The sequence below is a fragment of the Nitrospira sp. genome, assembly GCA_029194535.1.
Lineage (GTDB): Bacteria > Nitrospirota > Nitrospiria > Nitrospirales > Nitrospiraceae > Nitrospira_C.
Genome location: JARFXR010000002.1, coordinates 746,479 through 977,164, shown reverse-complemented (window position 1 = coordinate 977,164; position 230,686 = coordinate 746,479). Strand labels below are relative to the sequence as shown.

The 230,686-nt window shown below is 60.3% G+C and carries 209 protein-coding genes and 1 pseudogene (2 of these 210 running past the window's edge); 114 read left to right on the top strand and 96 right to left on the bottom strand.

Translation table 11 applies throughout. From position 1 onward, the window contains the following. The 3 genes from P0111_16055 to P0111_16045 all read left to right on the top strand — a co-directional run. A protein-coding gene (locus P0111_16055; protein ID MDF0645546.1) for a putative zinc-binding metallopeptidase crosses the window boundary here: on the top strand, nt 1–59 show its final stretch. 1,003 nt of this gene lie to the left of the window's left edge; only the last 59 of its 1,062 coding nucleotides appear in the window; the start codon falls outside the window, past its left edge; it ends in the stop codon at nt 57–59. Between the two features lie 23 nt (nt 60–82). Beyond that, on the top strand, nt 83–1,078 hold the full coding sequence (locus tag P0111_16050) for an ATP-grasp domain-containing protein (protein MDF0645545.1): 996 nt from the start codon (nt 83–85) through the stop codon (nt 1,076–1,078). A 404-nt stretch (nt 1,079–1,482) separates the two neighbouring features. Next, nucleotides 1,483–1,959 carry a hypothetical protein gene (locus P0111_16045; protein MDF0645544.1) on the top strand — a complete coding sequence of 159 codons (477 nt, stop codon included), beginning with the start codon at nt 1,483–1,485 and terminating at the stop codon, nt 1,957–1,959. 14 nt (nt 1,960–1,973) lie between these two features. On the opposite strand, the gene P0111_16040 is transcribed toward P0111_16045, so the two are convergent. Then, nucleotides 1,974–2,579: a 2,3-bisphosphoglycerate-dependent phosphoglycerate mutase gene (locus P0111_16040; protein ID MDF0645543.1), complete on the bottom strand. Its 606-nt coding sequence runs from the start codon at nt 2,577–2,579 to the stop codon at nt 1,974–1,976. Nucleotides 2,580–2,782: 203 nt separating this feature from the next. On the opposite strand from P0111_16040, the gene P0111_16035 reads away from it, so the two are divergent. Continuing rightward, the gene (locus P0111_16035; protein MDF0645542.1) at nt 2,783–3,547 is read left to right on the top strand and encodes a hypothetical protein; all 765 of its coding nucleotides are present in this window, start codon (nt 2,783–2,785) and stop codon (nt 3,545–3,547) included. 15 nt (nt 3,548–3,562) lie between these two features. Here P0111_16035 and P0111_16030 read toward each other — a convergent pair whose 3' ends face one another. Then, nucleotides 3,563–4,207: a DUF2628 domain-containing protein gene (locus P0111_16030; GenBank protein MDF0645541.1), complete on the bottom strand. Its 645-nt coding sequence runs from the start codon at nt 4,205–4,207 to the stop codon at nt 3,563–3,565. Between the two features lie 110 nt (nt 4,208–4,317). Here P0111_16030 and P0111_16025 point away from each other — a divergent pair, with 110 nt between their 5' ends. From P0111_16025 to dapB, 8 genes are all read left to right on the top strand, one after another. Beyond that, complete coding sequence (locus tag P0111_16025; GenBank protein ID MDF0645540.1) at nt 4,318–5,529, top strand: acetylornithine transaminase; 1,212 nt, start codon at nt 4,318–4,320, stop codon at nt 5,527–5,529. Between the two features lie 16 nt (nt 5,530–5,545). Continuing rightward, a complete protein-coding gene (gene argF / locus P0111_16020; GenBank protein ID MDF0645539.1) occupies nt 5,546–6,517 on the top strand; it encodes an ornithine carbamoyltransferase in 972 nt (323 codons plus the stop codon). Then, nucleotides 6,514–7,725, top strand: coding sequence for an argininosuccinate synthase (locus tag P0111_16015; protein ID MDF0645538.1), 1,212 nt, complete (start codon nt 6,514–6,516; stop codon nt 7,723–7,725). Before argF ends, P0111_16015 begins: the two co-directional genes overlap by 4 nt. Further along, on the top strand, nt 7,725–9,134 hold the full coding sequence (gene argH, locus P0111_16010; GenBank protein MDF0645537.1) for an argininosuccinate lyase: 1,410 nt from the start codon (nt 7,725–7,727) through the stop codon (nt 9,132–9,134). The genes P0111_16015 and argH overlap by 1 nt, the downstream gene beginning before the upstream one ends. A gap of 275 nt (nt 9,135–9,409) precedes the next feature. Continuing rightward, nucleotides 9,410–11,320: a radical SAM protein gene (locus P0111_16005; GenBank protein MDF0645536.1), complete on the top strand. Its 1,911-nt coding sequence runs from the start codon at nt 9,410–9,412 to the stop codon at nt 11,318–11,320. Beyond that, nucleotides 11,313–12,575, top strand: a complete 1,263-nt coding sequence (gene lysA / locus P0111_16000; protein ID MDF0645535.1) for a diaminopimelate decarboxylase — start codon at nt 11,313–11,315, stop codon at nt 12,573–12,575. The genes P0111_16005 and lysA overlap by 8 nt, the downstream gene beginning before the upstream one ends. Before the next feature lie 168 nt (nt 12,576–12,743). Further along, entirely contained in the window at nt 12,744–13,616 is an 873-nt protein-coding gene (gene dapA, locus P0111_15995) for a 4-hydroxy-tetrahydrodipicolinate synthase (protein MDF0645534.1), read from the top strand. Nucleotides 13,617–13,642: 26 nt separating this feature from the next. After that, nucleotides 13,643–14,446, top strand: coding sequence for a 4-hydroxy-tetrahydrodipicolinate reductase (dapB, locus tag P0111_15990; GenBank protein ID MDF0645533.1), 804 nt, complete (start codon nt 13,643–13,645; stop codon nt 14,444–14,446). Nucleotides 14,447–15,178: 732 nt separating this feature from the next. Here dapB and P0111_15985 read toward each other — a convergent pair. Further along, nucleotides 15,179–15,490: a hypothetical protein gene (locus P0111_15985; GenBank protein ID MDF0645532.1), complete on the bottom strand. Its 312-nt coding sequence runs from the start codon at nt 15,488–15,490 to the stop codon at nt 15,179–15,181. Nucleotides 15,491–15,689: 199 nt separating this feature from the next. Between P0111_15985 and fsa the strand changes: the two genes are divergently transcribed. After that, a complete protein-coding gene (fsa, locus tag P0111_15980; GenBank protein MDF0645531.1) occupies nt 15,690–16,340 on the top strand; it encodes a fructose-6-phosphate aldolase in 651 nt (216 codons plus the stop codon). Between the two features lie 23 nt (nt 16,341–16,363). Here fsa and P0111_15975 read toward each other — a convergent pair whose 3' ends face one another. Then, nucleotides 16,364–17,068, bottom strand: a complete 705-nt coding sequence (locus P0111_15975) for a uracil-DNA glycosylase (protein ID MDF0645530.1) — start codon at nt 17,066–17,068, stop codon at nt 16,364–16,366. 138 nt (nt 17,069–17,206) lie between these two features. Here P0111_15975 and P0111_15970 point away from each other — a divergent pair, with 138 nt between their 5' ends. From P0111_15970 to P0111_15945, 6 genes are all read left to right on the top strand, one after another. Further along, a complete protein-coding gene (locus tag P0111_15970) occupies nt 17,207–18,274 on the top strand; it encodes a lytic transglycosylase domain-containing protein (GenBank protein ID MDF0645529.1) in 1,068 nt (355 codons plus the stop codon). Nucleotides 18,275–18,391: 117 nt separating this feature from the next. After that, nucleotides 18,392–19,729, top strand: coding sequence for a glycerate kinase (locus P0111_15965; protein ID MDF0645528.1), 1,338 nt, complete (start codon nt 18,392–18,394; stop codon nt 19,727–19,729). Between the two features lie 14 nt (nt 19,730–19,743). Further along, complete coding sequence (locus tag P0111_15960) at nt 19,744–22,407, top strand: PEP/pyruvate-binding domain-containing protein (GenBank protein ID MDF0645527.1); 2,664 nt, start codon at nt 19,744–19,746, stop codon at nt 22,405–22,407. Between the two features lie 387 nt (nt 22,408–22,794). After that, a complete protein-coding gene (locus P0111_15955) occupies nt 22,795–23,958 on the top strand; it encodes a DNA recombination protein RmuC (GenBank protein MDF0645526.1) in 1,164 nt (387 codons plus the stop codon). Between the two features lie 10 nt (nt 23,959–23,968). Further along, on the top strand, nt 23,969–24,358 hold the full coding sequence (locus P0111_15950; GenBank protein MDF0645525.1) for a MazG nucleotide pyrophosphohydrolase domain-containing protein: 390 nt from the start codon (nt 23,969–23,971) through the stop codon (nt 24,356–24,358). Nucleotides 24,359–24,394: 36 nt separating this feature from the next. Continuing rightward, nucleotides 24,395–24,901 (top strand): PilZ domain-containing protein, encoded by a 507-nt coding sequence (locus P0111_15945; protein MDF0645524.1) that lies wholly within the window; start codon nt 24,395–24,397, stop codon nt 24,899–24,901. Here P0111_15945 and panC read toward each other — a convergent pair. From panC to P0111_15925, 4 genes are all read right to left on the bottom strand, one after another. Continuing rightward, nucleotides 24,870–25,793, bottom strand: a complete 924-nt coding sequence (gene panC / locus P0111_15940; protein MDF0645523.1) for a pantoate--beta-alanine ligase — start codon at nt 25,791–25,793, stop codon at nt 24,870–24,872. The two genes, P0111_15945 and panC, sit on opposite strands and share 32 nt — an antisense overlap. Beyond that, nucleotides 25,790–26,344, bottom strand: a complete 555-nt coding sequence (gene folK, locus P0111_15935; protein ID MDF0645522.1) for a 2-amino-4-hydroxy-6-hydroxymethyldihydropteridine diphosphokinase — start codon at nt 26,342–26,344, stop codon at nt 25,790–25,792. Before folK ends, panC begins: the two co-directional genes overlap by 4 nt. A gap of 67 nt (nt 26,345–26,411) precedes the next feature. Further along, the gene (locus P0111_15930; protein ID MDF0645521.1) at nt 26,412–27,581 is read right to left on the bottom strand and encodes an LL-diaminopimelate aminotransferase; all 1,170 of its coding nucleotides are present in this window, start codon (nt 27,579–27,581) and stop codon (nt 26,412–26,414) included. Between the two features lie 82 nt (nt 27,582–27,663). Beyond that, nucleotides 27,664–28,347: a type 1 glutamine amidotransferase gene (locus tag P0111_15925; protein ID MDF0645520.1), complete on the bottom strand. Its 684-nt coding sequence runs from the start codon at nt 28,345–28,347 to the stop codon at nt 27,664–27,666. 116 nt (nt 28,348–28,463) lie between these two features. Between P0111_15925 and P0111_15920 the strand changes: the two genes are divergently transcribed. Continuing rightward, entirely contained in the window at nt 28,464–28,979 is a 516-nt protein-coding gene (locus P0111_15920; protein ID MDF0645519.1) for a hypothetical protein, read from the top strand. 130 nt (nt 28,980–29,109) lie between these two features. Beyond that, entirely contained in the window at nt 29,110–29,955 is an 846-nt protein-coding gene (locus tag P0111_15915; protein ID MDF0645518.1) for a hypothetical protein, read from the top strand. Between the two features lie 31 nt (nt 29,956–29,986). Here the strand turns inward: P0111_15915 and P0111_15910 are convergent, their stop codons facing one another. Beyond that, nucleotides 29,987–30,697 carry a methyltransferase domain-containing protein gene (locus P0111_15910; GenBank protein MDF0645517.1) on the bottom strand — a complete coding sequence of 237 codons (711 nt, stop codon included), beginning with the start codon at nt 30,695–30,697 and terminating at the stop codon, nt 29,987–29,989. A gap of 287 nt (nt 30,698–30,984) precedes the next feature. On the opposite strand from P0111_15910, the gene P0111_15905 reads away from it, so the two are divergent. Continuing rightward, complete coding sequence (locus tag P0111_15905; protein MDF0645516.1) at nt 30,985–31,602, top strand: hypothetical protein; 618 nt, start codon at nt 30,985–30,987, stop codon at nt 31,600–31,602. Here P0111_15905 and P0111_15900 read toward each other — a convergent pair. Continuing rightward, complete coding sequence (locus tag P0111_15900; GenBank protein MDF0645515.1) at nt 31,592–31,936, bottom strand: hypothetical protein; 345 nt, start codon at nt 31,934–31,936, stop codon at nt 31,592–31,594. The two genes, P0111_15905 and P0111_15900, sit on opposite strands and share 11 nt — an antisense overlap. 31 nt (nt 31,937–31,967) lie before the next feature. Here P0111_15900 and P0111_15895 point away from each other — a divergent pair, with 31 nt between their 5' ends. Further along, on the top strand, nt 31,968–32,507 hold the full coding sequence (locus P0111_15895; protein ID MDF0645514.1) for a hypothetical protein: 540 nt from the start codon (nt 31,968–31,970) through the stop codon (nt 32,505–32,507). 31 nt (nt 32,508–32,538) lie between these two features. Here the strand turns inward: P0111_15895 and P0111_15890 are convergent, their stop codons facing one another. Beyond that, nucleotides 32,539–33,585: a hypothetical protein gene (locus P0111_15890; GenBank protein ID MDF0645513.1), complete on the bottom strand. Its 1,047-nt coding sequence runs from the start codon at nt 33,583–33,585 to the stop codon at nt 32,539–32,541. A gap of 507 nt (nt 33,586–34,092) precedes the next feature. Here P0111_15890 and P0111_15885 point away from each other — a divergent pair. The 5 genes from P0111_15885 (at nt 34,093) to P0111_15865 (ending at nt 37,263) form a co-directional block, all read left to right on the top strand. After that, a complete protein-coding gene (locus P0111_15885; protein ID MDF0645512.1) occupies nt 34,093–34,374 on the top strand; it encodes a hypothetical protein in 282 nt (93 codons plus the stop codon). Nucleotides 34,375–34,376: 2 nt separating this feature from the next. Beyond that, the gene (locus P0111_15880) at nt 34,377–34,577 is read left to right on the top strand and encodes a hypothetical protein (GenBank protein MDF0645511.1); all 201 of its coding nucleotides are present in this window, start codon (nt 34,377–34,379) and stop codon (nt 34,575–34,577) included. Between the two features lie 845 nt (nt 34,578–35,422). Then, nucleotides 35,423–35,920 (top strand): GNAT family N-acetyltransferase, encoded by a 498-nt coding sequence (locus P0111_15875; protein MDF0645510.1) that lies wholly within the window; start codon nt 35,423–35,425, stop codon nt 35,918–35,920. Nucleotides 35,921–36,589: 669 nt separating this feature from the next. Further along, complete coding sequence (locus P0111_15870; protein ID MDF0645509.1) at nt 36,590–36,817, top strand: ribbon-helix-helix protein, CopG family; 228 nt, start codon at nt 36,590–36,592, stop codon at nt 36,815–36,817. Further along, nucleotides 36,817–37,263, top strand: a complete 447-nt coding sequence (locus P0111_15865) for a PIN domain-containing protein (protein ID MDF0645508.1) — start codon at nt 36,817–36,819, stop codon at nt 37,261–37,263. Before P0111_15870 ends, P0111_15865 begins: the two co-directional genes overlap by 1 nt. Before the next feature lie 93 nt (nt 37,264–37,356). Here the strand turns inward: P0111_15865 and P0111_15860 are convergent, their stop codons facing one another. Beyond that, nucleotides 37,357–38,439: a lipocalin-like domain-containing protein gene (locus P0111_15860; protein MDF0645507.1), complete on the bottom strand. Its 1,083-nt coding sequence runs from the start codon at nt 38,437–38,439 to the stop codon at nt 37,357–37,359. A 227-nt stretch (nt 38,440–38,666) separates the two neighbouring features. On the opposite strand from P0111_15860, the gene P0111_15855 reads away from it, so the two are divergent. The 4 genes from P0111_15855 to P0111_15840 all read left to right on the top strand — a co-directional run bounded on the left by P0111_15855 (nt 38,667) and on the right by P0111_15840 (nt 42,253). Further along, the gene (locus tag P0111_15855) at nt 38,667–39,356 is read left to right on the top strand and encodes an LON peptidase substrate-binding domain-containing protein (protein ID MDF0645506.1); all 690 of its coding nucleotides are present in this window, start codon (nt 38,667–38,669) and stop codon (nt 39,354–39,356) included. A 5-nt stretch (nt 39,357–39,361) separates the two neighbouring features. Next, entirely contained in the window at nt 39,362–40,333 is a 972-nt protein-coding gene (locus P0111_15850) for an ATP-binding cassette domain-containing protein (GenBank protein ID MDF0645505.1), read from the top strand. 26 nt (nt 40,334–40,359) lie between these two features. Next, the gene (locus P0111_15845; GenBank protein ID MDF0645504.1) at nt 40,360–41,139 is read left to right on the top strand and encodes an ABC transporter permease; all 780 of its coding nucleotides are present in this window, start codon (nt 40,360–40,362) and stop codon (nt 41,137–41,139) included. A gap of 250 nt (nt 41,140–41,389) precedes the next feature. Further along, nucleotides 41,390–42,253: a transglutaminase-like domain-containing protein gene (locus tag P0111_15840; GenBank protein ID MDF0645503.1), complete on the top strand. Its 864-nt coding sequence runs from the start codon at nt 41,390–41,392 to the stop codon at nt 42,251–42,253. A gap of 127 nt (nt 42,254–42,380) precedes the next feature. Here the strand turns inward: P0111_15840 and P0111_15835 are convergent, their stop codons facing one another. Both P0111_15835 and P0111_15830 read right to left on the bottom strand, forming a co-directional pair. Next, nucleotides 42,381–43,136: an MBL fold metallo-hydrolase gene (locus P0111_15835; protein MDF0645502.1), complete on the bottom strand. Its 756-nt coding sequence runs from the start codon at nt 43,134–43,136 to the stop codon at nt 42,381–42,383. A gap of 23 nt (nt 43,137–43,159) precedes the next feature. Next, nucleotides 43,160–43,612, bottom strand: coding sequence for a MarR family transcriptional regulator (locus P0111_15830; protein ID MDF0645501.1), 453 nt, complete (start codon nt 43,610–43,612; stop codon nt 43,160–43,162). A gap of 106 nt (nt 43,613–43,718) precedes the next feature. Between P0111_15830 and P0111_15825 the strand changes: the two genes are divergently transcribed. Then, a complete protein-coding gene (locus tag P0111_15825) occupies nt 43,719–44,357 on the top strand; it encodes a HEAT repeat domain-containing protein (protein ID MDF0645500.1) in 639 nt (212 codons plus the stop codon). Between the two features lie 62 nt (nt 44,358–44,419). On the opposite strand, the gene P0111_15820 is transcribed toward P0111_15825, so the two are convergent. Both P0111_15820 and P0111_15815 read right to left on the bottom strand, forming a co-directional pair. Continuing rightward, the gene (locus P0111_15820) at nt 44,420–45,277 is read right to left on the bottom strand and encodes a metallophosphoesterase (protein ID MDF0645499.1); all 858 of its coding nucleotides are present in this window, start codon (nt 45,275–45,277) and stop codon (nt 44,420–44,422) included. Further along, on the bottom strand, nt 45,274–45,906 hold the full coding sequence (locus P0111_15815; protein MDF0645498.1) for a hypothetical protein: 633 nt from the start codon (nt 45,904–45,906) through the stop codon (nt 45,274–45,276). Before P0111_15815 ends, P0111_15820 begins: the two co-directional genes overlap by 4 nt. Nucleotides 45,907–45,984: 78 nt before the next feature. Between P0111_15815 and P0111_15810 the strand changes: the two genes are divergently transcribed. From P0111_15810 to P0111_15800, 3 genes are all read left to right on the top strand, one after another. After that, nucleotides 45,985–47,013 (top strand): tRNA pseudouridine(13) synthase TruD, encoded by a 1,029-nt coding sequence (locus P0111_15810; GenBank protein MDF0645497.1) that lies wholly within the window; start codon nt 45,985–45,987, stop codon nt 47,011–47,013. Nucleotides 47,014–47,096: 83 nt separating this feature from the next. Further along, nucleotides 47,097–48,341, top strand: a complete 1,245-nt coding sequence (locus P0111_15805; GenBank protein MDF0645496.1) for a TIGR00300 family protein — start codon at nt 47,097–47,099, stop codon at nt 48,339–48,341. 133 nt (nt 48,342–48,474) lie between these two features. Further along, on the top strand, nt 48,475–49,275 hold the full coding sequence (locus P0111_15800; protein MDF0645495.1) for an arginine deiminase-related protein: 801 nt from the start codon (nt 48,475–48,477) through the stop codon (nt 49,273–49,275). Nucleotides 49,276–49,316: 41 nt separating this feature from the next. Here the strand turns inward: P0111_15800 and P0111_15795 are convergent, their stop codons facing one another. Next, complete coding sequence (locus P0111_15795) at nt 49,317–49,685, bottom strand: zinc ribbon domain-containing protein (protein ID MDF0645494.1); 369 nt, start codon at nt 49,683–49,685, stop codon at nt 49,317–49,319. A 74-nt stretch (nt 49,686–49,759) separates the two neighbouring features. Continuing rightward, nucleotides 49,760–50,461 carry an outer membrane beta-barrel protein gene (locus P0111_15790; GenBank protein ID MDF0645493.1) on the bottom strand — a complete coding sequence of 234 codons (702 nt, stop codon included), beginning with the start codon at nt 50,459–50,461 and terminating at the stop codon, nt 49,760–49,762. 313 nt (nt 50,462–50,774) lie between these two features. On the opposite strand from P0111_15790, the gene P0111_15785 reads away from it, so the two are divergent. Both P0111_15785 and larB read left to right on the top strand, forming a co-directional pair. Further along, nucleotides 50,775–51,791: an NAD(P)-dependent glycerol-3-phosphate dehydrogenase gene (locus P0111_15785; protein ID MDF0645492.1), complete on the top strand. Its 1,017-nt coding sequence runs from the start codon at nt 50,775–50,777 to the stop codon at nt 51,789–51,791. Beyond that, nucleotides 51,788–52,543 carry a nickel pincer cofactor biosynthesis protein LarB gene (gene larB / locus P0111_15780; protein MDF0645491.1) on the top strand — a complete coding sequence of 252 codons (756 nt, stop codon included), beginning with the start codon at nt 51,788–51,790 and terminating at the stop codon, nt 52,541–52,543. Before P0111_15785 ends, larB begins: the two co-directional genes overlap by 4 nt. 75 nt (nt 52,544–52,618) lie before the next feature. On the opposite strand, the gene P0111_15775 is transcribed toward larB, so the two are convergent. Beyond that, complete coding sequence (locus tag P0111_15775) at nt 52,619–53,173, bottom strand: hypothetical protein (GenBank protein ID MDF0645490.1); 555 nt, start codon at nt 53,171–53,173, stop codon at nt 52,619–52,621. Between the two features lie 155 nt (nt 53,174–53,328). On the opposite strand from P0111_15775, the gene larC reads away from it, so the two are divergent. Genes larC through rsmA form a run of 5 tightly spaced genes read left to right on the top strand, consistent with a single transcriptional unit; the run spans nt 53,329 to nt 57,759 of the window. After that, entirely contained in the window at nt 53,329–54,531 is a 1,203-nt protein-coding gene (larC, locus tag P0111_15770) for a nickel pincer cofactor biosynthesis protein LarC (protein MDF0645489.1), read from the top strand. Continuing rightward, nucleotides 54,528–55,535, top strand: coding sequence for a hypothetical protein (locus P0111_15765; GenBank protein ID MDF0645488.1), 1,008 nt, complete (start codon nt 54,528–54,530; stop codon nt 55,533–55,535). Before larC ends, P0111_15765 begins: the two co-directional genes overlap by 4 nt. A gap of 46 nt (nt 55,536–55,581) precedes the next feature. Beyond that, complete coding sequence (gene pdxA, locus P0111_15760) at nt 55,582–56,610, top strand: 4-hydroxythreonine-4-phosphate dehydrogenase PdxA (protein MDF0645487.1); 1,029 nt, start codon at nt 55,582–55,584, stop codon at nt 56,608–56,610. A 15-nt stretch (nt 56,611–56,625) separates the two neighbouring features. After that, on the top strand, nt 56,626–56,952 hold the full coding sequence (locus P0111_15755; GenBank protein ID MDF0645486.1) for a hypothetical protein: 327 nt from the start codon (nt 56,626–56,628) through the stop codon (nt 56,950–56,952). Between the two features lie 3 nt (nt 56,953–56,955). Further along, nucleotides 56,956–57,759, top strand: a complete 804-nt coding sequence (rsmA, locus tag P0111_15750; protein MDF0645485.1) for a 16S rRNA (adenine(1518)-N(6)/adenine(1519)-N(6))-dimethyltransferase RsmA — start codon at nt 56,956–56,958, stop codon at nt 57,757–57,759. Between the two features lie 76 nt (nt 57,760–57,835). Here the strand turns inward: rsmA and P0111_15745 are convergent, their stop codons facing one another. Beyond that, nucleotides 57,836–58,216 carry a PilZ domain-containing protein gene (locus P0111_15745; protein MDF0645484.1) on the bottom strand — a complete coding sequence of 127 codons (381 nt, stop codon included), beginning with the start codon at nt 58,214–58,216 and terminating at the stop codon, nt 57,836–57,838. A gap of 192 nt (nt 58,217–58,408) precedes the next feature. On the opposite strand from P0111_15745, the gene P0111_15740 reads away from it, so the two are divergent. From P0111_15740 to P0111_15730, 3 genes are read left to right on the top strand one after another with little or no spacing between them, the layout of a single operon-like run. Continuing rightward, the gene (locus P0111_15740; protein MDF0645483.1) at nt 58,409–60,829 is read left to right on the top strand and encodes a DNA translocase FtsK 4TM domain-containing protein; all 2,421 of its coding nucleotides are present in this window, start codon (nt 58,409–58,411) and stop codon (nt 60,827–60,829) included. Next, a complete protein-coding gene (locus P0111_15735; protein MDF0645482.1) occupies nt 60,826–61,536 on the top strand; it encodes an outer membrane lipoprotein carrier protein LolA in 711 nt (236 codons plus the stop codon). The genes P0111_15740 and P0111_15735 overlap by 4 nt, the downstream gene beginning before the upstream one ends. Nucleotides 61,537–61,587: 51 nt before the next feature. Beyond that, on the top strand, nt 61,588–62,346 hold the full coding sequence (locus P0111_15730; GenBank protein MDF0645481.1) for a 2OG-Fe(II) oxygenase: 759 nt from the start codon (nt 61,588–61,590) through the stop codon (nt 62,344–62,346). Nucleotides 62,347–63,340: 994 nt separating this feature from the next. Here P0111_15730 and P0111_15725 read toward each other — a convergent pair. From P0111_15725 to P0111_15705, 5 genes are all read right to left on the bottom strand, one after another. Next, on the bottom strand, nt 63,341–63,850 hold the full coding sequence (locus P0111_15725) for a DUF4149 domain-containing protein (GenBank protein MDF0645480.1): 510 nt from the start codon (nt 63,848–63,850) through the stop codon (nt 63,341–63,343). A gap of 103 nt (nt 63,851–63,953) precedes the next feature. Beyond that, entirely contained in the window at nt 63,954–65,351 is a 1,398-nt protein-coding gene (locus P0111_15720) for a radical SAM protein (GenBank protein ID MDF0645479.1), read from the bottom strand. Between the two features lie 142 nt (nt 65,352–65,493). Beyond that, nucleotides 65,494–67,560, bottom strand: a complete 2,067-nt coding sequence (locus tag P0111_15715; GenBank protein MDF0645478.1) for a universal stress protein — start codon at nt 67,558–67,560, stop codon at nt 65,494–65,496. Nucleotides 67,561–68,089: 529 nt separating this feature from the next. Next, complete coding sequence (locus tag P0111_15710) at nt 68,090–69,715, bottom strand: radical SAM protein (protein MDF0645477.1); 1,626 nt, start codon at nt 69,713–69,715, stop codon at nt 68,090–68,092. Nucleotides 69,716–69,777: 62 nt separating this feature from the next. Further along, entirely contained in the window at nt 69,778–70,539 is a 762-nt protein-coding gene (locus P0111_15705) for a class I SAM-dependent methyltransferase (GenBank protein MDF0645476.1), read from the bottom strand. A gap of 765 nt (nt 70,540–71,304) precedes the next feature. Here P0111_15705 and P0111_15700 point away from each other — a divergent pair. From P0111_15700 to P0111_15690, 3 genes are all read left to right on the top strand, one after another. Continuing rightward, nucleotides 71,305–74,016, top strand: a complete 2,712-nt coding sequence (locus P0111_15700; GenBank protein MDF0645475.1) for a DEAD/DEAH box helicase family protein — start codon at nt 71,305–71,307, stop codon at nt 74,014–74,016. After that, a complete protein-coding gene (locus P0111_15695) occupies nt 74,013–75,680 on the top strand; it encodes a putative DNA binding domain-containing protein (protein ID MDF0645474.1) in 1,668 nt (555 codons plus the stop codon). The genes P0111_15700 and P0111_15695 overlap by 4 nt, the downstream gene beginning before the upstream one ends. Nucleotides 75,681–75,821: 141 nt before the next feature. Then, on the top strand, nt 75,822–78,164 hold the full coding sequence (locus tag P0111_15690; GenBank protein ID MDF0645473.1) for a site-specific DNA-methyltransferase: 2,343 nt from the start codon (nt 75,822–75,824) through the stop codon (nt 78,162–78,164). A gap of 43 nt (nt 78,165–78,207) precedes the next feature. On the opposite strand, the gene P0111_15685 is transcribed toward P0111_15690, so the two are convergent. From P0111_15685 to P0111_15675, 3 genes are all read right to left on the bottom strand, one after another. Then, nucleotides 78,208–78,498, bottom strand: a complete 291-nt coding sequence (locus P0111_15685) for a class I SAM-dependent methyltransferase (protein ID MDF0645472.1) — start codon at nt 78,496–78,498, stop codon at nt 78,208–78,210. A 165-nt stretch (nt 78,499–78,663) separates the two neighbouring features. Next, on the bottom strand, nt 78,664–79,308 hold the full coding sequence (locus P0111_15680) for a zeta toxin family protein (GenBank protein MDF0645471.1): 645 nt from the start codon (nt 79,306–79,308) through the stop codon (nt 78,664–78,666). Then, complete coding sequence (locus tag P0111_15675; GenBank protein MDF0645470.1) at nt 79,305–79,703, bottom strand: type II toxin-antitoxin system prevent-host-death family antitoxin; 399 nt, start codon at nt 79,701–79,703, stop codon at nt 79,305–79,307. Before P0111_15675 ends, P0111_15680 begins: the two co-directional genes overlap by 4 nt. Before the next feature lie 353 nt (nt 79,704–80,056). Between P0111_15675 and P0111_15670 the strand changes: the two genes are divergently transcribed. Together P0111_15670 and P0111_15665 are read left to right on the top strand one after the other, a co-directional pair. Beyond that, entirely contained in the window at nt 80,057–80,281 is a 225-nt protein-coding gene (locus P0111_15670) for an addiction module protein (GenBank protein MDF0645469.1), read from the top strand. A 10-nt stretch (nt 80,282–80,291) separates the two neighbouring features. After that, on the top strand, nt 80,292–81,887 hold the full coding sequence (locus tag P0111_15665) for an ATP-binding protein (GenBank protein ID MDF0645468.1): 1,596 nt from the start codon (nt 80,292–80,294) through the stop codon (nt 81,885–81,887). Nucleotides 81,888–82,239: 352 nt separating this feature from the next. Here the strand turns inward: P0111_15665 and P0111_15660 are convergent, their stop codons facing one another. After that, nucleotides 82,240–85,206, bottom strand: a complete 2,967-nt coding sequence (locus P0111_15660; GenBank protein ID MDF0645467.1) for a response regulator — start codon at nt 85,204–85,206, stop codon at nt 82,240–82,242. A gap of 584 nt (nt 85,207–85,790) precedes the next feature. Here P0111_15660 and P0111_15655 point away from each other — a divergent pair. From P0111_15655 to P0111_15635, 5 genes are all read left to right on the top strand, one after another. Further along, a complete protein-coding gene (locus P0111_15655) occupies nt 85,791–88,370 on the top strand; it encodes an excinuclease ABC subunit UvrA (GenBank protein MDF0645466.1) in 2,580 nt (859 codons plus the stop codon). A gap of 1,180 nt (nt 88,371–89,550) precedes the next feature. Beyond that, nucleotides 89,551–90,702, top strand: a complete 1,152-nt coding sequence (dcm, locus tag P0111_15650) for a DNA (cytosine-5-)-methyltransferase (GenBank protein ID MDF0645465.1) — start codon at nt 89,551–89,553, stop codon at nt 90,700–90,702. Beyond that, nucleotides 90,659–91,360, top strand: a complete 702-nt coding sequence (locus tag P0111_15645) for a GIY-YIG nuclease family protein (GenBank protein MDF0645464.1) — start codon at nt 90,659–90,661, stop codon at nt 91,358–91,360. Before dcm ends, P0111_15645 begins: the two co-directional genes overlap by 44 nt. A gap of 891 nt (nt 91,361–92,251) precedes the next feature. Beyond that, entirely contained in the window at nt 92,252–92,524 is a 273-nt protein-coding gene (locus P0111_15640) for a BrnT family toxin (GenBank protein MDF0645463.1), read from the top strand. Nucleotides 92,525–92,778: 254 nt separating this feature from the next. Next, entirely contained in the window at nt 92,779–95,283 is a 2,505-nt protein-coding gene (locus tag P0111_15635) for a DUF87 domain-containing protein (protein ID MDF0645462.1), read from the top strand. A gap of 18 nt (nt 95,284–95,301) precedes the next feature. On the opposite strand, the gene P0111_15630 is transcribed toward P0111_15635, so the two are convergent. The 7 genes from P0111_15630 to P0111_15600 all read right to left on the bottom strand — a co-directional run bounded on the left by P0111_15630 (nt 95,302) and on the right by P0111_15600 (nt 106,727). Next, the gene (locus P0111_15630) at nt 95,302–97,941 is read right to left on the bottom strand and encodes a patatin-like phospholipase family protein (protein ID MDF0645461.1); all 2,640 of its coding nucleotides are present in this window, start codon (nt 97,939–97,941) and stop codon (nt 95,302–95,304) included. A 16-nt stretch (nt 97,942–97,957) separates the two neighbouring features. Beyond that, nucleotides 97,958–99,397, bottom strand: a complete 1,440-nt coding sequence (locus tag P0111_15625; GenBank protein MDF0645460.1) for a patatin-like phospholipase family protein — start codon at nt 99,395–99,397, stop codon at nt 97,958–97,960. A gap of 121 nt (nt 99,398–99,518) precedes the next feature. Next, nucleotides 99,519–100,079: a TIGR00645 family protein gene (locus tag P0111_15620; GenBank protein MDF0645459.1), complete on the bottom strand. Its 561-nt coding sequence runs from the start codon at nt 100,077–100,079 to the stop codon at nt 99,519–99,521. Nucleotides 100,080–100,309: 230 nt separating this feature from the next. Beyond that, nucleotides 100,310–100,990: a response regulator transcription factor gene (locus P0111_15615; protein MDF0645458.1), complete on the bottom strand. Its 681-nt coding sequence runs from the start codon at nt 100,988–100,990 to the stop codon at nt 100,310–100,312. Then, nucleotides 100,990–105,120, bottom strand: a complete 4,131-nt coding sequence (locus tag P0111_15610; GenBank protein ID MDF0645457.1) for a PAS domain S-box protein — start codon at nt 105,118–105,120, stop codon at nt 100,990–100,992. The genes P0111_15615 and P0111_15610 overlap by 1 nt, the downstream gene beginning before the upstream one ends. A 120-nt stretch (nt 105,121–105,240) precedes the next feature. Further along, complete coding sequence (locus tag P0111_15605) at nt 105,241–105,918, bottom strand: response regulator transcription factor (protein MDF0645456.1); 678 nt, start codon at nt 105,916–105,918, stop codon at nt 105,241–105,243. Further along, nucleotides 105,915–106,727, bottom strand: a complete 813-nt coding sequence (locus P0111_15600) for a histidine kinase (GenBank protein MDF0645455.1) — start codon at nt 106,725–106,727, stop codon at nt 105,915–105,917. Before P0111_15600 ends, P0111_15605 begins: the two co-directional genes overlap by 4 nt. Before the next feature lie 225 nt (nt 106,728–106,952). Here P0111_15600 and P0111_15595 point away from each other — a divergent pair, with 225 nt between their 5' ends. Beyond that, on the top strand, nt 106,953–107,705 hold the full coding sequence (locus P0111_15595; GenBank protein MDF0645454.1) for an acyl-homoserine-lactone synthase: 753 nt from the start codon (nt 106,953–106,955) through the stop codon (nt 107,703–107,705). 31 nt (nt 107,706–107,736) lie between these two features. Here P0111_15595 and P0111_15590 read toward each other — a convergent pair whose 3' ends face one another. Beyond that, nucleotides 107,737–108,555 (bottom strand): LuxR C-terminal-related transcriptional regulator, encoded by an 819-nt coding sequence (locus P0111_15590; protein MDF0645453.1) that lies wholly within the window; start codon nt 108,553–108,555, stop codon nt 107,737–107,739. Between the two features lie 237 nt (nt 108,556–108,792). Here P0111_15590 and P0111_15585 point away from each other — a divergent pair, with 237 nt between their 5' ends. Then, entirely contained in the window at nt 108,793–110,076 is a 1,284-nt protein-coding gene (locus tag P0111_15585; protein MDF0645452.1) for an outer membrane protein transport protein, read from the top strand. A gap of 28 nt (nt 110,077–110,104) precedes the next feature. Here the strand turns inward: P0111_15585 and uvrC are convergent, their stop codons facing one another. The 5 genes from uvrC to P0111_15560 all read right to left on the bottom strand — a co-directional run bounded on the left by uvrC (nt 110,105) and on the right by P0111_15560 (nt 114,622). Beyond that, nucleotides 110,105–111,916: an excinuclease ABC subunit UvrC gene (gene uvrC, locus P0111_15580; GenBank protein MDF0645451.1), complete on the bottom strand. Its 1,812-nt coding sequence runs from the start codon at nt 111,914–111,916 to the stop codon at nt 110,105–110,107. A 93-nt stretch (nt 111,917–112,009) separates the two neighbouring features. Beyond that, complete coding sequence (dapF, locus tag P0111_15575; protein ID MDF0645450.1) at nt 112,010–112,879, bottom strand: diaminopimelate epimerase; 870 nt, start codon at nt 112,877–112,879, stop codon at nt 112,010–112,012. Nucleotides 112,880–113,032: 153 nt separating this feature from the next. Beyond that, entirely contained in the window at nt 113,033–113,431 is a 399-nt protein-coding gene (locus P0111_15570; GenBank protein MDF0645449.1) for a VOC family protein, read from the bottom strand. Between the two features lie 10 nt (nt 113,432–113,441). Next, nucleotides 113,442–113,915 carry a GNAT family N-acetyltransferase gene (locus P0111_15565; GenBank protein MDF0645448.1) on the bottom strand — a complete coding sequence of 158 codons (474 nt, stop codon included), beginning with the start codon at nt 113,913–113,915 and terminating at the stop codon, nt 113,442–113,444. Next, on the bottom strand, nt 113,912–114,622 hold the full coding sequence (locus P0111_15560) for a polysaccharide deacetylase family protein (protein ID MDF0645447.1): 711 nt from the start codon (nt 114,620–114,622) through the stop codon (nt 113,912–113,914). Before P0111_15560 ends, P0111_15565 begins: the two co-directional genes overlap by 4 nt. A 71-nt stretch (nt 114,623–114,693) precedes the next feature. Between P0111_15560 and P0111_15555 the strand changes: the two genes are divergently transcribed. Next, nucleotides 114,694–115,839, top strand: a complete 1,146-nt coding sequence (locus tag P0111_15555; GenBank protein MDF0645446.1) for a site-2 protease family protein — start codon at nt 114,694–114,696, stop codon at nt 115,837–115,839. A 29-nt stretch (nt 115,840–115,868) separates the two neighbouring features. On the opposite strand, the gene P0111_15550 is transcribed toward P0111_15555, so the two are convergent. The 19 genes from P0111_15550 to secA all read right to left on the bottom strand — a co-directional run bounded on the left by P0111_15550 (nt 115,869) and on the right by secA (nt 139,143). After that, on the bottom strand, nt 115,869–117,227 hold the full coding sequence (locus P0111_15550; protein MDF0645445.1) for a hypothetical protein: 1,359 nt from the start codon (nt 117,225–117,227) through the stop codon (nt 115,869–115,871). A gap of 96 nt (nt 117,228–117,323) precedes the next feature. After that, nucleotides 117,324–118,184: a YihY/virulence factor BrkB family protein gene (locus tag P0111_15545; GenBank protein ID MDF0645444.1), complete on the bottom strand. Its 861-nt coding sequence runs from the start codon at nt 118,182–118,184 to the stop codon at nt 117,324–117,326. Between the two features lie 78 nt (nt 118,185–118,262). Beyond that, nucleotides 118,263–119,750, bottom strand: coding sequence for an NADH-quinone oxidoreductase subunit N (locus P0111_15540; GenBank protein ID MDF0645443.1), 1,488 nt, complete (start codon nt 119,748–119,750; stop codon nt 118,263–118,265). After that, entirely contained in the window at nt 119,747–121,306 is a 1,560-nt protein-coding gene (locus P0111_15535; protein MDF0645442.1) for an NADH-quinone oxidoreductase subunit M, read from the bottom strand. The genes P0111_15540 and P0111_15535 overlap by 4 nt, the downstream gene beginning before the upstream one ends. A 35-nt stretch (nt 121,307–121,341) precedes the next feature. After that, on the bottom strand, nt 121,342–123,237 hold the full coding sequence (gene nuoL / locus P0111_15530; protein MDF0645441.1) for an NADH-quinone oxidoreductase subunit L: 1,896 nt from the start codon (nt 123,235–123,237) through the stop codon (nt 121,342–121,344). Between the two features lie 198 nt (nt 123,238–123,435). Further along, nucleotides 123,436–123,741, bottom strand: a complete 306-nt coding sequence (gene nuoK, locus P0111_15525) for an NADH-quinone oxidoreductase subunit NuoK (protein MDF0645440.1) — start codon at nt 123,739–123,741, stop codon at nt 123,436–123,438. Next, nucleotides 123,738–124,256, bottom strand: a complete 519-nt coding sequence (locus P0111_15520; protein ID MDF0645439.1) for an NADH-quinone oxidoreductase subunit J — start codon at nt 124,254–124,256, stop codon at nt 123,738–123,740. Before P0111_15520 ends, nuoK begins: the two co-directional genes overlap by 4 nt. A gap of 29 nt (nt 124,257–124,285) precedes the next feature. After that, complete coding sequence (nuoI, locus tag P0111_15515) at nt 124,286–124,864, bottom strand: NADH-quinone oxidoreductase subunit NuoI (GenBank protein MDF0645438.1); 579 nt, start codon at nt 124,862–124,864, stop codon at nt 124,286–124,288. Nucleotides 124,865–124,873: 9 nt separating this feature from the next. Continuing rightward, nucleotides 124,874–125,944, bottom strand: coding sequence for an NADH-quinone oxidoreductase subunit NuoH (nuoH, locus tag P0111_15510; GenBank protein MDF0645437.1), 1,071 nt, complete (start codon nt 125,942–125,944; stop codon nt 124,874–124,876). A 17-nt stretch (nt 125,945–125,961) separates the two neighbouring features. Continuing rightward, entirely contained in the window at nt 125,962–128,631 is a 2,670-nt protein-coding gene (gene nuoG / locus P0111_15505) for an NADH-quinone oxidoreductase subunit NuoG (protein ID MDF0645436.1), read from the bottom strand. Between the two features lie 11 nt (nt 128,632–128,642). Beyond that, a complete protein-coding gene (gene nuoF / locus P0111_15500) occupies nt 128,643–129,950 on the bottom strand; it encodes an NADH-quinone oxidoreductase subunit NuoF (GenBank protein ID MDF0645435.1) in 1,308 nt (435 codons plus the stop codon). Nucleotides 129,951–130,033: 83 nt separating this feature from the next. Further along, nucleotides 130,034–130,570 carry an NADH-quinone oxidoreductase subunit NuoE gene (gene nuoE, locus P0111_15495; GenBank protein ID MDF0645434.1) on the bottom strand — a complete coding sequence of 179 codons (537 nt, stop codon included), beginning with the start codon at nt 130,568–130,570 and terminating at the stop codon, nt 130,034–130,036. A 122-nt stretch (nt 130,571–130,692) separates the two neighbouring features. Beyond that, the gene (gene nuoD, locus P0111_15490; protein ID MDF0645433.1) at nt 130,693–132,444 is read right to left on the bottom strand and encodes an NADH dehydrogenase (quinone) subunit D; all 1,752 of its coding nucleotides are present in this window, start codon (nt 132,442–132,444) and stop codon (nt 130,693–130,695) included. 85 nt (nt 132,445–132,529) lie between these two features. Then, nucleotides 132,530–133,009 (bottom strand): NADH-quinone oxidoreductase subunit B, encoded by a 480-nt coding sequence (locus tag P0111_15485; protein ID MDF0645432.1) that lies wholly within the window; start codon nt 133,007–133,009, stop codon nt 132,530–132,532. 184 nt (nt 133,010–133,193) lie between these two features. Continuing rightward, complete coding sequence (ndhC, locus tag P0111_15480; GenBank protein ID MDF0645431.1) at nt 133,194–133,565, bottom strand: NADH-quinone oxidoreductase subunit A; 372 nt, start codon at nt 133,563–133,565, stop codon at nt 133,194–133,196. Beyond that, nucleotides 133,558–134,823, bottom strand: a complete 1,266-nt coding sequence (locus P0111_15475; protein MDF0645430.1) for an SAM-dependent methyltransferase — start codon at nt 134,821–134,823, stop codon at nt 133,558–133,560. The genes ndhC and P0111_15475 overlap by 8 nt, the downstream gene beginning before the upstream one ends. A gap of 626 nt (nt 134,824–135,449) precedes the next feature. Beyond that, complete coding sequence (locus P0111_15470) at nt 135,450–135,848, bottom strand: type II toxin-antitoxin system VapC family toxin (protein ID MDF0645429.1); 399 nt, start codon at nt 135,846–135,848, stop codon at nt 135,450–135,452. Beyond that, nucleotides 135,845–136,090: a type II toxin-antitoxin system VapB family antitoxin gene (gene vapB, locus P0111_15465; protein ID MDF0645428.1), complete on the bottom strand. Its 246-nt coding sequence runs from the start codon at nt 136,088–136,090 to the stop codon at nt 135,845–135,847. The genes P0111_15470 and vapB overlap by 4 nt, the downstream gene beginning before the upstream one ends. Before the next feature lie 332 nt (nt 136,091–136,422). Further along, the gene (gene secA / locus P0111_15460) at nt 136,423–139,143 is read right to left on the bottom strand and encodes a preprotein translocase subunit SecA (protein MDF0645427.1); all 2,721 of its coding nucleotides are present in this window, start codon (nt 139,141–139,143) and stop codon (nt 136,423–136,425) included. A gap of 212 nt (nt 139,144–139,355) precedes the next feature. On the opposite strand from secA, the gene P0111_15455 reads away from it, so the two are divergent. From P0111_15455 to P0111_15425, 7 genes are all read left to right on the top strand, one after another. After that, nucleotides 139,356–139,655: a hypothetical protein gene (locus P0111_15455; GenBank protein MDF0645426.1), complete on the top strand. Its 300-nt coding sequence runs from the start codon at nt 139,356–139,358 to the stop codon at nt 139,653–139,655. Nucleotides 139,656–139,786: 131 nt separating this feature from the next. Further along, a complete protein-coding gene (locus P0111_15450) occupies nt 139,787–140,893 on the top strand; it encodes a TonB family protein (GenBank protein ID MDF0645425.1) in 1,107 nt (368 codons plus the stop codon). Nucleotides 140,894–141,014: 121 nt separating this feature from the next. After that, the gene (locus P0111_15445; GenBank protein MDF0645424.1) at nt 141,015–142,253 is read left to right on the top strand and encodes a sialidase family protein; all 1,239 of its coding nucleotides are present in this window, start codon (nt 141,015–141,017) and stop codon (nt 142,251–142,253) included. Continuing rightward, nucleotides 142,243–142,809, top strand: coding sequence for a TlpA disulfide reductase family protein (locus P0111_15440; protein ID MDF0645423.1), 567 nt, complete (start codon nt 142,243–142,245; stop codon nt 142,807–142,809). The genes P0111_15445 and P0111_15440 overlap by 11 nt, the downstream gene beginning before the upstream one ends. Then, on the top strand, nt 142,806–143,129 hold the full coding sequence (locus P0111_15435) for a hypothetical protein (protein MDF0645422.1): 324 nt from the start codon (nt 142,806–142,808) through the stop codon (nt 143,127–143,129). The genes P0111_15440 and P0111_15435 overlap by 4 nt, the downstream gene beginning before the upstream one ends. Nucleotides 143,130–143,240: 111 nt before the next feature. Next, a complete protein-coding gene (locus P0111_15430; protein MDF0645421.1) occupies nt 143,241–145,589 on the top strand; it encodes a TonB-dependent receptor in 2,349 nt (782 codons plus the stop codon). A gap of 326 nt (nt 145,590–145,915) precedes the next feature. Continuing rightward, nucleotides 145,916–146,962, top strand: coding sequence for a tetratricopeptide repeat protein (locus tag P0111_15425; GenBank protein ID MDF0645420.1), 1,047 nt, complete (start codon nt 145,916–145,918; stop codon nt 146,960–146,962). An 89-nt stretch (nt 146,963–147,051) separates the two neighbouring features. Here the strand turns inward: P0111_15425 and P0111_15420 are convergent, their stop codons facing one another. Beyond that, nucleotides 147,052–147,537, bottom strand: coding sequence for a Slp family lipoprotein (locus P0111_15420; protein ID MDF0645419.1), 486 nt, complete (start codon nt 147,535–147,537; stop codon nt 147,052–147,054). Nucleotides 147,538–147,646: 109 nt separating this feature from the next. Here P0111_15420 and P0111_15415 point away from each other — a divergent pair, with 109 nt between their 5' ends. From P0111_15415 to P0111_15400, 4 genes are all read left to right on the top strand, one after another. Continuing rightward, nucleotides 147,647–148,303 carry a thioredoxin domain-containing protein gene (locus tag P0111_15415; protein ID MDF0645418.1) on the top strand — a complete coding sequence of 219 codons (657 nt, stop codon included), beginning with the start codon at nt 147,647–147,649 and terminating at the stop codon, nt 148,301–148,303. Between the two features lie 38 nt (nt 148,304–148,341). Next, on the top strand, nt 148,342–148,905 hold the full coding sequence (locus tag P0111_15410; protein ID MDF0645417.1) for a sigma-70 family RNA polymerase sigma factor: 564 nt from the start codon (nt 148,342–148,344) through the stop codon (nt 148,903–148,905). Nucleotides 148,906–149,069: 164 nt separating this feature from the next. Further along, nucleotides 149,070–151,685 (top strand): heavy metal translocating P-type ATPase, encoded by a 2,616-nt coding sequence (locus P0111_15405; GenBank protein MDF0645416.1) that lies wholly within the window; start codon nt 149,070–149,072, stop codon nt 151,683–151,685. 80 nt (nt 151,686–151,765) lie between these two features. Beyond that, nucleotides 151,766–153,181, top strand: coding sequence for a Do family serine endopeptidase (locus P0111_15400; protein ID MDF0645415.1), 1,416 nt, complete (start codon nt 151,766–151,768; stop codon nt 153,179–153,181). A gap of 188 nt (nt 153,182–153,369) precedes the next feature. Here P0111_15400 and P0111_15395 read toward each other — a convergent pair whose 3' ends face one another. From P0111_15395 to P0111_15370, 6 genes are all read right to left on the bottom strand, one after another. Then, nucleotides 153,370–154,494: a HupE/UreJ family protein gene (locus tag P0111_15395; protein ID MDF0645414.1), complete on the bottom strand. Its 1,125-nt coding sequence runs from the start codon at nt 154,492–154,494 to the stop codon at nt 153,370–153,372. Beyond that, nucleotides 154,491–155,684 carry a hypothetical protein gene (locus P0111_15390; protein ID MDF0645413.1) on the bottom strand — a complete coding sequence of 398 codons (1,194 nt, stop codon included), beginning with the start codon at nt 155,682–155,684 and terminating at the stop codon, nt 154,491–154,493. Before P0111_15390 ends, P0111_15395 begins: the two co-directional genes overlap by 4 nt. A 5-nt stretch (nt 155,685–155,689) precedes the next feature. Then, nucleotides 155,690–156,733, bottom strand: coding sequence for a hypothetical protein (locus P0111_15385; GenBank protein ID MDF0645412.1), 1,044 nt, complete (start codon nt 156,731–156,733; stop codon nt 155,690–155,692). 62 nt (nt 156,734–156,795) lie between these two features. Further along, nucleotides 156,796–158,289 carry a DUF4331 domain-containing protein gene (locus P0111_15380; protein MDF0645411.1) on the bottom strand — a complete coding sequence of 498 codons (1,494 nt, stop codon included), beginning with the start codon at nt 158,287–158,289 and terminating at the stop codon, nt 156,796–156,798. A 43-nt stretch (nt 158,290–158,332) separates the two neighbouring features. Next, nucleotides 158,333–158,563, bottom strand: a complete 231-nt coding sequence (locus P0111_15375; GenBank protein ID MDF0645410.1) for a hypothetical protein — start codon at nt 158,561–158,563, stop codon at nt 158,333–158,335. Between the two features lie 46 nt (nt 158,564–158,609). Next, entirely contained in the window at nt 158,610–159,083 is a 474-nt protein-coding gene (locus P0111_15370) for a group 1 truncated hemoglobin (GenBank protein MDF0645409.1), read from the bottom strand. A gap of 371 nt (nt 159,084–159,454) precedes the next feature. Between P0111_15370 and P0111_15365 the strand changes: the two genes are divergently transcribed. The 6 genes from P0111_15365 (at nt 159,455) to P0111_15340 (ending at nt 164,919) form a co-directional block, all read left to right on the top strand. Continuing rightward, nucleotides 159,455–160,054, top strand: coding sequence for a sigma-70 family RNA polymerase sigma factor (locus P0111_15365; GenBank protein MDF0645408.1), 600 nt, complete (start codon nt 159,455–159,457; stop codon nt 160,052–160,054). Beyond that, nucleotides 160,051–161,010 (top strand): cupin domain-containing protein, encoded by a 960-nt coding sequence (locus P0111_15360; GenBank protein ID MDF0645407.1) that lies wholly within the window; start codon nt 160,051–160,053, stop codon nt 161,008–161,010. Before P0111_15365 ends, P0111_15360 begins: the two co-directional genes overlap by 4 nt. Before the next feature lie 158 nt (nt 161,011–161,168). Further along, nucleotides 161,169–161,585 (top strand): nickel-responsive transcriptional regulator NikR, encoded by a 417-nt coding sequence (nikR, locus tag P0111_15355; GenBank protein MDF0645406.1) that lies wholly within the window; start codon nt 161,169–161,171, stop codon nt 161,583–161,585. Between the two features lie 2 nt (nt 161,586–161,587). Next, nucleotides 161,588–162,013, top strand: coding sequence for a DUF3842 family protein (locus P0111_15350; GenBank protein MDF0645405.1), 426 nt, complete (start codon nt 161,588–161,590; stop codon nt 162,011–162,013). Between the two features lie 114 nt (nt 162,014–162,127). After that, a complete protein-coding gene (locus tag P0111_15345; GenBank protein ID MDF0645404.1) occupies nt 162,128–164,188 on the top strand; it encodes a TonB-dependent receptor plug domain-containing protein in 2,061 nt (686 codons plus the stop codon). 179 nt (nt 164,189–164,367) lie between these two features. Then, nucleotides 164,368–164,919: a DNA-3-methyladenine glycosylase gene (locus P0111_15340; GenBank protein ID MDF0645403.1), complete on the top strand. Its 552-nt coding sequence runs from the start codon at nt 164,368–164,370 to the stop codon at nt 164,917–164,919. Between the two features lie 147 nt (nt 164,920–165,066). Here P0111_15340 and P0111_15335 read toward each other — a convergent pair whose 3' ends face one another. The 15 genes and pseudogenes from P0111_15335 to P0111_15265 form a co-directional block, all read right to left on the bottom strand. Continuing rightward, nucleotides 165,067–165,435 carry a hypothetical protein gene (locus P0111_15335; GenBank protein MDF0645402.1) on the bottom strand — a complete coding sequence of 123 codons (369 nt, stop codon included), beginning with the start codon at nt 165,433–165,435 and terminating at the stop codon, nt 165,067–165,069. Between the two features lie 240 nt (nt 165,436–165,675). Beyond that, nucleotides 165,676–167,496 (bottom strand): ATP-binding protein, encoded by a 1,821-nt coding sequence (locus tag P0111_15330; protein ID MDF0645401.1) that lies wholly within the window; start codon nt 167,494–167,496, stop codon nt 165,676–165,678. Between the two features lie 141 nt (nt 167,497–167,637). Beyond that, a complete protein-coding gene (locus P0111_15325) occupies nt 167,638–168,036 on the bottom strand; it encodes a phage holin family protein (GenBank protein MDF0645400.1) in 399 nt (132 codons plus the stop codon). A 14-nt stretch (nt 168,037–168,050) separates the two neighbouring features. Continuing rightward, the gene (locus P0111_15320; GenBank protein ID MDF0645399.1) at nt 168,051–168,407 is read right to left on the bottom strand and encodes a DUF5666 domain-containing protein; all 357 of its coding nucleotides are present in this window, start codon (nt 168,405–168,407) and stop codon (nt 168,051–168,053) included. 35 nt (nt 168,408–168,442) lie between these two features. Then, entirely contained in the window at nt 168,443–169,057 is a 615-nt protein-coding gene (locus P0111_15315; GenBank protein MDF0645398.1) for a cytochrome c, read from the bottom strand. A gap of 12 nt (nt 169,058–169,069) precedes the next feature. Further along, nucleotides 169,070–169,900 carry a carotenoid biosynthesis protein gene (locus P0111_15310; GenBank protein MDF0645397.1) on the bottom strand — a complete coding sequence of 277 codons (831 nt, stop codon included), beginning with the start codon at nt 169,898–169,900 and terminating at the stop codon, nt 169,070–169,072. Between the two features lie 203 nt (nt 169,901–170,103). Continuing rightward, on the bottom strand, nt 170,104–171,087 hold the full coding sequence (locus P0111_15305; GenBank protein ID MDF0645396.1) for an NAD-dependent epimerase/dehydratase family protein: 984 nt from the start codon (nt 171,085–171,087) through the stop codon (nt 170,104–170,106). 153 nt (nt 171,088–171,240) lie between these two features. Then, nucleotides 171,241–172,131 (bottom strand): polyprenyl synthetase family protein, encoded by an 891-nt coding sequence (locus P0111_15300; protein ID MDF0645395.1) that lies wholly within the window; start codon nt 172,129–172,131, stop codon nt 171,241–171,243. A 393-nt stretch (nt 172,132–172,524) separates the two neighbouring features. Further along, nucleotides 172,525–174,905 (bottom strand): annotated as a pseudogene (locus P0111_15295) (DUF3387 domain-containing protein). A 49-nt stretch (nt 174,906–174,954) separates the two neighbouring features. Then, a complete protein-coding gene (locus tag P0111_15290) occupies nt 174,955–175,935 on the bottom strand; it encodes a type I restriction endonuclease (GenBank protein MDF0645394.1) in 981 nt (326 codons plus the stop codon). Beyond that, nucleotides 175,932–176,819, bottom strand: a complete 888-nt coding sequence (locus P0111_15285) for a nucleotidyl transferase AbiEii/AbiGii toxin family protein (protein ID MDF0645393.1) — start codon at nt 176,817–176,819, stop codon at nt 175,932–175,934. The genes P0111_15290 and P0111_15285 overlap by 4 nt, the downstream gene beginning before the upstream one ends. Further along, on the bottom strand, nt 176,806–177,606 hold the full coding sequence (locus P0111_15280; protein ID MDF0645392.1) for a hypothetical protein: 801 nt from the start codon (nt 177,604–177,606) through the stop codon (nt 176,806–176,808). The genes P0111_15285 and P0111_15280 overlap by 14 nt, the downstream gene beginning before the upstream one ends. A gap of 75 nt (nt 177,607–177,681) precedes the next feature. Beyond that, entirely contained in the window at nt 177,682–178,608 is a 927-nt protein-coding gene (locus P0111_15275) for a restriction endonuclease subunit S (protein MDF0645391.1), read from the bottom strand. Nucleotides 178,609–178,677: 69 nt separating this feature from the next. Continuing rightward, a complete protein-coding gene (locus tag P0111_15270; GenBank protein MDF0645390.1) occupies nt 178,678–178,902 on the bottom strand; it encodes a hypothetical protein in 225 nt (74 codons plus the stop codon). Continuing rightward, the gene (locus tag P0111_15265) at nt 178,899–180,161 is read right to left on the bottom strand and encodes an N-6 DNA methylase (GenBank protein ID MDF0645389.1); all 1,263 of its coding nucleotides are present in this window, start codon (nt 180,159–180,161) and stop codon (nt 178,899–178,901) included. Before P0111_15265 ends, P0111_15270 begins: the two co-directional genes overlap by 4 nt. 497 nt (nt 180,162–180,658) lie before the next feature. Here P0111_15265 and P0111_15260 point away from each other — a divergent pair, with 497 nt between their 5' ends. The 13 genes from P0111_15260 to P0111_15200 all read left to right on the top strand — a co-directional run bounded on the left by P0111_15260 (nt 180,659) and on the right by P0111_15200 (nt 191,415). Then, nucleotides 180,659–181,063, top strand: coding sequence for an antibiotic biosynthesis monooxygenase (locus P0111_15260; GenBank protein MDF0645388.1), 405 nt, complete (start codon nt 180,659–180,661; stop codon nt 181,061–181,063). Nucleotides 181,064–181,517: 454 nt separating this feature from the next. Continuing rightward, on the top strand, nt 181,518–182,414 hold the full coding sequence (locus tag P0111_15255; protein MDF0645387.1) for a fatty acid desaturase: 897 nt from the start codon (nt 181,518–181,520) through the stop codon (nt 182,412–182,414). A gap of 42 nt (nt 182,415–182,456) precedes the next feature. Beyond that, nucleotides 182,457–183,566, top strand: coding sequence for a cyclopropane fatty acyl phospholipid synthase (cfa, locus tag P0111_15250; GenBank protein ID MDF0645386.1), 1,110 nt, complete (start codon nt 182,457–182,459; stop codon nt 183,564–183,566). A gap of 4 nt (nt 183,567–183,570) precedes the next feature. Then, entirely contained in the window at nt 183,571–184,911 is a 1,341-nt protein-coding gene (locus P0111_15245; protein ID MDF0645385.1) for an FAD-binding oxidoreductase, read from the top strand. Nucleotides 184,912–185,002: 91 nt separating this feature from the next. Continuing rightward, nucleotides 185,003–185,287 carry a hypothetical protein gene (locus tag P0111_15240; protein ID MDF0645384.1) on the top strand — a complete coding sequence of 95 codons (285 nt, stop codon included), beginning with the start codon at nt 185,003–185,005 and terminating at the stop codon, nt 185,285–185,287. Further along, on the top strand, nt 185,284–185,616 hold the full coding sequence (locus P0111_15235) for a hypothetical protein (GenBank protein MDF0645383.1): 333 nt from the start codon (nt 185,284–185,286) through the stop codon (nt 185,614–185,616). The genes P0111_15240 and P0111_15235 overlap by 4 nt, the downstream gene beginning before the upstream one ends. A gap of 68 nt (nt 185,617–185,684) precedes the next feature. After that, the gene (locus tag P0111_15230) at nt 185,685–186,059 is read left to right on the top strand and encodes a hypothetical protein (protein MDF0645382.1); all 375 of its coding nucleotides are present in this window, start codon (nt 185,685–185,687) and stop codon (nt 186,057–186,059) included. A 124-nt stretch (nt 186,060–186,183) separates the two neighbouring features. Next, complete coding sequence (locus P0111_15225) at nt 186,184–186,804, top strand: hypothetical protein (GenBank protein ID MDF0645381.1); 621 nt, start codon at nt 186,184–186,186, stop codon at nt 186,802–186,804. A 97-nt stretch (nt 186,805–186,901) separates the two neighbouring features. After that, nucleotides 186,902–187,549 carry a hypothetical protein gene (locus tag P0111_15220; protein ID MDF0645380.1) on the top strand — a complete coding sequence of 216 codons (648 nt, stop codon included), beginning with the start codon at nt 186,902–186,904 and terminating at the stop codon, nt 187,547–187,549. A 26-nt stretch (nt 187,550–187,575) separates the two neighbouring features. Next, the gene (locus P0111_15215) at nt 187,576–188,637 is read left to right on the top strand and encodes a hypothetical protein (GenBank protein ID MDF0645379.1); all 1,062 of its coding nucleotides are present in this window, start codon (nt 187,576–187,578) and stop codon (nt 188,635–188,637) included. A 335-nt stretch (nt 188,638–188,972) separates the two neighbouring features. Next, nucleotides 188,973–190,079: a DUF2914 domain-containing protein gene (locus P0111_15210; GenBank protein ID MDF0645378.1), complete on the top strand. Its 1,107-nt coding sequence runs from the start codon at nt 188,973–188,975 to the stop codon at nt 190,077–190,079. 170 nt (nt 190,080–190,249) lie between these two features. Beyond that, a complete protein-coding gene (locus P0111_15205; protein ID MDF0645377.1) occupies nt 190,250–190,612 on the top strand; it encodes a DUF1499 domain-containing protein in 363 nt (120 codons plus the stop codon). Between the two features lie 95 nt (nt 190,613–190,707). Then, complete coding sequence (locus P0111_15200) at nt 190,708–191,415, top strand: FAD-binding oxidoreductase (protein MDF0645376.1); 708 nt, start codon at nt 190,708–190,710, stop codon at nt 191,413–191,415. Between the two features lie 153 nt (nt 191,416–191,568). Here the strand turns inward: P0111_15200 and P0111_15195 are convergent, their stop codons facing one another. Further along, the gene (locus P0111_15195) at nt 191,569–191,769 is read right to left on the bottom strand and encodes a hypothetical protein (GenBank protein MDF0645375.1); all 201 of its coding nucleotides are present in this window, start codon (nt 191,767–191,769) and stop codon (nt 191,569–191,571) included. A 171-nt stretch (nt 191,770–191,940) separates the two neighbouring features. On the opposite strand from P0111_15195, the gene P0111_15190 reads away from it, so the two are divergent. Together P0111_15190 and P0111_15185 are read left to right on the top strand one after the other, a co-directional pair. Further along, entirely contained in the window at nt 191,941–192,384 is a 444-nt protein-coding gene (locus P0111_15190) for an S-adenosylmethionine decarboxylase (GenBank protein ID MDF0645374.1), read from the top strand. Between the two features lie 65 nt (nt 192,385–192,449). Next, nucleotides 192,450–192,785, top strand: a complete 336-nt coding sequence (locus P0111_15185) for an SCP2 sterol-binding domain-containing protein (GenBank protein MDF0645373.1) — start codon at nt 192,450–192,452, stop codon at nt 192,783–192,785. A 9-nt stretch (nt 192,786–192,794) separates the two neighbouring features. Here P0111_15185 and P0111_15180 read toward each other — a convergent pair whose 3' ends face one another. From P0111_15180 to P0111_15140, 9 genes are all read right to left on the bottom strand, one after another. Continuing rightward, nucleotides 192,795–195,986 (bottom strand): efflux RND transporter permease subunit, encoded by a 3,192-nt coding sequence (locus P0111_15180; protein MDF0645372.1) that lies wholly within the window; start codon nt 195,984–195,986, stop codon nt 192,795–192,797. 97 nt (nt 195,987–196,083) lie between these two features. Continuing rightward, nucleotides 196,084–197,259, bottom strand: coding sequence for an efflux RND transporter periplasmic adaptor subunit (locus P0111_15175; protein MDF0645371.1), 1,176 nt, complete (start codon nt 197,257–197,259; stop codon nt 196,084–196,086). Continuing rightward, nucleotides 197,256–197,900, bottom strand: a complete 645-nt coding sequence (locus tag P0111_15170) for a TetR/AcrR family transcriptional regulator (protein MDF0645370.1) — start codon at nt 197,898–197,900, stop codon at nt 197,256–197,258. The genes P0111_15175 and P0111_15170 overlap by 4 nt, the downstream gene beginning before the upstream one ends. Nucleotides 197,901–198,132: 232 nt before the next feature. After that, entirely contained in the window at nt 198,133–198,525 is a 393-nt protein-coding gene (locus tag P0111_15165) for a PilZ domain-containing protein (GenBank protein MDF0645369.1), read from the bottom strand. Nucleotides 198,526–198,547: 22 nt separating this feature from the next. Further along, nucleotides 198,548–198,979: a hypothetical protein gene (locus tag P0111_15160; protein MDF0645368.1), complete on the bottom strand. Its 432-nt coding sequence runs from the start codon at nt 198,977–198,979 to the stop codon at nt 198,548–198,550. Nucleotides 198,980–198,981: 2 nt separating this feature from the next. Further along, nucleotides 198,982–199,398, bottom strand: coding sequence for a PilZ domain-containing protein (locus P0111_15155; protein MDF0645367.1), 417 nt, complete (start codon nt 199,396–199,398; stop codon nt 198,982–198,984). A gap of 190 nt (nt 199,399–199,588) precedes the next feature. Further along, the gene (locus P0111_15150) at nt 199,589–201,268 is read right to left on the bottom strand and encodes an isocitrate lyase/phosphoenolpyruvate mutase family protein (protein ID MDF0645366.1); all 1,680 of its coding nucleotides are present in this window, start codon (nt 201,266–201,268) and stop codon (nt 199,589–199,591) included. 79 nt (nt 201,269–201,347) lie between these two features. Beyond that, nucleotides 201,348–201,533 carry a hypothetical protein gene (locus P0111_15145; protein ID MDF0645365.1) on the bottom strand — a complete coding sequence of 62 codons (186 nt, stop codon included), beginning with the start codon at nt 201,531–201,533 and terminating at the stop codon, nt 201,348–201,350. Between the two features lie 2 nt (nt 201,534–201,535). Beyond that, nucleotides 201,536–202,051 carry a hypothetical protein gene (locus P0111_15140; protein MDF0645364.1) on the bottom strand — a complete coding sequence of 172 codons (516 nt, stop codon included), beginning with the start codon at nt 202,049–202,051 and terminating at the stop codon, nt 201,536–201,538. Nucleotides 202,052–202,194: 143 nt separating this feature from the next. Here P0111_15140 and P0111_15135 point away from each other — a divergent pair, with 143 nt between their 5' ends. The 6 genes from P0111_15135 (at nt 202,195) to P0111_15110 (ending at nt 207,581) form a co-directional block, all read left to right on the top strand. After that, entirely contained in the window at nt 202,195–202,692 is a 498-nt protein-coding gene (locus P0111_15135) for a thiamine pyrophosphate-binding protein (GenBank protein MDF0645363.1), read from the top strand. Nucleotides 202,693–202,759: 67 nt separating this feature from the next. Beyond that, on the top strand, nt 202,760–203,338 hold the full coding sequence (locus P0111_15130; GenBank protein ID MDF0645362.1) for a thiamine pyrophosphate-dependent enzyme: 579 nt from the start codon (nt 202,760–202,762) through the stop codon (nt 203,336–203,338). 16 nt (nt 203,339–203,354) lie between these two features. Continuing rightward, nucleotides 203,355–204,437 carry an aminotransferase class V-fold PLP-dependent enzyme gene (locus tag P0111_15125; protein MDF0645361.1) on the top strand — a complete coding sequence of 361 codons (1,083 nt, stop codon included), beginning with the start codon at nt 203,355–203,357 and terminating at the stop codon, nt 204,435–204,437. Then, a complete protein-coding gene (locus P0111_15120; GenBank protein MDF0645360.1) occupies nt 204,434–205,153 on the top strand; it encodes a phosphocholine cytidylyltransferase family protein in 720 nt (239 codons plus the stop codon). Before P0111_15125 ends, P0111_15120 begins: the two co-directional genes overlap by 4 nt. A 60-nt stretch (nt 205,154–205,213) precedes the next feature. Next, nucleotides 205,214–206,599 (top strand): CDP-alcohol phosphatidyltransferase family protein, encoded by a 1,386-nt coding sequence (locus P0111_15115; protein MDF0645359.1) that lies wholly within the window; start codon nt 205,214–205,216, stop codon nt 206,597–206,599. Beyond that, nucleotides 206,592–207,581: a lysylphosphatidylglycerol synthase transmembrane domain-containing protein gene (locus P0111_15110; protein ID MDF0645358.1), complete on the top strand. Its 990-nt coding sequence runs from the start codon at nt 206,592–206,594 to the stop codon at nt 207,579–207,581. The genes P0111_15115 and P0111_15110 overlap by 8 nt, the downstream gene beginning before the upstream one ends. Here the strand turns inward: P0111_15110 and P0111_15105 are convergent. Beyond that, the gene (locus tag P0111_15105) at nt 207,578–207,940 is read right to left on the bottom strand and encodes a PilZ domain-containing protein (GenBank protein MDF0645357.1); all 363 of its coding nucleotides are present in this window, start codon (nt 207,938–207,940) and stop codon (nt 207,578–207,580) included. The genes P0111_15110 and P0111_15105 overlap by 4 nt on opposite strands. 184 nt (nt 207,941–208,124) lie before the next feature. Beyond that, nucleotides 208,125–209,138, bottom strand: a complete 1,014-nt coding sequence (locus P0111_15100) for an alpha/beta hydrolase (GenBank protein MDF0645356.1) — start codon at nt 209,136–209,138, stop codon at nt 208,125–208,127. Between the two features lie 278 nt (nt 209,139–209,416). Here P0111_15100 and P0111_15095 point away from each other — a divergent pair, with 278 nt between their 5' ends. The 3 genes from P0111_15095 to P0111_15085 are packed head-to-tail and all read left to right on the top strand — an operon-like array spanning nt 209,417 to nt 212,992. After that, nucleotides 209,417–211,423 carry a carbon starvation CstA family protein gene (locus tag P0111_15095; protein ID MDF0645355.1) on the top strand — a complete coding sequence of 669 codons (2,007 nt, stop codon included), beginning with the start codon at nt 209,417–209,419 and terminating at the stop codon, nt 211,421–211,423. A 23-nt stretch (nt 211,424–211,446) separates the two neighbouring features. Then, a complete protein-coding gene (locus tag P0111_15090) occupies nt 211,447–211,944 on the top strand; it encodes a YajQ family cyclic di-GMP-binding protein (protein ID MDF0645354.1) in 498 nt (165 codons plus the stop codon). Between the two features lie 7 nt (nt 211,945–211,951). Beyond that, nucleotides 211,952–212,992, top strand: a complete 1,041-nt coding sequence (locus P0111_15085; protein ID MDF0645353.1) for a hypothetical protein — start codon at nt 211,952–211,954, stop codon at nt 212,990–212,992. A 25-nt stretch (nt 212,993–213,017) separates the two neighbouring features. Here P0111_15085 and P0111_15080 read toward each other — a convergent pair whose 3' ends face one another. Then, nucleotides 213,018–214,088 carry a hypothetical protein gene (locus P0111_15080; protein MDF0645352.1) on the bottom strand — a complete coding sequence of 357 codons (1,071 nt, stop codon included), beginning with the start codon at nt 214,086–214,088 and terminating at the stop codon, nt 213,018–213,020. 350 nt (nt 214,089–214,438) lie between these two features. On the opposite strand from P0111_15080, the gene rsmH reads away from it, so the two are divergent. The 14 genes from rsmH to ftsA all read left to right on the top strand — a co-directional run. After that, nucleotides 214,439–215,374: a 16S rRNA (cytosine(1402)-N(4))-methyltransferase RsmH gene (gene rsmH, locus P0111_15075; GenBank protein MDF0645351.1), complete on the top strand. Its 936-nt coding sequence runs from the start codon at nt 214,439–214,441 to the stop codon at nt 215,372–215,374. Then, nucleotides 215,371–215,706, top strand: coding sequence for a hypothetical protein (locus P0111_15070; GenBank protein ID MDF0645350.1), 336 nt, complete (start codon nt 215,371–215,373; stop codon nt 215,704–215,706). Before rsmH ends, P0111_15070 begins: the two co-directional genes overlap by 4 nt. A 2-nt stretch (nt 215,707–215,708) precedes the next feature. After that, nucleotides 215,709–217,421, top strand: a complete 1,713-nt coding sequence (locus P0111_15065) for a penicillin-binding protein 2 (GenBank protein MDF0645349.1) — start codon at nt 215,709–215,711, stop codon at nt 217,419–217,421. Nucleotides 217,422–217,441: 20 nt separating this feature from the next. Further along, nucleotides 217,442–218,944, top strand: coding sequence for a UDP-N-acetylmuramoyl-L-alanyl-D-glutamate--2,6-diaminopimelate ligase (locus tag P0111_15060; GenBank protein ID MDF0645348.1), 1,503 nt, complete (start codon nt 217,442–217,444; stop codon nt 218,942–218,944). Nucleotides 218,945–218,985: 41 nt separating this feature from the next. Beyond that, nucleotides 218,986–220,428, top strand: coding sequence for a UDP-N-acetylmuramoyl-tripeptide--D-alanyl-D-alanine ligase (locus P0111_15055; protein MDF0645347.1), 1,443 nt, complete (start codon nt 218,986–218,988; stop codon nt 220,426–220,428). 32 nt (nt 220,429–220,460) lie between these two features. Beyond that, nucleotides 220,461–221,537 carry a phospho-N-acetylmuramoyl-pentapeptide-transferase gene (mraY, locus tag P0111_15050; protein MDF0645346.1) on the top strand — a complete coding sequence of 359 codons (1,077 nt, stop codon included), beginning with the start codon at nt 220,461–220,463 and terminating at the stop codon, nt 221,535–221,537. 5 nt (nt 221,538–221,542) lie between these two features. Then, nucleotides 221,543–222,952 (top strand): UDP-N-acetylmuramoyl-L-alanine--D-glutamate ligase, encoded by a 1,410-nt coding sequence (gene murD / locus P0111_15045; GenBank protein MDF0645345.1) that lies wholly within the window; start codon nt 221,543–221,545, stop codon nt 222,950–222,952. 32 nt (nt 222,953–222,984) lie between these two features. After that, nucleotides 222,985–224,181 carry a putative lipid II flippase FtsW gene (ftsW, locus tag P0111_15040; GenBank protein ID MDF0645344.1) on the top strand — a complete coding sequence of 399 codons (1,197 nt, stop codon included), beginning with the start codon at nt 222,985–222,987 and terminating at the stop codon, nt 224,179–224,181. Beyond that, nucleotides 224,178–225,305: an undecaprenyldiphospho-muramoylpentapeptide beta-N-acetylglucosaminyltransferase gene (murG, locus tag P0111_15035; protein ID MDF0645343.1), complete on the top strand. Its 1,128-nt coding sequence runs from the start codon at nt 224,178–224,180 to the stop codon at nt 225,303–225,305. The genes ftsW and murG overlap by 4 nt, the downstream gene beginning before the upstream one ends. A gap of 70 nt (nt 225,306–225,375) precedes the next feature. Beyond that, nucleotides 225,376–226,767, top strand: a complete 1,392-nt coding sequence (murC, locus tag P0111_15030; GenBank protein MDF0645342.1) for a UDP-N-acetylmuramate--L-alanine ligase — start codon at nt 225,376–225,378, stop codon at nt 226,765–226,767. Nucleotides 226,768–226,771: 4 nt separating this feature from the next. Further along, on the top strand, nt 226,772–227,725 hold the full coding sequence (gene murB, locus P0111_15025) for a UDP-N-acetylmuramate dehydrogenase (protein ID MDF0645341.1): 954 nt from the start codon (nt 226,772–226,774) through the stop codon (nt 227,723–227,725). Nucleotides 227,726–227,794: 69 nt separating this feature from the next. Further along, nucleotides 227,795–228,787, top strand: a complete 993-nt coding sequence (locus P0111_15020; GenBank protein MDF0645340.1) for a D-alanine--D-alanine ligase — start codon at nt 227,795–227,797, stop codon at nt 228,785–228,787. After that, nucleotides 228,784–229,653, top strand: a complete 870-nt coding sequence (locus P0111_15015) for an FtsQ-type POTRA domain-containing protein (protein MDF0645339.1) — start codon at nt 228,784–228,786, stop codon at nt 229,651–229,653. Before P0111_15020 ends, P0111_15015 begins: the two co-directional genes overlap by 4 nt. Nucleotides 229,654–229,657: 4 nt before the next feature. Continuing rightward, nucleotides 229,658–230,686 carry the 5' portion of a cell division protein FtsA gene (gene ftsA, locus P0111_15010; protein ID MDF0645338.1) on the top strand. 207 nt of this gene lie beyond the right edge of the window, so the window shows 1,029 of its 1,236 coding nt (coding positions 1–1,029); the start codon lies at nt 229,658–229,660; the stop codon falls past the right edge of the window.

Genomic DNA, 230,686 nt, shown 5'->3' with positions numbered 1-230,686 from the left:
TGCTGACCGTGCATACGATGAACTACCTGCGAAGCGGACGTCATAAGGTAGCTGTATGAGGCGACTCAGGATATTGGTGTTAATGCATGAGGACTTGGTCCCTCCGGATCATCCGACCGGACAGGACTTGAAGCACATGCAGTGGAAGACTGAATACGATGTCGTGAACACGCTCCGAAAGCTCGGCCACGTCGTAAGACCGCTGGGTGTCAAGAATGATTTGGGGGTCATTCGGGCTGCGGTCGAGGAATGGAAACCGCACATCGCGTTCAATCTTTTGGAGGAATTCGATGGAGTGGCGGTCTATGACCAGAACGTCGTCTCGTATCTTGAACTCCTCCGGGTCCCTTATACCGGATGCAACCCTCGTGGATTGATGCTCGCGCGAGACAAAGTTCTGTCGAAGAAACTATTCTCATTCCATCGTATTCCATTCCCCGATTTTATGATGGTGCCGCAGGGGCGTAGCGTGAAGCGTCCGAGCTGGTTGTCGTTCCCGCTCATTGTGAAGTCGGTGACCGAGGAGGCTTCCCTTGGTATCTCTCAGGCGTCCATTGTGGAGGACGATGAGAAACTGAAGGAACGGGTCATCTTTGTTCACCAGAGTCTTGAGACGGGAGCGCTGATCGAGCGCTACATTGAAGGGCGGGAGTTGTATGTTGGTGTGATGGGCAATGGACATCTCCATGTATTTCCTGTGTGGGAGCTGAGAATGGATAAGCTTCCGGAGGAGGCGCGTCGCATTGCAACAGAGCGTGTCAAATGGAGCCGCAAGTACCAGGAGAAGTATGGGATCACGTCCAAGGAAGCCAGAAACTTACCGGGCGGGAAGGCGGCGGAGATCCAGCACCTTGCGAAGCGTGTCTATCGTGCGTTAGGCCTCAGCGGTTATGCGCGCATCGACATGCGGATGGACAAAACCGGGCGATTATACGTGCTAGAGGCCAATCCTAACCCCCAAATCGCAGAAGACGAAGATTTTGCTGATTCAGCTGGCAAGGCCGATTATCAGTACAAAGAACTTCTGCAAGAATTGCTTGGCGTCGGACTTCGCTGGAGGCCCGCTAAGGCGGCCTAAGCCTCGCCCACCTCGCCCTCCCGCCAGCCGATGTGGAAAGGGGCTCTCGTCGGAGTTAGCAGCATCGTCGGCCTCACGAGCCAATCCGGATATCGACGGCATAGGCCAGGTTACAACCGAGCATAAAGACGGGATTTTTGGCGGCCCGGCGGCAAATCCGAGACCGCTTCGAAACTCCACGGTGGTCATCCGAAAGGGCTGGCCGGCCGACAATGTTCGAACTGGTGAGGACCACAGCCACGGCCGAAGCTTGAGTGTAAAATGGGGAGAGGAATCGGTGCATGCCGCATGGCATGCCAACCGAAGGATGTTATGCAACAAGTCACTTGAGCGGGAAAGGAGGCTGAGTTATTCTCGCGCCTCAACTTGACGGCCCTGTTACGCCGGGAGCATTAGCACAGTCTATGACGCCCAACGAAGCGGCAGCCGCGCTGATCGCCGCATTACCGAAGCCGATATCTCCGTCGAACCTGGAAGAATACGGGATTGACGCCACAGTGGAGCGAGCGCAGCAGATTTCCTGTGAGCTGCTGTGCCTGAACCTGTTCTGGATCTCCTCAGCGGTCGAGGCCCACATCCCGCGCAAATACCAGCAGCTTGTTCGGGAACTCGTTCTCCAGTCGGTGGAATCATGGTGGACGACGGCGCCTCCCTTAGGTCCCATCACCTGGACGTCTTTTCTTGCGGAATGGGAGGATCGGGGGCGGCGCTATGACCAGGTTATGCAACAGGCGGCGAACAGGATGGCCGTTCATACAGAAGCCGCCATGTATTTGGAGGAGCAGCGGATCGTGAGCGAAGACGAGCGCGGACGACTTCTCGCTCTTTTCATGGATTCAGTGCCCGTCGATGTCTATGGCCATGTGCTGCAGGACATTTGAGAGGGCCGGAGGTGCTATAGGTACCGGTGGCTCACGACCTTCCCGCTGCCGTCGAGTTCGTAGAACAAAGGAGCTCCTGTCGGAATATTGAGTTCCAGCACCTGCTCCCGCGACAGCTGTTCCAGTTCCATGACCAGGGCTCGCAGACTATTTCCGTGGGCGGCGATGAGGATTGTTTCCCCTTTCAAGACGTGAGGCTTGATCGTCTTCTCATAGTACGGCAGCACCCGCTCGGCGGTATCCTTCAGGCTTTCTCCGCCGGGAGGACGGACATCATAGCTGCGCCGCCAAATTTTCACCTGTTCATCACCGTATTTCTTCGCTGTTTCCGCCTTATTCAACCCTTGAAGATCACCGTACATTCGTTCGTTCAGCGCTTTGTCCTTTTGAATGGGAATCTGCGTCTGACCGATGGTCTCGAGCGCGAGCCGTAATGTTTCGGTGGCTCTCGTCAGCACCGAAGTGAATGCGCGGTCGAAGGTGAATCCGCGGAGTTTCTCGCCGGCGTTCTTGGCTTCTCGGAATCCCCGTTCTGATAACGGGACGTCGACCCATCCCGTAAAGCGATTTTCAAGATTCCACTGCGATTCTCCGTGCCGCAATAATATCAACCGCGCCATCGCCGTACTCCTCAGATCAAAGTCAACGTGCGTTGCCGAAAGCCACAAGAATACTAAATCGCGACTTCAAGTCAAGCATTGCTTTCACAGAGGCACGGCAGTACCATGCCGCTCGTTCGCCTCAAGAAGAGTCGGCTTCCGGCATGAATTCCACACATTCGCCTGACGGTAACCCTGATCCCCTCGAGACTTGGTGGGTCACAATGGCCGAGCGACTATGCGTGGCAGACCGTGCCCGGGTGTTCTTCAGCGGCATCAAGGTCGGTCACCTGCTGCAGCGTATTGAACAGGTCGGGGGGAAGGTCGAGTACGTTCTATTCGTCCTGATGCGCTATTGGGTGCCGACGGTCTTGCCGCCGCCTGGTCGCGAGCGGCTCACCAAGAACGATCCAGACTACTGGCTTGAGTCAGAGCAGATCCTGAAAACCGCGGCTGCGCGGCTTCGCGAACTCAAACCGATCATCGAGCTTTTGACGATGCCCGGCCATCAGATTGATTCCACCTCGGTGAGCCACGCCAGTCCGTCGGCGATCATGGAGTTGGAGCTTGCCAACGTGGTCGAAGAGCTGGCCGAGGCCGCTGGGACCTACGGAGGACCGGACTATACGTCGATCGTCAAAGCGTTCGATCCGGTGCCTCTCAGGCAAACTCAGCCGTTCAAGCACAATAAAAAACACAGCGCGGAGCTGTGGGTGGTCTTCCTGCTCCGCGAACATTTCCGAAGCCTCGGTTTGGGGAAAGATCGCTACTGGCCCCTGATTGCGCCTCTGTGCACCGCGGCCGGCATTTTGAACCCCAGCGGACAGGCGTACGGTGCGGACGAGATCAAGTCATGGTGGCAGAAAAATTGGCCCCGAACCTATACACAATTGGAGCAAAGACAGGAAGCGGCGGATTCGGGCGGAGCGGCCTATGAACAGGATCTTGCCTGGTTTCAGGGATGGATGGGCTGGCAACGACGACGATGATGGAGTCGTCGGCCCTCAGGCCTCAATCAGCGCCGCCGGTTGAGCCGGCTTGGTAGGGTGGCGACCTCTGTCTGAGAGTTCTTCCTGGGCCATCTTGAACATGGCCAGCAGAAAGAGCATGTAGAAGGCGATGCCGACCCAGATCACGTAAGGCTGCACGCCGCCGGCCTCTCGGATCGCTCGTTCGCGCTTTGCGGGATCCTCTCCGCTCCTGCGCTTGATCTCACCGATCTGTTCGCGACAATGCCAGTAATAGATGTAATTGCCTGTCGCGCCAGCCATGATGCTCCAGACGATGCCGACCGTGAGGTCGCCTGTCAGATAGGTGGACACCATGGGGCCGACCGCATAGACCATCGCATAGAGATACATCTTTCTGTACAGGAACCAGAGGAAGGAAATGAACAGAAAGGCCGGCCAATTCCACGTCGGGGCGAACTGAGGTGCCTGCGCCGATCCGAATTTCCTGAATTGCTCTAGATATCGCTCCGAGTGGGGGCCGATGAAGGCCCTCAACAGGTCGAGGTCCGTGAGGGGCGTGTTCTCAGTCGAAGAGAAGGCAGGTTGAGCCTCGACGTTCGAAGAGAGAATCGCTCCGCATTGATAGCAATATTTGGAACCGTCCTGGTTCTGTTGAGTGCACTGAGGACAGGGTTGCATCGCTCTGAGACTACCACATCAGAACACCCGACTGGGAGGGAGCCTTCACGGTTGCTTTCAGGGGCGTCCTATGCTAGCGTCCCTTTTCTTTACAAGGGGATACGATCGCCATGCCCACCGAAGAGCTGAAGAACACGGGTGATCAAATCTTGATGGGAACGTACGGCCGCCAGCCGATCTCGATCGTGAGAGGCCGGGGGATCAAAGTGTACGACCTCGAAGGACGGGAATACACCGATTTCGTCGCCGGAGTGGCCGTCAATCTGTTGGGACACGGGCATCCGGATCTAGTCGCCGCTGTTCAGCGTCAGGCGGCTCAGCTCATCCATGCGTCCAACCTCTATCACACTGAGCCGCAGGTCAAGTTGGCTCAGATGCTTGTCGATCACTCCTTTGCCGAGCGAGTCTTCTTCTGTAACAGCGGAGCGGAGGCCAACGAGGCGGCGATCAAGCTGGCCCGACGCTATTCGCACGGCAAGTATGGACCCGGTCGGCACGAGATCGTGACCATGAAGAATTCGTTTCACGGCCGCACGATGGCGACCCTCACGGCAACGGGCCAGGACAAAGTCCAGACAGGATATGAGCCGCTGCTTCCCGGCTTCTCCTATGTCGAATTCAATCATTTTGCGAAGCTGGAACAAGCCGTCGCCGACAAGACTGCGGCGATCATGATCGAGCCGATCCAAGGCGAGGGAGGCGTGCACGTCGCCGATCGTGAATACCTAAAGGCAGTGCGCGAGCTGTGCTCACGTCGGGACGTGCTTCTGATTTTCGACGAAGTGCAAACCGGCATGGGGCGCACCGGGACACTCTTCGCGTATGAACAGTTCGGAGTTGAGCCGGATATCATGACCTTGGCCAAAGGGCTCGGTGGAGGCATGCCGATCGGCGCCTGTCTCGCCAAAGATTCGGTGGCGCAGGCATTCACGCCAGGTTCGCACGGGTCCACCTTCGGCGGCAATCCGCTCGCATGCGCGGCGGCGCTGGCGGTGTTTCGCGTATTGCTCGAAGGCCGAGTGCTCGATCAAGCGAGGCAGATGGGCGAGTATTTGGTGAAGGGACTCCTGGAATGTAAAGACCGCCATCATGCAGTGCGCGCGGTACGAGGGCTTGGCCTCCTGCAAGGAATGGAAGTGGAGATGGATGCCAAGAGCGTCGTCAGTGGATGCTTGAGGCGGGGGGTCCTCATCAACGCGACCAGCGAACGCGTTTTGCGATTCATACCCCCGCTGATTGTTGTCGAGCGGGACATCGATCGGTTGATCGAGGTCTTGTCCCACGTATTCAACCGGCAAGCGATCGAATCGCCGGGGCATTGACCGGTTAGGTGTCCAAATGAACCGACGACCTCGTCACAGGACGGGATTGGGGAAAGATCTGCTGGACGTCGCGGCGATCCCGCGAGGCGAGATCGAGTACCTCCTCACCCTCGCTGCCCGCTTGAAAGACAAGCAGCGCCGCGGGATTTCCCATCCACTGCTCCAAGGCAAGACGCTGGGACTCCTGTTCCAGAAGCCCTCGACGCGCACCAGGGTTTCGTTCGAAGCGGGTATGAATCAGTTGGGCGGCCATGCGCTGGTCTTGCCGATGGGCGATATTCAGCTGTCGCGCGGCGAAAGCGTTGCCGACACGGCGAGGGTGTTGTCGCGGTATCTCGACGGGATCGTCGTCCGCACCTATGACCATGCCAGCGTGGAGGAGTGGGCTGCCGAAGCCACCATGCCGGTGATCAACGGGTTGACCGATCTCAGTCACCCCTGTCAGGCATTGTCGGATCTGCTGACGATCCGCGAGAAAAAGGGGACGCTCCGCGGTCTGAAGGTCGCGTACGTGGGGGACGGCAACAATGTCGCGAATTCACTCATCGAAGCGGCTGCGAAAATGGGTATGACGATCGCGCTCGGCTGTCCGTCCGGCTACCAACCGGACCAACACGTCGTTGATCGGGCGAGGGTGGTGGCGGCCGGCACGGGAGCCACCATCGAACTTGGGCACGACCCGCAGGTCGCGGTTAAGGAAGCGGACGTGATCTATGCTGATGTGTGGATCAGCATGGGCCGAGAACGCGAACAAGCGCGACGTCTCAAGGTGTTGGCTCCCTACCAGGTGAACAGCCGTCTCGTCGGCCGGGCGAAACCCGATGTAATCGTCATGCATTGTTTGCCAGCGCATCGGGGGGAGGAGATTACCGAGGAAGTGCTGGATGGCTCACAATCGGTCGTCATCGACCAGGCCGAAAATCGATTGCATATGCAGAAGGCCATTTTGACCAGACTTTTGGGTAAAAGGAAACAACGCGCATCATGACTCGTCCTATCAACAAAGTGGTGCTTGCCTATTCCGGCGGGCTCGATACGTCGGTCATCCTGAAATGGCTTCAGGAAACGTATGAAGCCGAGGTCATTGCGTTTTGTGCCGATCTCGGCCAGGGAGAAGATCTCAAGGCCGTCAAGGCAAAAGCGCAGGCTCTTGGGGTGAAAAAGGTCTACGTAGAGGATCTCCGCGAGACGTTCGTGACGGACTATGTGTTTCCTATGTTGCGCGGGAATGCCCTGTACGAAGGGTCGTACCTCTTGGGTACGTCGATCGCGCGACCACTGATTGCCCGCCGTCAGGCCGAGATTGCCTTGAAGGAAGGGGCCGATGCCGTCTCGCATGGAGCCACGGGCAAGGGAAACGACCAGGTTCGGTTCGAGCTGACCTATACAGCGCTCGCTCCCCGACTCAAGGTCATTGCTCCGTGGCGGGAATGGACCATGCGATCTCGCCGGGAATTGATCGAGTACGCCGAGCGACATCACATTCCTATCACGGCGACCAAGGCCAAGCCGTACAGCATGGATTTAAATCTGTTTCACGTGAGTTACGAAGGAGGTATTCTGGAAGATCCGTGGGAAGCGCCGCCGGATGAGATCTTTCAGATGACGGTTTCGCCGGAGCAAGCGCCGAACAGGGCGCTCGAAGTCGCCATCGAGTACGAAGCGGGAAACCCCGTAGCCGTAGACGGGAAAAAGATGAGTCCGGCGCGGTTGCTCGCCCATCTCAACAAGTTGGGCGGGACACACGGGATCGGACGCGTCGATCTCGTGGAAAATCGCTATGTCGGCATGAAGTCGCGCGGTGTCTACGAGACGCCGGGGGGAACGATTCTCCATGTCGCCCATCGGGGGCTTGAGTCCCTGACGATGGATCGCGAGGTGCTGCATCTCAGGGACAGTTTGATTCCGCGCTATGCGGATCTGATTTACAACGGATACTGGTTTAGCCCCGAGCGGGAGATGATCCAGACGGCGATCGACGAGGCCCAACGAGATGTGACCGGCGTCGCGCGGGTCAAACTCTACAAGGGGAACTGCATCCTCGTCGGTCGCCGGTCGAAGCAGTCGCTGTACCGCCTCGATATCGCTACGTTTGAGGAAGATGAGGTGTATGACCAGAAGGACGCGGAAGGCTTCATTCGTTTGAATGCGTTGCGTCTGAAAATCCGAGCGCAGCGAAGGAAGGTCTCGTCCTGATGGCTGCCGGAGGCGACCGTCAGCATAGGCCGGCAGCCGGCGGGAAGGCCTGGGAAGGACGGTTCCGTGAAAAGACAAACCGGTTGGTGGAAGCCTTTACCGGCTCGGTCGGCGTCGACCGCCGCATGTATGCCGAGGACATCCAAGGCAGCATCGCCCATTGCAAAACGCTGAAGAAGGCGGGCGTCTTGTCGGCGGCCGACACCACCGCCATCGTTCGCGGTCTGGAAGCCGTGCGGGCCGAACTGGATCGTGGACGGTTTCGATTCTTGCCAGAGGATGAAGACATTCACATGGCGATCGAACGACGCTTGACGGAGATGATAGGTCCTGTTGGCGGCAAGCTGCATACCGGCCGGAGCCGAAACGATCAAGTCGCATTGGACATCCGGCTGTACCTCCGCAGTCAATTAGATCGCTTGCAGGCGGAGTTGCAGGAATTTCAACGGGTCCTGGTCGCCAAGGCGAAGGCCCATCGCGCCGTCGTGATGCCGGGCTACACGCATCTACAGCGGGCTCAGCCCGTACTCTTTGCCCATCACCTCCTGGCGTACGTGGATATGATGGCGCGGGACAAGAGCCGGTTGCGCGATGCCTATGCGCGGCTCAATGTCATGCCGTTGGGATCGGGAGCCCTGGCCGGCACAAATTATCCCGTAGACCGCCGCTATACGGCGAGATTGTTGGGGTTCCCCGGCGTGACGACGAACAGTCTCGACGCGGTCTCGGATCGCGACTTCATGATCGAAGTCACTGCGGCACTCTCGATCGTGATGATGCATCTGTCCCGTATGAGTGAAGAATTGATCGTCTGGTCATCACAGGAGTTTCGATTTGTCGATTTGCCGGATGGATTCTGTACCGGCAGTAGTATGATGCCTCAGAAGAAGAACCCGGACGTTCCGGAACTCATCCGGGGGAAGACCGGCCGAGTCTATGGACAGTTGATGAATCTCTTGACTACATTGAAGGCTCTGCCGCTCAGTTATAATAGGGACCTGCAGGAGGACAAGCCGGCGCTGTTCGACGCACTGGATACGGTCATGTCCTCGGTGCGGGTCTTGACCGAGTTGATGCGGCGCCTAAAGGTGAATCAAGAGGTCTTGGCGGAAGCCGTTCGGACCGGGCATCTCCTCGCGACGGAGTTGGCGGACTATCTGGTCGTACGAGGCGTACCCTTTCGAGAGGCTCATGCGGTGACCGGCCGGATCGTCCTGGCTGCGTTGGACAGCAAGCGAGAACTTGCCGACTTTTCATTGGACGAACTGCGGCTGTTTTCCGACCGCATCGATAAAGAAGTCTTTGCTCGTGTATCCGTCCCGGCTGCCATCAACCGGAAGGCGCAGATAGGCAGCACGGCTCGAGTTCGGGTAGAGCAGCGCATCAAGGAGTTGGAGCGGTCGTTGTGAGGGCACGATGGCTCGCGTGGTTCGCAGCGGGACTCTCCGTGTCCTGCGGGACGGTCGGAGCCCCCATTGCTCCTGAGAATGTAGGAGTAGCGGTGACGATCGAACAACAAAAACGCCTCGATGCTGCAGGATCTCAGCGCCCGAGCGCAGCGGCACCTGTGGAACGTAGCGACTCTGATCCTGCTCTGCAGGGTCAGGATGTGGATTTGCCGCCTCTGCGGCCGGTTGGCGGCAGATAGGTTCGTCACCTTGACGCGAGAGTCTAGGAGGCCCCGATGCAATTGATTCAGCCGACCCGTCAAGCCCCGCACCTCACTCGGACTGCGACCAAACGGCTGCTGCTGGTGGATCCCTATCCCCGCAACAGTCAGTATCATCTGACCGCGTCGGAACGGCGGGCGGTATGGTTTCCCAAGCTGAGCCTCCCGACGATCGCCGCGTATACGCCGGAGCATTGGCAGGTGGAGTTGGTCGATGAGGCGGTCGAAGACATTGAGTTCGACTATCCATGCGATATGGTGGGGATCTCGATCATGACCTGTTATGCGCCGAGGGCATATGAGATCGCCAAGGAGTTTCGCCAACGGGGCAAGACCGTGGTGCTGGGCGGGGTGCATCCCACGTATTGCCCCGATGAAGCCCTGCAATATGCGGATGCGATCGTGTGTGGGGAGGCCGAAGACCTCTGGCCCCAGCTGGTGGCCGATTATGAAGCGGGGACATTGCAGCGGACGTACAGAATGACGTCGTTCCCCACGCTGGAACACTACAAGAGCCCTCGTGTGGAGTTGCTAAGTCCCGACTCGTATATGACCCGCCAATGCAGCTTTACCACGAGAGGCTGCCACTTTGATTGCGAGTTCTGCAGTGTCTCGCCGTTCAACGGCAAGACCACTCGTCGGCGGCCCGTTGAAGAAGTCGTGACGGAACTGCAAAATGTGCAGCGGTGGATCCGAAGCGAATTGGTTGAACGATTGAGAGACGAACCGATCTGGAAGGCCTTCCTGCTCGGACTGCGGATCCGCGTGGGCATCGAAGACGGCAGCATTGTGGCATTTGTAGACGACCTCCACAACAGTAACCGCGCCTATTGCCGGGAACTCTGGACCGCGTTGAAGCCCCTGAAGATCAAGTGGGGATGCCAGTCCACACTGTTCCTGGCTGATGATGAGGAGATGGTTAAGTTGGCGGCGGAGAGCGGTTGCGTCTCGGTGTTCGTCGGCATGGAATCGCTGGATGAAGACTGCCTCGACGAGACCAATAAGCCGTTCAATCGGGTGAAAAAGTTCTCCCAAGAGATAAAAATGTTCCACGATTACGGGATCATGGTCAATCCAGGAATCGTCTTCGGCTTCGACAATGACGATGAGGCCGTGTTCGAGCGCGCGGTCGAATTCCTAACGAAAAACCAAGTCGAACTCGCCTATTTCAACGTCTTGACGCCGCTTCCCGGCACCGCTCTGTATGAGCGTTACAACAGCGCCGGACGGATCTTCGATCGCGATTGGTCCAAGTACGACGGCAAGCACGTCGTATTTCGGCCGAGCCGCATGACGCCGGAACAATTGCAGGAGGGATTCCATTGGGCCAACCATCAGTTCTATTCCTTGCCGAACATCTTTAACCGCCTCTCGGGCACGAAGCAGCGGCTGATTGCGCGGTGGGAAATGAATCGCGAGTTCAGAAAACTGGTCAAACGAAGCTGTCCGCAGGGAACCCTGTCGCCACTGGCCTCGGTGCTCAAGAACCTCCAGGCCAAGCTTCCGGTGTTCGATACGGAGCAACTGATCCCCAGCGCGCTGCACGCCCTCAAGCAACGCCTCGATCCTCAGGCGCTGTCTCCCGAGCAATTGGCGCTCAATATCAAGGTCAAGCGACACGATAAGTTCGCGGCGCTCATTGTCGACCTCGAAGGGACCCTCGACCGGTTGAACGCGCAGGAATTGATCAACCGCATGAAGGTAGCGGCCGAGAAGGCGCGGATGGACATCATCGTGAATTTCGAGCATTTGAAACTGGCGGCCCCGGACGCCCTCAAAGCGTTGGTGGATGCGGAAGCCATCAAGCGTGCCATCCCGAACGTCAAGGTGCGGTACCGCAAGTTTACGGATGCGTTTGAGACGGCGTTGCAGGGACTCTCCCTGGCCGGGTTGGAAATCCTCAGCGAGGATCTTCAGGATGCATAGCTTCGAATATCGCCACGGCGAACTCTATTGCGAGCACGTGCCGGTTAGCCAGATCGCTAAGGAGGTCGGTACTCCCTGCTACATCTACAGCCATGCGACGTTGACTCGTCATTTCCGAGCGTACGACGGGGCGTTCAAGGACATTCCGCACGTCGTCGCATTTGCGATGAAGGCGAACTCCAATCTGGCGATTTTGCGTCTGATGGCCAAGGAAGGCAGCGGAGTCGACATCGTCTCGGGCGGGGAATTGTTCCGGGCCCTCAAAGCGGGAGTGCCGCCGTCGAAAATCGTGTTTGCGGGGGTCGGCAAGAGCGCCAACGAGATCCGCGACGCCTTGAGGGCGGGCATTTTGATGTTCAACGTCGAATCCTCCGCCGAGCTCAGGGCGATCGACGAGGTGGCGCGTTCTGTCGGAAGAAAGGCGCGGGTCGCTTTGCGGATCAATCCCGATATCGATCCCAAGACCCACCCGTATATTTCGACGGGACTCAAGAAGAGCAAGTTCGGCATCGCCGCCGACAGGGCATTGGAGGAATACAAACTGGCATCCTCCCTGGGCCACATCGACATCGTGGGCGTCCATGCCCATATCGGATCGCAATTGACCGAAGTGACGCCGTTCGTTGAGGCGTTGAAGAAAGTCGTGGCTCTGGTCGAGGCGCTGAAGACGCAGGGCATCGGAATCCAATACTTGAATGTGGGAGGCGGTCTCGGCATCACCTACTCCGACGAGAAGCCGCCGCTGCCGAAGGATTTGGCGGAGGCGATTTCCCCTTTGGTCAAGGGCCAGAATCTGACGTTGGTTATGGAACCGGGCCGGGTGATCGTGGGCAATGCCGGTATTCTCTTGACGCGGGCGCTGTATCAGAAGGACGGGGAGGCCAAGCGCTTCGTGATCGTCGATGCGGCGATGAACGATTTGATCAGACCCAGTCTCTATAGCGCCTATCACGATATCCGCCCCGTCTCGGAAGCGTTGCTGGCGAAACCCAAGCGTGCAGTCGACGTCGTCGGCCCGGTCTGCGAGTCCGGTGATTTTCTGGCAAAGGATCGCACGCTGCCCGAAGTGAACCCCGGCGATCTCCTGGCCGTGATGAGTGCTGGGGCCTATGGGTTCGTGATGGCGTCCAATTACAACTCCCGGCCGCGGGTGCCGGAAGTGTTGGTGAAGGATGCCGAAGTGCATGTCATCCGGGCGCGGGAAACCTACGAGGATTTGGTAAGAGGCGAGACGATTCCCGCGTTTTTGAGCTAGGCGGCCGAGCGACCGTCTGACCGGCGAAACCTGGGTGTCCAAAGAAGTCCCAGCCTTTGCCGTTCTCGAGAGGGGGATATCCGGGCAGACGCTCGATGAGTCCGTTGGCCGGACGCTGTATCGCAAGTGTGACGACAGGAGCACCGGGTTGCAGGGAAAGGAGCTGTCATGTTTACCGGTTCATTAGTGGCCATCGTCACGCCATTCAAGAATGGCAAGGTGGATGAGCAGGCCTTCGGTGATTTGATCGAGTGGCAAATCGCCTGCGGCACGAATGGGATTATCCCCTGCGGCACGACGGGAGAATCCGCCACGTTGTCGCACGAAGAGCACCATCGAGTCGTGAAACTCGCGGTTGAGGTCGTCCGGCGACGGATTCCGGTCATTGCGGGAGCCGGCTCCAACAGCACGACGGAGGCGATTTCGCTGACCAAGCATGCTAAAGAAGCCGGAGCGGACGGTGCGCTCCTGATCACCCCGTACTACAACAAGCCCACGCAGGAAGGCTTATATCGACATTACAAGGCTATCGCCGAGGCGGTCGATTTACCGCAGGTGCTCTATAACATCCCCGGGCGGACGGGCGTGAACATGCTGCCCACCACGGTGGCCCGTCTGTGCGGGATGAAGAATATCGTGGGAATCAAGGAAGGTAGTGGTTCGGTGCAACAGGCATCCGACATCGCCCTGCATTGCCGCGAGCGGTTGACAGTCCTTGCCGGTGACGATGCTCTCACGCTTCCAATGATGGCGGTCGGGGCGAAGGGCGTCGTCACGGTTGCGGCCAATCTCGTGCCCTCAGAGATGGCCAAGCTGGTTTCCACGTTTTTATCGGGACACGTTGACGAGTCGCGGAATCTCCACTTCCGATTGTCCCCGCTCTTTGCCGCGTTGTTTTACGAGACCAACCCGATTCCCGTCAAGGAGGCCTTGGGCCTGATGGGCAAGATTACACCTGACCTGAGGTTGCCGCTCTGTCCCATGGGGGCCGAGACCAAGGCACAACTCACCGCGGTGCTCAAGGACCTGAAACTCATTTAGCCGCCACCCAGCTCACCCTACCGCCTATGATCAACGTCATCGTTGCAGGAGCTGCAGGACGAATGGGCTGCCGGCTTGTCGCCCTGCTGGCAGAATCGACGACCCTGACGCTCGCCGGCGCGATCGAAGGGAGCAAGCATCCGGCTCTGGGGCAGGATGCCGGTGAAGTCGCCGGGTGCGGACGTACGGGAGTCCCGATCACCGACGATCTCTCCTCGCTGCTCGGCCGAGGTGAAGCGGTCATTGATTTCTCCTCGCCGCACGCGACCTTGGAGCATCTCAGCATCGTCGCTCACCATCGTCGGGCCATGGTCATCGGCACGACGGGCTTCTCCGTTCCCCAGACCCAACAGATCCATGAATTAACCGGCCAGGTCCCCTGTGTGCTGTCACCCAACATGAGCGTCGGTGTCAATCTGATCTGCAAGGTGATCGCCGAAATGGCAAGGACACTCGGTGATGGGTACGATATCGAAGTGATCGAAGCGCACCACCGGCTCAAGAAGGATGCACCGAGCGGAACCGCGCTAAAGCTGGCGGAGGTCTTGGCGACCGCCGTCGGGCGGGACCTCGCGAAAGTCGGCGTGTACGAGCGGAAGGGTCTGATCGGCGAGCGGAAGAAGACCGAGATCGGGATTCAGACGGTCCGCGCAGGGGACATCGTGGGAGACCATACGGTCCTCTTCGGAGGCGTGGGCGAACGGATCGAAGTCATCCATCGGGCCAGCAGCCGGGATACCTTCGCGAGCGGAGCCCTGCGCGCGGCCTGCTGGGTCGTTGGTCGCCCGCCGGGCTTGTACGATATGATGGATGTGCTGGGGTTGCGGTGAATTGACGAGGAGCCTCGCCTCACCCGGCGCAGCTGCATGGTGGACCGTGACAGACGGCCGTTGTCGCAGCGGGGCCCTGTCAAGGTTGGATACGCCAGCTGGATCAGGTCGGTCTCAATGTCTCGCCGTAAGGGGACGTGGCTCCTGGTCTGCGGCCTTCCGACGACCGCAGTTCAAACAGGCGAACACGGTGATCGCCAACCCGGCGTCCAAATCCACTGCCCGTTCCGGCAACATTGTTCCACGACATTTGTCACAAGTCTTCATGGGCGCACTCTAGCATTCCGGAAAATGGATGCATATCCATCAGAAGTACTGGACCTGTCACGAACAAAAGTCCCCAGGTGGCCCTAGATCTAGGTCCTTTGCACCATGCTTGAAGACCAACAAGACTAGGAAGACTGGCTCACCTATCGGCCGCCACGATTCTTGACACGGAACCTCCTGTCCCATAGGATTGTGGCTCTGATGCAACTCTCCCCCTATGTATAGAATAATTTTTGTCCTGATCCTCCTGATCATCCTCTATTTTCTGATCAGGAGCGCCCTGCGCGAGCTGAAGGGACGAGGGGGAACCGACCAGCTACCCGTGGACAAGAATCAGATGGTACAGGATCCGGTCTGTCGCGTATTCGTTCCGCGCGGAACTGCGGTCATTGAGGTGATCGGTGGCCAGACGTATTGTTTTTGTGGCCGAACATGCGCCGATAAGTTTCAAAGGCAAATGGCGGGCTAGCAGCCGGAATAGCTGTAGTCGGACAGCTTCTCTTCCTTGTCGAATTTCAAAGTAATCTGGCACTGGTTGGGGGAGAAATTAAACAGCGGTGCGCTGGTCTTGCCGCCGGCGATGCGATAGTAGGTCCAGGTCTCACCTCCGAAGAAGCGCGGAGACTTTCCGTCCGGCGTACCCCAATTCTTCTCGAACCAGGCCTTGTCCTTGCCCTGCATTTCGGCCGGCTTCAACGACGCTTCCAGATAGGGGTTATCGCCGCCGCACGCGGTGAGGAGGAAGCAGATGGCCGGAAGCCAAAACAGACGTCTCATCTGGGAGTCTCCTCGATGACGGAAACCCATAATCAGCGCGATAGGACGGATCTGGATTGTAGCGGTCGATGCACAGGCTGTCAAACTGCGACGCCCTGTTGCGGCGACCCTGGACTTCTCCCTACAATGGAAAAATCGAGCCGATGGCTCAACAGCTGCGTAATCGAATCTCTTATGTTTGACAAGAAAGGATCACACCATGAAATTTTTTCTTGATACTGCCAGCGTGAAGGAAATTCAGGAAGCGGCAAGCCTCGGCTTGCTGGACGGTGTAACGACCAATCCCTCGCTCGTGGCCAAGGAGGGCCGCGTGTTTCGTGAAGTCCTGGTCGAAATCTGCAACATCGTCGACGGCCCGATCAGTGCAGAAGTGGTCAGCATCGAAGCCGATGCCATGGTCAAGGAAGGGCGGGAACTCGCCAAGATCCACAAAAATATTGTGGTGAAGGTTCCTCTGATTGCGGAAGGACTCAAGGCCACCAAGCGTCTGACCGCTGAAGGGATCCGCGTCAACGTCACTCTTTGCTTTTCTCCGACACAGGCGCTGCTGGCGGCGAAGGCCGGAGCATGGTGTGTCTCGCCCTTCATCGGGCGGCTCGACGATATCAGTTCCAACGGCATGGAACTCATCCGCCAGATCGTCACAATCTATAAGAACTATGACTTCAAGACATTTGTGCTGGTCGCGAGCGTTCGGCATCCCCAGCATGTCGTTGAAGCGGCTTTGGCTGGAGGGCACATTTGCACGATGCCCTTTGCCATCTTCCAGCAGATGGTGAAACATCCGCTCACCGATGTCGGCTTGAAGAAGTTTCTCGCCGATTGGGAGTCTCAAAACAAGAAGAGGTAGTTCGAAAGTGTAGGGGCCGCGTTTCAGGTCACTGGCCTGCGCAGGCGATTGTCGATGATCTGTTTGGCCAAACGAAAGACCCTATGGAACATGGGTCTCGTCAGCTTGCCGGTAAACGTATTCTGCTGGCTTGGATGATAGGATCCGACCAGCGTGACGTGCCAGGGCATGCGATAGGCCCGCGCATGGCCGAAGGCCGGGAGGGGGGAAGGAAGTCTGAGCCCCTCTTGCCTGCAGGTCTTTAAGTAATGATCGAAGGCGATCTTGCCCAGAGCGACGACCACCTTCATGTTCTGCAGCAGCCGGAGTTCCTGACGAAGGAAGGTCCGACAAGCAGCGATTTCCTCCGGCGCAGGTTTGTTGTGAGGCGGTGCGCAGCGGATCGTGGCGCCGATGTAGGCATCCGACAACGTGAGGCCGTCGGATTGATGCTGAGAGAGCGCCTGGTTCGCGAACCCGAAGCGATGCAATGCCTCGTACAGCCAGTCCCCGCTGCGATCTCCGGTAAAGATCCGCCCGGTTCTGTTCCCTCCGTGGGCAGCAGGAGCCAGTCCCAGCACGTACAGTCGTCCCTTCGGGTCGCCAAATCCCGGGACCGGTCGACCCCAATAGGTCCACTCACGGAACTGTCTTCGCTTTGTCCGGGCGATCGCCTGCCGATAGTCGACCAGTCGCGGGCATGCTGTACAGGACGCGATCCGATTGTTCAGCACCGTGAGCGAGCGCATAGCGTCGGGAGTGTATCAGGTGATCACCATCCTCCGCCAGGCGCGGCTAAAGTTTGAACTGCTTGCCGCCCGTGAGGCTTACTGTTAGCATGACAAATTGTTCGTGAATGGTCGTTCAATTCGGAGGGACATTGCGTTATGACACGGTTGCGTCGCGGGTTCCTGTACGTGCTGCCGCTCCTGATCGGTGCGACACTAGTATCTTCGCTCGGTGCCCGGGGTGAGTCTGACTCTACCGCAATGAAGGACGTGACGCCGCGCCCCGGCGCCAACGGGGAGCTGGAGCGCGATCTTCCTCCGAGTGAGGTCATCGACAGTCAAAACGAGCCGGAAGATCGTCTGGTTATCCTGCCGGAAATCAAGCGTGAAGGAGAGCGGTTTTTCTTGAGTTCGTTCAAGCTGCCCGACAAATTGACGTTTGCGGGGCAACCGGTTCCTCTGGACAACTGGCAAGTCCGCGAGCGCATCGAGTATGAGTTCTACCAGTTCCTCGAGGATCAGGGAGAGAGCATTATCCTCGCCAAGCGTATGGGGCGCTGTTTCCCTCCGGCAGAGAAACAACTCGCGGAAGCGGGATTACCGGACGATCTCAAGTACATGCTGCTGGTCGAGAGCAAGTGCATCGCCGCCGCCTACTCGCGGGCGAAAGCCTCCGGTCCTTGGCAATTCATCCCGTCGACCGGGCGGCGATATCGGCTCAAGAGCGATTCCGTCCGCGATGATCGGCGGAACTTGGAAATGTCCACGGAAGCTGCCGTGAAATACCTCAAGTACCTGAAGGATTTCCAGCAGAACGATTGGTTTCTGGCTATGGCCTCCTACAACGCCGGCGAGGAACGGGTCCGCAAACTCCTGAAGGATCAGAAAGTCAACGACTATTGGCGAATGCACGGCCCTCGGGAAACCATGCGCTATGTTCCCCGGATCATCGCGGCCAAGGAAATCTATTCCCAGCCGGAGAAATATCTGGGGTTGAGCAAGAAGGACCTGTATCTCCCGCTGGAAACTGAAACGGTCACCGTGACGGTGAAAGAGTCTCAACGGGCGCTCACGTCCATCGCTGAGGAGTTCGGCACATATTATCTGGAATTACGAATGTTGAATCCCGAATTCAAGAAGGATGTGCTTCCGCACGGGGTCTATCAGATCCGAGTCCCACGTCAGACCTGCCCGAGTCGCTGCTTCAAGCAGGAGAAAACTCCGTAACGATCGTAGAGCGGATCGGCAGCCTTCGGTTCTCGCTCCGAAATGGTCAGCGGCTGCTGATGTCTCATCTCGGTTCGCCCTTCGGGGCGACCACCGACGCCTCCGAGAAACAGCTGCATGACGATCCGACTGCCAAAATCTCCTGTCAGTTCCCTGCTCACACGGGCGCTCAGACGAGCGATCGAAATCGTGGAAGGCGGGGCTGCCGTCCGACGAGCGGTCGGCCGGCATGGTGAGGTGCTGACGATCGCATCCCGCCGAGTGGACCTTCGACGGTATGAACGGCTGGTCGTGCTCGGCGCGGGAAAGGCTACGGCGTCGATGGCCCGCGCGGTGGAGCCCTTGTTGGGAAATCGGCTGCAGGGTGGACTCGTGGTCGTCAAGTACGGACATGCGGTTCCGACCAGACGCATCACGATATGCGAAGCCGGCCATCCCTATCCGGACCTCGCAGGATTCTACGCCGCTCGCCGGTTGATGCGGCTTGCTTCCGGGCTGTCGGAGCGTGATCTGTTGATCGTCTTGCTCTCGGGCGGAGCCTCCAGTCTGTTGCCGGCGCCGGTGTCCGGTATCAGTTTGTCCGACAAACGACGCGTGACCAGACGACTGGTGCGAAGCGGAGCGAGCATCCAGGACATCAACACCGTCCGCAAACATCTTTCGGCGCTCAAGGGAGGATGGCTTGCAGACATGACCTCCGCCAGGATCGTCACCCTGATCCTTTCCGATGTGCTCGGCGATGACATCAGCGCCATTGCTTCCGGTCCGACGGCTCCCGACCCCACCACCTTTCGCCAATCGGTCGACTGTTTGAAGCGCCATCGGCTCTGGGCTTCTCTACCGACCTCGGTCCGCAGGCATTTGGACAGGGGGCTTCGCGGCGCAGTGGCGGATACGCCGAAGCCGGGCGCACCCTGCTTCCGGCGGGTAGTCAATGTGGTGATCGGGAGTGGTGCCCTGGCCGTCGCGGAGGCGGCGCGTGCCGTTCGAGAGGCCGGCCTCAAGACCGTGATCCATCCGAGTTGGTTGACCGGTGAAGCCCGTCTGGCAGGAACAGAATTTGGGGCCATGGCGAGGACTATTCTGCGATGCGGCATGCCGGTTCGCAGACCCTGCTGTGTGATCGCCGGAGGAGAAACGACGGTGACCGTGAAGGGACGGGGACTGGGAGGCCGGGCGCAGGAGTTTGCCGCTGCGGCCGCGCAGGCCATTGCCGGGCTTCCGGACGTGTGGATTGCGGCGGTGGGTACCGACGGCACCGACGGCCCGACCGATGTGGCCGGAGCGCTCGTGAGCGGACAGACGGCGGCGCAGGCACGTCGATGGGGCATTGACCTTGACGCCGCGCTGAAGCAGAACAATAGTTATCCGGTGCTGAAGCGTCTGGGAGCCCACATCATCACCGGCCCCACCGGCACCAACGTCAACGACCTTTACGTGCTCCTGGTCTTGTAGGTACTATCCCCGCGATGGAACGTCCGCTGGTTCTTCCCCTTGCCGCCTGTACGGATTCCGCACTGGCGGGGGGCAAGGCCCGGGGCTTGGCTCGGCTGATCGAGGCCGGCGTTCGTGTTCCGTCCGGACTGTGCGCCACCACCGCCCTCTACCGCGAGTTCCTCGGACAAACCGGTCTCACCTCGGATGTCGATCTGCTGAGCGCAGGACGGCTGTCGGGCGACGACCAGCCGTCGCCTGTTGACCATCTGCCGCACCTGCGATCTCGTCTTCTGAAGGCTCCTTGGCCGAGTGATCTGCGTCATCGGCTTGAAGTGGCCGTCCACGATCTCGGGTTCGACGCGGCCACGTTGTGGGCGGTGCGATCCTCGGCGACACACGAAGATGCGATGCAGGCGAGCTTCGCGGGCCTGTATCGGACGCATCTCGGGATCCGCTTCTCCGGCATCCTCGCGGCGGTTCAGGATCTTTGGGCCTCCCTCTGGGACGAGCGGCTTCTGGCCTATCACCGTAAGCGCGCGCCTCAGTCGTCGCCTCCGGAAATGGCCGTAATCATCCAACCGATGCTCGATGCGGTGGCAGGCGGTGTGGCCTATTCGATTGATCCCGTAACCGGTGAAAACCATATCGTGGTAAATGCCCTGCCCGGCTTGGGGGCTCCTTTAGCCGATGGAACCGTGACGCCCGATCACTATGTCGTCCATGTCGGCCCTCTTCAATCCACTCCGCAAGCCGCCGCTGCCACGGTCGTCAAACGCGACATTGCGGCCAAGCGCTCAGCCTTGCGGGTGTGGCCGGACGGAATACGACTTGAACCCCTGTCGCCCGATGCTGGAGCCGCTTCGTCGATTTCCGACCATCAATTGACCGAACTCGCCGGGGCGACCAAACGGATCGAAACGCTGTTCGGGTATCCCGTGGATGTCGAATGGGTCATCGACCGACAGGGATTGTGGCTCGTCCAGGCCAGGCCCGTGACGGTCATCGTCCGGTCCGAGTCATGGCCCGCCGGTGAGTGGGCCGGTGAATGGGAATGGTCACGAGCCAACCTCAAGGAAACCATGCCGGAGGTGCCCAGTCCGATTGGGCTCTCGTTTCTCGAGCGGTTCATGGACGCCTATATTGTCGGTCACTACCGACGTTTGGGGTGCCGGATTCCCAAAGGGATCTCCTCGATCCGGACGTTCCACGGACGTCCCTACCTCAACGTGACACTCTTCCACAGTCTGATCGCGCAGTTGGGCGGTGATCCTTCATTGAACGCCGAGCAGATGGGTGGAGAGGCTGTCGCGGTCGTGCCGTCCGAGCCGATGCTCGGGTTTCTCGCGCGTGTGCGCGCCGGCTGGTTGATGTGGCGCGAAATGAAGCGGGTCGCCTCAGATGCTACCCGCTACTTTGCAGACATGAAACAACAAGCTTCGCGCTATCAGCCGGATCTGATCCGGGACTGGGATCCAGCCGATCTTGATCGGCATCTGGAAGAGCTCGGACGCTGGCTTGACCGTCACGAAATGACCTTTGGGATCGTACTCGGCGTCGGGCAATGTCTGCAGACATTCAGCGCGCTCCTGCCGGTATGGCTCGGCGAGGATTGGCGAAGTCTGCTCAATTCGGCGTTACAGGGGGAAGGTACGGTCATCAGCGCCCAGCAGATCCATCGAGTGACGGAACTGGTAGAGGCGGCGCGGCAGGATGAGGCCTTGTCCCATGGGCTGCTGACCGAGAACTGGGATGTGACGACGCTCCGCCGTCGTGCCCGGCAGGCGCCGTTTCTCGCGTTGTTTGATCGGTACCTGGAGGAGTTCGGTCATCGTGGGACGGGAGAGTCGGACGTCATGTCTCCGCGGTTTGCCGACCGGCCCGAGATCGTGCTCGACGTGGTTCGAGTCCAACTCACTGGTCCTGTCATTCGACCGGAGGACATCGTCGCTCGCCAGCGCGCGACGCGCGATGCCGCCCTGGTGACGATCCGCGCGCGGCTGGGCTGGCGGCTGGATCGGCTGGGGCTGTTTCGCTGGTCCTATCGGCGACTCTGTCGATTCCTTTCCCTGCGCGAGGCCAACCGCCATCATCTCATGTACTATTCGACGGCCGTCAAGAACTTGTTGGTGCGGTTCGGCGCCTGTCTGACGGCGCGAGGGATATTTGACGCCTCCGACGACGTGTTTTACCTCACATTGGAAGAACGGGCGTCGATACTGTCGGCGGTCGAACGCGACTGGAAAGATACCGTGCGCCTGCGCAAAGCGGAACGGGCACGATGGCTGGTGCTCCAGGTGCCCGATACGATCCGCAACGGCGAGGCCAAGATCGGTCGCCGGGACCAGTCCGTCGGGTCAGCCGACGGTTGCTTGCGAGGGACTCCGATCAGTGCGGGCACGGCCACGGGGTCTGCCTGCCTGGTGCAATCGATAGTGGATTGGCCCAAGGTCAGACCCGGAGATATCATCGTGGTGCCGGTCATCGACCCCGGGATGGCACCGCTGTTCGGGATCGCGGCAGGGCTCGTGGCTGAAATGGGCGGGACGTTGTCGCACGGGGCGATTATCGCACGCGAGTACGGATTGCCTGCGGTCGCCAACGTGCCGGGTGTCATGAGTCTGCTGAAAGATGGTCAACGGGTGACGGTGGATGCCGGCTCAGGAGTCGTGCAAATAGAATCGACTCCGGGAAGCTGATGGTTGCGATCAACACACGCTAGAGCCAAACGGCTCTAACTCTTACGCGCTTGACCTTTTATACGAATTTACGTACGCTCCGAAACAGTTCCCCTTCTTCATCATCACAGCGCCCAACCCGTCGTCGGATGTTGCTCGTTATGATCCCGCGGGTCACGATCGATGATTGAGAGCACCGCCTTCAGCCTGGGCCTCCTCGCCGGAACCGTTCTTGGAGCTGTGGTCGTCGGGTTGTCGGTTTCGGTCAGGCTGCGTTCCGCCTTCCATAGTCAGCTCACCTCAGCAGGTGAACGCGCTCGGCACGCCGAAACGCTTTCGGAGGAGCTGCGACGTCAGCTCGAGACCGAACAGGACGCGCACGTTCGGCTCAGACAGGACCTGCAAGAAATGTCTCGATCTTGCGCCGTGGCGGAGACACGGGCCGCCGAGACGGCCAAACATGCCGAAGAGCAGAGGATCCTGCTTTCCCAGGCGCGTCAGGAACTGGCGGAATCCTTCCGGGCGCTGTCCGGTGAAGCGCTTAAACATAATAACGAAGCGTTCCTGAGTCTCGCCAGGGCGACCTACGAGACGCTCCAGACGGAGGCCAAGGGCGAGCTGGCACAGCGACAGCAGGCCATCGACGAACTTGTCAGGCCGTTGACGGAATCGCTGCATCGATACGATGAACAGCTGCGCGCGCTGGAGCTGTCCCGTCAGGCCGCGTACGGAGGCTTGGATCAACATTTGAAATCCCTCGCGGAATCGCAGCAGCGATTGAAGGAGGAGACGGGAAATCTTGTGAGCGCGCTGCGTGCGCCGGTCGTGCGGGGTCGGTGGGGAGAAATCACGCTCAAGCGTGTGGTGGAATTGGCCGGGATGGTGGCTCATTGCGATTTCACCGAACAGGAATCAGTGACCGTGGAAGACGGACGTCTTCGTCCCGACATGATCGTTCAGCTCCCAGGAGGGCGGCAGATCGTCGTCGATGCCAAGGTCGCATTGAACGGATATCTGGACGCATATGAAGCCTCCGGGGAGGACCAACGGTGTGAGGGGCTCCGGCGGCACGCGGCCCAGGTACGCGCCCATATGAATCAGTTGAGTCTCAAGGCCTATTGGAGCCAGTTCGCGCAGGCGCCGGAATTTGTCGTGCTCTATCTGCCCGGCGAGCAGTTCCTGGGGGCGGCCCTCGAGCAGGATCCCGGACTCATCGAGGACGGGTTCGCGCAAGGCGTGGTGTTGGCGACTCCGACGACGCTGATGGCGCTGCTGCGGGCGGTTGCATACGGCTGGCGGCAGGAGCGGCTCACCGCGCACGCCGAAGAAGCGGGACGCCTCGGCAAGGATCTGTATGAGCGAATGGCTGTGCTGGCCGAGCATCTGAACGACGTCGGACAAGCATTGGGCCGGGGCGTGACGGCATATAACAAGGCGGTCGGCTCTCTGGAAACGAGGATCCTGCCCGCGGCGCGTCGGTTCAAGGAGCTGGGGGTTGCGTCGGACAAGGATATTCCCCTGCTGGGGCCGATGGAAGTCGTCCCGCGCCGGACAGTGCCGCATGATGAATAAGGACGAACCCATGCACGACGCACAAGCCATGGTGGAAGCGTTTCATCGCCTGTTCGACATCGTCTGCAATCCGGTGCCCACAGCGGTCGGCGACGACACTCGGCGGCTGCGCATTCGTCTGATCCAGGAAGAGTTCAATGAGCTGCGGGAGGCGATGGATAGCGACGACCTGGCGGCGGTCGCCAAGGAGTTGGCGGATCTGTTGTACGTGGTCTACGGCACCGCCGTGTCGTACGGTATCGACATGGATCCGGTGTTTCGCGAAGTCCACCGATCGAACATGAGCAAGGTCGGGGGCCACAAGCGAGAGGATGGAAAGTGGATCAAGCCGTCTACCTATTCGCCCGCCCACATCGGTCCGATCCTGGAGGACCTCAGAGCGGAGGAGAAACTGCAGTAACCGCGCAATGACTGTCGAGGAGGCCGGTTGACCGGGATGAAGTCCCTGTGTTGCCCAAATTGCGGCACACCGTTTGTTCGAGTCGCTTCGCAGGAAGGAACGGTCGAGCGTCTGCTGGGCCGCTTCAACATGCTTCCCTTCCGATGCCAACTTTGTACGAACCGGTTCCGTGCATTTTATCCGGGCACACGCCCGAACACGCAGGCATTTGATCGCAGAGAGTTTAAGCGCCTCCCCGCATCCATCGAAGCGCAAGTTCTTGACGAACGGCAGTCGCCGTTCGTCAACCGTATTACCGACATTTCAATGGCCGGATGTACGCTGACGGGAACCGGACTGGCCAAAGGTGCGTTCGTGGAATTGGTGCTGAGGCCGACATCGGAGAACGACGAGATCAGAATCGAAACGGCGATGGTTTGCTCAGTCCACCCCGAGTCGGTGGGGCTGCGGTTTCTGGAGGTCGATCAGGTTGACAAGCAGCGTTTGAGCCAGGTCGTGCTCGGGCTGTTGGTCAGTCAGACCAATCCGATGATGAACGTGTAACGTGCGTCACACGGATTCGTGAGTGCTTCCGGTTCGGTCGTGCCGGTGGAGCCACGACCGTGACGTTATCGATCAGCCTGATCCGGCCGATCCGTGCCGCGCCCAAGAGGACGGCCGAACCGGCGACCGTCGCGAGGGTGTCGAGAGACGCGGCATCGCAGACCGCCAGATACTCCGGCCGAACGGTCCGATCTTCCGCCATCACCTGCCTCATGATGCGTTCAATGCGTCGGCCGTTACGCACGCCGTTCAGAATGGCCTGACGCCCGGCCGACAATGCCCGGTAGAGAATCGACGCGCGGCGGCGATGATCCGGAGACAGGTAGACGTTGCGGGAACTCATGGCCAGTCCGTCAGGTTCTCGCACCGTGGGATGAACCTCGAGGTCGATGGCCAGGTTCAGATCGACAATGAGCCGACGTACGAGCGCTGCCTGCTGGAAATCTTTCTGACCGAAGACCGCGTGATGGGGACGAACGATGCTGAACAGTTTCACCAGGACCGTGGCGACCCCCTCGAAGTGGTGCGGCCGAGCCGCCCCCTCCCAACGCCCAGCCAGCTTCGGCACCGTGACCGAGCTTTGGAATCCCTCCGGATACATTTCCGAGGGAGTCGGCTCGAAACAGACGTCCACTCCCTCCGTTCTGCATAACCGATGGTCCCGGGTGATTGGACGAGGATAGCGCGACAGGTCTTCTTGCGGCCCGAACTGAGTCGGATTCACGAAAATGCTCACGGCCAGGGCATCGCATCGCAACCTTGCGGCGCGGATCAAGGCTCGGTGCCCCTCGTGGAGTGCCCCCATCGTGGGGACGAATCCGATCGTCACGCCCTCTCGGCGAAGGCGATTGCTCCACAGGGTCATCGCATGGGGGGTACGGATGATCTTCATGAGCCTGGAGGGGGACTGCACGAGGGCCGCGACCCGTATCGGGTGGACGGCTGAGGAAACAGCAGGCGGACCTCGGACGAATCCGTGACGTCGGCCAGCAGTCGGCTGACGGTCCGTCCTATCGTCGGATGGACGAGAAGCGGGTCCAGCTCGTTGAGGGGCATCAATACGAACCGCCGCTGGTGAAGCCGCGGATGGGGGACCGTCAAACCCGGCTCGTCGATGCTGCGTTCACCGTAGAACAGCAGATCGAGGTCGATGGTGCGGGGGCCGGCGCGGTCCTCCTCGTCGCGCCCCAGCGATCGTTCGATTTCTCGGAGGATCGAGAGCAGGCTTTGCGGCGCGATCTCTGTTTCGAGCTGCACCACTCCGTTCAAGAACCAGCCGTCTCCGGGATTCGCGCCGTCGCGCACCGGCTCCGTTTCATACAGCAGGGACACGCCGGATACACGGCTGTGCGGCAACAAGCTCAACAGGGTCACGGCGCGCTCGCAAAAGCCGATCCGGTCTCCGACATTGGACCCGAAGCCGATGTAGACCGTTTCGCTCATTCAAACAGTTTTGAGTTTCGAGTTGTGAATTTTGAGTTTCATGAAACTAACCCTCAAAACTCAACGCTTACAGCTTTTTCACCCGTTCCACTGCCTCTGCCAACCGCTCTTTCGACGTGCAGACGGTCATTCGGATATAGCCTTCTCCTGGTGCCCCGAAACCGTTGCCGGGTGTCGTGACGATGCCGGCCTCCTCCAGCAGATGGGCCGTGAACGACGCGGAGGTGTATCCCTTCGGCACCCCCACCCAGACGTAAAAAGCGGCTGGAGGTGGACTGACCTCGAGCCCGAGCGCTTGCAGACCGGGAACCAACGTGTCCCGCCGCTCCTGATAGATCCTCCTGAGCGAGTCGGTCACGGAATCGTCCAATCCCAAGGCCGTGATGCCGGCCGCCTGCACGGCCTCGAATACGCCGGAATCCAGATTGCTCTTCACCTTCCCGAGCCCGGCCAAAATATCCTTGTTGCCGACCGCAAAGCCAATGCGCCAGCCGGTCATGTTGTAGGTCTTTGAGAGCGAGTGAAACTCCACGCCCACATCCTTCGCACCGTCGACCTCGAGGAAGCTCGAGGGCCTTTTCCCGTCGTAGAAGATTTCCGAGTAGGCCGCGTCGTGACAGACGATGACGTGGTGTTCCTGCGCAAACTCGACGACGCGCTTGAAATAGTCTTTGGTCATGATGACGGAGGTGGGATTGTTCGGGCTGTTCAGCCACATCAGCTTGGCTTTCTTGGCGACGGCCTTCGGGATCGCGCTCAGATCCGGCAGGAAGCCGTTGGTTTTCATCAAGGGCATGATGTGTGAAACACCGCCTGAGAAACTGGTCCCGACCGGATAGACCGGATAGCCGGGGCTTGGTACCAAGACCACATCGCCGGGATCGACGAAGGCGAGGTGGATGTGTCCGATCCCTTCTTTGGAGCCGATCAGGGTGAGGACTTCATTGGCCGGATCGAGGGAAACATTGAAGCGCCGCTTGTACCAATCTGCGACGGCCTTCCGAAAGGTCGGCATGCCCTCGTAGGAAGGATATTGGTGGTGCTTCGGATTCTTGGCGGCCTGCGCGAGACTGTCGATAATGGGCCCGGGCGTCGGCAGGTCCGGGTCGCCGATGCCGAGATTGATGATGTCCACGCCGCGCGCCATCGCCTCTTGTTTCATTTTATCGATCGCGGCAAAGAGATACGGGGGGAGTGTTTTAATACGATTGGCCACTTCGATCGGGAAACCAGCCATTGCTGATGCTCTCCTTTTTTGGCGGGATAGAAGTCACAGGCAAAAATGAACTCCCTAGACTACTAGAGGAATGATCCGGCAATCAACGTGCAGAACGGAGCAATGCGTCGATCAGACTATCCGCAAACCGGTGCAGGGTGGGAAGGTGCGGCATCGCTGTGGCCGTGACCTGTTGGACCGTCAGCCCGGCCCGAATCAGATCCGAGGCGCACTCGCGACACAGGGAATCGATTCCCGCCTGTTCCATCTCCAGATGAAACAGGAGCCCATAGCCGTGGGATCCGTACCGGAAGGCTTGCAGGGGCGCGAGATCAGAGGCCGCCAACGGGGTACAGCCGTTCGGTAGGTCGAAGATCTCTCCGTGCCATTCGAAGACCTCAAACGAGTCCGGCAGGGCCCGGAAGACGGGATCAGACTTCGCCTCAGGCCTGAGTCGAATAGGCGTCATGCCGATTTCCAATGCCTTGCCCGGTCGGACCGTCGCTCCGAGCGCCTTGGCCATGAACTGGCTTCCCAAACAGACACCGACCACCGGCTTGCCGGCAAGGAGCACCTTTCGGACGAAGGCGGCTTCCTCTGCAATCCAGGGATCGGAGTCATTGACCGACATCGGTCCGCCCATCACGATCAGCAAGTCGCCGGAATCCTTCGGCAGACCATCTTGAGGCACAAGATGGCGTTCCGGGTTCACGCCTCGCCTGGCGAGGGATTGTTCAAAGGCGCCCGGGCCTTCAAACGGGACATGTTGCAAGCAGACGGCACGCATTGACACCTCCGGACAATCGAATTAGGCTCTCCGACCAATGAGCAAGGTCATCGTTCGGGTAGTGCCGCCAACTGCGAGAGTCGCTTCACGCACACGTACGGTCTGTCCCCTGAGTTATGGGCGATTTGAGGTGGGTCTTGCAAGAGCATGATCTGGAGTGGTTGGTTCGCAATCGTTCGACGATCCAAGCCCTCTTACTCGAACTCTGGAAAGAATTTCCGGAAGCGCCTTCGGCCGGCTCGAAACCCGGTACGGTCCTCCAGTTGCTGGTCGGCGCGACGTTTTCTCTCTGGCGTGCGGCCTTTCTCGCCGAAAGTCCCCGTGATTGGCAAGAACACGCCAGCCATGCAAAGAAATTCTTGAGCATCGTCGTCAAAGACAATGCCATCACTTATTCACAAGAGCGCGAAGCCCGTTTTTGGACTGTAGGATACTATTTGAACAATGCATTTCTGCGATTGGAAATGGCTTATCGGGCGCTCGATCATCACACGGCCTTACGAGAAGAAGTGACGGATTTCCTGAAGCGGCAGATGGTTCTGGCTGAATTTTCTACGGATCCGAGAAAGCCGTGGGACTTAGCGCAGAGTGTGACTCGCGAACTGTTGAAAGAAGTCCGTCAACGCTGGTGAATAACAAGCCGATTTTGTGTCGTGGTAAGGTGCCTGCTTCCAGACGGACGACCCCAAGCGAAATGTCAAGACCGCTCATCCCGATCTCGCTCCGCGCTAGCCGCCCGACCTGGACTGCGCTACAATTCGTGTGGTGAAGCAACACATCAAACATCTTGAAGACCTTCGTTGGCTCCTGGGCCATACGGGTGGGTTCCGGGGCGGCTACGTCACGGACGTCCAGATGTCCAAGAGACGGCTCTTCGACGAGAGATCCGCGCGGGACGTGTTGACCGATACCACTGTCACGGTCATGGTGCGCTATCGGCTTCGCCAGATGGAACGCGTGGCGAGGCTGACCATGATGGGGGTGACCGACTTTTCGATTTTTGAGCAGGAAGGAGCGGACTGCTCGTCCCTCAGCGTGATCCAGGCGGAATGCACCGCCGGGAAATTGCGGTTTTGGTTCGACCCGCAGGGCGAACTGTACGTCGTGTGCGATGAAGCTCAGTTTGAAGAAGTGGCGGCCCCGTTTCGCGACGAGGTCGTTCGTGACCAACCGGCGCAATGGACGTTTCAAAGTCCGGTCGCGGATTGGCCGACGGTGGAATGGCTCCTGAAGGGATTGGATGGGTCCGGTTTGCCTTGCACCTGGAAGAAGAGCAAGGCGTCGAGCCGGCGGCTGGGGACCGTTCAGTGGGAAGGGGACTTGTTGCCGGATGTTGGGCAGGAGCAGACCAATTGCGGTCGCGTTCACGCCATGCTGTACGGCCCGATCGACGGTCCGGGATTTGGAATCGTGCTGCACATGGCGGGAACGGAAAGCCGAGCTGCCTGCCGGATCCTTTCCTGTGCGGCGGATCTGCTCGCGCGGCATTTCTCCGGCCGATGCCTCGTGGGTAACACGATCATCCCGGGCGGCGATTGGCTAAATTGGAAATCGTTGGAGCACCGGCGTTGGGCAGCGACAGAGCAGATCGAAGAGGAGAATTCGTGAGCGGCGGTACGTTGTCGGGCGGCCGACCGGGTCAGGCAAGGGCTTCCTCGCTGGTATGCCCTGTCGCGTGACTTTCGTTGTGTGAGAAGATCGTCGTTCCGTTGATGTGGGTCATGCCGCTCTCATGCTTCCGGTTCACACATTCCACCAATGCCCAGAAGTGAAGTGGATTGACGTTCTGCTTGCGGGTGACGTGGAGATTCGTGCCTTCCAGTACCGTGTGCAGGGCCAGATCCGTGCGCCATCCGAGGTGCTTGGTCAACGGCGAAATGACCTTTTCCACCGCCGCAATCACCTTGTTGCCGTTGCTGAAATGATTGAGCATGATGATGCGCCCGCCGGGTCGGCAGACGCGAATCATTTCATTGACCAGTTTTCGATGATCGGGAACGGCGGTCACCACGTAGGCGGCGACGACGGTATCAAAACTGTCGTCCTCGAATTCCATGGCGCCGGCGTCCATGCGGTGCAGGGTGACATGGTCCATGTGGTGTTCGAGGGCCCGCTTCTTCGCGACATCCAACATGCCTTCCGAAAAATCGATACCGACGATCTGACAGTGACGAGGATACATGGGGAGGGCCAGGCCGGTTCCGACGCCGACTTCGAGAATGCGTTCGTGCGGCTGGACATTCAGGTTGCGGATGGCGGATTCACGTCCTTCGTGGAATACTTTTCCGAAAATCCTATCGTAGACTCCGGCGTAGGACGTATACACCCGCTCGATCTTATGCAAATCCATAGTTCCTCCAACCCAGACATCACGCGTCCTGCCCACTTCTGGGGCAGGAGGCGATTGCATCGGAATTCAGTGGAGTCTGTCGTTATGACGGCGGAGCGCCTGGAAAATGTAGCGAGGGACCCGCCTGAATCAAAGCAGGCGTACCATATCCAACTCCCGCGATTGAGTCAACACAATCTTCGCTGGGAGCCGGCCACCCGGTCGTCTGATCATCCAATTATCCAATCTGCAGTCGGCGGTTCCCCGGACTTGATTCGACCGCGAACGCTGTGGGATAGGTACGGTCCATGGTGCTGGCTGGCCTCTTCGCCGGGGTGCTTTGCTTCGGATTGATCCTTGGAGACTGGCTTTACTTCATCCGGTTGACGCCCGATGCCATCCGCTACGGCTGCGGGATCGCGCGTAGTCTGGATCGGTTTCCCGCGGATCGAGTCGTTCGGCTCAGCCAGCGGTTCAATGCGAACGGACTGCTCTCGCTCCCGCACGGAATCGCCCGGTATTATCCCGAGCTGGGTCAGATCGCCATCCGTCCGCAATACCATCTGTTTTCCATGAGTTTCCGTACTGCTTGGCCTTTGAAAGGCCTGATTCATCTGTCCTCCGAGGTCCCGCAGTGCACCGCGGTTTGCGTCAAGCGAATTCCCTGGTCGTCCGCCATCATCACCCTGCTCTGGTTTCTGCTCGTGAGCCTCGGAACCGCGTCATTTCTGGTGATCTATGCGCTGCAGGGCGGATTGAATTCCCTCGCCGGTTTGCTCATGGGGACGGGCATTCTCGGAATCGGCCTGCTCGTCATCGCCTTCGGCGCCGTGACGGTGGTGTTTTCCTACCGGCTGGAAAACAGTCGCCTAATGAAGGTGTACGGCGAACTGCGGGACGTAGCCGAGGATTCTGTCAGGACGTGAAGAGGGTCAGGAGCTGGTCGTACTCCGCCGGGAGATCGACGGCTGCCCGGTCGCGGGCCAACCCGGCGATGATGCCACGGTGCTTTTTGCTGAGGCCGGACGTCTCGAATGCCAGGCGGAACTGCGACCACTTCAGGGTCGGATCCATCGCAATTCTGGCCTGTTCGTCTTTCGGAAGCGCGTGAAGGGTGGCAGTGAGCGCTCGAATCGCCTTTTCCACGCTTTCATAGGGGGGCGCGAGCTTCAACCGCCCATAAAACGTCTCCAGATGAGAGCGGAATTCCTCTCGGAGCTGCTGAATCGACGGCGACGGGGCAGGCGATGGGTCCGACATCGGTGACGCCGATGATACGGTATGATGACTCATGATGACAACGGTCCTGCGAGGACTCTTTGGGATATTCAATTGGGAGGTTTTCATGCGGGAAGCGAAGTGGGCGCTCTGGTGCCTGGTCGGATTGGCGGCCTTGAGCGGGTGTTCGGCCGCGAGACACCATCACGGCATGATGGATCAGGGCAAAAGCGAGGTCTATTGGCAGAAAGGCCAGCAGGAGATGGCCGCGGCGGTTGATCGGACAGTCAAGGATCAGGACAAGGCCAAGCAGGTCAAAGCCATTGTCGGTGACATCATCGCCGAACTCAAGGCGGGTCGTGAACAGGAACGTGGGTACCATCGCCAACTCTACGCGCTGAATGCGAACTATACGGCTGCGCCCGAAGAGTTCATGAAAATTCTGGACGATGCCAGCAATCAACGGATGCGCACGGCCACGACGATTCTCGGCCAGCGATTCAAAATCAAGGAATTGATGACGGCCGACGAGTGGAAAGCGCTGTCGGATCAGATGCTGGCCTACAGCAGCCGATACCAGCACGGGAGCGGCGATTCGAAGGGTGGATACTAGAGAAGGTTCAGGTCTTCTCTGAACCTTGACCTCAACCTGAACCTGTTCTTGCCGGTGCGATTGTGAGAGGCAGGGGCGTCCATGTCGCGCCCCCGTCCGTCGAGCGATACAACCCACTGCCGTTGGTGCCGGCATAGAGCGTCTGAGCGTTCTGCGGCGAGAGAGCCAACGCCCGTATGTTCAGCGTGGCCAGCCCCTGATTCATCGCCTGCCAGGTGTGACCGCTGTCGGTCGTTTTCCAGACGCCGCCGGGGCCGCCGATGTAGATCACCGAGGACTGCGTTGGATGGATCACGATGCTGCTGACGAAAGGATCCGGTAGAGATTGCCCGATGCGTTCCCAGGAATTGCCTTTGTTCGCGGTACGGAAGAGTCCTTTGGTAGTGCCGGCGTAGACGACGTCGGGATTCGTCCGGTCGATCTCGATCGCGTTGACGCCCAAGGCCATGGAGGCCATCAATTCACTCTCCGGGATGAGTCCGGTATTGACCTTCTTCCACGACATCGCGGCGTCGTCCGAACGGTAGATGCCGCCGGTGGTTCCTCCATAGAGAATCGTCGGATCCTTCGGATTGATCGCGATGGAGGTCACGATATGGACCTCTTTCATTCCGTTCATCCGCTCTTCCCATTCACGGCCCGCGTCCTTCGTATAAAAGGCGCCGACTGTCGTGGCCGCATAGATCTTCTCGGTCAGCGCTGGATGGAACACAAATTGGTTGACGAATGAAACGTGTTCCTTGAGCCCGACATTGTGGGGCAGCCAGTGCTGCCCCCCGTCGGGGCTTTTGTAGACCGCGTCTCCCATGGTGCCGGCGTACACCGTTGCGGGCAGTTGCGGATCGATGGCGACGGTGGTGACGCGCCTGGCGCTGAAGCTGGGGAACTTTTCCCAAGTGCCGCCTCCGTCACGCGACTTATAGACGGCGTCGTTGGTGGCCACGTAGAGAATGTTGGAATTGGTCGGATGGAGGGCGATGGACACGACGGCCTCGCTGTCCTTCTGGCAGCCGGTCGTACAGATACAGAACAAGTGTGCGGCGGCAAATAGTGGCAGAATGGGACGAGGCAGGAGCATGGTGAAAGGGACTGAATCACAGGGATTGGAGGGGAGTCAAGAAGCGAGAGTGTATCGCGCGGGTCCTGTCGCGGCCAACAGCCCCACCGTGCTCATTCCACCCATCCCCCAGTGGGTCCCTTGCGTTCCGCGCGCTTGGTGAAAAGGCCGCGTCCCCGCGCGGCTAGGGTGGGCAGGGTGAGAAGTTCGCCCCGTTCGCCACGCCACCCGCACGACTTCCGATGAAGAGAAAGTTTGGAACGAGAGGGATCTACAAACAACGCTCGCAGCGCTGCTGCACGAACGCATTGGCTCGCCAGTCCGGTGCCCGCGCTTTGGCACATGTCGCGTTCTGTGGTGGTCCACTCCTACTCATGGACATCGTAGAGAAGTCTGACTTACTTTGGAAAGGCTCCACCTTGCGCACTCCTCCGATTCCCTACGAATGCTCCTATTTCGGGCCTGGTTCCCTCGACATGACGGTAGACAATCTGATATATAGAACCTATATATGTTAAGAGGTTTCTCATGAACCATGCCAGCGTGCAAGTTCCAGTCTTGATGAGTCCGGCGCAAAAGCGTCGTCTGGCTCGTAAGGCAAAGGCGGCTAACCTCACAATGGGTGAATTGCTTCGCCGGGGAGGTGAACGGTTTTCTCCGACGGAAGATGAAGCCATGCTGGACCAATTTGCCAAACAGGTTGCGCGGGCAACTCAAAAGGCGATTCAATCGATCGATAGGACATTGGCATTGGTCGCCGAATCGGAAGCCCGCATCCAAGCTCTGGGCAAATCTCGAAGAAAGCACTGAGCATGGGGCTCACGGAACGGGTTTGGGATGCATTTGCCAGAACCATCAAGTTGGCCGACAAAGTCGAGCAGCTGAACGCCACGGTTGCCAAGCAGCAGCATCATATCGAAGATCTCACCGGCCGCGTCATCCGGCTGGAAACCGCTCTAGAAATCGCCCTGGGCGCCAAACGCACTAAGAGACTCTCCGGGCCGTCTACATAATTCGATTTGATCCTCAGAAGAAACCTGGCTGCCTTCCCTTGAACCAGGGCCTTGGTGGCCGCTTGCAGGATCGCTTCGGTGTAGCCCGCTACGGTCGCTCACGCCTGTGGTTTGTTGGCCGCTGTTCTTGCCACAGCTTCCTAATTTTAGAACCTATCTCAAAATGGTTATGTCGATGCCAAAAGTCCCTATAATGCGCCTGCATGCTACCTCTGCGCGACGATCAATGGGAACGGATCCGAGACCATCTTCCCAAGAAGCACATCCCCGACGGCCCCACTCCGGCTGCAAGCCGGTGCCGACGCTCGCGGCTCAGGCGCCGCTCCGTTAGCCAGCTTCGGGAGGTGGTACCATGAGGCCGCAATGTGGGGTTGCTGGCGCGGCGCTTCTCTTGGCAGTGGTTGGGGGCTGTGCCTACACGACGCCTCCATCGTCCGTAGCACCTGGGCCATCCGTCGGAGGCACTATTGATATCGGGTACACACACGAGGCTCTTGGCGCAGGGAAGCACCTGGTCACCGTTACCGCCGCGCCGGGGGTGGGCGAAACGGAGAGCTCCATTGCCCAGCGAATTCACATCTTCTCGAACAAATTCGCGGCGCAGACGTGCCCCGCATCATTTGAGTTCGTGCACGATCCAAACTTCGATCAAACAATCTCTAGCGGCTTCATGAAGCGCACCAAGACGTACGTTTTCATTTGCAAGTGAACCTGGCTACCAACACATTCGAGCGGACCGTGGTCGATCGTGGGCCGCACCCTGGTGCCAACCGGTGGTTGGCGGGCTCTGCATGCGGCAGCGACACCGTGCCCGGCCGCTCAACTCGGTCGTTCGGCACCTAAAGATGGCATCTCAGTTCTCCCTTCGAGACTTTCAGCCGACCGACGCAGCGGCAGTCGATGCACTCGTATTGAGCGCCTTCCACCAATACCGCGCTGCCTATTCAGATTGGCCCGCCTTTTCCTCGCGTCTCGGCCAGATGGTGCGAAGCGCGAGCCACAGCGAGATCATTGTTGCGGAGAGCGGTGGTGCCGTTGTCGGCGCCGTCGCCTATGTCGGAGCGGGGCAACCCCAACCATCCTTTTATCCCCCTGAGTGGCCAATGCTGCGCATGCTGGTCGTTGACCCATCAAGGAGAGGTCTGGGAATCGGGCGGGCCCTCACGGCCGATGCAATCGGCCGAGCAGTCCGCGATAGGGCGCCGCTCATCGCGCTGCACACCAGTCCAATCATGAAGATCGCGCTACCGCTGTTCGAGCGTATGGGGTTTCGGCTGGAGTGCGACATTGCACCGATCTTTGGAGTTCCGTATGTGCTCTATGTCAAACCGTTGGGTGCCTAGTAACGCGCTCGACCCTGAGCGCGGGCGATGGGCCGACGCTCGCGGACTGCGGCATGCTCGTCGTCGGCCCAATGGCGCGGCGGGTGAGCCGCTGAGCCCGCCGCGCCGTTAGCCATATACCATCAAGAGTGTTCTCGAGGAAGGGATAACTACCGGAGAAGCGAGGCATCCGCCGAGGCTTGGCCGGGAAGGAAAGCTGGAACTGACTGCAGCTCCACGGTCGTGAGACCGTGGCTAAGGGAATTCCGGAAGGGCGCACGGCGCGTTGTGACGAGCGCCAAGTGCGCATGTTCCGCCCGGGCAAGCCCGGTAGGATCGCTTTGAGAGGTGCGGCGAGCAAAACCGAGGGCATCCGCCCTTCAACGCATGATGGCGCAACCGAACCAGTGCACCGTTCGCCTGCCACAGCGAATCTCTTTCAGCGCGGTCGAGCCGGAGTGCCGGAGCAGGGCAGCACCATCCCCACTCCGAATGTCCATATCTCTACAACTTTTTCGTCAACCGCTCTGCATACCCCGTTTATTTCATAGACCCCTTGCGATTTCATCGCATTCCTCTCCGCGACGTCATGCCCTTGGGTCGCGTCTTGCAGCAGGTCAGCCTGCGCGCGGCGTACATCGCTTACTGTCGCGATTGACATATGGCCATCCCTTGCGTATGGTAAGCCATATGAAGACGACACTCCAGATCGACGATTCCGTCATGGCTCTGTTGAAACGTGAAGCGGTCCGCCAAGGGCGCACGATGTCCGAACTGGTCGAGATGGCGTTGAGACTGTTGCTCCAAAGTCCGAAGAGTCGGCGTGCGCTGCCGCCATTGCCCTCGTTCAAGAGCGGAGGAGCGATGGTCGATATCGCCGATCGCGAAGCGCTGTATCAGGCGATGGAGGGACGTTAGTGTTTGTGGTGGACACCAATGTCTTGGTATATGCCGCGGATGAAGACTCGTCTGCCCATGGGGTGTGTCGGGACTTGGTCGAATCGTGGCGGAGCAAGCCATCCGCGTGGTACACGACGTGGAGCATCCTCTACGAGTTTCTGCGGGTGGTGACTCATCCTCGTGTATTACGCCGACCCTGGCCCACCAAGCAGGCGTGGAGCTTCGTGGAGGCCGTGATAGCCTCTCCTGGCCTCGGTCTGCTGACGGAAACGGATCGGCATGCCGCCGTGGCGGCCGACGTGATGAAACAAGTTCCACATCTCATAGGGAATTTGCTGCACGATGCGCACACCGCTATTCTCATGAAGGAGCATGGTATTCGCCGTATCTACACCCGAGACATGGACTTTCACCGCTTCACGTTCCTCGAGGCGATCGATCCCCTCCGCGAGCAGCCTGCGTGAACAAGGTGGAGGATGGTGGAGACGGTTGTTCTCCTGTACCTGTCCATCGCGTAACTATCATCTCGTTGTCATCTCCTTAGGTCAGTTGCCGCCCTACAACTTTTTCGTCAATCGCTCCGCATACCCTGTCAGTTCCATGTAGCCCTGTCCTTTGATCGGCTTCTCCTGAAGCGTGCCGGTCGCCTCAATCGCCCCTTCCCAGTAGGTGACCTGGGTGCTCCGCGTGGTCGAGAGTTCCTGTTCGGCCATGAGCGGGCGAATCTCCAGAGAGAGCTGCCGTGACGGAATGGTCAGGCGCCACCGCTGCGGATAGACGGCCTTGCTCGTCGGGCTCGTCCAATGGCTCAGCGGTTCAAGGCTAAAGTCCTTGAGCGGCAGATGCTGTGCTTTCCCGTCGTGGTCGATCAACGTCCCGCTGGACACTGGATCCGCCGATCCGTCTGCCCGACGGAGGCGATAGAGCATCAGTTCAGTCCGGTCGGCGAGTTGCAGGCTGAACCAGTCCCAGCCGACCACATCATCGCCGAGATCTGCCGAGCCGAATTCATGGTCCATCCAGCTGGCGCCGGTCACGTCGAACGAGTCGTTGCCGATCGTCAACCTGCCGGCCGTACCCATTCTGGTGAACGAATAGTAGTGGGAAGCCTGAGCCTCCGCCGACCCCTTTCGGCTGATTCCACCGGTTCCATGGACGACCGGCAGCTTGTCGGGCGCCAGATCGAGATCGACGGTCAGATCCCGATCGGTCGCTTGCAGCCGATGAAGCGTCGAGTCCGGTTGCACGTCCGCGCTCCAGCGATCGATCCAGACGTGCAACCGGTCGGCATCTGCGCCGGCCTTGCCGAGCCCCCCCCGGCTGAGCTTCTCGGCGTACCGGAACCGGCGGCCATCGAGATCCGTCACGGCGAAATGAGCCAGATACAGTTGCGAGACGGACCATTGCGACGGAAGAGTCTTGATCTGTTCTTTCGGGACGCCTCGTCGGAAGAAGGTGAGTTGGTAGCCGAACCGGCGGCCGGTCGCCGTGGCAAGGTGCCCCGTGTAGTACCACCACTCGGTACGGAACTCGTCATGCGATCCATGGTCGCGCGGGAACCGATAGACGTACCCTTTCGTGGCGAGCCGAAACCTATCGGTGATCTCGTCGGCCAATACCAAGGTGGTCAGCAGCGGCACAGCGAGAAGAGACCACCAACAGCATGGTCGTGTCGGATTGTGTGTTCGCCTGGACGGTGAGTGCATGAGATGTTGATAGTGACGGAGCGCAGCCTCCGTGCGCTTATAGCACGGTGGAGTGCAAGTAATAAATCCCCTCTATTGACAATGGGTTTGTGCGTTGCCTGTAGAAGCAAGCGATCCCGTCCGCCGTTGACAATTTTGCCGACCATCGGCTATCGTGGGCCATGCAAACCGATCACGAACGGGATCCGCCCGAGTTGCCGAGGCGAGAGAGGGCGCCGTTGTTCCCCATCCCCAGCCGCATTCCTATTTTTGCGTTGCCGAACGTCGTCTTGTTTCCGAAGACCTACTTGCCGCTGCATATTTTCGAGCCGCGCTACCGTCAAATGGTGGATGATGCCGCCATGACCGGCCAGTGTATCGGGATGGCCTTGCTCAAGGAAGGTTGGGAACCGGGCTACCATGGGAATCCTCCGATCTATTCAATGGGATGCGTCGGCCGCTTGGTGAGCGTGCAGCCGCTGGCGGACGGGCGGTCGAATATCCTTCTCCAAGGACTCGAGCGGTTCGAGGTAGCCGAGGAATCCTACGACAAGGCCTATCGGCAGGCCAACATTCAGGTCAAATCCAGACCTTCGGAGTCGGTGCTCGAAGAGGGCCTCCGCAAGCATCTCGTGTCGGTTTTGGAAGACTATCTCGGCACTCGTGAAGATGCGGTGGCTTGGCAAGGCTGGTTCCGTGACGACATCAGTGATGAGATCCTGGTCCATACGCTGTCGTCCTATCTGGGGTGTACCGCGCTGGAGAAACAATTTCTGCTGGAAGCCGAGAGCCTTCAGCAACAGGCGCGCCGTCTCTGCGATCTGATTCACTTTCTCATGCACGGTCGCCATGGCGTGAAGGGCTGGGGATAGACAATATGGATCGAGCCGTCGCGATCGATGTCGCCCATCTCTCCAAGTCCTACGACGGCCATGCGGCCGTGGCCGACATTTCGTTTCAAGTGTATATGGGAGAGATCTTCGGACTGCTCGGGCCCAACGGCGCGGGGAAGAGCACGACCCTGCGCACCCTGATCACCTTGTTGGCGCCCACCTCCGGGTCCGCCGTCATCCTGGGACATGACTCGGTGAAGGACGCCGACACGGTTCGGCAGCTGATCGGCTATGTTCCGCAGGAACGGGCCATTGACCGGTTCTTGACCGGGCGAGAACACCTGGAACTGCTGGCCGCCCTCTACCATCTGCCGAAGGATGAAGCGCTCAGGCGAATTACCGAGTTGCTGAAGCTTGTGGAACTGGAATCGCACGCCGACCGTCCCGCGAAAACCTACTCGGGCGGCATGAAGCGTAAGCTCGACATCGCTTGCGGCCTGCTCCCGAATCCGAAAATTCTCTTTCTGGATGAACCGACGTTGGGCCTTGACGTGCAGAGCCGGCTCCGCATCTGGGAGTATGTCCGCATGCTGAAGGCCAGGGGGATGACCGTCGTCATGACGACGAACTATCTGGACGAGGCGGATCAACTGTGTGACCGACTGGCCATCATCGACGGGGGGAAGATCAAGATCATCGGTTCCCCGATCGAGCTGAAGGTCGGGCTGGGCGGCGACATCGTATCCCTGACGTTGAAGGAATCCGATCGCGTTCAGGCTCTGGCTGCGTCGCTCAAAGGTCAACCGGCGATTCGAGCCGTCAATGCCACGGCCGCAGGATTGGATATCCGGGTCGAGTCGCCGGAGAAGGCCTTGCCGGCGATCCTCGAATCGGCGAACCGGCTGGGATGCGGGCTTGAGTTCATCCGGTACAATCGCCCGCGATTGGACGACGTCTTTATCGCCCACACGGGCCGGCGTATCCAAGAAGAATCTCCGAATGCCGAGAGTGACTAGATAGAACTCAGAACCGGTAGGAAGCGATGAGCGAGTATTGGCAGGAAATTCAGGCCTTGACTATGCGGTGGGTTCGCCGGCTGAGCCGTGAAAAATTCAGCATGCTGTTCACGCTGGTCCAGCCGATGCTGTTCTGGCTGATTTTTTTCGGCAATCTGTTCCAGCGCGCCGCAGATTCGCAGGTCATGCAGGCTCCGAACTATATCAGTTTCCTTGCGGCCGGCGTCGTCGTCATGACGGTGCTCAACAACGGCCTGGCCGGAGGGGTTGATCTCCTCTTCGACAAGGAAAACGGGTTCCTTGAGCGTCTGATGTCCACCCCGATCCGCCGAAGCTCCGTCATTCTCAGCCGATTTCTCTTCGTGATGACGATCACTTCGCTGCAAGTGCTGGTCATCTTGGGCGTAGCCTTCCTGTTCGGCGTCCGCCCGGCGACCGGTTTGCTCGGCATCGCGGTCATCTTGTTGATCGGCGTTTTGTTCGGCGTCGGATTGACGGCCATTTCCATGGCCATGGCCTTCTCCGTCAAGAGTCACGGCGATTTCTTCTCGGTGCTCGGCTTTCTGTCTCTGCCCATGATATTCTTGAGCTCGGCGTTGGTGCCGCTGGCGGCGATGCCGGGATGGATGGGGTTTCTTGCCCGGTTCAATCCCATGACCTGGGCCATCGATGCCGTGCGGCCGTTGATTCTCTCCAACTGGGCGGACGCGCTTCCGCACGTGGGGATGGTCGTATTGGTGATGATCGTTTTCGATGCGCTGTGTCTGTACGGCGGCGCCAAGGCGTTCCGCCGGGCGATGGGCTAGGAGCCTGTCCGACATTGCCTTCGTGACGAGGCAAATGAGGTGCGGGCAAATGCAAGACCGCAGGCTCGAAAAACCGGAAGCGTATTCGCTGGAATACGTTGAGGATTTTTCCGGGCCGAGAACGAAGCAGGTGCCCGCAGGTCGTTTGCCGCAGTAGAACGGTCATGGTCGGACAGGCTCCTAGGGCGCGGCGATCCTACACCGGTTACGGCGTTGACCATCTTGCCGACGGGGTGGTAGAGAGTTGATCATGGTGGTCATTCCCGAAAGCCAGATCAGGGCCCTCATCCGATTGCTAGCCGATGAGGATGAAAGGATTGTCCAGACGATCAGCGACAAGTTGATCGACATCGGTCCTTCCGCGGTCCCCCTCCTCCAGGAAGCTGAAATCGAGCAGCCGGAAATGGCTGAACGGATTGCGTCCGTTTTGGAGGAGATTCGAGGCGGCAAGCTCGAAGACGAGCTCCTGCGGCTCGTTACGGTCCGCGATGATCAGGTGGATTTGGAGCAGGGCGGCTTCTTGATCGCGCGGTATGTGTATCCCTCGCTTGACGTACCGGTCTATACCCGGTTGCTCGACGAGATGGCCCAAGAGGTGCAAGATCGCATCGGTCCGCGGGCATCAGGGGAAGAAACCGTCAAGACCCTGAATCGGTATCTGTTCACGGAGCAGGGATTCAAGGGGAATACCAAGAACTATTACGAGGTCGAAAACAGCTATCTGAACCGCGTCATCGACCGGCGAACCGGTATTCCCATCAGTCTATCGGTCGTGTATCTGCTGATTGGGAAGCGACTGCGGCTTCCGGTACACGGCATCGGCATGCCCGGACATTTCCTCGTCAAGTATGAGTCGGATCGATATAAGATCTTCGTCGATTGCTTCAATGGCGGCGCGTTGCTCACCGAGAAGAACTGTCAGCGATTTCTCACGGAAGCCGGATACGGGTTCGACGAGAAATATCTGCAACAAAGCCCCGTCCGTGCGATCCTCTCGCGCATGACCAAGAATCTCTTGGCCATTTACGCCAAACTCGATGATCCGATCCGAAAGTCCCGCCTGAGCCGGTTTATCGAGATTCTGGGGTGTGACAACCGCGAAGGCGGCCTCTAACAGGCTGTTGAACATCGTCTTGCGCGTTGTGCTCACATCGCACAAAGGCTCGGCGTACCACCAAACGTACGACTCGCCTTCCCGCTCGTTTCGGCCTTGCGCAAAACGATTTTGGACAACCTGCGGTTCAAATCTTGATTGTCAGTCGATCCTTGGCCATTGTGATTGGTCCCCCGAAATGTTCTCCCGCCTGCTCACGTACGTCGTACCGCTCGGCGATCGGATAGAAATGAGACAGCACGAGGCGGCCGAGCCCTGCCTCCTTCGCAACCAGGCCGCATTGGCCAGCGTGCAGATGCGCCGGCCCCGGTTTATTCGCCGGGAAGGAACAATCGAGCACGGCCACATCGGTCTCGCGGCATAGACGCACCAAATTGTCGCAGTACTGTGTATCACCGGAGTAGGCGATGGCCCTTCCGCGATACTCGATACGGTAGCCGACGCAATGCAGGTCCGGCACGTGGGTCATGATGCGGGGAACGATACGCGTCTCTCCGATCGTGAAGCTGCGGTCGCTGACTTCCTGGAACGTCACGCGAAAGGGCGGGTCCGCAAAGCTCGGGAAGGTGGTCATGATGGTTCCAAGGAGCCGCTTCAATCCCCACGGGCCGATCACTGTCAGGTCCGACCGGGAGCCTCCTCCGTATTTCGCGTAGATCACCGCATCGAAGAAGAATGTGATGAAATCCGAGAAATGGTCGGCGTGAAAATGAGAGAAGAGGATGTGGGTGATTCGGTGGCGATTCACGCCGGTTTTCAGCAGATTCATCAAGGTACGCGGCCCGAAGTCGAGGAGCAACGTCCGATCCGTCCGGACCAGGTAGCCGGCGGCCGCGCGTGCAGGATGCAGGTTCGTGCCGGATCCCAGAATCGTCAGTCGCATGGAGAAGTCAGGCCTCCTCAACCTTAGCCGTTCCGCTGAAAACTGTCGCGCAGCCTGGTCAGGAGGAGACGCACCGTCTCCGCTTCCTTGGAACTGAGCGCCCGCTCAAAATACGGCCGGAGAAAGGCGATGTGGGACGCAAAGGTTTTTCTGAAGAGCGCATCCCCCTTGTCGGTCAGCGTGACCTTGATGCTCCGCCGGTCCTGGGCAACCTGTTCACGGCGGATCAACCCCTTCCTCACCAGACGGTCGAGTACTCCAGTCAGAGTACCTTTGGTGACGAGGGTGCGCGCAGAGAGCTCGGCGCAGGTCATGCCGTCAGTGTCTCCGAGCGTGGCGATGACGTCGAATTGCGAAGGCGTGAGCCGCATGGCGCGGATGTGACGGCTGTCGATGCGCCAGAATGCCAGGTAGGTTTCCACCAGCGGACGAAGCACCCGCAGATGGGAGTCGTCCTTGAGATCCGGCAGATCCATGAAAATCAGAATAGTCCGTGCTAGAACGAATCGTCAAGAGTCGGGGAAGAGAGAGGCGTGCCGATCCGTTGACGGACAGACCTCCCGTACCTATGATGCGGCTTTGATGAAGCGCGCCGCGTCCGGCCAAGCCAACCTCACGTCGATCCTCATCCTACTGGGAGCCGTGATCGCCTGCGTCTGGATCTGGAAGCGTCTGGATCTGGACACCCAGGAGTATGTGATCGACCAGGCGATTCCCTTCGCATTCGCCGGTCTCCTGATCGCCTCGGGTCTGTGGATGCTGGTGCGTGCCGTTCGTCGCAGGCAGACCAAGCGTCGCCGGAGAGAGCGACTCATTGCCCTGTTTCAACGGGAGACCGCTCGAGATAAACGACTGGAGGCGGCGTTCGCCCTGATCGAGGTGAACGACTATCGCCTCGACGGCTTGCAGCCGGTCATCCCGGCGCTGACAGAACTGTTTTCATCGACGCTTCAGCACGCGCTGGGCGATAAACAGCACCGAATCCGCGGGATGGCCGCTAGTCATCTCGGCGTCCTGCAGGACAAGAGCGTGGTCCCGCTGCTGATCAAAGCCTTGGAAGACGATCATGCCTACGTCCGATCCTGTGCCGCCTTGGGATTGGGACGCCTTCGCGCGGCCGAGACGAAGGGGCGTTTGGTGCGCCTGATGGAGGAAGATTGGGATCAAACGGTCCGGAGTCGGGCGAAGGAGGCGGTGGAACGAATGGGGACAGGATGTTGAAACTGGACCGAGCTTTTTGAACAGTCTGCGAGAAGAGCGGCCTGCAATCTTGAGCGGCCCTTCTATGCGGCGCGCGCGCACGCTTGTTCATCCACCCAGTCGATCACGCCGATCTCAGGCCTGCAGCGATACCGAAACGGAATGAACGACCAGCCGAGTCCCCGATTGATGTACAGACGGTGGCGGCTCGTCTCATGCTTTCCGTCGATTCGACCGTTGCAGCCGGGTGGAAGCCAGAACGTGGGGACTCCGGGAAATCGCCATTGGCCGCCGTGACTGTGCCCGCAGAGGATGAGATCGACCACGTGATGCTCTCTCAGCTGGTCGAGGATGTTAGGCGCATGGGCCAAGAGCAGGGTGAAGCGTCGGTGCGCCGGCGGAGGGACGCACGAAAGATCGGCGCGATGTAAACTGGGATCGTCCACTCCCGCGATGGCGAGTTCGCCCACTCCGGTCGTGATGTAGGTCGTCTGGTTGACCAGCAGGATGATTCCGTGACGTTCCGTCAGAACCTCAAATTGCGACTGAGGGACGCCGCTATAGTGGTCATGATTCCCCAAGGTGACGAAGACCGGGGCGATATTGCGCAAGTTGGCGAGGAACCGAAACAGGTGCGGCAGCCCTTCCGGAACGTTCAGCAGGTCGCCGGTGATGAAGATCCAATCCGGCGACAGCTCATCGATCGCCTCCACGATCCGGTCATGTCGCGGGTGGTAGCGGTCGAGGTGCAAATCGCTCAGGTGAACGGCGCGACGTCCCGCCAGCGAGCCATGAACCTGCGTGATCGCGGTGATTTCGTGCTGCCCCAGGCCGACTTCCCACTCCGGCACCAGACTGAAGAGGCGATAGAGCGGCTCGCTCAAGCAGGACCCGACCCAGGAACGGACACGATCAGGCCAACTCGCCGTCGGCACCGTCATTTCATGACCCGATCCAGGTCGGCCCGGTCCCCCGCCGTGACCCGATAGCCTCGGTCGTAGAGGAGGCCCATGCTCTTCATGACTTCCTCGAGATTACGGACTTGGTGCCAACGGTCGAATCGTTCCGTCAACGCCGATGCGGGAACCTGTGGCGGATCGTCCGGATCCAATTTCAGCGAGAGAGAGGAAAAAAGATCCCGAAGCTCCGCGGCACTGTACGTATAATCGTCGTTTCGATCGGCGACCAGGGCCAGTTCATACACCGTCAGACCGACCGACAGTTGTGCCTGGGTCTTGGCGAAGTCGTCTCGAGCCGCATCCATGCTGGGGTACATCGCAGGGCAGTCTTTCTCGGGTTGGGAGAAGGCGCTTGGATGCCAGTGAATGCCCTGGATGATCGGCGGCGCGATCTTGGTTCCTTTGTAGAACCACGATAAGCAGGTGCTGGCTTGGGCGAAGGCCGCCTTATCCCGCTGGACGTAACTGATGATATGCCGCGAGAATCGTGGGAAGACGCTGTCGTCTGACGCCGGTGCCGCTTGTGCCGGTGTGATCGACGTGGTGAGGGCGAGAAGAAGAGCGGACGGTACGACCAGACGTCGTGTGCCTAGTGAATGCGGGGGAATCATGCGGAAAGTATACCATGAAGGGTCGCCAAATCTGACGGACCAGCCGACCGGTCGCGCTCCATCCATTGACGGTTCGCCATGAGCCAGCCGTATCTGACCGCTGCGCTTCCCGGGATCGGTGGGCGTATCAGAGCCGTTCCGGAGGATTTTCAGGTGGAAGAGATGCCCTTGTATCTTCCTTGCGGAGAAGGTGAGCATCTCTATGTCAAGATCACCAAGAGATTGCTGTCCACTCCGGATCTGATCCGTAGAATCTCGTCTGTCCTGGGCATCAAGGTGCAAGGTATCGGATCTGCCGGCTTCAAAGATGCTCGGGCGGTGACGACGCAACTGCTGTCCCTGCACGGCGTGACCGTGGAGCGGATGGAACGGCTGAAGCTCGACGAACAGCTGTTGTCGGTGGAGATATTGGGGCGACACCGCAACCGACTGCGTCCGGGACACCATGCGGGGAACCGATTTCGATTGGTAGTACGGGATCCGGCGGACCATGCGGGCCGGACCGTTCCGCTGATCCTGGGCATGCTCCGCGAACGCGGGGTGCCCAACTATTTTGGGCCGCAACGGCAGGGGAGACGAGGGGACAACTACCGGGTGGGAGCCGAGCTGTTGGCGGACGAAGCCCGGCGCCAAAAGATGAGCCGCGCCAAACGCATGTGGTATCTGAACAGCCTGCAGTCGCACCTGTTCAATCAGATTCTGGCCCGTAGAATCGATAGGCTGGACCGGGTGTTCGCCGGCGATTGGGCGATGAAGATCGAAAACGGCGCGTGCTTTCTCGTCGAGAACGCCGAACAGGAGCAGGCTCGGGCGGATCGGTTCGAGATCAGTCCGACGGGTATTCTCTTCGGATCGCGCGTATCCTGGGCCGAAGGGGAGCCGGGAATGATCGAACGGGCTGTTGTGACCGAACACGGCGCAACGCCGGAGCGCCTCACCGAGGCCGCAAAGGCCTGTGGATTTCGCGGTGAACGCCGGCCGTTGCGCGTGAGGCCGGACGCGGTCGAGTGGGCCTTGGACGACAACGTTCTGACCGTCGGGTTTTCTCTTCCGCCCGGCGCGTATGCAACGAATGTGTTGCGGGAGCTGATGAAGACTCCCGAGTGACGGCCGACCATCCGCGTCGCAGGGCGGCCGTTCCGCTGCTCCACCGACCGCTTCCGCGTGATAAAATTGATCAGAGGCTCGGTATGGTAGAAGCGCAAGAGACGGTCGTTCTCAAGGGCCACATCATCGATTCGCTGATTCTGGCGAAAGTGCTCGACACCATTCTCATGATGGGCGGCACGTTCGATCTGCGTGACGTGTCGATCGGAAAGACCAGACAGGAACCTTCCCTCGCGCGCATTCTCGTGCGGGCCTCGTCCCCCCCGCTGCTGACCGAGATTCTCCGGGCGATCCAACCCCATGGTGCGGCGGTCGAGCGCGAGTCGGATTGCCGCTACGAAGGCGCTCCGGCGGATGGGGTCTTTCCCGAGGACTTTTATGCGACGACGCACCTGCCCACGCAGGTGCGGCTGGCGGGGCGATGGCTCGACGTCGAGCGGATCGAAATGGACCTCGGCATCGTCGTAGCCTCAGAGTCGGGCGGAGCACGTGCAATCCCCATGGGTGAGGTGAAACGGGGCGAGCTGGTCGTGTGCGGACGGTCGGGCGTCCGTGTCAGCCCACTCCAACGTCCGCAAGAGCACGACGTCTTCAGCTTCATGGAGTCTCAGGTTTCGGCGGAGCGGCCGCACGGGCATATCATCGCCGATGTGGCCACACGCATGAAAGTCCTGCGTGACCGCCGGCGCGCAGGGCTTCAGGACGCCAACGTATTGCTGGTCGGAGGGCCCGCCATCATTCATGCGGGAGGGCGGGAGGCCTTGACGTGGCTGGTCGAGGCGGGCTTCATCCAGGTTCTGTTCTGCGGCAACGCCTTGGCGGCACACGACATGGAGGCGGACCTGTACGGCACCTCCTTGGGCTACGGCCTGTCGGCCGGCCGAGTCGTTCCGCACGGGCACGAGCATCATTTGCGGACGATCAACCGTATCCGTGCGATCGGCAGCATCGCCGCTGCCGTGGAGCGCGGGGTGATCAAGCAGGGAATCATGGCGGCCTGCGTGCGTCACGGCGTCCGGATCGTGATGGCCGGTACGATTCGCGATGATGGACCGTTGCCCGGGGTCATCACAGACTCGGTCCTCGCGCAGGCGGCCATGCGGGCGGCGATTCCCGGGGTCGGGCTGGCGCTGCTCATCGCATCCACACTCCATTCTGTCGCGACCGGCAACCTGCTGCCGGCGACGGTTCCGACGGTATGCGTCGACGTGAATCCGGCGGTTCCCACCAAATTGGCCGATCGAGGGAGCTTTCAAGCGGTCGGATTGGTCATGGACGCGGCCTCGTTTCTGCGGGAACTCGCGCGCGCATTGGGAGCGACGCTGTGAGTCGAGGCGGACGCGACGCACAGGCAAGCCTGCGACGAGTCGATGCGGTTCCCATGTTCAACCGAGCTGAGATCGCCGCATGAGGAGCGACGTTTGTCCTGATCTCAGCGCATGATCCCTGCGGAGGAGAGGGATGAGCCGGTTGTTGGTCTGTCCCCCAGACTATTTCACGGTGGATTACGAGATCAATCCGTGGATGCACCGGTCCAACGTCGTCAATAGGGAGCGGGCGGTCGCGCAGTGGCATCGTCTCATCCGGGTACTGGAAGGGGAGTTGGGTGTGACGCTGGAGCGGATGAAGCCGGTCCCGGGCCTGCCGGATCTCGTCTTCACGGCCAATGCCGGCGTGGTGGTCGGCGGCAAGGCGGTTCCCAGCCGGTTTCGGTATCCGGAGCGGCGGCGGGAGGAAACGTACTTCGATGCGTGGTTCCGCGAACATGGTTATGACGTGACGACGCTGGATGAAGGTCTGTACTTTGAAGGGGCCGGGGATCTCTTGGGTTTTGCCGACGGATGGTTCGGAGGCTATCGTCAGCGGTCGGACATCCGAGCCTTTCCGATCCTTGGTGATGTCTTTGGAATGGAGATTCTTCCGGTCGAATTGGTGGACGGCCGGTTCTATCACTTGGACACCTGCTTCTGCCCGCTCAGCGGAGGGGAGTTGCTCTACTATCCTCTCGCGTTCGATGACTATGGTCGAGCGGCCATCGTCGAACGACTGGATGCGCGGCGGCGGCTTGAGGTGCCCGAAGATGAGGCGCTCAAGTTTGCCTGCAACGCCGTGTGCATCGGCCGACACGTGGTGCTGCCGGAGAATTGCCCCAAGACCATGACCCTCCTGGAGTCTCACGGCTACCAGCCGTATCCTCTCCCGCTGGACGAATTCATGAAGTCCGGCGGATCCGCCAAGTGCCTGACCCTGGCGCTGGACTGACGGCGATTGCAGACGGAGGACGTCTGTCTCCGTCCGAGCCGCTATTTCTTCCGGAACAGAAACGCCCCGTACAGACCCGCGATGGCGATCGTGACGAGTTCGATCGTCAACAGCAGACGGCTGATGATGGCGTCGGGAGCCGGAGGGTCAAGAACAAACCGGAGTCCCAGGAATTCCGGTTCCTGCGAGGGAGGGGTTTCCCAGGGGGGAAAGATGACGGCCAGGATCAGCGCCCCAGCCATGCCGTACAGGGCGCGAAGATTCAAAGAGTCCGGTTCGTCCTGTGGAGCGGAGGTCTCGGTCGCGGGCGGCTGATCCTGAAAGGAATAGGCGTCGAGGCGCTGGCCGCACTGCGTGCAATAGCGGTTCAGCTCCGGAAGTTCTCGACGGCAGGATGGACAGGTCTTCATGCGCGATGTCCTGCGCGAGGCTACACGGAATCGCAGTGATTTGCTAGATGGCAGGCCGGCAGAGGGGTCGTCCGTCAGAAGTGAAAGCTGACGCCGAGACTGAGATTCAGTGCCCCATAGTTTGCCTTGAACGCGAACGGATCCGCGGCAGGATTGTTGTCGTTCGATGAGTAGTTCATTCTGGCCCAGTGATACTGTGCTTCTCCGAAAAGCGCCCAGCGGCGGGTGAAGTAATAGCGGAGGCCTCCTTCCACGTTCAAGCCGATGTTTGTTGCCGATTGTCCGGGAGGCGCGGTCGGGCCGCTCAATTGTCCGAAGAACAGCGCCGGACCTACTCCCATATAGGGCTGGAGGCGGTACTTCGGGTAGCGCAGCATGAGGGTTGCCATATCCCAGATGATCATGCGCTGATAGACGCCGGCAAATGTTCCGAGGTTAGCTGTCCCGCCGGGCCCGCTGAGCGTTAGTGATCCCTGCTTGATGTGGGGATTGGCAAAGGATACGCCCGTTTCGATGCCGATCCAGCGTGCCTTCGAAAAATAATGGCCCAGTTTGGCGCCCAGCAGGATGGAGTTCTTCAGCGCTTGGTCGGAATCGATGGTGAGGCCTCCGAAGCCATTCTGTGTGACCTCGCCGTTGCTGAGCGGTTGCGGGAACGTCATGCCAACCTGGCCGCCGACGTAGGTCTCCGCCCGCAGGGAAGTAATCAGCGCAAACGTGCAGCCCAGGATCGTCGCCAATCCGATCGGCCAACCGTCCAATCGTGTGATGCTCATGTGCCGGTTCCTCGCTGGTTTCATGTGGCTCCGGCTATCCTATCGGTCCATCGGATTCCTGCGAAGATAATTGTGAAATCCAGGCGAGGATGAGCAAGCCATATGCCATCGTACGGGGAGCCAACGGCCTGAATATTCGATGATCGATCCGTCTCGTTCGCGCACGCTGTCTGTTTGGCCAGTCGGACCGTACGCCTTGTGAACACTCGTCGATTGACAGTGGAAAGATCGGATTTCTATAATCGACCTCCACCAGCGCGCGGCTGCCCGTCACCAGTACGGGGCAGACCTCCGACCTAAGAATCTAACCACCATGCCCATTACGCGTATCGGAATCGTCGGTGCCGGAGCCTGGGGAACCGCCCTCGCCAAGCATTTGGCCGAAAAGGGTCTTCTCGTGCGACTCTGGGCCTATGAACGGGAGGTCGTTGAGTCGATTCATACGTCGCGTGAAAACCGACTCTTTCTTCCCGGTGTGATCTTACCGCGGTCGTTGGTGGTCACTCACATTCTGGGAGAGGCGGTGCAGAATTGCGACGGAGTCCTGTTCGTCGTCCCGTCCCACGTCGCGCGGTCCGTGTTACGCGAGATGGCTCCGCTCCTCTCCACGGACCTTCCGATCATCAGCGCGACCAAAGGGGTGGAGGAGGATTCGCTTCAGTTGATCTCGCAGATCATGGACGATGTGCTTCCGCGGCATCTGCGCGACCGAATCCTTGTACTGTCGGGACCGAGTTTTGCCGCAGAGGTCAGCGAGGGTCAGCCGACCGCCCTCTGCCTGGCGGGCCGCGACGGTGAATTGGTTTCCGCCTTTCAGGCGGCGTGCATGACGCCGGCGCTGCGGATCTACGCCGACAGTGATCTCATCGGCGTCCAATTGGGCGGCGCCCTCAAGAATGTCATGGCGCTTGCCGCGGGAGTGGTCGATGGTCTCGGCCTCGGCCACAACACGCGTGCGGCGCTGATCACCAGAGGTCTTGCGGAGATGGTTCGCCTGGGCACGGCGATGGGCGCGGATCCCAGAACATTCTACGGCCTGTCCGGTGTCGGAGATCTGGTGCTGACCTGCACCGGGACCTTGAGCCGCAATCACACGGTCGGCGTCCGGCTGGGGAGAGGTGAAAAACTTGAGACGGTCCTGAGCGGCATGCAGGCCGTGGCCGAAGGGGTTCGGACCGCGAGAGCCGCTCTGGGTCTCGCCCGCCGGGCGAGAGTCGAAATGCCCATCGTGCAGGAAATCAACGCGGTGCTGTTCGAGGGAAAATCCTGTCGCCGCGCCGTGACCGATCTGATGGAGCGCGGGGCGAAGCCCGAGAAAGGCGCCGTATGAACCGGCGACGCCTGGAACAGATGTTGGAGCGCGTGCGCCTCGGTAGGCTGTCCGTCGGTCAGGCCGTGGACCAGCTTCGATCCTTGCCCTTCGAAGATCTGGGCTTTGCGTCGCTCGACCATCATCGCGCGATCCGGCAAGGGTTTCCCGAAGTCGTGCTCTGCGAAGGGAAGACGCCGGCGCAGGTGCGCAGCATCGCCAAGTCGTTGCTCGCCCAACACCGGCCGTTCTTGGCGACACGGGCGACGCCCGAGGTCGCGGCGATCATCACCAGGCTTCACCGTCGAGCGGTCTACCATAGAGACGCTCGTGTCGTCGCCCTGCGCGATCCCGGCCGGCGGCCGATGGGGCTGGTGCTCGTCGTCACAGCGGGGACGTCGGATATTCCGGTCGCCGAGGAGGCCAAGGTCACGGCGGAAACCATGGGAAGCCGGGTCGAGACTCTCTATGATGTCGGCGTCGCCGGCATTCACAGGTTGCTGGATCGCCGCAGCCGATTACTCTCGGCGAGGGTGATCGTGGTGATCGCAGGCATGGACGGTGTGCTTCCCAGCGTCGTGGGTGGGCTCGTGTCCTGTCCGATCGTGGCGGTACCGTCCAGTCGCGGGTATGGGGCGAGTTTCGGGGGACTGGCGGCGCTGCTGACGATGCTGAATTCCTGTGCTGCGGGTGTCGGGGTGATGAACATCGACAACGGATTCGGCGCCGGATGCCTGGCGCACCGGATCAATGCGCTGGGGCAAGGGGGATAGAGATAAAGGGGACAAAGGGATAACGGTGTAACGGGTTAGTCCGTAACCCCTCGCCTCGCTACCCCTCTTATCCCGTCATTTCACTTCCACCGTTCCCCGCTTCGGCCAAGACACCATGAGCGTTCTCGGCCCCTTCTCGCCGTTGGCAAGGAGCTTGGCGCGCATCTCGTAGTGATAGAGGCCCGCGCCGGCCGGCATCTTCTGGTGGTCCATTCCGTCCCACGTCAATACGATGGGAAGCCGTGGAAACTCCGTGGGGGTGGCCGCGGGAATGTCATGGTCATCGAGCGGCTTGCGAGTTGAGAGGAAGCGGATCGAGGTCTTGGACGGAGACGTGACCAGCGACGAGACCTCGAGCAGGGTGGCGCCGTCCAAGTCTTTTGGAAGCTGCACCACGGCGGAGAATTCCAGATTGCCGGCCGCCACGCTGTACGGGGTCGGGGTGATCTTGAACTCTAGAATTTTCAGATCCGGTTCCGGCCGCGGCGGGCGTGGGGCTTTCGATTTTGCGAGGGCCGGTCCCGACATGATGAACAGGACCGCCAAGGAGACACAGAGCCAGCTACGAACGTCACGGCGGCACGCGCCGTGCTTCGTGTACGTGCCTGTGGAAGGGATCGAACACAACATGCGGCTGTCTGACGGCTCACAGATTGGCGCGGGGCGGATGACCCGTGTCCGTGGGATAGCACAGCTTCCGAGACCTGTCAATGCGCGCATTGCCGTTCCGGACGGCCTTGGGTAAGATGGCGCGCTTCTTTTCGTCGTGCCGTGTGAGGTAAAGGATGGGCGCGCATCTTCATTTCGATTGTTTTTCAGGAATCAGCGGCGACATGACGCTGGGTGCGTTGGTAGACGTCGGGGTACCGTTCGACGATCTCGTGCGAGGTCTCAAGCGACTGGACGTCTCCGGCTTTCGATTGCGCCGCCGCCGCGTGCGTCGGGCCGCGCTCCATGCGACGAAAATCGACGTGATGCTTCGCGCCGGGTTGCAGGCGCCCTTGTCCCTGAAACAGATCCACGCAATCCTTTCGAGGAGCCGACTGTCCGAGCAGGTCAAACGCCAGAGCCGGACGGTGTTCGACCGATTGGCCGAGGCCGAAAGTCGAGCACATCGCGTTCCTAAGGCCCACGTGCACTTCCATGAAGTCTCAGTGTTGGACTCCTTCGTGGACATCGTCGGCAGTCTGATCGGCTGTGAAATCTTGGATGTATCCCGAGTGACGGCGACGGCGGTCAACGTCGGGAGTGGAACGCTGCAATCGGCTCACGGGACATTGCCGGCGCCCGGACCGGCGGTGGCGATTCTCGCTACAGGCATGCCGATCTACAGTGCGGGTCCTCCGCGGGAGTTGGCGACCCCGACCGGTGTGGCGCTCCTGCGGAGCCTCACGACCGAGTTCGGTCCCATGCCGCTGCTCTCCTCCAGCGCAGTCGGCTATGGAGCAGGCGACGCCGATCCCGCGGATTGGCCCAACGTGCTGCGGGTGTTTCTCTCCCCGGCGACGGCCGGGCCGGGCCGCGAACAGGATCGGGTCGTGCACATCGAAACCAATCTGGACGACATGAACCCGCAAACGTATGAACATATCGTGGAGCGGCTCTTTCAACAGCGAGCGCTCGATGTCACACTGACCCCCGTCATCATGAAGCGCGGAAGGCCGGGGATCGTGCTGGCCGCCCTTGCCGCCCCGGAGCGCGTGCCGGCCCTTCTGGACGTGCTGTTCGAGGAGACCACCGCCCTGGGTGTCCGAGTGCACGAGATCGTGAGGCAAGTCCTGCCTCGCCGATTCGTGACGGTGCGACTTCCTGGAGGAGTGGTCCGGGTTAAGGTTGCGGATCTCGATCGAGGACGTGCGAAAGGCTCTCCCGAGTACCTCGACTGCAAGCGAATCGCTGAACGAACCAGGCGTCCGGTCAAGGCCGTCATGGAGGAGGCCGCGGCGGCCTATCGCCGGGGCCGTGCGGACAAGAAGGACCGCGCGTGAATCTGCTGTTGTACGGTCTTCTGTTCGTGGCCTCGGTGATTGTGACGCTGGGCGCCTGCGCGCTGTTTACGAATGCCGTCGAGTGGCTGGGGAAGCGGCTCAATCTGTCCGAGGGAGCCGTTGGAAGCGTCTTGGCCGCGATCGGGACCACGCTGCCGGAGACGTCCATTCCGATCGTCGCCATCTTTTTCGGTTCGACCCGCGAGGAAGTCGAAGTCGGCCTCGGCGCGATTCTTGGTGCTCCGTTCATGCTGAGCACATTGGTGATTCCAATCTTGGCGATGCTGCTCGTGCTCTACGCCGCTCTCGGCAAGCGAAGCGACGCCTTCCGGCTGAATTACAAAGAGGTCTCCGTCGATCTGATCTTTTTCACGGCGGCGTATGCGGTGGCGCTCGGCTGTGTTTTCGCGCCGGCTCCCGTCCAAGCCGCGGCGGCGGTGGGCCTCGTGGTCTGGTATCTCTACTACGTCAGGTTGAAGTTCGCCGACACAGGGGATGATGAAGCGGGGGAACTGGACGAACTGGGCGCGCTCTTCTTCGCCAGACGGGCGCACACTCCGCCCTACGGCCTGATCGTGCTGCAAGCCCTGGCCGGTTTGGGCGGGCTGGTGATCGGCGCGCATCTGTTTGTGACGGCGGCCGAATCCACGGCCCAGTTCCTGTCGATTTCGCCCCTGATCCTGTCGTTGCTGATTGCGCCGCTGGCGACCGAATTGCCGGAGATGTCGAACAGCTTTCTGTGGCTCTACCAGAAGAAGGATCGCTTGGCGGTCGGAAACGTCACCGGCGCCATGGTGTTCCAAGGTACCATCCCGGTCTCCGTCGGGTTGTTCGGCACGGAGTGGGCGCTTGCGCCGTCCGCGCTTCTGACGATGATGCTGGCCGTCGTCGCGGCGCTGGCGCTCCTGCTCCAGTCGGCTGTCGGGCGCCTCTGGCGGCCGTGGTTGATGAGCGCCTGCGCGCTCCTTTATATAGGGTATGCCGTCTTTCTCTATGGCTCATGAGAAGGTCCCTGAATCTCGACCTCTTGCTGAAGACGCAGTCACACCAATGAAACAAGAAAACTCAAAGCTGCCGCTGCTGGGCATTACCATGGGCGATCCTGCCGGAATCGGTCCGGAGGTGATCGCCAAGGCGTTGACCGGCTTGCGAGTGCGCCGGCTGTGTCTGCCGTTGGTGATCGGATCGCATTCGATCATGCGACAGACCGTCAAGCGTCTGGGCCTCACGCTCGACGTGGTGCCGGTCGAGGGCCACGGGCGGGCTTCGTTCCGGCGCGGTCGGATTTCGGTCTTGGATCCAATAGAAGCGCCGCTCGGTCCGATCAGACTCGGCGTCGCGACCCCGGAGGGTGGAGCTGCCTCCGTCGCCTTCATCAAGAAGGGGGTGCAGCTCGCGCAACTCGGCTGTATCGACGGGATCGTCACGGCGCCGATCAACAAGGAAGCGATCAACATGGCCGGCTGTCAGTTCCCCGGGCACACCGAGCTGCTGGCCGACCTCACAAAGGCGAAAGAATCCGGTATGATGATCGTCGGCGGACCGCTGAAGATCATGTTCGTCACGACTCATGTGGCCATCAAGGAACTTCCTGCCCAGTTGACGAGACCGAAGATTGAGAAAGGCATCCGCCTCGCGCACGCAGCGTTGACCAGGTTGTTCGGCCTCAAACGGCCTCGAATCGGCGTCGCCGCACTCAACCCCCATGCCGGCGAGCACGGGTTGTTCGGCGATGAAGAGGCGCGCGTCGTGCGTCCCGCTGCCCGCGCCGCCCGAGCGAAGGGGATCCTGGCGAGCGATCCGTTGCCGGCGGACACATTGTTCGGCAAGGCGGCGCGTGGGGAATTCGACGGGGTCGTGGCCCTGTACCATGATCAAGGGCTCATTCCCCTCAAGCTCGTGGCCTTCGGCACCTGCGTCAATCTGACGGTCGGCTTGCCGATCATCCGCACTTCCGTCGATCATGGGACGGCCTTCGATATCGTCGGCAAAGGGATTGCCGATCCGGGAAGCCTCATCGAGGCCATCGTGCTGGCAGCGGCCCTCGCAGCGAGACGACAGCGTTTCCAGACGGCGTAGGAGGACATTAGAATCATGACGCAGGATACGTCCAAAGGGCTGGCCGTGATTCGACGGCAGTTGCAGGAACTCGAGCAGATCGAGCAGGAGACGATGGGAACGCTCAACACCACCGCGGGGACCGAGCGGGTCGCCAAGTGGAGGGTCAAAACGATTGCATTACTGACCGATTCGCTCGGGCAGAACGTCGGACAAGACTTTGCGAAGATCCAGCCGGGCCCCTCCTTCTCGAACGATCTGGTCGAAGAGTTTGGTGACCTCATCGAATGTTTCCGGGGTCCGCTGACGGCGTTGTCGAAGACAACGGCTCAAGCAGCTCAACGCCAGGCCGGCGGAGGGTGATTGGTGCCGGACCGTCCGTTCCCGCCGGCGAACAAACGCCTCGGACAGCACTTCCTCATCGATCCCAACATCGTCCGCAAGATCCTCGCCGTCGCTGCGGTGACGCCTGAGGACACCGTCTTCGAGATCGGTCCCGGCCGAGGGGCCTTGACGGCGACGTTGTCGAAGGCGGCGCGTCGAGTGATCGCAGTCGAGATCGACCCCCTCTTGTACCGCCTGCTTCAGGAACGGCAAGGGGAATGGCCCAACGTCGAATTGGTCTGCGCCGACGCCCTGGCCTATCCCATGGACCATTTTCCCGTCGGCACGGTGGTCGTCGCCAATCTTCCCTACTACGTCTCTACTCCGCTGCTGTTCAGGCTGCTTGAGCAGCGCTCGCGATGGTCGCGGATGGTGCTGATGCTGCAGGAGGAAGTTGCGGATCGACTGACGGCAGGCCCCGGCCGCCCGAGTTACGGGGTGCTCTCCATCATGGCCCAACACGTCGCGCAGATCGCCAAGGAGTTCTACGTCTCTCCCCACTGCTTCAGGCCGAAGCCCGATGTGGGTTCCGCGGTGGTGTCGGTCCGTCCGAAGGAATTGCGGGATCGATCCGCGCATGAGGAGGCCAGGTTCAGCGCGCTCGTGCGCGGGGCGTTCGCACACAGACGAAAAACTCTCGTGAATTCGCTGCGCGACGAAGGCTACGACCAGAAGTCGGTCACGGCCGCGTTGGAGGCCTTGGGTATTTCGGTCAGCGCGCGAGCCGAACGTCTTTCGGTCGGGCAATTCATCGACTTAGAGGTCGCGCTGTCCGCTTACGCGTAGGGGTAGGAGCGATCGGGATGAACGCCGGAGCGGAGAGAACGATTCCGGCGTGAACGAATGTCGTCGTCGGCCGGCGTCAAGCCGCACTCGAGTGGAGGTGACGGAGAAATTCATTCAACGATTGTTCCTGCTCGCGGTGCATCGCGATGAACATGACGCCGAAGATTTGCGTCCCCTTCCATCGGGCGATCGCCGATTCCACGGTCACCGGACGGCGGAAGTCGGGCAGTTGAATGATCAGGGTGTAGGGTTGCTCAAGCACGACGCTGCTCTCGCTGCTCACGCGGCAGCCGCCCTGGGAGAGGTCGAGGAGAATGCCTTCTCCCTCCGCGTCCAATGCGCTGTCCGAGGATCCGGTCACGGGAGAAAAGGACAGCAGCGAGCCGGGCGGCAACATGCTGCGCCGGTGCTTGCGGCGCTCGATGATCCGGTCAAGAGAACGATCCGATGGTGTCATGGTTGTATCGACCGATAATGATGCAAAGGGTGAATCAGGCGTTTCTCTCATCATAGCCATCCTGCCTTGGACGGCAAGTGAAATCCGGTTTCGTTTGCGGGAGCGTGACAGGTCGGCGGATGCGCAGCGGGAGCGCGTGGAAACGCCGTCCGTCGTTTGAAATGACTTCCCCCCTATGTTAGCATCCGTCCCATGGGCGTCACCAACCCGGGCAAGCGCAGCGAGGCCCGCCGCGCCCCCAGTCCTCCCTCCCATATCAAACGAGAAGTCATCGGCGTGATCCTGATCGCGCTGAGTCTGCTCACGTTGTTGAGTCTGCTGTCCTTCGTTCCGGGAGAACCCAAAGCGGTCACCAAGGCCGGTGTCGTGAGTTCGCCTCCGACTCACAATCTCATCGGTGCCGCCGGCGCCGTGTTCTCGTCGGTCTTGTTTTCGCTCATCGGGGGAGCGGCCTATCTGTTCCCGATCCTGTTGGGCCTGCTCGGCGCGCGTTGTTTTACTCAAAGCGATCTGTCGATCCGTCTCCGCAACGCCGGGGCGTCGCTTATCGCGCTGCTGTTCTTGAGCGCGTTCCTCCATCTGGAGGTGACGGCGGTGCCGACGGTATCGAGCGGCTTAGTCTATCGCGGGTTGGCGGGCGGGCTCCTCGGGCAGATCCTGGCGGACGGTCTGCGGACCTATTTGGCGAGCACCGGCGCGCACATCGTGATTTTAGCCGGGTTTCTCGTTGCGATGCTCTTTACGGCTCCGTTGTCGCTGGCCCAACTGACCGTCCGGTTGTCCGAATGGAGCCAGTGGATGCTGAAGCGCCTTCGCGCGTCGAAGCCGGCCCATGACTCCAAGACCGACGAGGACGCCCCAAAGACCGTCCGGCCAAGAAGATCGAAATCCGTCCGCAGCGTCATGGAAGAGGTCCTGCCGACGTCGGAGGAGTTGCCTGCGTCGGTTCCCGCCGTGATCCAGGCGCCTCCTGAGCAGGATGCGATCGAACCGATTGTGGAAGAACCGGAACGCATCCGGGTCGGCACCAAGAGGGGAGACGGGTCCGGGAGCTATCAATTGCCTGATGCTGCCGACCTCCTGAGCGAACCGAGCGGTACGTTCTCGAAGGTCACGGAGGAGGAACTGAGGCTCCAATCGGAGGTCCTCGCGAAGGCTTTGGCGAGCTTCGGCATCGATGGCAAGGTTACGGAAGTTCGGCCGGGTCCGGTCGTGACGATGTACGAATTCGAGCCGGCCCCCGGGACGAAAGTGGCGCGGATCGTGAATCTCGCGGACGATCTGGCGTTGGCGATGAAGGCGATCAGCCTCCGCATCGTCGCGCCCTTGCCCGGCAAGTCCGTGGTAGGCATCGAAGTGCCGAACCTATACCGTGAGACGGTTTCGATGAGGGAAGTCGTGACCAGCGACGCGTTTACTCGGGCGCGGTCCAAACTCACGTTGGCGCTCGGCAAGGATATCTTCGGCGCGCCGGCCACAGCCGATTTGCGGACGATGCCGCATCTCCTGGTGGCCGGCGCGACCGGCGCCGGAAAGAGCGTCAGTTTGAATACCATGTTGCTCAGTTTGCTGTTCTCCGCCAGGCCGGATGAGGTGAAACTGCTGCTGATCGATCCGAAGATGCTGGAGTTCCAGACCTACGACGGGATTCCCCATCTCCTGCGGCCGGTGATCACTGATCCCAAATCGGCCGCCCGCGGGTTGGGGTGGGTGGTTCAGGAGATGGAGCGCCGCTACAAGCTGCTGGCCGAAGCGGGCGTACGAAACGTCGACGCCTACAACATGAAGGTCGCTGGAGCACAGGGTGTGCTCGGGGAAGGTCAGGCCGGGAACAGGCCCGAGCAGCCGGAACTGCCGATCCAGTATCTGACGGAAGAGGATCGGTTGGCCGCCGGAGAGAGCGCGATTCCCGAAGGGAGCCCCGGATCGTTCGCTCCGCCGCGCACGCCACCCGAGCCGCTCCCCTACATCGTCGTCATGATCGACGAGCTGGCTGATCTCATGATGGTGGCTCCGAAAGACGTCGAAGACAAGATTGCCAGGTTGGCCCAAATGGCCAGAGCGTCCGGCATCCATCTGGTCCTCGCGACCCAGCGTCCCTCGGTGGATGTCTTGACGGGTTTGATCAAGGCGAACTTTCCAGCTCGCATCGCGTTCCAGGTGTCCTCGAAGACGGACTCCCGGACGATTCTCGACGCGAACGGCGCGGAAGCGCTGCTCGGTCGCGGCGACATGCTCTATTTGGCGTCGGGCACCGGGCGTCTCAACCGGTTGCACGGTTGCTTCGTCTCCGATGACGATGTCCGTCGCGTCGTCGAGTGTGTGAAGGAGCAGGCTCAGCCGAGCTACAATCAGGAATTGCAGTCATTGAAACTGGAGGAGGCCAAGGAGGAGGAGGCCCAGGATGAGGTCTACGAGCAGGCGAAGGATCTGGTCCTGTCTACGGGCCAGGCGTCGGCCTCCTTGATTCAACGACGTCTGCGTGTCGGCTACCCCCGCGCCGCGCGCATGATCGAGCAGATGGAAACCGATGGATTGGTCGGAGCCGCCGGCCGTGACGGTCGGCGGGAAGTGATCGGCCGTCGCGGCCCGGTGGGAGAGGCACAAGGATGAGACGAGCGATAGCGGTGGCGATGGCGGTGTGGCTTCTGGCCGGTCCGTGTCTGGCCACGGCGGAGGAGACGGTCGATCCGCAGGAACGAAAGGACATCCAGGACATCGTCAAGCGGCTTCAGGCCAGGTATGAAAAAACCAAGGACCTGCAGGCGGACTTCACTCAGAAGACGACCATCGAAGGGTTCGAACGGCCGATGCTGTCGACTGGGAAGGTCTATATCAAGAAGCCTGGGCGCTTGCGATGGAACTATCTCGATCCGTCGACGGAAGACATCTATGTCAATCGGGACGACGTCAAAGTCTATGTGCCAGAGCACAAGCAGGTTCTGGTCGGCAAGCTGACCCAGATGGCCGCCTCCAGGGCTCCGCTGGAGTTGCTCCAGGGAGCCGCGCGGTTGGAGGAATCGTTTGTGGTCGAGCCGACACCCGGAAAGGCCAAGGGGCTTGGAGGCCTCCGCCTTCTCACCTTGTTGCCGAAAGGCGAGGGGCACGAGACCGTGCGCTCATTGCAGCGGATTGTGATCGAAGTGTTTCCCAAGACCTATTTTATCCGGACCATTTCGCTTCATGAGCATAGCGGAAACGTGTCTCATTTTGAGTTTTCGTCGCTTCAGGACAATGTCGGGTTGGGCGACGAGCTGTTTGAGCCCAAGTTTCCTGCGGATGTCGAGGTGGTCAAGGCGCCGGTGCTGAGCCAGCCGTAGGCGCGACGGCCGCAAGCGAATACCAACTGCCACGAACGGATGGGGGGAGCGATGACGTCCCAGACACTCAGTACGATTGCCGATGCCGTGGATCAGGCTGTGGCGCGCGTGGACTTCGAACGCCTTCATCGCGAGTACTGGGAGCAGAATGAGTTTCTAGTGATTCCGCAGTTCCTCGATCGGGCGCTCGTCGAGGAATGGTTGGTTCCCCAGGCTCAGGGCGTGAAGGGCGACCTCAATCGCAACTATATTCCCGGCCATAAGAAAGGCGGCAGCGTCAGCTATTACACGGTCCTGGAGAAGGCGCCCCGGTTTCTCGATCTCTATCGATCACCCGCCTTCCTCGATTTCCTCAGCCGGCTGTCCCACGCTAAGTTGATGCTCTGCCCGGACAATGATCCGCATTCCTGCGCGCTCTATTATTACACGGAGCCGGGCGATCATATCGGATTCCACTACGATACGTCCTATTATAAGGGCAGCCGGTACACGATACTCATGGGTCTGGTGGACCGATCCACCCAATGCAAACTGGTGTGCGAACTTTTCAAGGACGATCCCGTCAAACAATCCAGGCGGCTTGAGCTCATCACCACGCCGGGCGACATGGTGATCTTTAACGGAGACAAGTTGTGGCATGCCGTGACGCCGCTCGGTGCCGGCGAGGAACGGATCGCCCTGACGATGGAATATGTCACCAATCCCGACATGGGCACCTTCAAGCGACTGTATTCCAATCTCAAAGACTCCTTCGCCTATTTCGGTCTTCGCGCCGTCTTCAAGCGCGCATTGACATCGGCCCGCCGATAGGTCATTCGTCCGACCCGCTGCGCTGTTTCACGCACAGAATCGTAAAAGGATTCCTTCCAAGCCGATCAAGGCTTGTTCACGGGACCGGAGGGCAAGAGCCTGCCGTTCATCTGGAGATTCATTGTCTGGCCGGTCAGCTTCGGTCTGCCGGCTCGCAGAGGCCTCGATCGTCTTGGGAACGGGCCGTGGTTCGTCGAGTGCATGTCGGCCAGGGACATCCGCATGGCCCGCGCAATCAACCAGGCGATAGTGAGCCCGGGTGTCCAGAAGACGGCATCACGAACCTGCTCCACTAGGTCTTGCGGCAGGTTGACTGTGAGCCGAACTTTGCGTGGCGGGAGGCGGCGGCGTTGTTCGGGAATTGATGCGGTGACGGCAGGGCCGAGGGGTCGTTCGTCCTGGACAGAGGGCACTGGCATCGGCGTTCCCATAGAGTTCCTCCACGGCTTCAGGTGAGTGATCGGCGATCGTGTCCGCGCAGAGCCGGGCTCGCCGCTCGACGATGAAAGGCCGCGCGCCCCTTACCGGCGCACGCGGCCTCATCGGCATGAGCGCGCGGCGATGAAGTCGCTTCGGATGGGCACGATCCGAAGGTCGTTCCACCTCGCGAATAGGCTGCTGTCTATTTTGGTGGACATCATCGGCGCCTCGCTCCGCCGGCGTCGTTCAGCACGGCGCTGGTTGGCTCATCACGTCGGCGGCGTAGAGCAACCGGCATACCAGTGCGATATGATCGGTGGATCTCACGCTAAGTGATTGCTCAATCGGAAGGTTTTACGATGCAACGCAGAAGGGGAGACGGGGAATCATGCAATTAGCACTCCTAACAAGTATCGGATCCGGAACCGCCATTATCAAAAGGGATACATCATTCGTTCCGATGCGGCTGAGGCGCATGGGAATGGAGCACTGCTGTGTGGCTCCGGAATTCGGCCGTCCGAGCGACAATGATGCGCGGAAGAACCGGCCCGTCGTCGATTGCGGCCGGTGGAGTCTACTGGTGGAGGTGTTTCATGGCAGCAGCGCAGAGGATGATGAAGAAGCCCATCCAGAGTGCGGCCCGCTGAAATGGAATGACTTCGTAGGCTTCCGCCTCGTCATCGTCGTCCTCGGATTTAAAGATGACCGTGTAGAGGAAGAGAGTCAGGAGGCAGAGCACGAGAAATAGTTTGATGAAGAACACCATCAGATACTTGGCATGATGCTGTACCCCGGCGCCGGTCTGGGACAGCAGCACCTGGTTCACGTAGTGCAGATTGATACCTCCGGTGAACAGCAGAACGATCAGTAGGATGCCGGCGACTTTCTTGTAGTGCTGATAGAAGATATCCGTGATCGGTTTGATTTGTTGACGTGGAACGGCCTTTTGCAGCCCAGGGGTCACCGCCATGACAAGAAACGCGAGACCTCCGATCCAAATGACCGCGGACAGGAGGTGGAACCAGTGGTTGACGATCGGAATCAGCTGGTTGAGATCGGTGGTGATACTTTCTAATGCGTCCATTTTCCTTAGTCCTAAGTCTCAAGCCCTCGGTGCTGAGGTGTCAAAGCCGGCGCCGTTTTCTCATGGAATCGCTTACTCAGGAGTCAGCACTCAAGGCTCAGCCCTAAAACTTGAATACAGGGGCGTCGTTCCCGAACCGCTTCTTGCGCAATTCCTCCATCAACTCCACCGTGATGAGTGTGATGTGCTGTTCGCGAGCGTGCGTTTCGACACCCTTCTTCACCATCGCCCTGAGGAAGTAAGGGATGCGACTCAACCGTAGCGCGGAGGCCTCGTCCCACTGGACTTCGGACTCTTCCGGCGTATTGAAGGCGACCTTGATCTTCTCTCCCCCCTTGGGTGTGTACAGGCACCACTGATCTTCGTCCAGCCAATCCCCGTGATCGACATAGGGCCGGGCTCGGCAGCCACCGCAGATGTCGGCATATTCGCAGTCGCCGCACTTGCCCTTCAGCTGCGGATAGCGGAACGAATTGAAAATGTCCGACTGCTCCCAGAGGTCGACGAAACTGTGCTGCCGGACATTACCGGCGGACAGGGGCATGTAGGGGCAGGGGGTGAGCTCGCCGTTCGGCGTCACGCGGGCATAGTTCGTTCCAGCGAGACAGCCGCCGCCCATGTAGCCCGTGGCCTTCGTGATGGGCGAATTGGGATCCTTTTCGTAGGCGAGCCGCTTGAAATGCGGGGCGCAACGGGCCCGCACCAGCATCCCCTTGTAGTTGTCCTGGCAGGTCACGAGATAGCCGAGCACCTCTTCATACTGAGCGGGGCTGATATCGGTCAATTCTTCGCCGCGTCCCGTGCAGACCATGAAAAAGACGTTGAGCACTCTGGCGCCCAAACCATGCGCCCATTCGATCACCGCAGGCAGCTCCTGATAGTTCATCGGCTGAGCGCTGAAATGGACTTGGAATTGAAGCCCGTTCCGCTTGCTGGCCTCGATGCCGGCGACCGCAGCCTCCCAGGCCCCGGGCACCCCTCTGAAGGCGTTGTGCTTGGCCGCGTCCAGGGAATCGATACTGATCCCGACCCCCATCACGCCGATGTCCACAAGCGTGCGGGCCATGTGGTCGTCAATGAGCATGCCGTTGGTCCCGAACACCACCATGAAGCCCGATTTCACCGCATGACGGGCGATGTCGAGGATGTCCGGACGCACCAGCGGTTCGCCTCCGGTGATGACGAGGAGGCAGCCCTTGTTGACCTGGGCGATCTGATCGATGAGGCGGAAGCATTCTTCGGTGGACAATTCGTCGTCGCCGCCTGCGGCCTTGGTGGTGGCATCCAGATAGCAGTGGTCGCACTTGAGATTGCAGCGCTTCGTCAGATTCAAGGCCACCAGATAGGGCTTGAAGTCATCCACGGTCCTGCCGTCCGCGGGACTGTCGCCTGGATTGGCGCCTGGCTTGGATGGGGTGAAAAACTGGGTAATCTGTTGTTGGAACGAACCCAGCGCTCCGGAGAGCGCAGGATTATTCAGAATAGGAAGCGATTTACCCATTTCAATTAGTGCTGAGTGCTGAGACGTGAGTGCTGATCAACTAGTGCTGAGTGCTGACATTCATGTGCTGAGTTGTAAGCCCAGGTCCGGTCAATTTATTGCTGCTACTAAGCACTCAACACCCAGGACTCAGCACTGAAAATTAGGCACTTCCTTTTCCGGTGAGGTTGGCGATCATGTCCTTCAAGTTGCCGGTCTTCATGGCCTCGGCCATATAGCCCTTGGCCTGCTCGATGCCTTCGTTGGCGACCTCCAACGTGATCATCGTCACCCCGAGCTTTTCGGCATGCTTGATGATGAGCGCTTTGGTGCAATCCCGCATGAATCCTTCCGGAGCGCGGTCCAGTCTGGCCTGGGCGTCGGGCGTCCAGGTGTAGGGTGAGGATTCGGACCGGCCGTTCTCATGCGTCTCGTCGGCGCTCACCGCAGCCAGCTTGGCCTCGGCTTCCGCCGAAGTGCCTGCGCCCTTATTGGCGAAGATCGGCTGGTAGTCTTCTTCCGCAGCTTCCTTGATCATCGGCGCGGCGTATTCGAGCGTGATGGTGGTCATGCCCAGCTTGCGGGCGCTCTTTTCGATCTTGGCCTTCGCCCGTCGCCGTTGAAATCCGGCTGGAACAGCCCGGATGGCTTCCTTGGCGTCCTTGGTCCATTGCATCGGCACGTCATCGTAAGCCAGATCGGTTTCGAGGCCGCCTTCGGACTTGGCGGCCGCGTCGAAGATGCTCTTGTCGACTTGCTTGAACCTGGCGCCTTCGGCGCCGCAGACGGGGCATTTCACCGGCGTGTCGCCCTTCCCGATGTACCCGCATCCATCGCACACGAAATAGTTCTGGCTCATGCGATCGAGATAGGCCTGGGTCGCTTCTGAGTTCTTCGGCTTCTCCTCGACGACCTGGGTCATCATGCCGCTGAGCGTCGATCCCATGAGATCCTTCGCGACCGCATCATCGGCCTGCATCTTGTCGCGGTCGATGCCGGCGGCCTCGAGGTTCCCGCCGAGAGCCCGCATCGCGTCCATCGCACCCTTCGGCAGAATGTGGCCGACGGCCGCGTCCACGACCGTGTTGCTGATGATCGTGTGGCCCTTTTCGATGGCATACCGGTGAATCGCCGTTTTGGCCACGCCGCGCGCGAATACGGGGATCTTCTCCATGCGCCGCAAGGCTTCTTCCGTCCAGGCGATCGTGTATTCGGCCTGCGTATCGATCGGGGGCACATACTTGCGGTTGGACACCAGGACGTTGCAGGGCGCGCTTCGGAGCAGATTTTCCGTGTTGCTGCCGACGTCCATGTCCTCGTCGCTGTGGACGCCGATCCGGCCGACGATCAACAGGGCGGGAACGTCCTTGCGGACGTATTGAATGATCTTTTCGAACGCCTTGCCGTCGAGCAGCGTGGTCTTGACGTCGGTCTGCTCCGCCTGGGCGATCTCGCGCGAAATGTCGAGGTGCGACTGGTAAATCTTAGCCAGGCCGCTGTCAATGATCTCTTCGTGCAGCTTTTCCTGTTCCTTGAAGCGGAATACCTTGCCGGCCTCCTCGTTCAGGACGCCGGAAATACTATGGAAGGCCGCGTAATGGAAGTACGGATCGAAGGCCGAAATCACCTCGACCGGCATGTTGAAGGCCTTGCCCAGCGAGAGCCCGGTCATGAGGCCGCCGAAGGAATAGGGACTGCCGTCCACAGCGACGACGATCTTCCCGCCGGCGAACGGTTGGATATTCTTGATGATGAGCATGTCCGAATTGCGGACACGGCGGACCACCCGTTCGGTGTTGCTGCCGATCACGCTGTCCTTCACCGCTCCGACCCCCAAGGCGCCCATGATGACGAGATCGTACGCATTGGTGTTGATGTCCTCGGCCAGGACCTTCCAGTTGCGGCCTTCAAGCGACCGTCGCTCGACCGGCAGGTTCGCCTCGTTGCACCGCTTGTCGACGTAATCGAGATAGGAGTCGGTGATGATCTGCAGCCCGCGGGTAATCAGTGAATCATGGATTTGGCGCTGCCGGTCGAGTTCCTTTTCGTCGTGGTACTCCTCAGGGAGACCCGCTTCCATCTGTTTGAAGCGTTTGTCATGCATTTTCGCGGCATAGACATGGCTGCCCACGATCTTCGAGCCGAACGCCTTGGCCAGGTGCACCCCCATATCGACGGCGGTGTTGGAATGGTCGGAATTATCGACCGGAACATAGATCGTCTTATACATCGAGATGCCTCCTCCGGGCCCTCTCACCGGCTAGGTGGAACCGCCATAATCTCCAGAAAAACCAAACGGTTGACAAACCTATCCAGTGTAAAAGAAGCGGCATGATAACACCGACCATCTCGGGAATGCAAGGCGATCAGCGGCTCCCGTTCAAGCGCCGGACCGACGGTCTTCAACATCAGTCGAGCTGGCCAGGGTCGAATTCGGGAGATGCGTGGACCGATCTTGATTCCATGATCCGCAAGCTTGGTGCCAGCTTCATCTAGAAGCGGGAATGTCGAGCGACGTCCGGAATCAGCAGGATTACGATAGAAATAGCGCGAGCGGGGAAGGAAGAAATACCGGCTGACAGAAGCGCTGGCCGTGAGGGATGGCGATGATGACGACCTGCCGCGACATATCGCGAAAAGATTAGAAAGAACAGGATGTCGATCTGGTTTGCTCAGACAGCCAGGGAGCGGTGTGAGGAGACGATCGAGATTGTCCCGGATCCACACCGAGACACTCCACGGGTAAGGCGTCCTCGTTATTATGTGGAGGAGGCCGTCAGAGATTTTTCTTCGGAGTGCGATGCAGCGCGGGACTTGGAGGTTCGTAGGATCTCTTCAAGAGACAGCAACGCATCCCGTCCGGAATTGCCTTCGATGCCGCGGGCGAGGTTGGCGTCGGCATAGGGTCCGGAGTCTGCCGAGGTTTGCGACAAGGAACCGGTCCATTTGCGGGGGTCGCGGCTCCCGCTCTTGCGCTCCCAGGCCTTGAGGCAAGCCTTGGCGATGATCTTGTTGAGCGGCGCCGGGTTATACAGTAGCTTCCTGATGCTCGTCGGCGTCAGCATCAGCGGGTTGTAGCCGGCCGAGAGATACCCTTCCTCCAGCAATCGCTGCTCCAAGTCCGTATTCGGCTGGATGCCGAGGAAGAACATCAGGGGGAACACCCGCTCTTCGCCTAAAATAGCTGCCACGGTCTTGTAGGCCTCGACGCTCTGCAACAAGGTGTCCTCGGTTTCCTTGGGGCTGTTCAGCGAGTAGTTCAGGATCACCTTGCCCTTGAAGCCAGCCTCTGCAAGGTACCGGCATCCGTCATACAGTCGTTCGAGCTTGAAGCCCATGTGCAGGTTGTTGAGGATTTCCTGCGATCCCGAGGTGATCGCCACTTCCAGATCTCCCACGCCGGACCGGACCATCAATTTCGCTAAGTCTGGGGTGATCAGGGAGGTCCGGATATAGCCGGACCATTCGATCTCCATCTTCTCGCTGATGATGCGCTCGAGGATCTCCGTGCACTGGGGATAGGCTTCTTTCCCAGTAATGAACTGTGCGTCGGTGAACCAGAAGCGGCGTGCGCCCCATTGATGGTAATGTTGCGCGATGTCCTTCACCACCATGTCGGGCGGTCGATACCGGACTCGCTTGCCTTCAATATAAGGATAGAGGCAGAAGGCGCAGTCGTACGGACAGCCTCGCTTGGTCTGGACGCCGATGGCCTCTCCCTGATACTCGCGGTACTGCGGGAAGATCGACGTCAGATAGGGCAGATCCACCGTGAGCGCGTCGAGCAACGCCGGCGAGCCTTGCTGTCCCTTTCTCACCCGGCCGTTTTCCTTGACAATGTAGCGTTCGTCCTCGATGGACCGGCCTTCGATCAACTTGAGAATCGCGTCCTCTCCTTCGCCCAGGAGGCCGATGGAGCCTTCCGGCAGCTTGTCGATCAATTGATCGGCAAAGGCGGTGAAGGCGCCGCCGCCGATCATGATCTGAGACTTGGGGAATTCTTTTCGGATGAGCCAGGGATAGGACAAGATCGTATAGATGTGGCGGTAATAACGGTAGAGCTGCTTCACGCCTTCGATCGACGCGACGATGCGCTTGAGTGGATTGCTCGCAAAGTAGAAGTTGAACGCATGTTCCAGCGAGGAATCTCCTTCATGGGGAGAAAAGATCTGGATGTCGCGCCATGAAAAGCAGACCAGGTCCGGCCGGAACACCGTAGCCGCGTCCCTGATCGCTTGACTCCGCTGTGAGATCGGATAGAGCGACAGGTCCAGAATCTGCTGGCGGACGTCAGGCCTGCGGCGGTGAATGAAGTCGGCCAGATAGGTAATCCCGATCGGATAGACCTTCTTGCAGGGGAGGAAAATGTAGAGAATCGAGTTCATAGTTTTGAGTGTTGAGTTTTTAGTCTGAACCACTCAACACTAAAAACTCACAACTAACAACTTTATTTTATCGCAATATGTATCGCCACAATCCCGCCGGAGAGGTTTCGATAGGAGACCTCTCGGAAGCCGGCCTCGCGCATGATTTGGCAGAGCCGTTCCTGATCGGGAAACGTCCGGATCGAGGCCGGGAGGTATTCGTATACGCCGGTTTTGTCGCGGGCGACCTTCGTGCCGATCCACGGCAGCAAGGTAAACGAATACCAATCGTACAGGGCGCGGAGCCATCCGAACACCGGTCGGGAAAATTCCAGGCAGACGAACGTGCCGCCCGGTTTCATCACCCGGCGAATCTCTCCCACGGCCTGGGAGAGATTGCCGACGTTGCGCATGCAAAAGCCGGTCGTGACCGCGTCAAAGCTATCGTCGGCAAATCCCAAATGCTCGGCGTTCGCCTGCAGGCAGGTGATCTTCCCCGCCAATCCCTTGACGCCGACCTTCTTCAGGCCTTCCGCCAGCATGGCATGGTTCAGGTCGGAGGCGACGACCCGTCCCCGTGCGCCCATGCGGGGCTCCAGCAAGAGCGCCAGGTCAGCCGTACCGGCGCCGACGTCGAGCGCCGTACCCTTCTCAACGAGCGGGACGAGCGAGGCCGTACGCTTTTTCCAACGGTGGTGGAGTCCGAAGCTCAGCAGCGTGTTGTTCAGATCATAGACGCCGGCGATCGCCGTGAACATCCGCTGCACGGCCTGCTCGCGGGCTTCGCCCGACCAGGTTGAGATGGTGCGGGCCTCCGCGTCGGACGGTGGTTGCGTCTGCGGCACGGACTCCTCCACAGATAACATGCCCAGCGTGGTAGCACCCGCTTTCTGGTGATGTCAAGCCGGCCATCCATACGGTAGTAGGTCGGTTTGCCGCCAGAAGCGCTGAAGTTTGTCATTCCCGCGGAAGCGGGAATCCAGTCAGGGCCTTGCCCTCAGCATTCAGTCGTGATCGGGGACTGGATACCCGCCGAAGCCTGCCCTCGACCGCATCTTCCAGAGCTTGGTGACCGGCATTCCCATTGCACGCCCTTGGCAGATTGGCTAGACCATGAGATAGGAGTAAACTCACCACATGACGTCATTCCTTCGCATACAACAAGTCGAGCCGCTCGATCATTTTCAACTCCGCCTGACTCTGACGGACGGGTCTGTGGTTGAGCGAGATGTTTCCGATTTGTTAGTCGGGCCCGTTTTTGAATCGATTCGCAAAGACCCTGCGCGGTTCCGTGAAGTCCGTGTGGAGGCAGGCGCAGTATTTTGGCCGACAGGCGCTGACCTATGCCCAGAGGTCCTTATCTGGGGCGGTCCCCCGCCGCGAGAGCCGCGCATCCCTCCGAAAGAACTGCATCTCGAAGCAAAGGGCGCCGGCGCGTAAGCACCCATCGGCGCCTGTCTCACAACAATCACCTTCTTGCTGCTTTTCGGCTTTCACCATTCGAATCTCGTCGTACCCGGTTTAAGCGGCTGTCACGTCGGCCATCCAGAGCTTGGCTCCCGGCATTTCCATTGCTCCACCTGGGGGAATTGGCTAGACTCTCGTGCGCCATGGCCCTTCATCCACGCTTCCCAACCTCTCCGTACGAGCCACTCATTCCCGATCAGCGCTGGTTTCCTGCCGACGAAACGCTCCGCACAACGGCGTACGACAAACTGCTTCCGCCTCTTGTTGCGAAAGTCCGCGAGGAAGTCTTCGCCTGGCGAGCCAATGGATACGCCGGCGCCTCCACCACCTCGGTCGCCCTGCTCCGTTATTGGTTCGAGACCGAGCACCTGATCGAAAACGCCGATGGGTCGCGCTCCCCCTTCCGCTACTACTTCGCTCAGCGGGAGGCGGTCGAGACGGTCATCTGGCTGTTCGAGGTTCGCCGTGCCCGCGATAAATACGATCTGATGCGGTTCGATGCGTCGGGCGCGGTCTCAACCGGCATGTTCGATGAGGACTGGCCTCGCTACATGTTGAAGATGGCGACCGGCGCGGGAAAAACGAAAGTGCTCTCCCTGCTCATCGCCTGGAGCTTTTTTCATAAACTGTACGAGACAGACTCTGCCCTCTCGCGTAATTTCCTGGTCATCGCCCCAAACATCATTGTGCTCGATCGGTTGCGGGCCGATTTCGACGGCCTGAAAATCTTCTTCAACGATCCGATTCTTCCTCCTAATGGACACGAAGGCCGCAACTGGCGAGACGACTTTCAGCTCACGCTCCATATCCAGGACGACGTGCGCGTCGTCCGAGAAACCGGCAATCTGTTCCTAACCAACATTCACCGCGTCTTTCTCGGCGACGTGACCGATCCGTCGCTGGAAGACGACGACCTGCGCGATTACTTTCTCGCGCCGTTCGGTCCCAAGCCCGTCGGCAAGACCACCGACAGCCGAACCGACCTCGGCGAGATCGTCCGTGAGGTGGAAGAACTGGCCGTCTTCAACGACGAGGCGCACCATATTCACGACCCCAAGATGGCTTGGTTCAAATCCATTCAGGATATTCATCACAAGATGCTTCAGAAAGACCGTCGCCTGGCCTTGCAAGTGGACGTGACGGCGACGCCGCGCCATAACAACGGCGCGATCTTCGTCCAGACGGTGTCCGACTATCCGCTCGTCGAAGCCATTCACCAGAATGTCGTCAAGCATCCCATCCTGCCGGACGCCGCCAGCCGCGCCAGGCTGACGGAGAAAACGAGCGCCCTCTTCACCGAGAAATACGACGACTATCTCAGACTGGGCATCGAGGAATGGCGAAAGAGCTTTACGGAGCACCAGGCGCTCGGCAAGAAAGCCGTGCTCTTCGTGATGGTGGACGACACGCGCAACTGCGATGAAGTGGGCGCCTATCTCGAAAAGATTTGTCCCGAATTACAAGGCGGCGTGCTCGTCATCCACACCAAGAACAACGGCGAAATTTCCGAAGCCGCGTCCGGGAAGAGCAAGGAGGAACTCGAAACGCTCCGCAAGCAAGCCAACGAGATCGACACCTGGAAGTCACCCTACAAAGCCATCGTCTCCGTCCTCATGCTCAAGGAGGGCTGGGACGTGCGCAACGTCACCGTGATCTGCGGCCTGCGCGCCTATGCCGCGATGAGCGACATCCTCCCCGAACAAACCATCGGACGCGGCCTACGCCGGATGTATTTCGGCAACGATCTGGTGCGGGAAACGGTCTCCGTCATGGGCACGCCCAAGTTTATGGACTTCGTCGAATCCATCCAGGCGGAGGGTGTCAGTCTCGAACTGGTGCCGATGGGGGGCGGTGCCTCGCGCCAGGATTCCCTCATCGTCGAAGTGGATACGGAGAATCCCGACAAGAACCTCGACGAATTGGACATTCCACTGCCCAAACTCACCCGCCGCTTCCACCGGGACTACAAGGACCTCGATGCGCTCGACCCGTCGGCCCTGGGCCACAGACCTTCGCCGCTGAAGCCCTTCACCCCGGAAGAAACGCGCGAGATCGTCTTCAAAACCATGCTCGACTCGGAGATTCACCATACCATTCAACTCGACGGCTCCGGCCCCGCCGACTATCGCTCCGTGGTCGCGTTCTTCGCCCGCCAATTACTCAAGGATCTGCGCCTCGTCGGCGGCTACGATGTGCTGTATGGAAAGATGAAGACCTTCATGCGCGACCATCTGTTCGCCGGCTCACCGGTCAATCTTGAAGACCCGGTCGTCCTCCGCAATCTGTCCGAACCGGATGTCGCCAAGACGCTGTACGATGCCTTCAAGACTGCCATCAATGCGCTGACCATTCAGGACCGCGGCGCCACGCGCATCGAAGACAGGATTCGACTGCGGGAAACGCGCCCCTTTCGCACCCAACATCGCCCATTCCTCGCCGCCAAGAAATCTCTCTTCACCAAAACCGTCGGCGAGCCTCACTCAGGCGGGTTCGAGCTGTCGTTCGCGGCCTTCCTGGAATCGGCGAAGGACGTGGCGGCCTTCGCCAAGAACTACCTCGCAGTCGGCTTCAAACTCGACTATGTGAAGGCCGACGGGGATCTGTCCACCTATACGCCGGATTTCCTCGTCCGGACAACCGACGGCGTCACCTGGATCGTCGAGACCAAGGGGCGGGCTGAATTGGACTTGCCGCAGAAGATGGCCCGGCTCAAGCAATGGTGCGCCGACGCCACTGCCGCCGAGGAGAACGGACAACGATACGATTTCGTCTTCGTCGATCAAACCGGCTTCGAGAAGCACAGCCCGACCACCTTCGCTGCGCTCGCCGCGAGTTTCACGGAATACAGGTCATGACCGAGACGGAACTCCAGCAAGTCTTGCAGCACCTTCTCACCGGGTGGGAAAGCGAGTGCGTGGAGTTCAAGGACGCCAACGACAACTTTTCCACGTCCGACATCGGCAAGTATTTTTCGGCCCTGAGCAACGAGGCCAATCTGCGCGGCTTGTCCGCCGCGTGGCTCGTGTTTGGCGTGGACAACACCACGCGCCAGGTAGTCGGCACCGAGTACCGACGCGAACGGGAGCGGCTGCATAGCCTGAAACACCAGATCGCCCAGGGTACAGATCCGTCCACCAGCTTCCGTGAAATCCATGAGATTCACACTCCATCCGGGCGGGTGGTGTTATTTGAAATTCCCGCCGCGCCGCGCGGCATTCCCATCGCATGGCAAACTCACTTCTATGCCCGGACCGGGTCCAGCCTCACCGGTCTCAGCATTGCCAAGCAGGACGAAATCCGCGCCCAAGGTCTGGCCGATGACTGGTCTGCCATTGTCGTCACGCAGGCTGTTCTCGCCGACCTTGATCCCGAGGCCTTGGCAAAAGCCCGCGCTATCTTTGCTGCACGGCATTCCAGCCGCATCCCTGAGGCCACCATCCGCGCCTGGGACGACGCCGCCTTTCTTGAACAGGCCAAGTTGACCGTGCGGGGCGGCATCACCCGTGCGTGTCTGCTCCTGCTGGGCCGGGAACAGGCCACTACACTGCTCAACCCTCATGTGGCCGAGATGACGTGGAAACTCGAAGGCCCTGAACGCGGGTACGATCATTTCCATCCGCCTTTCTTGCTTAACACATCGCGGCTCTTCCAGCGCATTCGCAATCTGCGCCTCTCGCTGTTGCCGCCGGGTCAGCTGATCCCGGTGGACATCCAGAAATACGACGAAAAGATCGTGCTCGAAGCCCTCCACAACTGCATCGCCCATCAGGATTACACCCGCTGCGAACGAATCCTGGTCATCGAGCGGCTTGGTGAACTCGAATTTCAGAACGCCGGCGAGTTTTACGACGGCACACCCGACGATTACATCCGCGCCAACCGTTCGCCCCGCCGGTATCGCAATCGTTTCCTCGCCGAAGCTATGGTCACGCTGCGCATGATTGATACCCTGGGCTTCGGCATCCGCGAGGTCATGTGGAAGGGGCAGGCTAGCCGCTACCTGCCGTTGCCTGATTATGATTTGTCCGAGCCGGGTCACGTCACACTCCGCATCCAGGGTCGCTTCATTGACGAAAATTACAGCCGCGCTCTGCTCACCCATGCCGATCTTCCGTGGCTGGACGTGCTGGCGCTCGACACCGTTCAAAAAGGCGGCCTGCCGGAAGATGCGCTCGTGCAAGACCTCCGCCACCGTGGGCTGATTGAAGGCCGCAAACCCAAGCTCCATGTTGCGGCCGATGTTGCCGCCGCGACGGACACCCAGGCGGAATACATCCGACACCGGGCCTTCGATGACCGGTATTTCTGTGATCTGATTCTTGATTTCCTGAAAACCTTCGAGCAAGGGCAGCGATCTGATTTTGAACGTCTCCTGACGGGAAAGCTTTCTGACCTGCTGTCCGGCAAGCAGAAAGCCAGAAAAATTAACAATCTCCTCCAACGCCTTCGTCGGGAGGGCAAAGTGGTTACCGATGGCCGCACCAAAGGGGCTACCTGGCGATTGACTACGATTGACTAGGATTAACTACGATTGACTACGGTCAGCCATGACGGCCAACAGCGTGTTATTGACGAGAAACCCAGTCCAGCCACCGAAACACCGGTAACCCCCAATGTTGACAGGCCAATTCTTAATTGACGGTTAATTGACTGGAGTCCTATGGCCCGCGAAACCGCTCATGACGACCTCTCCGATGCCGAGAAGCGCGACCTCGTTAAACTGATCGAGCAGGGGAAGCCGCTGCCGGAGAAGTATCGCTTTCTCCTCTTCGCCGACAAGCGCGAGGTCGAGCTGGTGTGGAACGGCAAAAGCCGGGAAGTCTGCACCGCCGTGCTGCCGTTTCAGACCCTCGAACACATCGACGAGCCCCGGAAGGAACAGCGCGACAACGGCGAGCTGGACCTCGACATGGGCGGGCGTCAAATTAAAGGCTGGACCAACAAACTCATCTGGGGAGACAACAAGCTGATTCTCTCGTCGCTCAAGGCCGGGGCGCTCCGCCGCCAAATCGAGGAGGCCGGCGGTCTCAAGCTCATCTACATCGACCCGCCCTTCGACGTGGGCGCGGACTTCAGCATGGATATCGAGATCGGCGGCGAGACCTTCCACAAGGAGCCGAACCTTTTGGAACAGATCGCCTACCGCGATACGTGGGGGCGCGGCGCCGACTCCTTCATCGCCATGATTTACGAACGGCTGATCCTCATGCGCGACTTAATGCACCCAGAAGGCAGCATCTACGTGCATTGCGACGGGAGAGTGAGCGCGTTCATCCGTTCCGCGATGGATGAAGTTTTCGGTAGGGACAACTTCCGGAACGACATCATCTGGCAGCGGACTTCGTCACATAACGACCCCGACCGGTTCGGAAATGTTCACGACATCATCTACTATTTCGGAAAAGCTGAGAACGTGACTTGGAACGAGCAATATGACCCGCCCGACAAGGATTTCTTTGAAACTCACGACTTCGAGACAGACGAGCAAGGTAGACACTACAGAAAGCGTGACCTGACAGCACCAGCGCATGGCCGAGGCACGGGAATCTACCCATGGAAGGGCAAGTATCCGCCACAGGGAAGAATGTGGAGCTACACGGAAGAGAATATGAAGAAACTGGAAGCTGAGGACCGCATTGTTTACACGAAAACCGGGACGCCCCGATTGAAAATTCTCGTGGATGATTTGAAGGGGCTTCCTGTGCAAACAGTTTGGGCACGCTCCCAGTTTTGGCTGAATTCGGCGGCGAAAGAACGAATGGGTTACCCGACTCAAAAGCCCGAAGCCCTATTGGAACGCATCCTCAAAGCCTCCAGCAACGAAGGCGATTTGGTAGCGGACTTTTTCTGCGGCAGCGGCACGACTGCGGCGGTGGCAGAAAAGCTCGGCCGCAAATGGATTGCCACCGACTTGGGCAAGTTCGGCATTCACACCACGCGCAAACGGCTCATTCAAGTGCAACGGGAGTTGAAAGCCTCCGGCAAATCCTTCCGCGCCTTCGAGGTGCTCAACTTGGGCCGCTACGAACGCCAGGCCTATCTCAACGTCGCCGGGCGTCTCACTGGCAAGAAGAAAGAGCAAGCTCTCGCCAAGAAAGAGGCAGAGTTCCGCGAATTGATCCTGAAGGCCTACCGGGCCGAGCCTTTATCTGAAACAGCCTTCTTCCATGGCAAGCTGGCTGGTCGGCTGGTCGTCGTCGGCCCGATCAACCTGCCGGTCGGGCGGCTGTTCATCGAAGAAGTCATTACGGAATGCCGCAAGCGCGGTGCCTCTCGCGTAGACGTGCTGGCCTTCGAGTTCGAGATGGGCTTGTTTCCCGCCGTGCTGGACGAGGCGAAACAGAAGGGCCTCGACTTGGCGCCCAAGACGATTCCACCGGAAGTCTTCGACAAACGCGCAGTCGAGAAGGGACAAGTGCGGTTCCACGACGTGGCCTACATCGAAGTCACGCCGCGATTCGACAAGAAGGGCAAGCTGACGCTGGCCGTCGAGCTGACGGATTTCTCCGTCTACTACTCGCAGGGCATTGCCAAGTCCATCGAGGCTGAATTGAAGGAAGGCAAGAGCGAAGTGGTCTGCGAGCAGGGCCACCTCTACAAAATCAGCAAGGACAAGAAGGGCGTCGTCCAGAAGGAGAAGCTCACGAAGAAATGGACCGACTGGGTGGACTACTGGGCCGTGGATTTCAATTACGAGAGTCGGAAGGAAATCATTAAGGTGCCGCGAGGCTCCGGCTTGACCGGCGTGCAGGGTTTCTTGCCAGGGCAAGAACCGCTGCAACGCGAACTGGAATTATCCGCCGAGGATTTCGAGGAACGATGGACCGGCGCCTACATTTTCGAGAACGAATGGCAGAGCTTCCGCACCCGCCGGAGCCGCGACCTCGAATTGAAATCCGCCCAGCACCGCTACGACAAGCCCGGCCGCTACACCATCGCCGTCAAAGTCATCGACATCTTCGGCAACGACACGATGACGCTCATGCCGGTGAACGTGGGCTAAAAGCCCATCCCAGGACCGGCATGGTGTTCCGACCTGGTTGCCCCTATTGACCGGCTTCGACGCGCCTAGGAAGGCAGTTGTCGACGAATCCAAGATGTTCTGTATTGGCCTGTAAACACGTGATTGTTCCTCTCAGGCCTTTACCATCGATCTTCTTCAATCCCTCGGCGAGCATGGCGTGATTCAAATCCGACGCGATGACGCGTCCATGCGCGCCCATCCGAGGCTCCACGAGGAGCGCGAGATCGGCTGTCCCGGCTCCGACGTCGAGCACGGTCCCGTGTTCAACGGGAGGCACGGAGGCGGCCGTGATTTTCTTCCAGCGATAATGCAGGCCGAAGCTGGCAGGGTGTTGTTGAGATCGTCCTCCCCGGCAATGGCGGTGAACATGCGTTGGACCGCTCGCTCGCGCTCGGAGCCCGACCAGGTCGAGACCGCACTCGGGGGAGGCTGGATTTTCGCGCCGCCGACTGTGGTTCGGTTCTCTAATCGCGTGGATTTAGAATTGATCCAGCTTGAGCGCTGCTGCGACGATAGGTTTGGCCCAGTTCGGTGTTGACGTCAGGTCCGGCGGGCCGAAAATTCTACCATGCTTCATGTGCAGCACCGGCGTCGGCTTTGGGGTTTGGCCGGTCGCGGGGTCCGCGTCCCCGCTGTTGTCGTATACGTGCAGGCTTGTGAGGTGGGGAAGCAGTGTAATGAGGTTGAGACGGCTATGTTCGTAGCGCCGATGAATGTCGTGCTCAGGGATGTCGTGCCCGCCTTGGCTGACCCGGGTCTGCACACGCTTGATGTGTAATTCCGGGCTGGACAGACCCACATACCAGACGTGCACCTCGATGCCTCGTTCGGCGGCTTGCATGAGGAGGGTCGTGATGGTGCTCCCGCCGAGGGTGGTCTCGAATGTGAAATCAAGGTATTCTTCGATCGCCCGCTTGAGCAGTCTCACGCCCTGGCGCCAGGCTGCGCTGTTGGCGTCGGCTTGAGTCAGGGTAGGATCTTTCTCCCTGAGGGCGCGAGCCGCTTCATCCGGATTGAAATACTCGCCTCCGTGTTGACGGATGGCCGCTCCGCCGATGCTGCTCTTCCCCGCGCCATTGACGCCGGCCAGTACATGAATGCTTGGCCCCTTGGGGGCACTCATGCCCGCGCGGCGGCAGGAACCCGCCGCGCTCGTTTGCGCGGCGGTATACGGCGCTTTTTGGCGGCCTTGACCGCGGCGTGCCCCAGTTCTGCAGGAGAGGCGTTGAAGGCGGCCTCCACGCCCTTTCTCGCTTTTGATGTCTGCATGCGGGCCAGCAATCCGTCGAACTCTGCGTTCAGATCGTCGAGTGAGCGGCAGCGTTCTTTGATGAGCGATTCGAACTCGGCGAACGAGAGAAGCACGGCCTTGGGCGTGTCGTGACGGGTAATAGCGACCGCGCCACTGTGCATAGTTTTCTCCAGGATGGCCCCGAACTCGTTCTTGACTTTCGTGGCAGCCACGGTGGAGATGTCCACAAGCTGGCCATAGCTGTTTCTAAACGTGAGCTTAGACATGGTGACCTCGCTAGGGGGATAATGACCAATCAAGCTGAATTGTACATATTAGCCATTTATTGGTCAAGCGTGCGTAGAGGGGAGTAGTGGGTCAGTTTCCTCTTGCGTCATGCCCGCGAAGCTTGTCCTCGCATGCTTTAAGCGGGGAGCGGGCATCCACTCCTCGATCAAGACTCTATGCTGACGAGAAGGCCTTGACTGGATTCCCGCTTCCGCGGGAATGACAAACTCCAGTGCTTCTAGTGGCAGACTGACCCACTACCAAGGCTAGGCGGTTGCATCGAAGTCCGAACCATGTGAGGATACTTTCCGTGAAAGCCCAGTCCCCTCGACCGGGAGGATGTGACAGGGCTATGAATCATAAGGAACTGGAAGCCGAAATCATGAAACTTGACTTGGATGCGAGGGCGCAGCTCGCGGAAAAACTCATTTTGAGTTTGGATGCCCCCTCGGAAGAAGAAAATTTGCGGCTGTGGATTGCTGAAGCGGAGCGAAGACTCAGAGATCTGCGTGAGGGCAGAGCCAAAGAAATACCCGCCAATGAGGTGTTTCGCCGGGTGCGACAAGCTCTTTATTGAGGAGTTTCCCTTGGGCGAAACGCGCGTTGACCTCCATCATCTGCTGGAAGACCTGCGTGATGCCTATCCCGGTGCGCTGGAAGAAACCATCCTCACGGAAATCGTCGCCAACTCGCTGGACTCCGGCGCGACGTTGTTGCGGCTTACGGCTGATCCCGCCGCCTCGACCCTCACCATCGTGGACGATGGTTCCGGCATGCGACGAAGAGATCTCGTCCGCTACCACGATCTGGCCGCCAGCACGAAAACGCGCGGCCATGGGATTGGGTTCGCGGGCGTCGGGATCAAGCTCGGTCTGCTCGTATGTGAGGACGTCGTCACCGAGACGCGGCGTGGCAAGGAACATGTGGCAAGCCGCTGGCATTTGGCCGGACGGCACAAGGCCCCGTGGAAATGGATTCCTCCGTTGGGGCTGGTCGCCGATCATGGCACGGCGGTGCAACTCAAGTTGCACAACGCGCTCTCGCCGCTCCTCGATGACGGCTACCTCGAAGGGGTGCTACGCCGGCAATACCAACCGCTGTTGGAGCCGGAGTTCGACGAGGTGCTCAGCGCGCACTATCCAAAAGGCTTCCGGTTCGAGGTCAACGGGCGGGTGCTGATGCGTCAGCATGCTGCCGGCGCCGATATGTCGAGGCTGGCGATTTGTCTGGCGCGCAAGCGCAAGCCGACGGCGGTCGGCTATCTGGGGCGCAGCGAGTCTCCGGTTCCAGAAGATCAGCGCGGTCTGGCGATCAGCACCTTCGGCAAGGTCATCAAACGCGGATGGGACTGGCTCGGCATCACGCCGGCCGCGCCGGACCGAATGGCGGGGATGATCGAGGCGCCGGCGTTGGCTGCCGCCCTCACGCTCAATAAGGGAGACTTCGTCCGGGTGGGCGCGCGCGGGGCCTTGTACCTGGGTTATCGCAAGGCTATTCAGGAGGCGGTCTCGCGGCAGCTTGTTCATTGGGGCGACGTTCGTGAAAGCGGCGACAAGGCTGGTCGCCGCGCCGTACGGCCCCTGGAGCGTGATCTGGAAACCGTCCTGGTGGATCTGGCCGAAGAATTTCCACTGCTGGCATCGTTGGTGGAGCAGCGGGCGGGAGGCCAGAAGCGTCTGCCCATCGGACGACCCGAGTCGGCCGAAGACGGGCAGACGCTCCTCGCTGAGTCGGTCATGAGCGGTGCGGAAGTTTCCGAGGAGGCGGTCACTGTTCCGGAGATGCCGCCGGACGCGAGCGGAATGCCGGAGTCCGACGAACAAGCGGAAGAGGAGGCGCATCCTCAACCGGAGTCTTCGTCGGGCGTTGCGGTTGTGCCGGGACCCAAAGGCCGGTCACGACCTGGACGTTATGGACTTACCATCCGGTTCGAGTCGCACGAGGGAGACCCGGATCTGGGCCGTCTGGTCGAATCCACGGTCGTCATCAACGACGTGCATCCAGCCTATCGCCGCGCGGTCGCCTCTCGCTCGGAAGGCTACCACATTGCGCTCGCCGTCTCGTTGGCCTTGGCTCGCCTAGCCGTGCCGCCCGCTGAAGAACACGAATTCGTGACGTCCTTTCTGACCCGGTGGGGCGAAGCCCTCGATGCGAACCGCCGCAGATCCCGCAAACGTCCGTAACCCTCAGCTCGAATTCTCTGCATACTATAATCGTACGCCGATGGTACGATGACCACTCACTTGGTCTCTAGTTGTCTCCAAACGGGTCGAAGGAAAGATCGTGAGCGGGTGCGGATTCTCCGAGAGCAGGCCACGTTGGATGATGAGGATCTCGCCACGGTTCTCCGTCGGCATCAACTACAAGGAAAATGGAAAGAATCGACCACTTAAGTCCGGAAATCGAAAAGCTCTTTCGCGCCAAAGAGCAACGTCGGGCTAGCCGTCAGGCACGAGCATCGATTATTTTTTCTCTCTCGGCCCACCGCAAACCGCACATTCACCGATCGGGCAGCCGGGATCGGCGTGAGGATTATCATGAAATCGTCCGGCGCGCTGGACCAACCCATTGCTCGACCACCTGCTTGAGTTGGCTCGCATCGAACGGTTTCAGAAGATAGGCATGGGCTCCGGTCCGTATGGCGACGAGCGCGCGTTCACGAGCCTCCGCGGCAGTAATCATGATCACCGGCAAGCCGGGCTGGTCTTCTCGGACCCGATGAAGGACGTCGAGCCCCGTCACTTCCGGCATTCCGATGTCCAGGATCAAGCCGTCAAATTGTTCTGCGCGCAACGCGTCAAGCGCCTCACGCCCGTCACCGGCAGTCCGAACGCTGTATCCCTCGGAGGTCAGCCGATCCGACAACAGTTGGCGGATATCAGGATCATCATCGGCTACCAGCAGACGCTTGCTCTTTCCGGTTGCCGCCGGCGCGCTTCTTTCCTTGGTCCGCGGGATCGGGACAGTAAAGGCGAACTCTGATCCCTTGCCCACCTCGCTCCGAACCGTGACGGTGCCGCCGTGTCGTTCGACCAGGTCCTTGACGATGGAGAGCCCTATGCGATGGCTTCTCACCTGACTCTTCCCTGGTCGCTCGATTCGAAGGGATGAATCGAAGAGTTTCGGGAGCGCTTCGGGTGGGATCCCTTCCCCCGTATCGATCACTGATACTCTGGCACGGTGCATACTCTCTAGTTCCACCTTGACCAAGACCGACCCTAAGGGCGGAGTATATTTGATCGCATTGTCGATCAAGTTCACCAGGACTCGACTCAACCGATCGGCGTCCGCCCAGACGGTGATGTGCTCATCCACGCACTGTACCGCCAACTGTTGTCGCTTGGTCATCGCCAGTGGCCTCGCTTGCTCCACCATGTCACGAACCAGAGACGCCAACGAGACTTCCTTCAGGTCCAACGTGATCCGGTCCGGGTCCACCAGCAGATCCAGCAGATTGTCGACCAGACGCCCTAATCGGCCACAATTGGCGATGATTCTTGTGAGATACTGTTTCTGCTGGTCGTTCAGCGGGCCGGTCACCCCGGCCAACATATTATCGACAAACCCCGTCATGCCTGCGAGGGGAGTCCTGAGATCGTGTGAGACTCGGGCGAGAAACTGTTCAAGCGAGGCGGTGCGTTCACGCACTTTCGCTTCCAGATCCCGGTTCAACTCCTCGATCCGGCCATAGGCGCGGGTGTTGTCCAGCGCAATCGCGACCTCGCTGGCCATCGTGCCCAATAAGTTCAGGTCGTCTTCCGTGAGGGGCGGTCCATGAGTACGATCGGCGGTCAGGGAGCCAAGGATCTCATCCTTCGCTTTCAGGGGCACCGAGATCAGCGACGTGACCTTTGCCATGGAGGCGAGCCGCTGATTGAGAGGGTGGAGGCGGTGCCAGACCTGTTGGATATCGCCGGCGAGAATCGGCTCGCCCTTCAGTAAGACCGTACCTTCGAATGTCTCGGGATCAACGACCGGAACCTCCACCGAACGGGCGTATGTCGCGATCTCATCGGACACTCCGATGAGGCGGGCGTCATGGCTCACATGTCGCGAGGGGTCGTACAGCGCGAGCATGGCCCGGTCATAGCGGAGTTTCTCGACGATGGTCTGTAATACGGTTGTCATCAACGCTTCACGGTCGAGGGTGGAAGTAAAGAGCAGCCCGGTCTCGCGCAGCGTGGTCAATTGATCCACGCGCCGTTGAAGCTCTGCGGACAATTGCTGCTGTTGCGCATACGCGCTCTTGAGTTCCTCGAACCACTGATCGAGCGACTTTGCCTGCTCTTGAATGATTTGTTCGCGCTGTTCAATTTCTTTGCCGAAGCGACGTCCGGCGCCCCATCCGACCGGAAACCAGGCTCGGCGCGCGCTCCGACTCCAGGCCACTTCCCATTCGCAATAGTCCTCGCCCTTCGCGGCGCAGCGCAGGTCCGTTACCTTCGCCTCCGGGAGGGCATGGAACATCTTCGGGACTCCGACGAAGTAACCCTTATGGGCGTTACACCAGTGCTCGGCACAGGCTCTTCGGTAGGGTCCAAACTGCCGAATGGTCCGCTCGTTGAATCGCATTTGAATGATCGCCGAGGACTCAGAGACTCTGACGGCTTCGGTATAAAAGGAGTCTTTGGCGTATCGCTGCGCGAAATAGGCGGACATCCTATAGATCTGGGGAACCGAGAACGGCCTGCCTAAGGTGGTGATGATCGGCGAGATGGCCTTTTGCCGAGCCATGTTGAACAGAAAATCCCGATCTCCCGAAATGTCGATACAGGCCTCAGCCATGAAGGAAGCGAACTCGGCGGAGTAGCTATTCCAGGGATTGCGAAGGAACGGCGTCGTGACATGGTAGGCTGGATCCGGAATGAGCCCGTTCAAGCGATGGATCAATTCCTCGACCGCGCCTCGAGCCGCCTCAGCGCCCTTCCGCAGACCCACGTACGCTTCCAAATATTCCACGTCTGCCCGGATGACCACTCCGCTGAGATCGCGAATGACGGTTCCATCACGTTCTGCGCCGAAGGGCTGGAACTCCATCTTGCCCTTCTCGGTGATGCGGTGTTCATTCGACAGGAGAGGGGAGACCGCCGCTGATTCCGCCGGTTGTTCGGTCGAAACCGGATTGTGATGTAAAATACCTGGACCTCGATGCCGGCGTCTGTTGATTCCCGCGCCGCGTTCAAGCCATGTGAAGGGCGACCAGCCGCGAGGCCTTCTTTCAGACCAGATCACTTTCCACTCACAATACTCATCCCCTTCGGCCATGCAGCATCGGTCAGTGACGATCGCAGGCGGCAGATTGTGAAATTTCTCCGGAACTCCGGCGAAATAGCCCTTGTGGGCGAGACAGTACATTTTGGCGCAGGATCGAAGGTAGGGGCCAAACTGCTGCAAGGCACGGTCCGTGAACCGCATCCGGATGATCGCTGATCCGTCGGAGACTTCCATGGCATCGGTCAGGAAGGAGTCCTTGGCAAACCGCTGGGAGAAATAGGCCGACATTCTATAGATCTGCGGAACCGAAAAGGGCCGGCCGAGGATCTGGATGGCGGGGGAAATCGCCTTCTCCCTTGCATGTTGAACTGAAACTGCGGATCCCCCGAAATGTCCCAACAAAACTGAGTCAAAAACACTCCAAACTCGTTGGAGTAACTGTTCCAAAGGTTGCCAAGGAATTGAGAGGTGACGTGGTAGGCGCGGTCCGGCACACACCTGTTCAGCCGCAGTACGAGATCCTCGATCGCGCGCTGACCCGCCTCCTTTCCCTGCATCCGGCCCACCGACTCCTCCAATGAATCGACCAAAGCGCGGATGACCACGCCGCTGATGTCGCGAATCGGCGTTCCATCCGCCCGTCTACCAAACGGCTGGAACTCCATCAGGCCTTTCTCGGTGATGGGATGGTCTTGAGAGAGGAAGATCATCGATCGGCCCGCCTGTGGGAACAGGTGGCGAACACGCGCAGCGAAGGAAATGGTACGCCAGTCACCGGGACCTGTCCAGGGGCCGTGTCGCAACTCAATTGGACCCGAACTGCCGGGTGCCGTCCTCAGCGGCTGCGATCGACGTGGTATAATTCGCGTCCCATGTCCGGCTCCATCGTCATCAAGGGCGCGCGCGAGCACAATCTCAAGAACATCGACGTTCAGATTCCTCGCGACCGGCTGGTCGTCATCACGGGTCTGAGCGGCTCGGGCAAGTCGTCGCTCGCCTTCGACACGATCTACGCCGAGGGCCAGCGGCGCTATGTCGAATCGCTCTCCGCCTATGCGCGCCAATTTCTCGATCAGATGGGCAAGCCCGACGTTGATTCGATCGAGGGTCTGTCGCCGGCCATCTCCATCGAACAGAAGAGCACCAGCCACAATCCCCGTTCCACCGTCGGCACCGTCACCGAGATCTATGACTATCTTCGATTGCTCTTTGCGCGCGTCGGCCGGCCGCATTGTTTTCAGTGCGGCCAGGAGATCACGGCTCAAACCGTCCAGCAGATGGTCGATGCGATCCTCGCCTTGCCGGAAGGGATGAAGTTCCAGATTCTCGCGCCGATCGTCCGGGGACGAAAAGGCGAGTATCGGAAAGAGCTGCTGGAAATGCGCCGTGCCGGCTACGTTCGGGCCCGCATCGACGGCAAGCTCGTCGATCTCGCCGATGACATCACGCTCGACAAGCAGAAAAAACATACGATCGAGATCATCGTCGATCGGTTGGTGATGAAACCGGGCGATGCCCTGATGCGCCGGCTCGCCGATTCGGTGGAGACCTCCCTGAGACTGGCCGGAGGCCTGGTCGGGGTTTTGACCGAAGCCGACAAGACGATGCTGTACAGCGAGAAGCTGGCCTGTATCCGGTGCGGCGTCAGTTATCCGGAAGTCACGCCGCGCATCTTCTCGTTCAACAGCCCGCACGGGGCCTGCCCGGCCTGCGACGGCATCGGCTTCGCCATGACGTCGGACTGCCCCGAGGACGAGGACTTGTCGCTGCTGGAGCCGTGCGAGGTCTGTAAAGGGGCGAGGCTGCGGCCGGAAAGTCTGGCGGTGAAAATCGCCGGCCGATCGATCGCCGCCGTGACCGAGCTCTCCGTGCGGGCTGCGGCAGACTTTTTCAGTACGTTGAAGTTCACCGACAGAGAACTGGTGATTGCGCACCGCATCCTGAAGGAAATCCGCGAACGGCTCGGCTTTCTGGTCAACGTGGGGCTCGACTATCTGACGCTGGATCGAACGGCCGCCACGTTGTCGGGAGGAGAAGGACAACGGATCCGATTGGCCACGCAGATCGGATCGGGCCTGGTGGGCGTGCTGTACATTCTCGACGAACCTTCGATCGGACTGCATCAACGAGACAATCGCCGGTTGCTGCAAACGCTGCTTCGGTTGCGCGACTTGGGCAATACCGTCGTCGTGGTCGAGCATGACGCAGAAACGATGATGGCGGCGGACCACATTCTCGACATGGGGCCGGGCGCCGGTTCGCATGGCGGGCATGTGATTGCCCAAGGGACGCCACAGCACGTGATGGCCGACCCCCATTCGCTCACAGGCCAATATCTTCGCGGCGTCCAGTCGGTGTCGGTGCCGACGCGGCAGCGCAAGCCGAGAGGGTTTTTGTCCATCATCGGTGCGCAGAAACACAATCTCAAGAGCCTGACGGCACAAATTCCGCTCGGGCTGCTTACCTGCGTCACCGGCGTGTCCGGTTCCGGCAAGAGCACGCTGGTGCTCGAAGTGCTGTTTCATTCGTTGTCGCAGATGCTTGATAGGGCGTTTCGAGTTGCGAGTTCCGAGTTGCGAGAAAGACCCGAAACCCGAAACCCGAAACGGGCGACCCACCGAAACATCATACCTCTCGATGGGTGCAAAGAACTGCTCGGTGTGGACGCGCTCGACAAGGTGATCGACATCGACCAGTCGCCGATCGGGCGCACCCCCCGGTCCAATCCGGCGACGTATACGGGCTTGTTCGGATACATCCGCGACTTGTTTTCGAACCTGCCGGAATCCCGGATGCGGGGGTACAAGCCGGGCCGCTACAGCTTCAACGTCAAGGGCGGCCGGTGCGAAGCCTGCCAAGGCGACGGGCTCATCAAGATCGAGATGCATTTCCTGCCGGACGTATACGTGACCTGCGAAGTCTGCAAGGGCCAACGGTACAACCGCGAGACCTTGGAGATTCTGCACAAGGGAAAGAGCATCGCGGACGTTCTGAATATGACGGTCGACGACGCGTTGGAGTTCTTTGAGCACATCCCGCTCATCAGAGCCAAGCTGCAGACGCTGCACGATGTGGGGTTGCATTACGTGAGGCTCGGGCAATCGGCGACGACACTGTCCGGCGGTGAAGCGCAGCGCGTGAAACTCTCGCGCGAACTGTCGAAGCGGGCGACCGGCCGCACCATGTACATCTTGGACGAGCCGACGACCGGCCTGCACTTCGCCGATGTCCAGCGCTTACTGGATGTGCTGGATCGGCTGGTCGAAGCGGGCAATACGGTGTTGGTGATCGAACACAATCTCGATGTGATCAAGAATGCGGATTGGATTCTCGACCTCGGACCGGAGGGCGGCGACCGAGGCGGCGAAATCGTGGCGGAGGGGCCGCCGAAGGAGATTGCGAAGTCGAAGCGGTCGTATACGGGACAGGTGTTGAAGGAAGCGGGGCTGTAGGGGAGGGACGGAGTGACGAAGGGCGGATCTTTCGGGATTCACCATCAGGCAGTGGAATGTAGGGATCGGCTGCCCGCGCGCTCCGGTGCCTCAGGGACATGGCGTGGGTCCTGTCGTCGATCATTGCTCGTCCTCGCACCCCGCCCGGTGTAGGGACCCCGCTGCGGGCGAGCAATTGATCGACGCCACCCACAAGAGTAATAGGTACGTTGCCCGAGCTTCGGCACAGGTCGCGTACTTGGCATCCCATCCTTCCTCGATATAAAGGAAAGGGGAATGGGTGGCTAATGGCGCTTGTGACTATCAGCCGGTCTATCCTGAGGTCGAACATCCAGAAAGAAGGATAGCGGGGGTTTTGCAGTGGGTGGGGTAGAGAAGAGCGGTGGGTGAGCGTGCGACGAAGGGCGACCAGCTTCGGCTTTGCCGTAATGCAATGATTCGCTAAGCCGGTATTGTCCCCTGCACTATTGGCTGCGCGCCTTACCGGACGAACCGACGGAACGGCGCCCAGTGCCTTCACTGGCTGGTGAGCGGCAATTGACGCTACGGCGAACTCTCCATGCTCATCCCTTCCGTCCGCCTAAAAGGAAAAATGGGGGAGGCGGTGGCTGATGGTATCGATGGCCATCAGTCTCAGCCATATTTGAGCGAAGGTGTTTCTTGACAGAGTTCCGATAAGCGAGGATAGTAGCCGCGACCTTGGCCAGTTTATGCTGCGGAGTTCTCAGCCGTTCGTGTCAGCCTAATGGCTCTCCAACACTCGAAAGTATAAGTGGGAGAATGGACACCTTTTCGGCGGCCAAACGCTCGCGGATCATGGCACGGGTAAAATCGTCGGGGAATAGATCAACAGAGCTAAAGCTTCTTGCTCTCCTCCACAATGAGAAAATCACAGGCTGGCGCAGGTCCTATCCCCTCCTCGGTAAACCTGATGTGACCTTTCCTAGGAAACGAGTAGCCGTGTTTGTTGATGGTATTTTCTGGCATGGGCACCCTCGAAAATGCCGAATCCCAAAGAGCAATCGGCCTTATTGGAAAAAGAAAATAGCCCGTAATGTTGCTAGAGATAAATTCGTCACTGGTATGCTCCAGGCGAAAGGCTGGAATGTAATAAGGATATGGGAGGATTCCATTCAGAAACCATCAACCATAGCCAGATTGCTCAAGGCATGTAGCTGATATGAACAAAACACGAACAGTCGCGGAATTCTTTGCTGGAATCGGTCTCATGCGCATGGGGCTTGAGCAAGCTGGATGGAAAGTTTTATGGGCGAATGATATTGATCAAGACAAAATGAAGATGTATCGGGGGCACTTTGATGATGGAAGCGCTCATTTTGTCCTGGGTGACGTTCATGCGATCGCGCCACATGAAATACCTCCCGTCACCCTAGCTACAGCATCATTCCCATGCAATGATCTTTCGCTTGCGGGCGCGCGTCGCGGGCTTTCGGGCCAGCATTCAGGAGCATTCTGGGGGTTTGTCGACGCGATTCGTGGGATGGGGCGTCGACGCCCACCGCTATTGATGCTGGAAAACGTTGCCGGTTTTCTGACCTCTCATGATGGGAATGATTTTCGGGATGCATGTCTTGCCCTAAACGAGCTGGGCTATGCGGTGGACGCATTCATCATTGATGCGGCCCTATTCGTGCCGCAGAGCAGGCAGCGGCTATTTCTAATCGGAATAAAGGAAAAGCCTAAGTCGGATCGTTCGGCTGAGTCGCTCGGGTTTTATGAATCTCCGTGCCGACCTCAAGCACTGGCAGACTTTATTCTCTGGCATCCAGAGATTCGATGGTCGTTAAGAAGTTTGCCTAGTATCGTGGGAGCCAACTCAATGCTGCGTGATATCGTCGAGGATTTGCCGGCTAATTCACCTTATTGGTGGAGCAGGCAAAGAGCCGAGTATCTTCTCAGTCAAATGAGTGAGAAGCATCGTGCGGTAGCTGACAAAATGATCAAGGGCAAAACGATTTCATATGGGACGGTCTTCCGTCGAGTTCGTTACGGGCGTTCCATGGCTGAGTTACGAACGGACGGAATTGCTGGGTGTCTTCGCACACCCCGGGGTGGGAGCGGACGACAGATCCTTTTCGTGGCTGGCAGCAATCGCTACGGTGCGCGTTTGCTCACCCCTCGAGAATGCGCCCGTCTCATGGGCGCAGACAACTTCAGAATATCCGCTCCTCTAAATCAGGCTCTCTTTGGATTTGGGGATGCAGTTTGTGTCCCCGTTGTGCGTTGGATAGCGGAGAACTACCTGACACCTGCATGGAAAGAATTAAATGCCAAAGAGATCGCGAAAGAAAGATACGCCGCTGTCGTCTAAGCCTGCCGGGTTGCCAGAAGATGTTGCTGCCATACGCGCGGAGATCAGGAAGTTCTTCGCTAAAAAGGATGCAAGCACCAGACGAATAGGAGGCTTTAAGCACGGGGTCTATGCGTTCTATGACTATGACAGGGAGCCGATATACGTTGGACAAACCGAAGAAAAACTAAGTGGCCGCGTTAGTAGGCATCTGACCAACCAAAGAACCGATGCGGTTGCGATGAATGTGCTTGACCCCTTCGAGGTAGCCTACATTGAGGTCTGGCCTCTGGATGATCAGATCAAAGGCCTTGGCAAGACTGAAAAGAAGTCATTCTTGGACCGTGCAGAGTATACGGTGTTTCAGAAGGTCCTGAGGGAGTCAGCGCTTGGGGCCGTATTGAACGAGAAGGAAATAGCTCCCCGCGCTGAAGTCGCCCTGCCCATCTCACACAAGCAATGTATCATTCCTGAATCCATTTATGAGCATCGCAAACATCCAGATATCCGAATCGCTCGGCGTGCAACCACAATCGCGAGTTTGGCTCGCGTCATCAGTGAACGAGACGTGTCCGATGGGCTTCGGCGCACGCTTCTGACCCAGGCGAGAAGGTTAGAGCGGTTAGCCGCTCAGCGCATCCAAGAACTAAACATCACATCAGACTACAAGAAGCGCTAGCCAAGGTGGCGACGTTCCGGATACCACTTCTCCGCTTCGAACCGCAAACATTCCAATGTCTTCAGCGCAAGCTAGGATGCTGCTCGTACGTCTTCCCTTGGGACAAGTCAGAGTGGAAATCCTCAAATCTCAAAAACAGTGAGGTGTGCTGGATGCACACGATCCTGCTGCCGATCATCCCCAACTTCTTCATGACATTCGCCTGGTGGTGAGCATCAGAGATGAAAAGATTCATCCGTGTGAATCTCAAGCGCGACGCCAGTGGCGCCGAAAGAAATGATCTGGGCTAGATGATGTATGCCATGGGTGGCGTCCATTATCATGATAATGGACAACGATAGTGTCTAATATCATGACCTGGAGGGTATGGACGCCCCCGCCTCCTTGACCCACAAGAACAGTTGCCCTATCTCCTCTTCGGCCCCCGGCAATAGGGATAATCGATGCGTCGGACCGGGATTTGTGGGGACTCCGTGCGCTGCGGGAAGAAGGGCGCTTGAAACACTATGTCGTGGTGAGCTTGGAAACTACTCCGCGCCTGGTCGATGGGATCGAGATTCTTCCTCGGCAAGAGTTCCTGGGTCGTTTGTGGGAAGGAGCGTACTCATGAACGAAAGGGAGTCAGACTACCCCGGTCTGTAGTGGTCGTAATCATCGCATAAGGGACAGATTTCATGCACACGATTCTCTTGCTGACGATCTCGAATATCTTCATGACCTTTGCCTAGTATGGGCATCTGAAGTACGTGGATGCTGTCCTGAGGTGCCGACCATTGAGCTGGCTGTGTGCAAATAGTACGTGCAATTGGAGAGCGGCGCTTGCATTGTCGGAACAGGAAGTCTACGCTCATGTCAATTCCTCAAGGAGTATGACCGGGCAAGATTCACGCGATGGAGTTTGACTGGGATGAGAGAAAAGCTTCCGTCAATCTCAAAAAACATGGCGTCTCGTTCCAGGAAGCGGCGATGGTGTTCGGAGATCCGCTGGCGATCACGTTTCCAGACCCGGATCATTCGGAGCATGAGCCGCGTTTCCTAACCTTCGGGGTATCGCGGTCAAATCGGTTGCTGATCGTTGCGCATACGGAGCGCGCTGGAAAGACCAGAATCATCAGCGCGCGTTTGATGACGAAACAGGAGAGGATCATCTATGAAGAGGGTTAGAAAAACCGAACTGCGTTCGGAGTATCGGCGAGAAGACCTCGGAGAGGGTGTGCGAGGCAAGTATCTGAAGGCCTACAGGGCTGGAACAAATCTTGTCCTGCTCAGACCGGAGGTTGCAGCTGCGTTTCCGACAGCGCGGGCCGTCAACGATGCATTGTGGGCGTTGATCAAAGATGCCAGGCGGCGTAGGAGGTTGAGAGGGCGCTCGCCTCAATGGGTAAAGCGGCGAACGACAGCGGCGACGCGGTAGATCGATGCCGCCGAAAAAGAAAGAGCCGGTTAAGCCGAAGCCCTTTCAGGGCCAGGCGGGGGCGAGCTCCGCCGAAGACTTCGAAAAGCTCGGGGTCTTTTATCTCGGCCGTCCGTACGATCTCGCAGCCAAACAAGCCAAACCAGGCTGGTTGCTCTACGATTCCAAAGATCTGGTAACGCACGCGGTCTGCGTGGGCATGACCGGCAGCGGCAAAACCGGGCTCTGCCTCTCGTTGCTGGAAGAAGCGGCGATCGACAATATTCCGGCCATCATCATCGATCCCAAGGGCGATCTCGGCAATTTGCTCCTGACGTTTCCCAGCCTCAAGGGCGAAGAGTTTCAACCCTGGATCAACGAGGACGACGCGCGCAAGAAGGGCATGTCCTCTGCCGATTATGCCAAGGCCCAGGCGGAACTCTGGACGAAAGGTCTCGCAGGCTGGCAACAGGACGGCGCGCGCATTCAGCGCCTACGCGACGCGGCGGACTTTGCAATCTATACGCCGGGGAGCAACGCGGGCTTGCCCGTTTCCATTCTGAAATCCTTTGCGGCACCGGCGTCCGACGTGCTGAACGATGCTGAATTGTTGCGCGAGCGGATCAGCACGACGGTGACCAGCCTGCTGGGCCTGCTCGGGATCGAAGCCGATCCGATCCAAAGCCGCGAGCACATTCTCCTCTCGACGATTCTCGACCGGACGTGGAGGAAAGAGGAAGACCTCGATCTGGCCGCGTTGATCCAGGCGATTCAATCGCCGCCTGTGTCCAAGATCGGTGTGATGGACGTGGATTCGTTCTTCCCATCTAAGGAACGGTTTGCGCTGGCCATGAAACTCAACAACCTGCTTGCGGCGCCCGGATTTCAGGCTTGGCTTGGTGGCGAAGCGCTGGATATTCAACGGCTGCTCTATACCTCGTCGGGGAAGCCGCGCCATGCCATCTTCTCGATCGCGCATTTGAACGATGCAGAACGCATGTTCTTCGTGACCCTGTTGCTCAGCCAGATGGTCGGATGGATGCGGGCTCAGTCCGGCACGACGAGTCTGCGGGCCATCCTCTACATGGACGAAATCTTCGGGTATTTCCCGCCGGTGGCGAATCCGCCGTCGAAGGGGCCGTTGCTCACGCTATTGAAACAGGCGCGGGCGTTCGGATTGGGCGTCGTCTTGGCGACGCAAAATCCTGTCGATCTCGACTACAAGGGGCTGGCCAACACCGGCACCTGGTTCATCGGTCGGCTGCAAACCGAGCGGGACAAGGCCCGCGTACTGGAAGGGCTGGAAGGGGCCTCCTCCAGCGCCGGCAAAACATTCGATAGGGGACGGATGGAACAAACGCTCGCCGGCCTTGGCAGCCGAATCTTTCTGATGAACAATGTGCATGAAGACGAGCCGGTGGTGTTCGAGACGCGCTGGTGTTTATCCTATCTAAGGGGTCCGCTCACCAGAACGCAGATTACGCAGTTGACGGATCCAATGAGACGCGAAGCGTTAAGCGTGGAGCGTGAAACACCAGCATCCCGCTCAGCACTCAGCACTCAGTCCTCAGCACTGAAATCACGTCCTATGCTGCCTCCAGATGTGCCGCAGCATTTTGTGCCCCTGCGCGGGTCGAAACCGGAGGGGAGCGATCTCGCCTATGCTCCGATGTTGCTGGGCGCTTCGCAGATCCGCTTCGCCGACTCGAAAAGCGCGGTCGATCAGACGCAGGATGTGACGGTCTTGGCGTCGATTACAGAGGGACCTGTGGCGGTCGATTGGGACAAGGCGGCCGCTGTGGATTTGACGGTCGGGGATCTTGAGTCGTCACCGGAGGACGGCGCGCAATTTCTCGCCTTGCCGGCGTCGGCCGGCAAGGTGAAGAACTATGAAGGGTGGAGTAAGGATTTCGGTGGATGGCTGTATCGCACGCAGAAGGTCGAACTCTGGAAGAGCCCGAGTACGGGGGAGATCTCGAAACCCGGCGAGTCCGAGCGGGATTTTCGCGTCCGGTTACAGCAGGGGGGCCGTGAGCAGCGTGATAAGGGCGCGGATGCCCTGCGCCGGAAGTATGCGGCGAAGATCGCGAGCCTTCAGGACAGAATCAGGCGGGCTGAGTCGGCGAAGGAGAAACAGCAGGCCGAGTCGCGTTCCAGCCAAGTGCAGGCGGCCATTTCAGTCGGCGCGTCGATCCTCGGCGCGTTTCTAGGGCGCAAGACCATCAGCGCGGCGAACATCGGCCGCGCCACGACGGCGATTCGAAGCGCCGGGCGGGTCATGAAAGAGTCTCAGGACGTCGGAGCGGCAGAGGAAAACGTCGCGGCGTTGCAGCGACAGTTGGCCGATCTGGAAGCGCAATTCAAGTCCGAGAGCGAGGCTCTGGCCGCGGCGACCGATCCGCTGAACGAAAAACTCGAAGCGATTTCGATCAAGCTCACGAAAGCCAACATCGCCGTCAAGCTCGTCGCCCTGGCCTGGGTGCCTCAATGGAGGGATCCGCAAGGATCGCTGCGGCCTGCGTGGACGTAGCGGGCGGCTCCCGGCTCGTCATCCGCTCCCGTGCGAGTGGAGCAGATCGAACAGACGGTCGTCCGCCAACCCCGTCTCGGCGGCCGCATCGAGGAACACCTCGTTGACGGTGTATAGGCCGAGCTTCCGATAGGATTCGAACTGCGATTCGTCGAAAAACTGATCGGCAGTCGATTCATGCGGAAATGCCGGGTGGCTTGCCGCATAGTCGAGGATGTCGGTCGGCTCTTGTCCCGTCAGAGACGGCTTGAGATACAACAAGAGGCCGCTCGTCGCGCCGGGATCGACGAGATCGTACCGAATCCTGCCGACCACGTGGCGGCGTTCGCTGAAGGGCGACCCCGCTTTCCTCCGCAGCTTCTCGACGTCCAACTCGATTTCAATACCCAAATCGATTCGAATTTTCCTGATGGCGTTCCCAAGGTCTGAGAACCGGGAGAGTTGGTCGCAGCCGGCATCGCTCACGACGATGACGCGGCATCGGCGGCGTACCATCTCATACAGGGCCAGGTTCTCAAAGTGCCCGCCGTCGGAGAGATACACATAGCGCCGCTCGTCGTTGGTCAACCCGAAGGCTTCGGACAGCAGGGGGCCGACGGCAAACTCGGGGCAGGATCTCCGATAGGCTGTCCGGCCCGCCTCTCCCGGATTTCCCAGCCACCATCCCAACCGGATGTTGAACAGAGTCAGCAGCAGCGTCACCGCGGGAGACGAATGATAGCCCATATTAGGACTCGCGGCTGCGCCTGAGATGGCCAGCGCGGTGCCGATCGTGATGGCTTGGCCTACCGCGGGATTCTTTCCATATTCCCGAGTCGGGCGGTAACCGCCCGGGATCATGTTCCCGCTTCCGCAGTGCAGCGGGCTGGCCGTGAAGGACTGCGCCTTTCGCTGCTGCCACGCCAGATTGTTTCCGTGGACCAGGTTCAAGGCAATATTGACGACGTGGAAGGGCCGCTGGACCGCTGCGCCCACGGGGGCCAACTCCGCCATCTGAAAATTGTCGTGGGAGTCGAATCCGGTGAAGAGATTCGGCGTTCGCTCCGTGCCGCGCGACGCTCCGAGATAGGCGCGTATCAGTCGATTGCGGTACATGGCGTGGAGCGAAAACTTGTTGATATTGATGTAGAAGGACATCAAGACGGCGAACAGAGCCAAGCCGGCGATGTATGCCCCGACTTGCAGCAAGGGCGCGCTGTGCAGTACCGCGCTGTTCAGTGTGGCGAGCGCCATCAGCACCAATACAATCGTCAGCGGCGCGAGCAGGAGCACGTATCCTTTCGTCGCGATTTTTGCCCACAGGTTCGGTCGCTCCTGCTCCGGCTGCCCCGCGGTTCGTGCGCTGAACCCCAACGCGATCGTCACGAGTCCGGTCACACCCCCGGCGGAGGTGATCCAGCCGGGGATCTGTGCGAGCACGAGAGGGCCGAAGAGCACGATCCCGCAGATGCCCGTCCAACTCACGGTGGCGATCAGGACCCAGGACCCAGAACGGCCCCACCATTCGCGGTCGTCGTCTCCGGTGGAGCGGCTGGCGATGCCGATGAACACGGAGGCCGCGAGCAGAAATAGGGACAAGAATCCCGGAACGGCGGCGCAGGTGTACCAGTCCTCAAATCGCGGGAGTCCGGACAGCGGAGCCGATTTGGCCAGGGTGAGCCACAACAAACTGCCGCCCAGCAACCCGCTGAGTACGATGGTCAGGAGTTCGAGGTAGCGCCAGAGGTCGTTCCACGGACGTCGCAGCACCAGCGCGGCAGTCAGCCAGGCGAGGGTGTGCATGAGCGCCCCTCCCACCCAAAACGTCGTCAGACTCGACCATCCGTTGAGCGTCATATGTTCCACGGTCCGCTCGGCTCGTAGATGCCAATACCATCCGAACGACAGGCTGGCGACACCCAGCAGCAAGGGAGCGAGGCACAATCCAAGAAATGCCGGCTGACTTTCGAACCGTCGCCATGATGGAGAGGTGCGCAGTTTCCAGAGGCTCGGGCGGCAGAGGTGGAGATAGACGAGACTGACCAGCAGCAGCGTGCTCCCCAGAAATGCGCAGAACCCGGCGAGCAGGTCCGGCGCCAGACTCCTCAACGCCGCCCGGTACAAGAGCGGCACGGCTAGTCCGGCGAGCAGAAACGGAATGAAGACCAACCAATTGAGGACGAGATTGCGCAAATAGGTGCCCACCAGCGTCCACGAGTCTGCGGACATGAACCCCAGGCGCGGGCTGAGGTAGTTGCTGTAGGCGCGAAGATAGGCGACGGGCAGCGGTTCGACACAGTCCGGCTGCGGCGGCTGTTGCAACTCCTCTTCGACACCGGCAAGACCTCGCCGGTGATTCTTGATCCAGGCCGACAGCCAGCTGCCGATGTAGCCGCCTCCGGAGACCGTCGAGAGATAGTCGAACCGGTCCAGGAGTTTGAGCTTGGCCAGGCCTTGGATTACGCCGAGGGCGAAGGTCGCGCTGCGGATGCCTCCTCCGGAGAGGCACAGGGCCGCCTGCCGGCGTGGGAGGCCATGGATGCGCGCATAGGCCGATGCGAGTCGTTCAGATTCGGAAGCCGCCGGAGGGCCGGCCGGAAGCGGCCCGTGAAGCGCGGCATATTCCTCCTCCAACACCCTGGCCAGCGAATAGGGTCCCTGCTCCTGGGAGTTCGTCATGATGGTCCGGCGCCCGCTACGAGGCTTCGATGAAGTTGACGATCCGATGCTTGTATTGTTCGACCACTTTGCGCGCGGCTTTCACGAGCAGCGCGCCGTGACACGGCGTGTTGATCTTGAACTGCGTGGGAATCAGCGCGACGGTTTGCTTGATCTGGAGGGGAGTCACGTCGGCGGGAAAGTCGCCTCGGCAAACGTCTGGAAGATCATTGTAACCGCTCCACTCGGCGTCGACATGCTTCAGCACGACGATTCTTAGATGGGCAAAATCGGGTAGGATGACGCCCTGCGTTCGCAGGCTGTGCCATAAGAGCGTCTGATAGGTGTTGGCCCGCTCCTCCATGATGCCGACGATGCGTGAAGGGTCTTCGCGGAAGACTTGAAACCCCTTGTCGTTGTGGTCCAGGGCGGCGGCTCCGGCGTCGAACGGGAACGAGGTGTCGATCACGATGATCAGTCCGCGCTTCGGCGATCCCTGAGGGATCTTCTTCAGGAACAAGGTGGTCAATGATTCCGTTCCGAGGTTGTCGAACAGTCCGCCGTCGCCGACGTGCAAGTAGGTCGGCGTTCCTTCGATCTGATACGTCACGGGGCCGACGACGGGAGGGAACGAGGCCGACGTCGCGACGGCGAGCGACAGCCGGAGGTTTCGGTAGTCCGCCCCGATGCGTTCGAAGGTCAGCGGGAGAAAGTGCCGGCTCGCTTCGTCGAGACCTTTTTGAATGATGGCCATACCTTCGGGGGTGACCGGCACAGGGCGGGCGGGACTTTTGAGTTCCTTGGTGAGAAGGCTGATGAAGTCGTAGTCGAAATCGGCGGCCGGCAACGTGGTGAAGGCGAAGCGTTGTCCGGAGTTGTAGACGGTTCCGTTGAGAATGGCTCGGGGAATGTCGCCGCGCCGCTCACGCTCGTAGAGCTGAGCGAAGGTCATTTCGTTGAGGAATTGCGCGTCCCAGACCTCGGACAGCGAGTAGGCCAGCTTGGTCGGATTCAGCGCCCGGAAATACGTCAGTTGCCGGATCAGGCCGCGTTTCAGAAAGTTCGTCTGCATGGCCGTCCGATACTCCGAGAAAAACTCCCGATAGCGCGGGGAAAGCCCCTGCTCACCCAGCATAGACTCGGACTTCGGCGGCTTCTTGGCCACATAGTAGGCGGTGGCCAGGCTTCCGCCCGAGACGCTCGACATGTAACCGACCGTCTCGAGGACGCTGCGCGTGGTTCCCTTGAATTGGACCGGTGTTTCCGCGAGCGCCTCCAGCGCGCCGGCTGCGAACGTCGCGGCTCTGCTTCCGCCGCCGGAGACGGCCAAGCCGACCATGAGATCTTGGTCGGGGAGCGGAGCAAACAAGGCCTCAGCGCCCTGCGGCTGCGCCGGCAGGTGCTGAACCTTGGCGAAGCAGCCGGTCAGAATCAACCCGGCGACCAGGGTCATGGCGACGGCGACACTCCTCATCATAATAATAGCGACCTTTCTCGAATCGGCTCAGCGGTTCCCGATGTTCAGCGCCACTGTGTGGCGGGCGGTTTCACCTGAGGAGAGCAGTCGCCCCCACGCTCGACCAGCTTCTTTGCGCACGCTAGTGCTTCTTCAGCATGAGCCGGTCGGTCCAGGCCAACAGAATGGCCGAGCTGAGAAAGGTCAAGTGGATGAATATTTTCCATTTGATGTGCTCCGGATTTTCATTGGCCACATCGACGAAAGCCTTGAGGAGGTGGATACTGGAGATTCCGATGAGGGAGGCTGCGAGCTTGATCTTGATCGTGCCGGGATCGACGTGGGTCAGCCAGTCGGGGCGGTCCGGATGGGTCTCAAGATTCAGCTTGCTGACGAACGTCGCGTAGCCTCCGATGATCACCATGGTCAAGAGATTGGCCACCATCGTCACATCGATCAGGCCCAGCACCCCCAGCATGAACTTCGTCTCTTCCAATCGCCGGATGTGCACCGCCATGTCCCACAGTTCGACGAGAAACTTGTACGCGTACAGCAGCTCGGCGACGATCAGGCCTCCGTACAAAGGCGCCTGGATCCAGCGGCTGGCAAACACGATTGTTTCGAACACTTGCTCGACGGGATGGGTGTCCTCCCGGTCGGATTCGAGGGCGCTATCGGGAGCGGGCGGGGTTCCGCTGGACATAGTGTCTCCTCAACGAATGGATCTCTGTGAATGCGCGCGTGTGGAAGTGTCGACGGAACGGACGGTCGGCTGCCGTTCTCTGTGTGGCGGACCGACTCAAGTGATCGGTATCCTAGTGGCGAGCGGCGTCGCTGTCAATTGTTCGAGCCGTCTGTGTCGCATGGATCGCGCAGCGGTAAAGCCGGGATGGTGACGGTCCCGACCGAGCCCGTAGACGCAGACGGCAGGGGTCACTTGGGTGTGGGCGGTGCGCTCAGATTCTTGAAGCTTCCGGCGTAGAAGGCCGCAACTTGCGAGCGTCGACCGATCTGAAGCTTGGAGTAGATGTTTGCCAGGTAATTCTTGACGGTCTTCTCGCTCAGGTTCAGCTGCCCGGCGATCTCCTTGTTGGTCAAGCCCTCGGCCACGAACGGAAGCAATCGTTGTTCCTGCGGGGACAGGAGGGGACGCTTGGACGCCCCCGGCTGCGACGGTCCGTGTTTGATCAGCTGCAGCGTGTACTTGGTGAGTCGGGGATCCATCAACGGCTGGCCCGAGGCCACGGTCTTGATCGCTTTGACCAGGACGTCGGCTGCGATGTCCTTGAGCACGTAGCCTTGGCCTCCCGACAGAATCGCCTCCAGGACCGTATGGTCGTCCGCAAAGCTGGTTAGAAACAACACACGGGTATTCGGACAGGCCGCGAGAATATCGCGCGCGGCCTCTACGCCGCTGCCGTCGGGAAGGCGAATATCCAGGAGGACCAGATCCGGTTTGAGCCGGAGACACAACCGTGTGGCTTCGTCCTTGCGGGAGGCCTGTCCGACGACCTTGATGCCGGGCGTCAGATCCAGGACGGCGGCCAGTCCGATCCGCACGACTTCGTGGTCGTCGACGATCAGGAGGCGGATGTGTGCGGTGCGCGCCGCCATTATGACGGCTCCGTTCGCGACAGCTCCACGGTGACGCAGGTGCCGTAGTTCGGTTTGCTGGTCAGCCGCAGCCGGGCGCCGATCTTTTTCGCCCTGGCGGCCATGTTCGCAAGGCCGTGACCCTGTTTGCGTTCGAGCTTCGGCACGAAGCCGATGCCGTCGTCGCAGATTTGCATCCGCATACCGGCGGGCCCCAGCGAGCTGAGTCGGACGGACCGATGCGTCGCGTTGGCATGGCGCACGCTGTTGCTCAGCGCTTCGCGCGCGATATTCAGCAGCTGCTCGGCCTGTTCCGTGGTGATGAGGTCGAGCACGCCCTCCTTGATCTCCAGCTCGGGAGGACGATGTCCGGTCGTCGAGAAAGACGAAACCAGTTGGCGCAACGCCTGGTGGAGGTTCATCTTTGCGCCTCCGCCCCGCTTCAGCAAGGCGATGTAGTGCCGCACGTCGTTCACGAGGCGATTCAACTGGTCGATCGCCTGGCTCGCGTGGTTCCTCGACTTCCTGACGGACTTCCCGGCCGCCAACGCGCTGGCCTCCAGCTGCATCCCTACCGCGTAGAGCGATTGCAGGATATTGTCGTGCAAATCCTGGCTGAGTCGTTCGCGCTCCTCCGTGGCACGCTTCTGATCCGTGATGTCCTGTACGACAGCGAGCAGCAGCGGGCCCGGCTGGTTGGGTAGTTCGATCCCGGTCGCCTTCAGGGACACCCAGATCGTCTCGCCTGTTTTCCGCAGATACCGCTTCTCAATCGAGTACTCTTTCAGAATCCCTCGATAGAAGTCGTCGGTCAGTTCGAGATTGGGAGCAAGATCGTCCGGGTGGGTGTAGAGGTCGTAGCTTCGACCGATCAACTCCCGCTCGTCATATCCCGTCAGTTCGCAGAATGCTCTGTTGGCGCTCATCAACCGCCTGTGCCGGTCCAAGATGACCAGCCCGACCGGCGCTTCGGAGACGAACCGCTGCAGACGCAATTCGCTGGTGCGCAGCGCGCTCTCGGCTTGCTTCTGTTCGGTGATGTCGCTGCCCACGGTCAAGACACAGGTCGACCCGTGAACTTCGATGATTTCGCTGGAGACGAGCACTTGACGGATGGTCCCGTCCTTCGCTTTCAGCGACATTTCGTAATTGCGAACGACGTTCTCGCGCCGCAGCTTCTCGAAGAATGTCTCGCGTTCCTCAAGGTCCGCGCAAAGTCCCAAGGCAACCGCCGTTCGGCCGACGACCTCGCCCCGTTCGTAGCCGAAGAGCTTGAGCGCCGCGTCGTTGACCTCAAGACACTTTCCCGAGTCCAACACGGTCATAATCACCGGGTAGGGGCTTGATCGAAATGCCTTGGCAAACCGCTCTTCGCTGGCACGCAGGGCTTTCTGCGCCTGGATCCGTTGTTCCTCCGTTCCGATGGCCGCCGCCAGTATCCCCATCAACCGCTCGTCCGCTTCGGTCGGGATGAAATCACGATCAAAGACCACACACAGCGAACCGACCGCCTCGTCATCGATCGAAACGACCTTGCCGATGTATGTTTGCAATTGATACAGGCGGACGTTTGGGTCGGTCTCGGCATAGGAGGTGTCGGGAAGATGACGGATGGTGACGAGGTCGGCCTCTCCACGCCGAATCAACTCCGTGCACAAATGGCCTTCGGCCCTGTCCACCGCCTGAAACTCCGGAGGCGCCTGCCACTGACCTACCGCGGAGAGGAACTCTCCTTCGAGTCGCGAATAGAGGGCGCAGCTCCCCTCGAGGAGCCCTCCGCAGAGGGCGGTCAGTCGCTGGACATTCTCCAGCGGATCGCCTCCAGACTTGAGAAAACACTCGTTAATGCGCTCCAGCCGTCGTTCAGCCAGGCTGCGGTCTGATTCTACGGCGATCCACTTCGCCATCAGCAGCAGGAAGTCTTTGTCCGCCTCGCTGAACGGCGTCGGTCGCGGCTCCGCGCTGAGGAAGCAAATCGTGCCGTGCATTTTGCTTTCACCCCGCACTCTCGTGCCGATGTAACACTCGAAACCGAGCGTCTCATAGCCTGGATGATCGACCCATCCCGAGGCCTTCGCGTGCTCGAACGAGACCACTCGCTTCGATTCCAACGTGGCGCAGCAGTACGTCTGGCGCAGAGGCAGTCGCATGCCGGGGGAAAAGGCAGTGAGGGGCCCGCAGATGTGCGTGATCTCCACTTCATCACCGCGCAGTCTGGTCACGACGCCGATCGGGAGCCGGAACCGGCGGCAGCCGAGTTCCAAGACGGTCTGAATTCGTTGCTCGTGGCTGAGTCCGGGATTCGAGGTGGCCTCATGCAGCGACCGGATCGCTTGCTCGCTGTCGCGCAAGGTCTCTTGGGCTTGTTTCTGATCCGTGACATCCCGCACGACGCATGCCACGGTTGCCGAGGCATCGTCGAAGGCAGGAATCCGGCTCATAATGGCTGAGAAATTCCGAGGTTGCCCATTGATCGGAATTGTGTACTCGATGGGTTCAGGCCGGCCGGTGGCGAGCACTCGACGAATGGCGTCGAGGTAGCGCGCGCCTTCCTGGGCGCCGAAGATGTCGCGCAATCGCTTGCCGACCACCTCGCGCCGCGGGACCAGCAGATTCTCCTCGTTGCGCGTCCACACGCTCAGATAGGTCCCGTTTTCGTCGAATTCGAAGGCCAGATCATCCAGCGCATCGAGGAACGAACGCAGGCGGAGTTCGCTCTTCAACTGAGCCGCTTCGGCTCGTTTGAGATCGGATTGATCGACGTAGAGGCCGACGGCGGTCGAGACCGCTCCGTCGTTCAGTCGCACGAAGACCGGCCAGAGTAGGAGATTCAGGATCGCGCCGTCCTTCCGGCGGCGGCGAAGCTCAATCGGCCCTTGGACCTCTCCGCGCAAGCCCTGCTCCCACAGGGTGTCCGCCGTTGACGCTTCATCTTCCGGGACATAGGGAAGTTCGCGGCCCAGGACTTCCTCTTCGGTCCAGCCGAACAATCTGGTCGCGGCCGGATTCCACGTCGTCACCCGCGCGTCACAATCGAGGCTGATGATCGGGAGCGGAGAAGCCCGCACGAGTGTCTGGAGGAGATGGGTGGTTCGACGAACAGCGTCCTCGGCTTCCTTCCGAGCGTGGATACTCTGAATGACGGCGATCAAATAGGCCGGCGCGCCGGAAGCGGCCCGGACGAGCGACACGGTCATGTCGACCCATACCCAGACATCGTCGCTGCGTAAGTAGCGCTTTTCCATCGAGAAGGACGGGCGGGTTCCGGCGAGCAATTCTTGGAGACATCCGATGCTGGGTTCGAGGTCGTCGGGATGGAGGAGATCCTGGAACGTCCGCTGGAGCAACATCGCCGACGAATAGTCCAACGTTTCGCACAGTCGGGGGTTCACGCGGACGAACCGCCCGTTCAAATCGAGCTGGGCGATCCCGATCCCTGCATGTTCATAGAGGGCCCTCCACCGCTCCTCGCTCTCCCTGACGATCTCCTCGGTGCGGCGTCTGGCGGTCACGTCCTCGCACACCACGAGCACCAGGGTCTGGCCGGTTCGATCCTGAATCGCCTGCGCCCGTTCTCGTACCCAGAGCTCCGTGCCGTTTTTCCGGATCTTCTGAATTTCCCATTCGAACAACTTGCCGGGGTTCGTCATGCAGAGACTGAGCTGTCTCAGGACGACCTCATGGTCGTCCGGTTTGAACACCGGAAGAACCGATCGACCGATCAAATCGGCCGGCTCATATCCCAACTGCTCCGCGCCGTACTTATTAACGGAGATAACCACCCCTCCCGCTGACAGGGTGAAATACATGGAGGGATTGTTGTCGTAGAGCGACCGATATCGCTGCTCGCTCTCATGCCTTTCCGACTCGACGGATTCATGCTGACGTCGATGGTGGTCCAAGTGCCCGATGACGTGCGCAAGCTGCGCGTCGCAATCCCGAATACGGCCGCGGAGCGCGGCGCTTAGACGTTGGTCGAGTCCATCGTCGAATTCGACGGATTGCTCCATGGCTCGACGGAGCTCGGTCAATTGCGTGAGCAGGAGATGGAGGTCGGTCGCGGCGGAGGGCTCGCTGTCGGACTGCCGAATCATGGGCTGCTCCATGTCGGACCGGTCGGCCGGCTGATCGAATCCGGTGCTCGATGCCATACGGGTTGCCGGGACCGTGGACGCACCGCTAGCATAGAACGCTTTGTCGCGGAATTGCTAGATCAAAGGACCGGCCGAAAGCGAGACGGGCAGATCGGGTAGAACAGACAGAACGGTTTCCTAGGTATTGGGCCCCGAGTACGTCGAACGGCCTTCCTTGACGAACCATGCCACCGCCTCGGTGCGGCGTCTGACGTTGAGCTTCTCGAAGATGTTCGCGAGGTAGTTTTTGACCGTCTTGTCGCTTAGGCTCAGATGCGCCGCGATTTCCTTGTTGGTTTTGCCTTGCGCGAGGAGAGGCACGATCAAACGCTCTTGAGGGGAGAGCTTGGGGATTTGGCGGCCGTTGCCCTCCGCCCGGTACTGCGTTCGGATCCAATGCAGCGCCTGCTGGGCGACCCGGGGGTCCAAATGGCCGCGGCCGCCGGCGACCGCGCGGATGGCCTGGATCAATTCGTCGGTGCGAATATCCTTTAGGACGTATCCGTGGGCGCCGCTCTGCACGGCGCCGATGATCGACGCGTCCTCCGCGTAGCTCGTCAAGATGAGAATGCGCAGATTGGGCGCAACGGCGAGGAGCTTGCGGCAAGCGTCCATGCCGGTCGCGTCCGGTAATTTGACGTCGAGGAGGACTACGTGAGGTTTGACCAGCTCCACCACGGCCAACGCCTCCGCCACGGTCCCGGCCTCCCCGATGATCTTGAAGTCCTGCTCCAGGCTCAACAGCGAGCGGAGTCCGTGTCGGACGACCTCATGATCGTCGACGATGACGATCTTGAGCGGGAGATCCTTTATCATAGCGCCAGATGCTCGGGTTCCAGAGAGAACTCCACCAGAATGTGGGTTCCTTCTCCGACATGCGAGCGGACTAAGAGTCGCCCGCCGAGCTTCTTGGCCCGTGCGGACATGTTGGCAAATCCATACCCCTTTGTGCGATTGTCTCCCGGCGTGAAGCCCACCCCGTCATCCGCGATCGCCAACCGGAGGTGAGGTCCTTGGGCGTAGAGGGAGATGCTGGCTCGAGTCGCCTTGGCATGGCGGACGCAGTTGCTCACCGCCTCTCGAATGATCATCAAGACTTCCCGCTTTTCTTCGTTGGTCGCTATGGCGATGGCGCGAGGCGCGATATCAATGCTGATCTGAAGCGTGCTGATGTCTCGGTAGGTCCTGATGAGGGCCTTGAGCTCGGACACGAGGTCGAATTCCTGCACGTTGCCTGATTCCAGGGTGCGGATCATGTTCCGGACCTCTTGGATCAGGGTGTTGAGCTGCTCGATGAGCAGATCGTCAGCGCGGTCGGACAACGGCTGCCGCTGAGGCTGTGCCCGTCGGTTCGATTCTATGGTCAGCCCGATGGCGTACAGCGACTGCAGCACGCAGTCGTGCAAGTCTCGCGTGAGCTGTCCGCGGTCCTCGACCAAGGCCGCCAATCGTTGCTCCATGGCCCGCAATGCCGCGGTCAGATCGTCGCGGCTCTTCGCTGGGCCGAAGGTTTCCATGCCCCCGACCGCGCCCTGACTGTGTTGGGCCGGTCGAAAGCGCTGTGGTCTTGTGCCGGATTGGCCGGCGCCCCTGATCACCTGGAACCCATGCGTGCGATCGCCCACGCCTCACCTCTCCCTTTCCGCCAGGCGGATTGCCGTGGCCGTCTCGGTGGCTGCGCCACACAACGCTCTCAATACTGGACCCTAACTATCACGATCGTCGTGCGCGATCACCTGGCGAGTCGGCCAGGTGACGGAGTTGACGGGAAATGAAACCATTCGTCGCGTCTGCACTGCTTTGAACCCTTGCTCGGACGATTTTGAACCCTTGTTCAGAAGGAGGACAGGATGAGCGGAACGAGCGACTTGGTGGTAGCCGAAGAAAAGCGGATTTCCTTCCAGGAAGGCGCGTTCCTTGTGAAGACACTGGAACGGAAATCTGAATGGTGCCAGGCGTACCGGCTTCGTCATCGGGTATTTGCCGAGCGATTAAGATGGGTGCCGGAGCGTTCGGACCGACTTGAATCCGACATGTACGACGCCTGGAGCACCTCGATCGGAGTGTTTTCCGCCGACTCGACCCTTCTGGGCTTGGTTCGGATGACGCAGGCCCCGGTGCCGTTCATGCTGGAAAGCGAATTCAGCGCCTGTCTCGTGGGACAACACGAAGTACGGAAAGAGCTGGATACCGCGGAAATTACCAGGTTGAGCGTCGACCCGGATATTACCGACCGAGGTCTTTCGGCGAAGCTGGTGCGCACGATCTTTAAGGGGATGTATCAGTGGTGTGTGGCCCATGATGTCCGTTACACCTATATGGTCGTCGAGCACAGGCTGTTGCGGGTCGTGGAACGAATGGGTTGGCCCTGCCGTTCCATCGGAGCGCCTGTCGCCTTGCCTCCCGCCGAAGTGTCGTCGATCGGCGCGTTGCTCGATCTGGATGAATTTCGATGTCAGGCGGCGGTGCAACGCCCTGACATGTTGCGGTGGCTCACCGACTGCGGCATCGCTGAGACGCGGCCGAGCCTGAGCTCAGAGAATTCTACGGATGGGCTTCACGCGGAATTGGCGGGAGGGCGGCGATTGGTTCTGGCGGCGTAGACCTAGGCACGCCGCTCGGTTTTAACAGCGGTTAACTGGCAGTCGGAAGGCCGTGAAGCGCGGGGAGACCGTGCTCGATGGCCGTGGCAACAGCCTGTGATCGAGAGGTGACTTCCAACTTGGCAAAGATCCCTTCGATGTGGAAACGGACCGTTCGTTCACTGACGCCGAGAATTTTGCCGATTTCCCAGTTCGTCTTGCCGTTTTTCATCCAATTGAGGATGGTGACTTCCCGCGGCGAGAGTTCTTTGACACATCGATCCGTTTCTCGAAGACTCTTCGGCGCCGTGCGCATCAGGGCCATGTGGATGTGATACCCCATATACTCGACGAGAGGAATCAGACGCTCGGCATCGAGAGCCTGATCGCTGGCGAACGAACAGAAGGTCGCCAATCCGCAGGCCTGATCGACCGAGCCGGTCGTAATACCATCGCCGAGTCCGAACTGCCTCGCGGTCGCGATGAATTCCTGTTGTTTCTCCGTGGTCATGTGCTGATAGGTGGCGCGCCAATGTTGTGTGCCGGGGGAGCGTAAGGCCGACGTGAAGACCGGGTCGATTTCGGCGTACCCGCTCTTCCAATACAAGTACAGCCATTCGTCCGGATAGCTCCCATTGACAATATTGGCGAACCCTGCAAAGGTGCCACCCGTGCCGAGACGGACGAGTCCTCCCAATGTGCGCGTGAAGGGAAAATATTCTTGAAAACGGAGCAGGACGTCACGGACATCGTCCGGAGTCTGCGCCTGAGTCGTGTAGTGAAGCACTTCGATAAAGTTCTGACATTCGGATTTCGACATAGCGTCGAAGACATGTCGCGGGAAGGGCTGCTTCTTGGGGGAATGTGCCATCGTCGCCTCCAGATCTAGCGGTGTTGAAGCATAACACATCGGTCTTCCTATTGCGATATTGAGCGGAGCGCAAAGATAGTGTCCTTCGGCCCTAGTCCAAGCGGCCCTAACTCAGTCCATACAGCCCGAGCCGCTCCTCAACCGCTCCTACGATGGCGACGGGTCCCGGTCCTCGTCATCGTATTCATTTTTGGATGGGGTCTCTGTATTTCTGCTTCTCCCGTCCAAGCCCAAGCCTTGCGGTTCCAGCCACAGGGAGCCGCCGCAGCAGGCCAGGGCAATGCCTTCGTCGCGCAGGCCGATGATCCCTCCGCCATCCACTACAATCCGGCCGGATTGACGCAAGTCTCGGGCATTCAGGCCTACATGGGGACAGCGCTGGTTGGTGGGTCCATCAATTTTGCCGGTTCAACGGGGGCCACGACTCACGGCGATCTGGGCGGCAGCATCGCGATCCCACCTCCCAGCCATTTCTATCTGAGTGCCAATCTCGGAGCTGTCGGCCTGACCGGACTGTCCGCAGCCACGGTCGGCATCGCCGTGACCAGTCCCTTTGGGCTTAATACGCGCTATCCCACGGACGGACCGTTCAATACCGTGGTCACGGCCGCGACATTGCCGCTCATCGATATCAAGCCGACTGTGGCCTATCAAGTCACCGATTCACTCTCCGTCGGCGTCAACGCCGATATCTATACGTTCGCCGGCTTTCTCGGTGAAGGTCACGCCCAGTTGCAACAGGTGTCGCCGGGAGTGGCAGGAATTCCGGCCGGGGCCTCGTTGGAAATGTATGGCAACGGCACCGCCGTTGGGTTCGCTGCCAGTCTCCTCTATACACCGCTCAAGAGCGCCGAAGGCCTGCCGGTCCTCTCGATCGGATTCGTGTATCACAGCCAGGCGGTCTTGCCGCTCAACGGCGCCCTCCTCGTCAATGGGGCCAAAGCCGCGGACGCGTCCACGAGCCTGGGGTTGCCGCAAATTTTCTCCGGCGGGATTGCGCTGTGGCCCATCCGGACCGTTGAGCGGGAGTGGAAGCTGGAGGTCGACCTCGAGTATGTCGGCTGGACATCGGCAAAAAATCTCGACATCCATCTGTCGAACGGTGCGACCCTGCCCCTTCCGCAACAGTGGAACAATGTGCCGGTTGTGGCCGTGGGGACCGAGTACAAGTGGCTCCGCCCCGAATGGTTGCGTCATTGGGACGTCGCCCTTCGGGGCGGATACACTCGAACACAGAATCCGGTGCCCGACCAGACGTTCAATCCCGCCACGGCGTCATTGACGGCCAATACGATCTCGATCGGCGGCGGCTTTCTGTGCCGCGAGGGCGGTCGTTTTCTGGGGATGATCCCGTGCGGGGGAGGATCATGGCTCTTGCCGAAGGCGATCGGGGTGGATGCCGCATACCAGGCGTGGCTCTACGAATCGCGGACCGTGACAGGCAATCTCTATCCGACGGTCGACGGGCGGTACGATGGCTCGGTCCAGCTGGGCATCGTGAGCCTCCGATTTGTGTACTGACCGACTCAATCAGGGACCGGCGGACCCCTCACCGAGCGTCGGGAAGCGCTTTGCGAAGCTCCGCAACCGTCCGCTCGTCGATCCCCGATTTCCGCAGGTCGTCGTCGCTGGCGGCGGCCACTCGCTCGACACTGCCGAATCGTTTGAGCAAGCGCGCGCGTCTGATCTCGCCGATCCCGATGATCTGGTCCAATTTCGACGACAAAAGTGCTTTGCCGCGCAACGTGCGATGAAACGACACGGCGAAACGGTGCGCTTCGTCGCGAATCCGTTGCAGCAAATGGGTGGCCGGCGACTGTCCTCTCAGGGGTACCGGGTTCTTCCGCCCCGCCAGGTAGACGCGCTCGTCCTTTTCGCCGCGCGCCTTCGCCAGGCCGATCACGGGGAGCCGGTCCTCCCCGACCTCCTTGAGCCCCTCGATGGCGGCGGCCAACTGACCCAGTCCGCCGTCGATGAGGACGAGGTCGGGGCGCGCCAAGTGTTCCATGCCGCCGTATCGCCGTGAGACGGCTTCCCGAATGCTGGCAAAATCGTTGGCTCCTTCGACGGTCGTGATCTTGAACTTCCGATAATCGGCCTTCTTCATGCGGCCCTCTTCCCACACGACCATGGAGGCGACGGATTGGGCGCCCATGGTGTTGGAAATGTCGAAGCCCTCGATGCGGACGGGCGCCCGGTCGAGCCGTAACAGCCGCCGAAGTTCCTCGCCTGCCTGGCGGTCGATCGCTTCATCGCGCAGATGGTCGGTCGCCGATGACGCGGCGTTTTCTTCGGCCAGCTTCACCAGCTGATGTTTCGCACCCCGTTCGGGCACGAGCACCCGCACGGCCTCCCCCCGCTTCTCCGACAGCCACCGGGTGATCAAGCCGACATCCGGAATGTCCACCGGGACCAGCAGCTCGGCCGGCGGCAGGCCGTCCTTGTTGTAGAATTGCTCGATGGCGGCGACCACCAATTCGTCGTCGGGCGTGTCGGCGGCATGGGGCCAGAAGAAGTCTTTCCGCCCGATCAAGAGCCCTCCCCGCACGAACAGGAGTTGAAGGTCCACCGAGGCGCCCAGTCGTGCGATGCCGATGACATCCTGATCGACCGAGACCGTCTGGGTGATCCGCTGCCGCTCGAGGGTTCGCTCGATCTTGAACATGCGGTCGCGCAGGCGCGCCGCCTCTTCGAAATCTTCCCGCTCCGCCGCGGCCTCCATGCCCGCTCGGAGCTCGTCCAACAACTCGCGGTCCCGTCCCTCCAGGAAGTGGCGCACCTGTTTGACGATCGCATGGTACTCGTCTCTGGATTGATTGCCGGTGCAGGGGGCCATGCACCGTTTGATCTCGAATTCGATGCAGGCGCGTTCGGCCGTGCCGTCGATGTCGATGGCGCAGGTGGCCAGGGGGAACACCCTTCTGATCACCTTCAACGTCTCCCGCAACGCGCCGGCCGGCGTGTAAGGTCCATAGTACAAGGCGCCGTCCCGTTGCACCCGGCGGACGATCGACAGGCGGGGGAAGTCTTCTTTGACCGGCAGCCGGAGGTAGGGGTACTGCTTGTCGTCGCGGAGGACCACGTTGAACCGGGGCCGTTGGCGTTTGACGAGATTGCTCTCGAGGATCAACGCTTCGAGTTCGGAGCGCGTGACCATCGTTTCTAGATCGGCGATCAGACCGACCAGCAGGGCGGTCTTAGGAGAATGGTCGCCGCCCTTCTGGAAATACGAGCGCACGCGATCGGTCAACACAGCGGCTTTTCCGATATACAGTACCTCGCCCGCCGCGTCCTTGAAAATGTAGACACCCGGTTGGTTCGGAAGGCGGGCCAGCTTCGATTGAAGAACGTCATCCGTCATACGTCAACCGTCGTTCGACACGTGTAAGGATAACAGGAACGGGGCGTTCGTTTCTTCCGAGCGGCGTTCGACGAATGACGATTGACGAGTATCTTACTTCAGCCCGCGCACGAACGACGGGCTCAGCGCGCCGCGTGCCACCTCGGCGACCGGTCCTTTCATGGTCAGGCCGAAGTCCCGCGCGACCTTGATCGTGAGCGCTCCGCCCGGCATGTTGACGGTGACCGGAGATCGCACGAGGCCCAGTCGGACCGCGGCGGAAGCCGCGGCGCAGGAAGAGGAACCGGACGCCTGCGTTTCTCCTGCGCCCCGCTCCCAGATCAGGATGAAGAGGTGAGTCGGACCGGTCGGAACGGCCAGTTGCACGTTAGTCCGCTTGGGAAAGATCGCGTGATGTTCCAATGCCGGTCCGAGCGCCAGCAGCTCCTCCCGCGACCAGGATTCGCCCGCCGGTTTGAAGATGACGCAGTGAGGATTGCCTACACTGACTCCGGTGAAACGGAGCGAACGTCCGGCCGCGTCGATCGGCTCCCGGAGCAATTCGCCGGCGCTCAGCGTGCAGGGGAGCGCAGCCGGATCGAACGTGGCCCGGCCCATCTCGACGGTGGCGGAGGCCGCGTCCCCGTGGCGGTCGAGGTGCAAGGCGATGCTCACCAGGCCGCCCTTGGTCTCCACCGTAAAGCGGGTTTGTTTTGTGCGGCCGGTCGCATACAGGTAACGCGCGAAAATGCGAAGCCCGTTCCCGGACTTTTCCGCTTCGCTGCCGTCCGGATTGAAAATACGAAGGCCGAAATCGGCCTGCCTCGTCGGGACGATGGCGAGGATGCCGTCGCTGCCGAGCCCCCAATTGCGGTCGCAGATCCGCTTGATGCTACGAGGCGTCAGGGAGAAGGTCAGTTCCTTGGGATCCATGACGAGATAATCGTTCCCAAGGCCGTGTCCCCGAAAGAATCCGTTCTTCATCGCGCGCGCTCCTTTTCAAAGACGTCCGTCGATCGTCATGCGGCATACGTCAATCGGGAAGAAGGTACTTCGGAGGGAGCCAAGCGGTCAATGCGGGGAGTTCGACGATCGGGTCGCTGTTTGACGCTTGAGGTACGGCGGGCTTCGACAGGTTTACACGATGTTCACGCCGGCCGGCCGCTCGATGAGCTCCACCTCGTAGCCGTCCGGGGCGTCGATGAAGATGAACCGGCTGCCCGACGACGTGGTGGTGGGCCCGTCCGTGATCGGCACACCCTTGGCGCCGAGCGCGGCGATCGTGTCCTCCAGATTGTCGACCTGGAAGGCCAAATGGACGAGATCTGCCTGCACGTGGACCGGGCCGCTGGGCGGGAAGCTCGTCAACTCGATCAGTTCGTCGCTGTTGGGCACCCGCAGAAACGCCAGTTGCGAACCACGAGGGGATGTCTTTCGTTGCAGCACGTCCAGGCCCAGGACCTCCGTATAGAACCGGATCGTCCGGTCCAGGTCGCTGACGCGCATTCTGGTGTGGAGAAACTTGACGATACGCATGGTTGGTTCCTCACTCCCGCATGCAGGGTCCGGTGGTTTTTCTGAGGAGCACCTCGGCGGAGCCGGGAATGAGAAGATCGGGGATCGCGCCGATCTCCTGATAACCGTGCTTCCGGTAAAACCGTCGGGCCGGTTCGTTGAAATCGGAGACACAGATGAAGAGATTCTTCGCGCGGGCGAAGACCAGCGCTTCGACATGCGCCAGCAATCGAGATCCGAGGCCCAGACCTCTGGCCGTCTCCGCCACGCCCAAGAGATCCAGATAATCGCCGAGGAGAAACTTCTGGCGGACGACTGCGATGCCGGCGGCGGTGCCGCCCTGTTCCACGACGTAGCTCTCGCGGCTCGGCGGGAGGGGAGAGAAATAGCGGTCCCAATCGGCGGCGGTATGCCCCAGCCGCTTCCATGGGTCGGACTCCAGCAGCAGGCGGATGACGGGCTCGCGATCCTCCGGCCTCATGGCTCTGACGGCGGCGGGGTTCATGGAACGGCCGGGGCGCAGGTCAGGACGTCGCTGACGGTCATCGGTGTCAGGTGCCGTTGCGGTAGGATCTGTTCGTAGAGGCGGGTGACGACTTCATAGGTATGCGCGCCCTTGCCGTTGGCGTGCATCACGATGATGCTGCCCTGTTTGGTGAGGCGCGACAGCCGGCGTTCGATCTGGTCCGCGGACAGCGCCGGGTCCGGATCGCCTGAGACGACGCTCCAGAGAATGAACCGAAGCCCCAGAGCTTTCACGAGATCCACGGTCTCTGCGTTGTATTCACCGTAGGGAGGCCGAAAGAGCGGAGCCCGGCGGTCGTATTTCGTCTTCAACAGCGTGACGGGACCAAGAATCTCCTGTTTCTGGCCTTCCGGCGAACGTGTCGGGAGATGGGCATGGACTTGCCCGTGCGTCCCGACCTCGAAAAACGGGACCGCGAGCAGTTCCCTGACCCGCTCTTCGTGCTTTGCCATCCAGGTGCCGGACATGAAAAAGGTCGCGGCGATTCGATGTTCGACCAGATAGTCGATCAGTCGTTGATCGTAGCCGCCGGCCCCGCGCACTGGACAGAGGTCGAAAGTGAGCGCGACGCCGGGACAGAACGCCGGCCCGGACGTGATGACCTGGGCAAGGGCCGAGGCACCGGCGGTGAAGAGTATCAGCGCCGGAGCGAGGGCCAGACCGACGCATGCGGCATGCTTCGACATGTCTGCCAGTATACCCCAACGGCTGAGAGTTGACGCCGGAATTCACCCGCTGCTACCGTGACGGTATGTCCATGCCTACCTTCGAAATCGGTCGAGCCCTTGGTATTCCGATCCGTGTACACCTGTCGTGGTTTCTGGTCTTCGTGTTCGTCAGCTGGACGCTGGCCACGGGCTATCTGCCCGAGACCTTGCCCGGCCTCTCCGGTCAACGATATTGGGGTATGGGAGCGGCGGCCGCACTGCTGTTGTTCCTTTCCGTGGTCCTGCACGAGCTTGGCCACTCGTACGTGGCCCAGCGGTACCAGATTCCGATCGGGCAGATTACGCTGTTCATCTTCGGCGGCGTCGCCCACATGGGGAAAGAGCCGCCGAGTCCTCGGGCGGAATTTCTGATCGCCATCGCCGGCCCGGTCGTCAGCCTCGCGCTGGGCCTGTTGTGCCTCGGTGGGTCGATCGTCGCGGAGTCGGTGCTCCATCATTCCGGCGCGCAGGGATTCGCCGTGCTCGGAGGGTTGCTGGGCATCGTCAACGTCAATCTTGGGCTGTTCAATCTTCTCCCCGGTTTCCCCTTGGACGGAGGCCGTGTCCTGCGCGCCGGTCTGTGGGCTTGGGGGAAAAACTTTCATCGGGCGACCGGTCAGGCCGCGACCGTCGGATTCCTGTTCGGTATCGTTCTTGCCGGCTTCGGCGCGCTGCTCATCGGCGGCGCGGTCGCCGGCGCGCTGGATCCCTCCCTGGCCGGCAACGGCGGGTGGCTCCTGTTCATCGGCGTGTTTCTGTCCGGCGCGGCCTGGAGCGCCCGCCGTCAAGTCGGCCTCCGCATCATGCTCGACGCCACCAGGGTCCGTGACGTCATGATCCGCAACGTCGTGTCGATTTCTCCGGGCCTCTCCCTGCAGGGCGCCGTGGACGACTTTTTCGTCGCCTACGGATTCAGCGGATTTCCCGTGACGGAGTATGAACGGATCGTCGGCATCGTGACGGCGGACGACGTGCAGGCCGTCCCGCAGGCGCTGTGGGCGTGGAAAACCGTCCGCGAGATCATGCGACCCTCGACCGAGGCACTGTTCATTCCGGCGGACTGGTCCGTCAGGCAGGCGCTGGACCGGATGATTCAGGAAGGCTGGGATCGCCTGGTTGTGACGGAGGAAGGCGGTCCGATAGGGTTGATTACGCGGTCGTCGGTGGCCCGCTTTCTTCAATTGCGCAAGAGTTGACGGCGGTCAGCGCCCCGGTGCCGGCGCGATCAGTCCGCTCGAGCGACCGAGATGTTCTGCGCGATCGCGATGCGGATGAGGTGAACGACGAGGAGGAATCCGTAAACGACGCAAAAGAACTTGAACGTCACCCGATAGAAATCCATCAACAGGACCGGAAGGCAGAGCGCGAAGAGCAGGCTGGCGATCAGCGTGGCGAACGTGAGCCGTCGGCAGAATTCATAGGACGCTTCCTTCCCGATGGGCTTCAAGGCCCTGGCGTAACGTTCCGCGCGCTGGAGGCGGGCGTCGTTCAAGGTCGCATTGCTCGGCCCCCAATACCGCAGGCGGAAATATCCCAACGTGATAAACGCCCAGGGCATGGCCCACAGCGGCCAGTACGCGGAACCTTGATAGAGATCGCTGCTCAACAGCGTTGCGAACGACGGGGCATAGATGAGTCCCAGAATCAGCGGCAGAATCCGCTCGTCCCGGGGCTGTTCCCCGTCCGGGCCGCCGTGGATGAGCTCGCGTTCGAACAACGGATAGCCGTATTTCAGGACGACCAGCGCGATCGCGGCGCTCATGGTCTTGTCCGGCACATAGCGGACCCAGTTCTGGAACCAGTTCACGACCCACCAGCTGACGCTCTCCGCCCATGTCAGTCCGAAGAGAGATTCAATGTATTCGTGCGCCGCCCGCTCCCATTGCAGGACTCTCACACTGAGGGTTTCGGCGACTTCGGGATTGAGGGAAAACACCGAATGTTCCTGCAGCGCCGCCTGGACGAACGTGCCGGGGAGGCTCATCACGACCGCGCCCCCGACGCCGAAGAGGTAGAGAAACCAAGCGTGAGAAAGGGCCGAACTTTTCCCGGTCCTGAGGTACTTGCGAAAACCCGCCTTCCTGGCCATCCAGCCCCAGTAGAACGCGCCGGTCATGCTCACCAGAGACCAGGGAAAGATCACGACGTCCGCGCCGGCCTCCGGATAGAGCAGCCAGTTGACGATCGAATTCGACATGAGGGCCGCGATGGCGCCCCACCAGGGTCCGAGCAGGAACGCCACCAGCGCCGTGCCGGTCATATCCAGGAAAAGAATACTCTCCAGATGGCGGCTCAGGGTGAGTCCGACGTAATTCAACAGGAGGCCCGCTGCGACGATGACGCCGGTCTCATACATCAGCAGGTAGGACGTGCCCCGGAGCGGTTTGGCCGAGAAGAAATCAATGGAAGGCGCGGCTTCAGACCAGGACTTTTCGCCGGACGAGGGAGCGCTTCGGGACTCCCGTTTGGTCTTCAGGCGGTTTTGTATGTCCAGGAGCTTTTCCATGAGTGTCAGCATCGCCACCACGAAGCCCGCGATGGTGCCCCCCAACATCATGAATTCTTTTCCGAAGTCGTCGGACATCCTGGATCCCTCCGTTGTGTGGACCATTCTAGCCAGGAAGCAGACCCCTCGCCAGAAAAAGCCCACAAGCCGACAGAGGGCGCGATCGGACGGGCGTCAGAGTGCGGATGGCGGCCGATTGAGGGCGGCGACTCCGGTCGTCTGAAGCCGCGGCTGCAGTGAACGAGCGACGACGGCTCCGAACAGGAAGAGACTGGCCGAATAGTACAACCACAGCAACAGCAGGACGACTTCCAGCAGGGAGCCGTACAGATCCGTGTACACCGTGGCATAGTCCCGGTACGTGATGAAGAGCAACTTGGCGGCGACCCAGAGCAGGCTGAAGGTCAGTGCGCCGATCATGGCCTCACGCCAGGCGGGGCGGCGGCGCGGGACGTAGCGATAGAGCGCGGTCACGGTGAGGAAGGCCAGGGCAAAGGGCAGCGTGTAGGTGAGGAAGAAGTCGTGCGCCGCCAAGGCCAGAAAGTCCAGGCCCCACAGGCGCGGCGCGTATGCCACCAGGATGTCCACGGACTGGGTTGCCACGTAGGACACGATGAGCAGCAGGCCGACGACCCCGAGCAAGGTCACGGAGATGACGATGGAAATGAGCGGATGGCGTTGTGTGGTGCTGTCGAAGACGACGTTGAGCGTGTAGTCGAGCTCATAGAAAACCAGCGTGCCGAACCACGCGAAGGATAGAAAGACCAACCAACGCACGGTTTCCATCTCGGCCACCCGCTGCAACTCTTCCGCCAGCCGTGCTCCGAGAATGGGCAGGAAGCCCTTGAGAAAACTCAGGAGGACCTGACCTCCGATCACATCGTGGCTCACGACGAAGCTCACGCCGTAGAGCAGCAAGAAGACGAGCGGAAACAGAGAGAGCAGCGAAAAAAATGCCAGAGATGCGGCAAGGCTGCCGCACCCGTGCCGGAGAAACGACCGTATGAGACTGCCCAGCAGTCGCCAGATTTCCATGACGGACTCGCAGACGTGAGGAATCGTTCACACTAGCACGGGCGAGCCGTTCTTGCACGAACGGAGTCTCGCGGGCGCCTACTTGAGGGCAAGGACGGATTGCAGCGCCAGGCTCGCGAGCGTGCTGGGGAAGAGTCCGAAGATGATGACGCCCGCCGCAGCGCAGGCCAGAACGATGGACAACGCCGGAGAGGGAAGCAGCCTGGGAGCCTCGGCGGTCGTGGGTTCCAGCTCGCGCATGTACATGACCATCACGACCCGCATGTAATAGTAGGCGGACACGGCGGCGAAAATTACGGCCACGACGGCGAGCCAGGTCAATCCCGCCTCCACGGCCGCCATGAAGACGTAGAACTTTCCGATGAACCCGGCCGTCGGCGGAATACCGGCGAGAGAGACCATGAAGACGAGCATCAAAAACCCCGCCAGCGGCTGACGTTTGGCCAGACCCGCGAAGTCCTCGATATTTTCGCCCTCTAGGCCTCCCCGGCGAAACAGGCCGATCATCGCGAAGGCCCCGAGCGTCATGAAGGCGTAGACGACGAGATACAGCATGACGGCGGCGAGCCCTGAGGCGCCGCCGGACTCGCCGGCTCCGCGCGCGGCTGCGACCACGCCGATCAGCGCATAGCCCGCATGCGCGATACTGGAGTAGGCCAGCATGCGTTTGAAGTTGGTTTGGACGATGGCGACGACGTTGCCGAGGATGAGCGTGGCGAGACAGAGGATCAGGAACAACCCGGACCAGTCGGTTCTCAGCCCTCCGAGGCCTTCCACGAAGACCCGGAGGAACGCGGCGAAGCTTGCGGCCTTTGAGGCGACCGCCATGAAGGCGGTCACTGAGGTCGGGGCGCCCTCATAGACGTCCGGCGTCCACATGTGGAACGGCACCACGGCCAACTTGAAGCCGAAGCCGACGGTGAGCAGCACGGTCGCGACCATGAGCAGCGGATCCTCGAATCCTCTGGTTCCGATCGCGCTCGCAATACTCGCCAGTTTGGTGCCGCCGGTCGCTCCGTAGAGCAGGGAAATGCCGTACAGCAGCAGCCCCGAGGAGAACGCGCCCAGGACGAAGTACTTGGCCGAGGCTTCCAACGAGCGGGGCGACGAACGCTTGAGTCCCGCCATCACGTAGAGCGACAGCGACATCAACTCCGTTCCCAGATAGATGGTCAGGAGATCGGCGCCCGATACCATGACCAGCATGCCGGACAGGGCCAGCAGCATGAAGCCGTAGTACTCTCCGAGTTGGAGCCGCTCGATTTTCAAATAGGGCATCGACATGAGGATGGTCAGTCCCGTCACAACGTACAGCAGCAGCTTCCAGAATCGGGCATAGGCGTCCACAACGACCAGATCGTTGAAGGCGAGGACGCGCAGGTTCAGCATCCCGATCTGTCCGCCCGTCAACCCGATGCAGAGGGCCAACGCGCCCAAACTGATCCAGGCGAGCCATTCCTTCTTCGGAGCCTCCGTCAGTGGATCGAGCACCAAGATGAGGCAGGCGGCGCCGATCACGATGAGTTCGGGAAGGATGACGAGCAGATCCGGACCGAACGAGGTCATCGTCCACGGCCCTCCCCTGTTCGAAGATCCGCGGTGGTGACCTGCGCCGGCGTTGGCGCCGAGGCGGAGGGATGTGTCGCCGGGGCGACCTTCGTCCGGGCCATCACGTCCAAGGTTTTTGTCACGCTTGCGTGCATGCGGTTGACGAAGGGATTCGGATAGACGCCGATCCAGAAGACAAGCACCACCAATGGGGCGAGAATGGCAAACTCGCGCCGATTCAGATCGGTGAGCTTCGGCAGTTGCGCCGGCGACGGGATGCCGAAGGCGACGCGCTGCACCATCCAGAGCATGTAGACAGCCGCGAGGATGATGCCGAGGGCCGCCATCACCGTCGCGGCCTTGCTCCAGAGCACCGTGCCGATCAGCACGAGGAATTCCCCCACGAAGCTGTTGGTGCCGGGCAGGCCGATCGAAGAGAGCGAAAAGATCACGAGCAGCGTCGCGTATTGCGGCATCGGTTTGGCCAGACCGGCGTTGTCGGCGATCAGCCGGCTGTGCGTCCGTTCGTAGATGATGCCGACGCAGAGGAACAGGGCGCCCGTGGTGATGCCGTGGTTGACCATCTGCAGAACGGCACCTTCGATACCCTGTTGGTTCAGTACAAAGATCCCGAGCGTGACGAATCCCATGTGGCTGACGCTGGAGTAGGCGATCAGCTTCTTGAGATCGGCCTGCGCGAGCGCCATATAGGCGCCGTAGATGATCGCGACGATCGACAGCAGCACCATCGCCGCCGTCATGTCGCGGGAGGCATCGGGCAGCATCGGGAGGCTGAACCGGAGAAAGCCGTAGGTCCCCATCTTCAGCAGTACGCTCGCGAGGATGACGCTGCCCGCCGTCGGCGCCTCCACATGGGCGTCGGGCAGCCATGTGTGGAACGGGAACATCGGTACTTTCACCGCGAAGGCGGCAAAGAAGGCCAGGAAGAGCCAGATCTGAAGCGAGGCCGGATAGGTCACCTGGCTGAGGGCAAGAATGTCGAAGGTCCGTCCGCCGTAGAAATACAGGACGAGGATGGCGACCAGGAGCAGCAGGCTGCCCGCCAGCGTGTAGAGGAAGAATTTGATGGCGGCATACAGGCGATTGGGCCCGCCCCACACGCCGATCAGTAAATACATCGGAATCAGCATGGCCTCCCAAAACACGTAGAACAGCACGAAGTCGAGCGCGGCGAAGACGCCGATCATCGCGGTCTCCATGAGCAGCAGCGTAGCCATGAAGCTGCGGACCCGCATGGTGATGGAAGTCCAGGAAACCAGTACGCAGAGGGGCATCAGCGCGGCCGTCATGAGGACCAGCGGGAGGCTGATGCCGTCGAGGCCGAGGCTGTAGTGAATCGGAGGCGTGGTAATCCAGGCGACGTGTTCGACGAACTGCATTTGGCTCGACTGCGCATCGAAATGCCACCAGAGCGGCAGCGCGGCCGCGAAATCCGCCAGCGTGGTCCCCAGCGCGACCCACTTCACACTCTCGTCCTTGACCAGGCAGAGCGCGGCGGCTCCGGCCAGAGGCAGGAATATCAGGAAGGTGAGCCAGGGGAAATCAGCCGTCATGAGTCATGCGCCGCCGAAGCCGGACAGCCGTCCTCCTACCACATGAGAAACACGGTCACCATCACGACCACGCCCAGCGCCATGCCCAAGGCGTAGTGCTGGGTCTGTCCACTCTGAATGAGCCGCAACACCCAACCTCCCCAGGCGATCGCGCGGCCCACGCCGTTGACCGCGCCGTCGATGACGTCGACGTCCACGCGCTTCCACAGTTCGCGCGCGGCGGTTACGGTCGGCGTGACGATGGCGCGATCGTAGGCTTCGTCGACGTACCATTTGTTGAGGGACAGCTGATACAGCGACGCCCACTGCCCCGCCCATCGATTCGGGAGTTCCGGGTTGGCGACGTACACATAATAGGCCCCTGCGATGCCGAGCACTCCGGTCAGGGTTGCGGTCAGCATGATGGCCAGCGCCGAGCCGCCATGATGGGCGTCGGCTCCGCCGCCGGCGAACATCGGTTCGAGGAACGCGGGAATGCCCAGGTAGCCGGCAGCGATGCTGAAGATCGCCAGGATCACCAGCGGCACCGTCATGGTCGGCGAAGGTTCGTGGACGGCGGAGGCGTGATGCGCATCGACATGCGACGAGCCCCAGAACGTCACGAACACCAATCGAAAACTGTAAAACGCGGTCAGGAGAGCCGTCAGCAGTCCAAAGAGGGCGAGCAGCTGCCCCAGCGGTCCGGAAGCCCAGGCGGACACCAGGAGCGCGTCCTTGCTGAAAAAACCGGCGGTGAGAGGAAATCCGGCCAAGGCCAGCGAGCCGATCAGAAACGTCCAGTAGGTGACGGGCAGCTTGTCTTTGAGGCCGCCCATGTGCCGCATGTCCTGCTCGTGATGGAGCGCGATGATGACGGAGCCGCAACCTAGGAACAGCAACGCCTTGAACGCCCCATGGGTGAGGAGATGGTACATGCCGGCCGCGTACGCGCCCAGTCCGCAGGCCATCATCATGTAGCCGAGCTGGCTCATCGTCGAATACGCCACGACCCGCTTGATGTCGGTCTGGGTGAGCGCGATCGTGGCTCCCAGCACCATCGTCGTCCCGCCGACGACGGCCACCACGACGCCGGCCGCGGGGGCGAGGTCGTAGAGCGGGGCCAGGCGCGCCACCATGAACACCCCCGCGGTCACCATCGTGGCCGCATGGATCAACGCGGAGATGGGCGTCGGCCCTTCCATGGCGTCCGGCAGCCACACGTGCAGGGGGACCTGCGCCGATTTGCCGACCGCGCCGACGAAGAGCAGCAGGCAGATGACCGTCAACGTCGGAACGTCCCACTGCCCGCCGAAGGAATGCAGGAGGTTCAGCGTCGCGCCGTCCGAGGCCTTCGCGCGGGCGAAGACCTCGGAATAGTCGAGCGAGCCGAACGTGAGCCAGACCAGCAGCAAACCCAGGATGAACCCAAAATCCCCTACGCGATTGACGATGAAGGCCTTGGTGGCGGCGGCACAGGCGGACGGCCGCTCGTACCAGTGGCCGATCAGCAGATAGGAGCAGAGCCCGACCGCTTCCCAGAAGACGAACAGCTGCAGGAAATTGTCGGCCAGGACCAGCATCAGCATGGAAAAAGTGAACAGCGCGATGTAGCTGAAGAAGCGGGCGTATCCCGGTTCTCCCGCCATGTAGCCGATCGTGTAGACGTGAACCAGCGTGCTGACGCCCGTCACGAGGATGAGCATGGCGACGGTGAGCCGGTCGATGGTCAGACCCAGATGCACATTCAGCGTGCCGGAGTTGAGCCAGGTATACAACGGCAGTGTCGTGTGATGCCCGTCGGCGACGTCGAGCAAGGCGAACAGAGACAGCAGGAGCGAGACCGCGACCGCCGGGACGGCGATGAAGTGAGCCTTGTCCCGGATCCAATGGCCGCCGAGGCCGAGGATCAGGAAGGAGGCGAAGGGCAAGAGCGGGATGAGTTCGTAGGTCATTGTGAAAGTTCGGCTTGCGGGTCCTGTCGCCGACCAGCCCGTCCGTCCTCGCACCCCGCCTGGTATGGGGACCCCGCTGCGGGCGCCTGGTGAACGCCGCGTCCTGGCGCGGCAGTGTTTGGACGCGTGAGCATGTCACCCAGATCGACGCCACCCACAAGCCTTACAGTCTGGTCGGGGTTTCGGCTCATGAATCGGTTACCACTTCAATAGCTGGAATTCGTCTACGTTGATCGTGGACTTCGAACGGTACAGCGCGATGATGATGGCCAGTCCCACCGCCACCTCCGCCGCGGCCACGGTCAGGGTGAAGAAGACGAAGACCTGCCCCGCGGCATGGTGAAAATATTCGGAGAACGCCACGAAGTTGATGTTCGTGGCGTTCAGCATGAGTTCCACGGACAGGAGAATGATGATGATGTTCCGTCTGATCAGCACACCCACCAGACCGGTCAGAAACACCACACCGCTGAGCATAAGATAGAACGACAGGGGGAGGGTCATGATTCCGCCGACTCCGGAATGTCGCGCTTGGCGAGGACGATGGCGCCGATCATGGCGACCAGCAGGATCAGCGAGGCGACTTCGAACGGAAACAGATAGGAGGTATAGAGGACGTCTCCAAGCGCCTCGGTGTTGCCGAGCCCTTCCACCGCCGCGGTCTCCGTGGAGTCGGTTCTGGGACCGGCTTGTCCCTTCAGCAGGGCCAGGACCGTTCCTTCGAGGACCAACATTCCCCCAACGAGGGCGGCGACGGGCCATTGGCGGTGGTAGCGCTCGTCATGCTTGATATTCAGGAGCATCACCACGAACAGGTACAGCACCAGGATCGCGCCGGCATACACGATGATCTGCACGGCCGCCAGAAACTCCGCGTGCAACGTCACATAGAGCCCCGCGACGTGAAAAAACATGATCAACAGGGACAGCGCGCTGTAGATGGGATTATGCAGGGTCACGACCAGAATCGAGGTCACCGCGATGACCAGGGCAAAGTAAAAAAAGAACAAGGATTCCATGCTCACCGTTCCTGCGGCTGTGTCGGCGCTCAGTTCGGCTTCTGCGGCACGTGGCTGAACGACACGTTGAAGAAGGCCACGTTCCGATGCTGCAGTTCCAGGCGCTTTTCCCGGACCGGAAAGGACCGGTCGCCGATTGCGAGCAACTGCTGCTTGTTGAGGTACAACTGGCGCTTGTCGTATACCGCCCACTCGAACTCCTGCGTCATGCCGAGGGCGTCGACCGGACAGGCCTCCACGCACATGCCGCAGAACAGGCAGCGGGTCATGTCCATGTAATATTCCTTTGAGTACCGCTTGGTCGGCTCACCCGGCACTTCGGCGCTGACGACCCGGATCACTCGCGACGGGCAGGCCGCCTCGCACAGATCGCAGCCCACGCATTTCTCCGTCCCGTCGTCGTATCGGAGCAGCGCGAGCATCCCGCGATAGTTGTCGGGAAGCGCCCGCTTCTCATGGGGATACTGGACCGTGATCGGTCTGTAGCGCAGCAAGTGGGACATGGTGGCCTTCATCCCCACGAGAATTTCGTAGAAGACGATGGTCTTGAGCCACTCGACGAGCCGGGAATGGCGTTTGGGGCCGGGTTGAGTCGGTGCGGTCGACATCCGTCCTCGTCAGCCTCGGAAGAAGTACACGGCGATGGAAGTCACGACGATGTTCGCGAGCGCGATCGGTAACATCACTTTCCAACCGAACTTCATCAATTGATCGTAGCGCAGCCGCGGCAGGGTGGCGCGCAGCCAGAAGAACAGAAACAAAAATGCATAGGTCTTGACGGTGAACCAGGCGATGTTTTCCGCCCAGGCGACCTGCGGCAGTCCGACCTGCGCCAGGATCGTTCCTGGGTAGGGCGCGTTCCAGCCGCCCAAAAACATCACGGCCGCGATGCAGGACACGAGCACCATGTTGGCGTATTCGGCGATGAAGAAGAACGCGAACCGCATGCCGCTGTACTCCGTGAAGAATCCCGCCACGAGCTCGCTTTCGGCTTCGGGCAGGTCGAACGGCACGCGGTTGGTTTCGGCGACCGCCGAGATCACGTAGACCACGAATGCGAAGATCTGCGGCGCCGGAAACGCGAATACGTACCAGTGCCAGAACCCACCGCTCTGGGCCTCGGCAATCTTGACCAGGCTCAGGGAACCGGCCAGGATCAGCACGCCCACAATGGCCAGCCCGACGTTGAGTTCGTAGCTGATGACCTGGGCGGCGGAGCGCAAGCCGCCCAACAGGGAATACTTGCTGTTCGAGGCCCACCCTCCCAGGATGATGCCGTACGCGCCGATGGAGGTGAACGCCAGGATGTACAGAATGCCGATGTTGATGTCGCTGATGACGAAGGGTTTGACCGAGATTCCGAAGAACTCGAACGTCTGGCCGGGTCCGAACGGAATCACGGCAAAGCCGATCAGCGCGGGGACCATCGCGAGAATGGGAGCCAGGGTGAACATGAATTTGTTGGCCCCGGCCGGCACGATGTCTTCCTTGAAGAAGAGCTTCAGTCCGTCGGCGATCGGCTGTAGGACGCCGTAGGGACCGACTTCCATCGGGCCCATGCGATCCTGCATCCAGCCGAGCACCTTTCGTTCGGCCAACGTCAGGATCATCACCGTCAACATGACGACGCCCATGACGGCGGCGATCTGAGCAAGCGACACGGCGAGACGCACGCTGAGTTCGGTCACGACAACACTCCCTTCTCTTACTCGACCTTGACGACCGATACGAGGGCCGCCCGGAACGACGGGACCTTCGTTTCCTTATCGATCGTGATCTCGCATAACTGAGTCATGTCCTGGGCGAAGTGATCGGGGAACCACGCGAAACCACGTGGGACGCGGTCGAGCAGTTTCACGGTCGTCGTGCAGGAACCCCGTTCATTGGACAGCGTGACGCGGTCTCCGGCGCTTACGGTCAACTGTGCCGCGTCTTCGGGGTTGAGCCGCAACATACCCGCGGCTTCCACCTGAACCAATCCTTTCGAACGAATCGACAGCTTGCCAGAATGGAACAGGCTCTGCACGAGACCCAACGTCAACATACCGGCCGGCCGGCTCGTTGGGAGGGGCAGAGTATACCGGTGGGCAAGGTCCCGACGAAACCCCCCTGCGAGGTAGCGGCCGAGCGCTTGCTGATCCACCTTGGCCGAGACGGGTGTCGGCCCGAGCGGTCCATATCCGGGGACGATGCTGCGGATTTCCTTCAGCAGATCTTTGGCGTCTGCGTACTCCCAAGGCGTGCCGAGCAAGATCGACAGGGCCGAGAAGATGTCCCAGTCCGGGCGGCTTTCGCCGACCGGTTCGATCGCAGGGCGGACGGCTTGTGCGTGCCCTTCGGAGTTCGTGAATGTGCCGGCTTTCTCGAAGGCGGACGCGGCCGGCAGCACGACATGCGCCAATGACGCGGTCTCCGTGAGGAACAGTTCCTGACACAGGAGGAAGTCCAGCTTTGCGAGTTTGTCCTTCACACCCAGATGAGCCGGTAGGCTCGCCACCGGATTTTCGCCGACGATCAACATGGCCTTGAGCCGACCGGCCCCGGCCTGCTCGATCATCTCGATGAGCGTCGCGCCGGGCTGATCGGGCGGAGTCCCCTTCCAGACCTGTGCAATCCGCTTTCGAGCCGTCTCGTCCGACACGTCGAGGGCTCCCGGCAGCCATTCGGCCACGGCCCCCATTTCGACCGCCCCCTGGTCGTTGTTTTCTTCGGCCAGAGGCGCGAAGCCGCAGCCCGGGGCGGCGGCTTTCCCGAGCAGGAGGAGCAGATCCAGAAGATTCAGGCTCGCGTGATACCCGCCGGGGCTGCGTAAGAGCCCTTGGCCGGCGAGGACGACGACGCGCCGGCCGCGCGCAAGCGCCGTGACGATCTCGACGAACTGCTGTTGGGAGGCTCCCGTTCGGGCGGCCACCTCCGTCCAGGCGAGCTGTCCCAGGTGTTGGGACAGGGCTGTGACGTAGTCCGGCGCTTGCGCGCGCAGAGCGGCGTCGATGTGATTGCCCTCCACCGCGGCCTTGAGGAGGCCGAGGACGGCGGCCGGAAACTGTTCCGGTCCCATGCAGAGATGGTGGCGCGACAGGTTGGCGATATTGCTGATCGTATCGATCGCCGGCTGCATGGACTCGATCGTCACCAGCTCGGCCTGGTGCTTTTTCACCGCTTCCTTCACCTTGAGGCCCGTGATCGGATTTGCGTCGGTGAGATTCGTGCCGATCAATAATATGACATCGGCGCGCACGATGTCCTCGAAAGCGAGCGTCCAGCGGTGCGTGCCCTGGACGCGCTGCATCGCCCTGACGGCATTGAGGTGGCCGTAACGGGCGCTGCTGTCCACGTTGTTCGTGCCGACGGCGAGGCGCAAGAGTTTTTGGAACAGATACAGTTCCTCGTTGGTCAGACGGCCGGAGATCAGCCCGCCCACTGCATGGGGACCGGACTGGGCCTTGATGTCCAGCAGCCGTTGGGCCGTCAACTGCAGCGCCGCCTCCCACGTGGCTTCGATCAGTACCCCGTTCTGCCTGATCAACGGCTTGGTGAGCCGTTCCGGATGGGCCGCCGCGTGGAACCCGAAAAATCCCCTGGCGCAGAGGTCCCCGTTGTTACGGCCGGCGCCCTGAGCCGAATTGACTTCGACGAGCTGGTTGCCTTTCGTTTGCACGGTGATCTGGCAGCCGTCCCCGCAGTACGCGCAGACCGTATCGGCGCGCTTGAGCATCCAGGGCCGGTACTCGTACATCGACAACCGGCTGGTGATCGCCCCGACCGGACAGATCTGGACGCAGCCGCCGCAGAACTCGCAATCGAGCGGATGTGCGGCGAAGGACTTGATCTCGGTCATGGTGCCGCGACCCACGGGGGCTAGGGCCTTGACGTCCATCACTTCGTCGCAATAGCGGACGCAGCGCAGGCATTGCACGCAGCGGTTCATCTGGGTCTCGATCAGCGGGCTGAAATACTCCTTCTGGAAAATGCGCTTGGTCTCGGCGAACCGGCTGGCCGTTGCCGTGTACTCGTGCGAAAAGTCCTGGAGGTCGCACTTGCCGCCCTGGTCGCACACCGGGCAGTCCAGCGGATGATTGGCGAGGATGAACTCAAGCACGGACTTGTGCGCATCGTGGACGACCGTGGTCGCCGTGCGGACGGTCATGCCGTCGCTCGCCACGGTGCTGCACGACGTCTGCAACTTGGGCATCTTCTCGACTTCCACCAGACACATTCGGCAGTTGGCATCCGGCTTCAGCTTGGGGTGATAGCAGAAATGCGGAATCATGACGCCGACCCGGCGCGCCGCCTCGATGACGAGGGTGCCCTTCGGGACCGTGACGGAGATGCCGTCGATGGTCAAGCGGACCGTTTCTGAAGAAGCGTCAGCCATGAGATTCGTCCCTAGCGCGTTGCTCCCACCGGGATCGATTTGATGAGATTCGCCGCTTCCGCCTCGTGAATCAGCGCCACATACTCTTGGCGCCAATGTTTCAATGTGCTCATGATGGGCGCGACCTCGGCGTCGCCGAAGGCGCAGACCGTGCGGCCGGCGATGTTCTTGCACAGATCCGTCAACGTTTCAAGATCCTGCGCCCGGCCCTGTTTGGCTACAATGCGGCGCATGGTCTGGACCAGCCAGGAGCTGCCTTCACGGCAGGGCGTGCACTTGCCGCAGGACTCGTGGTAGAAAAATTCCATAAGCCGGAGCGCGGCCCAGACCATGCTGGTCCCTTCTTCCATCACCGTGACGCCGCCGGAGCCCAGCATGGAGCCGGCCGCCGCCACCGATTCAAAGTCGAGTTTTACGTCGAGATGGGCCGGGGTCAAAAACGGCGCCGACGCGCCGCCCGGTATAAAGGCTTTGATGGGTTTGTCTCCCCGCATCCCGCCGGCCTGTTCGTAGATCAACTCGCGAAACGTCACGCCCATGGGCACTTCGTAATTGCCCGGCCGCTTCACATGTCCGCTGACGCAGAAGATCCTCGTGCCCGTGCTCTTGGGCGGGGAGCCGATCGACGCGAACCATTCGGCGCCGCGACTGAGAATGTGCGGGAGGTTCGCCAGTGTCTCCACATTGTTGACGACGGTCGGCTTGTTGTATAGACCGTGCGTGGCGGGAAACGGAGGCTTGACGCGCGGCAGGCCGCGTTTGCCTTCCAGGGATTCGAGAAGCGCGGTCTCTTCACCGCAAATGTAGGCCCCGGCTCCGCGGTGGACGACGATCTCGACGGTGACGCCTGTGCCGAGGATATTCTTGCCGACATAGCCGGCCGATCGGGCTTCCTCGATCGCCCGCTCCAGGATTGTGGCGCCCAGCACCATCTCGCCCCGGATATAAATGTAGGTGGCTTCGGCCCCGATGGCGTAGCCGGCCAGGACGATGCCTTCCAGGAGCTGGTGGGGATCCCGCTCCATGAGCTGCCGATCTTTGAACGTGCCCGGCTCGCTCTCGTCGGCGTTGCAGCACAGATACCGCGGACCCTGGTGATCCTTGGGAAGAAAACCCCATTTCACGCCGGTCGGAAAGCCGGCTCCGCCGCGGCCCCGGAGCCCGGATTTCATGACGATGGCCGTGACGTCGACCGGGGCGATCTTGCCGAGCGTCTTTCTGAGCGCCTGATAGCCGCCCGCCCGCTCGTAGTCGGCAAGCGAGCCGGTATAGCCGGGTTGCATCATGTTTTTCAGAAGAATCAGTTCGTGGTTCGCCATGGTGTACTTTCGTGAAGCATCGTTCGTGAAGCGCAGGGCTTCTCAGATTTCGTTTCCGCAAACGACGAGATACGAGCCTCGCTTCACACCCCCTGCTTCGCGGGCGGCGGTTCCGGCCACATGAACGGCCCGCTCTTCAGCGCGCTCGACCCGGTCGTGCGAAGATCGGCCAGAATCCGATCCACCTTCTCCTCGGTCAACCGTTCGTAATAGGCGTCGTTGATCTGCATCATCGGGCCGGTCCCGCAGGCCGCCAGGCATTCCACCGCGGACAGGGTGAACAGACCGTCGGCCGTGGTCTCGCCGGGCCCGATACCCAGCTTCGCCTTGATCCAGCCGATCACGGTGTCCGAGCCGACCAGCGCGCACATTAGCGACTTGCAGACTTGAATGTGGTGCGTCCCCACCTTCTTGAGATTCAACATGGTATAGAAGGTGGCGGTCTCGTAGACCTGCGGCGGCGTCAACCGAAGGAGGCCGGCGATTTCGGTCATTGCCGCTTCCGTCAGGTAGCCTTCATCCCGCTGTGCCAGATAGAGCAGTGGAATCAGCGCCGACCGTTTTACCGGATAGCGGCTCAGGATGCTTTCGATCTCAGACTTGTATTTCTTCATCAACATGTAGGCATCCTGAACGGTCAAGGTCTAATGTTGAATGTCGAATAGCTAGCGTTGCGTCCCAGAAGTTCGTTCGCGGTGAGCCTGTCGAACCATGAACGGAACTCCTTTCAATATCCCCTGTCTCAGCGGTCGCACTCGCCCATGACGATATCGTACGTGCCGAAAATCGTGATGATGTCCGAAATCAGATAGCCTCGAGCCATGTGGTCGAAGGCGCCCATATGTACGAACGAAGGGGATCGGATCTTCAGCCGATAGGGACGGGCGGAGCCGTCGCTGACGATGAAGAAGCCCAGCTCGCCTTTCGGCGCCTCGGTCCCGCAATAGGTCTCGGCCTTCGGGGGCTTCAGTCCCTGGGTGAAGATGATGAAGTGATGGATCAGACTCTCCATGTCCCGCATGACGTGGGGCTTCGGCGGAGGAATGTACTGCGGAGCATCCGCCATGATCGCGCCGGGCGGCAATTGATCGAGACACTGCTGAATGATCCGCGCGCTTTGCCGCATTTCTTCCATCCGGACCCAATACCGGTCATAGGTATCGCCTTTTTTGCCGATCGGCACTTCCCAGTCGACCTTGTCGTACACTCCGTACGGCTCGGCCTTGCGGATGTCGTAGGCGACGCCCGATCCTCGCAGCACCGGCCCGGTGCAGCCGAAGTTGATGGCATCCTCGGCCGAGATCACCGCGACATTCTTGGTCCGCCCGAGCCAGATCCGGTTCGAGGCGATCAGCGAATCGTATTCCCTTACCATGTCGGGGAATGTCGCCAAGAAGGTCTTGAGCCGTTGGATCAGCTCCGGCGTCAAATCGCTGTCCACCCCGCCGATCCGATAGTAGTTCAGCGTGAGGCGCGCGCCGCAGAGCTTCTCGAACAGGTCGAGCAGCACCTCGCGCTCGCGAAACGTCCAGAAAAAGACCGTCATGGCGCCGATGTCCAGCGCCTGCGTGCCAAGCCAGAACAGATGTCCGACGATCCGCTGCATTTCGGCCACGATTGTCCGAATGTATTCCGCCCGTTCCGGAAGCGTAATCCCGAGCAGCTTCTCCACGGCCCGCACGTAGGCGTAATTGTTGGCCATCGCGCAGACGTAGTCGAGCCGGTCGGTATGAGGAATGATCTGCATGTAGGCCAGCCCTTCGGAAAGCTTTTCCACTCCCCGATGCAGGTAACCGAGATCGGGTGTGGCCTTCACGATCCGTTCGCCGTCCAATTCCAAGACGACGCGCAGCACGCCGTGCGTGCTGGGATGTTGCGGCCCCATGTTGAGCAGCAGTTCTTCCCGGCGCAGGGACCCCGGTCGCTCCTGCTCGGCCCGAAAGGCCTGCTTCTGGCTCTCGGGAATCTCGCTGTCCGCGGAGTCGGACGGCGGCTCGTCCAGCCGGGGAATGAAGTCGAACTGGCTGCGCCACCCGCGCCCTTCGGCAGGGAAGTCTTTTCGCAAGGGAAAGCCTTCGTCATAGTCATCCGGCATGAGAATGCGCCGGAGGTCCGGATGCCCGGCGAAGCGTATGCCCATCATGTCGTAGACTTCACGTTCCAGAAACTCGGCGCCCTTCCACACGGGCGTGACGGAGGCGATCGTCGGATTGGCTTCCGACAGCCGCGCCTTCAGGCGGAGCCGTCGGTTTCTGGAAAGGGAATGGAGATGATAGACGACTTCAAACCGCTGTTGGTCCTCCGGGTAGTCCACGGAACAGATATCGGTGAGATGGTTGAACGAGGCTTCCGGCTCGTCGTGGAGGAACCGGCTCAATTCGAGCATGTGCTCCGCCGCGACGTCGATCGAGACTTCCGATCGCTCCGTGTCCGCTTGGACGGACAGGACGGCCTTGGGAAACCGCGTCATCAGCGTTTCAATCAGTGATTGCATGACACACTTTATATCGGCGACAAGCCTCGGGGCGGCACCGCGAAGGAATCTCCCCGAGGCTGTTCCGATGTCGTTCCCCGCGCCGCTATTTGACGAACACTTTTTCCCGCTGGATCTTCTCCTGCAGTTTCAGCAGCCCGTCGAGCAACGCTTCGGGACGGGGCGGGCAGCCCGGGACGTACACATCGACCGGCACGATCTGATCGACCCCCTGAACGACGGCGTAGCTGTTGTAGTGATTGCCGGACGTGGCGCAGGATCCCATGGAGATCACATACCGAGGCTCCGGCATCTGGTCGTAGATGCGGCGGATGACCGGCGCCATTTTGCGCGTGACCGTGCCGGCCACGATCATGAGATCCGACTGCCGAGGCGAGGCCCGAAAGACGCCGGCCCCGAACCGGTCGATGTCGTAGCGAGAGGAGACGCTGGCGATCATCTCGATGGCGCAGCAGGCCAGACCGAACGTCATCGGCCACAGGGCGGACTTTCTGGCCCAATTCACGACCGCGTCGAGATTGGTCGTAATGATGTTCGCGTCGAGCTGTCGTTCCAAAAAGCTCATCGCGCTCGCTCCAGTGCTGAGTGCTGAGTGCTGAGTGCCGAGGACCGGCCTCGGCATGTTTCTCCACACCCCTCAAAGAATGAGATGAGCGGGTGACGGCGACCTGGGCGCCCAGCCGCCTGCAGCGGGGCCACACACCGGGCGGGGTGCGAAGCCGGCTGGGCTGGTCGGCGGCAGGACCCGCTCAGTCCCATTCCAACGCTCCCTTCTTCCATGCATACCAGAGTCCCACCAAGAGAATCCCTATGAACACCAGCATTTCCACCAAGCCCAGGAGTCCCAACGATTGAAACCGCACGGCCCAAGGCAGAATGAAGATGACCTCGATATCGAAAATCACGAACAGCATGGCGATGATGTAGTATCGCATCGGGAACTGAATGCGGGCGTCGGAAAACAAGGGACTGCCGCTCTCGTAAGGGCTGAGCTTGGCGCGATACGGCCGGCTCGGCCGGACGAGGCGGCCGGCGAGCAGCGAGACGGCGCCGAACGCCATCGCAATCCCGATGAACAGCAGGATCGGAAGATAATTTGCAGGAACCGATTCGCTACCCATGCGGGCCTCGTGAAGCGTGAAGCGTGAAGCCTGAAGCGCAGGACAATTCTGCATTCGTCAGCTCACCCATGTCTCCGCGAGGCTCGCTGACCGGCGTGAGCGCGTCACCGAAGAATGGTTTGAAGGTCAACCCGTCGAGTTGCGGTTCCGTCATGGCCTTGTGCTGCACCAAGATCTTGAAAGTCCGGCCCATGCCGTTGGGTTGGAGCAAGTGCAGGGCGGCGAACAACTCAGGACTTTCCGGTTCGAGCCGGCCGATCAGTTCCTCAACGCCGAGGCCCATGAGAAAACTCATTTGGTTCGTGAATCCCGTCAGGGAAAGGCCCGCCTCCTGTCCCGCCAAGGCCAGGCTGGTGAAATCGACGTGGGAGGTCATGTCCTGGAGCCCGACCCGCGTATACGGATCCTCGGACGTCAATTGCGAGTGGTAACAGAGCAGCGTGCCTCTGGCGCGGTCCGGCCCGTACAGGTCCTGCGCGGAGTGTCCGTAGTCGATGGTGAGGACCACTCCGCGGGAAAGGCTGCCGGCCACGCGGGCCATCCAGTCGCGCGCGCGCAGATTGATTTCGGTCCGATAGCCTTCCGGCAGGACAAGGTCGAGGCGCGCCAAGTACGCGGCAAGCGCCGGATCCGACGGTGGCTGGAGACATTCGACAAACCGGCCCTCCTGGTAGTCCACGAACAGTTCTTTGAGGACCCCTCCGGACACTTCGACGCGGTGAACGGGAAACGCGTCGATCAGCTCGTTGCTGAACATCACACCCACCGTCCTGTCCTGAGGGAGACGGGCCATGTCCTCAAGCCAGGCGACCAGCCCGTCCCGTCTCGACCAGCGTTGAAGGTGATGCTCTTGGACGGCGCGCATCGCGGGACTTCGTTCGACCAAGACGTAGCGCAGGCGCCGTCCCCACACATCGAATCCCTCTGCCTCACAAGCGGACAGGAAATGCGCAGCCAACAGGCCCTTGCCGGGCCCCATTTCAACGACCGTGAAAGGGTCGGGATGTCCGAGCAGCGCGTCGATCTGCTGCGCCTGTCTGGCCAGTGTCTGCCCGAGAATGGGATGGACGTCCGAGCTTGTATAAAAGTCCCCGGACCAGCCGATTCGCTCCGTACCCGCTTCGGGCGGACGCATGTAATACCCATACTGAGGATGATAGAGCGCGAGGTCCATGAATCGGACAAAGGGCATCGGACCCGACGACGTGATCTCCGAGACGATGGCGGCCGTGAGTTGTGGATGGCCTGTGATTGCCACAGGAGGCACTCCTTGCTGCGAGAACTGCCGCACCGGCGACGGCTCTTGTATAGACACCAAGAGCCGTCGGGCAAATCTTACCCGTCACCACAAGAAAAGAGGGGGCTAGAGTAGCCGTTGGAACTACGCTAAGTCAAGGTGATTTCAGGGAGAAAGTGTCGTCTTGTCCACACAATGACTTCCTGGCTTGCCCGAGTGCTGCAGCGTCCGGTTTGTCCTCCATATGCATATGTAATCTGCCAAGGCTCTTCCTTTCGGGGTGTCGGTTCTCCGGCCTCCTAAGCCCGCCACGTGAGTCCGGTTCAGCGAATCGCGGCTGCTCGGACAATCACTCTTCTTGTTATCCACCCATCTTGGCTCGCCTGGAAGGGATGCGGACTGAGACGGACGACATGGGCGTCCATCTTCATTACTCTTGCGCGCCCGCTGCGCCTGGCTCTCGACCGTTGCGGCAATTCGGGCACCGTTCTGTCGAGCGACTGCGTCTCGCCTTTTGCGAGTGGCATCGATGTTCGACGTTCCGTTCATGCAAGCATGGAACGGAACGAGTTTCGATGCCAAGCAGGTGTGAGACTAGAACGGTCGAATTGACGCGCGGGAGAGAGGCGGGCGCAGCGAGCCTGGTTCTATACCCAGTTTTCGACCCGTAATCCTGGGACGCGCCGGAACTCCCTGAGGTTGTTGGTGACGAGCCGGACTCCCAGACTCAGCGCATGGGCGGCGATGAGCATATCCATCGAACCGATAAGGCTCCCCTTCAGTTCCAGTTGGGATCGCAATCGACCGTATGAAAAGGCCGCCTCTCGGTCGAAAGAGGTCACCTCCAGCGAGGCGAGAAACTGCTCCAGCGCGAGCCGATTCTTGGTGGAGTGGCGACTCTTACTCACTCCATAAGCCAGCTCTGAGACACTGATACTGGAAATCCCGATGTCGCCGACTGGATAGGAAAAGAATCGCTCAATGACCGCAGGAGGTTGTTGCTTGATGAGATAGATGCAGATGTTGGTGTCCAGCATCACCTTCATGCGAGGGTCCGCTTGCGTTTCTGCAAGGGAGGCTGGACTCTGCCTTCCTCCATGAAATCGGGGGTAAACCTGGCGAGACACTCCGCGAAGCGCTGCCAAGTCTGCTTCTTCGGCCGGATGACGAGCGTATTGCCCCTTCGTTGAATTTCGACTTCGTCACCCTCTAACTGGAACTCGCGAGGAATTCTCACCGCCTGGCTGTTGCCGCTCATGAAGAGTTTGGTCTTTTTTCGAGAGGTCATAGCAATGTCATCAAGCGGAATGTATATACACGATGATATACACCGTGTGATTTCCCTGTCAACCGTCTAGGCCCTGCCAGCTCCTCGTAGCAACTCGAGCGGTTCTTCGTCTCTTGCTTGACCGGCCTCGTGAGTCCGGTTTCGCGGATCGCGGAGGCGAGGGCACCGTACTTGTCGAATTCCGGCGGTCGCCGAAGGTCGACAGCGGCGGATGTTCGACGTTTCGTTCCGCCACGCGAGGAACGAAACAAGTTTCCGCCGCTGAGCCGGAAGAGACTTAGTACGGTCGAGCCGGAGCGTCTGAGCAGGAGAGGACTAACGAGCCTGGTTTCCTACGCCCCATGGCATTTCTTATACTTCTTCCCGCTGCCGCATGGGCAGGGGTCGTTGCGGCCGACTTTGTCGTCGTTGCGGTGCACGGTCTGAGACCCCACCGGTTCCTCACCTCTGTTGAGCGTGAGCTTCGGCTGCGGGCGGGTCATGATGGGGGGCGGCGGGGGCGCCGTGTGCTCCGGATCGTTTCGGACGGCCTGCACGTGGAACAGACGGTCCAGCGTGTCGGACTTGATCCGCTCCATCATGCCCGCGAACAAGTCGAAGCCCTCGCGTTTGTATTCGATGAGCGGGTCCTTCTGTCCGTACCCGCGCAATCCGATCCCGTCGCGGAGATGGTCCATCGCGAGCAGGTGATCCTTCCAATGGTGGTCGATGACCTGGAGCATGAAGGTCTTTTCGAGGAAGCGCAGCAGGTCCGACCCCAGATCCTGTTCCTTCCGCTTATAGGTCTCGCGTGCCTGGGCGCGAAGATCCTCCGACAGCGCATCGCGGCCCAGGTCGCGCAACGCTTCACCGCCGTCGTCTTTGCCGTGCGTGATGTCGATACCGAACTGCCCCTGCATCATGTCGGTCAGGCCTTTGAGGTCCCATTCCTCCGGGTACTGCTCGGGGGGGCAATATACTGTGAGGGCCGATTCGACGACACCGTCCATCATGTCCTGAATGTCTTCGCTCAGGTGGCTGCCGGCGAGGACGGCGCGACGGTGCTGGTAAATCACCTCGCGCTGCTTGTTCATGACATCGTCGTATTCGAGCAATTGTTTGCGGATCTCGAAGTTGTGGGCCTCGACCTTCTTCTGCGCGTTGGCGATGGCGCGCGTGACCATCCCGTGCTCGATCGGGATGCCCTCTTCCATGCCCAGCTTGAGCATCAGTTGCGAGACCCGTTCGGATGCGAAAATCCGCATCAGGTCGTCTTCGAGGGACAGATAAAACCGGGAGGATCCCGGGTCGCCCTGTCGGCCGGCGCGGCCCCGCAGCTGATTGTCGATGCGACGACTTTCATGCCGTTCCGTGCCGAGAATGTGGAGCCCCCCGAGCGTGACCACGTCCTGCTTGTTCTTTTCGCAATCCGCCCGGATCTCCTCGAAGACGGCGAGCTTCCGCTCGTCCGGAAGGGATTCTTCGCGATAAAGGACCTGCTTGAACATGAAGTCGGCGTTGCCCCCGAGCAGGATGTCGGTGCCGCGGCCCGCCATGTTGGTGGCGATCGTGACGGCCCCCTTGCGCCCGGCCTGCGCGACGATTTCCGCTTCTCGCTCGTGCTGCTTCGCATTGAGCACGTTGTGCTTGATGCCGTTGCGGCTCAGCATGCCGGCGAGCTTCTCGGATTTTTCGATCGAGATCGTACCGACCAGCACCGGCTGTCCGCGCTCGTGGCATTCCTTGATCTCCTCCACGATCGCGGCGAACTTTTCCTTCTCGGTGCGATAGACGACGTCGGCGTAGTCCAGCCGGATCATCTTGCGGTTGGTCGGGACGACGTTGACGTCGAGATTGTAGATCTTCGCGAATTCCGCCGCCTCGGTGTCGGCCGTGCCGGTCATGCCACCGAGCTTCTTGTACATTCGGAAATAGTTTTGGAAGGTCACCGAGGCCAGGGTCTGATTCTCGTTGGCGATCTTCACGCCTTCCTTGGCTTCGACCGCCTGGTGAAGCCCGTCGCTCCAACGGCGGCCCGGCATCAGGCGTCCGGTGAATTCATCGACGATGATCACCTCGCCGTCCTTGACCACGTAGTCGACGTCTCGTTTGTAGAGCGCGTACGCTTGCAACGCCTTGACCACGTGGTGCACCAAGTCCATGTGGGCGGGATCGTAGAGATTGTCCACGCCGAGCAGGTGTTCGACCCGTACGTTGCCGTCCTCGGTGAGCGAGGCGGTCTTGGTCTTTTCTTCGATCGTGTAATCCTGCTCGATCTTCAGTTGCGGGATGATGGCATTGATGCGGTAGTAGAGGTCGGTGGTCTGATCGGTCGGGCCCGAAATGATCAAGGGGGTCCTCGCCTCGTCGATCAAAATACTGTCGACCTCGTCCACGATCGCGAAGTTCAGCTCCCGCTGGACGCACTGGTTCAGATCGGTGACGACCAGATTGTCCCGCAAATAGTCGAACCCGTATTCGTTGTTGGTCCCGTAGGTGATGTCGGCGCGATACGCTTCCGGTCTGGTGCAAGGACGCAGATGTTGGAGCCGTTTGTCCGACGCATCGTAGGTCGGATCGAAGATGAACGAGGCATCGTGCTGAATGACGCCGGTCGACAGCCCGAGGGCATGGTAGAGTTGCCCCATCCATTGAGCGTCTCGTTTGGCCAAGTAGTCGTTGACCGTGACGAGGTGGGCCCCTTTGCCTTCCAGCGCGTTCAAATAGATGGGGAGCGTCGCGACGAGGGTCTTGCCCTCTCCGGTTTTCATTTCCGAAATGCGACCTCGGTGCAGGATCATCCCGCCGATCAACTGCACGTCGAAGTGACGCATGTTGAGCTTCCGGCGTGACATCTCGCGGCACACGGCGAACGCTTCCGGCAGAATGTCGTCCAGGCGCTCGCCTGCGGCCAGACGCTTCTTGAAGGCTTCTGTCTTGTCGGCCAGCGCCTGATCGGACAGCGGGGTCAACTCGGTTTCCAATCCGTTGATCCGTTGCACAACCGGCATCAACGCCTTGATTTCACGGTCATTCTTGCTGCCGAAGACGAGATTCAGGAGTTGTGTCAGCATGTTCGATTTCAGGCCCGATGCCGGGCCTGGTCTACGTATGTCCTAATGGATCGCGACGATTGGGGTCGAAAGCCGTCCCGCAGTATACAGCAAACATTTTCCGAATCCTATCGAGATTCGACCCCGACCGCCGCGTTGTCTTGACTCCTCCCCGGCGCGTCCCGTAACATTCCTACCGGTCGATTCGGATCGAGTTCCTGTCGAGTTTCTCAATGATGCCCAGGGTGGTCGCACAATCCGTTGCCTGGTTCGTCGTCTTCTGTATCCTCACGGTGGGGGGGCTGGCGTCCGCTCAATCAATCTCCCACGAATCCCAGCACGCACACCATCAGAAGGCCACTCACGGCACGGCGCTCTGTTCCTGGATGTGTGTGGCCGGTCATGTGTTGGACGCAGCCGTCGCGCCACCCCTGGTCGAGCGGTCTCCGATCGCTCAGACCGAGCAGTACTCTCACGATCATCTTCCAACCGTTCTCTCGTCCGTCGTTCCTTCCCGGGGCCCTCCACTCTAAGCCTCGCGATTTCTCGCATCCACGCCGGTACGGCTCGGCGCAACCTGAAGGTGGCTGTGCCGGTGGATGATTCCAACAAGTTGTCGGGTTCGGCACCAATTCGTTCGCTGATTAACCAAGGTGGTTCGGCCATGACCTCCACACACGACAATCGCTTCCACATCTCGGGGTGGGGCGCCTCGCTCGTGCTTCACGCGGCGGTGATTGGGCTGACGCTGGCGTTTCTGGCACGGCTCGACCCGGCGTTGAAGAAAGAGACGTTCCATTGGGAGGTGGCGCTCGTCGATGCCCCGGCGCCGACCCCGACTCCTGCTCCGACTCCCGCTCCGGTCAACACCGAGTCCGTCGTCACGCCGGTACAACCCGAGGCTCGACCGACCTCGGCTCCGCCCGCTCCCGCCCCTGCGCCTGAGACGCCGGTCCATCGCGTCGCGCCCCAGGAAAGCGTTCAAGTGGTCCATCCGGTGATCGAGACACCCCGGCCGGTCGAGCAAAAGGTGGAACCGCCGCCCCAACAGAAGCCGGAGCCGGTCGAGCGTCAGGTCGAGGTCGCGCAGCACAAAGTCGAGCCGATCGCGCAGAAGGTCGAGGAACTTCCGACCGCCGAGCCGACGATCCCTGCTACGGTGGAGGTGAAACCTGTGGAACCGGTGCATACCGAGACGGCGGTGGCGCAGCATCGCCCGGTCGTCCCGGTGGAAGCCTCCGCGCCGGCCACGCCTGCCCAAGCGGTTGAGCAGGTCGCCGTGGCCGCGCCCTCGCCCTCGCTCGCTCCGGCGGAGACTCCCGCCATGCCGGCACCGGCCGCCGAGACCACGCTCCAGCACAGTGTTCCGGCTGCCGTGCCGACATCCCAGTACACCGAGGGCTCACCGGCGTCGGCATCCGCCCCCGTCGAGACGCCGCAAGTCACGGCGAAGGCCGCAACCGGAATGCCGGAGGCCAAAGCGGATCACCGGTGGCTGGCCGAATCACTCTGGCGGCGAGTCGCCGAGTTGAAACGCTATCCGCACTCCGCCCGCATGAACGGATTGCAGGGCAAGGTTGTCCTGAAGGCGGTCATTCGGTCGGACGGGCATCTGGCCGAGGTGACGGTGCAGAAGAGTTCCGGCCACAGCGTGCTCGATACCGCGGCCATGGAGGCGGTGAAGCTGGCTTGCCCGCTCCATATGAAGCATGAGTTGGGAAAACCGCAGATCGTCGTGAGTCTGCCGATCGTCTATAGCTTGGCGAATTGATGCGGCGAGGTTCGCGACTCGAGAACTACAAGCCATGATGTGTCACGACACCAGCCCAATATCACCCCGGATTTCGGGCCAGATTTTAGGACGGCTTCCCCTCTGGCTCGCGACCTTCTCGATGCTCGCCTCGATCGCCTGGGCCGGCGAGTCCGGTTCACCGGCTGCCTTCGGTTCCAAACATGTGACGGTTCATCAGGTGAAGAACGTCGTCGGTCCGACCGTGCAGATCGACGGGGCGGGTATCGTGTACGCCGCCTGGGTCGAAGAGGACAAAGACATCCGGACGATCCGGTTTGCGCGCTCCGAGGAGCCGGGAGGCCCGCTCGGTTCCCCGGCGCGGGTCAACGACCCGTCCGAGAATCCGTACTACCGGCAAGAAGCGCCCGCGCTGGTGATACGCGGGAACGACGTCTTCGTGACCTGGGCGCTGACCCATCCGAACATGACCCCGGACAAGCCGTTCTCCAGCGAACTCCGATTGAGCCGCTCCAGTGACGGAGGCCGCACATTCGCCCCGTCGGTCCTGGTCAACGACGATGGGCAGGTGATCAATCATTCGTTCGACGCGATGCAGGTCGCCCCGGACGGTGCGGTGCATGTCGCATGGATCGATGGGCGTGAGGGAAAGAAGGAGCCGGGGACGTTCGTCGCCAAGTCGGCGGATCACGGGCGCACCTTCACTAAGAATCGCAAGGTGGATGACGACACCTGCGTCTGCTGCCGCACCGCCTTGGCGACTTCCGGCGACGGCGTGGTCTATCTTGCCTGGCGGAAAATCTTCGAAGGCCATGTCCGCGAGATCGTCGTGTCTCGATCGACGGATGGGGGAGACACGTTTTCCGCCCCGGTCATTGTGGGACACGATCGGTGGATGTACCCTGCCTGCCCGCATCGTCCGGCTTCGCTCGGCGTGGATCGGTTGGGGCGCCTGTATGTCGTGTGGTACACGGAGGGCGCAGACGAGACGCCGTCGATCTACCTGGCCTACTCCGACGACCAGGGACGGACCTTTTCTCCCAAACAGCAACTGAACCGCTCCAAGGGAACGTTCCCAGATCATCCGCAAATGGCGGTGGATTCCGAAGGGCGCGTGGTGGTGGTGTGGGAAGAGCAATCGCCGGTCCGCCGCGAGGTCGTCGTCAGCCGATCCCTCGATCGCGGCGAATCCTTCAGCGCGCCGATGAAGGTCAACGAGAAAAACGGACAGACTCCGACGGTAGCGGTGAATGCGTCGGGTTCAGCCGTCATCGGATGGAAAGAACATGCGATGCCCGCCCATCGGCTGGTCGTCCAGACCATGCAGTTGGCTCCGGTGCAAACGACGGTCGGAAAGGCGGAGGCCGCTCATGGTCCGTGACGCGGTGCGTTGGCTCGGTCTTGGACTGATCGGCGGCGCGCTCATGTTCGTGGCCGCCGATCCCGCAGGCATGGCCGGTGCGGCGACCGCCGATCCGTTTACGGCGCTCCGCGTCACTCCATCGGCGACCCGCGCGTCGGTCACGCCGTTCGATCTCACCACGTTGGACGGCCGGTCGTACCGGTCACAGGACTTGGCCGGGAAGGTGGTGCTGCTCAATTTCTGGGCAACCTGGTGCGGCCCTTGTAAGGAGGAGATGCCGTCGTTGGCGCGGCTCCAGACCCGCTTCGATCCCGCGCAGGTCCAAATCCTGACGGTCACGGCGGATCGGCATCCGCAGGGTATTCGCCAGTTTTTCGGTCAACTCGGTATCAGCCTGCCGGTTCTCTTCGACGAGGATCAGGAGGTGTCCAGGACCTTCATGGTGCGGGGGCTACCCACAACCGTGCTGATCGCGCCGGACGGTCGGGTGTCCGGACGAGCGGTGGGACCGAGGGCCTGGGACAGCGACGAATCGGTCGCCCTCGTACGGCATCTCCTCGAAGAGCGTCCATGACCAGCCTGCTTACGCCTCTTGCCGGCGCCATGACCGTGCTCTATCTGGTGCTGACCATCGGAGCGGCTGCGTGTTTATCGGGGCCGACCGCCGAGCCGACCGCGTCCTCTACGACGACGTCGCAGCATCACAGTCCCTCGCATGTGTCCCATTCCGCCTTGTGCGCCTGGGCGTGTCAGGCGAACCCCGCCGTGGCCGGCCTCTTCATCGCGCCGGCAAAGTTGTGGTTCACGTTCCTCCTGTTGTTGCCGCTGCTGACCCTGACCTTGCATGCCCGCTTTTCTTCCCCCGGTTCCCTGTCCCGCGCTCCTCCTCGCTGACCGGCCATCGTCATCGTCTGGTCGGCCGTTCTCGACGCTCGCGGGGTGACGTCCGACTGCGGCGCATCCGGCCGTCTGTCCGCATCCGTTTATTGCAAGGAGTGTCCAGTCATGTCCATACGAATCGGGGTCGTGGTGCGAAAACTGTCGGCGGCCGCCGCCCTGGCGGTGACGGTCGGCACCGTCTGCGGGAACGGCTTGTGGGCTCAGGAGACGCCCGCCTCCGAACCGCCTTCTCAGCGGGAGCAGGAATTGCGCGAGCAACTCAAGGGGATTCTCCACGAGCTCGAGGAGATACAGCAAAAGAAGGAGCGGGCCGATCCGGAATCGGAGCGTCCGACCATCGTGAAAGAACACGTGGCTGCCGAAGAGCCGGAATCGCCGCATGAGGCGCTCCCGGAATTCGAACTCGCCGACATGAGCATCGTCAGCAACCGTCTACAGAAGCGCCCTGAAGGGGTGTCGATATCTTCGACGGTGTCGGCGGAGACGGACTCCCAGCCGACCAGGACGATGCAGGAATCCATTCAGTCGCTGCCCGGCATCATGCTGCGGCAAGCGAACGGGCCGAGAGACTTCAGCATCATGATCCGCGGGATGGGCGCCAAGACGGCGTTTGCGATTCGCGACATCAAGGTGTACGAGGACGGCATCAGTCAAACACAGTCCGACGGCCTGTCGCGGCTCGATATTCAGGATCCCTGGTTCATGCGATCGGTGGAAGTCACACGCGGCGCCTCCTCTTCGCTCTACGACAACTACGCGCTCGGCGGCATGGTGCATTTCCGGACCAGACGCGGCAGCGATATCAACGGGGTCGAGGCGTTCGTCTCCGGTGGTTCGTTCGGCTACTTCAAACAGGCGCTGGCCGTCGGCCAGCATACCGACCGCCTCGATCTTTCCATGTTCGCCAGCAACGCGGCCGAAGATGGATTCATCCAACACAGCAACTATAATACGCAAACACTCAACTTCAATTTCCGTTTCAACGTCGACGACCGCCAGAGTTTCTATTTCAAGGCGATCACGAATTGGCTCGACACCCGGGTGCCGACTAGGCTGACCCAGGCTCAGTTCATTGCGGACGATCGCCAGGCCGGAGGCTCGCAGACCACCTGCGCTTCTGGAACCTACAATCCCGGCTGCGCCAATGCCGTCGCCCTCAATCAAGGACGCGTCGATCGGCGGACGATAGTGGGAGGCCTGTATGAACGGCAGTTGAACGCCAGCACGGTCCTGACGATTGAAGCGGACTATGACCTGAAGGACATCAATCAGTATTTTTCCCAGATCTTCGACAACGTGAATCCGAACTACAAGACCTACGCGGATCTCCGGCACGACGGCAGCCTCGGCCAGATGCCGCTCAAGAGCTACGTCGGCTTCTTCCTGAACAACATGGAACAGGAAGGGAACACCTTTCAGAATCTTGCAACCGGATACGGAACCAGAGGGACGCTGCTCCAGAATAACCGGGGACGCATCAACAATATCGGCGGCCGTGTGCGGGAGGAATTGGAATTCGTGCCCAAGTGGACGGCGGCGCTGGGCCTCGGATTCGAGCAGTCGCTGGTGAGCATCGACACGATCAATTACAACAACGCCGGCGCCGTGGCGAGCCGGCCGAGCCTCACCAGAAACTTCACGAATTGGGCGCCGGAAGCCTCAGTCACTTGGAAGCCGGCCGAGGCCTATCGCCACTGGGTCCGAAGCTCGACCGGCTATGGGATTCCGCAGTTCGGCCAGCTCACCAGAGATCCGATTACCGGACTGCCGGGATCCAATTTCGATTTGAAGCCGCAGAAAAACTGGAATAATGAAATCGGTACGGAATCGAAGCTCACGAAGGATCTGACCGTTCAGTTGGTGGGATTCTGGACGTTCTTCAAGGACGAGATCATCACCCAGACCATCTCGGGCGGCAACACGGCGTCGGTCAATGCCGACGCGTCCCAGTATCGCGGGATCGAAGCGTCATATGACTGGCGGCCGTTGACGGGCCTGCGCCTCTCCGGGGCCTATACCCACATCGATGCGTCCTACACCAATTTCACCGACCGGACCGCTGCGGGATTTCTGAGCCGGGACGGCAAGAAGGTTCCCAACGTGCCGACGGACATCTTGAACCTCAAGGTGGAATACGACCATCACCCGAGCGGGTGGGGAGGCTGGCTTGAGGGTAACTACGCCAACAGCTATTTCTTGAACAACAACAATACCGTCGGGATCCCGTCCTATTTCATCGGGACGGCGAACATTCACAAGAATATCGAGGTGAACAGCTCCTGGTTCCGCTTCGCCAAGTTGTATGTCCAGGTGGACAACATCGCCGACATGAAGTATGCCGCCTCCGGCCAGGTCGTCACGGGCGAGACGGCGGCGCAAGCGGCCGCGCAGCAGCTGTTCTTCGCCGGTTACGGACGGGCGATCTACGGCGGCGTCACGCTGGGCCTGTTCTGAACAGATATTGGAGAGTGGCGCCTTGTTGAGATCCTCGTCGTGTTGATTTCACGCCGTCCTCACCGTATAGTCCAAGCTATCGGCTCTTGACCGTCCGTCCAGCATCTAGAAGGATGCGGAAAAAGTCCGCCAGCGGCGTTCTCGCATCGCTTAGAGGCTCAACGTGCGGCACAGAGTACGCCTCGCCTCTTCGCTCGCTGTGGCCTTGCTGAACGGCCTTTTTGCGCATCCTGCATGGCTGTTCAGCGTGGGCTCTTACCTCGATATTTGTGGCGGCGACAGAGGTCAAAATGAGTTTTTCCGCAGCCTGCTAGAGATCAGCACGTATGGTCGCATTCCTATTCGATCTGCTTTTGGCGTGCTTCCTCCTCCTGTCATTTCCCGCTATTGACCTGGCCGTCGCGGCCGATTCCGGCAAGCGCGCGCTTGAACGGGCGTCCGATCTCCTGAAGGCGGGCGATGCCGACGGCGCGCTGGCAGCGGTAAACAAGACGCTGGAGAACAATCCCTCCGCCGAGGCGTATCATCTGCTCGGGCAGATCTATTTCAAAAGCAAGAAGAGGCCGGCTGAGGCGATCGAGGCATTGACGCACGCCCTCAAGCTCAAGCCGGCCTATCCGGAAGCGCTGAACGACTTGGCGGAAGTCTATCTGGCGCAGGGAAAGAGCGCAGAAGCAGAACATACGTTGAAGCGGGCGATCGAGATCAACCCGAAGCACGAGGATTCATATCTCGACCTGGCCAAACTCTATGAGGGCCGGCGCGACATCCCGGCGGCGATGACCGCCTATAAGGAGCTGCTCGCGATTGATCCCGCTCAATCGGACGCACTGTTCGGACTGGCGATGCTCTACGAGCGGCAGGGGGAGAACAAGGCCGCCCTCGACAGCCTCGCCCGCCTGACGAAGGCGCATCCGAAGCATGCGGACGGCTGGTACCAGGCGGGCCGGCTGGCGGAACGAAACAACGATCTGCTGGAGGCGGCTTATGCATACCGGAAGGCCATCGCCGCCAAGCCGGACCTGGTCGATGCGCACTACAATTTGGGGTTTATTCTACGGAGCCAGGGCAAACCCACCGAGGCCGAGCGCGAGTTCCTCGAAGTCGTCCGATACCGTCCCGAATATGCCGAGGCCCACATGAATCTGGGGGTCATCTATACGAGCATGAACCGGTTGGAAGAAGCAGAACACGAGTACCAACGGGCGGTGGAGTTGAAACCCGAATATGCGGAGGCCCACTACAACCTGGGCGTGTTTTACGAACTCCATCGCAAAGATCTGCCCAAGGCGCTGGCCCAGTACCATAAGTATCGTAATCTCGGCGGGCGGGACGATCGGGTCGAACGGATCGTCGGCATGAGCGGGCGGTAGGAGGCAAGGTTGAGGTTCAGGTTAAGGCTCAGAATAAGGCTCAGAATAAGGATTGTGGCCGGCTCAGCCTTAGCCTGAACCTCAGCCTTTCACCAGTACGGGTTCCAATAGGGCGACGAGTAGGGGCCGGGACCGTAGTAGGGTCGGAATCGCGGAACCGGCCGAGTCGCATCGGACCAGACCCGCAGTCGTTTCGTTTCGACGATCGGATAGTTGTATTCGGTTTCGTCGAGCGGGAGCGTGATTGATCCCGCCATCTCTCCGGTTACCGTGACTCTGGTCCCATAGGGCAGGGTGGCCGGATCAAGGAATTCCTTCTGGATTGCCACGAAGCGGCCCTGTGACTGTGTCAGGTCATGCACGGGAGAACCGGAACTGCCGAGGGGCAGCTGAAGTATTTCGACTCTCGTGCCGTCTTTCATCCGTCTGGCCGTGAGTACCTCGCCGCCGAAGATGACCGACTGCCCCTTGAAAGCATCCGGGGAAGCCTTAACTTGCTGAAAGGTGACCTGAGGGGCGTCATCGGTCTGCTCGGTCGAGGCGCAGCCCATGATGACGAGAAAGAGCAGGGCCACGGGTGCTGCCTGTAAGAACATGACGGCAGTATATCAGAGGGTATGTCCTCGAAACGTTCGATATAATGGGGACTCTACGGTCGAGAGACAAGGAAAGGAGTGGATGGATATGGTGAAGAAAATTCGGTGGCATTGGGCGGTCGGCGTTCTGGCGATCTGGTTGGGTGTCGGCGTCCTCGCAAGCGACGGCGCTACGGCGGCAACGCCTGAACTAAAAGGCAAGTTCGAACTCTTGAACGGCGAGCCGTCCACCCACAAGCCCGGCAAGGTCAAGCTCATCGAATTCGCCGACTTTTATTGTCCCCATTGCCATCACTTCGATGAAGCCGGTCTCCCGATCCTTCAGAAGGAATTCGGCAATAAGCTGGAGGCGACCATGGTCGGCTTTCCGGTGTTTCGCAACAAGCTTCCGACTCCCTTCGATATGTATGAACAGGCGAAGATCATGGGCAAAGGCGACGAAATGAAACGGGTGCTGTTTCGCACCATTCATCAGGACAAGGTCACGGGGGTATTGGATCGGAGCTTACGCGAAGGGCTGATCAAGGAGGTCGGCCTCGATCCCAAAGCGTTCGAAGAGGGGTTGGCCAGCGGGAAACCGGCGAAAGCCTTCGAGGACGGGAAGCAGTGGGGAGAACGCATCAAGGTTCAGTCCACGCCCACATTGCTGCTCGACGGTAATATCAAGATCGAAGGCGAGAATATGAAGACGGACAATATCATTGCCGTTATCCGGAGCATTCTCGACGCGGATGTGAAGAAATGACGAATGATCAGTGATACGCGATCGGTGACGGGTGACACATGATGAAGAAGGAAAGAAAACCGAGCGATGTCGTGCAAAGGCTGATTGCGCACGAGTCGGCTTTCCGGTCGTTCTTGAGCCGCCGGCTCGGCGACGAAGCCGTCGTGGACGATATCCTCCAGCAAAGCTTGATGCGGGCCGTGGAACGTCACCATGCGGTACACAATGAGGAAAGCGCCGTGGCATGGTTCTACCGCATCCTTCGCCACGCGCTGATCGATTATTATCGATCCCAAGGAGCCGAAACGCGTCGCAACGACGCCTTACTCCGAGAGCTGACGGTTACGGGCGACCATCAGGAGCCGCCGCCGGATGAGGTGAGAGCCACGGTCTGCGCCTGCCTACACCGGCTCCTCCCACAACTCCGTGGGTCCTATGCGGAGCTCATCAGGCGTATCGACCTTGAGGGGGAATCGCCGGCGCTTGTCGCGGAAGCATTGAAGATATCCCGGAACAATCTGACGGTTCGATTGCACAGAGCCCGCCAGGCCTTACGCGCTGCCCTTGAAGACTCCTGCGGCATCTGCAGCAGACACGGCTGCCTCAACTGCGCCTGCGGATAGTCGTCCAGCTTACCCTTCTCCTTTCCGCCACTGTGTCATTTCCGCCTTTTCGCAAGTTCCCCTTTGCGCAGGCGGACCCTCTGTAATATCCCGCCGCCTCATCCGTCCTCATAGTGAACGGGACATTAAGCAACCAGACCGTATAAGATGAAAGGAGCGGGACCATGGTGCCTGGATCGACGGGCGGCTGTTGCGGAAGTCGGCATACTATAGGTAATGGAATGGACGAGAAGATTCGGTCGGAGATCGACCCGGTCTGCGGAATGACTGTGGATCCAACCACGGCTGCGGGCCGGTACGATTATCATGGCAAGACCTACTACTTCTGCGCCGTCTCCTGCCTCAACACATTCAAAGCCGATCCGGACTTGGTCCTGCGGCCGCCGACCGCCGGTCTCATCTCCTTGGGAAAGAAGAAACCGTTGCAGATGATGATGCCGGCTCCTGCCGAGGCGGGAGGGGCCGAGATCGATCCTGTTTGCGGAATGACGGTGCAGCCGAAGACCGCGGCTGGGTCGCACGTCCACGAAGGCAAGACATACGTCTTCTGCTCCACGGGGTGCCTCGCCAAGTTTCAGGCCGATCCGGCTTCTTATCTCGTGCCTCCGTCCCAGCGCAAGCCGCAGGTCGTCACGGCACCGGCCGGCGCGACGATCGAATATATCTGCCCCATGGATCCGGAGGTGCTCGAGTACCAGCCGGGCGCTTGTCCCATCTGTGGCATGGCCTTGGAGCCGAAGGTCGTCTCGCTCGACGAGGGGCCGAATCTCGAACTCCTGGACATGACCCGACGTTTCTGGATCAGCCTGGGTCCGGCTGCGCTCGTGATGGTGCTCGCGATGGCCCATATGATTCCGGGAGATCCATTCGGAGCGGCCGGCCGCGGCGTCCTGTTGAATTGGGTCCAATGGGCGCTTGCAACTCCCGTGGTTCTCTGGGGCGGCTGGCCGTTTTTCGAGCGGGGATGGGCTTCGATCGTCAATCGGGCGCCGAACATGTTCACGCTCATTGCGCTCGGCACCGGTGCCGCCTATGCGTACAGTATGGTCGCGACCGTGGCGCCGGGGCTGCTGCCGGCGTCCTTCCACCTCCATGACGGGTCCGTCGCGGTGTATTTCGAGGCGGCGGCCATGATAACGGTGTTGGTCCTCCTCGGACAGGTCCTTGAGCTGCGCGCCCGGAGTCAGACGACCTCGGCCATGAAGGCGCTGCTTGGATTGGCTCCCAAGACGGCCCGGCTGGTCGGCACCGATGGAACTGAGAAGGATATTTCTCTCGAAACCGTGCAGGTGGGAGACCGGCTGCGAGTACGTCCGGGAGAGCGAGTGCCGGTCGACGGACTTGTCGTCGAGGGGGCGACCGCCGTCGATGAGTCCATGATTACCGGGGAGCCGATGCCGGTGGAGAAGCAGGCGGGTACGAGGGTCACCGGGGGAACGATCAATGGGACCGGCAGCATCCTCATAGAAGCTCGGCTGGTCGGCCGGGACACCTTGTTGGCTCGCATCGTTCAAATGGTCGGCGAGGCACAACGTACGAGAGCGCCGATTCAACGGGTGGCGGACGTCGTTGCAGCCTATTTCGTCCCGCTGGTCGTGGCGGTTGCGGCGCTTACGGCGCTGGCGTGGGCCATCTGGGGGCCGGAACCGAGATTGGCCCATGCCTTGGTCAACGCCGTGGCGGTGTTGATCATCGCCTGTCCTTGCGCGTTGGGATTGGCGACGCCGATGTCGATCATGGTGGGGACCGGGCGTGGTGCGACGGCCGGGGTCTTGATCAAGAAGGCGGAGGCGCTGGAAATCCTGGGCCGCGTGGATACGGTGGTGGTCGACAAGACCGGAACGCTCACAGAGGGAAGGCCGAAACTGGTGACCGTGCGGTTTGCTCCTCCCTGGACCGACGACGAATTGTTGAAACTGGCGGCGAGTCTCGAACGCAGCAGCGAGCATCCGCTGGCTTCCGCGGTGGTCGCCGGGGCGGAGCGCCGAGGCATCGTTCCGGCGGCCGTCGAACAGTTCCGATCCGTGACCGGCAAGGGGGTGATCGGGCTGGTGTCGGGTCGCCGTGTCGCCGTGGGCACGGCGACTTTTCTGCGGGAGGAGGCGGGAGTATCCGAGGATGATCTGCGCACGTTAAACGAGGAGGCCGCGTCGCTGCGAGGCGAAGGACAGACGGTCTTGTTCGTTGCGGCGGACGGGCGGGTCGGCGGGTTGCTCGGCGTCACCGATCCGATCAAGTCCACGACGGCGGAAGCCGTGAAAGCGCTAAAAGAGGACGGTATCGAGCTGGTCATGGTCACGGGCGACCATCGCGCGACGGCGGACCGGGTGGCCGCACAGCTGGGGATCGAGTCGGTGCATGCCGGGGTGCTGCCGGACCAAAAAGGCGCACTCATCGCCGAGCTGCGGTCGAAGAGGCGGGTGGTCGCCATGGCCGGGGACGGCATCAACGATGCGCCGGCGCTCGCGTTCGCCGACGTGGGCATCGCGATGGGGAACGGAACGGACATCGCCATGGAGAGCGCCGGTGTGACGCTGGTCAAAGGCGATCTCCGCGGATTGGTCCGGGCCAGGCGATTGAGTCAGGCCACGATGCGCAATATCCGGCAGAATCTCTTCTTCGCCTTTGCCTACAACCTGATCGGAGTGCCGATCGCCGCAGGGTTGCTCTATCCCCACTGGGGACTCCTGCTCAGTCCGATGATCGCCAGCGCGGCCATGACGTTCAGTTCCGTCTCGGTCATTTCCAACGCGCTCAGATTACGTCATGTGGAATTATGAGTGCGTCCGTTCCGAGCCCATGCTAGGCTACGAGGCGTTTCTCGACCTGAAAACCCGACGGAACGGCTGAGGAGATGCGCGTGACTCGATCGCGTGCCGGATGGCTCTGCGTGGTCGCCTGTGTGCTGGTGCCGGCGCTGTCGATGGACGAAGCGAGGGCCGGCGCCCGGTTGATTCCCATCACCGGGGTTTCCGATCTCCAGCAGCAGATCAAGGACACGGCGGCCAAGGTCATTCCCGCCGTCGTCAGCATCGCCTCGACCGTCATGGTGAAGGACCAGGCGTTCACGGACGAGACCCTGCCCTTCGGTCTGTTCAAAGATCCACCCGCGCGGCGACAATACGGGCAAGGCTCCGGCGTCATCGTCTCCCAGGACGGCTACATTGTCACGAATCACCACGTCGTGGCCGATGCCGTGGACGTGGAGGTCGTGCTGGCCGACCGCCGCCAATATAAGGGCAAGGTCGTCGCCACCGATCCGAAGACCGACGTCGCGGTCGTGAAGATTCAGGCGACGAATCTGCCGACGGTCCCCTGGGGCGATTCGGGTCGTCTGGCGGTCGGCGATTTCGTGTTGGCCATCGGCAACCCGCTCGGGTTGAGCCGCACGGCCACCTTCGGCATCGTCAGCGCGGTAGGACGAGCCGACGTGGGCGTGGCCGACTTCGAAGACTTCATTCAAACGGACGCACCGATCAACCCCGGAAACTCCGGCGGTGCGCTGGTGAACATCCACGGCGAGCTGATCGGCATCAACACGGCCATCGCCAGTCCCACCGGAGGCAGCGTGGGGGTGGGATTCGCCATTCCCAGCAACATGGCCCGGGCTGCGATGCAAAGCCTGATCAAGACCGGTCGGGTCGTGCGCGGATTCCTCGGCGCGTCGACCCAGGATGTTTCGCCAACGTTGGGAAAAATTTTCCACTTACCCGACGTCAAGGGGGCCATCGTCACGGATTTGCAGGCCAAGGGATCGGCGGAAAAAGCCGGTTTGAAGCGGGGGGACGTGATCGCGCGCTTCGACGGTCGTGACGTGATGGACAGCGGGCATCTGCGCAATCTGGTGGCCGCCGCCGCCATCGGCAGCAAACATCGGCTCGACGTGATCCGCGACGGCAAGCCGGTACAGCTGGAGATGATCGTCCAGGAGGCGCCGAAGGAGCGTACCAAGCGCAGTCAGTCGGCCGTGGCCGAAGCGTCCACCTCTCAACATCCGCTGTCGGGGGTGGTCTTCGACGATGTGACGCCTCCGCTTGCTCGGCAGATGGATTTGCCCGTCAACAGCGGAGTAGTCGTGACCGACATTGAAGAGGGCAGCCTGGCGGAATCGTCCGGTCTGCAGCCCGGCGACGTGATTCTTGAGCTGAACCGCCAGCCGATTCCCAACTTTTCCACGTTCCAGCGATTGGCCGATCCCATGAAGCCGACCGATCTGGCCCTCCTGCTGGTCAACCGGCAGGGGACGGTACTCTACGTTCCCGTCCGCAGCGAGTAGTGAAATGACTCGGCTTCCCGCTCAGCTTCGCCGGCACTGTGCGTCGGCATCCGTTCCCGCAGCGGGGGGCGCGGACTCACCGGTTTACGCCGATCCGTAGCCGAGTCGGCGCCGCTTGCAACCGCCCGGCGGCAGAGCGGAGACCTTCTCGGAGCTTTCGACTCAACGACCTTGAGGCGTGCGACTGCTTAGGCAGGAAGCAGTTTCAGATCCAGCGCGCGCTCGACCAGCCAGACCAGCGCCACAAGCATGACCACGACAGAGCCGGCCTGGACCACGATCGGTTGGTAGGTTGAAGCCTCACGGAAGGTATAGGCGAGCGGAAGGAACAGGGCCACGATGGCAAGTTGGCCGATCTCAACGCCGACGTTGAAACCGACCAGGCTCAGCAGCAAGGAGTCTTGGGGTAGCCCCAAATCGGACAGGACGCCGGCAAATCCAAATCCATGGATGAGGCCGAACCCAAAGGCGACGAACCAGCGACGACGCAACATGGTCGGATATAGATTCGCAAGCGCCGCTATCGCGACTGAGAGGGCAATGGCCGATTCGACCAGGCGGGAGGGCAATTGAATGATCCCCAGTGTAGCGAGGCTCAAGGTCAACGAATGAGCGACAGTAAAGGCCGTCACGATAGCGACCACCTCACGGACTGCGGAGGAAAGATCTTCAACCGCTTGCCAGTGGCGATCGACTCGCACCAGCACCGCCGGCAGCAGCAGCACGAGCAAGAACAGAACGTGATCGAATCCCTGCCAGATGTGCCAGACCCCTTCGTGCAGGTACTGCCCGAGTTGCGGCCAGCCCGAGGTGTCTCCCATTGAGAAGGACCTGGAGGGAGAGTCCTGGCTGAAAATCGACGTCTGCGTCTTGTCCTTGTGCGTCAGGCGCAACAGCCCCTTGTGCTGGGCATCCAAGTCGAAGAGGAGGCGGTAGTCGATCGCCAGCTGTATGATGTTCGCCGGGCACATGGCGGTGAGTCGAAGCACGGCGTAGGCGCCGTCCGTATGGCGGTCGATAAGGTGGTCCGTGACGGCGGTCCGGCAGGCGGCCCCCTGGGACTGCAGTCGCAGGCGTGAGAGGGCGTAGGTCGCGATCCCGCCATGGTTAGCCTGCACCTCTCCCCAGGTGATGGCCCCGTCGTTGTCGGCATCCAATCCTATCGCGTCGTTCAAGTCTCGCAAGGCAATATCCCACTGGCCGTGGATGCGGTCGCCCTGAACGGTCAGCGCCAGATAACTGTCGCTGGGTTTGTGCGCCCAAGCAGGCTGGCTCAAGAGGGCTACCACGAGGGCAAGGATCAGGCTATTCATTTGTCGTACTCCTCGAATCGCTTCGCCAGTTTGCGGAGGCGCAGGCCTTCAACATGGTTGGCGCTCAGCCAGTCGAGCACCGGCTTGGCTGCCTCATGGTCGCCGGCTGCCAGCGCGCTTTCGAGAAGCATTCTGGCGTCGGCCGGTTCTCGCTGGACCTGCCAGTTGATCTGGGCCAACTGCAGCGCCCGGTGCGGGTCTCGCAGCAAGGCCAGCGTGAACCGCGCTTCTTCCCGCACGTGCACGTTGGTGCCGCGTTCGCGGGCAGCGGCAAATCGCGCGGCGAGCATCGCCACGCGGTCCTTTGCCGACGGCGCGCCAAGCGCCTGTTCGGCCAGCGCGAGCCTCAGGAGCAGTCCGTCGGCTCTCGTCTCGTGTTGGAGCAGGGTGATGACCTCTCGATGGCGGCCTTGATCCAAGAGGAAGTCGGCGTAGGCAGCTAAGAGGTACTGATCTTTCACGCCGGTCTTGACGGCTTCTGAAAAATATTGCTCGCCGGTTGTGACATCGCCGGTGCGCGCTGCAATTTCCGCAAGGACGGTCCGGATCCAGATCCCTTCATGGACTGAGACCCTCGGATCGTTGCGGAGCCCGCTGAGGAGCTCCTGGCTCTGTGCCGCTTGGCCGGTCAGACCGGCGATGTCGCTGAGGCAGGTGAGGATCACGTGGCGAGGAGCGAGCCGTCCCAGCGGCTGGCACGCTCGACGCGCATCATCATAGCGGGCCTGGACTTGAAGAATCGCAGCTTTGGTCAGCCAAGCTTGCGCGTTGGTCGGCTGCGCGACCAGCACCTGGTCGAGATCGCCGAGGGCCCGGTCGAATTCATGGCCGTGCTGGCTGATTGTCGCTCGCAGGAGGAGCGCCGCAGGCGGAGGCATCGGTTCGTTCCACCATGGGGCCAGGACCGCCTGGGCCTGTCCTAGGAAACGCGGATCACCTTCCGATCGACCCCGTTCGATGTAGCGAGCGGCCAATTGTACGGCCAAATCAAGGTTGCGCGGGTCTGCTGCCAAGCGGTTCCTCAGCGCCCTGACCTCTCGCTCAACCGGATCAGTCGGCTTGAAGCTGAGCCGTTCGAGGACCTGTGCGGCTTGTTCAGGACGATAGGGTTCAGCCGTCGTTTCACCGCTGTGGCTTACCGCGAGCCAAGCGAGCAGCGTCAAGACCGCGATAAAGCGTGATCGATTCATGAGTGTTAGTCTCGCGAATAGGTGATTGGAATACGCAGGACGATCCGCTGACGATCTAATAGACGATCGAGTTGCAAGGGAAAGGCCCGTTGCACGAGCGCCATCGCTTCCTGGTCGATGCGATCGAGGCCGGAACTCTTGACCACCTCACTTTCCACAAGCATGCCCTTATCCGACACGACGGCTTTGACCAAGACCTTGAGTGGACGCGACTGATCGAGCGACGGTCGTGAGGACCGTTTGATCTCCTCCAAGCGCTGGAAGATCGCGCGCTGGAGCCAGCCGTAGTCTGCGCGCGCCGTTGATGCAGTGGCAGCCTGAGCGGGCCCGGAGACTATTTGTGGTACGCCTTGAACGGCTTCTGTGGACGGAGCGTTGGAATTGTCTGAGCCCGCTGCGACCGCCGTCGGCGCCGGCTGGTCTTGCAGCGTCGGGGCGGCTGCAGGCTCGGGCGATTGAACCGGTGGATCGCTTGTCCGAAGCGCGGTGGCGGATTCTTCTGCCGATGCCGGGATCGATTGGGCCGGCTCTTCGGTTACTTGGCGTAGCGCCGGACCCCTGTGACGCATGGCAGGGGCGGCTTCTACCGGCGCTGTGGTCGGCGCCGGAGCCGAGGGCTGCGGCTCTGCCGTCACAGCGCTGTCCTGAAAGGCAGAGACCGGTTCCGCGGGTTCCGGGATTGGTAAAGGATCGATGGACTGGATTGCTGCGACGGCAGCCGCCTCCTGGGTTGCGGGAACAGGGACGATACTGTCGGCATGGGCAGCCCTGTCGAGCGGTTTGCCGACCTGAGCCGTGAGCGGCGCCGGCTCCATGGATGTCGGCACCATCTGCTCGGTGATGTGCGTTGGATACATCGGTTCAGCGGCGATCTCTGCCCATTGGACGAGGGTCACCTCCCAGCGAAACGGTTCTGCAGGAATCTGGATCGGCAATCGACGGAGCAGCGGCAGGGCAGCGAAAAGCACAAGGCCATGAAGGACGAGCGAGAGGAGCCATCCCTCGAACCGGTGGAGGCTCCCGTCTCCTGTTGTGGTCGTTGCAGTCACGCCCTGCGCCTCGCCATCACGGCAGGCGCCGCGCGTGCGCGCGGCACCCGCCGGGCCTCGTCCTAATTCGAGGGCTCTCGCGGATCAATGTGCCGGCGGTCGCGGCCGTCGTGCGGCGTGGGCAAAAACGGAAACGCCGTGGCGATGCCGTTCGCCGTTTTGTTGCCGCCTACTGAGCCGACGTTGAAGTTCACGCCGTCCCCCAGGTTCGGAGTCGCAGGGTTCGTGAGGATGCCGCCGACGACCCGCAGCGCGACGTCGGTCACATCATCGTTGGGGCGCCGCCCGTTCGGCCAGCCGGCCTTGTCCGGCGTCGGGTTCCCGGCTGCGTCGTGGGCCAGCGGACCCAGCCGCCGCTGACTGTCCGCTGCGGTCTGAGCTACGCCCAAATCAACCCGCAGGAGGTCGGAAAGCGTCTCGCTCCCGATTCCTCCGCCGCAGACCGGCGGCCCTGGGCTGTAGCGAAGCAGCGCGTTGACCAGATCTTCCCGATTCGTCGTCGGGAATCCGGTCCCGAACACCGCGTTCAAGGCCGTCGCGAGCGCCGAATTGCAATAGAACGAGACGAAATTCGCCTCGTCTTCCGCGTCCGTGGCATTCCATGTGTCTTTCATGCTCGTCGCGATGATCAATTCGTTCACGAGGGGATTGCCCATGCGCGCCACTTGGACGAAGCGACCGCTGTTCTGCCGATCGCCGTCCTTCTTGATGACCGTGACTTTCGGCCGGCTCGTGCTGGCGTAGGCGCCGATCAGCTTGTTGCCCTTCGGGCCCGTCAGGTCGCTGATCGGAATCTCCAGGGCGATGGTGTTCACGTTGAAGCCGCTGAAGGTATCCGCCGTCCCGGCGCCCGGCGCGTCGACGATGATGTGGTCATTCGCATCGTCCGCGGGAGAGAGAATGGGTGACACATGAAGATTGAGCGTGTCGAACGTGCCGCCGAGATCGATGTAGAACGTTTCATCCCGCTGTCCGGCGAAAACGCGTCCGCCGTTCTTCAAGGGAAACACCCCCTTGACCGCCAACTGTTCATAGTTCGGTGTCGTTCGGCTTCCCACGTTCGAAGGGACGGCGTACATCGGGCCGGTCCCCAGGTCTCTGGGTTGCTGACCGAATCGCACCTCCGTCACCGTGTAGCTTTGGCGGACAAGCAATCCCTCGGATCCGCCGCCGGTGAGCGCGGTAATCGGAGGCAGCGCGACATAGGCCAGCGGGAACACGTTGCCCGGCTGCCGGATCTCGGTCTTGAACCGGATCTGGTAGACGATGTTCGCCGCGATGTTGTTCTTGTTGTTGTCGACGTGGATCTCGTACAGCACGTCGTCGGCGAAGGTGAAATAGTTGGGGCCGGATCCCGGTTCCTGGCTCGGAATCACGTTCAGGATCAGAATCGCCTTGTCGGGATCCTGCCAGCTTCGGAACACATAGAAGTCGGTGATGTCCGCCGCCGGGTCGTTCGAGATCATCGGCGCTTCGCGATGGCTTGCGGCAAAAGCCGGTGCGGCGATCAGCGGCACCAGTGCCGCCAGAATGAGTGATCGTATCTGGATCAACATGGTTGTCTCCTTGTGACGAGAGCCACCGCCCGGGCGGCGATGGCTACATGTCCGGTTTCTTCGGGGGCTCAGGTTCCGTGCCGGCTTGATTGACCTGGGCGACCTCTGCCGGCGTCAGCGCGTCCGATTGCGGAGCGCGCTGATCGTCGGTCGGCGCCGCTGTCGCTTCACTTGATACGACAGCTGGGCTCGATGCGCCGTCGTTCCCGCCGCAGCCGGACAGGAGTCCGACGGCAAACAGGAGGCTCAGAGATGGATGAATGCGCGATTTCATAGACTTCCTCCTCTCACAACACCTCACGGCCGATTGCACAGGCGTCTCAGTTCATAGACATCCGCGGCTGCTCGACGATATCTGTTTTCATGGGACCCAACGCGCCGAGCAGTTCGTTCTTTTCACGCTCTGGAACCTTGAATTTGTTCAATGTCGCGACCAAATTGCCGACGAGCGCATCGAAGTCCGCGCTGCTGACGCCCATGCCTGCATGGGTGACTTTCATGCTGCGGCCTGTATAGGTACAGGGGCCCCCGGAGGCCTGGCAGATCTGTTCAACGAGCAGCGTCTTCAAGCGAGGAATATCCGTATTGGCGAACTTGCCGTTGATCCGGTTATCTGCGGCGACCCGTCCGACGAAGTCATCCACGACAGCGGTGATCGCCGGCTTGCCGCCCAGACGGTCATACAGCGATGTGTCCGCCATCGTTGATTTCGGCGTCGACTCCATAGTGCTGCAGCCTGTAACGCTGAGCGCGAACCCGATGAGCGCGAGGGATGCTGCGAGAGAGTGCTTCATGGTGTTGTCCTCCTGTCGAAGAAAATGGTTGATGTATGGAACGCTGTCCCTTGCGTTTGCGACCGTGGTCGACCTGTTTTCCATTACGAGATGTCTTCTCGTTCGGATCTGATTGCAAAAATGATTTGCCCGAGGGGAGTCTTGGTTGAGGAGTGGATGCCCGCCGAAGCCTGCCCTCGACTGCGATCGGGGGCGGCCATGACGCAAGAGGAAACCGGCCCACTACCCACGATAGTTGAGACCTTCCGAAAAGCAGAATACAATTGCGTCATTGGGGAAGCTGTTCCGCTGTGCGAGCCTGGCGACGAACTGCAGCGTAGAAATCCAATCCTCCCAGTAGGCTCGTAGAGGTTTACGGGGAGGAACGTCTATTGATCCCGACATTGGAAACGACCAGGGCGGCTCAAGACCAAGAATTGGCCCAGCTGATCGCGCTGACCGCGCAGGGCGATCAGACCGCGCTCGCCACGTTCTATGATCGGACGAGTCCACAAGTATTCGGGATGATCTATAAGATACTCGATAATCGCGAGGCTGCCGAAGAAGTGACCTTGGATGTCTACACTCAAGTGTGGCGTCAGGCCCATACGTACGACACGACCAGGGGTGCGCCGGGAGCGTGGCTGATGACCCTGGCCCGCACCAGGGCGATCGATCGGTTTCGCGCCGGGGCGGCCGAACATGGGCGAATCGAATCGCTGGATGCCGTCGAATTGTTTGCCAGCGACGATGACACGCCGGAACAGAACGTGGAAGGGCAAGAGCGCCGGCGGTATGTCCAGCAGGCGTTGGCGGTGCTGACAACCGAGCAACGAGAAGCCGTCGCTCTCGCCTATTTCTATGGCTTAAGCCAAAGTGAGATTGCCGCGAAACTGCAGCTGCCGCTGGGTACGGTGAAGACGAGAATCAGATCGGGTATGATCAAATTGCGGGAAGCCCTTGCGCCTTATGAGAGTGGGTTGCTGTCGTGACTGAGACAAAGTTGCCGGAAGAATTGGAAGAACAGGCGATGCTCCATGCCCTCGGGATCTTGGATCCTGAGGACCGCCAGGCCTTCATGGTGAGGCTTCCGGGGGAATCAGCTCTCGTGCGCCAAGCCGTGAGAGCGTATCAAGCAACCGCGGAAGCATTGGCCGCTTCGCTGGCTCCGGTGCCGCCTCCGTCAAGCCTGCGTGAACGCCTCGTCAACCGGGTCGCGAAAGAAGCCGCTCGCGAAGGCGAACAGTTCGAGTTGGCCGCGAATGCCCTGGTCTTAGGGGGCGTTCCTGTCACACCCAGGGATTCTGTACGGGAGCGGCTCATGTCTCGGATCGGAGGGCCTGCGGATGTCCCGCTTGATGTCAAGGGCGTAGCAGACGGTCTGGTGGAGACGCCTGTTTCGAAAGGCGGAGGGCGGATAACTGAAGGTCGGGCAGGTTTCCTTGACGACAGTGTGGGCTCGCCGCCTCATCGGTTTGCGCATGCTTGGCGCCACTTCCTCGTGACACTGTACACGTCGCTGCGGCTTTGCTGGAAGGCGTTTTTGCGCCTCCTGCGGACCATTCCAATTCGTTCCGAGACCTCTCGATTGTCGGGCACCAAGATCGGTTTTCAGCAGTCTGGCCAGGGGCTCACCTTCATCAAAGCAGCGGAGGGAGTCTGGCGAGAGATCGAACCGGGAGTGAAAGCCAAGGTGCTCTCCTTCGATATGGCCTCTCGAAGGGCCGCGACCCTCCTTCGTTTTGCACCGGGTACCAAGTACGCGCCGCATCGTCACACGGAGGCGGAGGATCTCTATGTGTTGCAGGGCGGTTGCAACATCGCCGGCCATGAATTGGCGGCTGGAGACTATCATCGTGCCGAGGCCGGGACCGAACACTACGACACCTGGACCGACGAAGGCTGTTTGCTGTTGGTCGTTTCCTCTCCCCAAAACGAGATGCTGTAATCGCTCTAGGGCTGATGCAGCCTCTCCTATTTCACGCACATCCAACCAGGACCGAGCTCTCGTAAGACGTTCAGGGTCGAGAATCGTCGGTTGACAGGCTCGGCATCGTGGTGCTACTAAAATAACATTCGTGGCACTATAAACGAGGGGGACGGGAGATGAAGCAACTGGTACGATTCGGCGTTTCTCTCGATCAAAAGCTGCTCAAGACGTTCGACCAGCACATCCAACGCCGCCGCTACACCAACCGCTCGGAAGCGCTCCGCGACCTGATCCGCGACAATTTGGTCGGGCAGGAGTGGGATGAGGATAAGGAAACGGTCGGCACCATCACCTTCGTGTACGACCACCATGTGCGCGACCTCACGAGCAAGCTGACCGATATTCAGCATGACTATCATGGAAAGATCCTGTCCGGCATGCACGTGCATCTCGACCACGATCATTGTCTCGAAGTGCTCGTCGTAAAAGGCAAAGGCTCCGAGATCAGACAGGTCGCCGACGCCTTGGTGAGTGTCAAAGGCGTCAAGCACGGTAAATTGACGATGACGACGACCGGGAAGGGGCTCGTGTAGCCATGCGCATCTGCGTGATCGATGGGCGCGGCGGAGGATTGGGCCGCCGGTTGGTGGCCGGACTCCAGTCGCAGTTGGGAGATGCCCATCAGATCATCGGGCTGGGCACGAATCAAGCGGCTGCCACGGCCATGAAGGCCGCCGGTGCCGCGCAGGTGGGTGCCGGAGGACGCGCCATCGTGGCAACGGTGCCGACCGCTGACGTAATTCTCCTGTCGCTCAATCTTGTATTGGCGAGCGCCACAGTCGGAGACGTCACGCCGGCTGTCGTTCGGGCGATCTTGGGCGCGAGGGCCAAAAAGGTCTTGTTACCGGTCAATCAGGCACAGGTGGAAGTCGTCGGCACGGAGGAGCATAAGCTTGAGCACCTCATTGCCCGCTCGCTTCGTCGAGTCCAATTTCTAGTGACTGTCGGCTCGCTCGCCTGAGCCGACGGATTTTCTCCTCACTCAGACCACGAAGGTCTGACACAACGCGCGAACCTTCGCGCCAGACCTTCGTGGGCCGTTGGTCCACGAACATCACGCGGATGTGGTGGAGCAATGGCCCGTGTTTCTATCCTGAATCCGCCGGCTTGCTTGATGATGCTTGCCGGTGTAATGGCTTGCCCCGCCCCGGCGCTCGCCCACGATCCCGATGCGGCCGATCTCGAAATCCAGGAAGTCTCGGTCGTCGGAGACCGGCCGGTCGCGGCTTCCTCGCAGCAATTTATTCCCGACAAGGAGTATCTCCTCCAGCCTCAGGGTCGGCCGGCCCAAGTGCTGCGGCTGATTCCCGGCTTCATCGCCGTGGAACATTCCGGCGGAGCCGGCAAAGCCGATCAATATTTCGTGCGCGGATTCGATGCCGACCACGGCACCGACGTGGCGTTCTTCACCGACGGCATGCCGATCAATTTCCGTTCCCACGCCCATGGTCAAGGCTACACGGATCTCAACTTCATCATTCCGGAGACGATCGAGGGAGTGGAGGCCACCAAGGGCGCCTATCTTCCTGAATACGGCGACTTTAACACGGCGGCGGCGATCAACTTTCGGACGCGCGAGGTCGTCAAGGAGGGAGTCGTTCAGGGGGCCTGGGGACAGTTCGACACTCAACGATACATTTTGATGCTCTCTCCGACGAAGGATAAGGTCCGCACGTTGTTTGCCGGAGAGGCCTACTACACGAACGGGCCCTACCTCAACGACAATCGGTACTTTCGGGCCAACGTGCTGGGAAAAATGACGACGAATTTTTCCAGCCGTGATGAATTGGCGCTCACCGGCAGCTTTCAAAAAGGCCAATGGAATGCATCAGGGGAAATTCCGCTCCGGGCTGTCAACGACGGCTCCCTCGACCGCTTCGGCGCGATCGACCCCTCCGAAGGAGGAAACACCACCAGGGCCACGCTTCGCATGAATTATCACTATGACACCCCGTTCGCCGGGACATTTTTCGCCAACGCCTACGGCCAGTACTACAAGTTTGATTTGTTCACGAACTTCACGTTCTTTCTCAACGACCCGGTCAATGGGGACGGCATTCAGCAGTCGGACCGACGAGGCATCTATGGAGGCGATCTTGGATATAAGCAGCGGGCGGAGATATTCGGTATCCCCAGCTTGGGCACGATCGGATTTCAAACCCGTGTCGATGACATCCATGCGACCTTGGGGACTCAAACCACCAGGGCGCCGACCGGTTTCACCACAGACAGCGATATTCTTGAGGCTTCCTATGAGCCCTACGTCAAGGCCGAACTCCAGCCGGCAATCTGGATGAGATTGTCGGGAGGGCTTCGTGCCCCGATTTTCACGTTCGATGTGAACAATCGATGCAGTACTTGTGCAGAACAGCCGGCCGGTCGTAAGACATCCGGGATGGTCTTGCCCAAGGCCAATCTCGTGTTGGGGCCTTGGTTCAAGACGGAGTTCTTTGCCAACTATGGGCAAGGCTATCACAGCAACGATGCGCGGTCGGCTGTGGCGATCGATGCAGTGCCGCTGGCTCGCGCGCAGACCTACGAGGTCGGTCTGCGCGCCCAACCCTGGGGTCCGGAGGGGGTGATGTTGACTGCCTCGCTGTGGGCGATCGATCTCCAATCGGAGTTGGTGTTTGTCGGTGACGAAGGGACAACGGAAAACCGCGGTCCCACCCGCCGTCGGGGTGTCGAAGTGGCGGCACGGGGTCAGATCTGGGGGCCGCTCTATTTCAACGGTCACGTCGCCTACACGAAAGCGGAATTCAACAATGGTGATGCCATCCCATTGGCCCCGGAACTGACCGCCTATGGCGCCCTGCTGTTGAACTGGCCCGAGGCGCTCACCTCGCAATTGCAGGCCACCTACATGGGTGTGCGCCCGCTGACGGAGGACCGCAGTGTGAAGGCCCCGTCCTGGGTCGACTTTGACCTGACCGAACGGTATCGATTGCCGATCAAGCTGCCCTACGGCCGCCTGGAGGCATTTCTCTTCGTCCAAAACCTTCTGGATACCCAATGGGAGCAGGCCATCTTCTATTTTGAATCGCGGTTGCGAAACGAAGCGACCGGCGTCAACGATATTCATTTCGTGCCGGGCAATCCGCGGTTCTTCATGGGCGGCCTGGCCTGGTATTTCTGATAGCGGGGTCAGGAACCATTTGTCGGAACGACCCGCCGGGCGCTTTGCGCAATTGGTTCCTGACCCCCTTACTGCCTAAGGCCGATATGCAGCGAATGTGGAATGACAAATGATAACTGTTGAATTGAAAGAGCAGCGCCCGGCCGGTTACCATTCAGCATTTGTCACCAAACATTCCCATGCCGACGGTTCTGTCACAAGCCTATTTCAATCGTCCGACCCTGACGGTCGCGCGGTCCCTCGTGGGGAAGTACCTGATTCGGAAAAACGGCACGGAGACGCTGGCCGGCAAGATCGTCGAAGTGGAGGCGTATGTGGGACCCTCGGACAAGGCCTGCCATGCCTCGAAAGGCCGAACAGCCAGAACCGACGTCCTATTTGGCTCGCCGGGGGTCTCATACGTGTATCTTATCTACGGCATGTACCATTGCCTGAACGTCGTGACGGAACGTCCGGACTTTCCAGCCGCCGTCCTGATTCGGGCGATTCAACTGGATGGCTTATTAATCGACGGACCTGGTCGGGTCTGTCGCGCCCTCGGTATCGACCGGACGCTGAACCGGCTCGACATGACGATCGGCGAGCAGCTTTGGTTCGAAGAGCGGGAAAAGAGAACGAGGAAGACACCCATCGGAACGTTCCCGCGCATCGGTGTGGATTACGCGGGCAGTTGGGCGAAAAAACCTTGGCGATTTCGCTTGCTGTCGAGTGAACCGGCTTCGTCAGGATAACGAGGGGGTCAGGAACCATCTGCCGGCACGACCCGCAGGGCGCTTCGCGCAAATGGTTCCTGCCCCCTTAGCGGCGCTCAAATGAGAAGGGGGAACGCTGCGGTCGACGCAACGTCCCCCCTGCCCGTTCTTACATGCCTGAAGGCGTTAGTCGATCTTGCGGTCTCCGCTGATCTTCGTGGCAGAGGTCACCGGAGGCGCGATCTGGATCTGCGGACCCTGGACCTTGGGCAACTGGCCGGCGCCCTGACTGGCTGTGATACGATCATTGTCCGTCTTCTTAAGGTCCTGCTTGACATGCGTATCGTCGAATGCGGCGGCTTTGAGATCGGCCTTCTCGCCGCTCGCGTTGGTCTGGCCGGGATCATTGGCCGTCGGCTGGCCGTTGACCGGACTGCCGCTGTTCTTCATCGGATAGCCCTCATGCTTGGGCAGCATTGCAGGATTGGCCGAAGCCATGGATAGGGCAAACAGCACACCGGAGGCTGTTGCAAGAATGCCGAATACGAGCTTCATACCCCTTCTCCTTTGAATGATGGTGGGTGAAGGATTGCCGTACATAGGTCTGTGTGATAAGGCCTGATCAAGTGGGCGGATCATAGCCAGGGATACCGGCTTCTGTCAAGGATGAAAGCAATCGGGGTTGACCAGGAGTCCAGCGGCTATGTGTTTGAAGACACAAGGAGAAACAAAGGCGCAGGAACCATGTGTCGGCACGACCCGCAGGGCGCTTCGCGCAGAGGGTTCCTGACCTCCTTAGCGGCGGGGCGGCCGTCGTCCCCGGCCTCGGTGGCGGAATGCCGGTCCGCGGCTCACCCCCGGAAGGCGGATCGTGACGGTGGTATCCTCGCCCGGCGCACTGCCGATCGTAATCGACCCGCCGTGCTCCTCGACGATCTTTTTCACGGTGGCGAGCCCGAGGCCTGTACCGGTGCGCTTGGTCGTAAAGAACGGCTCGAAGACCTTGTCGACGATCTCCGAAGGAATCGGCGCTCCATCGTTCTTGATCAGAATGTGATCTTCGATCCCACGGCCGGCTCGATGCTGGCTGACATGGATCGTGAGCTGCCCGCCGGGCGTCATGGCCTCGCAGGCGTTCTTGAAGATGCTCAGGAACACCTGTTGGAGCTTGGCTTCGTCGCCTCGGACCGGCGCCAAGATCGGCGCGTATTCCTTGGTGACGTGGATCCGTGTGACCTCCAAGTCGGTCGCGACGACGGTCAGCGCGCTTTCGATGACCTCGGGTATGCGGACCAGCCGGCGGTTGAGCTCGAGCGGCTTGGCGAAGTCCAGAATCTCATTGAGGATCGCCTCGACGCGAATCAAATCGCGCATGGCATTTTCCACCCGGGTTTGCGGGTCGAAATCCAGAATGCCCTCCCCCGTCACTTCCTCCAACTGCGCGCGGATGGACCCGAGCGGCTCACGGATCTCGGTGGCAAGAAACGCGCTGAATTCTCCGATCGCAGCCTGGCGTTCCTGTTTGCGGATCGACGGCTCCAGTGGAGGAGCGCTTGGTGAGGCGGAGGCTCCCTGCGCTTCGGAGGTGCCTGCGTCGCTTTTGACCGGACTGGGCTGCGGGGACGGAGCCTGAAGCAATTCCGCCAATTTGAGAATAACCGGTTCGAGCGTGCGCGCATCCGTCGGTTGGTACCGTCCGGCTTCCCGCGACGCCAACGTCAGCGTCCCTCCGACCTGGCCGCGAACGAAGAAGGGAAGGACCAGTGAAGATTGGAAGCGGTCCTTGAACACCTGCTTGTGGTCCAGGAAGCGGCCTTGGGTCGAAGCAAGGTCATGATCCACACGGGGTTTGCGATGGCGGATCGCCCAGCCGGCTGCCGAACTGTCCAGGGTCAAACGATGGCCGGGCTTGAGGTCTTTCTTGCCGTCTTTCTGCTCGCCCCGTACGTCGCCCGCCAAGCCGAGGACTTCGACGTTGCCGGCGATGGGGTCGTAGTGGCAGACCCAGGCGCGGTCAAAGGAGACGGTGTGGTTGGCGTCGGTCAGTGCCGCCGTGATTTTTTCCTGTAGCTCCGGCGTAACCTGCGAAACGGGGGCGACGAACATGTCGGCGGCTGATTGCGGCGCGGCGGCCGGTTCGTTCGAGACCAACGCGCGGCTGAGGACCACGTTCATGTTGAACAGCCCTTCGCGATCCAACGCTTTGGTGACGTCGTCGCTGGCTTGATCCATCAAGCCCTTTTCTTTTTTTGCGAACGACGCTCCTTCCTTTCGGCCGATCACGAGGAAGCCGTAGGTGCGGTTGCGGTACTTGAGCGGCACGCTCAGGAGCGACTTCGCCCCCGGTGTGACCATGCGGACCCGCATCGTGCGGCCGCTGTCCTGATCGTGCGAGGACGACCCATCGGCAAGCGCCGGAGCCGATAGCGTCCGGAGAATCGCGTGAACATCCCGAGACGTGAAACCTCGCGCAGCATGACCGACCAGCGGCCCCTGCTCCTGATGGAACACGGCGGCCAGCGCGGAATCGACCGGCAGATCGTTCAACACCGACGTAAGGGTCCGTTGCAGGTGCGTTTCAGGCTGGGCTTTGCTCTGGGTCACAGTCGATCGCATGGTGTGGTTCGTTCAAAAAAGAGGCTGCATTCTAGCAATGCGGGCACGGCAATTCAATGACGAGACTCTTCGCGAGCATCGGATTCTCATATTTTTCCGAGGTCGATATTGGATGTGGACATAGAGGCGGCCTGGACATCGTCACGGGTTGATGATCTTGGGCGGGCGCGGCTCCGAGCGGCGCACCTCGATCCGGCGAGAGTCGCCGGTGAACAGGCTCAGGATGCTGGTGACGACGCTGATCACCAGCGCGCCGCCTACGGCAGACCAGAATCCCGACACGGTGAAGCCCTTGACCAGATAGGCGGTCAATTCAAGCAGGAGCGCGTTGACGACGACCAGAAAGAGGCCGAGCGACAGCACGATCAACGGCAGAGTCAGGATCAAGAGGATCGGGCGGATCAACAGATTGAGAATCGTGAGCACCAGGACGGCGGCGACACCGGCCGCCATATCGCGCACTTCGATTCCAGGGACGGTCGCCACCGCGAGGAACACGGCGATGCCGGTTATGAAGATCCGCGCCGCTGCCGTCTGCATCTCGCTCCTTGCGCTTACTGGGCCGGCGCCGGAGCCGGTACGGCCGCCGCGGCCGCTTTCTTCGCCGCAGAGAAATGGACTTCCGTCGCGATCAGGGCTTTCTTCTCCTTGATCGCGTCGATCACCACGCGGTCTCCCGCGACGGGTAACTCCGTCGAGTTCGGATTGCCCTTCTCCTTGAATCGAGTCTCTTTCGTCAGCTTGACCGTCACGGTTTCGCCCTTGGGCGTTTTTACCTGAATGTGGTCCCGGTCGATCACGGCCACGGTGCCGAGCACGTGTTGGCCGGACCCATGGGCGAAGGCGGTGGCGGAGCAGAATAGGACGAGCGCTGCCATGATCAGATGTCGAACCATCAGATGTCGAATCATAAGTCGGTCGCTCCTTATGTATGAGGCATGATGATTCAGTGGTGATGGCCGTCGGAGTCTCCGGCGGCATCGTCTCCTTCCAGGAATTTGTCGTTCGCGGCTTCCTCTTCCATCTCATGCCGGGTCTTGGGGTTGAGCCCCTTCATCTCATGGAGTTCCTCCGGAGTCAGATTGGGGAGGTGTCGGATGAAATGAACCAGTTTCCAGCTGTCCAAATCCTTTTCAGGCTCGTCGCCGCCCCAGGCCGGCATGGCGGTGAAGCGGATGCCGTTGTGGATCGCCCAGAACAACTCTCCGTCCGACATCGACTGCGTGTCCGTCCGGCGCAAATCGGGAGCCTTGGGATAGACGTTCTTGCCGATCGGCGTTCGTCCGCTGCCGTCGTTGGCGTGGCAGATGGCGCAATGGTCGGCAAAATGAGCCCGCGCGTCTTTCAAGACGGTGGGAGTCAGCGGCACGGGATTCGGCGCGTTTCGCTGGGCGAGGGGAACGGCGAGATGGCGAATCTGTCGGGCGATCAGAACCTCGAGGGCATGAGGCTCCGTCTTCGCGCTGAAGCCGGTTGTGAAGAGCTGGTAGCCGACCCATCCGATCATACCCAACGTCACGAGGCAGATCGCGACGGCGACTCCGATCACCCGCTTTTTCATACTGGATTAACACTATACAAATTCTGCCGGGTCATTGCCAGCGACCAGCGGTTTGCGGGGCGTCGTGAGGCGGAGGATCAGCAGAACGGTGAGCGGAAAAAACATCAGAACGCCGGAAAGGCCGAGCGTCGTTTCGCCGATCCAGAAGGTCACGGCCAGATTGAACAGCAGCACTCCATAGTACAGGCCGACTCCCATTAAGATTCGATTGGTGGTCGCCGTTCCGTCCCGGGCGGCAAGGGGAGGCAGGCGGCGGTCCAACCGAAAATAGATGGCGAGGGAAATCAGGCCCACCACCATCCAGCCGACGTAATTGGACAAAGGGACGCCGAAGTGAACGCCGTCCTCCGCATAGTAGTAGAGTTTGCCCAAGAACCAGCGGTCACCCTGCAACGCCACCGGATCGATCACCATGTCGATCGCGGCGAACAGCAGCGACGTCAGCAGGAGCACCCGCCAACCGTTGCGGACCGCGGGATCGAACTGGAGCGGTTGCAGGCGGGAGGCGGAGTTGGTTCCCTGAGGCGGCAGGAGAAAGCACAAGGCCGTGCAATAGGCGGCGTACAGCAGGAAGCTGAACGAGATTGAATCCATGAACGGAATGTTGGAAATGTAGAGTTCCCGGCCGACCGTGGAGCCGGTGTACACGTACCAGCCGAACGGGAGGCCTGTTCTGGTCGAAGAGAACTCGCACAGGAAAGCGGTCAGCCAGCTGATCAGCCAGAGCCGCCAGGTTCTCGACCAGCCGATCAGTGGAGTCGCAGAGACCAGGAAGCCGGCTAGGAAGATGAAGACATACGGTCGGAGAAAAACCGTTTTGATGAGAAGATCGAAATGTTCCATCAAAACTCAAGACTTACAACTCGCCTCACTGAAAGGTCGTGGGTCAGTTTGCCATCAGAAGCACTGAAGTGTGTCATTCCCGCGGAAGCGGGAATCCAGTCAAGGCCTTCTCCTCAGCATTGAGTCGTGATTGAGGAGTGGATGCCCGCCTTCGCGGGCATGACGCAAGAGGAAACTGACCCACTACCCACTGAAGCATCCGATTAGGCGTAGCCATGAGATCTAAACCACTTCACCGCCTTTTCCAGCGCCACCTCTGGAGGCGTTTGCGGAAGGCCGAGTTCACGCACGGCCTTGCTGCAATCATAGTGCATCTTGTACTTGGCCATCTTCACGCCTTCAAGGGGAATGCGCGGTGTCCGGCCGGTCAGCGCGGCGATCCATTGATTGCCGTACGCCAGCGGAAGCACGGCAAGCCTCGGCAGCCTAAGGGTGGGAGCCTTCACCCCGGTCAATCGGTTGAGGATCTCGAAGACTTCGCGCAGCATCAGATTCTTGTTTCCCAGAATATAGCGTTCGCCCTGCCGGCCCTTCTCCATGGCCAGCAGGTGGCCGGCCGCCACGTCATCGACGTCGATCAGGTTCATGCCGGTTTCAATATAGGCGGGCATGCGGCCTTTCATGAAATCGACGATCACTTGTCCGGTGGGCGTCGGTTTGACGTCGCCGGCTCCCACAGGCGCGCTCGGGTTCACGATCACCACGGGCAGCCCGTCCTTCGCCAGTTTTCGGACCTCCTGCTCGGCCAAGTACTTGGATCGTTTGTAGTGCCCGACCATCTGATCCAGCGACACGGGTGTCTCCTCCGTGCCGACGCCGCCTCCGGGAGGCAATCCGATGGCTCCGATCGTACTGCAATAGACGGTACGCTCGATGCCGACCGCGCGGGCCGCTTCCAGAATGTTTCTGGTGCCGGTCACGTTGATGTCATAAAAAATGGACGGGTCTTTGGCCCAGAGGGCGTAGTGGGCGGCGACATGGTAGAGCTGCCGGCAGCCTGCAAGGGCCTTGCGCAGCGAGGCCGGATCGCGCAAATCTCCGGCAACCCGTTCAACCGCCAAGCCTTCGAGATTCCGGAGATCCGATTCGGGTCGGGCGAGCACGCGGATGCTCACGCCTGCGCGGACCAGCGCGCGCGCCACCGCGCCTCCGACAAATCCGGTCGCGCCTGTAACCAGGACCTTCATAAAGAGTGCGGAGTGCTGAGTACCGAGTGCTGAGGGTTGTGTGCTGAGTGCTTTAGAGAAAAGTGATGAGCTTGGGGTGCTGACTGCCGAGTGAAGGGAGGCAGCGCAGAATATCTTCTCTGAGACTCAGCGGTCATGACGCAGCACTCAGGGCTAGTTCTTGCGTGAGGTGATGTATCCCGCGATCTCACGAAGCGGATCAGCCGAGGGGCCGAAGGAGGACAGGCGGCCGATCGCCCGGGCCACGCACTCGTCGGCGAACCTCTTCGCACCGTCGACCCCATAAAAAGTCGGGTAGGTTTTCTTGCCGCGCTCGGCGTCCGTGTTCGGATTTTTGCCCAGCTCTTCCCTGGTGCCGGTGACGTTGAGCACGTCGTCGGCGACTTGAAAGGCCAGCCCGATGTCCTCTGCATAGCCGGTCATGTCGTCGAGTTGACGGTCGGTGGCACCGGCGGCAATCGCGCCCATTCGCACGGCGGCACGGATCAACATGCCGGTCTTGTGTTTGTGGATGTTCTGCAGCGTGGGCAGATCGATGTCCTGATTTTCTGCCTGGATGTCGAAGACTTGGCCGCCGACCATGCCGGCGTGGCCGGAGCCGCAGGCCAACTCCTGAATCAGGCGGACCTGCCTGGTTGGATCACAGCCTTTCATCAGATCGGGTCGGCTGCAAAGATCGAACGCCATCGTGAGCAGCGCATCGCCGGCCAGGATCGCCATGGCTTCCCCGTAGGCCTTGTGGTTGGTGGGCTTGCCGCGGCGGAAATCGTCGTTGTCCATTGATGGCAGATCGTCGTGGATCAGGGAGTAGGTATGGATGAATTCCAGGGAACAGGCGACAGCCATCAGACCGGGTGGGCTGGTTTCCACGGCCTCCGCCGCTGCAATCGCCAGAATTGGGCGGATCCGCTTCCCGCCGGCCATGAGACTGTAGCGCATGCTCTCGTGCAGCGTGGTAGGGGGCAGCGTGGCGGCTGGGGTCACCCGGTCGAGAAATCGATCAACATCAACCCGTTTGTGTTCGAGATAGTCCGTGATGTTCATGGATGTTCATGGATGTTCATGGAAATGAAATAGATTCGTTGATGATGGATTGTGAATCCGGCGGAGAGTAACAAACGGGTGGAGGGGAGTCAAACGAAGAGCGGATGATGGGCCGTTTGCTCCGGCGATGGGTGAAACCGCATGTCACAGTCGCTACTTGGCTGCGCAACTTGTTCCATTGTGACTTCGTCTAATGGAACCTCGGACAGTGCTCGCCATCGCCGGTGACGACCGCAGCGACAGGGCATGCGACCCATCGCAAGTCGCAAAGCGCCCACCCTCCTTTCGAGGCAAAGGAACGAAGGCTTCCGTCGATGAAGGTGCTCCGCTCTCAGCCGAGCGCTTGAGTGACAGGAGCGCAGTGAAAGAGCAACCACGGAAAAAGCGTGTCTCCTACGCGGGTAAGCCAGGGCCTACCGAGCTTCGTTGCCAAACATAGGCGTACACCTTACCCGCGACCGCTTCGGCTTCTTCCTCGGTGAACGGCGGTCGCGGCAGCGCCTGCCAGAGATTATCGAGAATGAACACTTTGACCTCCGCCTGCGTGGCGGTGTTTTCCGTCCAGTTGCGCATCGGTTCGAGCAGCGACTTCAATGACGCGAGTAACGCCTTGCTGGCTTGCTTCAGACGCTCACGATCGGCCTTGGTGATGTTGTCCTTAAAGAGCAAATCGAAGAGGGCCAGCTCGTCCTCGCTGAGCCCTTCCTCCGCCGCGCGCCGGTGCTCCGCGTCAAGGGTATGAGCCAGCGCACAAGCCGAGTGAACGTCTCTTCCACCGTGACCCGGTCCTTCTCCCGATTGTAGTCGGCGATGATCTCCTGGTACTTCTTGTAGTAGTCCATCCGTAGCGGATTCCGCGCCAACATCTGCGCCAGTTTCCTTTCCACGACATCGCGAATATCCTGGAGAGTCGCATGCTTGCGTTTGACCTTGGCGGCGAATTCATCCCGGAGCGTGACAAAGTCAATGGCGCTCAGATCGACCCTGAGGCCCTCGGCATGGTCTGTGCCCGGCTCCTGAGCGCGGATCGCCTCGTTTACGATACGGTGCAGTTCCTTCAGAACTTCCGTCACATCGGCGGTATCGCGCCGCTCCTGCAACTTCTTGTAGATGGCTTCGATGTTGTCATGGCGTTCTGCATACCGGAAGGCGCTTGGTTCCATCAGCAGCGCCTTGAACCGGGCGAAGACCAGCCGCGCCATGATTTCGAACCGGCGCTTCGCTTCATCCGACGTGTAGAGCGCATCCACGGCATCCCGCAAGGCTTCGATCCGCGCGAACCCGGTGGCGCCCTGAAGCCGACTCGGGTCAAACTTGAGGTCCTTGAGATGGAGTTCCGCCGCTTCGAGCGCCTGCATGAGCAGCGCGACCAATTCTTCAATTGGAGCCACGATCTCGTCTGCTCCGTCGTCAGTGCCCTCATCGCCCACTGCGTACTGGGCCAACGCCTCGCGGAGGCTCTTCAGCATGCCGTTGTAGTCGACGATCACACCGCAGTCCTTTCCCGGATAGACGCGATTGGCGCGCGCGATCGCTTGCATGAGGGTGTGGGCTTTCATCGGCTTGTCGATGTAGAGCGTGGCCAGGCATTCCACATCGAAACCGGTCAGCCACATGGCGCAAACGATCGCGATGCGGAAGGGATGCTGCGGGTCGTTGAACGCCTCATCCACCGGCGCTCGCTTCCCGTCCACCGTCTGAAATCCGGTCTTCATGACGACACGATGGGGAATGATGTCGAAGCCCCACTTCGCGAAGTCGCGGACTTCGTTCTGCGCCTCGCTGATGATGAGTTCGATGATCGTGGAGTCCATCCATCCCGCCTGGCCGCGTAGGAACTCCAGCTCCTTGATCACCCGCTCCCGCCGGTCGCTATCGCGAGTTCCGTCCAGCTCTGCCTCTGTGAGTGGAATCTGCTCCTTCACGTGCGCGAGCTTGGCCTGCCAGCGCGGCTCGACGCGCTGCAACATGCGCGCGCAGGTGATCTTGTCGATGCAGACCAGCATGGATTTCCCCGTCTGCCAACGGGTCGCGCAATGCTCGACGAAGTCGTCCGCCAGCTTGTCCAACCGATCGTCGGCGGTGATCACTTCGTAATCCTTGCCGAGGAGTTGCTCCAGCAGCGCCAGTTGATCCGGATTCAGCTCGGCTCGCTCGATGGCCCCCGCAATGCGATCGTTCAAATCCAACCGCGCGATCCCCAACTTCTCGCCGCGATTCTCATACACCAGCTTGACGGTGGACTGATCTTCCTCCGACCGCTTGAAGTCATAGCGGGAGATGTAGCCGCCGAAGATGCGCTTGGTCAGCTCATCGTGTTTGAACAGCGGCGTGCCGGTGAAGCCGATGAACGAGGCGTTGGGCAAAGCCAGCCACATGTTCCGCGCGAACTTGCCCGCCTGCGTCCGGTGCGCCTCATCCGAGATGACGATAATGTCGTCCCGCTCGCTGTAGGGTTCGGTGACGGGCTGGTTGAACTTGTGAATGAGGCTGAAGATGAATCGGTGATTGCCGCGCAGCAAGCCTTGCAGCTCTTTTCCGGAACCGGCGCGCGGGGTCTTCTCATCGATCACCCCGCACCCGATGAAAGTCCGCCAGATCTGATCGTCCAAGTCGTCCCGGTCGGTCATCAGGACGAAGGTGAAGTTGCCTGGCACGACACGCCGGACCTTTTCGGTGAAGAAGGCCATCGAATAGGACTTGCCGCTGCCTTGCGTGTGCCAGAAGACGCCAAGCCGGCCGAGGTCGGGATGAGCGCGTTTGACTAAAGGCAATTCGCGAACCTCATCGGACAGCGGTCCGCTGGTCAGAAGGGAGGCAGCCTCAGCACCGTGAGGATCGATCGGCGGCTAGCAAATGATCTTCGATCGGAACGCGGTATTCGACGAGACGTTCCCGAACCGGGATCGCCCGCTTCAATTCCTCCTGTCGAATGACCGATGCCACGGCGTTGTTCACGCCCAGGACTTGCTGATTCCGCGCCACGATCTTGCGGGTGCCGCCTGCCCGGCTGTCGTCGAACAAGATGAAGTGCTCGACCAGATCCAGCAGCCGCTCCTTGGCGAGCATCCCATCCAGTAAGATCTGCGCATCCACGCGGCCCGGTTCGCGCTCCGCGTTGCGCTTCCACTCGACAAAATGCTCCCACTGACTGGTGATCGAGCCATACCGAGCCCGGTCTCCATTGCTCACCACGAGAAAGGCATTGTGATGGAACGCCTGTGCGATGCTGTGCTCGCTCAAATAATCGGTGAGATTGTCGTCGAACCCGGCGCGGATATTTCGATAGACCGCCTTGAGCTCGACAAAAACCAGCGGCAGACCGTTCACGAAGCAGACCAGGTCGGCGCGCCAGTTGTAGTGGGGGACCCGTACTCCCTGAATCTTCAGCTCGCGCACGGCCAGGAATCGGTTGTTGCCGACACGACGGAAGTCGATCACCTGCGCCCGCGCATGGCGGCTTTCACCGGAAGGCTCCCGCCATTCGACCGGCACGCCACCGCGGATGAAGCCATAGCACTCGCGGTTGTGCTGGATGAGTGAGCGGGCGAAGTCGATGCGCGTCAACTTCTCGATCGCCTGTTCCCGGGCCGATGCCGGCAGATCAGGATTGAGTCGTTCGAGCGCCGCGCGCAGATCGCGCACCAGCACGACATCCCGTTCGGACAAGCGCCCCAGCGTGCCGGCCGGTCCGAACGTTTCCTGGTTGTAGGCGTAGCAGCTCTCCCAGCCGAGCCGGTCGCGCAGATAGTCGGCGAAGGTCTGCTGGACCAGCCGATCTTCGCTGTTGATGTCGGTGATCATGCTGCTGCCTCAACGGCCACTTTGGCCACGAGACCAAACGCACGATCGAGATCGAAGTCTCGAAGCTCGTCGACTCGGAGGACTGGTTTCAGAAACAGCCCGATCTGGTCTCGCAACAGTCGCAATCGCCGTTCGGAGATATCGACAGGTTCATTGCCCGGCACAGGCAGCTTGTCCTTGACCATCCGAAGCCACGCGGCATCGGTGGGGTCGAGCTGTCGATGCTGAACCGCGTAATCGACATCGAAATAATCCCGAACAGCCGGCTCCCGACGAGTCAATGCGGCACGAAACTTCTCAGCCAACGCTTCTCGTTTGGCAATGCACGCGAACCTAATTGGAGGAACTAACGGCTCCCCGGTGAGGGGATTCCTGAGAATCGTGGCAGCGTGGCTCTGCCCAGGTTGTTCGACCAATAGCTCGCGCAAACTGATTTCAATTTTGATCGTCTCCCTCCGCCGGTAAAGCGGCGACTCATAGCTCACGCTGCCGACGTATTGCCGGGAACTGTTCGCGCCTCTGAGGGGTTCGTCTTCACGGAATTCGGGCATCGCCTTGTACAGCGTGCGCAGTGCCCGTTTCACCGGCTCGATCTGACGGCTGCGTTCCGCGCGCGAAGCATCGACCGGCATGGAGATCGTGAAGTCGAGGTCTTCGCTCAGACGATAAAACCCCGCATGCACTTTCGTCAGACAGGTGCCGCCTTTGAAGACCAGGTTTCCATCGGACAATCCGGAGAGGTAGGCCAACACCACGCTGCAGAAATAGTCCTTCTCGATCAAGGCCGATACGAATCCTTGTTGCGCCGAGGTAAACGCGATGGCCTCGGAGAAGAAGGCGGCATCGTGATGATGGCGCAGCAGCCGGGTCTCAGGCCCGCGCATTGTTCACCACCCCCCATCGGCGATTGATGGTGCCGCGTTTGGGTTTTGACGGAATCCACGGGATAAAGCTCCGTGTGGGCTTCAGCGCTCGCTCAAGCCTCCGGAGAAGCAACGCCTCGACCCCTTCTTGTTCGAGCAAGTACCCCATGCGCCTGGTCGATCCAATATCACCGTACTGCAACGTGACCTGCACGAGGTCTCGCGCCGTCACGCGCCGCATCTTCAAATCGGCGCGCACCCAGTCGTAGGCTCGCGGGACTGTGCCGAATCGAGACCAATCATAGACCGCATCGAGCAGGGTTCGCACTCTCGATGAATAGACTTCCCGTTCGCCATCCGCCGTTACCGTCTCGTCTGTCGATCCCAATCGGCGATCTGCCACCTTGATGAGGGTGAGCTGCACCGGTCCGACTCTCCGCTCTCCGTACAAACGGTTGTTGTACGCGTAGATGCGATTCGGCACCTGCTCGTCATAGCCGTAGCGATTGAAGGCGTTGGGACCGCAGATTTGGTACCGTCCCTTCCGATCGCCGATCAGCGTATTGAGCGCAAGAATTTCCGAGGGCGCCCAGCTTCCGCCCAGAGGAAGACGCTGGGGAATCAGATAGAGGCCTCTGCGCGCCTGCGCGATCATGCGGCCCTTCGAGAGCCGCGTGAAGAGCTTCTTTTCCTGGACACGCGAGATGCCGAGCGCCTTGGTCAGGTCGCCCGTTTTCACTGTTCGCCACCCGCGCATCTGCGCATAGGCGAACAGCTGGCGTTCCAGTTTCCCGAGCATCTGCTTCATCGTTGCACACTATTACCGGTAAGTCCCCTGGTAGGGAACTTGGGCATATTAGTGTGCAACGCCGATGAATTGCAATTAGACGGCGATTTCGCCGCTCATCAGGCGGGGCAATAGGAGGTCACGGGCCGCGCGGAGCTTCTGGTTCAAGAATGTGAGGGTCTTCAATTGCTCGACAGTGGAGCGAACGACACTCTCGAAGCTGCTCAGCAATCCGTGAGGGGGCGAAGGCACCGGGTAAGCTTGCATTTGCTTCCAATCGGCCCTCGGCATCTTCGAACCTTCCTTCATGGTCTGAGCCGTCAGCGCCACAAAGGGGTCGCTCGATACCGTCATCAGAACTAGTCCGTGGTACCCTGCGTCGCCTGCTCGGATGACGATCGAGTCGGAAGATGAGACACCATCAACGAAAGCAATCCCTACCTTATGGAAGTACGGGCGTATCTTCCCGAAAAGGATCTCGCCCTGACGGAAGCGGTGTTTGTTACTGGTGATCTGTTCGGCTGTACCCCACTCACTGAGAGAGATTGACCGACGAGGCATATGTTCCAGGCCGATGTATGGCGTGGATGGCTCAAGTGCATTGGGCTTCACAGGTTCGCGAACTTCCTCACACAACTCACCGAGTGTCTTCCGTTCCCATCCCTCCGGCACGCCGTTTCTAATGCGGGTGTGCTCGTAGCCGGGGAAGCGGAGGCAGACAAACCACTCGCGGTAGAGCTGCCGCGCCGCCTCCTCCAACAATGCCATCCGCCGCCGGTTGTTCTCGATGAGGTCGTCGTAGGCGGAGAGGATGCTAACCGTAGCTGCTTGAACCGGAGGAGGCGGAAGACGCAATGTGATCCGCCTGATGATGTCGTGGTTCAGAGATGCCATCGTTGCCTTGTTCCCTGCCTGCACTAGCATCCATTTCTGATGAGTCTCGGTCAGGAATAAATACGAAACGAAGCGGGGCACAACATCGGCATTCAGGAAGCGAAGGCGGATGCAGTCGGAACCCTGCATCCAATGCTCCTGTTCCTCACCAACAAAAAGATGTCGGTCGACGGCGCCTTTGCGACCAAACACGATGTCCTACGGTTCGAGAAGATGAGAAGAGAGGCGCTCCGCGGTTTCCTCGCTCACGAACTCAAGCTTCTCTGGCTTCAGCCGCCCATAGCCGATGTTGCGGACATTGATCACAGGAGTGCCGTCATCCACGTAGTCACTGGCCTTCAGCTGCGTTCCGAATGGCCCCGTCTGTATTTCAGCGCCGTCATCGTCCACCAGATCACCGATGGTCAGCGTCCGCCAGCTCATGCCCCCAGCTCCTCGAAGTTCTCCTGAATCTTCGCCGCCAGCTCGGCCGTTTCCTTGTTCAGGTCGGCCAGCTCGGTGTGGATGTCGCGCAGGGTCTGCTCGAAGTCGAAGTCCTCGTCCTCTTCCGGCGGGGCGACGCCGACATAGCGGCCGGGCGTGAGGCTCCAGTCAGCGGCCTCGATCTCTTTTCGATCCACCAGTTTCACCAGCCCCGGCACATCCTCCAGTTCCGCTTTTGGAAACCGGTCCTGAAGCCACAGGACTTGGCGGTGGACATAGGCAGCTTGCTTCATCTGCTCGACGGCAGTTTTGCGCTGCTCATCAAGCTGTTTGATCAACTTGCCAGTCGAGCGGCGGTCATAAGTCAGCCCCTCACCCTTGCCCTCTCCCCCGTTGCCGGGGGCGAGGGACATCTCATTGCCGAGGTCCGCGACCCGCGCGGCGAGCTTGTAGAGCAAGTCCACTTGCTTGACGAGACCGAGGATCGCCTCGGCAATCTTGCCTTCCAGCCCGTGCACGGCGAGATTCATCTTCGCGATGTGGATGGTGTCGCGGTTCTTCTCCTGCCCATAAAACACCACCTTCTTTGCCGTGTCGCCGCCCTTATGTTCGATGAAGTGGCTGGACTGGACAAACATGCCGCCGGACCCGCTTGCCGGATCGAACACGAGGCCATGGTCCGGTTCGATGACGTTCACGATCGTCTGCACCAGCGACGGAGGCGTGAAGAATTCTCCGTTGTCGTGGGCTTTTTGCACTGAGAATTCGGCAAGGAAGTATTCATAGATGCGGCCGAATACATCGCCGGTGGCCTGCCTGACCTGCTCGCTGTTGAAGAGCCGCATCAGGTCTTCCAATACTTTCGGTTCGAAAATGCCGTAGTCTTTCGGCAGCACGCCCTTGAGCGGCGGAAACGTATCCTCGATCGCGGTCATGGCGTCAGTGACGAGCTTGGGGAAATCGACACCGCTCACGGCAGCCTGCTGAATCATCCACTCGTAGCGGGCGTTCTTCGGCAGAAAGAGCGCACGCCGGGCGATATAGTCCTCCGGGCGCACCTTGCGCTTCGGCATCTTGCCGCTCGCCTGGTCAGCATCGATCTGCCGCTGCGCCGCCTCAAACCGATTGGCCGCGTGGCGCAAGAAGATCACGCCCAGGACGGGCATACAATAATCGCTGGAGGTCAGCTTGGAGTTCGCGCGGAGGTGATCTGCGGCGTTCCACAGGTCGGAGATGAGCGGGCCTCTCCCGAGACTCAAGGAACTCTGTCGAGGATGGGATGCCGAGCACGCGACCTGTGCGAAGCTTGGGCGCCGTATTAGCTTCCATCTGTTGTTGTGGGTGACGTTGATCTGCCGCTCGCCCGCAGCGGGGTGCCTACACCGGGCGGGGTAAGAGGGCGCACGGCGCGATGAATAAAGAGCGCCACGCTTGTGTGCGTCGCCGAGATGGTGAGGCGGCCGGACCGAGCGGTGATCGACGGCAGGATCCGCACCGTTCCCATTGCTCGGACGAACTCCGACCTCTTTAGAACCTATCTCAAAATTCGTTCATGACGGGATGAGGTCTGTTGTCGTCATTCCCGCGCAGGCGGGAATCCAGACTTTTCAGGTCACTCTGGATGCCCGCTTTCACGGGCATGACTGGTTCTGAGCGGAACACCCATCTTGAGATAGGTTCTAGTCTCCCGGTATCGTGCTGCATAATTGGGGCACGGTCCGGTCGGTCTGCTGTATGGATCATGGGGAGGTGCATCATGGCGGTGACGCTGATCAACGTGTTCTCGGTTCCGAAAGGGCAGGAAGAGGCGTTCGTGAAATGGTGGGAGGACGTGAAGGCCGATATTACCGCACAGCCCGGCTTCATCAGCGGCAAGTTCCATCGCAGCCTCAAGCCCGACAGTAAGTTCAACTTTATCAACATCGCGATCTGGGAAAACGAAGAGATCTACTGGAAGGCCTATGAAAAGAGCGTGACGCCGATGCAAGCCAAGTTGGCGCAGTTGGGCGTGGAAATGGTCCCGGCCCTCTACCGCGTCGCGTTCGAATATCGATCGAATGTCCAGGCGCGCGTGCTTGGCACTGATCGGTGTCGCCTCTGGAATACCTCCCAAGCTCGCCGACTCTGTTCAATGCCGGGACGAAGCACGAGCAACTGTTGACCCCGTTCGGACTGCCGCCCCGCCTGCTCGAGGGCTTCGGCTCCTTGGCCACGTCGTGGTCGAGTCTTTTTTTTGGGATTTCTGCTCATTCCGATCGCTCTGGTCTTGTATTTCAAAAACAGATATTTTACAGTTCATCCCATCCCGCCGGGTGATCAGGAGCGGCTTAACGCCCACCAAGTCACGGCACTACTCCTGTTTAGCGCCGTTGTCGTCGCGCTACGGTGGTGGATGATTGTGTAGCGAGTCCGGGAGTGAACAAGCACCTTTATCTGAGCACGTAGATTCGCGGTGCTGACGCGCCGGCCTTGGCAAGGCCTGGGAAGGATGTGTTCGGAGCCGCGTGGGTCATGCTGTTTCCGAGTATCCATGTGATGAATTGGGGCCCGTTGAGAGAAAGAGTCGGACGAAAAGTGGTGCTGTCGGCGGTCGGCAGATGCTCTCAGAGGTCCCCGTGGTAGCTGCCCGTCCTGGTCAGTCGGCTCCGCTCAAGTCTCTTGGGCTTTCGTGGGAGTCATTCCCGTTCATCGCGATCCATCTGCTCTGCCTCGCCGCGATCCAGACGGGCGTTCGATGGGAATGGGTCGTTCTCGCCGTGGGGAGCTACTACGTGAGGATGATCGGCGTCACGGCGGGATATCACCGCTATTTCTCGCACCGCTCGTTCAAGACCAGCCGGGTGTTTCAATTTCTGCTGGCGTTTTGGGCGATGACGTCCGCCCAGAAGGGGGTGCTCTGGTGGGCCGCCCATCACCGCCATCACCATAAGTATTCAGACCGGGAAGAAGATTTCCATTCTCCCCTGCAGCGGGGATTCTGGTATTCGCACATCGGCTGGATCCTCTCGGATGATCATGTGAAGACGGATTTGAGCCTGGTGAAGGACCTCAGCCGCTATCCTGAAATTCGATACCTGGATCGGTTCTATTTTCTTCCCCCGGTCGTGTACGGCGGCCTGCTCTACCTGCTCTGGGGATTTCCGGGGCTGGTCTGGGGCTTCTTCGTCTCCACGACGGCTCTCTACCATTGCACGTTCTTCATCAACTCACTGACCCATCTGTTCGGGACCGTTCGCTACCGATCCGGCGACGGGAGCAGAAACAGTTTCATCCTCGCCCTTCTCTGTTGTGGAGAAGGCTGGCACAACAACCATCACCATTATCAGATTGCGGCCAATCAGGGCTGGTTCTGGTGGGAGGTGGATCTGTCCTACTACGTCCTGGTCGCGCTGTCGTGGGTCGGGCTTGTGTGGGACATCCGCACACCGCCCCCGCAGGTCAAAGCCGCGACTATCGCCGTCGAGCAGTCCTTTCGATCGCACGGCTCCCAGGCACCGGCCGCCCTCCGGTAGGTCGCAAAGCGGAAATCCAGCGGCCATTCTGAACGGCGGATCATGAACCAGAAATCGACGATCGAGAGTTTGCTGGAGAAAGCCCGTATTCGAATCGACGGGCCGGAGTCGGGGGACATTCTCGTCCACGACGACCGCTTTTATGCCCGTGTCTTGGCGGAGGGCTCGCTAGGGCTCGGCGAATCCTACATGGACGGCTGGTGGGACGCGCGGCGTTTGGACGAATTCTTCGCCAGGTTTCACGACGTGTCGTTGGACCACGCCGTCGTCGACAAGTACCTCATCATGAACGCGCTGAAGGCGCGGCTGTTCAACATGCAGAACAGGCGGCTGTCGAGGCGTGTCGCCCAGCAGCACTACGATCTGGACAGTGCGTTTTATGAGAAAATGCTGGGCCCGTACATGCAGTATACCTGCGCTTATTGGAAGCGGGCCCAGGATCTGGAGACGGCGCAGAAGCATAAGCTGGATCTCGTCTGCAGAAAGCTGCATCTTCAGAAGGGGGATCGGGTGCTCGAACTCGGTTGCGGATGGGGCGGCTTCGCCCGCTATGCCTCCACCCACTACGGATGCCACGTGACCGCCTATAACATTTCGGAGCAACAAGTCAGCTACGCGCGTAAGTGGTGCGAGGATCTCCCCGTCGAGGTGATTCATGGCGACTACCGGGAAGCGGTCGGCGAATTCGACAAGGTCGCGGCGATCGGCTTGTGCGAACACGTCGGATACAAGAATTACCGGACGCTCATGGAGACGGTCCATCGGACGCTGAAACGCCGAGGCCTCTTTCTGCTCCATACGATCGGGAACAACGCCTCGGTCTCGACGGCCGATCCCTGGTTCGACAAGTACATTTTCCCCGGCGGCATGCTCCCGTCCGTTGCGCAACTCAGCGCGGCGATGGACGGGCTTCTGGTGCTGGAAGACTGGCACAATTTCGGTCCCGACTACGACCGCACACTCGTGGCCTGGCAGGAGAACGTGGACCGGCATTGGGAAGAGCTCAAGGCCAAATTCGACGAACGGTTCAGCCGCATGTGGCGCTACTACCTCTTATCGCTGGCTGGGGCTTTCCGCGCCCGCCGCATCCACCTGTGGCAGGTCGTACTCTCCAAGCACGGTGTGTTGGGCGGCTACGAACCCGTACGATAGGCGCATGATTCCTTTTGATGCGTATGCCGAGAAGCGGGCGCGTGCCGCCGCCAGCATGCAGGCCCTCGGTTCCGAGGGACTTTCACTGGAGAAATCCACGTCCAATCTCTTTCGGCATCGCACCGGACCGACGGGACGCCGGCTTGACTTGCGGGAGTTCCGACATGTCCTCCGGATCGATGAGCAGAGCCGGACGGCGGACGTGGAAGCCCTGACGACCTACGAGGAACTGGTCCGGGAAACCTTGCCGTTCCAATTGATGCCGGCGGTGGTGCCGCAGCTCAAGTCCATCACGGTCGGCGGCGCGATCGCCGGGATCGGCATCGAATCCTCATCCTTCAGGCAGGGGTTCGTCCACGAGACGATGCGCGAGATCGATGTCCTGCTCGCCGACGGTCGCGTCGTCACGGCGACCGCCGACAACGACCATCGTGAGCTATTCTTCGGATTTCCCAATTCCTACGGCACGCTGGGTTATGCGCTGCGGACCGTCGTCGAGCTGATTCCGATCAAACCCTTCGTGAGGCTCACGCACCGCCGCTTTACGGATCCGGACCGATACTTTGAGGCCATGTCCGAGGCCTGCCGTTCGGGCGACGCCGATTTCGTGGACGGCACGATGTTCGACGCGGAGACGTTCTATTTGACGACCGGAGTCTTCGTGGATCGGGCCGAATGGCTGAGCGATTACACGTATCTTCGGATGTACTACCGGTCCGTGACGGAGAAGGCGACGGATTACCTGATTGCGCATGACTATCTGTGGCGTTGGGACACGGATTGGTTCTGGTGCTCCAAACACTTCTTGCTGCAGTATCCGATCATGCGGCGGCTGTGGGGCAAGGAGCGGCTCAATTCGACGGTGTACTGGCGACTGTGGAAGCGGGCTCACGCCTCTCCGGTTGCGCAATCGGCGTTGAAGATGATCCAGGGCCGGCAGGAGGCAGTCATTCAAGATGTGGAGATCCCGATCGAACAGGCGCCTCGCTTTGCGCGGTTCTTCAACGAGCGCATCGGCATCACGCCCGTCTGGCTCTGCCCCGTCGCGGCGCGCGATCCCTCCCGCTCATATAGCTTGTATCCCATGACACCGCGCACGATCTACGTCAATTTCGGTTTCTGGGATACCGTGAAGAGCCGCCACGGCGACGGGCATTTCAACAAGCTGGTCGAGGCCGCGGTTCTGGACCTCCACGGGCACAAGTCGCTGTACTCGACCTCGTACTACTCTCGAGAAGAGTTCGATCGGCTGTACAACGGCGAGGCCTATCGTCGCCTCAAGGACCGTTACGATTCGGGGCACCGGTTGAAAAGTCTCTATGAGAAATGTGTGCTCAAGCTGTGACGGTTGCCGCGGCCGAGATGGCCGGTCACGGTCAATGGCCGGTCCCGCAGCGCTTGTCATTCGGTCGGCCGCCCCGCTATACTCCCCTGTTATGAGCATCAGAAAAGCCGGCGGTGATTGGGAGCCGATGCTGCTGCCGATCGAGCCGCGACAGTGTAAGGTGTGCCGGCAGGGACTCTATCGCGACAAAACGATGCTCCGTGGCGGTTGGTCCCGCTGCAGCGTCTGCGACGAGTTCGTCCACTATAGTTGCCTGGCCAGCGGCAAGGTGTCGTTCCTCAAGGCCCGACCTCGTATCTGCAAGACCTGCCGCGCTGCGGAAAGTGCGGCGTCCGCCACCCCGACGGCGGATCATCCGGCGGCCGTGGGCTCGTGACCGATCCCGACTCAGGCCGGTCCTCCGATGACACGAGGTGGCAGCAGGTTCTGGCGCAGAGCGTGCGCTACGTGCTGGCCCCGATGATTCTCCTGTCCAGCGGCTTCTTCACGGCGAATTTCCTCATCAGCGGCCAGTACACCTGGCCGAGAACGAGTCGGGCTGCGGCCTTGACGCTGACGTTGCTCGTGCTGTGCTACGAATTTGTCTATAAGGAACATCGAGCGAAAACCGGATCGCACGAGCGGGCGCGCGCAGTCCTGCTGTATGCCTGCGTGATTCCCTACATGGTGGGCGCCATGATTATGGTGGCGCTGTGGAAGCTGTAAACGGTTCGTAACGGAGCCGGCGGGCGTGCCGCACTCGGCCACCGGGTTGTGCGGCCGAAAGAGAGTCAATGGCCCAGGTCTTTCGCAGTGGGGCGTTTCTTCAGCAATGCTGGTCGGTGCATCCGCTCTGCATCGCGGTCAAACGGCTGGTGGACGACCGCACGCTGATTCTCAGCTGCAGCTCCTGCCGGTCCGTTCATCACTTGGCGCTGGGGCCGGTCACGGTGCGGGCTTCGGTGGTGTCGGCTGATCCGCAGGACACCGAACGGCCGGGCGAGGCCGATGACGGGGGAGCTCGGCTGACGGAATGTCTCCAGGCCCACGCGGCGGCCCTGTCGCTCCGGGACATGGATGTGTTCAGGGATCAAGCGCTGATCCGCTGCGCGGAATGCCGGCGACATTATGCCTTGGCGGTGACGGCCTTCGAGACGCACCACAAGTGATGGGGATGGGGCGGATCCCATCCGACACACCGACACATGTGGGTCGCCTGGTCTTGGTCGCCGGTTCGGGGACGCCTCGAATGGGACGCGTCTCAATCGTGTTCGGTGTTCGGAGCAGAGTACGATGAACGATCCTGTCTGTTTCACCGACGAGGAAACCGCTCTCCTCGCCGACGGCGAGTCCTTTCGCAAGAAGCAGCGGGTCTCTGCGAAGATTCGAATGATGTTGGAGGCCGTTCACCTCGCCCTCAACGACGAGCTGACTCGCTCGCGGCTGTTGGCTCCGTCCGAGTTCGACCGCTCGCATCACCAGTTCGTGAAGGGCGAACATCTCGAATCCTGTCCGTATCAGTACCTTGATTGCCCCAAGCACTTTCAGGGTTCCGACAAGTGCACCTTCCGAACGCTCATCTGGTGGGGCCATCATGTGGTCTTCGCCTGGATTCTGGAGGGGGCGCTCGTCAAGCAATACAAGAAGAATCTGGTCGACCGGTTCCATTCCGTCGCAGGCCGGCACTTGGAATTGTCCACGGCTCCGACCCTCTGGGAATGGAAATGCGGGGAGGGGTATACGGTTCCTCTCACCCATGACCGCAAGGCGACGACGGCCGCCGTCCTGGCTGAGCGGGGGTTTCTAAAAATCGGGCGATATGTCTCTCTCGGTGATGCCAGGGTCCGGCAGGGGGACCTGGCCATGCTCGCCCGGGAGGCGTTTGCCGCCATGAGCCCCATCGTCTCCTCGTGAAATTTCCCTGTTTGTGAAGGCATAGGGATTTCGGTAGACTAGCGCCGTTCTTTCTCTCGGACTCAATCATGCGGTCGTTGATGCGCAAGGAGGTCAAATGGATACGGTGTTGATGCGTGCTGGGGCGGTAATAGTGTTGCTGGTCGGCGGGTTGATCGGGTCCGGTTGCGGGGGAAGCGGAAAGACCGTGCATTTGGATGTCGTTCCCAAACCGATGCCGGCTCAGATGGCGGAGCCTGAGGCCGTCAAGATCGTGGTCATCCCGTTCGAGGACCGGCGTATGGAGAAGAACCGCGTCGGTATGCGGACGCATCTCTGGGGCGGAGTCACTTACTTCAACGTGAAGGGCGACAAGCCGGGCGACGCTTATGCGCAGGCGCTGGCCGAACGGTTGCGAGCCAGAGGATGGCATGACCGGTCGTGGGATGTCCGCGTCCTGCCTGCCGCTCCGGAGAACGGAGCGGACATCGTGATCACCGGGCAGATCGTGGACTTGTCCGCCAACGCCAAGAGCCGGATGTTTTCGACGGCACTCACGTCAGGCAGCAAGGTGACGATTTCCGCGAACAACAACGGGGACAAAACTACCACCAATCGAACGATCGAGGGCGCGCAGACCGACACCGTCTTCTGGTTCACCGACAGCGACGTGCAGAAACTGCTCACCGCGACTATCAAGGACACGATCGATCGGTACGTTGAGGATACAACGATTTCACAGCGCACGCTCCGTCCCAGCCGCTAGGAGAGCGATGGCAGAGGAGGAGGCCAGTGCGGGAACGTCGGTGGGAAACGACCGCGCCGCTGTCGTTCGGACAGGTGCTGGTCGTGGGAGAACGGTTGGCTTCGCTGGGGCTGAAACCGGCGGTCGCGGCCAAGGACGTCATCTGCTATGTCGAGGATTGGAAGGTCGAGGCGGCTGAGGATTTGGACGGCCTCGACGCCTGGGCCACGGAAGACGTCACCCTGGTTCATGTGCGAAGTGGATGGCGGGGGGATTTTTTCCTGCTGGCGGGGGCCTATCATACGGTCTACGAACGCCATCAGAATATCGGCACCTACTGTTCGATCAGCCATCCTTGGCGCAATCGCGAACCGCTGGTCCATCACGAGAGCCGCAGCATGCTCTGGCTGGGATTTCGCCATGCCCATTCGTTTGTGCGTGTGCGGCTCCAGACCAAGGAGGTCATCAGCCCCGGTGAGACCAGGGGCGACGACCAGCGGGAGCAATGGCTGGAAGAACGCCGGGCCGCGTTTCTTGAGGCCATTACCGTGCTCGAAGTGCCGATCGAAACGGCGATCGAGAAGCAGCAGGTCGTCCTGCGGCCGGCCGATCCGCAAGTGCCGTTTTTCTGCTCCTGGCCCGATGCCTTCGGTCCTTGTCAGTTCGAATACAACACCACGGATGCCTACGAGTTTTTGGTCCCGGCAAGCCGCTTAGCCGCGACCTTCGCACCGGAGCCGTCCGGCGTGCGCGCCTATCTGACCGGCTTTTCCGAAGAGGCGCTCGCCGAATTTGCGGCGATCGAGCCCCGGGCCGGCCTGGCCTACCGGTGCTCGGTGCACTGCCCCTTGGACGACCTGCCGGAAATCCGGAGCGTAATCGAGCCGGAGGGTCGTCTCTATGCCACACTCTGCGAATTTCAAACCCAGGACTTAATTCCCGAACGAGACGACGCATCGGCCATCGTGGGGGTCGTGGGGGCCGGCGCAGGCTTCCACTTGGAGGTTCGCTTGAATCGCGCTCCGCTCCCCGAGGAGCAGATGGCAGGATGGTTGGAGCGCCTGCTTGGATATCCGGTCGTCTATGCGCCGCTCCCCGCCTTTGTCTAGCGGGCTGCAGAAACAGGTCGTCGGCTGCGCTCTTACATCGCTCCTCCCCTCCGGTGTACGGGCAAAATGTACACCTCGGGGTTAAGACACTGGGCGCTCACGGGACACGGCCCGCTCACCATCTCGCGGACATTCACAAACTTGCCGCGCCTTATGCGGCGCAGCGTGAACCTCGCGCCCCTCTGCAGACATGACGCTCGTTGTGCCTTGCGTCACGGACCTCGCGGCGGCTTTCCCGCGGACTTTTTGAACATTCTGTACGGAAAATCTCCATAGGCGAATCGTAAATAATATTTTTCATTGATCAATTTGCGCCGATTTCGCACAGTGGGTGCATGAGCCCGCTCGGGAAGGTTCAATCGGTTCTCGCCAAGCCGTTCATGCCGGCCGTGTTTTTTCTCGCCGGCGTGACCTATGACACGCTGACCCTGACGCGCATCGACCGGTTGCAGGATAACTTGTTACTGCTGCTCTACATGTTGCTGCTCGGCGCCTTGATCGTGCTGACCGGCCGGGTGGGGATCGAGCCTCCCCCGGACCGCGAGCAATTGGCCTCAGTCCCGCCGTTCATCCGATGGATGCTCCGTAGCCGGCCCTACTATCCGATGGCCAGCCAGTTTTTGCTCGGCGGGCTCTTCAGCGCCTACACGGTCTTCTATTCACGCAGCGCTTCGCTGACCGGCACCGCCGTGTTCTTCGGCTTGCTGGTCCTGCTGTTGGTCGGTAACGAGTTTCTGCGCGACCGACTGTCGAATCTGCGGCTGACCGTCAGCCTCTATGCCCTCGTGTGTTTTTCGTTCTTCACTTTCTTCCTCCCGGTCATGACCGGCTTGATGAACGCGACGATGTTTCTGCTCGGCGCGGGATTGAGCGGGCTGGTCACTTTGCGGGTCGTAGAACTGATCTATCGGAACAATCCCGACCGTTCGCGGCGTGAGGCGGTCGGAGTCACCGCGCCTGCCCTGGCGCTGATCACCCTGCTGGTGTCGTTCTACTTTCTCAACTGGATCCCGCCGGTGCCGCTGTCGCTGAAGTTCGGGGGCATCTATCACGAGGTGAAGAGGAGCGACGACCGGTTTGAGTTGTCCTACGCCAAAAAGTGGTACGAAGTGTGGAAGCGATCGGACACCGTCTTTCCCGCGAACGAGCCGGTGTATTGCTTCACGGCGGTCTTCGCGCCGGTGGCGCTCAATACGACGGTGTATCACCACTGGTATTTCAGATCCCAGCGCGACAAACCGTTCACCCATGCCGATCGCATCCCGGTCAGGATTTCCGGAGGGCGGGAAGGCGGATACCGGGCGTACACGTTCAAGCAGCGACTCGATCCCGGGGACTGGCGCGTTGACGTGGAATCGGAAGACGGCCGTATCATCGGGCGGGTCGCCGTCACCGTCGAACAGGGCGACGACGCTGTGCCGCTGGCCACCACCGTGTACTAGCCAGGCAAGGATGTGTCGCATGGCTTTCCAGAGCCCTTTTGGATAACATCGGCCGTCGTTTCGCGCCGGCGACCGGCATTGTCTCGTTCCTTGAAGCTCCGCGACCTCGCTGGATGAGTGGTCCAATCTGAGGCGCCGGACGGATAGCGGAACAGGGAGGTGGAGTCCCCATGGCGGATCGACGGTTGTCGCCCTGCCCTTCCAGTCCCAACTGTGTATCGACGCTGGCGGAGGATGAAGGCCACGCCATCGCCCCGTTTGGCTATACGAAACCTCGAGCCGAGGCCAAGGAAGCGCTGAAGACGGCGCTCGGGACCTTGGCTCGCACCAAGCTGGTTGAAGAAGACGAAGCCTACCTCCACTACGAATTCACGAGCCTGATTTTTCGTTTCGTCGATGATGTGGAGTTTTTCTTCGATGACCAGCGCCGCCTGGTCCACTTCCGCTCCGCTTCCCGCGTCGGCTACGGTGATTTCGGGATCAACCGCCGTCGAATGGAACAGATCAGAAGCCTGATCGACGGAAAGATGTAGATCTCGTGAAAATCAGCCGCCTCGGCCTCAGGCGACCCCCGGATGTCTGTGGTACGGTATTTCGGAGTAGGCTGTGGTGGGAGGCGGGAACACGGATGACGACGACCTATCAAGCGGAAGTCAGTCGAATTCGGGACTTGACGCATGACGTTCGCGAATTGGAATTGGTCTTGCGCGAACCGCCGCGCCTTTCCTTCAAGGCGGGGCAATTCATTTCGTTCGATGTGCCGAAGCACGGACTGCCTCATCCTGTGGTCCGTCCCTATTCCATCGCCTCTCCGCCGTCGATCGACGATCGGGTGACCCTGGTCTTCAATTTGGTGCAGCGAGGCCCCGGTTCACAGTATCTCTACGGACTACGAACTGGCGACGCCGTCCGGTTCAAAGGACCTGCCGGTTCATTCTATCTTCGGGAAGATGCAAAGCGGCAGATGCTCTGTGTCGCCACAGGGACGGGAATCGCCCCTCTCCGGTCCATGATCGCTACGGAACTAGAACGGCAGAGTCTGCAACCGGTCACTCTCTTCTGGGGGTTGCGATATGAACGTGATCTCTATTACCGGGAAGAACTGGAGGCGTGGACGTCCCGCTTCCCGAGGTTTTCGTTCGTCACTTGCCTCTCGCAGCCCGGGCCGAGTTGGACGGGGGCCAGGGGCCGAGTCACGGAGCTGGTCAAGGAACGGGTGGGTTCCGTCCGCGACCTTGCCGGGTATCTGTGCGGCAACGGCGCGATGATCAAAGACGTGACGGCCCTGCTTCAGGCGAAAGGACTGTGCCCGATCTATCGGGAGAAGTACTACTAGAACCTATCTCAAGAATGGGTGTTCCGGTCAGAACTGGTCATGCCCGCGAAAGCGGGCATCCAGAATGATCTGAAATACTGGATTCCCGCTTGCACGGGAATGACGACAACGGACCCCATCCCATCATGAAGGAGTGTTGAGATAGGTTCTAGACTAATGTTTGGCCGGTGCCTGAGGTTTCGGTCCCAACCGGCTGGTGTGCTGGAAGATGCACTTTGGACAGGTGTAGTGGACGAATTGGCCGCCTCCCACCACGCGTTTCTTCATGGCAATCTTGCACCAGGTGCACAGGCGCTCGGGAAGCTCGAAGAGGACCGGCGACGTTCCGGAGGGGGGCGGGGTTGCGTTCGACATGCGGAGTATTGTCTCCGAGCGCCGAGAACCTTGTCAACCAATCGTTGCGATGGCGCAGGAGACGAGAGAGAACTTTTTTTCCCCACCGGACACTGCGTCCGAACGAATCATGTTATAGTGCAGGCACTCGAACGGTTTTCCCACCCACTTCACAGAAAGGCGGATCATCCTATGAGCGTAACCGTTGGATCGGAATCGACGATTTTGCCATCGAGCGCCCCGACGACTTCCTCCCCCGTTCAGACTCACGAAATGGTGGGAGAGGGGAAGGCGTGGGGACTCTGCACCGCCGTGGATCTCCAAGACTGCCAGCCGGATTTGATTCGCAACGCGGAGCATATTCGCCGTTATGTCGTGGAACTCTGTGAACTGATCGACATGAAGCGGTTCGGCGAGTGTCAGGTCGTCGATTTCGGCTCGGGCCGCGTAGCCGGTTATTCGATGGTGCAATTGATTTCGACCTCGCTGATCAGTGGCCATTTTGCCAACGATACCAACAACGCATACTTAGATATCTTCAGCTGCAAGGGGTACGACCCTGCCGTCGTCGAGGCCTTTTCGAAGGAGTTTTTCAAGGCCGGACGCAGCAGGTCGACGGTCACGCTTCGATACTGACGAGCGCGTCGGGAGCCGCACCGGCGGCTCCCGGCTCCGCGCTACCTCCACCCTCACGTCACCTCATGAAGGCTCCGACACTCAAAGAATTCTTCCGGCATTTGCCCGAGAAACTCGATTCGGACGCAGCCGAGGGCTTGGAGGCTGTGTATCAGTTCGATTTGAGCGGCACCGACGGCGGGCAATACGTTCTGACGGTCAGCCAGGGCGTGTGTCGGGTCAACGAAGGGAAGCATGACGATCCGCATGTGACGTTGGCGATGGCGGGTGAGGATTGCATCAAGGTCCTGACCGGTCAGTTGAGCGGTCAGATGGCCGCCATGTCGGGCAAGCTGCGGATCATGGGAGATCTGGGGCTGGCCCTCCAGCTCCGCGCGCTCTTTCCCGGCATCGGGTCATAGACGGGCCGACTATCCTCCCGCCGGCTCCATCGAGGATTCCGCCGGCCGGCCTTCGGCGAGCTTCTGTTCGTCCGAGAGAGGCCTCGGAAACCGCTCCTCGAGCATCATATACATCGTCGGCACCAGAAAGAGCGTCAGTAGGGTGGAGACGCTCAACCCTCCCACTACCGCTCGAGCCAGGGGAGCATTGGTCTCGCCGCCGGTTCCCCAGCCGATCGCCATGGGAATCAGTCCGAACACGGTGGCCAAGGACGTCATCAGAATCGGACGGAGTCTGGTTCTGGCGGCCGTGACTACGGCGTGGCCAAGCGCGTTCCCCTTTCGTCGCAAGACGTTCGTGTAATCTACGAGCAACACGCCGTTGGACACGACGATACCCAACGTCATGATGATGCCCATCATCGACGTGGTGGACACGGTGGTATCGGTCAGGAACAGCGCCAAAATGACGCCGGGAAATCCCATCGGAACCGAGAACATGATGATGAACGGATCGACCAGCGATTTGAATTGGGCCGCCATGACCATATAGACGAGGACCAACGCCAGCACGGTGGCGAACAGCAGGCCGGTGAAGGTCTCCCGCTGTTGCTGGATCTGTCCCGCCATCCTGATGCTGAAGCCGGTCGGCAACTGTAGCCGGGAGAATCCTGCTTCGAGATCGGCTGCGATGGCACCCAGGTCTCGGTTCAGGGGGTTGGCCGTGATATGAATGACCCGTTGGAAATACTTGCGATCGATCTTGACCGGCCCGGCATTGAGTTTGAGCGAGGCGACGTTTTTCAAGAGCACCGGTTCCTTGTTGCTGGCGGTGAGGATGATGTTCTCCAGGTCGGTCAGGTCTTTTCGATGTTCTTCGGCAAGCCAGGCGCTGATGTAGTACTCGTTGCCGTTCTGCGGGTCTGTGTAAATGATGGGATCTGTTTGTCCGTTACCGTTCAGCGAGAACAGCACGGCGTTGGCGATGTCCGTTTCGCTGATTCCCAGTAACGCGGCCTTTTCCCGGTCCACGACGACGTTCACTTCGGGATAGTTCTCTTCACGGCTGACTTCGATGTCCGCCAGTCCGGGAGTCTGGTGCATGAGCGCCTCGACCTCTCTGATCACGCCCCGGGCCTTCTCAAAATCGTAACCGTAGATCTCCACGTCCACCGCCTTTTGCGAGCCGAAGCTCGTCACCCGCTTGACCAGCCCTCCGGGGTCGAAAAACATCGCCACGCCGGGAAACAACTTGAGGATTGTCGGTCGCACGTCATTCATGATCTGGACCTGGTTGCGGCTTCGCTTGTCCGGTGAGGTCAAGTACACCGAAATGACCGACGTGTGCGGACCCGTGTTGGGATTGAACAGAGACGAACGGCCTTGCGCGAGGACGCCCGTGCTGGACACGATGGTTTCAAGCTCTTGCGGCGGGATGTTCTGGCGCAGGAGCCGTTCGACTTGCGCCACCTGTTGCTCGGTCTTCTCCACGCGCTGGCCGACCGGCGCCCTCAGGACGATGCGGAACTGACTCTCGTCCGACACGGGAAGAAATTCCGTGCCGATCAGCGGAACCAGCGCGAGGCTGAAGCCGAAAATGGCCACGACGCCGACAATGAAGATCCTGCGATGACCCAACACCCACCGCAGAGAGTCCTCATAGCCGCGGTCCAGCGACTCGTACCGCTCGCGGCTCCAGTCCATGAGCCGTACGAACCAACCGGGCATCCGGCGATGGGATTCGTGCTCCGGCTTCAGAAACTTGTAGCAGAGCGCGGGCGTGACGGTGCGCGAGACGAAGAACGAGGTGAAGAGCGAGATCGCGATGGTGAGCGTCAGCGGAATCAACAGGAGCCTGGCGATGCCCACCACGAAAAAAATCGGAAGGAACACCACCACGGTCGTGACGGTAGAGGCTAAGATAGGCATCGCCACCTCGCGCGCCGCTTCCAGGATGGCGTCCCATCGTCTGGGGGTGGCATTCAGGTGTCGCTGGATGTTTTCCAACTCCACAATCGAGTCGTCGACCAGGCGCCCGATACCGAGCGCCAGGCCTCCAAGGGTGAACACGTTCAGCGTTTGTCCCGTGAAATAGAGCACGATGAAGGTCACCATGATCGACAGCGGGATCGCCGCCGAAATGATCAGGGTGCTCGTGAGATTTCTGAGAAAGACCAGAATGACGGCTGCGGCCAACAGGGAGCCGTGCATGGCCTGTTCGATCAGATTGCTGATGGATTGGCGGATGTAGACCGATTGATCGAAGGAGATGCCGAGCTTGACGCCGGGCGGAATGCCGATCATTTTGGGAAGCGCGGCTCGGAGTGCATCGACCACTTCGACGGTATTGGCGACCGGTTGCTTGTTCACTCTGAGGTAGACCGCCCGATTCCCATCGGTCCGCACGATGTTGGTCTGAATGTCCGAGGAGTCGGTGACTGTGCCGAGATCGCGCACGCGCACCGGATTACCCGTCTGGTTCACCTTGACGATCACGTCCTGGATGGGCTCGACGGTGCGGAACTGATTGTTCGTGAAAACATTGTAGTCCAAATTCCCGGCCTTCAGGTTGCCGGAGGGGAGAATGAGATTCGCGGCCTTCACGGCCTTGACCACGTCCAGAATCGAGAGTCCGCGGGCATTGAGCAGAGCAGGGTCCAGGTTGATGTTGATCTGGCGGATCTTTCCGCCCTCGACGGTTGCGGCGGCGACGTTGGCGATCTGTTCGATCTGCGGGGCGATCGTGTTGAAGGCGAGATCGTACAGCGCCCGTTCGTCGAGCGCCTCGCTGGAAACCGTGACGAACGACACCGGGATGTTCGAGACATCGAACTTGACGATGAACGGCTGCAGGATGCCGGGGGGCAGGCTGTTCAAGATCTGGGTAATGCGCTGCATCACCTCCATCTGCCCGACATTGATGTCGGCGCCCCAATTGAACCAGACTTGGACGGCTCCGATGCCTTGTTTGGCAAAGGACTCGACGTGCTCGACGTTCGAGGCGGAGCTGACAGCCTTTTCGATCGGATAGACGACGCTTTGTTCGATGTCGAGCGGCGGCGCACCTTTGTAGAGGACGCCCACGAACGCCACAGGAACCTGGATATTAGGGAACAGGTCGACCGGTAGCCGGTTGAGAGATGTGGCGCCGAGCACGACCATGGCGAGCGACAGCATCAGAATCCCGATGCGGTTGCGGAGGGCGAGCAGCGTTAGCCACATACAGTTAGTGCTGAGTTAGGAGTGCCGGATGCTGAGCGAAGAACATGGAACATCGTCGTAACACCGTCCAACTCAAACTTCCGCAGCAACTCAGCACTCAGGACTGAGGAAGCGATTGTGCCTGCACAGGCGTCCCGGAATGGACCAAGTCCTTGCCCGACACGATGACCTGCTCGTCGCCGATCAATCCTTTGATGATCTCGACCCGGTTTTCATCCCGCACGCCGATATCGACGGGAACCCGCTCGGCTTTTCCGTCCCGAACGATGTACACGTACTGCGCATCCTCGAGCCGGCTCACTGCATCGATCGGAATCTGCAACGCGTCGGCGTGTTTTCCCACCAACACTTCGACGCGCGCGAACATCCCACCTTTTAGGAGATGATCCTTGTTGGGAAGATCCAATTCGACCGTCATGGTCCGCGTGGCGCGATTCAGAGCCTGGACGACGCGGGTGACCGTCCCTTCGAACGCCCGGTCAGGGTAGGCTTCGGCTCGGACCTCGGCTTTCTGGCCGAGCTTAATCAACGGCACATCCTTTTCAACCACTTCGATCAGCGTCCGAACGACTTCGATGTCGTGAAGGCTGAGGATTCCCCTGGATGTCGTCGACGTGCTGGTTGCCGCTCCGGTGACGTAGGCGCCAAGATCGAGATTGCGTTCTGCGATGTAGCCGGAGAAAGGGGCACGGATATATGAGTAGGCCAGATTGGTTTCCGCCTGAGCCAATGCCACTTCCATCTGTTTGACCTGCGCCCGCAGCGATTCCTGCGCGGCGACGGCCGCGTCGGTGTTCACCTCCGCATTGTCCAGATCCTGCTGGGACACGAATTGATCCTTAATCAGCGCCCGCATGCGGTCCAGAGTGAGTTTGGCATTGCGGACGGAGGCGTCCTGCTGGGTCACCTTGGCGCGGGCGGCCGCCAGGTTGGCCTTGGCTTGGTTGACGGCATGGTGGTAATCGGTGTGATCGATTTCGACCAGCAATTGATTGGCTTGGACGAAGTCTCCCTTGTCGACATAGAGCTTGGAGATATAACCGTCGACGCGCGAGAAGATATTGACGACTTGATGGGGCGTGATGTCCGCCGTATACGCGAGCCTGATGTCCAGGTCCTGCTTGAGAGGGCGGACCGTTCCGACGGTAATCGTCCGAGTTTTCTTTGGATCGCTCTTGGCTCCGCTGCTCAGCCGGAAGACGACGAGTGCCGTCACGGCGAAAAAGATGATCACGCCGAGCGTCACGATCGGGTGTCGGCGGACGGGGTTCATCGACCCTGCCTCCGGTTGCGTCCGTGGATGTTGGTTTGCCGAACCAATCCGTTGAGGAACAACTCGACATAGGTCGCGACCGTTTCGTCGTGCGATCGATGCATCGGGACTCCGAAAATCTCGTGCAGGAGCCGGTGATGGACAACGATGCCGATGAAGGCGCGGGCCGCCAGCAGGGAATCGACGTCACGGAACGCCCCTTCTTCGATCCTCAGCTGTATATAGGTGGCCAGATGGTCGTAAAAGACCTTGTGGTGTTTGGCAAAGAAGATGTCAGACAGTTCATGCCCTTCCAGCGCGCTGAACAAGAGAAGCCGGAGGAGGGTCGGATCGACGCCGGGTCTAATGCGAAAACCCGCAATCAGCATAAAGACCCGACGGTCGTCTCGCTTCCTGGCGGACTCTTCCACCGCCCCAAGCAGCTCGTCTACGGACACCTTCTCTGCCAGGATCGCGGCGTACAGCGCTCGTTTGGTCGGAAAGTGTTTGAAGACGAGCGCTTCGCTGACTCCCGCAGCCTTGGCGATTTCGCGCGTAGTGGTACCGTTGAAACCCTTCGCGGCGAAGAGGGCAGCGGCTGCCGCGATCAACCCAGCCTGTCGCTCTTGACCGGAAGAACGGCTTCGTTTGATTATCTTCATTGAGACTGGCTCAGTAAGTGAGTATTCACTCACCACGTACAGTAGCACGAAGCCGTGTTCGCTGACAATGAACGGCCGAGTGGCCGTAGTTCCCTTGTCGGCGACTGCGGACCGTGAGCGTGGCGGCTGGCAAAGGGCGGGGGGAGGGTTGAGAACCGAAGCGGATTGAAGGGACTGCGGCGAAGGAAACCACACAAGGCCGGACGTCTAAGCCCAGCTGATCTATAACCGACTAGTGGTCGCGCTCTTGGCGATGCTGGCCGGCTACGAAGTAGCGGAGCCGATTCTGCTCGCGAACGTTCATCCCTGTGATGATGACGCCGAATCGGTGGCCGGCGGTCCAGGCGACCCTGGCTGCGGTCACGAACAACGGATCCTGTCCGTCGGGGAGATACAGGAACAGCGCCAATTCCATTCCGATTCTGACCGACCGGTTTCCTCTGATTCCCAGGCCTTGCCGGGACAAAGATGTGACCGTGCCGTCGCCGACCAGGACGTTCCCTCCCTCCGGTTGTGCCGAGTACATGATGCTGAACTCGACCGGAATCCTAGCGTGTTCACGTCGGTTACACGGAGTGGTCTGCGGTCGAAGGACCCTGTTCGAACGGAGTTTGTTGCATCGCATGAGTCACCTCCTTCAATAACGATCATCGCCCGATGGATGGACGGGAGGATGAATTCCAGGTGTGAAAACGCAGTTGGTTCAGAGTCTCAGGCGAAAGCAAGAGCATTTCCACGCCGAAGCGGAGGCCGGACACCCAGGAAACCCGGCACTGCGGGAGGCAGATCGGATCTTCCATGCCGGGAAGCATGATAAAGAGAGCGAGTTCCATCCCCCGGGTTACGCATTGGTTGCCGCAGATCCCGACGCCGCGATCAGAGAGGTTGGCGGTCAATCCGTCCCCCATCAGCATGAACCCCGACTGCATTCCCGAATACATCACGGCAAAATGGGTTGGGACTCGCTCGGTAGTGCGGCGGGTGAGTCTGAAGGCGGCAGGATGGTCATTCGGATGGTCGGACGGGCAAGCGTTCATGATTAACTCCCTCTGCTGCATGTTGGCGGCGATCGGCTCCAACGTCAGACGATGCGAAACCCTGCTCGCCGCGGGTTTGACAAAGAAAGGGTGACGTGCTTCCAGATGAGTTCCTGAATCCGTTTCCGCTCTTCCGGTGTCAGGTCGGGGAATTTGGCCGCAAAGGCCGATCCCCTGACCCAAGAGATTGTCGCCTCGGTCAGGCACAGAGGCGGTTGGCCGTCCCCGAGATACAGAAACAGCGTGACATGGCTGCCTTCCAGTGGCGAGACCGTGCCTTGGATTTTGCAGCCTGATTTTGAGAGGTCAGTCAATGCCCCCTCAGCCTTGAGGAGCCTGGCCCCGTCCTCGCTCGCGTACAGCACTCGGGCCTGAAAGGCGGCGCGTTCTGCATAACGGCGGTCCAATGGGGCGTATGCGCCCCTCAAGTCGATCCCCAGATCAAAGATTCGCGATTTCATCGAGTGGTTTCCCTCCCTAGAGGCTTCGTCTATCGACTGCCAGGCGACAGTTGAAGAGTAGCGGATTTCCTGGATTTGCCCATCCCCAGGGAGAGGGAAACGAGACCCATCGTTCGGTGGGGGTTGAGGAGAAGACGGAGACGGGCTGGTGAGGTGCCCGGAGAATCGTGAATGAAACAGTCGCGCCGGCCTATTGGCGCAGCTTCGCCCAGGCTTTTTGGTATTCTTCAAACGAATCGACTTCGACCCAGCCCTTGAAGATGGGCACGGCTTCGACTCGCTGGCCGTGATCGATCAATTCCTGAATCAGATCGGTAAACGAGGCTTTGGCAACGGCACCCGCCTCGTGGAACCCATCGGATCGGTAGCGATCAAGCGCGGCTCGATATCCGGATTTGAATGCCGCAATGCCTCTCTCGGAAAACATGGCCATGCCGATGAATTCGCCGTGAGCTTCGTCATGGGGTAGATGTCGCCCGATTTTTGCCACACGATGCTCACCTTCCGGCATGACGAACCGCGACAGATAGCTTCTGCCGGGAGATTCGGCGAGGCGGACCAAGTCGGGGTTGAGATGGACCGGCTGCCGGTCACGCTGGCGTTCCTCCGGCCAAGCCAGATCCACGACCAGCGCCATGTCCGCCGGGCTCTTCAGGAGCTTTTCGAGGATGGTGTTGTCAAAGACAATATCGCCGTACAGGATGATCGTCCGGCCCTTCATCTCGCTCTCGGCGCAGAAAATTGAGAACAGATCCCCGGTTTCTTCATACCGGTCGTTGTCATAGTACCGGATGTTCGGCAGGGTGATCGCCTCCTTCTTATAGCCGCGGATGAGGGCGATCTGCTTGATATTGCATTCGTTCAGCGCGGATATCTGACGTTCCAGAATTGTCTTGCCCTTGATGTCCAGCAGGCATTTGGGCATGTCTTCGATGAGGGGAAGCAACTGCTTCTCAAAGCCTGCGGCCGGGATGATCGCCGTGATCTGTTCCCCGCCGACGGGGAGGAACTGTCGCTCGTCTTCCTCCATCTGCGGAACTCCAACGATGTCGTAGACCTCAGGCAAGGTCACAATGCGGTCATTCGCGGCGCCGGGTCTAGTGTCTCGTTTGATGAGGTCCAGCGCATCGCGCATGGCCCGAATCGCCGCGCGTACCGGCTGGTTGGCGTAGATGATGATCTTTGCGCCTGCTTCTTCCATTTCTGCGGCGGTTGTCTGGTCGAAGATCGTCGGAACCACCACCAGTGGAACGCGCCCGGACCAGGCCTTGTAGACCGCTCGAAGTTCATCGAACTTCCTTGACTTGGAATGGATCAAGACGGCATCGGCGCCTGCCTCTGCGTAGGCTTCCGCCCGCTTGAGCGCTTCCTCCTGCCCCCATCCGGCAATCAGGGCTTCGGTCCTGGCGATTACCATGAAATCGGGGGAAAGCTGAGCCGCTTTCGCCGCCTTGATCTTTCCACAATGCTCGTCGAGAGGAATGAGTTCGCGGCGGACGCCGGCGTAAAAGCTGCAGCGTTTCGGGTAGACGTTGTCTTCGATGCAAATCGCCGCGACGCCCGCACGCTCACGGTCGGTGACCGTGCGCATGACGTTCAGCGCGTTTCCGTAGCCGGTGTCGCAATCGGCGATGACAGGAATTCCGACCGCTTCGGCGATGTTTCGTTCAACTTCGAGTTGCTCGCTGGACGTGATGAAGCTCGCGTCCGGAATGCATTTGAGCGAAGCGGAGATGGCGAAGCCGGAGGCCCATACCCCGTCGAACCCCGCACGTTCAATGAGGCGGGCGCTGAGGGCATCGTGTGCCCCGACGACTTTCAATGCGCCGGGTTTCTTGAGGGCGGCTCGGAGCTTGGCGGCGTTTGTCATGATGACCTCGCATGATGCGAAAGCGCGTTCCACTTGTCAACCGAAAGTTTGCGGCCGAATCGCGCGTTTCAAAAGCCCGCTAGAGAGTGGCCGGCGTGCCGAAGACCTCAGATTCCGACTGCGCCGTTCCCCACGGGATGCCCTCGAATCCATTCGGATCATGCTGAATGGGAATCGCAAGGGCGACCAGGCCGGACACCATCGCGGCCGACGCCGTCAGAATCAGCACCCGCAGAAGCAGGCCGCAATACGGAGACAGAGGCATGCTTAGTCCGCTGTGTCGGCGATCTGATCATTGAACAGAGGCGCTAGGGTTCGGCTGTCGATAAAAATGAATCCGCGCTCAGTGGACGCCTGGTAGGTCATGTTGATTTCCGAATCGGTCCCTCGCCAATTGTACTGCTGATTCAGTCCACGCACCATCTGCCCAGGAAGGCGTTCAAGCGGACCGAACTCTTCTTCAAGATACAGGAGAATCCGCTTGTGAATCTGGTCGCCTTTGTAGCGAATCGTGACGCGCGCGAACTGTTCATCGATGGACGTCAATCGAACACTATCAACCGGGATTCCTCCAAATGACGGAGCATCGCGGGTGAACTCATATTCCCGGAGATGGTGTCCTGTATGCTTGACCATCAGGTCCGGTCGTGCCGACAGCGACGAGCCCCAGGCGATGTCGCGAAAGCCCTTCGGGTCCTTGGTCATCGGCACGGCATGAACGGCTTCGACTGACCAGAAGAACACAAGCGTCAGAATGAAGACATGTCCCGCGCGCCGTTTCACGGATGGCCACCGGTATTCATGGAGCACGCTAACATGCAAGGGCACAAGGTGCAACCGTCCAGATTTCTTGAGAACACCTCGGTGCATGGCATATAATGCGCGCGTTTTTCCTGTTCGGACCCTATAACGAGGAACGAGAGCCGATGATCGACAGCGATGCGTTTGTACGGGCGATGCAGGATATGGGCGTGGATTTCTTTACAGGAGTGCCCGATTCATTGCTGGGCGGCATCATCGCCGAACTGATCGATCGGCACCTGTATACGCCGGCGGTGCGTGAGGATGAAGCCGTCGCGATGGCCGCCGGAGCATACATGGCCGGCAAGATCCCCGTGGTGCTGATGCAGAATTCAGGGCTCGGCACGTCGCTCAATACGCTCATTTCGCTCAATATGATTTACCGGCAGCCCTGTATCCTCATCGTGTCGTGGCGCGGACAAGGAGGAAAGGATGCGCCGGAACATCTCGTCATGGGAGAGACAATGCCACAACTTCTCGATACGATGAAGATTCCTCACCGAACGCTGACGGAGAAGACCGCCGTCGAGGACTTCAAATGGGTGGCGGAGATATTTATGAAGCAGCGGATTCCCGTCGCCCTCTTCATTGGTAAGGGGGTTGTCAAGGGACTGCACCCGTGAACGGTTGCGCTCGGGCGGGATGCCATGCTGGGCTTGATCGGAACACTGTGATGAAAGGAACGATGCCATGAGACCGGAGCAAGGAACGTTGATCAGCCGGGCTCAGGCCATCGGCGCCCTCCTGGAATTGTTGACGGATCAGCCCGTCATCATTTGTAATGGATTTCCGTCGCGCGAAGCGCACAAGATTGCGGATAGGGCAACGCATTTTTACATGATCGGCTCCATGGGCAATGCGCCGGCGATCGCGCTGGGTGTGGCGCTGGCCAAGCCGAACAAGCAGGTCGTCACCTTCGACGGAGACGGCAATGTGCTCATGGGAATGGGTACTCTGGCCACAGTCGGCGCCCTGAAGCCGAAGAACTTCATCCATGTCGTCTTCGATAATGAGGTCTACGGGACGACCGGAAATCAACCGACGATCTCGAATGTGGTGCCGCTGGACAGAGTGGCCAAGGCCGCGGGCTATGTGAACGTTGAGCGTGTGCGTGATCGCGAGGACCTTGTCTACGAGTTCAAGGATATGCTCAAAAAGGACGGGCCCAGCATGTTGCTGGTCAAGGTCAACGAGTTTGCCGAGGATGCCGGCCGTGTCTTGCTCGAGCCGCCGGACTTAACCAAGCGATTCATGAAAGCCATAGAGTAAGGAGTAGAACCGCACCATGATGTTGTTGAATCCGGGGCCTGTGAACGTGTCCGACAGGGTCAGGCAGGCTCTCCTTCGGCAGGACATATGTCACCGGGAATCGGAATTCTCCGATCTCCTGGCCGGGATTCAATCCAAGCTGCTGAAGGCCTTCGTGCCGGGAGTGGAAGGCGACTATGCCGCCGTGCTGATCACGGGCTCCGGAACGTCTGCCGTCGAAGCCGCCGTACTGTCCTCTCTCCCGCACGGTAAACGCATGCTGGTCCTGAACAATGGAGTGTATGGCGAGCGGCTTTCCCAGATGGTGGGCATTCATCGTTTGGGCGTCTCCGAACTGAAATACGAGTGGACCGTGCCGCCGGACCCCGAGCGATTGCGGCTGGCCCTCAGACAGCATCCGGAAGTCCATGCGGTGGCGATGGTGCATCATGAGACTACGACCGGTTTGATCAATCCGGTCAAGGAAATCGCGGAGGTCGTCGACAGTCAAAACCGTGTGTTCATACTGGACGCCGTCAGCGCTTTGGGCGGTGAACCGCTCGACATCGCCGGCAATCACATCTACATGGTCGGCGGGACCGCGGGGAAGTGCATCCAGGGATTTCCGGGCGTGTCGTTTGTGCTCCTGCGTCGGGGATTCCTGGAACGGATGCGGGCGTATCCCAAGCGCTCCTGGTATCTCCATCTCACCCATTATGTGAACGATCAAGGACAAGGTATCATCCCGTTCACGCCGGCGGTGCAGCTGTATTATGCATTTGACGAGGCGCTCAATGAACTGCTGGAAGAAGGGGTCTCCCGGCGCATCCAGCGCTATAAGAAGATGGCGACGTTGATCCGAGAGCGAATGGCCAAACTCGGCCTGAAACCGGTTCTGACGCCGGATCGCCAATCCAACACGATCACCGCCTACTATCTGCCGGAGGGGTTGTCCTACCAGGTTCTCCATGATCAATTGAAGGCGCAGGGGTATGTCATCTATGCCGGTCAGGGTAATCTGGAGAACAAGATTTTTCGGGTGGCCAACATGGGAGCATTGACCGAAGCACAGTTCACGGCATTTCTCGACGCCGTGGAACGGATTTGCGCGCCCGCATGAAAGCCGTCATTCTCGCCGCCGGCGTCGGCAAGCGGCTCTGGCCTCTGACACAGCATCGCCCCAAATGTCTGATCGAGATCGGCGGCCGGAGTCTGCTTCACCGCTATCTGCGATCACTGGGAGAGGTCGGTGTGGCCCGAGCGGATATCGTCGTCGGATACAAACAGGAGATGATTCGGGCGGCCGTGGATGCCAATTCCCACGGGGTGCGGGTGAACTTCCTCGTCAATGAGCAATTCCATCGCGGCAGCATTTCTTCTCTGTGGGAGGCGCGTACGGTCTTGGACGATGACGTCGTCATTATGGATGCGGACGTGCTGTTTCATCGTGAGATCCTCCGAAGACTCGTGCAGTCCGAGTATCCCAACGCCCTGCTGATGGATGAATCGGTCAAACAGACCGGAGAAGAATGTATGGTGGTCGTCGAGGGCGGTCGCGTCGTCGCGCTGACCAAGCGTCTGCCGCTGCATTACGACTATGCGGGAGAAGGCGTCGGGTTTCTCAGGGTCAGAGCGGCGGATACTCCACATATCGTTGCATCTCTCAGGAGGTACGTGGACCGGGAAGCCTGGCAGATGGAGTACGAAGATGCGTTACTGGAATTCTTCAGGGATGTGAAAGTGGGGCATGAAAAAATCGGGGGCTTGCCCTGGACCGAGATCGATTTCGCCGAGGACGTGGAGAAAGCCGAGCGGGATGTGCTGCCGAAATTGTGATGCGCATTCATCTCGCGATTTCCTGTCGCGATGGTGCACAACCTAAGAGGACAGCCCGACATGGGCGAGAGTTTGCTTGACCAACAGGCCGATCTGCAGGGGCTCTCAACCGCCATCCTGCTCCCGTCTGTGGACCTGTCCGGGGCGCCGGTCGGCGGAGCAGTCGGGCCGCTGACGCCGATTGTGGGCATCGGCCTGTTCCAGCGCGCCGTGTTGACCTTTCAACGCGCGGGCATCCGGCAGCTGATTGTGGTAGCCGGGGTGGAGGAAGACGCGCTCAAGCAAGCTCTCGGCAAGGGACCTCGCGTGACGATCCCGGTCCGTTGGATGCCCGTTCGGGAATTTCCGTTGGATGACCCTCGGACTTGGGAAGCGTTGGCCGCTGAGGTTCGCGGCTTCTGTCTGGTGTCCGGAGCAGCCGGTATCTTTTCGCGTGAGTTGGTCGAACAGCTCCGACGGGACGTTCAGGAAGGACAGGCGATTGTCGTCGGGCTCCGGCGGCATCACCAGGGGACGATTCAGGGCGATGTCGAGTCGATCCGCCGGTTCGCGGAATCGAGCGTGGCCGAGGCAGCGGATCTGGTGGTGCTGCCGGCGAGCCTGTTGAGCGCCACAGGACCGGCGATGTGCCAGTCCGGTACCGTTCCTGTTCGTCGATGGATCGAGCAGGCGGCGGCGACCGGCCGGTTACGTGTCTTTTCGACCGACTCGAACCAGGCTCAGTGGTACCGGGCGGTACGGAACTCCCGTGACCTGCGAGCGGCCGAGAGTCAGCTGTTTGCATCGCTCAGAAGCGACCTCGAAGGCGTCGTCGACCGGTATTTCAATCGGATTCTGTCCCGAAGGTTCACACGGGTCTTTCTCGCGCTCGGGTTATCGCCGAACACTGTGACCATGCTGGCCACTTTTGTGGGTCTGGCAGCGGCGGCGGGATTTGCGAGGGGGACGTACGCCGCTGGTCTCGCCGCAGCGGTGCTCTTCCAGTTGGCTGCGGTCATCGACTGCAGCGACGGTGAAATCGCGCGGCTGACCTTCACCGAGTCGTCGTTCGGAGCCTGGCTCGACATTGCCATGGATAATGTCGTCCATATGGCGATCTTCGGAGGAATCGCCTGGGGGAGCTATATTGCCGGCTCGGGGTTCCCGTACGCTTGGGCGCCGTTAGCCTTGGGGGCTGCCGCAATTCTGGGAAATGCCCTGTCATTCGTACTGGTGGGCAAGGCCCAGAGGATCAGAGCAACGAACGGGTGGAAGAGTCTCGCGCATGCAGCGCGCTCCGAATTCATTCTGCAGAATGTGGCGAGCCGGGATTTTTCTGTCATCGTCCTGTTGTTCGCCCTCCTCGGCAAGCTGGACTGGTTTCTGTGGCTCGCGGCGATCGGATCCTTGACCTTCGCGGCGATTATGCTCTGGGTGGTTCGGTTTCCCTCGACCGGCCGTGGTTAAGCGGCTGCTTCTCGTTATCGGTCTCTTCACGCTTGCGTTTCTCGTCTGGTACATCGGCCCAACGGAGATTTACCGCGCAGTTCACAGGCTCGGTCCGGCGGCGCTCCTGTCGATTCTCGCGCCTTCACTCCTCATGTATCTGGTCGAGGGCTACGGCTGGAAGGTCGCGCTCGAGGGATCGGAACGGGTCCCATTCTGGCGTCTTTTGATGATCCGGATGGCGGGGGAAGTAGTCAACATGACTACTCCGACTGCCTACGTCGGGGGAGAGCCATTGAAGGCCTACCTCCTCCAGCGGGACGGAGTGCCCGTGGTCGAGGGGTTGGCATCCGTGGTCATCGCTAAGACCACCATGACGATCGCCCAGGTGTTGTTCATTATCGTGGGGATCGCCATCGGCCTGTGGGTTCTGGGCCCGACCGGGTCGTCCGGTCAGATCGTCACGGGCGCCATTCTGAGTGTGGGATTATTGCTTTTCGGGACGGCGGCGTTCGTGCTGGTGCAGCGGCGGGGTCTCTTCACCTGGACGCTGGAACTGATCCGGAAGCTCGGGTGGCGGTTAGAGGTTCTGGAGCGTCGGGCAGAGCAACTCCGATCGCTCGACCGGACAATCTTGAACTTCTATACGGAACGCCGGCTCATGTTCTACATCTCCACGGGGCTGTACTTACTGGGATGGCTTGCGGAAGCGATCGAAGTCTACGTCATTATCTATTGCCTCGGCGGTCCGGCCGACATGCTGTCGGCGGTTTCGATCGGCGCATTGTCGGTCTTGATCAAGGGAGGAACATTCTTCATTCCCGGAAGTCTGGGTGCCCAGGATGCAGGCAATCTGTTGCTGCTGCGGGCATTCGGCTATAGCGAGGTTGTCGGAGTCGCCTTCGCGCTCTTGCGGCGCTTTCGTGAACTGGTGTGGATCTCCGTCGGGTTGCTGTGCCTAGCGCTGATCGGCAAGCCAGGAGGGTCGACGAATGACGCCTAGGAGGTGACGCGCTCACGCTGAATGCAATGGATCCGCTCGACCATCAGATCCCACACGAAACTGTGCAGGCGAAGATTCGCGCTCCGGTCGACCTTCGTGAATTCGATTCCCGCCCGGTTGCCGTCAACCCATCGCACTTGCCCGAGATCGATGGGAAGAGATTCATGGCGATCCGGCAGAAGCAACCTGAGCGAGACGCTGCGTCCTGGAGGCATGGGCCTGTCGGTCTGCATCGTACAACCTAGAGCCGACAGATTGACGATGACGCCTTCTCCGATCGTCGAGAGCAGGCAATACATTGCTGGGTAGCTGACCGACAGACGGTAGAGCCCACGATGGTAGGGTCGGACGATGTCCATGATCGGCAGGAGTCTAATCGGTTCCCGCCACCATCGAATATTCCCCGTAAGGGGGGAGCGGACCGCTCAAGGACGGCTGGCGGCTCACGCCGGCCGATTCCACATAGAGGCCCACCGCAGGCGTAGAGGGCGACGATTTTCAGGGGCGAGATCCACCGATGCCGGCTCAAGCGAGCTCAGTCTGCTACCTGCCACCCGTTCGTTGTACGAGTCTGCGGAACTCGACCAGTTGTCTGACTTGCTCGACGATAATCTCGGGTTGGTCGAAGTTGACAAAGTGACTGCTTCGGTCTGCAAAGATCTGGCGACTGTTGGTGGAAAGCTTCAATAGATCGGCCTGGAGATTGAGCCGCATATGACGAAATCGTGAGCTATCCAATCCTTGCGGCATGTCGGGCCACCACGTCGGTCCCGTCGCAGTCACGACGATGAGTGGAAGGTCGCCGAGCCGACCCGAGCGCTTGACCTGGGACGAGGTTTCTTCCAGCGAGGCTTGCTCATCCGCCATGGTGGCGAAGTAGCGGGTTCTTGCCCAGCCGGCCCGCAACATGGGGCGGATCTCCGGAGGGGCGCGCTCCTCCTGTCTGGCAAACAGCGGCGGCAGGACATCCAACGTCAGCAGGAGCCGTGTGATCCCGAGCGTGGTGGCCGCTCCGAGGATCGGGAAAGCCGTCTTGGCTGAAGCGATGAATTTCCGGAACTCCGCTTCGTCAAACTGCCGTTCGTGGTCAGCATCGACCAATACCATCGCGACGACGTCCTCCCGGTAGGATTCGTGGTACAGCCTGGCCACGAACCCTCCGAGCGAATGGCCGACGAAAATATAGGGTCCTGATACTCTGGCGCGAGCGAGCAGGGTGTGAAGCTCATCCGCAATCCGCCGCCCCGTTCGCGGCGATGGTCCACGCTCACTCCAACCCAGTCCGGCTCGGTCATACGAGCAAATACGTGTGAGCCGGGTCAGATCGGATTGGATCTTCGTCCAATAGACCGACCAGCCGATACTCGCCGATTCGAGGACGACAGTGGGACTGCCTTCGCCCGTACAATAGAGGTGAAGCTCGTGCCCACCGACGTCAATGAGTCTTCCCGGGGGCGGATATCGTTGACTGTCCAGTGCCATGTCAACGGCTTGATACGCAGCGCCCAGCAAGATGAGCAGCAACACTGCTACGACAGAGCGAATCAGCCATCGCATCGTGTCAAATCGGTCGCCGCATGTCCGCGGGATTACCCTAGGCTTGGCGGCGAACGCTCCAAAGTCGATTGCAAAGTGGAATAAGTATAACTCTTCAGCGTACTTCTTCCACACCCAGCCTAGTGGATTCGCGTGAAAACGGAACGATCTGCGCAATCGCACACCCCTTCGGCAACCTTCCGACAAGACGGCAGAAGTTGAGCCTGATACTGAGCGTGCGAGACTCAGTGGCAATCTTCTCTCTTTTCCCTCCGAATCTTTATGGTAGGATGCCGCGAATGTCGGTCATGATGCGTGCGATCTGGATATTGCTCGCTGGACTGGGAGCAGTGGCTTTCGGTTACGTGGGCGGTCTGATCAATCCCACAGAAAAAGTGAACGGTCTCTGGCTTGTCGTGGCGGCCGCATGCCTATACGTACTGGCTTTCCGGTATTACGGGCGCTGGCTTGCCTGTCAGGTCGCAGAGTTGAATGATCGGCGGGTCACCCCTGCCGTCCGTTTGAACGACGGTGTGAATTTTCACCCGACCAACAAGTACGTCCTGTTCGGTCATCATTTCGCGGCCATCGCAGGAGCCGGGCCTCTTTTGGGGCCGGTGCTGGCGGCACAGTTCGGATTTCTTCCGGGATTTCTCTGGCTCGTCGTCGGGGCGGTGCTTGCGGGAGCGGTGCAGGACTTCATCGTTCTTGTTGCCTCGATGCGACGAAACGGCCGGTCTTTGCCGCAGATCGCGCATGACGAGTTGGGACCGATTACGGGAACGGCCACGGCCGTGGCGGTGCTCTTCATCGTGGTGGTGGCGCTGGCGGGGCTCGGCTTCGCCGTGGTGAATGCCCTCTATCACAATGCCTGGGGGACATTTACGATCGCTATGACGATTCCCATCGGATTCGTGATGGGATTCTACCTCCATAGGCTTCGCCCGGGGGCCGTTGCGGAGGTGACCGTCCTGGGGGTCGGGCTCCTGATTCTGGCCGTGCTGGGCGGCCGCATGGTTGCCCAGTCGGTGTATGCATGGATGTTTGAACTCGACAAGGTCACGCTCATTTGGTTCCTTGCCGGCTACGGGCTCTTGGCCTCGGTGCTGCCGGGCTGGATGTTGCTTGTACCGCGCGGGTATCTCTCCACGTTCATGAAGCTCGGGGTCGTGTTTCTTCTGGGCTTCGGCGTTATCCTCATGGCGCCTATCATCGAAATGCCGCGGGTGACGAGATTTGCGCTCGGAGGCGGGCCGATCATTCCCGGCTCGCTGTTCCCCTTCTTATTTATCACGATTGCATGTGGTGCGGTCTCAGGGTTCCATTCCCTGGTATCGTCCGGAACCACTCCGAAGATGATCGAGCATGAATCGCATGCGATGGTGGGGTACGGAGCCATGCTTCTAGAGAGCTTCGTCGGCGTGATGGCGCTCATCGCAGCGTCGGTCCTGATTCCTGGAGACTATCTGGCGATCAACACGACACTTTCTGCCGATGCGCTGACGGCGATGGGGTTTGCGCCAGTACACATTGCTGAACTCGCTCGCTTGGTGGGAACAGAGATCGAAGGGCGCCCGGGTGGGGCAGTGTCGTTGGCCGTGGGTATGGCGTCGATCTTCGCCGCCCTGCCTGGCATGGGCGGTCTGATGGCATACTGGTATCAGTTCGCGCTAGTCTTTGAGGCGCTGTTCATCCTGACGACCATCGATACAGGAACGCGGGTCGCACGCTATCTTGTGCAGGAGATGATGGGTCGGGTATACGCTCCGTTCCGACAAATGAACTGGTGGCCCGGGGCTTTTGCAACGAGTGTTATCGTGGTGGGTGCTTGGGCCTACCTGATTGGGACCGGGAATATTTCTACAATCTGGCCGATGTTCGGCGCGGCCAATCAACTCCTGGGCACGCTGGCGCTCTGCATCGGTACCACAGTTCTCATTAAAATGTGGAAGTCACCATATCTCTGGGTGACGGCTGTGCCGATGTGCTTTGTGGGCGTCGTCACCCTCAGCGGCTCGTACGAACTGTTTGGAATGTTTTTGGGCAAAGCGGGAAAGGTCGCAGGAGGTGAGGCATTCTCTCTGTATCTGGACGCGGTGCTTGTCGTGGCGGTCGCAAGCTTGGGCCTCATCGTCCTGGGGGATAGCTTCAGGCAGTGGTACGGATACGTGATTCGGAAGAAGCCGTTTACGAGCAGCGAGGTCATCGTCATGGCAGGTGGAGGCACTGCGAGGAGGGTGCAGCCGGCTATTCAGGATGAGGACGTCCGGCGCGGCTTTAACCTCCCGTTCGGCGGCTGCTGCTGACATTGAAGTGAGAGGAGGCGCACGTGGCTGATCAGTTCTCGTTTGACGTCGTCTCGGAGGTCGATATGCAGGAACTCAAGAACGCCCTTGACCAGGCGACGAAAGAGATCAAGCAACGGTTTGATTTCAAGGATTCCAAGACCGAGATTCTGCTGAAGGAAAAGGAGATGGAGCTGGTGGTCGTCTCGGACGACGAGTACAAGCTGACCGCGGTCCAGGAAATCATCAAGGTGAAGTGCGTGAAGCGCGGAGTCTCCTTACGAGCGTTTACGCATGGGAGCGTCGAGCCGGCCCTCAGCGGGACGGTTCGGCAGGTGTCGAAGATCCAAAGTGGCCTGGCCACGGACAAAGCGAAAGAGATTGCCAAGTCGATCAAGGAGTCGAAGCTCAAAGTGCAGGCTCAGATTCAAGGGGAGCAAGTGCGGATCCTCGGCAAGAGCAAGGATGAGTTGCAGGGGGCCATCGCGTTCCTCAGGGGAAAAGACTTCGGGATCGATCTCCGGTTTACGAACTATCGGTGACCAGGAGGTGCCGCGCCTCTCCACCATACGTACCTGCCTCCTGCTGCTCTTCCTCGTCGTATGTGAAGGGTGCGATCGCAGTGATCCGATCGTCCTTATCCAACTCCATCCGACGAATCCGGACATTATGTACGTGGCGACGAACGACTATATTTACAAGACGCGCGATGGAGGACGGACTTGGGTTAACCTGTCGCAAGGCATGAGTCATTCACGCGTCATTTCAATGGCCGTGGATCCGACGTACCCGGCGACCGTCTACGCAGGGACGAAAGGGGACGCCGTGTTCAAGAGTCATGACGGCGGACAGCGCTGGACTTCGATGCGTTCCGGGTTGGACGACGCCACGATTTCCTCGGTCGTGAATCAGTTCGTGTTCGATCCGGCGGACAGCAATCACATCTATCTCGCCACGACGATGGGCGTGTTTGAGACGAACAACGGCGGGGACAGCTGGATCAAGAAAATGGAGGGGATGAAGGAAGTCCTGATGGTGGTGACGCTCGGTATGGATGCCTCGAGGCCGGAGATCCTGTACGCCGGTACGAGCGGCGGGGTCTATAAAACCGCGAACAAGGCGGCCCGTTGGGACAAGGTCAACAACGGGCTGGTGGCGCCCGGTATGGTCAAGACTTCGCGCGCGCTCAATGTGACCGCGGTTGTGGTCGATCCGTTCGCATCGGACACGATTTATGCCGCGACGTTGGCAGGGCTTTACAGAACGACCGACGGAGCGAAGTCTTGGGCACGAATCGGAGAATCGCTCGCCGATCAAATGATTATCGCCATGATTCTGGACCGGTCGAAGCAGGGGGTCATCTACCTTGCTGGACGCGACGGAGTCCATCGAAGCGAGGACGGCGGGTTGACCTGGCGAACAATGAACCAAGGGCTTGCCACCACCAACGTCCGATGCATTGTCCAGAGTTCGACCGATCCGAGAGTATTCTATGCTGGAACCAACGGCAGCGGCCTCTATCGGAGCGGAGACGGCGGGGAGACCTGGGGAGGCATGCCGGCGATCATGCCGGACAGAGGTCGGCAATGAGCGAAGGAGGTTGGAGAGAAGTGCCTCACTGGGGAGATGTTCCGCGATTCTGAAGGCTTGACCCGACGGACGAGCCACCTAAGGTGGAGCCGATCGTGCTGTCGCTGATTCCTGAGCCGATCGTGGACCCTCCCAGGGTAGATCCGACCGTGGAGTCCGAAAGACTTGATCCCACGGAAGACGGGCGAAGGCTGGAGCCGACCGCGGACTGATCCGTATTCAAAGTGGATTCGCCTACGGCGGCCCCGGCGCGTCCCGTCGTTCCGATTTCGAATCCCACCGGTCCGGTCGCCCCGATGTCGAGGCCGGTTTTGGGGGTGACTCCGAAGTCCGCTCCGGTCGTGCCTCCTCTGCCGATGTCGCTTCCGGTTTTCGGCGTCATGCCGATTCCTGTTCCCACCGACGGGCTCGCTCCGATTCCCGTACCGGTCTTGGGGGCGGCCTGAGCCGGGCGAGGTTGAAAATCGCGCTGAATGGCATCCTCGATCTCGTGAATCTTGCGGGAGTTGCTCGCCGCTGTGTCGGAATTTCCATTGGCCAGCCGCTCCCGCGTTCTCGCAATCTCGTCGAGCTGCGCATGAAGTTTTTTCAGGTCAGCGCGCGCCTGCGCAACCGGAGGAATCAGTTCGCCGATCGTCCATCCGCGTACCTTAATCTGTTCGCTGAAAAGCCCTGACTGTGCAAGGGCGAGCAACTCGTTGACCTCGTCTCCCATCGCCTCCACCGCTTCCAGTTCAGCGAGATCGGTCTTGCAGCAGGCGAGAAATTTGTTGTAGCGCTGAAGAAACGAAGCGACCTCCGCTTCAATGTTGTCGACTTTCAGCTGTCGACCCAGGGTGCGACCGGTCGTCTCAGTCTGTCCGGTTCCCTCGGTTTTCTCTACCAGCGGTACGCAAGGTCCCTCGGTCGCCCCTTTCCCTTGTGACGCTCGCAACTGTTGATCGGCCGGCCGCCCTGCGCAAAATTCCATGGGTGGCGCTGCGAATGCGTCCTGGCCACACGGCAGGAGGGGGGCCAAAATCAACAGGACGGCTGCGAGTCTGGCGTGTCCGCCTGTCGAGACGGTTGCCTGGTCGAGAACAGGGATGATCATCATGGTCGCAGTGTCTCGTTCGATCTCGAATCTGTCAAGGAGTTGGCGGATTCATCGCAGTGCTCGGTTCGATGATCCCAGGCATCACGGTGACCTGTCCGCCAATACCGAGTCAAAATGCCGCAGGAGGGTCCTCCTCTCTGATCACGTCCTGTTTCCCTCGCACATGGCCGCTTCGACGGGCAGGCTTCAAATGGATCTCTTGTGGGCTCCATAATAAGGTATACGAATATAACGCTCGTCGGGCGCGTGTAAGAGTGAAAAACTACTTACGGGACGCAGGTGTATAAGTCTCTGAATTTCTGTTGACAACACTTTTGGCTGGAGTATACTCCGCCGAAGAGTGGGAGAAAGTGGGTGAACCTGGAATCAGGACATTTTCTGAATCATTGAGGCATGTTCCGGTCATGCCGACTGAGATCTTGTTTTGGCTAAGACCCAGCCCAGATACTGTCGTGCTTGATTGTACGGTGGGTTATTGTGGGCATGCTGCAAGTATCCTGGGATCGAGTGCACCCACTGGACGACTGATCGGAATTGATCGTGATCCTCGCGCGATTTACGCCTCTGAAGCGCAACTATGTCGCTTCGGGGGACGACTCGAATTGGTCAGGGGACACTTTGTCGATTTGAAACGGCATCTCGCCGACCGCGGCGTCTTGAAAGTGAGCGGTGTGCTATTCGATCTCGGCGTGTCGTCTCCCCAGCTTGATGAGCCCGCGCGCGGTTTTAGTTTTCAGGCGAGTGGCCCACTCGACATGCGGATGGATCAGTCCGTTGGAAGAACCGCAGCGGAAATCGTCAACCATGCGGATGAAGCGGACCTCGCCAGGATGATCTTTGAGTTCGGAGAAGAGCGGTTCTCCCGGCGGATCGCCAGAGCGATCGTCCGGGACCGAATGCGAAAGCCGCTGGAAACGACCGAAGAGCTGGTCTCGACCATCGAAGGCGCGGTTCCTGTTCCGTATCGGCGAGGCCGCCTCCATTGTGCTACACGGACGTTTCAGGCGCTTCGAATCGCGGTCAATGAAGAGCTTGACTATCTGGAGCGTGCGTTGCGCGAAGCCGCAGATGTGCTGGAGCCGGGAGGACGGCTTTGCGTGCTCTCGTTCCACTCGCTTGAAGATCGCATCGTCAAGCGTACTTTCCGTTCATTGTCCGACACGCAACTGACCATCAGAACGAAGAAGCCGCTACGGCCCACGCAGGAAGAGATGGCTCACAATCCACGGTCCAGGAGCGCGAAGCTTCGCGTCGCGGAACGAACTCACGAGGTGACATCATCATGAAGGCGACGATGATGCTGTTGGGTCTGGGTTTGATCTTTCTCTTCGTCTGGGAACGGGTGGATGTCGTCCGCCTGGGTTATCAGATCGAGCGATTGAAGGCTCAGAAAATCCTGTTGATCCGCGAGCGAGATCAACTCCAGGTAAGAGTATCTGCGCTTGCCGCTCCTGAGCGGATCGCCAAGGTGGCCACGGAGAAGCTCGGGTTGCTTCCTCCTCAGCAGGGCCAGGTCTTTCTGGTCCGTCAGCAGCCGGAAGCGCCGATGCCGGAATCGCCGGTCGTCGCGCAAATTCGAGTCGCTCGCAACCATCAGCGGCCGGGGTTGGGAGAATAGTGATGGGCGTGCTTTCCCGGAGACGGTACGTCACGCTGTGTCTGCTCTTCTTGGGGTTCTGCGGGATTCTGGCTAGGTTGGTATCTCTGCAAGTTCTGCAGGCTGCGGAATTGACGGCAAGAGCAGACCGACAGCACCAAAAGAGCGTCACCTTCGAAGGAGCGAGAGGTTCAGTGACGGACCGCCACGGGAAGGTGCTCGCCATGAACATGGAGGTGCCGTCGGTCTTCGGGGTGCCGGCCGCGCTGGAAAGCCCGTCTCGAGCGGCGCGGTATCTGTCCCCCGTTCTTCACGTTCGCCGCGATGAGCTTGAACGGAAGTTGCGTCAGGACAAAAGCTTCGTGTGGCTGGCCCGCAAAGTGGAACTTGAGCAAGGCCAACGCCTGGAGCGCCTGTCTTTGGATGGCATCGGTGTGGTCATGGAGGGGCGCCGCTTCTATCCTAAGGGCCCGCTGCTTTCCCATGTCCTCGGATTCGCTGGTATGGATGGACAGGGACTGGAAGGATTGGAGCACCGATATGAAAGTCAACTCCACGGCGAGAAGCGCGTCACCATTCTCCAGCGTGACGCCTTGGGCCGCACGGTCTTTCCGAAGGGATTGGCCGAGAAACCTCCGACCCCGGGCAGTGCGCTCACGTTGACCATCGACGAAGTGATTCAATACATCGCCGAGAAGGAGATCGAGGAAGCCGTCACCCGCGCCCATGCCAAGGGAGGTGCCATCATCGTGATGGAGCCCCAGACGGGAGCCATCCTGGCCATGGCCGTCAATCCGCGGTTCGACCCGAATGCCGTCGGCGCGTTGACGCCGGATCGCTGGCGTAACCGCGCACTGACCGATGTATATGAGCCCGGCTCCACGATGAAGGTGATTCTCGCGGCGGCGGCTCTTGAAGAGAAGGTCATGATGCCCGGCACCATGATATTTGGGGAGAACGGTCGAATGGCCGTCGCCAACACGGTGATCCACGATCACGAAAAAATGGGATGGATGACCTTTGCCCAAATGATCCAAAAATCCAGCAACATCGGCGCGGCGAAAACAGGAATGGCGTTGGGTGAACAGCGGTTCTTTCGGTATCTCCGGGCCTTCGGCTTCGGCCAGCGAACCGACATCGATCTGCCGGGAGAGGCCGGCGGACTGCTCAAAATCCCCAAAGACTGGGGGCGTCGATCCTTGGCTTCGATTTCCATGGGGCAGGAAATCGGCGTTACCCCCTTGCAATTGGTGTCCGCCGTCGCGGCCATCGCCAATCATGGTGTCATGATGAAGCCGTATGTGGTGTCGGAGATCAGAGATGCGAAAGGTTCGCTCCAGAAAGAAATCATGCCGCAAGCGAAACGGCGGGTTGTGTCTCCTGAAACCGCTAGAACGCTGACGGCGGTACTGGAAGGGGTTGTGACGGATGGAACTGGGGCGAAGGCGGCCATTCCGGGCTTTCGCGTGGCGGGCAAAACCGGCACGGCGCAGAAGATCGATCCGAAAACCGGGACGTATTCTAGTACGCAGCTGATCGCCTCGTTCGTCGGGTATGTGCCGGCTGATGCTCCGCGCTTGGCGATGATCGTCGTCATCGACGAGCCCCAGGGCGAATCCTGGGGAGGTGTGGTCTCTGCTCCGGTGTTCCGGCGGGTGGGCGAACAGGTTCTGACCTATCTGGGTGTCTCACGAGACGATCAAATCAAAATCGCCTCGGCAGCGACGTATGACTGATGGACGCAAGGAGCCCCTTTATGACGGCGGAGGACCTGGTCGCGGCTGCACGAGGGCAGATGGAGATCGTCGGGCAACGCGGCGACCTGCAGGTACCGATCGTCATGGTGACGGATGATTCGCGGGCCGTGGTGTCCGGCAGTCTGTTCGTGGCGGTCAAGGGGGAGCGGGTCGACGGCCACGAGTTCGTCGCGAAGGCCTTGCATGGCGGCGCCGTGGCGGTGATCGCGCAATCCTCCGTCGAGACAGGCGGCACTCCACTCGTCCGTGTCGCCGACTCTCGAAAGGCACTCGGTATCCTCGGTAGTTGCTTCTACGGGGATCCGTCGTCGAAATTGACGATGGTCGGGGTAACCGGGACCAATGGGAAAACGACGACGACCTATTTGTGCAAAGGGTTGCTCGAAGGCATCGGGCGAAAGGTCGGCTTAATCGGCACGGTCGCCTACCAAATCGGAGAGGAAGCCATCGCGGCGTCGCACACGACTCCGGGCGCTCTCACATTGCAGAGTCTCTTAGCCAGGATGCTCAAGGCAGGGCTGAATACCGTCGTAATGGAAGTTTCATCTCATGCCTTGGCCTTGGATCGCACCGCCGGCTGCGAGTACGACGCGGCCGTCTTCACGAATTTGACACAGGACCATCTGGATTTTCATACAACGATGGAAGAGTACTTCCAGGCCAAGTTGCGGCTCTTTACGGAACTGGGGCACGGAAGAAAATCTGGCCAGCGCGCGGTGGTCAACATGGACGATCCTCGCGGACCCCAGGTCCGTGCCGCCTGTCGAGTGCCGGTCTGGGGCTACGGCATGACCGGAACCCCGGAACTCAAGGCTGAGCGGATCCGGCTGTCCCTCGCCGGCACGAGCTTTACCGTGGGGACTCCGGCCGGGACGTTTCCCGTGGAGAGCCGATTGGTCGGCGAGCACAACGTCTACAACCTGCTAGGGGCGATCGGTGTTGCGTTGCACGCCGGGGCGACCTGCGACGAGGTGCGCGAGGCAGTCATGCAGGTCAACAATGTCCCGGGGCGTTTCGAGCGGGTGTCTGCTGGTCAGGACTTCACCGTGGTCGTGGATTACGCTCATACAGAAGACGCGCTGCGGCGACTGTTGGCAGCGGCACACGAACTCAAGATTCATCGAATCATCACGGTGTTCGGATGCGGCGGAGACCGTGATCGAGGAAAGCGTCCGAAGATGGGACGCGCGGCGGTTGAATACAGCGATGTCGTCATCCTGACGTCCGACAACCCGCGCACCGAAGATCCCCTGGCGATCCTGCGCGAAGTTGAGGTGGGCGTCCATGAGGCGCTCCAGCGGCGAAAGCACGTGGAATACCATCTTGTTGCCGATCGGCGTGAGGCGATCGCCGCAGCGATCCGTATGGCCGGTTCAGGGGATATGGTTCTGATCGCCGGCAAGGGCCACGAGGATTATCAGATCATCGGAACGACGAAGATTCATTTCGACGATCGCGAGGTCGCACGAGAAGCCATCCGGCAGTTGAGGAATTGCGCGTGAACGTCCAGCATGGTGGACGATGGAGAGGTGAGGCTCCACCGATGACCCTTTTTACGATTGAAGAGCTGAGGGAGGTCATCAGCGTCAAGGTCCTGGCCGGCGAGGCCGCTCCGTCGGCCAAGCGACGGATCAGGAACATCAGCACCGATTCAAGATCGATCAGGCGCGGGGATCTGTTCGTGGCTTTGCAGGGCGAACGGTTCGACGGTCATGAGTTTGTGGCTGCGGCCTTCGCGCAAGGCGCGATCGGAGCCATCGTGCACGACCAATACCGACCTGCGGCCTCCAAACGTCGGGACAGTCGATCTGTCCCCTTTCTGTTGGGAGTTCGCGACCCGCTGTTCGCCTATCAGCAATTGGCGATGCATCACCGGAGCCGGTTCGAGATTCCGGTGGTGGCCGTGACGGGCAGCAACGGCAAGACGACGACCAAGGAGATGACCGCCGCGGTGCTGGGCCGGCGATGGCGGACGCTGAAAACCGAAGGCAACTACAACAATCGGATCGGAGTCCCTCATACGCTGTTCCGGTTGACGCGCCGGCATCAAGCAGCGGTCGTTGAAATGGGTGTGGACGCACGCGGGCAGACGACGCGATTGGGCGAGATCGTCCGTCCCACGATCGGCATCATCACCAACATCGGCCCAGATCATCTAGAGTTCTTCGGGAGCATGGAGGGATCGGCCCAGGCCAAGGCGGAGCTGCTGGACTTGCTTCCCGTGGACGGTACGGTCGTCCTGAACGCAGACGATCCCTATTTCGACTATTTGGCCTCGCGCGCTCGTTCTCGCGTTGTGTCCTTCGGGCTGTCGGAGAAGGCAGACGTGCGCGCCGCGCGGGTGGCGTTCGATGTCAGGAGCGGAACCAGATTCGAACTGCTGCTGCCGGGCAGGGAGCGTCCCGTCGGCGTGACCATGAAGGTTCACGGTGCCCATAACGTGCTCAACGCCCTCTCAGCCGCTGCGACCGGCCTTGCATTGAATCTATCGGGCACAACCATTTCGGAAGGGTTGGCCGCGTTCCGTCCGGCCGCGATGCGCTCGCAGGTCGTCGCGCATCATGGCGTTCAGATCATCAACGACTGCTACAACGCCAATCCCGCTTCAATGAAAGCCGCAATCGAACTTTTGTCGAAGTGGACTCCGGCCCGGGCCCGCGTAGCGGTACTGGGAGACATGCTGGAACTCGGAACGCAAACCCAAGCGTTGCATCGCGAGGTCGGGGCGTTTCTGGCCGGTCGAGAGGTGACCCGCTTGATCGCGTGCGGGTCCTTGGGACGGGAGATTGCCGAGGGAGCCAGGCAGGGCGGCATGCCCGGAGCGGCCACCACCGAGGTCGCGGATGCCGCAACCGCCGCCGATCTCCTCGTGGCTGAGGTTCGGCAGGGTGACGTTGTGTTGGTCAAAGCCTCGCGCGGCATGAAGATGGAGCAGGTCGTCCAAAGACTGACGGGTATGAGAGCGATGACGAAAGAAGCGTCGTAGGAGCTGAAGGTCCGTTCCAATCGAAAGGGTGCATGCTCTATATCTGGCTCTATCCGTTTCATACGGAGTATTCGTTTCTGAACGTGTTTCGCTACCTGAGCTTCCGCATCATCTATGCGGCGGTGACGGCGTTTCTGATCGCCTTTGTTCTGACGCCATGGCTGATCAGGAAGTTGCAGGAGATCAAGCTCGGGCAGCAAATCCGTGACGACGGGCCCAGGCGGCATCTGGCGAAGAGCGGAACGCCCACCATGGGGGGAGTACTGATTATTTTCGCCGTTCTGCTGTCGACGTTGCTCTGGGCTGACATCACCAGGGCCTATGTCTGGCTTGTGATGGTCGCCACACTGGGATTCGGCGCCATCGGGTTCGCAGACGACTATCTGAAATTCATCAAGGCGCGCTCGAAGGGTTTGACGGCCGGACAGAAGTTCAGTGCGCAGGTCGGTATTGCGCTCATCATCGCGGTCGCCCTCTATTTCACGCCGGGATACACGACAAGGCTGAGCGTGCCGTTTTTCAAGAACGTCATGCCGGACCTCGGCTGGTTCTATGTAATATTCGTCGTCCTGGTGATCGTGGGCAGTTCCAACGCCGTGAATCTGACCGACGGATTGGACGGACTGGCCATTGGCCCGGTCATGATCGCCTCCTTGGCCTATACGATCGTGGCGTACGTGGCCGGTCATCGAATCATGTCGGACTATCTACTGATTCCGCACATAGAGGGAGCTGGAGAAATCGCGGTGTTCACGGCCGCCATCCTCGGGTCGAGCTTGGGCTTTCTCTGGTTCAACGCCTATCCGGCCACCGTATTCATGGGAGACGTCGGCTCCCTACCCTTGGGAGCGGCACTGGGCACGGTCGCCGTCATCAGCAAGCATGAATTGCTGCTGCTCCTGGTGGGTGGTGTCTTCGTCATTGAGGCGATCTCCGTCATTTTTCAAGTCATCTCGTTCAAGTCACGGGGTAAACGAATTTTTCTGATGGCACCGATTCACCATCACTTTGAAATGAAGGGCTGGGAGGAGCCGAAGGTTGTGGTCCGGCTGTGGATTATCGCCATCCTTCTCGCATTGCTGAGCCTGAGTACATTGAAGCTGCGGTGAGTGCCATGGTGGCAGTGGAGCAAACAAGTCTCACAGGGGCTCGCGTCACGGTCATGGGGTTGGCTCGAAGCGGTGTGGCGGCCTGCCGTCTCCTGCTGGAGGTCGGCGCCCGCGTCACGGTCTCAGACCGCAAGGAACCGAGCGAACTTCAATCGGCGCTCGGAGACATCGATTGTGAGGCAGTAGAGGTGGCCGTCGGATTGAACTATGAGACCTCGCTCGAGGCCGCCGATCTGGTGGTGATCAGTCCGGGTGTTCCTTATCGTATGGAATCCCTCGAACGCGTCCGCCGGCGCGGGGTCAAAGTGATCAGCGAGTTGGAGTTGGCGTCGCGATTTCTCGTTGCACCCATGCTGGCCGTCACTGGGACCAACGGCAAGAGCACGACCGTCACCTTGGTCGGCAAGATGTTGACGGAGCAGGGCAAGCGCGTCTTTGTCGGCGGGAATCTCGGCACCGCCCTCAGCGACGCGGCATGCACGTCGGTGAAAGCGAAGAAGGAAGGGCGAGCGGATCCGTTCGATTACCTGGTCGTAGAGGTCTCGAGCTTTCAACTGGAGACGGTCGATCAATTCCACCCTTGGATCGCGGGCATCCTCAACATCACCGTCGATCACCAGGACCGCTACGACTCGCTGAATGATTATCTCGCGGCCAAAGCTAGAATTTTCGAGAATCAAACCGCGGAGGATTACGCGCTCTTCAATCTGGATGATCCCAGGGTATCGGCACTCAAGGGGCAGGTCCGCTCGCGTCGCGTCGGCTTCACCCGGACGGGAAGGATTGACTCAGGCGTCGAGCGCGGGACATTTCTCGACGGCGAGACCATCGTCACGACAGTGACCGGGTCGCGCCAGGCCGTCTGCCGAGCGAGCGAGGTCCGGATGCTGGGGAGCCACAACGTGGAGAACATCATGGCGGCTTCGACCTATGCCGCGCTCTGTGGGTGCCCGCTCGATACAATCAGGAAAACTGTGACCGCCTTTCCCGGTCTTGAACACGCCTTGGAGTTCGTCCGCGAACGCCGCGGCGTCCGGTTCGTCAACGATTCCAAAGGAACAAACGTCGATGCCACGCTGAAGGCGCTTGAGGGCATTGATCATCCGATCTGGTTGATTGCCGGGGGGCGTGACAAGGGGGGAGATTTTTCCCGTCTCACCGACGCGGTCCGCCGGCGGGTCAAACACGCGATTCTTATCGGAGAGGCGGCGCCGCTGCTTCGGCGTGCTTGGCACGACGCGACGGCGATGATCGATGCCGGCTCCCTGCGCGAGGCCGTCGAATATGCGGCGCGGGAAGCCTCGGCCGGCGAGGTCATCCTGCTCTCGCCGGCCTGCGCCAGCTTCGACATGTTCAGGGACTATCAGGACCGAGGCCGTCAATTTAAGGATGCGGTCCTGTCCTTACCGGCGTAGCGGGCGCGACTTGGGAGGGGTGGAGCAACACGATGGCATCGCGGGCTGCGGGTACGCTGTCTCTGCCATGGCAGACAGCCGGTCAACGGTCGAGCAAACAACGTGTGCCCATCGATCACACGGTGCTGGTCGTGACGCTCACGTTGGCGTTGGTGGGATTGGTCATGGTGTTCAGCGCCAGCGCGATTATGGCGGCAAACCGTTTCCAGGATCCGGAATTTTTTCTCAAGCGTCAGGTCGCCTGGCTTGGATTGGGTGTGCTCCTGATGCACGGCATGTCGCGCGTGGACTACATGTTGTGGAAGAAGCTGGCTATCCCCATCCTGATCTGTATGGCGGCACTCCTGATCGTGGTCTTGATCCCGGGAGTCGGCGTCGTGACAAAGGGAGCGAGACGGTGGTTTCGGGCCGGACCGATTTCGGTTCAGCCCGCCGAAATGGTCAAGCTTGCTGCCGTCATTTATCTCGCCTACTACCTGACGAAGAAGAAGGAGAAGGTCGCGCTGTTCGGCAAAGGGCTGCTGCCCGTGCTGATCGTGATGGGACTCCTGAGCGGGCTCGTGCTGCTCCAGCCGGACCTGGGTACGGTTGTTGTCATGGGGTTCGTGACTTTGGGGCTCTTGTTTCTCGGCGGAGCCAAGGTTTCCCATTTGGCGGGTTTGAGTCTTTGCGCGATTCCGATCATGGCCGCCCTCGTGCTGGGCTCGAGCTATCGACGACACCGATTGATGACATTTCTGGCGCCGTGGAAGGACGCGTCCGACGCGGGTTTTCAGATCACTCAATCGTTTCTGGCCTTCGGCAGCGGCGGACCATTGGGAGTGGGATTGGGCGAAGGGAAACAAAAACTGTTTTTCCTGCCGGAAGCCCATACCGATTTTGTTCTCGCACTCGTCGGCGAAGAATTGGGGCTGGCCGGCACGGCAACCGTCATTCTGCTGTTTGCGGTCTTTGTCTGGCGAGGATTTGTAATTGCCGCGCGTGCGCGCGCCCCGTTCGGCAGGTTTCTCGGCTTGGGTATCACCCTTCTGATCGGGATTCAAGCGCTGGTCAATGCCGCAGTTGTGACCGGTATGTTGCCGACCAAGGGCCTGACCTTGCCGTTCGTCAGCTACGGAGGGTCGTCACTCATCGTGAATTTTGTCGGCGTCGGTATCCTCTTGAGCATTTCGCGGGATCGCCATGCCGGAGGCATCAAAGGCGGGCGCGGTGACTTGGATCACGGATGACGATCATCATTGCGGCGGGAGGAACGGGCGGCCATCTCTATCCGGCCGTCGCGCTGGCGCAGGAGTTTCTCCGGCGCGATCCTGCCGTGCAGGTGCTGTTTGTAGGAACGTCCCGAGGTTTGGAATCCAAGGTGCTGGCACACGAAGGTTTCGAATTGGCGTTGATCAGCGCCAAACCGGTCATGGGGACGGGACCGGTTGGCATGCTGAAGGGCCTGGCCGCGATGCCGCTGAGTTTCTGGCAATGCCTCAGGATTCTGCGCGATCGGCGGGCGCGTCTGGTGATCGGGGTCGGTGGGTATACGAGTCCCATGATGGTAACCGCGGCAGCCGCGGCTGGAGTGGCGCGTGTGATTCTTGAACCTAACGCGAATTCGGGGATGGCGAATAAGGCGGTCGGTCCGTTCGCACAGCGGATTTTTCTGGCGTTCGAGTCGGCCACCGAGGGGTTCGACCGAACCAAGGTTCGCGTCGTGGGCACGCCCATACGGAGCTCGTTTGTCGAGGCGGCCTCCAGGGTTCCTCGAATGCGCCGCGAGCCGGGAGAGTTCCGTCTGTTGATCTTCGGCGGCAGCCAGGGGGCGAAAGCCATCAACAGCGCCGTCATCGAGGGACTTCAGATGATGCGCAACGCGCGAGTGCGACTGACCATCACACACCAGACGGGCGAACCCGACCACGCTCGAGTGACGGAAGCCTATCGTTGCGCCGGAATCTCAGCCTCCGTCACGCCTTTCATCTACGATATGCCGACGGCGATTGGGGCAGCGGATCTGATAGTGGCGCGCGCCGGCGCCATGACGGTGGCGGAGTTGACCACATGCGGGAAGCCGGCGGTCCTCATTCCGCTGCCTACGGCTATTTATGATCACCAGACCAAGAACGCAAAGGTCATGGAAGCGGCCGGTGCCGCCGTGCTGCTGCCGCAGGCCGAACTCACGGGCGAGAAGCTGGCGCGCCTCGTCGGTGCGCTGGCCGATGATTCCGAGCGGCTGAATGCCATGGCGATGGCAAGCCTGTCGTTGAGACGAACCGACGCGGCCGAGACGATCGTCCGCGAATGCTACGCACTCGTAGGAGGTGGGCATGATAAGCGTCAGTCTCTTGGAGCGTGGGCACTCTGATGGTACCAGACAGCAAAACGGACGGGGGTTCAATCCATCGCAGCCGATCAGCCGCTTGAGGCAACCACCGATGTTCAGGAAGACACAACAGATTCATCTGGTAGGAATCGGGGGGGCGGGTATGAGCGGGATCGCCGAGGTGCTGCTCACGCTCGGCTACAAAGTCAGCGGTTCGGATCTGCAGGCCTCCGATACCACACGACGTTTGGAAGAATTGGGCGGGCGCATCTTCATCGGTCACCAGGAGTCCAATGTAGGCGATGCGCAGGTCGTCGTGATTTCGTCCGCGGTTTCTCCCACGAACCCGGAGGTCAGTTTCGCCAAGGCGAAACAGGTCCCGGTGATCCCGCGGGCAGAGATGCTGGCCGAGTTGATGCGGCTGAAATTCGGCGTGGCGATTGCCGGTGCCCATGGCAAGACCACGACCACATCGATGGTGGCCAACGTGCTCGCACAGGGTGGATTGGATCCCACAATGGTCATCGGCGGCAAGGTCAACGCGCTCGGAAGCCATGCGCGGCTGGGGCGAGGTGACCTGTTGGTAGCGGAAGCGGACGAAAGCGACGGCTCATTTCTACGATTGTCTCCGACAGTCGTCGCCGTGACGAATCTGGACAGAGAGCATCTCGACCATTACGGCAGTATGGAGCGGATCAACGAAAGCTTTCTTGAGTTCATCAACAAGGTGCCGTTTTATGGTTTGGCGGTTCTCTGCTCTGACGACGACCGGCTTCGAGCGTTGTTCCCGAAAATCGTGAAGCGGTATCAAACCTATGGATTGCGTGAGGCCGACGGGATCTCGCCGGATTTCCGGGCGACCGACATCAGCCTCAAACAGTGGGGGGCCGAATTTCGCGCCTTCTTTCGAGGACGCAATCTCGGTCCGTTCCGCCTCTCGGTTCCGGGCATTCACAACGTCTCCAACGCGCTGGCGGCGATCGCCATCGGGATCGAATTGGACGTGCCGACGGACTTAATCCGCAAGGCGCTGGCGGCCTTTACGGGCGTCGAGCGACGGTTCCATCTGCGGGGAGAAGCAGCGGGCATCATGGTGGTGGACGACTACGGCCATCATCCGACGGAGATCAAGGCCACGCTGGCGGCAGCCAAACAGGGATGGACCGACCGGCGCTTGATCGTCCTCTTCCAACCGCATCGTTATACGAGAACGAGAGATCTGCTGGAGGACTTTTCACGCGCCTTCGTCGATGCCGACCGGTTGTTCCTGACGGACATCTATGCGGCCAGTGAACAACCGCTTCCGGGCATTTCCGGGGCCAGGTTGGCCGAGGCGATCCGGACGGCAGGCCATCCGTCGGTGACATTCGTGGAGCGGAAAGAGGACTTGGTGGATCGGGTGTTACCGGAGATCAAACCGGGAGATCTGGTGTTAACCCTGGGCGCCGGCGATATTTGGAAATCTGGGCCCGTCTTGCTGTCGAGGCTGGCTCCCGGTACATGACACGATGAATCGCGCGAGATTGCGGGGCGGTGCAAAACATGCCGGCGCGAAGTTTCAGAAGAAGGACATCCGAGCGGCTGTGGCGCAGGTCAGAGGAACGGTGCGCTTTGATGTTCCGCTGGACTCCTATACGTCGTTCAAGATCGGAGGGCCGGCCGACGTCGTGGTCGAACCGGCCGACGTGGACGATGTCTGTCGCCTGGCCATGCAAGCACGCGCACACGGTATCCCTCTGTTTGTCGTGGGCGGCACGAACCTCTTGATCCGCGACGGCGGCATCCGGGGGATCGTGGTGCACTTGGGGAAGTTCCGTACGATCAGAGAAGAGCCAGGAGAGGTGTTGTACGCCGAAGGGGGTGTGGGAATGCCGACGTTGATCGGCTATGCCGTCCGGCGGGCTCTCGCCGGACTCGAATGGGCGGCGGGAATTCCCGGCACTGTCGCGGGTTGCGTCGTCATGAATGCGGGAACCAGGCTGGGCGAGATGAAGGATGCGCTGAAAGCCGTGCGCGTCGTGACCTCCGCCGGCTTGATCCAGGACATTCCGGCCTGGGCGATTCCTTTCGAGTACCGGCACGCCAAGTTGCCCAAGGGCATCGTGGTCGGCGTGTGGCTGCAACTGCGCAAGGGGATCAGGGGAGACATCGAGCGGGTGGTCAAAGAGTATCTCCAGTATCGGCGTGATACGCAACCGCTCACGATGCCCAGCGCCGGGTGCGTCTTCAAGAATCCGGCGAACGATTCAGCGGGCCGCCTGATCGAGATGATGCAACTCAAGGGGTTGCGCGTGGGCGATGCGGAAGTGTCGACCAGACACGGCAATTTCATCGTCAATCGCGGGCGAGCGCAGGCCGCCGACGTCATCGCCTTGATCGGAAAAGTCCGGCGGGCGATCAAGCGACAGACTGGTGTGCGATTGGATCTCGAACTCCGGATCGTCGGGGAGGCCGGACGGTGAGCGTTTACGGATGTCACGATCGGATGGCAGCCGCGACCTTCGATAAAGGTCGACGACTGAACTAACACGATGCCCCAACGTTCCCTACTGACCAGGGGTCGGATCGGAGTCCTGATGGGAGGACAGTCTTCGGAGCGGGAGGTGTCGCTCCGTACCGGATCGGCTGTTCATCGTGCCCTGCGCCGGAGAGGATACGACGCCGTCGCGATCGACGTCGGCTCCGGCTTAAGTCGAGATCTTGAGAAGCATCGGATTGCTGTCGCATTCCTGGCTCTGCATGGGCCGGGAGGAGAAGACGGATCCATTCAAGGTTTTCTCGAGACCCTTGGCATCCCCTATACGGGATCGGGTGTCCAAGCCAGCTCTGTCGGCATGCACAAAGTCACGACCAAGACGATTTTGGCGGCGCATGGCATTCCGGTGCCTCCCGGCTTGGTGCTGAAGCGCGGACAGGTTCTGTCGGACGACCAAGCCTTGAGGAAGGCGAAACTACGCTGGCCGGTGGTCGTGAAGCCGGCATCCGAAGGGTCGACGATCGGCGTGACCATCGTGAAACAACGAGCACAATGGAACAAGGCTCTGGCTCTGGCCCACCGCTACGATCGAGATGCGGTGGTCGAAGCGTACATTCCCGGGCATGAGGTCACGGTTTCGTTGCTCGGTCGAGCAGGACGGGCACCGCTCGCGTTGCCGGCGGTGGAAATCGTCGCCCCCGGTGGCTTTTACGACTACTCCGCGAAGTACGAGAAGGGAAAGACCCGCTATCTCTGTCCGGCGCCGCTTCCGGAGCCCGTCATCGGGAAGATCCGCTCGCTGGCGTTGCGCGCGTATGAAGTCCTGAATTGCGCCGGGGCCGCCCGTGTTGACTTTCGCATTACGCCGCGCGGGCGTCCCTATGTGTTGGAGATCAATACGGCGCCGGGCATGACCGAGACGAGCCTCCTTCCGATGGCCGCGGCCCAAGCGGGGATCGGCTACGACGACCTGACGGAACGGATCCTGGAATCAGCCGTGGCACGGATGTCCCCTCAAAGATCGAAGGGAAGGACGCGACGGGTATGATGCGCCTGTTCAGAAGAAAGCCGAAAGCCGAACAACCCACCTATCGGCAAAACCGCTGGAGAGAGTCGCGAGGCCAAGTCGAGAGCGAGCGTCGGCACCGGCGCTGGGCACGTGTCAGAGCGACCTGGCATCCGAAAATACGGATTGCCGCGTGGGCGGCAGGCTTCGCGATGAGCCTATGGGTGGGAGTGCTGGGAATGCGCCACCTCGCACCGATCATCGAACGCGGCCTGGAAATTCGAGAGATTCAGATCCAAGGCATCCACCATGTCGCGCGTGAGGAGGTATTCGAGCGGTTGGCACTGAAAAACGGAACGGCACTGCACCGGGTCAGCCTTCTCTTTTTGGCTGAGCGACTGCGGACGATCGCGTGGATCAAGGAGGCCACGCTGGAGCGTTTGCCGTTGCACACCCTGAGGGTCACCGTGGTGGAGCGCCAGCCGGCCGCCATTGCGCGAGTCGGGTGGGAATATCTGCTGCTGGATGAAGAAGGAATCGTGCTGACGCGTCTCGGCGATGGGGACCAACCGTCGCTTCCGCTGATCATGGGGGCGGGTCAGCAACTCCTCATACAGGGGGAGTCCGAGCTGCGACGGACCGTGCAGTCGTCGATTGAATTGGCCAGGACGATGGCGCATAGCGTCGAGGGGCGTGTGGAAATCGATGTCTCCGACCCGCTGAATCTTGTCGCGTCGATCAAGGGAATGCGTTTCCAGTTCGGTCACGATGCCTTATTGGATCAGTGGAATCGCTTCCGCATGGTGAAGGCCGTGTTCAAGCCCGGTACCCTCGATGGCCCGAAGCGCGAACTCGGCGAAGTGGACCTGCGGTACGACAATCGCGTCATCGTGCGGGAAAGGGGGTAGGGCTGTGGCGAAGCGGGATCAAATTCTCGTGGGGTTGGACATCGGGACCACGAAGATCTGCGCCATCGTCTCCGAGATCATGGACGATGGGTCGCTCAGCATCATCGGTGTGGGATCGAGCCCTTCCCGCGGTCTCCGCAAAGGCGTGGTGGTGGACATCGAGAGCACGGTGGAATCGATCAAGAAAGCGGTGGAAGAGGCGGAACTCATGGCGGCGGTCCAGATCAACTCCGTCTACACGGGGATCGCGGGCAGCCACATTTCCGCCGAAAATTGCAAGGGCGTGGTGGCGCTGAAGAAATCCGAGGTGACCCGTGACGACGTACAGCGCGCGATCGAAAGCGCCAGAACGCTCGCCGTGATTCCTCACGAACGCCGGATTCTCCACGTACTCCCGAGAGAATTCATGGTGGATGGTCAAGAGGGAGTTCGCGAGCCGCTCGGGCTTTCCGGCAATCGGCTCGAAGTCAACGTGCACGTCATTACGGGAGCGGTCACGTCCGCTCAAAACATCATCAAGAGCGTCAACCGCGCCGGTCTCGACGTCGTGGACATTATTCTGCAACCTCTGGCTTCCAGCGAAGCCGTCCTCGGTCAGGAAGAACGGGATCTCGGTGTGGCCATGGTGGATCTCGGCGGTGGCACGACCGATCTGGCCATCTTCCTCGACGGCAGCATCAGACACTCAGCCGTGCTTCCTATCGGGGGGCAGAATCTCACCAAAGATTTGGCCATCGGCCTGCTGACGTCGCAGACGGAGGCGGAAAAGATCAAGGTCCAGTACGGCCTAGCCCGCACGGATCTCGTTCACGGCCATGAACGTGTGGAAGTACCTTCGGTGGGGGACCGACCGGCCCGAACGTTTTCGCGGCGCGATATCGCGGAGATTCTCGAACCCCGCGTCGACGAAATGTTCGAATTGGTTCGCCGGGAGATTGCTCGGGCGGGCTACGAAGGCATGCTGGGGGCCGGGGTGGTCATTACAGGCGGGACCTCGCTGTTGGACGGGATGCCCGATGCCGCCGAGCATGTC

Excerpts from the sequence above, each read along its gene's own strand:
- P0111_16050 (MDF0645545.1), top strand. The coding sequence starts at position 83 with ATGCATGAGGACTTGGTCCCTCCGGATCATCCGACCGGACAGGACTTG.
- P0111_16045 (MDF0645544.1), top strand. The coding sequence starts at position 1,483 with ATGACGCCCAACGAAGCGGCAGCCGCGCTGATCGCCGCATTACCGAAG.
- P0111_16040 (MDF0645543.1), bottom strand. The coding sequence starts at position 2,579 with ATGGCGCGGTTGATATTATTGCGGCACGGAGAATCGCAGTGGAATCTT.
- P0111_16035 (MDF0645542.1), top strand. The coding sequence starts at position 2,783 with ATGGCCGAGCGACTATGCGTGGCAGACCGTGCCCGGGTGTTCTTCAGC.
- P0111_16030 (MDF0645541.1), bottom strand. The coding sequence starts at position 4,207 with ATGCAACCCTGTCCTCAGTGCACTCAACAGAACCAGGACGGTTCCAAA.
- P0111_16025 (MDF0645540.1), top strand. The coding sequence starts at position 4,318 with ATGCCCACCGAAGAGCTGAAGAACACGGGTGATCAAATCTTGATGGGA.
- argF (MDF0645539.1), top strand. The coding sequence starts at position 5,546 with ATGAACCGACGACCTCGTCACAGGACGGGATTGGGGAAAGATCTGCTG.
- P0111_16015 (MDF0645538.1), top strand. The coding sequence starts at position 6,514 with ATGACTCGTCCTATCAACAAAGTGGTGCTTGCCTATTCCGGCGGGCTC.
- argH (MDF0645537.1), top strand. The coding sequence starts at position 7,725 with ATGGCTGCCGGAGGCGACCGTCAGCATAGGCCGGCAGCCGGCGGGAAG.
- P0111_16005 (MDF0645536.1), top strand. The coding sequence starts at position 9,410 with ATGCAATTGATTCAGCCGACCCGTCAAGCCCCGCACCTCACTCGGACT.
- lysA (MDF0645535.1), top strand. The coding sequence starts at position 11,313 with ATGCATAGCTTCGAATATCGCCACGGCGAACTCTATTGCGAGCACGTG.
- dapA (MDF0645534.1), top strand. The coding sequence starts at position 12,744 with ATGTTTACCGGTTCATTAGTGGCCATCGTCACGCCATTCAAGAATGGC.
- dapB (MDF0645533.1), top strand. The coding sequence starts at position 13,643 with ATGATCAACGTCATCGTTGCAGGAGCTGCAGGACGAATGGGCTGCCGG.
- P0111_15985 (MDF0645532.1), bottom strand. The coding sequence starts at position 15,490 with ATGAGACGTCTGTTTTGGCTTCCGGCCATCTGCTTCCTCCTCACCGCG.
- fsa (MDF0645531.1), top strand. The coding sequence starts at position 15,690 with ATGAAATTTTTTCTTGATACTGCCAGCGTGAAGGAAATTCAGGAAGCG.
- P0111_15975 (MDF0645530.1), bottom strand. The coding sequence starts at position 17,068 with ATGCGCTCGCTCACGGTGCTGAACAATCGGATCGCGTCCTGTACAGCA.
- P0111_15970 (MDF0645529.1), top strand. The coding sequence starts at position 17,207 with ATGACACGGTTGCGTCGCGGGTTCCTGTACGTGCTGCCGCTCCTGATC.
- P0111_15965 (MDF0645528.1), top strand. The coding sequence starts at position 18,392 with ATGACGATCCGACTGCCAAAATCTCCTGTCAGTTCCCTGCTCACACGG.
- P0111_15960 (MDF0645527.1), top strand. The coding sequence starts at position 19,744 with ATGGAACGTCCGCTGGTTCTTCCCCTTGCCGCCTGTACGGATTCCGCA.
- P0111_15955 (MDF0645526.1), top strand. The coding sequence starts at position 22,795 with ATGTCTCGATCTTGCGCCGTGGCGGAGACACGGGCCGCCGAGACGGCC.
- P0111_15950 (MDF0645525.1), top strand. The coding sequence starts at position 23,969 with ATGCACGACGCACAAGCCATGGTGGAAGCGTTTCATCGCCTGTTCGAC.
- P0111_15945 (MDF0645524.1), top strand. The coding sequence starts at position 24,395 with ATGAAGTCCCTGTGTTGCCCAAATTGCGGCACACCGTTTGTTCGAGTC.
- panC (MDF0645523.1), bottom strand. The coding sequence starts at position 25,793 with ATGAAGATCATCCGTACCCCCCATGCGATGACCCTGTGGAGCAATCGC.
- folK (MDF0645522.1), bottom strand. The coding sequence starts at position 26,344 with ATGAGCGAAACGGTCTACATCGGCTTCGGGTCCAATGTCGGAGACCGG.
- P0111_15930 (MDF0645521.1), bottom strand. The coding sequence starts at position 27,581 with ATGGCTGGTTTCCCGATCGAAGTGGCCAATCGTATTAAAACACTCCCC.
- P0111_15925 (MDF0645520.1), bottom strand. The coding sequence starts at position 28,347 with ATGCGTGCCGTCTGCTTGCAACATGTCCCGTTTGAAGGCCCGGGCGCC.
- P0111_15920 (MDF0645519.1), top strand. The coding sequence starts at position 28,464 with ATGGGCGATTTGAGGTGGGTCTTGCAAGAGCATGATCTGGAGTGGTTG.
- P0111_15910 (MDF0645517.1), bottom strand. The coding sequence starts at position 30,697 with ATGGATTTGCATAAGATCGAGCGGGTGTATACGTCCTACGCCGGAGTC.
- P0111_15905 (MDF0645516.1), top strand. The coding sequence starts at position 30,985 with ATGGTGCTGGCTGGCCTCTTCGCCGGGGTGCTTTGCTTCGGATTGATC.
- P0111_15900 (MDF0645515.1), bottom strand. The coding sequence starts at position 31,936 with ATGTCGGACCCATCGCCTGCCCCGTCGCCGTCGATTCAGCAGCTCCGA.
- P0111_15895 (MDF0645514.1), top strand. The coding sequence starts at position 31,968 with ATGATGACAACGGTCCTGCGAGGACTCTTTGGGATATTCAATTGGGAG.
- P0111_15890 (MDF0645513.1), bottom strand. The coding sequence starts at position 33,585 with ATGCTCCTGCCTCGTCCCATTCTGCCACTATTTGCCGCCGCACACTTG.
- P0111_15885 (MDF0645512.1), top strand. The coding sequence starts at position 34,093 with ATGAACCATGCCAGCGTGCAAGTTCCAGTCTTGATGAGTCCGGCGCAA.
- P0111_15880 (MDF0645511.1), top strand. The coding sequence starts at position 34,377 with ATGGGGCTCACGGAACGGGTTTGGGATGCATTTGCCAGAACCATCAAG.
- P0111_15875 (MDF0645510.1), top strand. The coding sequence starts at position 35,423 with ATGGCATCTCAGTTCTCCCTTCGAGACTTTCAGCCGACCGACGCAGCG.
- P0111_15870 (MDF0645509.1), top strand. The coding sequence starts at position 36,590 with ATGAAGACGACACTCCAGATCGACGATTCCGTCATGGCTCTGTTGAAA.
- P0111_15855 (MDF0645506.1), top strand. The coding sequence starts at position 38,667 with ATGCAAACCGATCACGAACGGGATCCGCCCGAGTTGCCGAGGCGAGAG.
- P0111_15850 (MDF0645505.1), top strand. The coding sequence starts at position 39,362 with ATGGATCGAGCCGTCGCGATCGATGTCGCCCATCTCTCCAAGTCCTAC.
- P0111_15845 (MDF0645504.1), top strand. The coding sequence starts at position 40,360 with ATGAGCGAGTATTGGCAGGAAATTCAGGCCTTGACTATGCGGTGGGTT.
- P0111_15840 (MDF0645503.1), top strand. The coding sequence starts at position 41,390 with ATGGTGGTCATTCCCGAAAGCCAGATCAGGGCCCTCATCCGATTGCTA.
- P0111_15835 (MDF0645502.1), bottom strand. The coding sequence starts at position 43,136 with ATGCGACTGACGATTCTGGGATCCGGCACGAACCTGCATCCTGCACGC.
- P0111_15830 (MDF0645501.1), bottom strand. The coding sequence starts at position 43,612 with ATGGATCTGCCGGATCTCAAGGACGACTCCCATCTGCGGGTGCTTCGT.
- P0111_15825 (MDF0645500.1), top strand. The coding sequence starts at position 43,719 with ATGAAGCGCGCCGCGTCCGGCCAAGCCAACCTCACGTCGATCCTCATC.
- P0111_15820 (MDF0645499.1), bottom strand. The coding sequence starts at position 45,277 with ATGACGGTGCCGACGGCGAGTTGGCCTGATCGTGTCCGTTCCTGGGTC.
- P0111_15815 (MDF0645498.1), bottom strand. The coding sequence starts at position 45,906 with ATGATTCCCCCGCATTCACTAGGCACACGACGTCTGGTCGTACCGTCC.
- P0111_15810 (MDF0645497.1), top strand. The coding sequence starts at position 45,985 with ATGAGCCAGCCGTATCTGACCGCTGCGCTTCCCGGGATCGGTGGGCGT.
- P0111_15805 (MDF0645496.1), top strand. The coding sequence starts at position 47,097 with ATGGTAGAAGCGCAAGAGACGGTCGTTCTCAAGGGCCACATCATCGAT.
- P0111_15800 (MDF0645495.1), top strand. The coding sequence starts at position 48,475 with ATGAGCCGGTTGTTGGTCTGTCCCCCAGACTATTTCACGGTGGATTAC.
- P0111_15795 (MDF0645494.1), bottom strand. The coding sequence starts at position 49,685 with ATGAAGACCTGTCCATCCTGCCGTCGAGAACTTCCGGAGCTGAACCGC.
- P0111_15790 (MDF0645493.1), bottom strand. The coding sequence starts at position 50,461 with ATGAGCATCACACGATTGGACGGTTGGCCGATCGGATTGGCGACGATC.
- P0111_15785 (MDF0645492.1), top strand. The coding sequence starts at position 50,775 with ATGCCCATTACGCGTATCGGAATCGTCGGTGCCGGAGCCTGGGGAACC.
- larB (MDF0645491.1), top strand. The coding sequence starts at position 51,788 with ATGAACCGGCGACGCCTGGAACAGATGTTGGAGCGCGTGCGCCTCGGT.
- P0111_15775 (MDF0645490.1), bottom strand. The coding sequence starts at position 53,173 with ATGTTGTGTTCGATCCCTTCCACAGGCACGTACACGAAGCACGGCGCG.
- larC (MDF0645489.1), top strand. The coding sequence starts at position 53,329 with ATGGGCGCGCATCTTCATTTCGATTGTTTTTCAGGAATCAGCGGCGAC.
- pdxA (MDF0645487.1), top strand. The coding sequence starts at position 55,582 with ATGAAACAAGAAAACTCAAAGCTGCCGCTGCTGGGCATTACCATGGGC.
- P0111_15755 (MDF0645486.1), top strand. The coding sequence starts at position 56,626 with ATGACGCAGGATACGTCCAAAGGGCTGGCCGTGATTCGACGGCAGTTG.
- P0111_15745 (MDF0645484.1), bottom strand. The coding sequence starts at position 58,216 with ATGACACCATCGGATCGTTCTCTTGACCGGATCATCGAGCGCCGCAAG.
- P0111_15740 (MDF0645483.1), top strand. The coding sequence starts at position 58,409 with ATGGGCGTCACCAACCCGGGCAAGCGCAGCGAGGCCCGCCGCGCCCCC.
- P0111_15735 (MDF0645482.1), top strand. The coding sequence starts at position 60,826 with ATGAGACGAGCGATAGCGGTGGCGATGGCGGTGTGGCTTCTGGCCGGT.
- P0111_15730 (MDF0645481.1), top strand. The coding sequence starts at position 61,588 with ATGACGTCCCAGACACTCAGTACGATTGCCGATGCCGTGGATCAGGCT.
- P0111_15725 (MDF0645480.1), bottom strand. The coding sequence starts at position 63,850 with ATGGACGCATTAGAAAGTATCACCACCGATCTCAACCAGCTGATTCCG.
- P0111_15720 (MDF0645479.1), bottom strand. The coding sequence starts at position 65,351 with ATGGGTAAATCGCTTCCTATTCTGAATAATCCTGCGCTCTCCGGAGCG.
- P0111_15715 (MDF0645478.1), bottom strand. The coding sequence starts at position 67,560 with ATGTATAAGACGATCTATGTTCCGGTCGATAATTCCGACCATTCCAAC.
- P0111_15710 (MDF0645477.1), bottom strand. The coding sequence starts at position 69,715 with ATGAACTCGATTCTCTACATTTTCCTCCCCTGCAAGAAGGTCTATCCG.
- P0111_15700 (MDF0645475.1), top strand. The coding sequence starts at position 71,305 with ATGGCCCTTCATCCACGCTTCCCAACCTCTCCGTACGAGCCACTCATT.
- P0111_15695 (MDF0645474.1), top strand. The coding sequence starts at position 74,013 with ATGACCGAGACGGAACTCCAGCAAGTCTTGCAGCACCTTCTCACCGGG.
- P0111_15690 (MDF0645473.1), top strand. The coding sequence starts at position 75,822 with ATGGCCCGCGAAACCGCTCATGACGACCTCTCCGATGCCGAGAAGCGC.
- P0111_15680 (MDF0645471.1), bottom strand. The coding sequence starts at position 79,308 with ATGAGTGCCCCCAAGGGGCCAAGCATTCATGTACTGGCCGGCGTCAAT.
- P0111_15675 (MDF0645470.1), bottom strand. The coding sequence starts at position 79,703 with ATGTCTAAGCTCACGTTTAGAAACAGCTATGGCCAGCTTGTGGACATC.
- P0111_15670 (MDF0645469.1), top strand. The coding sequence starts at position 80,057 with ATGAATCATAAGGAACTGGAAGCCGAAATCATGAAACTTGACTTGGAT.
- P0111_15660 (MDF0645467.1), bottom strand. The coding sequence starts at position 85,206 with ATGTCGGCCTATTTCTCCCAGCGGTTTGCCAAGGACTCCTTCCTGACC.
- P0111_15655 (MDF0645466.1), top strand. The coding sequence starts at position 85,791 with ATGTCCGGCTCCATCGTCATCAAGGGCGCGCGCGAGCACAATCTCAAG.
- dcm (MDF0645465.1), top strand. The coding sequence starts at position 89,551 with ATGAACAAAACACGAACAGTCGCGGAATTCTTTGCTGGAATCGGTCTC.
- P0111_15645 (MDF0645464.1), top strand. The coding sequence starts at position 90,659 with ATGCCAAAGAGATCGCGAAAGAAAGATACGCCGCTGTCGTCTAAGCCT.
- P0111_15640 (MDF0645463.1), top strand. The coding sequence starts at position 92,252 with ATGGAGTTTGACTGGGATGAGAGAAAAGCTTCCGTCAATCTCAAAAAA.
- P0111_15635 (MDF0645462.1), top strand. The coding sequence starts at position 92,779 with ATGCCGCCGAAAAAGAAAGAGCCGGTTAAGCCGAAGCCCTTTCAGGGC.
- P0111_15630 (MDF0645461.1), bottom strand. The coding sequence starts at position 97,941 with ATGACGAACTCCCAGGAGCAGGGACCCTATTCGCTGGCCAGGGTGTTG.
- P0111_15625 (MDF0645460.1), bottom strand. The coding sequence starts at position 99,397 with ATGATGAGGAGTGTCGCCGTCGCCATGACCCTGGTCGCCGGGTTGATT.
- P0111_15620 (MDF0645459.1), bottom strand. The coding sequence starts at position 100,079 with ATGTCCAGCGGAACCCCGCCCGCTCCCGATAGCGCCCTCGAATCCGAC.
- P0111_15615 (MDF0645458.1), bottom strand. The coding sequence starts at position 100,990 with ATGGCGGCGCGCACCGCACACATCCGCCTCCTGATCGTCGACGACCAC.
- P0111_15610 (MDF0645457.1), bottom strand. The coding sequence starts at position 105,120 with ATGGCATCGAGCACCGGATTCGATCAGCCGGCCGACCGGTCCGACATG.
- P0111_15605 (MDF0645456.1), bottom strand. The coding sequence starts at position 105,918 with ATGATAAAGGATCTCCCGCTCAAGATCGTCATCGTCGACGATCATGAG.
- P0111_15595 (MDF0645454.1), top strand. The coding sequence starts at position 106,953 with ATGAGCGGAACGAGCGACTTGGTGGTAGCCGAAGAAAAGCGGATTTCC.
- P0111_15590 (MDF0645453.1), bottom strand. The coding sequence starts at position 108,555 with ATGGCACATTCCCCCAAGAAGCAGCCCTTCCCGCGACATGTCTTCGAC.
- uvrC (MDF0645451.1), bottom strand. The coding sequence starts at position 111,916 with ATGACGGATGACGTTCTTCAATCGAAGCTGGCCCGCCTTCCGAACCAA.
- dapF (MDF0645450.1), bottom strand. The coding sequence starts at position 112,879 with ATGAAGAACGGATTCTTTCGGGGACACGGCCTTGGGAACGATTATCTC.
- P0111_15570 (MDF0645449.1), bottom strand. The coding sequence starts at position 113,431 with ATGCGTATCGTCAAGTTTCTCCACACCAGAATGCGCGTCAGCGACCTG.
- P0111_15565 (MDF0645448.1), bottom strand. The coding sequence starts at position 113,915 with ATGAACCCCGCCGCCGTCAGAGCCATGAGGCCGGAGGATCGCGAGCCC.
- P0111_15560 (MDF0645447.1), bottom strand. The coding sequence starts at position 114,622 with ATGTCGAAGCATGCCGCATGCGTCGGTCTGGCCCTCGCTCCGGCGCTG.
- P0111_15555 (MDF0645446.1), top strand. The coding sequence starts at position 114,694 with ATGCCTACCTTCGAAATCGGTCGAGCCCTTGGTATTCCGATCCGTGTA.
- P0111_15550 (MDF0645445.1), bottom strand. The coding sequence starts at position 117,227 with ATGTCCGACGACTTCGGAAAAGAATTCATGATGTTGGGGGGCACCATC.
- P0111_15545 (MDF0645444.1), bottom strand. The coding sequence starts at position 118,184 with ATGGAAATCTGGCGACTGCTGGGCAGTCTCATACGGTCGTTTCTCCGG.
- P0111_15540 (MDF0645443.1), bottom strand. The coding sequence starts at position 119,750 with ATGACCTCGTTCGGTCCGGATCTGCTCGTCATCCTTCCCGAACTCATC.
- P0111_15535 (MDF0645442.1), bottom strand. The coding sequence starts at position 121,306 with ATGACGGCTGATTTCCCCTGGCTCACCTTCCTGATATTCCTGCCTCTG.
- nuoL (MDF0645441.1), bottom strand. The coding sequence starts at position 123,237 with ATGACCTACGAACTCATCCCGCTCTTGCCCTTCGCCTCCTTCCTGATC.
- nuoK (MDF0645440.1), bottom strand. The coding sequence starts at position 123,741 with ATGACCCTCCCCCTGTCGTTCTATCTTATGCTCAGCGGTGTGGTGTTT.
- P0111_15520 (MDF0645439.1), bottom strand. The coding sequence starts at position 124,256 with ATGGAATCCTTGTTCTTTTTTTACTTTGCCCTGGTCATCGCGGTGACC.
- nuoI (MDF0645438.1), bottom strand. The coding sequence starts at position 124,864 with ATGTCGACCGCACCGACTCAACCCGGCCCCAAACGCCATTCCCGGCTC.
- nuoG (MDF0645436.1), bottom strand. The coding sequence starts at position 128,631 with ATGGCTGACGCTTCTTCAGAAACGGTCCGCTTGACCATCGACGGCATC.
- nuoF (MDF0645435.1), bottom strand. The coding sequence starts at position 129,950 with ATGGCGAACCACGAACTGATTCTTCTGAAAAACATGATGCAACCCGGC.
- nuoE (MDF0645434.1), bottom strand. The coding sequence starts at position 130,570 with ATGTTGATGAAGAAATACAAGTCTGAGATCGAAAGCATCCTGAGCCGC.
- nuoD (MDF0645433.1), bottom strand. The coding sequence starts at position 132,444 with ATGCAATCACTGATTGAAACGCTGATGACGCGGTTTCCCAAGGCCGTC.
- P0111_15485 (MDF0645432.1), bottom strand. The coding sequence starts at position 133,009 with ATGAGCTTTTTGGAACGACAGCTCGACGCGAACATCATTACGACCAAT.
- ndhC (MDF0645431.1), bottom strand. The coding sequence starts at position 133,565 with ATGGGTAGCGAATCGGTTCCTGCAAATTATCTTCCGATCCTGCTGTTC.
- P0111_15470 (MDF0645429.1), bottom strand. The coding sequence starts at position 135,848 with ATGAAGGTGATGCTGGACACCAACATCTGCATCTATCTCATCAAGCAA.
- vapB (MDF0645428.1), bottom strand. The coding sequence starts at position 136,090 with ATGACCTCTCGAAAAAAGACCAAACTCTTCATGAGCGGCAACAGCCAG.
- secA (MDF0645427.1), bottom strand. The coding sequence starts at position 139,143 with ATGCTGACACAACTCCTGAATCTCGTCTTCGGCAGCAAGAATGACCGT.
- P0111_15455 (MDF0645426.1), top strand. The coding sequence starts at position 139,356 with ATGATGCCCAGGGTGGTCGCACAATCCGTTGCCTGGTTCGTCGTCTTC.
- P0111_15450 (MDF0645425.1), top strand. The coding sequence starts at position 139,787 with ATGACCTCCACACACGACAATCGCTTCCACATCTCGGGGTGGGGCGCC.
- P0111_15445 (MDF0645424.1), top strand. The coding sequence starts at position 141,015 with ATGCTCGCCTCGATCGCCTGGGCCGGCGAGTCCGGTTCACCGGCTGCC.
- P0111_15440 (MDF0645423.1), top strand. The coding sequence starts at position 142,243 with ATGGTCCGTGACGCGGTGCGTTGGCTCGGTCTTGGACTGATCGGCGGC.
- P0111_15435 (MDF0645422.1), top strand. The coding sequence starts at position 142,806 with ATGACCAGCCTGCTTACGCCTCTTGCCGGCGCCATGACCGTGCTCTAT.
- P0111_15430 (MDF0645421.1), top strand. The coding sequence starts at position 143,241 with ATGTCCATACGAATCGGGGTCGTGGTGCGAAAACTGTCGGCGGCCGCC.
- P0111_15425 (MDF0645420.1), top strand. The coding sequence starts at position 145,916 with ATGGTCGCATTCCTATTCGATCTGCTTTTGGCGTGCTTCCTCCTCCTG.
- P0111_15415 (MDF0645418.1), top strand. The coding sequence starts at position 147,647 with ATGGTGAAGAAAATTCGGTGGCATTGGGCGGTCGGCGTTCTGGCGATC.
- P0111_15410 (MDF0645417.1), top strand. The coding sequence starts at position 148,342 with ATGATGAAGAAGGAAAGAAAACCGAGCGATGTCGTGCAAAGGCTGATT.
- P0111_15405 (MDF0645416.1), top strand. The coding sequence starts at position 149,070 with ATGGTGCCTGGATCGACGGGCGGCTGTTGCGGAAGTCGGCATACTATA.
- P0111_15395 (MDF0645414.1), bottom strand. The coding sequence starts at position 154,494 with ATGAATAGCCTGATCCTTGCCCTCGTGGTAGCCCTCTTGAGCCAGCCT.
- P0111_15390 (MDF0645413.1), bottom strand. The coding sequence starts at position 155,684 with ATGAATCGATCACGCTTTATCGCGGTCTTGACGCTGCTCGCTTGGCTC.
- P0111_15380 (MDF0645411.1), bottom strand. The coding sequence starts at position 158,289 with ATGTTGATCCAGATACGATCACTCATTCTGGCGGCACTGGTGCCGCTG.
- P0111_15375 (MDF0645410.1), bottom strand. The coding sequence starts at position 158,563 with ATGAAATCGCGCATTCATCCATCTCTGAGCCTCCTGTTTGCCGTCGGA.
- P0111_15370 (MDF0645409.1), bottom strand. The coding sequence starts at position 159,083 with ATGAAGCACTCTCTCGCAGCATCCCTCGCGCTCATCGGGTTCGCGCTC.
- nikR (MDF0645406.1), top strand. The coding sequence starts at position 161,169 with ATGAAGCAACTGGTACGATTCGGCGTTTCTCTCGATCAAAAGCTGCTC.
- P0111_15350 (MDF0645405.1), top strand. The coding sequence starts at position 161,588 with ATGCGCATCTGCGTGATCGATGGGCGCGGCGGAGGATTGGGCCGCCGG.
- P0111_15345 (MDF0645404.1), top strand. The coding sequence starts at position 162,128 with ATGGCCCGTGTTTCTATCCTGAATCCGCCGGCTTGCTTGATGATGCTT.
- P0111_15340 (MDF0645403.1), top strand. The coding sequence starts at position 164,368 with ATGCCGACGGTTCTGTCACAAGCCTATTTCAATCGTCCGACCCTGACG.
- P0111_15335 (MDF0645402.1), bottom strand. The coding sequence starts at position 165,435 with ATGAAGCTCGTATTCGGCATTCTTGCAACAGCCTCCGGTGTGCTGTTT.
- P0111_15330 (MDF0645401.1), bottom strand. The coding sequence starts at position 167,496 with ATGCGATCGACTGTGACCCAGAGCAAAGCCCAGCCTGAAACGCACCTG.
- P0111_15325 (MDF0645400.1), bottom strand. The coding sequence starts at position 168,036 with ATGCAGACGGCAGCGGCGCGGATCTTCATAACCGGCATCGCCGTGTTC.
- P0111_15320 (MDF0645399.1), bottom strand. The coding sequence starts at position 168,407 with ATGATTCGACATCTGATGGTTCGACATCTGATCATGGCAGCGCTCGTC.
- P0111_15315 (MDF0645398.1), bottom strand. The coding sequence starts at position 169,057 with ATGAAAAAGCGGGTGATCGGAGTCGCCGTCGCGATCTGCCTCGTGACG.
- P0111_15310 (MDF0645397.1), bottom strand. The coding sequence starts at position 169,900 with ATGGAACATTTCGATCTTCTCATCAAAACGGTTTTTCTCCGACCGTAT.
- P0111_15305 (MDF0645396.1), bottom strand. The coding sequence starts at position 171,087 with ATGAAGGTCCTGGTTACAGGCGCGACCGGATTTGTCGGAGGCGCGGTG.
- P0111_15300 (MDF0645395.1), bottom strand. The coding sequence starts at position 172,131 with ATGAACATCACGGACTATCTCGAACACAAACGGGTTGATGTTGATCGA.
- P0111_15290 (MDF0645394.1), bottom strand. The coding sequence starts at position 175,935 with ATGATCACCGACATCAACAGCGAAGATCGGCTGGTCCAGCAGACCTTC.
- P0111_15285 (MDF0645393.1), bottom strand. The coding sequence starts at position 176,819 with ATGCGCGGGCCTGAGACCCGGCTGCTGCGCCATCATCACGATGCCGCC.
- P0111_15280 (MDF0645392.1), bottom strand. The coding sequence starts at position 177,606 with ATGAAGCAGATGCTCGGGAAACTGGAACGCCAGCTGTTCGCCTATGCG.
- P0111_15275 (MDF0645391.1), bottom strand. The coding sequence starts at position 178,608 with ATGCAGGGTTCCGACTGCATCCGCCTTCGCTTCCTGAATGCCGATGTT.
- P0111_15270 (MDF0645390.1), bottom strand. The coding sequence starts at position 178,902 with ATGAGCTGGCGGACGCTGACCATCGGTGATCTGGTGGACGATGACGGC.
- P0111_15260 (MDF0645388.1), top strand. The coding sequence starts at position 180,659 with ATGGCGGTGACGCTGATCAACGTGTTCTCGGTTCCGAAAGGGCAGGAA.
- cfa (MDF0645386.1), top strand. The coding sequence starts at position 182,457 with ATGAACCAGAAATCGACGATCGAGAGTTTGCTGGAGAAAGCCCGTATT.
- P0111_15245 (MDF0645385.1), top strand. The coding sequence starts at position 183,571 with ATGATTCCTTTTGATGCGTATGCCGAGAAGCGGGCGCGTGCCGCCGCC.
- P0111_15240 (MDF0645384.1), top strand. The coding sequence starts at position 185,003 with ATGAGCATCAGAAAAGCCGGCGGTGATTGGGAGCCGATGCTGCTGCCG.
- P0111_15230 (MDF0645382.1), top strand. The coding sequence starts at position 185,685 with ATGGCCCAGGTCTTTCGCAGTGGGGCGTTTCTTCAGCAATGCTGGTCG.
- P0111_15225 (MDF0645381.1), top strand. The coding sequence starts at position 186,184 with ATGAACGATCCTGTCTGTTTCACCGACGAGGAAACCGCTCTCCTCGCC.
- P0111_15220 (MDF0645380.1), top strand. The coding sequence starts at position 186,902 with ATGGATACGGTGTTGATGCGTGCTGGGGCGGTAATAGTGTTGCTGGTC.
- P0111_15210 (MDF0645378.1), top strand. The coding sequence starts at position 188,973 with ATGAGCCCGCTCGGGAAGGTTCAATCGGTTCTCGCCAAGCCGTTCATG.
- P0111_15205 (MDF0645377.1), top strand. The coding sequence starts at position 190,250 with ATGGCGGATCGACGGTTGTCGCCCTGCCCTTCCAGTCCCAACTGTGTA.
- P0111_15200 (MDF0645376.1), top strand. The coding sequence starts at position 190,708 with ATGACGACGACCTATCAAGCGGAAGTCAGTCGAATTCGGGACTTGACG.
- P0111_15195 (MDF0645375.1), bottom strand. The coding sequence starts at position 191,769 with ATGTCGAACGCAACCCCGCCCCCCTCCGGAACGTCGCCGGTCCTCTTC.
- P0111_15190 (MDF0645374.1), top strand. The coding sequence starts at position 191,941 with ATGAGCGTAACCGTTGGATCGGAATCGACGATTTTGCCATCGAGCGCC.
- P0111_15185 (MDF0645373.1), top strand. The coding sequence starts at position 192,450 with ATGAAGGCTCCGACACTCAAAGAATTCTTCCGGCATTTGCCCGAGAAA.
- P0111_15180 (MDF0645372.1), bottom strand. The coding sequence starts at position 195,986 with ATGTGGCTAACGCTGCTCGCCCTCCGCAACCGCATCGGGATTCTGATG.
- P0111_15175 (MDF0645371.1), bottom strand. The coding sequence starts at position 197,259 with ATGAACCCCGTCCGCCGACACCCGATCGTGACGCTCGGCGTGATCATC.
- P0111_15170 (MDF0645370.1), bottom strand. The coding sequence starts at position 197,900 with ATGAAGATAATCAAACGAAGCCGTTCTTCCGGTCAAGAGCGACAGGCT.
- P0111_15165 (MDF0645369.1), bottom strand. The coding sequence starts at position 198,525 with ATGCGATGCAACAAACTCCGTTCGAACAGGGTCCTTCGACCGCAGACC.
- P0111_15155 (MDF0645367.1), bottom strand. The coding sequence starts at position 199,398 with ATGAAATCGCGAATCTTTGATCTGGGGATCGACTTGAGGGGCGCATAC.
- P0111_15150 (MDF0645366.1), bottom strand. The coding sequence starts at position 201,268 with ATGACAAACGCCGCCAAGCTCCGAGCCGCCCTCAAGAAACCCGGCGCA.
- P0111_15145 (MDF0645365.1), bottom strand. The coding sequence starts at position 201,533 with ATGCCTCTGTCTCCGTATTGCGGCCTGCTTCTGCGGGTGCTGATTCTG.
- P0111_15135 (MDF0645363.1), top strand. The coding sequence starts at position 202,195 with ATGATCGACAGCGATGCGTTTGTACGGGCGATGCAGGATATGGGCGTG.
- P0111_15130 (MDF0645362.1), top strand. The coding sequence starts at position 202,760 with ATGAGACCGGAGCAAGGAACGTTGATCAGCCGGGCTCAGGCCATCGGC.
- P0111_15125 (MDF0645361.1), top strand. The coding sequence starts at position 203,355 with ATGATGTTGTTGAATCCGGGGCCTGTGAACGTGTCCGACAGGGTCAGG.
- P0111_15120 (MDF0645360.1), top strand. The coding sequence starts at position 204,434 with ATGAAAGCCGTCATTCTCGCCGCCGGCGTCGGCAAGCGGCTCTGGCCT.
- P0111_15115 (MDF0645359.1), top strand. The coding sequence starts at position 205,214 with ATGGGCGAGAGTTTGCTTGACCAACAGGCCGATCTGCAGGGGCTCTCA.
- P0111_15105 (MDF0645357.1), bottom strand. The coding sequence starts at position 207,940 with ATGGACATCGTCCGACCCTACCATCGTGGGCTCTACCGTCTGTCGGTC.
- P0111_15100 (MDF0645356.1), bottom strand. The coding sequence starts at position 209,138 with ATGCGATGGCTGATTCGCTCTGTCGTAGCAGTGTTGCTGCTCATCTTG.
- P0111_15095 (MDF0645355.1), top strand. The coding sequence starts at position 209,417 with ATGTCGGTCATGATGCGTGCGATCTGGATATTGCTCGCTGGACTGGGA.
- P0111_15080 (MDF0645352.1), bottom strand. The coding sequence starts at position 214,088 with ATGATGATCATCCCTGTTCTCGACCAGGCAACCGTCTCGACAGGCGGA.
- P0111_15070 (MDF0645350.1), top strand. The coding sequence starts at position 215,371 with ATGAAGGCGACGATGATGCTGTTGGGTCTGGGTTTGATCTTTCTCTTC.
- P0111_15065 (MDF0645349.1), top strand. The coding sequence starts at position 215,709 with ATGGGCGTGCTTTCCCGGAGACGGTACGTCACGCTGTGTCTGCTCTTC.
- P0111_15060 (MDF0645348.1), top strand. The coding sequence starts at position 217,442 with ATGACGGCGGAGGACCTGGTCGCGGCTGCACGAGGGCAGATGGAGATC.
- P0111_15055 (MDF0645347.1), top strand. The coding sequence starts at position 218,986 with ATGACCCTTTTTACGATTGAAGAGCTGAGGGAGGTCATCAGCGTCAAG.
- mraY (MDF0645346.1), top strand. The coding sequence starts at position 220,461 with ATGCTCTATATCTGGCTCTATCCGTTTCATACGGAGTATTCGTTTCTG.
- murD (MDF0645345.1), top strand. The coding sequence starts at position 221,543 with ATGGTGGCAGTGGAGCAAACAAGTCTCACAGGGGCTCGCGTCACGGTC.
- ftsW (MDF0645344.1), top strand. The coding sequence starts at position 222,985 with ATGGCATCGCGGGCTGCGGGTACGCTGTCTCTGCCATGGCAGACAGCC.
- murG (MDF0645343.1), top strand. The coding sequence starts at position 224,178 with ATGACGATCATCATTGCGGCGGGAGGAACGGGCGGCCATCTCTATCCG.
- murC (MDF0645342.1), top strand. The coding sequence starts at position 225,376 with ATGTTCAGGAAGACACAACAGATTCATCTGGTAGGAATCGGGGGGGCG.
- murB (MDF0645341.1), top strand. The coding sequence starts at position 226,772 with ATGAATCGCGCGAGATTGCGGGGCGGTGCAAAACATGCCGGCGCGAAG.
- P0111_15020 (MDF0645340.1), top strand. The coding sequence starts at position 227,795 with ATGCCCCAACGTTCCCTACTGACCAGGGGTCGGATCGGAGTCCTGATG.
- P0111_15015 (MDF0645339.1), top strand. The coding sequence starts at position 228,784 with ATGATGCGCCTGTTCAGAAGAAAGCCGAAAGCCGAACAACCCACCTAT.